Source organism: Rhizobium sp. NFACC06-2, assembly GCF_900101425.1.
Classification (GTDB): Bacteria; Pseudomonadota; Alphaproteobacteria; order Rhizobiales; family Rhizobiaceae; genus Agrobacterium; species Agrobacterium leguminum.
This window is the reverse complement of the sequence record NZ_FMVA01000004.1, coordinates 113,861-344,546: the sequence shown is the minus strand read 5'-3', so window position 1 is coordinate 344,546 and position 230,686 is coordinate 113,861. Positions and strand designations below refer to the sequence as shown.

Below are 230,686 nucleotides of genomic sequence, written 5' to 3'. Positions count from 1 at the left end.
TTGGCCTCTATTTCTGGCTGCGCTACCGGGACTGGTATCCGCGGATAGCCGGACTGTTCATGACGGTGGCCGTGATGCTGCCGCTCCTGGCGCTGCTGGGCTTCAGCGATGCCGGCCGCTGGCTGGCGGAAATCGATGAAAAATACGCGCTTCCGCCCGGACTTGCCGACAATACGATTCAAAAGGACGAGCTGCCACTGCAGCGGGAAATGGAAACACGGATCCGTTTCATCACCGGCACGGCGGAGACGTTGTTCGTCGGCGCGGTAATGCTGGTTTTCGCCATGCGTGGCGTTCGCAGCTTTCGGCAACGATTGACGGCAATCGAAATCCGCTATGAACATGGCGCGCAGGCACATGTACCTGCCGGGCTCAGCATTCTGGAAGCCAGCCGCCTTGCGGGAATTCCGCATTACTCCGTCTGCGGGGGCAAGGGGCGCTGCTCAACCTGTCGCGTCAAGGTTCTGAACAGCAAAGGCCCGCTGCCGCCACCGGGAGACATCGAGCAAACCACATTGCGGCGCATCCATGCCGATTCGGATGTCCGGCTCGGCTGTCAGCTACGCCCCACCAGCGATATTGATATCGCCCTTCTCGTTTCGCCGCCCCAGCAAAGCGACCTGCCGGCCGATGCACAGCCAGCCCGCCCCGGCCGGGAAGAAGAAATCGCCATCCTCTTTTGCGATCTGCGCAACTTCACCACGCTTTCCGAAGCGAAGCTGCCCTATGATGTCGTCTTCCTTCTGAACCGCTATTTCACCATCGTCGGCCAGGCCGTCGAACAGGCGGGAGGCCATCTCGACAAATTCATCGGCGATGGCGCCATGGCGCTTTTCGGACTTGGCGAGGACGCGGAACATGCCTGCCGCAACGCCATGAAGGCGGCCGCGACCATATTGCGGGATATCGCAATCCTGAACGAGGGGCTGGAGAAACAATTCGCCGTCCGTCTGGAAGTCGTCGTCGGCATTCATTCCGGTCCGAGCATCGTCGGCGTCATGGGATATGGCGCGGCCAAAACCCTGACGGCCATCGGCGATACCGTCAACGTGGCAAGCAGGCTCGAATCCAAGGCCAAGGAATTCGGCGCAGCCATCGTTGTTTCCGAACCGGCCATCATTCAGGCGGGACAGGAGATTGCCGATCTCAGAAGCGAAGAAATCGCCATCCGCGGCCGCAACTCACAAATGAAGGTCTTCCTGCTCTCGAAAGAAGAGAGCGAGCGCTATTTATGAGACAGCCCCGACACATCTGTCGGTGCGTCCGATCTCAAATCTTGCGATAGAGAAAATAACGGTCCATCGGCACGCTTGCCGGCACCGGCAGCGGCTTCAACATGGGATGATCCAGAGGCAGACCGCTGACCGCGAGACCGCCTTTCGCCAGCATGCCCGCCGCAAGATCGGGCAACCATGTGAGGGTAACCGCATCCTTTTGCGGATAGCCCGTGCCGATATCGGCATGCACGAACGCCGCTTCCGTGCCGACGAAAGCCGGAGCGGTTTGCGATATTTCACCGATCACCAGATCTTCCTGTGCCGGAACGGAGGAGGCATGCGCACCCATGGCCCTGTCGAAAGCGATGATGCGGCGGTTGGGGAACAGTTCCCGCAGGTGATTGAAGGTGCGCCCATTGCCAAGGCCGATTTCCATAAGCGCGCCTTCATCCGGCAGGTCGAGATCGGCTGCGACATGGTTGAGGATATCGCGCTGCGCGGTCAGCCGGCGAATGAAACTATCGAGTCTGCTCATGTTATCAGGCCTTGATGATGTGTTTTGCGGCTATATTCCGACGCGCGAAAACATTGCGCGTGTCGATGATAAGCGGCGCCCATTCGCTTAGAGCGGCATAATCCACATTGTCATGATCGGTCGCAACGAGAACGGCGTCGAAAGCGCCGATCGCCTGCCTGTCCCACGGCACGGATTTCATGCCCATCAGGTGGATATATTCCCGGGTTTTCGGGATTTCGGCTACGTGAGGATCGAAATAGGCCGCTTCGCCCCCACGCTCCTGAATAAGCTCGATGAGCTTCAGAGAGGGGCTTTCGCGAATATCCGGCACATTCTTTTTATAGGCGAGGCCGACTACCAGCACCTTCGACCGGCTGAGCGCCTTGCCGGAATGAATATCGAGCGCCTCCGCGACCCGCCCGATGACGTGACGCGGCATGCCGGTATTGATCTCGCCGGCCAGTTCGATGAACCGCGTCGGCAATTCATATTCGCGCGACTTCCAGGTGAGGTAAAAAGGATCGATCGGTATGCAATGGCCGCCAAGGCCCGGGCCGGGATAAAACGGCATGAAACCGAATGGCTTGGTCTTCGCCGCGTCGATCACTTCCCAGATGTCGATCCCCATCGCCTCGTAAACGACCTTGAGTTCGTTGACGAGCGCAATATTGACGGCACGGAAGACATTTTCGGTGATCTTGACCGCCTCGGCCGTGGCATTTGTCGAGACGGGGACGATCTTTTTGACCACCGAACCGTAAAATGCCGCCATCAGCTTTCCGGCCGCCTCGCCATCGCCAGCGACAACCTTCGGAATGGTCGAGGTCTCGAAATCGCGATTGCCGGGATCTTCCCGTTCGGGTGAAAAACCGATGAAGAAATCAACGCCGGAGACGAGCCCCGTGCTTTCCAGAATGGTCTTCACCACCCCGTCAGTCGTGCCGGGATAGGTGGTCGATTCCAGAACCACGAGCTGTCCCTTGCGCAGATGGGCGGCAATATCGCGACAGGTCTTTTCGACATAGGAAAGGTCCGGCTCGCGATATTTCGTCAGGGGGGTGGGCACGCAGATGGCAATGACATCGCATTCGGCCAGCCTGGAGAAATCCGAGGTGGCGACAAAGCCGTCATTCTGTCTCACACTCGCCAGCACCTCGTCGGAAACGGCCTCGATGTAGCTGCGCCCGGTCTCGATCGCAGTAATTTTACCGGGATCGATATCGAAACCGATAACCTTGAAACCGCCCTTGGCGATCGTCATGGCAAGCGGCAGACCGACATAGCCGAGGCCTATCACCCCCGCTTTGGCGCTTTTGTTTTCAATGCTGGAAAGCAGGTTCCGGGAAATGTCTGGGGAAGTCAAAGCGTGTCACGCTCCGCGCATGTGCAAAAGATGCCTTTCAGTTGGGCAAGAATGACGGACCTGTCAAGGCTCGGCCCTTTCAAATTCCGGTTGACGCCCTAGCCACCGCCAACGCACAACCATCGCCATGAAGATCGCCTTTTATGCGCCGCTCAAATCTCCCAACCATCCCGTTCCCTCCGGTGACCGGCTGATGTCCCGTTTGCTGATGATGGCGATCACGATGGGCGGTCACGATGTTTCCGTCGCTTCGGAATTGCGCAGCTTCCTGAAACAGCCCGATGACCCGGCAAGGGCCTTGCTCGCCGATGAGGCCGAGCGCGAAATCGAGATCATCACACGGCGCTGGCGACAGGATGGCGTGCCGGATCTCTGGTTTTGTTACCACCCCTATTACAAGGCTCCGGACTTGCTCGGGCCGGAACTGAGCAAACGTTTCGACATCCCCTATGTCAGCGCTGAAGCGTCCTATTCGCCGAAACGGAATGGGATGGGATGGCAGGCGGTTCAGAATGGGTTGCTGGCCGCGTTGAACGCCGCCGCCATCAATATCTGCTTCACCGCGCGAGATCGTGAAGGGCTTGTGCGGGCCTCCCCCACCCTTCGCTGGGCCATGCTGCCGCCTTTCATCGATGCCAGAGCCTTTCTCAAGAACACGCCCCAGCCGTTACCCGCAAGGCTCGTCACCGTCGCCATGATGCGGGCAGGTGACAAGCTCGACAGCTATCGCGCCCTTTCCGAAGCGCTCGCCCTGTTGCCGCAGGATCTCGACTGGACACTGGATATCGTTGGCGACGGACCGGAACGCACGGCCGTAGAAGCCATGTTCAGCACGTTTCCCAACTACCGTCTCGTCTGGCACGGGGAAAAAACCGCAGCCGAGATCGCAATGCTCCTTTCAAAAGCCTCTCTCTATGTCTGGCCGGGCCATGGCGAGGCCTATGGTCTCGCCTATCTCGAAGCGCAGGCTGCCGGCCTGCCCGTTGTGGCCGAGAAAGTGGCTGGCGTCCCCGAGGTGGTAAAATCCGGCGTCACAGGATTACTGACACCAGAAAATGATAGAGCCGCCTATGCCGACGCGATTAAAACCCTGCTCGGCGATAGCAGACAGCGCGAAGAACTGGCACGGGCGGCCCGGCAATTCGTGAGGAATGAACGGTCTCTGGAAAACGCCGCAAAAGAACTGAACCATATCCTGCTGCAAGCAAAGGCGCGAAGATCATGAGTCTGGAAAAATTCGTTGCGGCACTGGACGAATGCGGGCGGCGCGGCATATCCGCCAATCTCTGGCTCCGGGACGACGATGCGGTGGAGCCGACGCCCGCGCTCGACACGTTGCTCGATCTTTGCGGCGGCTTTTCCGCTCCGGTCACGCTCGCGGTCATCCCCGAGATGACAAACGATAGGCTCGCACGCTATCTGGATGAGTGGGACATTGCCCAGGTCGCCGTCCATGGCTGGTCCCATACGAATTATGCCGGCGAGAAGGAAAAGAAACAGGAACTCGGATCGCATCGCGATGCTGCTGTCGTTCTCGATGAATTGCAATCCGGACTAGATAAATTGCACGACCTGCATGGCGGGCGTTTGGTGCCGATGCTCGTGCCGCCATGGAACCGCATAGATGCCGGTATCGTGAAGGCGCTGGCGGGCCTTGGATATCGCGCCCTATCCGTTTTCGGCCCGGAGAAAAGCACCCTGCCGCCCTGCCTGAACACCCATGTCGATGTGATCGACTGGCACGGCAGCCGCGGTGGCCGTAACGACGACGTGCTCTTCGCGGAGACCGCCGCCCGCATCCTGGCAACCGCCGAAAACGGCGGCACCACCGGCATCCTCACCCACCATCTCGTCCATGACGACAATGTCTGGCGCTTTCTGCGGCGGCTTTTCGAGGTAACCACCGATCATCCCGCGGCCCGCTGGCGTTCTTCGAAAGACCTCGTCGACGACATCTCACCATGATTTCCAGGCGATCAGCAACCCGCTCGCCTCGGTGGAAAGTTCCCGCCTGACCGCTTCCACCGTCTCAAAGGGGGCGCGGTCGGGAAGGGACGCGGCAACGAACCCCGCCGGCGCAAGGCTGATACTTCCCGCGCGGGCGACGATGGTGAAGATCAAGGGGCCGGTCGACCACCAGGCAGGCGCGCGCGGCATGTCTTCGATAATCCCGGGAAAGGCTTCCAGCATCCTGCTGAAAACCGGATGTCCGGCAGGCGCAGCGATGAAGGAATTGGCAAGCAGCATGCTGCCCTGCCCCGTGTCCCGTGGCGTTTTTTCGTCAAACACCGTCAGCCCCGCCAGAGGCAGGAATGTATCGAAACTCACATCGTCCCGCGCCGGATACCAGTCGCAATCGAGATAGATACCGCCAAACCGCTCCAGCAGAATATAACGGGCCACATCCACCGCGCCCGGATAATCGCCCTTGTCCAGCATGGTTTTGAAGACGCCGTTCGAAAACACGCCTTCCCGCTCTAGATCGGCCTCCCGCCAGAGCCGATAGTCGTAACCATGGTTCGAAGCGTGGGCGGCCCATGCCTCAACCGAGACCGGCGGAGCTTTTTCCCCGATCCATATCTGGTGGATGAGCCTCGGCACATCTTCACGGCTTTTGACGCTGATCGTGCGACGTTCTTCCGTGGAAAACCGCGCATATTTCTCCAGCACCTGCGGGGGTGGAACAAGCGTATATTGATAACCGATCTTGGCGACCATATCGCCCTCGGCCTTGGCGAGGCGCAGCCTTGCCGCGTGCAGCCGGCGCGGCAGGCCGAGGACCGTTTGCTCACCCATCAGGTGGCCGTCCTTTGCTGCAACCAACGATAAGAGAAGCGCATTGGCTTCCGCATACTGACCGCCATTTTGCAACTGCCGGGCTCTATCCAGCTGGGCATCGTAATATTTCTTGTCGGACATGGATCCTCATCCAGAAACGCTCGTTAACATATCGCCAAACAAAAGGCGTCAGGCAAGCCGTCGTGTTTCGGAAGCCGGCTTTGAATTCGCTAAACAATTCGATGTTTCAGAGGCATAGACAGACAACAAACCCTGCGATAACGTGGATTTAAGCCCTCCTGAGCAAATTGTCACAAGGCAACGATAACGAGACGGCAAGGAACCCTTTGGCATGAGCGCAGGCGCAGATTTGCTCCGTATTGAAAATCTGCGGGTCTCGTTTTCTCTCATGGGCGGCACCATCGATGCCGTCAGAGGCGCGAGCCTTCGCATTCTTCCGGGAAAAGTCACGGCTCTCGTCGGCGAGTCCGGCTCCGGAAAATCCGTCATCGGCCAGACCATCATGGGCATCCATCCCAAGACGGCGCGCGTGAATGGCCGCGTGCTGTTCACCGATCCGGAAAATGCCGCGGCCGGCCCTGTCGATCTGCTGCAATTGCCGAAGGACGGCCGGGAAATCCGTTCGATACGCGGAAATCGCATCGGCCTGATCTTTCAGGAGCCGATGACGTCTTTCTCGCCGCTGCACACCATCGGCAACCAGATCGACGAGGCGCTCAGGATTCACAGCATCCTGTCACCGGCCGAACGCGCGGAAAAAATGCATGAAACGCTCGACCTCGTGGGGTTTTCCAAACCCAAGAAGGTCGTGAACATGTATCCCTTCGAGCTGTCGGGCGGCATGCGCCAGCGCGCCATGATCGCCATGGCGCTGATCTGTCGTCCCGCACTTCTCATCGCCGACGAGCCGACCACGGCGCTGGATGTGACCATACAGGCGCAAATCCTCAAGCTTCTGCGCGACCTCCAGAGCCGCCTGAACATGAGCATGCTGCTCATCACCCACGATCTCGGCGTGGTAGCCAATATCGCCGACGAGGTCGCCGTGATCTATCAGGGCGAGATCATGGAGGCCGGTACGGTCGACGACATTTTCAAGTCGCCGAGCCACCCCTATCTCAAGGGCCTGATGGCCGCCGTGCCGCATTTCGACATGAAGCCCGGCGAAAGACTGAAGGCGCTTCGCGAAATCAACATTGACCACGAAAGCCTCGTCGGCAAAAAAAACGCCGCGGTGAACAAGACCCCCGGCCCGCTTCTGACCGTGGACAATATCAGCAAGACCTTCACGACCCGGAAATCCAGCTGGTTCCGCAAAGGCGACGCCAACGCCACCAAGGCAGTCAACAGCGTCAGTTTTGAAATTCGCCGCGGAGAATGCCTCGGGCTGGTGGGCGAAAGCGGCAGCGGCAAAACCACCGTCAGCAAAATCCTCATGCGCGCCGTTCGCCCGGATGAAGGCTCGGTGACCTTTCACCGGCCTGAGGGCGACATCGATGTCCTCAATGCCAGGGATGGAGACCTGAAAGAGCTGCGGTCGAAGATACAGATGGTCTTCCAGGATCCGATATCGTCGCTGTCTCCACGCATGACCGTGGGCAACATCCTGAGCGAGCCGCTGGAAATCCACGGACGTGGTGACGCCAAATACCGCGCGGAGAAAGTCCGGGGTCTCGTCAGGGCCATCGGCCTGGGCGAAAGCGCGCTGAACCGCTACCCCCATAGTTTCTCCGGCGGCCAGAGGCAACGCATCGGCATTGCCCGCGCCTTGGCACTTGGCCCCGAATTGCTGATCTGCGATGAGCCGGTCTCCGCCCTCGATGTCTCGGTGCAGGCGCAGATCCTCAATCTGCTGAAGGATTTGCAGCAGGATCTCGGGCTTACCTATCTCTTTATCTCCCACAATCTCGCAGTGGTGGACTATATGGCCGACCGCGTGGCCGTGATGTGCGAAGGCCGCATCGTGGAGCTGGCGCCGCGCGAAATCCTGATGCGCTCTCCGGTTCATCCCTATACGAAATCCCTGCTGGCGGCCGTGCCTTTCCCCGATCTCGACCGCCCGCTCGATTTCCGCACCATCGGCAAGATCAGCGCGACGGGCAAATTCGACTGGGGCAAACAGTTCCGCGACGAGGGTGATGGCGACATGATCTCCGCCGATCTCGGCGAAGGCCATTTCGTGCTCGCAAACGGCAATGCCGATATTCAGGAGCTTCGCCCTTGATCACGCGTCGCACCACCCTTGCCCTCTTGGCCTCCGTCTTCCTGCCGGCCCATGCCCGGGCCGCCTATACCGACCCCGCCTATTTCAAGGAAAAACGGGAAAAGGGCGAATTGCCCGACGTGGCCGAACGCCTGCCGAAAAACCCGCGCGTCATCGACATGAAAGCGCTTGGCCGCGAGCCGGGAAAACATGGTGGCTCGGTGCGTATGCTTATTGGCGGCCAGCGCGACATTCGCCTGATGCCGATCAGCAGCTATGCCCGCCTTGTCGGCTATGACGAAAAATTCGAGCTTCATCCGGATATTCTCGAAAGCTACGACGTTCAGGAAGAACGCATCTTCACCTTCAAGCTGCGCGAAGGCCACAAATGGTCCGACGGCAGCGACTTCACCTCCGAGGATTTCCGCTATTTCTGGGAGGACGTCGCCCTCAACAGGGAAATCCACAAGGGCGGCCCGCCGATCGAGCTTCTGGTCAACAGCAAGCCGCCGCTTATCGAAGTCATCGACCGGCTGACGGTGCGCTATACCTGGGATGGCCCCAATCCGGATTTTCTGGCGAAGCTCGCAGCGGCCTCACCGGCGCGGCTGTTCCTGCCCGCCGCCTATATGAAACAGTTCCACATCAAATATCAGACGGCGGAAAAGCTCGCCAAGCTGATCAAGAAAAACAAGACAGATGACTGGAGCGGGCTGCATATCAAGATGTCACGGCAGGTGCGGCCCGAAAATCCCGATCTGCCGACGCTGGATGCCTGGCGCAACACCACCGCGCCGCCGGCCGAACAATTCGTCTTCGAGCGTAACCCCTATTATCACCGGGTCGACGAAAACGGCCTGCAACTGCCATATCTCGATCGTTTCCTGCTTAACGTCACTTCGTCCGACATCATCTCGGCCAAGACGGCCTCGGGCGATAGCGATCTGCAATATTTCGGCCTCGATTTCGCCGATTACACCTTTCTGAAGGATGCCGAAAAGCGCTTTCCCCTGAAGGTGAACCTCTACAAGCGCTCTCAGGGTTCGCGCATCGCGCTGCTGCCCAACCTCAATTGTGCCGACGCGGTCTGGCGCAGCGCTTTTCAGGACGTGCGCGTGCGCCGGGCGCTGTCGCTCGCGATAAACCGGCACGAAATCAACATGGTCTGCTTTTACGGGTTGGCAAAGGAAAGCGCCGATACCGTTCTGCCGGAAAGCCCGCTTTACCGGCAGGAATTCGCGGACGCCTGGAGCGCTTTCGACCGGGCGGCGGCCAACAGGCTGCTCGATGAAGCCGGTCTCGACAAGCGCGACAATGCCGGCCTTCGGCTCCTGCCGGATGGCCGCCCGGCCTATATCATCGTCGAAACGACAGGCGAAAGCACGCTTGAAACCGACGTGATGGAGCTGGTGACGGATCACTGGCGGCATATCGGCATTGCCGTTTCCGTCCGCCCCACCCAGCGCGATGTCTTCCGCAAGCGCGCCATGGGCGGCGAGGTGCTGATGTCGGTATGGATGGGCATGGACAACGGTGTGCCGACGCCGGACATGCTGCCTTCCGGCCTAGCACCCACCGGTGACGACCAGCTGCAATGGCCGGTCTGGGGCGTGCATTATCTTTCGGGCGGCCGCGAAGGCAAGGAGCCCGATCTGCCGGAGGCGGCGCATCTGCTCGATCTCCTGAAAAAATGGCGCAGAAGCGTCACCGAACAGGAGCGCGAAGCCATCTGGCTGGAAATGCTGGGTATTTATACGCAGCAGGTGTTTTCCATCGGCATCGTCAACGGCGCGCTGCAACCCGTCGTTCATGTCAAACGCATGCGAAACGTGCCGGACAAGGCGCTTTTCGGTTACGAGCCCACATCCTATCTCGGCGTCTATATGCCCGATAGCTTCTGGTATGACGGAGACGCCTGATATGCTGCGGTATATTTTAAAGCGCATCCTCGTCATGATCCCGACGCTGATCCTGATTTCGATGCTGGTCTTCACCATCATCGAACTGCCGCCGGGCGATTATTTCGAAAGTTATGTCGCCGAGCTGCGCGCCATGGGCGAGACGGCGAACCTTGCCGAAATCGAGGAACTGCGTGTCCGCTACGGTTTCGACCAGCCGGCCCCGATCCGCTATTTCCGCTGGGCGACCGGCATGCTGGTTGGCGATTTCGGTTATTCTTTCGAATATCAGCTGCCGGTCAGCGATGTGGTGGGAGACCGCCTGTGGCTGACGGTTCTGGTCTCCTTCGTCACAATCATCGTCACCTGGCTTATCGCCTTCCCGATCGGCATCTACTCCGCCACGCATAAATACAGCTGGGGCGATTACGGCCTCACCTTCCTCGGCCTGCTCGGCATCGCCATTCCCAACTTCATGCTGGCGCTTATCCTGATGTATTTCGCCAATATCTGGTTCGGCATTTCCATCGGCCATCTGATGGACCGGGAATATCTGAACCAGGCGATGAGCTGGGCGAAGTTCAAGTCGATCCTCGAACATATCTGGATTCCCGTCCTCATCATCGGAACGGCGGGCACCGCCGGCATGATCCGCCGTCTGCGCGCCAATCTGCTTGATGAATTGCAGAAACAATATGTGGTCACCGCCCGCGCCAAGGGGCTGCATCCCTTCAAGGTGCTCACCAAATATCCGCTGCGCATGGCGCTGAATTTCTTCATCTCGGACATCGGCTCGATCCTGCCGGCGATCATCTCCGGCGCGGAAATCACCGCCGTCGTGCTGTCGCTCGAAACCACCGGTCCCATGCTCATCCGGGCGTTGCAGAGCCAGGACATGTATCTGGCCGGCTCGTTCCTGATGTTCCTCGCATTCCTGACGGTGATCGGCGTTCTGGTGTCGGATATCGCCCTTGCCATACTCGACCCGCGAATCCGCTTCGGAGGTGGTAACGTCAAATGACTTCATCCATTCCGAAACCCGGCGAAGCGCTGCCCCATTATGTCTCGACCGCGCCCTTCGACCCGTCGCTGATCGAACCCAACACGTCAGGAATGGCGGCCTTCAGCAAGGCCTCGCAGCTGCGTCTCATGTGGTGGCAGTTCCGTCAGCACAAGATCGCGGTGTGGTCCGGCGCCTTTCTGGTGGTGCTTTATCTTTCGATCCTGATCTGCGAATTCCTCGCACCCTATAATCTCCACACCCGCAATATCGAGCATATCTACGCCCCGCCGCAGGCCATTCACCTGTTCAATGACGGAAAATTTGTCGGCCCCTTCGTTTATGGCCGGGAAATGACGCTCGACATGGACAATCTGAGACGGGTCTACCGGGATGTGCCGACGGATATCCAGCCGCTGCGTTTCTTCTGCAAGGGCGATACCTATCGCTTCTGGGGCATGTTCGAGGGCAGAACCCATCTCGTCTGCCCGGCGGAGGGCGGTGAATTGTTCCTGCTCGGCACGGATCGTCTCGGGCGTGACGTGCTGTCCCGCATCATCTATGGCGCGCGCATTTCGCTGACCATCGGCCTTCTCGGCGTCGCCATGAGCTTCGTTCTCGGCATTGTGATCGGCGGTCTGGCCGGTTACCGCGGCGGCACCTTCGATCTGATCGTCCAGCGCATCATCGAGGTGCTGCAATCCATCCCGAGCATTCCGCTCTGGCTGGCGCTTGCGGCGATCATGCCGGTGACCTGGAGCCCCATCCTCGTCTATCTCGGCATCACCATCATTCTCGGCATGCTGGACTGGACGGGCCTTGCGCGCGCCGTGCGCTCAAAACTTCTGGCGCTTCGCGAAGAAGACTATGTTTTGTCTGCACAATTAATGGGTGCCGGAACGCCGCGCATCATCGGCAGACACCTTATTCCCGGCTTCATGTCACACTTGATCGCATCCGCCACCCTGACGATACCGGGCATGATTCTCGGCGAAACCGCACTGAGCTTCCTCGGCCTCGGTCTCAGACCACCGATCACAAGTTGGGGAATTCTCCTCACGGAGGCGCGCAGCGTCAGCGTCATTGCGCTATATCCATGGCTTCTCATCCCGACGATCCCTGTCGTTCTCGTCATTCTGGCCTTTAATTTCTTCGGCGACGGACTACGTGATGCTGCGGATCCCTTCAGATAAAATGGAACACCCTTTGATAAACTGCCCTTCCGCCATCGCCTTTTTTGTGAAAGGCAAAAAGAGGTGTGGCCCATGACCTCCCGTTTGAACGACGCGCGTATTCTAATGTACAGCCACGATTCCTTCGGGCTCGGGCATCTGCGGCGGTGTCGCACCATCGCGCACGCTCTGGTGGAGGATTATCGCGGCCTCAACGTCCTCATCATTTCAGGCGCGACGATTGCCGGTGCTTTCGATTATCGCGCTCGCGTCGATTTCGTGAAAATCCCGAGCGTCATCAAGCTGCGCAACGGCGAATATACGTCCATGGACAGGCATATCGATCTTCAGGAAACGTTGAAGATGCGCCGCTCCATCATCTACCACACCGCCGAAAGCTTCCAGCCGGATATCTTCATCGTCGACAAGGAGCCCATGGGCCTGCGCGGCGAGGTGGAGGAAACGCTTGCCTATCTCAAGGGACAGGGCACCAAGCTCGTCATCGGCCTGCGCGACGTCATGGACGCGCCGCAGCTGCTTGAGGCGGAGTGGAAGCGCAACAATGTCATGACAAAGATCGGCCAGTTCTATGACCACGTCTGGATTTATGGCCCACCCGATTTCCACGATCCGCTGACGGGGCTCGACGTTCCGCACACCGTTCGCGACAAGATGGATTTCGTCGGGTTTCTGCAAAGGTCCAAGACCCAGGCCGAAACCGTATCGCATCGGCCGGAAGGCGATTACCTTCTCGTCACCACCGGCGGCGGCGGCGATGGCAGCGAATTGATCGACGACGTCATCAACGCCTATCGCCATGACAGCGAACTGACGCACAAGGCGCTGGTGGTGCTCGGCCCCTATATGCCGGCGGATCAACGCCAGCGCTTCATGAACAGCGTTGCCGATATTCCGCATATCGAAATCATCGAATTCGACAACCGCATGGAAGACCTCGTCGCCGGCGCACAGGCCGTCGTGTCGATGGGCGGTTACAACACCGTCTGCGAGATATTGTCCTTCGACAAGCCCGCCCTCGTCGTGCCGCGTACGGTGCCGCGCGAAGAGCAGCTTATCCGCGCCAGCCGTGCCTCGGAGCTTGGCCTTTTCGACATGCTTCTGCCGGAAGATGCCGAGAACCCGGCAAAAATGGCGGCTGCTCTGAAAGCGCTGCCGAACCGCGCACCGCCCTCCGTCAATGCGCGCGGGCTGAAGCTGGACGGTCTGGAAAACATATCGCGCCGGATAGCCGAATGGCTGCCGTCCGAGGGCGACAAGGCGCCGATCACGCTGACCGCGTGACCGGTTCCCCGACAAACACCGCTTCAAAAGAGACACGCGCAACGTGACCAATACAAAAAAAATCGTGGTGCTCCTCAAGGGCTATCCGCGCCTGTCCGAGACTTTCATCGCCCAGGAACTTCTGGGGCTGGAAAAGGCAGGGCTGAAACTCGAACTCATGTCGATGCGCCGGCCCACGGACAAGAAGCGCCATCCCGTTCACGATGAAATCCGCGCGCCCGTCACATATCTGCCGGAATATCTGCACGAGGAGCCGCTGCGGGTTTTGAAGGCGCTTTGGGCCTGCCGCAGGAAGCCGGGCTTCACCAAGGCGCTTCGCCGGTTTTTCACCGACCTGCCGCATGATATCAGCCGCAACCGGTTCCGCCGTTTCGGGCAGGCTGCCGTGCTCGCGCATGAATGGCCGGCGGATGCCGAATGGCTGCATGTCCATTTCATCCACACGCCCGCCTCGGTCGCCGCCTATACCCACCTCATTACCGGCACGCCGTGGACGATTTCGGCCCACGCCAAGGACATCTGGACCTCCAGCGACCGCGACCTTGCCGCCAAGCTGCAAAGCGCCCGCTGGGCCGTGACCTGCACTGCCGGCGGCTTCCAGCATCTGCAGACCCTTTCCGGGTCAAGGCAGAATGTGCATCTGAGCTATCACGGCCTAGATCTCACCCGTTTCCCGCATTTCGAAACGCCACGACCGGCAAGAGACGGTTCAGATGCCGATGATCCGGTGAGGATTTTGAGCGTCGGCCGGGCGGTCAAGAAAAAGGGCATCGATATTCTCCTGCGTGCGCTCGCCTCGCTGCCGCAGGATATCCACTGGCGCTTCACCCATATCGGCGGCGGCGATGAACTGGCCTCCCTGAAGAAACTTGCAGACGAACTCGGCGTTGCCGACAGGATCGTCTGGACTGGTGCCATGGACCAGAAGCAGGTGCTGGAGAACTACCGGGAAGCGGACCTCTTCGCCCTTGCCTGCCGCATCACCAGCGATGGCGACCGCGACGGCCTGCCAAATGTGCTGGTCGAGGCCGCGAGCCAGGCGCTGACCTGCATCTCCACCAATATTTCCGGCATTCCGGAGTTCTTCGTCAGTGGTGAAAACGGCCTGCTGACGGAACCGGAAAATCCGGCCACCTTCGCAGAGGCCCTGCGCACGGCCATCACCGATCCGCAATTGCGCCAGCGTCTTGGCAGCGCCGCCGAAAACCGTGTGCGCACCGCCTTCGACCATCGCACCAGCATTGTCGAGTTGAAGGCCCTGTTCGAGACCGAGTGGGAAAAAACGTTATGACCGATACGGAAAAACGCCCCTGCGTCTTCTTCTACGTCCAGCACCTTCTTGGCATCGGCCATATCGCCCGCGCCAGCCGCATTGCCAACGCCCTTCAGGCGAACGGTTTCGATGTCGTGCTGGTCACGGGCGGCACGCCGGTTCCGGGCTTTCCGGGCGAGGGCATCCGCCATGTCGAATTGCCGCCCATCGCCGTCAGCGACGGCAGTTTTGCCGGCCTGGTCGACAGTTCCGGCAAACCGGTGGACGACGACTTCAAGAGGCTGAGAACCGACATGCTGATCGGGGCCTATCACGGCGCCAAACCCGATATCGTTATCATCGAGGCCTTCCCCTTCGGTCGCAGGCAGGTGCGTTTCGAATTGTTGCCGCTTCTCGATGAGATAGAAGACAGCGAACCGCGCCCGCTCGTCACGGCGTCACTGCGCGACATCTTGCAGGAAAAGACCAAACCGGGCCGGGACGAAGAGACCGTGTCACTGGTGAAGAAACATTTCGATGCGGTGCTCGTCCATGGCGATCCGGATTTCGCCCGGCTGGAAGACACGTTTCCCCTCGCAGGCGAAATCAGCCAGCGCATCGTCTATACCGGCCTCGTCGCCCCTCTTCCGCCGGCGGAACCAGCGGAAAAATTTGATATCGTGGTTTCCGCAGGCGGTGGTGCCGTTGGGGCCGCACTCATACGGGCTGCTCTCGAGGCTGCCCCCCTACTGGATGGCATCAAGAGCTGGTGCCTCGTGACCGGTCCAAACATGCCGCAGGCGGATTTCGATGCGATCTCGGCGCGGGCGGCGGGCAATGTGTCCGTCTTCCGTTTCCGCAAGGATTTCGCAAGTTTGCTCGCCGGCGCACGGCTTTCGATTTCACAGGCCGGTTACAACACCGTCTGCGATATTCTTCAGGCCAAATGCCGCTCGCTTCTGATCCCCTTCGCAGCCGGGGGCGAAACCGAACAGAGCGCCCGCGCCGAACGGCTGGCGCGGCTGGGGCTGGCGCATGTGCTGGAGGAGAAGGATATTTCGGCGCAAGCGATGGCCGATGCCATCAAGGCGGCATTGTCCCTGCCGGTGCCCGGCACGATCACGCTCGATCTCGATGGCGCGGCCGGAACGGCTAGAGCGCTGCGCCGTCTTTACGATGAGCGGTGAGGATCGTCTTCAACTCGCGAACCGCCGCCTCATCGGTAACCTTGCGCCCTGCGCCGGTGAAACCGAGCTTCGCCACCCTGCTTTCCGGATCATAGGATGGAACGGCGGAACAGGAGGCGTGGATTTCCGTGATCGGAAAGCGATTCAGCAAGGTCTGAACGCTCTGCGGACGCACGCCGGCACCGGGCATGATGACGATCCGGCCTGCCGCCATCTCGGACAGGTGGGCCAAAGCCTCGATCCCTTCAAGCGCCGAACGCGCGCCGCCTGAGGTGAGAATTCTTGGGAATCCCACTGCGATGGCAGCTTCCAAGGCCTCGTCCATATCAGGCACGACATCAAAGGCCCGGTGCAGCGTCACATCCAGCCCCTCCGCGTGACGGCGCAACTCCTCGAGCAGGACAATGTCGAGCGAACCATCGCCACGCGATGCGCCGAGCACCACGCCGGAAAGGCCGGCGGCACGTGCCGCGTCTATATCGCGTTTCATCACATCCGCTTCGTCGCGCGTGAACACGAAATCACCGGCGCGCGGTCTGATCATGACGCTCACCGGCAACCCGCAGAACGCCGCGCGCTGCATGAAACCCGCCGATGGCGTCACACCGCCGCCCGAAAGCGCCGCACAGAGCTCGATCCGATCAGCCCCGCCGCTGACCGCCGCTTCCAGACCGGCGACATCGTCCACGCAAATTTCGAGAATCATCGTAACCTCTTTCATTTGAGTGGCCGTTACCTGCGGCGGCCCTTTCCATCAAGCGCGTAAAGCATATAAACGCCGCCGAGCCCTACGATCGCCCCCAATATGGAGGTTCCCGAATAGCTGGAGACCAGGGTTCCAACGGCAAAAATCAACGCGCCCAGACCAGCGCCGAGGAAGATATTGACGGCGATCAGCGAGCTTCCGAGTCCCGGCCGGTCCGCGATCAGTTCCTGCAGATAGGTAATTGGAATGCTGATGATCGCGGCGGCACCCAGTGCACTGATGACCGTTTGGGCGTAGATATGCCACGGCGCTGAAGCAAGTCCCTGCAGAATGAGATAGATGGCGTAAAGCCCCGCTCCCGCCGCAAGTGTCAGCGTCTGCGGAACCTTCTTCTCGATCCAGCCCCACAGGAGAATGAAGACGATTTCCAGCGCAGCGACGATACCCGCAACAATGCCGATATCCGCCACCGTGCCCTTGGCCTGTCCGGTTATGATGAGCGAGCGCACGGAATCGTTGAGATGCAGCATCGAGCAGATGAGCGCAATCGCGATGATCCGGAGCAGCACCCGCCGCGATCCGATTTCCGCAAGCGAGGCGCGCAGGCCGAACCGCGCTTCGGTATTTGCCGATGCCGGCGTGGCGGCCCGCGGCAGGCAGAAGGCGACAAGCAGAAAGCAGACAAGCGCGCAGATGCCCGAAAACAGGAAAGCCATCAGCATATTGCCGGAATTCACCAGAAAAACACCGACAATGCCCGGCACCAGCACCCAGGAAAGCGAGATGGTTGCCCGCATGATCGAATTCACTGCGATCATCTCACCCGTCGAAAGGTTGCGTGCATCGGCGCGCACATGGGCGAAGATCAACGAATTCATCGCTCCGAAAATCGGCAGAAGCACCAGCTTCGCGGCGACGAAGGCGGTAGCGTTGCCGGCCAGATAGACCAGCAGATAACCGCTGACGCCGAAGAGCGCGATATAGAGCATTGGCTTGCGATATTCACCCAGCCTGTCTGCGACGATGCCCATCAACACGCTGGCGCTGACATTGATGACGGCGGCAAACAGCATCAGCAGCGAATAGACGCTGTTGCTCAGCCCGATTTCGCGAATGCCGATAACCGCCTGATAGGGGGCGGTCGCCGCATTCGAAAACCCGAAGAACAGGATGGCGAGCGCCCCGATGCGGATCGACGGATTGTTGATGACGATGGAAAGAGCCGACGGCATGGATATTCGCCTGAGATGATCCGGCATTGCCGGATCGCTGGGTAAAACCTACCGAACCGCTGTCATCGCCAGCGGGCCGAAAGGATGGGCTGAGGGGTATAGTCGAAATGCGACTTCCATGGGTAAAAATCGCCGTCCCGGCGGCGATTGGGAAGGTTTTCGATATCCTGATTGATGACCCCTTCCGTCAGCGCCATGAGGTTGGGATTGGCGATAGGCGCAAGCTCCGGTGAAAGATAACCGGACTTGACGACCAGCAGCCGCACCTCCTTTGGATTAAAGCCGAGACGGGTGAAATCGGAAATCATGTGATAAGGCCTACGCCGCGCCGCCAGAATGACCGTGATGCCGCCGATGGCGACCACCGCCTGCCGCTGGTCAGCAGCACCGGGATCGTCCAGTTTCACAGCACCGGGATCGTCCAGTTTCACAACACGGGCCTCGACGGTCACGGACGGGCTCTGCGGATCGAGACTGCCGCCGATCTTCAGGGAAAGCGTGGCACCTTCGCCCGCCGCAAAACAGGCTTCGACCGCCGGCCTGTCGGTGATGCCGCCCAGCAACGCGCCCTGCCAGTTGCGCGCAATCAGCGCAGCCAGAACATCGGCGCGATCGCCAACCCCGCCGCCGGTCGGGTTATCGCCGGAGTCGGCCAAGATGATCGGCCGCGTTGCCGTGTTTTCGGCGATATCCAGAATGGCCTCGAGCGGCTCTGTCACGGGGCCGAAACGAAAATCCTGCCGGGCATTCCAGTAGGATTGCGCGATCTCGGTCGCGACCGCCTGTGCGGCTGCTTTGTCCGTTCCCGTCACCACGGCGCAGGCCGTCGCCCGGGGTTCGTCCGCCCAGACGTAGCCGATCATGAAATTCGCATCCCAAATGCCGGGCCGCACATCGTGATCCGGCAGAACGGCATAAAGGCTTTTGGCAGGTTCGTCTTCCGTGGAGGTCTTCTCCCCCGGCAGCAGAACCGGAATTTTCGCCCAGGCGACGCCGGGCTTTTCGCCCGTCTTCAGGGCCTTCAGCAGCATCGTCCACGCCCGCACCATCGTCTCGCACACATCGATATGCGGCGCAGTTCGGTAGCCGGCAAATATGTCGAGCTGATCGATGATCGTCTGGCTGACATTGCCATGCAGATCATAGCTCGCAGAGACCACGACATCCGGCCCGACGACGGCGCGGGCGCTGGAAATCCAGTCACCTTCCGCATCGTCCATGCCTTCGACATTCATCGCGCCGTGCATGGCGAGATAAAGGCCGTCCAGCGGCAGGCAGGCCTTAAGGCGTTCGAGAAACTCCGCCTTGAACGCCTCATAGGTCACGCGCGAAACCGGTCCGCCCGGCACCGCCCGCCCATGCAGAAGCGGCAATACGTCCGCCCCGCCTTCACCGAGGAAATTGAAATACTCGGCCTCCAGCAGTTCCGCGCCGCGAAAGACACGAAAATCCTGCTCGCCCATCAGCACCGGTGAATAGGTGCTGCATTCGGTATGAATTCCACCCACGGCAATACGCATGTCGGTTTCCCCTCAATAAACCGGGCTCAAGGGGACGATGGCCGCAAAACGCAGCCAGTCCTTTTGCGCCTTTGGCGTCCACGCCGCCTCGGCAATCGCCGGCAGACGGGGGAAAACCAGATGGTTGAAATAGGCGCGATTGAGGAAATGTTCGGACCAGATGCAGGCCTGAACGCCCTTCATCCGCTCCTTCAACTCCTCGGGAAATTCGCCGACAGCCTCATAGGCATAAGTATGCGACGGCGGAACCGTGCCGGCCCAACTTGCGCCAGGCTCCTGCCAGGCTTCATCCTGCACCATGTCGAGATAATAGGCCTGACCCGGCGTCATCACCACGTCGTATCCCTGCTTTGCAAGCTCAAGCCCGACTTCCGGCTTCTGCCACGCCATCAGCAACGTTCCGGCGGGATCGACGCCGCCGCCGTGGGAAACCTCGTCCCAGCCGGCAAGCTGGCGACCGCGCTCATGCAGCATCCCCTGAATGCGCTTCATGAAATAGGACTGGATGCCGAAGGTGCCATCGAGCCCCTCCTTTTCCATCAGCGCCTTGGCAAGCGGCGACGCCAGCCACGACCCATCCGCAACCTCATCGCCACCGATATGGATCAGCCGTGACGGGAACAGCTCCACCATCTCATCGAATATCTTGCCGAGGAATTCATAGGTCGGCTCGATGGCCGGGTTGAGCGCGTTATTGGGATATCCCTGCACAGAGCGGTAGTTGTCCGGCGCCTCCTGTCCGTCCGTCAGCTCCGGATAGGCCACGAGAGCCGCCGTGCTGTGGCCGGGAATATCGACTTCCGGCACGATTTCGACGTTCAATGCCGCCGCATGCGCGACGACCATGCGCACCTCATCCTGTGTGTAATAGCCCGACACCGGCTCAGCCCCGTTACCGAGCTGCGGCAGAAGCGGCGCATCCGGGCCGCGCGTGGCGCCAACGGTGGTCAGCAGCGGATAGGCCTTGATTTCGAGCCGCCATGCCTCGTCATCCGTCAGGTGCCAATGGAAGCGGTTCATGCGCAGCCATGCGAGAATATCGATAAGCCTCAGGACATCGCCTGTCGGATAGAATTGCCGGGAGACATCGAGATGGCAGCCGCGCCAGCTATAACGGGGCGCATCGCTGATGATGCCGGAGGCAGGGAAGCGGAATTGGGGATCGATGCGCGCGCCATGCAGCAGTTGCGCCAGAACCGTCAGGCCATATTGCAGACCGGCAGCGGCCGAATATTCCACGACCACCGCTTCTTTTGAAAAAGTGAGGCGATAACCTTCCGCTTCCAGCCCGCTATGCCGCTTGAAACGAAGCGGTTTTCCCTCATGAACCGGCGCAAGGCTGAAGGGCACGTGCCCGACGGCAAAGAGCCGGCGGAACAGCGAAAGCACGGTTTCCACCGCAAGCACTTCTTCTGCACCCGCATCTTCCGCCGGGAAGAGCGCGACGGGAAAACCCTCGCCCGGTTCGGCGTCGATTTCAGCGGGCCAGGGCTGGATGGAAAAGGGCAGATCGAGCTTGCCTTCCGGAAGTAGCACCGGCGCCGGCTCGCTGTGACGCCCATCCAGCATCAGGTCACCGACATCGACGGCGCGATGCGTTCCGTCGGCAAGGCTGACATAGGCGGATTTCGCGCCATCCGTGCGATGCCGGGCCGGTCGTAGCAGGCCATCGACGGTGAAGCGCCAGGATTTCCCCGGCTCGAGCACGAAGCCCGGCGGCGGTGCAAACTCATGGAAATTGGCGTTGCGGCGCAGATAAATAGCATTGTCGCAAGCGGGCTTGTCTACCGTCCGCGTCAAAGACGTGTAGACGATGCGAAAATCCTTCAGCGGCTCGCGGGAAAGATTGACCAGGGTAAAGGTAAAACCGCCCGAGGCGGAATCTTTGAGCGGATGCCAGGAATTTTCGAGACGATAATGTGCGAGCGCCATGATGCTCCCCTTTATTGCGCATTGGGCCCTCAGGAGGGCTTCGGTCAGTAATGTTCGGATTGCGAGAAGGTCCGGGCCAGCGGCGCCTGCCCCGCCGTCAGTCCGCAATCGACCGGCAGGCACACGCCGCTGATCGCCTCCGCCTGTGGGCCGGCCAGAAAGGCGACGGCGTTGGCAACATCTTCGGGCCTCACGATGCGTTGCAGCGGATACCAATGCTTCGCCTCTTCGAAGACCTGAGGATTGGCGACGGCGCGCGCCTCCCATGCCTGGGTGCGCACGGTGCCCGGCGCAACGGCGTTGGAACGGATGCCGAATTTGCCGTATTCCACGGCGATCAGCTTGGTCAGATGGATCAGCCCGGCCTTTGCGGCGCTATAGGCCGGGTGGCCGAAGACCGCCATGCCGTTGACGGACGTGATATTGACCACCGACCCCTGGGTCCGCTTCAACGCCTCTTCGAAAGCCCTGAAGCAGAGAAACGGCGCTTCTAGATTGAGGGCATTGTCCCTGCGCCATATATCGGCGGTCGTGTCGTGCAGGCTGACCGCTCTTGCCGCACCCGCATTGTTGACGAGGGTTACAACATCGCCCAGCTCCGCAACCTCGGCGGCCAGCCTCGCAAGGTCCTGCGGATCGGTGACATCGCAGGTTTTCGCAACGAAGCGGGGACTGGAAAGCAGGGATAGCGCGCTCGAAAGGGCGTCGGGATCGATATCGACCAACACGATCTTTGCATGGCCTTCAGCGAGCGCCGTGGCAATTGCCCGGCCAATATCACCTGCCGCGCCGGTAACGACGGCGAGCTGGTCTTTCCTGTCCTTCATCTCCTACAACTCCCTTGAAGCTTTCCGACCCGCCACAAAGCGGGTCCCAGGCAAAGCAGCCTGTGTTTTTCGTCAGCCCGCCTCAGTCACCGAGCAATTGTTTGTCATCCGGGTCACGATGTTCCACGAGCTGCTGCTTGATATGACGCAACGTCACCATCGATCGTTGCCGTTGATGATAGGCAGCAAGCGTCGCCAGAACATCGACGGCGGCCAGATAGGCGTAGCGCGATGAGGTGGGGCGGAAGATATTGTTTCCCTCGGGCACATTGACCGCCACCACCATGTCGGCGGCCGCGGCAACAGGCGTGTCGCTCTGGGTGAGCGCAATGGTGGTGACCCCCATTTCCCGCGCCAGCCTGAAACATTTCACCAATTCCATGTTGCGGCCGGAAAAGGACGAACCGATGATGACGTCTTCTTTGCGCGCCGCAGCCGTCATCATCAGCTGCATACTGTGATCGGCACTGGTCGAAACGCGCAGGCCCAAGCGGAACAGCCGATTCTGAATTTCCGAAGCGATCATCGAGGAGTTGCCGCCTGCACCGAAGGCATAGATCATGCCGCTATTGGCGATCCTGATCGCCGCTTCATCGGCAAGGGCGGGATCGAGCGTCCTGTGCAACAGGAAAAGCGCTTCCTGCGCCTTGGCGAGCACCTCTTCCGCCACATCCGAGGGACCGGTGCTGGAGGGTTCGGAGGTGAGGTATCGAATACCCACATAGGCCGTCTTGGCGAGGCTGACCTTGAAATCCGAAAAGCTCTGGCACCCCAGCCGACGGCAGAACCGCGTCACGGTCGGCGGCGACACTTCGGCGCGGGCCGCCAGCTCGATGATCGAGGCATTGACGGCGAATTCGAAGTCCGAAACCAGAATATCGGCAATCCGCCGCTCCGACTGCGAGAATTGCCCCCTGTCTTCCTGTATTCTTGCGAAAATATCCATGTTCACCGGTCTCCGTTCCGCCAAAACTTAAGGCTTGGCCCCGTTTCCGATGCACCCTAAGAAAGCGCGCCCGTCAACCGCATAGATCCATGAATCGAGGATGTTTCGTCTTGCTGACGACACCGCGCGCACCTTTGATCTGAAAATTATTTTCTCTGTTGATTGAGAGATGAGCATATGCCAACAATCAACACCAGAGAAATCTCCAAATCTTGAAAATAATTTCAAAAATGGACCGAACCCATGCGTGATCCCTTCAAAAACCCCTTTCCCGAAACAGACATCGCCCGCCATTCCATCTGGGAGATGCTGGTAACGCGGGACATCGACGCTTTTCTTGCCGCCGACTGGTCGAAGGTCGCGGACGATTTCGTCGAAGACGGCTTTCTCGGCATCAACGCCAACCGGGATGCGAACCCGGACAATTGGCGCCTGTCGTTCCCTTCGCTCAGCGCCTATCGCGACGAGTGGCTGCGGCAGGCGCAGGATTTTCAAACCCAGAAATTCGCAGATAACCCGCGCGATGCGATCTTTGCGACCACCACGCTGGAAGAAATCGAAGTGGAAGGTGAGACCGCGCTGGTGCGCAAGAAGTTCGACGGTGGGCTTCGCAAGGCCGATGGCAGCTTCGACGTCATGAAATGGCAGACACTCTATTATTGCCGGCTGCATCAGGGACGCTGGAAAATCAGCGGTTTCACCGGCTACATGCCCAACCCCATGCCGTGATCCGGCGGACATCTGAAAAAACTTCGCACGCCGGGCCGAAAGCCCGGCGTTGTTTTTTCGTCTGGAAGGGGCGGAAAAATGCTGCCGGGGACGGATCGCGTCAAGAACAGCCGGGCATTGGGAAACAGATAACATGGCCCGGCTCCTGCGCCTTATTGGATCAGCTTGAGGACTGAAAGATCGACGCGCCGCTCCAGCGCAATGCCGCTTTCGTCAAACAGATGGCAATCCGACGCCTTGATACCGGTGACGATGGGCTCATCCACAACCACAGGTGCGGAGCCGGAAAGCAGCGCGCAATAATTCTCGCCCGTCGGGGCGACGCCATAGGCGATGGTATTGACCCCGAGCCGCTCGATCACGCTGGGCGCGACCGTGACATTGAGGTCGGCCGTTTCGAGGCCGGTATGTTCCGGGCGGATGCCGAGCGTCAGCTGCGTGCCCTCAAGACCGGCGCGGGGCTCCACCGGCACGGTGATCGTCTGTCCCTCATATTCCACCGTCACACCCTCGGCGCTGACGGATTTGCACGTGACCTTCAGGAAATTCATTTTCGGGTTGCCGATGAAACCTGCCACGAAGAGGTTAGCCGGCTTGTGATAAAGCTCGAGCGGCGCACCGACCTGGGCAATTTCGCCGGCATTCAGCACCACGATACGGTCGGCCATGGTCATGGCTTCCACCTGATCGTGGGTGACATAGATCATCGTCGCCTTCAGCGTCCGGTGAAGATTGGTGAGTTCGATGCGCATATCGGCGCGAAGTGCTGCATCGAGGTTGGAAAGCGGCTCGTCGAACAGGAATATCTTCGGTTCGCGAACGATGGCGCGGCCGATCGCCACGCGCTGGCGCTGACCGCCGGACAACATTCCGGGGCGCTGCTGCAGACGCTGATCGAGCTGGAGAATCTTGGCGACGCCCTCGACCTTCTGCTTGATCTTGTCCTCCTCCATCTTCTCGACGCGCAGCGGAAAAGCGATGTTTTCAAAAACCGTCATGTGCGGATAGAGCGCATAGGACTGGAAAACCATGGCGATGCCGCGTTTGACCGGCGGCAAGTCATTGACCTTCACGCCGTTAATGACGACGTCGCCAGCGGAAATATCCTCAAGGCCGGCGATCATGCGCAGCAATGTGGATTTGCCGCATCCCGAGGGACCGACAAAAACGACGAACTCGCCATCCCTGATGTCGAGCTGAACGCCCTTGATGACTTCGAAATGTCCATAGTTCTTGCGGACGTTGTTGAGATAAAGCTGACCCAAGACTTGCCTCTCCCGTCAGCGGCCGACATCTGGCCACGTTCAGAGATGTTCCGAAACAGGGGCAAAGCCACACCGGATCGGAACCGTTGAAAACAGGGGAAAGAGCATCCCGGAAGACGCAAGGCATTCCCACGGCGAAACTTGCCGGATGCGGACGGCCAGCGCCCGCATCCGTGCTCATGAAAGATTATTTATACTGCTCGAGAGCCGAAGCCGCTTTCTTCGCGGCATCTTCCGGGCTTGCCTTGCCGGTAACGACAGACTGCACCATTTCGATCATCGTGTCCTGGAAGCCCTTGTAGTCCGTGAAGAGCGGCTCGGGACCGCCATAGGCGATACCGTCGATCAGCGGCTTCCAGAAGGGATCCTTGGCGATGAATTCATCGACCTTCGGCGACGGACGCAGCGGGGTGAGGCCCGCGCCGCCCTGCAGTTCGTATTCGCCCTGCGGACCGGGAGAGGTGATGAATTTGGCGAATTCGGTCGCCTTTTCTTCCACGCCGGTTCCCTTGAAGATCGCAAGGCTGTCGGTGATGAGCAGCGTGCCGGGACCCTTTGCTTCCGGGCCGAGCGGCAGCGTGGCGATGCCCCAGTTGATCTTGGTTTCCTGCAGGCGCGTGGCGGCGCCCGAACCGGCCTGGATCATGCCGACCTTGCCATCGAGGAAGATGGCGCGGATTTCGTTCTGCTCATAGGCCGTCGGGCCTTCGACGGAATAGGGCGTGATGTCCTTGTAGGCCTTCAGCGCTGCAACAACCTGCGGGCTGTCGACGGTGATCTTGTCGCCGTCAATTACCTTGCCATTATTGGTGTAAACCCAATGCATGAACTGGTGCATGGTATTGTCGAAGGTCTTGGCGGGCAGGCCGTAACCGGCGATGCCTGTCTTTTCCTTGATCTGCTTGGCAAACGCGATCTCTTCTGCCCAGGTCTTCGGCGGCACTTCCGGATCGAGACCCGCCTGCTTGAACAGGTCCTTGTTCCAGTAAAGCGCCTTGGTGGAGAAAGCGACCGGCACGCCCCACTGCGTGTCCTCGAAGGTGACCGTGTCGACGATGTTGGGGTAATAGCTCTTCTTTTCGTCTTCGGTCATCGGCACCGGAACGATGAGATCGTTCTGCGCGAACTGCTTCAGCGTGCGCGAACCGACATAGGCCATGGCGACCGGCGTGCCGGCAGCGGCGAGCGTCGTGGCCTTGTCCTGGCACTGCTCCCAGCCGACGACCTCAGGCACGACCTTGAAGCCGGCATTCTTGCCTTCCCATTCCTTGATGTATTTTTCATGGATGGGATCCATCTTGTCGCCGCAATAGATCCAGCTGATCTCCTCGTCGGCGGCATGCGCCGCCACCGTGCCAAGGGCGGTGGAACCGGCAAATGCGAAAGCGCAGAGCGCCAATCCGTAATGTTTCAGTGCCATTGTAGTCTCCCGTTTTGGTGGTCGTTCCGGTTATTGCTTATTTCACCGCGCCGGCGGTCAGCCCGCCAACGAGATATCGTTGCATCAGGAAGATCGCGATCATCGCCGGTGCGATGCCCACGAAGCTCGCCGCCATCAGCTCGTTCCAGACGACTTCCTGCCGGCCGAAATAGGCAAACAGCCCGACCGGCAGCGGCATGTATTCTGTCTTCGAGTTGAAGGTCAGCGCGTAGATGAATTGCTGAGCATAGGCTTCGATGAAGGAGGAAATCGCGACAACGGCAATGCCCGGCGTTGCGATCGGCAAGACCACCCTGCGAAGCGTATAGAGCCTGCTCGCCCCATCCACATAGGCCGCTTCCTCCAGCTCCCGCGGGATACGGCGCATATATGTCACGAGAAGCAGGATGCCGGTAGGGATGATGAAAGCGACACCGGGAATGATCATCGCGAAATAGGTGTTCAGCACCCCGATGGACCGCATCAACCGAAACAGCGGGATGAGCAGAACCGCGCCGGAGAACATCTTCACCGCCAGGAATATTCCGAGCAACAGGCCGGCACCCCTGAACTCGAAACGCGCGAAGGCATAGGCGGCGGGGATGACGAGCACAAGCACGATCAGGGTGATCGAACCGGCGATGAAGAACGAATTGAAAATATAAAGCGCAAAACCCGGCACGCTCACCCACATCGTTCGGTAGGCCTCGAAGGAACCGTTCTCCGGCCAGAACTTGTAGGGTGAAGAAAACAGCAGGCTGAGCGGCTTCAGCGATACCAGAAAACCTTCGACGAAGGGTGCAAGCACGAAGGCCAGAAACACGGCGATACCGCAATAGATTCCGACCATTTCATACCAGGTGTAGCGGTTGATCCTCGCATGTCTGTCGGTCATCGCGTGGCCTCCTGCGAGAAACGGCGGGTGATGCGGAAATAGAAGAAGGTGAAGATCGACAGGAAGATACAGATGAGCACCGCGCGCGCTGCACCTTCACCATATTTATAAGCGCCTATCGCCGTCTTGTAGGTGTCGATGATCATCGTTGTGGTTTCGCCGTTCGGACCACCACGCGTGAGGATCCAGATAATATCGAAGGAATTGAACGTCGAAATCAGTGATAGGACCGACATGGTGATCATGGCCGGCAGCATCAGCGGCAGCGTGATACGACGGAAGCGATAGGAGCGGCTGGCACCGTCCGTCCACGCTGCCTCGTAGAGATCCTGCGGAATGGACTGGATTGCGGCCAAAAGATAAAGCGTCACCATCGGCACGCCGATCCACACATCGGTGACGATCGTCGCCCAGAAGGCGGTTCTGCCATAGGCAAGAAAAGCAATCGGGCCGTCCACTAGGCCGAGATTCTGCAGCACCCCGGAAATCATGCCGAACTGGCCGTTATACATCCAGCCCCACATGAAAATGCCGATAGCCATCGGCACGATCCAAGGCGGCATCGTCAGGATGCGAAACAGAGCCCGGCCGGGAACGGCGGAGTTCAACAACACTGCACCGAAGGTGCCGATGATCATCTTTATCGAGACGGAAAAGAACGTCCAGACAAAGGTCCGCGTGATGACATCGGCAAAAGTCGCGTTGAAGATTTTCTCGTAATTGATGAAACCGACCCAATTCGTCACCTTTTTAAGCGACGCATCGGTGAAAGACAGGATGAATGTGTCGACGAGCGGATAGGCGACGATCAGTGTGATGTAGAAAAGCGCCGGCAGAAGAAGAAACCAGGCGAAGATGACTGCGCTGCGTTTAGCATCCATTACGCAGCCCTCCTCAAGCCGATTTCACGGCGGAGGATTTCGGCTGACCATGCAGCGCAAGATCGTACTCCTCCCACACCGGTTTGAGATCGACCACCTTGCGGCCATGGCGCGCTTCATCCATGGCAAGCGCCAGAATACCGGCCTCGATCGCATCGAGCGCGGAAACCGGAAGGGCCGCACCCTTGACGATATGGGCGATCACATCCTCGGCCATCTGCTCGTCGGCACCGTAATGCTGCGAGAGCGCGGTCGCCGCCGAATAGGTCTTGGCCACGGTCTTTTCATTGGTCCGGGCATTGTGCACGTTGAGGAAACCGCGCACGAAATCACCTTCAGCCATGCCCTTGGCGCCGATCACGCAGAAGCGGCGGAAATCGTCGGGAACGTTGAGATTGGTGTGGAATGCCAACGATGCGCCATTTTCATATTCGACGATCGCGGTCTGGTAATCAATGATATCGCCATCGCTGTCGAACACCTTGTCGGCTCCCATCCAGCCGCTCGGCTTGCGATGGTAGACTTCCATGTCGTTGATGCCGTCATTCTGGGGCGCATTGGCCGGCGTGAAGCTCTTGCGGCCACCGAAGCTCGAGACGAAACGCGGCCGCGCGCCGACCACGCCGTTATAGAGATCGAGATCGTGGCAGCATTTTTCCAGCATGAAGGAGCCGGAATAATTCTCGTAACGCCTCCAGTCACGCATGAAGAACGCACCATGATAGGGCGGAATATGTTCGGAAGCTTCGATGGAAACGACATCGCCCAGCTTGCCTTCGGCCTGCGCGGCGCGCAGATCGCGGTAAAGCGGAGAATATCGCAGGACAAGGCCGACCAGCAGCCGCTCATGGCCGTGCTTGTTGAGCAACCGGGCGAGTTCGAGACTTTCCTCGATGCTGACGACGATGGGTTTTTCGGAGAAGATGGTGCAGCCGGCCTCAAGACCGATCCTGATATGGTTCAGATGCATGTGGTTCGGCGAGCCGATCATCAGGAGATCGAATTTCTCGTTTGCGATCAGCGCCTCGGGACTATCGTAAGCCTTGCCGGCCGAAATGCCCTTTTCCTGCAGGCCCGGCAGGCCCGCCGGCGCGGGATCGACATAACCGACGATCTCGAAATCCTTGTCGATCTCATGAAAAACGTAGCCCAGATAACCGAGACGGAATCCGAGTCCGATAATTCCCACCTTCATGAACTTTGTTCCCTGTTCATTCGTAATTCATTTTCGCAGAAGCGACCATTTCTGTGCTGGTCATCCTGTTATCTGCGACAATTTCCTGCCACGATGAAATTAATTTTCACAACGGTCAAGCTAAATTCGATTTCGCAAACGCTGCCGCGAGTCGAAAATCGATTTTTCCGGCGCGACGGATGCGAAACGGATCGCCGCCGACCACCGACGTAAAAAACAATACCAAAAAAATGCCAATCGTCCAGAGCAATTCCGTTATCGAGAAAATTTTTTTGGTTAATGCGAAAATATCAAGCAATCAGCCTTATTATTCGGCAAAATATCGAAAAAACCACCGATTAATCGTACAAATCTAGCAATGGTTCTATTTTGGTATTGCCGATTGCGTGGCATATGATATAGCCAGAGCCGGCCATATAGCCGACCACATGGATCGTGACAGAGGTTATGGATGAACGGGGCAGCGCTTAATCTGAACGACCTGCAATCAGGCGGCGGCCCGCTTTACCTGAAACTGCGCCAGACGATTGAAGACGCCATCAATGGCGGCCGCCTGAAGCACGGCGACGCCTTGCCGCCGGAGCGGGATATCGCCGAAAGCGCCTGCGTCAGCCGCGTCACGGTGCGCAAGGCGGTGGACGATCTCGTCCGCGACGGCCTTCTCGTTCGCCGGCACGGTTCGGGTACTTTCGTCGTCAAGCCCATCACCCGCATGCAGCAGCCCCTGACCAAACTCACCTCGTTTACGGAGGACATGCGCCGACGCGGAATGACGGCAAGCACCCGCTGGCTGGACAGAGGCCTGTTCCACCCGACCGGCGACGAGATGATGGCGCTCGGCCTTTCCCAATCCGCCATGGTGGCGCGGCTCACGCGTCTGCGTCTTGCCAATGACCAGCCAATCGCACTCGAAGTCACCAGCCTGCCGGGCGATATCCTGCCTGACCCGCAACTGGTGGAAAACTCGCTTTATCTGGAGCTTGAGAAAAACGGCATTCGCCCGGTGCGCGCCATTCAGCGCATCTCCGCCCGTAACCTCACCGATGAGGAAACATTGCTACTCGGGGTTCCGCCGGGCTCGGCAGCGCTTTCCGTTCAGCGAATGGCCTATCTGGAAAGCGGGCGCCTCATGGAAATATCCCGCGCGCTGTACCGCAGCGACGCCTATGACCTCGTCGCCGAACTGACGATGGGGCCCGAGTGACAAATCTCTTGATCAAGGACATGAAACGATGACAACCCTGATGCGCCAGGAAATCGATGAGATTCCCGATGCAGTCGCCCGCCTGCTGGACAATGCCAATGCCGACTTCCGCGAAGCTGGCGCTCACCTGAAGGCCCGTGACCCGGCCGTTATCGTCACCATTGCACGCGGCTCCTCCGACCACGCTGCGCATTTTCTGAAATATGCGATCGAATTGCAGACCGGGCTTCCGGTCGCTTCGCTCGGCCCCTCGCTCGCCTCGATCTACCAGACGAAACTGCGGCTGGACCGGGCGGCGGCCTTCGCCGTCTCGCAATCCGGCAAAAGCCCTGACATCGTCGCTCTGGCGGAAAGCGCCCGCAAGGGCGGCGCGCTCACCTTCTCGCTTGTCAATACCCTGCCCTCGCCGCTCGGTGAGGCGGCCAATCACGCCATCAATATCCAGGCGGGCCCTGAAAAGGCGGTGGCCGCAACCAAATCTTTCGTCAACTCCATCGTTGCTGGCCTCGCAATCCTTGCCGAATGGACGGAAGACAGCCTGCTCGCCAAAGCCGTCAGCGCCTTGCCGCAGAATTTCGCCAAGGCCATCGCACTCGACTGGAGCCAGATCGGCGAAGCGGTCAAGGGCGAGGAATCGCTCTATATGCTGGGCCGCGGTCCGGCGCTGGCCATTGCCGCAGAAGCCGCGCTGAAATGCAAGGAAACCTGCGAACTCCACGCGGAGGCCTATTCATCGGCGGAAGTCATGCACGGCCCCGTCTCGCTGGTCGCACCGAAATTTCCCGTCATCGCTTTTGCCGCGCGTGACCGCGCCGAAACCTCCGTGACGGATATCGCAGCCGGTCTCGCCGGCAAGGGCGCAAGTGTTTTCGTCACCGCCGCAAAAGGCAGCCCGGCCAAGCCCTTGCCCTTTGTGGAAACCAATCACCCGCTGACCGATGCCCTGTTGCTGATCGCGCCGTTTTACGGCTTCATCGAGCAATTGTCGCGCGCCCGCGGCTTCAACCCGGATGCGCCCGTGGCATTGAAGAAGGTGACGGAAACCCAATGAGCAGCAGCAAGGCATTTGTCGGCGCCCGCATTTTCGATGGCGCCGCGTGGCACGATGGCAAAGCGCTCGTGACCGGCGATGGCCAAATTGCCGACATCGTCGACCGCATGTCCGTGCCCGCAGACGCCGACATTATCGATGCGGAAGGACTGTTCATTGCGCCGGGCTTCATCGACCTTCAGGTCAATGGCGGCGGCGGCGTGATGTTCAACAACGAGCCGGTTGTGGAAGGCATTGCCCGCATCTGCTCGACCCATGCGCAATTCGGTACCACGGCGCTGATGGTCACACTCATCACCGACCGGCCGGATATCACGGCCAAAGCCGCCGAGGCAGGCATCGCCGCCCACAAGGCAGGGGTGCCGGGCTTTCTCGGCCTGCATTTCGAAGGGCCGCATCTTTCCGTCGCACGCAAGGGCACCCATGATCCGGCGCTGATCCGAAAGATGGAAACGGCCGATCTTGCGGTTCTAACGGGTTGCAAGGAGAAGCTTCCCTTCGTGCTGACAACCATCGCCCCGGAAAACGTAACCGAGGCGCAGGTCACAGCGCTGCACAAAGCCGGCATCGTCGTCAGCCTCGGCCATACCGATGTGGGCCTTAGCGTCGCGACGGCCTATGCCGAGGCCGGCGCATCCATGGTGACACATCTCTTCAACGCCATGAGCCCGCTCGGCCATCGCGAGCCGGGACTGGTGGGGGCGGCACTTTCGAACGGCAAGCTGGATTGCGGGCTGATCGCTGACGGCTTCCATGTCGATCCTGCAGCGATCGGCATTGCGCTTCGCGCCAAGAATAATCCTGGCCGCATTTTCCTCGTCACCGACGCCATGTCCACCATCGGCACGGATGATGACGGTTTCGAGCTGAACGGCAGGCGCGTCTATCGCAACGGCGGCAGGCTGACGCTGGCCGACGGCACGCTGGCGGGAGCGGATATCGATATGCTGTCCTGCATCCGCTTCATGCATGAAAAGCTGGACACACCGCTGGAAGAAGCCTTGAGAATGGCGTCCGCCTATCCCGCCGAGGCAATCGGCGCTTCCGGCAAGGGTAAGCTCCTGCCCGGCTTCGATGCGGATTTCGTCATGCTGACGCCCGACCTTCAGATGCATTCGACATGGATCGGTGCAGAAAAAATCCACGATGCCACCCGTTCCGGAGCCTGAATCATGATCGTTTGTTTCGATATAGGCGGAACGACCATCAAGGGCGCTATTGCCTATGCTCCCGACGATATTCGGCCCGTGCCGCGCATCCCGACGCCCAAGACCAGTTTCGAAGACTTCGCCGCCGGCCTGAAATCCGTCATCGACAATAGCGGCGGCACACCCGCCTGCGTGTCGCTGTCGATTGCCGGCGTCATCGATCCCGACACCGGCAAGGCCACTGTCGCCAATATTCAGAGCATCCATGGCAGGGTCTTGAAGGACGAGCTGGAAAAGGCGCTGAACCTTCCCGTCATCGTATCGAACGATGCGGATTGCTTCGTGATCGCCGAATCGGAAATCGGTTCCGGACGGGGTCACCGCGTGGTCTTCGGCGTCATCCTCGGAACGGGTGTCGGCGGCGGGCTAGTGATCGACGGCAAGCTCATCAACAGCGACGGCGGTTTCGCCGGCGAATGGGGACATGGGCCGGTGGCCGCGACATTGGCCGGAAATCCGCCGGTTTCGCTGCCGCGTTTCGAATGCGGTTGCGGGCTTACCGGCTGCGTCGATGCAATCGGCAGCGCACGTGGCATGGAAAAACTGCATTCGCATCTTCACCAGCAGGCGATGACCAGCGAGGATATTATTGCAGCCTGGCAGGCGGGCGATCCGAAGGCCGCAAGAACCATCGATGTCCTTATCGATATTCTCGCCTCGCCTCTGGCAATGGTGATCAACGTTACCGGCGCAACCATCGTGCCGGTCGGCGGCGGACTTTCGAATTCTAAGGCGCTTCTCGCCGCTTTGGACGAGGTGGTAAGGAGCCGCATTCTGAGGCGCTTCGACCGCCCTCTGGTCGTACCCGCCATCTGCCGCATCGAGCCGGGGCTGATCGGATCCGCCGTTATCGGGCTGAAATATGAGAAAGAAGCCGACGGCACTGCCTGAGCAGCATCACATCGTCTCGATCTTTTCCCGGCGGAAACCCACCCCCACCAGCCGGCCGGTCAAATGGGAAAGAAGCGGAAACCGCATGATGGCCAGCACAAAGGCTGGCGGTCCCTTCGGTTTTTCCGCATCTGCCCGTCCCTTTTTGCCGCCGATACGCATCATCCGCTGCAGAAATTGCGTGGCCTTGGTCGGGAAGGATCGCCGCTTTTCAATCGCGGCGAGATCATCATCGGCAATGGCCCGGCCGGAGACGAGCACCGGCACCAGTATATTGGCCGCCGCAACCGCATCCTGAATGGCCAGATTAATGCCGACACCGCCAACGGGGGACATGGCGTGGGCCGCATCACCGATGCAGATCAGGCCGGGTTTCCACCAGCGCTTCAGCCGGTCGATACGGACGGTGAGGAGATGCACGTCGTCCCAGCTCTTGAGCTCATCGAGCCTTTCGCGTGGGAAAGGGCAGATTTCCGCAACCCTGTCCCTGAAGGCTTCAATTCCCTGCAGCTTTATGTCGGCGAAAAACCCCTTTCGCACCACATAACCGCATTGCCAGTAATCGCCCCGGTTGATCATGACGAAACCCTGCCGCGAGCCGGCATGCCCCATGGTTTCCGTCGGATCGTCGGGCTGTTTCGAAAGACGCATCCACAGCACCTCCGTCGGAATGCCGAAGCGCTGCACTTCCAGCCCCGCCGCCTCGCGGACGGTGGAGTTGCGCCCATCCGCCCCCACCACCAGATCGGCCTCGATCTCGATGATGCCTTCCGGCGTGCTGACCGTGAGACCGCCGATATGGCCACCGCGCTCGATCAGTCCGGTCACCGGCGCATTCATCAGCAATCGGAAATTTTCGTATTGTCCCGCCTTGCCGACGATGAAATTGAGAAAATCCCATTGCGGCATAAAGGCGATGAAGCGGTGGCGGACCGGCAGGCGGGAAAAATCCGCTATCGTGATACGCTCGCCGCCGATAACCGCATTCAGCCTTGGTGCACGTGTGTGCGGCAGGCTCAGGAACTCATCGATGAAACCGAGTTGCTCCATCAATTCAAGCGTTGAAGGGTGGATGGTGTCGCCGCGAAAATCGCGGAGAAAATCCCCGTGTTTCTCGACGACCACAACATCGATACCGCTGCGCGCAAGCAGCAGGCCAAGCATCATGCCCGCCGGCCCACCGCCGGCCACGGCGACGGACGTGCGGATGTGCTGAACGGCCCTGCCGTCATTTTCCGGAGCGATTGTCGCTTCTTCCATCACCTTCCCCCTACATCCCGCTTGAGATCCTTATCGTGTATCCGCCGCCGGGACGTTTACATTCTTCGGCTGCGGCCAGCCCTGCGCATCGAACCGGAACAGCATTTCGGACCGGGCAAAGATAAAGGCGAAGGCCATGGCCGTCCACATGCCGAGCAACAGCCCGGCGGCGACATCGCTTGGATAATGTGCGCCGACGATGACACGCGAAACACCGATGACAAGAGCAAGTAGGAGAAACGCCCAGCGGAAGCGCGGCATCAACATGGCGAAAGCGCCGAAAAACGCCCCGGCGGCGGTCGAATGGCCCGAGGGGAAACTTTCATAGAGATTGTCGCCCGTAAATGGGGTGAGGCTATAGGCGCCCATTTCCAGCAGAAGCTCCGGCCGTGCCCGTCCTATCAGGAATTTCAGCGTATGGACGAGAATGCTCGCCGTTCCGATCGTCAGGAAGAAATAGGTAAGAAGCCGCCATGCCGTCCTCAGCCGTCCATTATAGGTCTGCGCCTTTAAAACCCGTGCGGCGACATAGGCCAATATCGCCAGAAGGCCGGTAGAATAGAGCATCCAGCGGAAGGTTCCGAAATCGGTAATGGCGCGATTGAAGGAGACCACGTCGCCTGGCAGCGCCTGCGCACTTTCGGAAAGACGCGGATCAAAAGGAATGAAGACAAGGACCAGCACAAGGCTTGCCGCAAAAATCCACCCGCTGGAAACCAGAAAACGTCGCATCGATATCCTCTCATTGTTTTTCTTGCATATGGCTTTGCCTTCCGCAAAAACAATAGCCCCGGCTTTGTCCTTGTTATGGCTGGTTTTCGCGGGTAGAGGCTAAGGAATGTTGCTCGAAAGTGCATGACGTTTTCGGGAAAACGACGTGCACCGAGAGGTGCGAACCGGAAACGACCGACGGACTGAAAATGACGAATGCCAGTGAAATGCCACGCAAGCTGACAATATTGGGTTCGACCGGTTCGATCGGCACCAATACGCTGGATGTCGTCCGCCAGCTGGGTGGCCGCGACGCGTTCGAGATCACGGCTTTGACCGGCGCGGGCAATATCGCGCTTCTGGCGGAGCAGGCGCGGGAATTAGGCGCGGGGCTGGCGGTTACCGCCGAGGACGACAAATACGAAGCGCTGAAATCGGCCCTTGCCGGCACCGGCATCGCGGTTGCGGCTGGCAAATCCGGCCTCGAGGAGGCCGCGTCTACGGATGCCGGCTGGGTGATGGCGGCGATTGCCGGAACCCCCGGCCTTGCACCTACTCTTACAGCCGCACGGCGTGGCGCAGACATAGCGCTCGCCAACAAGGAATGCCTGGTTTCGGCTGGCGATGTTTTTCTGCGCACGGTCAAACAGGGCGGCGGCAGGCTGATCCCGGTCGACAGCGAGCACAGCGCAATCTTCCAATGCCTGACGGGCGAACATAAGCAGGCCGTGGAACGCATCGTGCTGACCGCATCCGGCGGCCCATTCCGCACCTGGTCGCGCGAGGAGATGGCCAATGTCACGGCGGATATCGCCCGCGCCCATCCCAACTGGTCGATGGGACTGAAAGTCTCCATCGGCAGCGCCTCCATGTTCAACAAGGGGCTGGAAATGATCGAGGCGAAATATCTATTCGATCTGAGGCCCGATCAGGTGGAGGTGATCGTCCACCCGCAGTCGATCATCCATTCGATGGTGGGTTACACCGACGGCTCCTATATCGCCCAGCTCGGCTCTCCCGACATGCGCACTGCTATTTCTTATGCCCTCACTTATCCGCAACGCGGCAATCTAAGTGTCGAGCGGCTAGATTTCGCAAAACTGGCGCGGCTCGATTTCGAAGCGCCGGATGAGGCCCGTTTCCCGGCGATCCGTCTGGCTCGCACCGCGCTGGAGCGCGGCGGTCTACAGGGCGCCGCCCTGAATGCCGCCGAAGAGACCGCCTTTCACGCTTTCGTTGCGGGCAATATCGGTTTTCTCGATATGGCCGAGATCGTCGAAACGGTCATGGACCGCATGCATGACGGCCGCTCCGCCGCCACGATTGAAGATGTCTTCGCAGCGGATGAGGAGGCCCGTCGTCACGCCCGCGAATTGATCGCCACCAAAGAAAAGGCCGCGTAAACGCGGCCCGGTCTTCTCTTATCTAAACTGCGGCCTCACGCCACCGCCCGCGCCAGCGCACAATGCGACCAGAGCTGGTGCAGCGCGCCGACCAGATGCTCGATATCGGCATCGCTGTGCAGCGGCGTCGGCGTAATGCGCAAGCGCTCGGTCTTGCGCGGCACGGTCGGATAGTTGATCGGCTGCACATAGACGCCGTGATTGTCGAGCAGGATATCCGAAATCCATTTGCACTTGGCGGCATCGCCCACCATGACAGGCACGATGTGGCTTGGGTTGTCCATGTGCGGAATACCGCGCGCATCGAGAAGGCCGCGAAGCTTGCGCACCCGGTCCTGATGGCGGGCGCGCTCGAAGGGGCTTGCCTTCAGATGCTGGATCGATGCAATCGCGCCGGCGGCAAGCGACGGCGGCAGGGCTGTCGTGAAGATGAAGCCGGAAGCGAAGGAGCGGATGAAGTCGCAAACCGCCGTGGAGCCGGTAATATAGCCGCCCATGACGCCGAAGGCCTTGCCGAGCGTTCCCTCGATGATCGTCAGGCGATCCATCAGGCCTTCGCGCTCGGCGATGCCGCCGCCGCGCGGTCCGTACATGCCAACGGCATGAACTTCGTCGAGATAGGTCATGGCGCCATAACGGTCGGCCAGATCGCAGATTTCCTTGATCGGCGCGATATCGCCATCCATCGAATAGACGGATTCGAAGGCGATCAGCTTTGGCGCATTCGGATCCGCCGCCTTGAGCTTGGCTTCGAGGTCTTCGAGATCGTTGTGCTTCCAGATCACCCGCTCGCAGCGGCCATAACGGATGCCTTCGATCATCGATGCATGGTTGAGCGCATCCGAGAAAATGATCAGGCCCGGAATTTTCTGACCGAGCGTGCCGAGGGTGGCCCAGTTGGAGACATAACCCGAGGTGAAAATCAGCGCCGATTCCTTGCCGTGGAGATCGGCAAGTTCGCGCTCGAGCAGGACGTGGTAGTGGTTGGTGCCAGAAATATTCCGGGTGCCTCCCGCACCCGCGCCACAGTGATCGATGGCGGCCTTCATGGCTTCGATGACTTTGGGGTTCTGGCCCATGCCGAGATAGTCGTTGGAGCACCAGACGGTCACATCCTTGCGCTCGCCATTGGCGTTATACCGTGTCGCACGTGGGAAATTACCCTGCTGGCGCTCGATATCCGCAAAAACGCGATAGCGTCCCTCAGAATGCAGGCTTTGCAGTTCCGTCGTGAAAAATGCCTCGAAGTCCATGCCATGCTCCAGAATTGACCAGATCGTTTTGTGCCTCGACACCGGGACCGTCAACCCTTGCGGGCCACATTAACCGCGTCTGCGTCAATTCGCCGTTGTTTTGAACCATTCCAATAAACCGTTTATAGAACCCGATGAAAAGTACAAAATTGATTCACATCAAAAAACCCGGATTTTTGGAACCTTTTTTGCGCCGCGCCGTTGTTTGGGACGCAATCGATTACGCTCGGAGGAATGCCGAAAGAGGAGGCTTCCCTAAACGACATCGAATTGTTAGTTATCTGTGGCGGTCGGAGGTAGCAGTCGCCGCAGATAAATATGGGACGCCTACCGAGCCACAAGAGCTCATTGTAACGTTGGAGAGAGTTTCATGAAAAAGGCAATCATATTTGCGCTGGTCGGCCTGTCGCTCGCAAGCTGCACGCAGACCGAAAAGGGAGCTTCAATCGGCGCCGTTTCCGGTGCTGTCCTTGGCGGCGCTATCACGGGCAACGTTCGTGGCGCGGCAGTGGGTGCGGCAATCGGCGGCGTGGGCGGTGCCCTCATCGGCAATGCTTCCGAACCGGGCTATTGCTATTATCGCGACCAGTACGGTCAGCGTTACACAGCGCGTTGCCGCTAATCGCTTCGCGAAATACCGTTGCACAGAAGCCCCGGTCAACCGGGGCTTTTTGCGTTTTGGGCGGCAAAACACCAGCGCAAGGGTCCTCAAAGCCGTTTATTTATGATTAAATTGCAATGTTAACGGACAGGAAACGGGTTAGGGCAACAATAAAGGCTCAACCATAAAGCAGCTTATGCGAAGAACACGAACTAACCCGAAGACAGGTATTGCGTATCGGAAAGCTGGCACCGCACTTGCGGTTGCCGTGACGTTCGCCCTGTATCCGGCGTTTACCCGTGACGCCTTTGCCTTCAAACTGTTCGGCATGCGCCTCTGGGGTTCGGAAGAACCGGAGGTCGAGGTTATCAACCCCGTCAAATACGCCGTCACGCTCGATGCCACGGACGCCGATAAGTCCCTGAAAGACAGCCTGGAAAACAGTTCGCTTCTTCTTGCCGACAAGGACAAGCCGGCCTCCGGCGATCTTGGCCTTCTGATAAAGGCAAGAGACGACCGGGACAGGCTGATCGCGGCGCTTTATGAAAACGCCCGTTATGGCGGCATCGTCAAGGTCACCGTTGCCGGCAAGGATGTGGATAGCCTCCCGCCCAATCCGGTGTTCGATCATTCCGCTCCGGTGCCCGTGGTCATCACGGTTACGCCCGGCCCGATCTTCAAACTCGGCAATGTCAGGCTTGAAGGCGATGTCACCGGCCGCAACCTTGAGGAATATGGCCTGACGACCGGCGGCGACGCCGGTTCTCTCGCCATCATCCGCGCCGGCAATAAGCTGATCGACGATCTGAAGGCCGAAGGCCGTCCGCTTGCGAAGCTGACGAAACGCGAGGCGGTCGCCAACCACGCGACGAACACGGTCGATATCACCATGGAGGCCGAAGGTGGTCCTGTGGCGCCCCTCGGCACGGTCACCGTCACGGGTGAAAAAACCGTCGATGGCGATTTCATCCGTCGTTATTCGCGCCTTAATGGCGGCGAGCCCTATTCGCCGGAAAAACTGCGCAAGGCCGCCGACCGGCTGCGGCAGCTGGGCGTCTTTTCCAGCCTGACCATCAAGGAAGCGGGAACGCTGGCGCGCGACGGCACCATTCCGCTTACCATCGAGGTTTCGGAAGGCAAGCACCGCTATTTCGGCGTCGGCGCGCAATATTCCACCACCGAAGGTATCGGCCTCCAGGGTTATTGGGGCCACCGGAACCTGTTCGGGCAGGCGGAATCGCTGCGTATCGAAGGTTCGGTTTCGCGCATCGCCGAAGCATCGAGCGTCGAAGGCATGGATTATTCAGCGGGCATCACTTTCACCAAGCCCGGCATGTTCAATCCACGCACCACCTTCAAGACCAGCCTGATTGCCAAGACCGAACACCCCGATACATACGACGCCAAGACCGTGACTGGCACGGCCGGTTTCGCCTACGAGCTGAACGATACCGATACAGCCGCAGCCGGCCTCGAGGTGCAATGGGCCGATACGGAAGACGCATTCGGCAAGAACGAATATCTCACCACCTCCATCCCGCTGGAATTCGTTCGTGATACACGCGACGACAAGCTCAACCCCACCGAAGGCTTTCGCGCCTCGGTGGCCGCCAAGCCGAGCTATGAAGCGCTGAACGGCACCTTCTTTTCCTCTTTCGAAGGTTCCATTTCAGGCTACAAGGGGCTTGGCGCTGAGGACAGGCTGATCATGGCCGGGAAGCTTTCCGGCGGTGTGCTGGTCGGTGGCAGCGATCTGCAGGACATACCCACCACCAGACGCTTTTATGCCGGCGGCGGCGGATCGGTACGCGGTTACAGCTATCAGGAAATATCGCCCTATAATGCCGCCGGCGATGCGACGGGCGGCCGCTCCTATGTGGTCGGTTCCATCGAAGCCCGTATCAAGGTCACCGATACAATCGGCATCGTGCCCTTCATCGATGCGGGTGTGGTTTCGGAAGACGTGACACCCGATTTTTCCGATATCCGGGCTGGCGCCGGTATCGGTCTGCGTTATGCAACGCCCTTCGGGCCTCTGCGTCTTGATGTCGCCATGCCGCTCGACAAATACGATGGTGGCAACAGTTTCGGCATTTATGCTGGCATCGGTCAGTCTTTTTAAACGCCGCAGTCGAACACCCTTGCAACAGAGTGTAGATTACCCTTTATGAAAACGTTGATTCGATTGCTGAAATGGCTGGGCTACGCTGCATTGTGCGGCGTGGCGCTGGTGTTGCTTGCGGTTCTGTTCGTCGGTTTTACCCCGATGGGCGCAAGAATTGCCGCAAAGCAGATTTCATCGCTCGTTTCCACGCCCGATCAGGTAATCGAGATTTCTCCCCCGAGCGGCCTTTTGACCGGCCGCCTGCGGCTCGACAATGTCACCCTTTCAGACCGGCAGGGACCCTATGCCCGCGTGAACCAGATCGCCGTTGACTGGTCGCCGCTCTCGCTGCTTGCCGGCACCTTCCATGCCGACCGGGTCTCGGCCGGATCGATCGATGTCGAGCGCAAACCGCTTGCCCCGGAGCAGACATCGACCAAGAGCTCCGGCAATTCCTCGCTGCCGATCGAAATCGCCGTCGACAAGTTCAGCTTTCCAGATATCAGCCTCGGCCAATCGCTTCTCGGCCGTCCGTTCGACCTCAACGCGGAAGGCAACCTGACGGCTGCCGAGGACGATATGCGGCTATCGCTCACCGCCCATCGGCTCAATGCGCCGGATGCGGAGGTTAATGCCGACATCGCCTTCCTTCCGAATGAGAATGTCCTGAAGCTGAAAGCGGAGATGAAGGAGCCCGAAGGCGGTCTTCTCGCCACGCTGCTTTCGCTTCCGGGAACGCCTGCGGTGGCGATAGACCTCAACGGCGAAGGCCCGCTTTCCAACTGGACGGGTACGCTGCGCGGCAATGTCGCCGGCAACCCTGTCGTCAACGTTACCGGCCGCCACCTTCTTGCAGATGATGGCACCCGCCGTATCGAAATTGCGGGCGGCGGTCAGCCCGATCTGCTTCTGCCCCCGGCCTTCCGTCAGCTTTTTGCTGGCGAGACAAAGCTCGACGCAAATGCAACCCTTTCTCCGCAGGGTCGCATCGAAATCGGCAGCAGCACGCTGGAGACCGACACCCTGCTGTTGACGGCGTCAGGCACGGTCGATCCGAACGGTCAGAACGATCTTGCCGCCAATCTCATCGGCACCGCCGGCCCCGTCGATTTTCGCTGGCCGCTGGAGAATGGCGAGGTACAGGCCCTCATTAATGGCCTTGATCTTTCCCTCAAGGGTGGCGCAGACGCCGCGCATCTCAACACAACGGTATCGTTGCGCAGCCTTTCCCTGCCGCAAGGCAGGCTCGATGACGTCAAGCTGACGGCCGAGAGCGCCGATCTCAACATCGCCAACCGCAGCGGCACGATCGCGACGGTGCTGTCCGTGGCGCAATCCTCCTTCGTCAGCCCCGATATCGACCGGCTGGTGCGGGCGCCCCTCACCATCAAGGCGCCGCTCAGCCTCACTTCGTCAGCCATCGGCTTCGACGGGGCAACGCTGGAAAGCGCCAGTGTCGGTGGGACGTTGAACGGCAGTTTCGATCTCGCCGGCAATCGCCTGACCTCCACCGTGCAGCTCTTCGCGCTGCCCGCCACCCTTCCACCGGCCCTTGCGGAAAAGTTCGACACCACCATTGCCCTCCAGGGCGATATCGACGTGACCATCGGAGGACGCACCAGCCTTGAAAACCTCGTCGTCAAGTCGGGAACCATCGAAGCAACCGGCAATGTCGGCCTCGAAAACGATGCATTGAGCGCCAGCCTGACGGGTAAATTTCCCGCTCTTGAAAAACTGACGCCACAGGCGAAGGGCGTCGCCGATTTTGCAATCGAGGCCAGCGGCGCGCTGGCAGCACCGGATTTCAACGTCACCCTGAGTTCTGAAAGCGCAATCCTTGCCGGGCGAACACTCGAATCGCTGAAGGTCAATGCAACGGGCAAGGCCGATCCCGCCGCGCCTCAGGCAAAGCTCACCGCCAGCGGCAGTCTCGACCGACAGAAGATCGACGCCAATGCCGATGTGGTGCAGACCGAAAACGGCACGGCCATCCCCGAGCTGCATGTGGCCGTAGGCCGGAATATCCTGAACGGGCAGCTGCAATTCTCGCAGCAATTCCTGCCATCGGGCAATCTCTCCTTCAATTTCCCCGACCTTGCCCTGCTCGCCGCCCTCGCCGCGCAGCAGGCGGATGGCGATATTGCCGGCGATATCGCCCTGAGCAACGCCAATGGCCGGATTGCCGCGACGATCAAGGCCAATGGCGGCAGCATCCGCCAGGGCACGACAACGATCTCCAAACTCGCCGCCGATATTTCCATCGATGATCTTCAGGCTCTCGCCATCAATGGCAAGGTCAGCGCCGATAGCGTCAATGCCGGCGCCGCCGCGATATCAGGCCTGAATGCCACCATCGGCCATTCCGGCACGACGACGCAGTTCGACGTCAATGGCCGTTACGACAATGCGCCTCTGGTGGTAAAGGGCAGCGCTGAGACCGGCGGATCGCCGATGACGGTGCGCGTCGACGCCTTTTCCGCCGCCCCCAAGGGCATTGCGGTTCGCCTTGAAAAACCAAGCACCATCGCCATCCAGAACGGCACGGCCCGCATCTCCGATCTGACCATTATCACGGGTGAAGGACGCGTCGAGGTCAACGGCAGCGCCGGGTCGACGCTCGATATCAATGCCGATATCCGTTCGCTGCCCGCCAGTCTCGCAAATGCCTTCGCCACCGGACTGGATGCGGCAGGCAGCATCTCCGGCACGGTGAGCGCCAAGGGTGCGGCATCGAACCCTGCGGTCGATTACAATCTGAACTGGACCAATGCCGAGGTCGCGCAGACACGTGCGGCAGGCCTTGCCGCACTCGGCATCAAGGCGAATGGCCGTTTTGCCGGCGGCACCTTGCAGATCGACACGAATGTATCCGGCCAGGGCGGCATGTCGCTTTCCGGCGGCGGCTCGCTGGGCATCGCCGGCAATCGTCCGCTTTCCATGGCGTTTTCCGGCAGGCTGCCCTTCTCCGCCGTCGCGGCGCAAACCGCAGCGCAGGGCCTCGATGTGGACGGCACCGCCGCCATTGATGTGAAGATTTCCGGCAGCGCTTCCGCACCGGTCGTTACCGGCAGCATCACCACCGATGGTACGCGCCTGACCGATGTGCGCCGGAACCTGACCATCAACGATCTGGGCGCCAGCATCACCTTCGACCGCGACCGCGCCGTCATTTCGCGACTGACGGGCAAGCTGGCGGGCGGCGGAACGATCTCGGGAACCGGCAGCGTCGGCATAGCTGGTGGTTCTGGTTTCCCCGCCGATATATCGATCACGCTCAATCGCGCCGGTTATAATGACGGCACGCTGGTGACGACGGTGGTAAGCGGCACGCTGACGCTGAAAGGCCCGCTGTTGAATTCCCCCGTGCTGGGCGGCAATCTGACGCTGGACAGAAGCGCCATCACCATTCCGGAAAAGCTTCCGGCCTCGCTGACGGAAATCGATGTCAAGCACAAGAACGCGCCACCGAAGGTGCGCGCGCAGGCCAAGGCGCTCGGGGCTGATCAGGGCGGCAGCGGCAGCTCGTCCACCATCAATCTCGATCTGCAGGTGAACGCACCGAGCGGCATCTTCGTGCGCGGACGCGGCATCGATGCGGAACTCACGGGCAATCTGACGATCCGTGGCACGGCAGCCGTTCCCGTCATTTCCGGCGGCTTCGAAATGCGCCGTGGGCGGCTCGAAATCCTCACTCGCCGCCTCGATTTCACCACCGGCAATATCAGTTTCGGTGGCGGCCTCGTTCCGGTCCTCGATATGAAGGCCGACTCGACGGTCGGTTCGACGACCATCACGGTGGCGGTTTCCGGCAATGCCAACGATCCGACCTTTGCTTTCTCCTCGGCGCCCGCCCTGCCGCAGGATGAGGTGATGGCGCAGCTGATCTTTGGCCAGTCCATGTCAAAACTCTCGGCTCTGCAGATCGCAAGGCTGGCCGATGCCGCCGCCCAGCTGGCCGGCGGGCGCTCCACCTCGCTGTTCGACAAGCTCAGAAGCAATCTCGGCGTCGACGATCTCGATATTTCGACCGATTCCGAAGGGCAGGCCCGTGTTTCCGCCGGTAAATATCTGAACGAAAGAACCTATCTGGAGCTGCAGCAAAGCGGAGAATCCGGTGCAAAAGCCATCATCAATCTCGATGTCGGCCGGGGCGTGAAGCTGCGTGGGGAAGCGGGCGGCGATGGTGAAGGCGCGGCCGGCATTTTTTACGAGAAAGAATATTAGCATTTGCAGTAAAAGTGCGTAGCGGTTTTACGTCCGGACAATCCGTAAAATCAAAGAGAGAGTATTTTTGCGATTCGAAGAAAAGCGAAAACGCTCCAGGGCCGCTTCGTATTTAGGTTTGCGAAACCATCTCGTGCTACGACTCTTCCATTGAAGACGGAAATATTGTTTCCGGCTGTTCAGGCACCAGGCAGAACGCCAAATCCGCATATGCAAGTGTCGGTGCACTTGCGCCGGCCTCCACAGCGAGCATTGGGAAGAATTCTGATGGCAATGATTAACTCTACCAATTTTGGCGGTGAGACGCTCGAAATCATCGCGTTCCGCCTGCATGATCAGGAATTCTGCGTGAAGACGACGACCATCCGCGAAATTCGCGGCTGGGCGCCTTCTACGCCCATTCCCCACGCGCCGAAAGACGTCATCGGCGTCATGAACCTGCGTGGCTCTGTTATTCCGATCATCGATCTGGCTCACAAGCTCGGCATGAAGAGCACCGTCGCCAATGAGAGAAGCGCCATCGTGGTGGCGGAAGTGCACAACATGGTCATCGGCATGCTCGTCGACCGGGTTTCCGACATTCTGACGATCCCGGCAAACCAGGTTCAGCCGGTTCCGGAAATCTCGGCTTCCTTCGACAAGTCCTATTCGGAAGGCATCATCGCCAACGAACACGGCATGATCTGCTTCCTGAACCTTGCGAAAATGTTCAAGGGAACCGAAGCGGAAGATCTCGCGGCCTAATCAGGCCGTTTCGGCTGGCCACACCACACGAAGACTATCGATCAATCCAGACCGCCGGCGCTTCCTGTCCGGCGGTTTTGTTTTTACTCTTTACCTCGCCTTACTAAATAAGAACATTTTAATATTATGAATATCTAATATTAAAAGCCGTGGAACAGTATCACGCCGGCAGGAATATCACGCTGGCCCAATACCTGACCGGGGCGGAGAGACGGAAGTGCCTGCATTGCTGCCTTCGGCGGCAAACCTGTTCGTTGTTCAACATGATACGACGTGGACCGCATATCCTGTGCGGCTCACCGCGCCGTGGGCCGTTTTTGGGGGACGTATAATGCTGGGGTTAGGGAAAAGCGCAGATAACAGAAATATACTCGATGCCATATCGAGATCGCAGGCGGTCATAGAATTCGATCTCAAGGGTAATATCCTCACCGCGAATAAAAATTTCTGCACGGCGCTGGGTTATGATCTCACCGAGATCGTCGGCAAGCACCATCGCATCTTCTGCGACAGCGAGCTTGCCGGGTCGCGGGCCTATCAGGAATTCTGGGAGTCTCTTGCCCGTGGCGAGTTCCAGGCCAGGGAATATCGCCGTATCCGCAAGGACGGCTCGGTTATCTGGATCGAGGCCTCTTACAACCCGGTTTTCCGTTCCGGCAAACCCTATAAGGTCGTGAAGATCGCCACCGACATCACCGCCAAGAAAATCAGGGCCGTGGACGATGCGGGCAAGCTGGAGGCGCTCTCCCGTTCGCAGGCCACCATCGAGTTTTTCCCGGATGGCACCATCATCACCGCCAACCCGAATTTTTGCGCCACGGTGAATTACGACCTCAAGGAAATCGAGGGCAGGCATCACCGCATGTTCTGCGATCCGGCCTATGCCGCCTCGCCTGCTTATAGCAATTTCTGGCCGCGACTGGCGGCAGGGGAATTCATCTCGGATGAATTTGTCCGCTATGGAAAGAACGGCAAGGAAATATGGATACAGGCTGCCTATAATCCGGTGCTGGACGAGGCGGGCAAGGTTGTCAAAGTGGTGAAATTCGCCACGGATGTCACGCCCCGCATGAGCGCCATAAGTGTGCTTGCCGATGCCCTGCGGGCGCTTGCCGAAGGTGATCTTGTGCAGCGCCTCGACAACAGCTTCGTGCCCAGCATGGAAAAGCTGCGCGCAGACTTCAACGAAGTCGTCGCCAAGCTGCAGGCCACCATGCAGACTATCGCCCACAATGCCTCGACAATCGCTTCGGGCTCCGGCGAAATCCGCATCGCTGCCGATCAGCTTTCGCAGCGTACCGAACAGCAGGCCGCTTCGCTGGAAGAGACAGCAGCCGCGCTGGAGGAAATCACAACCACCGTTACCGATGCCAGCCGGCGCGCCGGCGAGGCCGGAAAGCTGGTGCTGCGAACGAGAGAACATGCCGAACATTCCGGCGATATCGTCCAGCAGGCAATTTCCGCCATGGATGCGATTTCGCGGTCCTCGGGTGAAATCACCAATATCATCGGCGTCATTGACGACATCGCCTTCCAGACCAATCTTCTGGCCCTCAATGCGGGTGTCGAAGCCGCCCGGGCCGGCGAAGCGGGCAAGGGTTTCGCCGTTGTGGCGCAGGAGGTCCGCGAACTCGCACAGCGGTCCGCCGTTGCGGCCAAGGAAATCAAATCCCTCATCAACACCTCCCGCGAGCAGGTCGCCAACGGTGTGGATCTGGTGGGCAGAACCGGCGGCGCGCTCCGGGATATCCAGTCGCAGATGAGCGAGATCGACACCAATGTCTCGGCGATCGTTGAAGCCTCGCGCGAGCAGGCGAATGGTCTCAGCGAAATCAATCAGGCCGTCAACGTCATGGATCAGGCCACCCAGAAAAACGCCGCCATGGTGGAGGAAACCACCGCCGCCAGCCACGGCCTCGCCACGGAAGCGGAAAATCTGCACGAATTGCTGCGGCAGTTCAGAATATCCCACGAGGCATCGCCCGCTCGCCCGGCCGACAAAAAACCGGCCGTCGTCACCCGGCTCCAGACACCGCAACCGCGATATGCCGCCGCGCCAAGGTCTCACGGAAACGCAGCAGCCGAATGGGCGGAGTTCTAGGCCCGCTCTGAAGCCAAAGGCCGCCAGGAAACGGCGGCCTTAATGTTATAGAAGGATACGATCCGCCCGGGTGAAGATTTCAAAATCCTCACCCCGCACCAGCGCCACAAGTGTGACACCCGAACTCTCGGCCGTTTCGATGGCAAGCGCCGTGGGTGCGGAGATCGCCGCCAGAATGGGGCTGCCAAGAATGGCGGTCTTCTGGACCATTTCCACCGACAGTCGGCTGGTGACCACCACAATGCCCGTATCGGGCGATAGGTCCGCATTGACAACCGCACCTGCGAGCTTGTCGAGCGCATTGTGCCGGCCGACATCTTCGCGGACAGCAAGCAGCCCTTTTTGAGGATTGTAGAAACCCGCGCCGTGAACTGCCCTTGTTTCGCGATTGAGGCTTTGCGCTTCATTCAGCGCTTTCACCGCGGCAACGATGTCATCTCCGTCAACGGAGACTTCCACGCCGCTCAACTCCGGTACCACGCGGACCGCCTGTTCTATGGATTCAATGCCACAAAGACCGCAGCCGACGGGGCCTGCCATATGCCGCCGCCTTGCCCTCAGCGCATCCGCGTTGGCATCCTGCAAATCCACCTGAACATCGAAGCCCTGCCCGGCCTCGATTACCTCGATGGAACGGATTTCCGCCCTTGTGGATATGATGCCTTCCGTAAGACTGAAACCGACCGCGAAATCGACAAGATCAGCGGGGCTGGCCATCATCACGGCATGGGTGCTGCCGCCATAGGAAAAGGCAACCGGCACCTCCTCCGGCACCGCCCTCTCGCCCTTCACTATGGCCCCTTCGCGCAAAGCGGTTCTTGCGACCCTTCGGTAACTTGCCTTTGCCGACACCCGATCATTCCTCCATGACGAAAATCCGCTTCGTCTCGCTCACGATCTCAAAGCAGCATTTCTTCCCGGTTATCACATCTAACCGAAAGCCCTGAAAATCGGAATCGGTTTCCCGGCTGCGCCCGTTGAAGGCGCTCCCTGCCTCACCCATTTCCCGCATGTCCATCACTGATGCAATCCCGCCAAAGCCATTCGGAATCTCAGATCAGGCCGGGTGACGGGTTTTTATGCGAAAGCAGCCATGCTTCGCCTGATATGGTGAGGCAACAGCCCAAAACAAAAAAGCGACCGAAACGGCCGCTTTCTGCTTTAGGTTTTTTGTGGGCAGTCATTCTTTCGAACCCGCCCGGTGCTTTCAAGCAGCGACGAGAACCTCATGCAGGTTCGTCAGTTCATAAAGGTGCTTTTCAAGCTTGGTCAGATGTTCGTGGTGATGATTGCCCTCTTCGATTTCGGCCTTGGCCGCATCGATACGCTTCTGCAGCGTGTCGGGAGACATGTCATCGGCCGAAACGGCGGATTCGGCGAGAAGCGTGCAGCCGGTCGGCAGAATATCGGCAAAACCACCGAAGACGACATATTTATGCGTCTCGCCGGAAGCGAACTTCACCGTTACCAGGCCGGGCTTGATCGTGGTCATCGTCGGCGCATGATTGGCCAGAACGGTCATTTCACCCAGCGTAGCCGGGATGACGACTTCCGTAACCGTTTCGGAAACGAGCAGACGCTCCGGGGAAACGAGATCGAATTTGAAACTGTCAGCCATGGCTATTCACTTCTTTTCAATTACGCGGGCGTCACGGACTTGTCTTTTACAACGCAGGCGAAAGCCGTCCGGTTTCGCCACCATTGTCGGCAGGGCGCGCGGCTAAAGCCACGCGCCCGCCAATTCATGATCAGGCAGCCTCGGCAGCCAGCTTCTTTGCCTTTTCGATGGCTTCTTCCATCGAGCCGACCATGTAGAAAGCAGCTTCCGGCAGGTTGTCATACTCGCCGTTGACCAAGCCCTTGAAGCCCTTGATCGTGTCTTCGAGAGCGACCAGCTTGCCCGGCGAACCGGTGAAGACTTCAGCAACGAAGAACGGCTGCGACAGGAAACGCTCGATCTTGCGGGCGCGGGCAACCGTCAGCTTGTCTTCTTCCGACAGTTCGTCCATGCCGAGGATGGCGATGATGTCCTGCAGAGCCTTGTAGCGCTGCAGGGTCGACTGAACCTTACGAGCCACTTCATAGTGCTCTTCGCCGACGATCATCGGGTCAAGCATACGCGAGGTGGAGTCGAGCGGGTCAACAGCCGGGTAGATACCCTTTTCAGCGATCGAACGCGACAGAACCGTCGTTGCGTCAAGGTGGGCGAACGATGTGGCAGGTGCCGGGTCGGTCAAGTCGTCGGCGGGAACGTAAATGGCCTGAACCGAGGTGATCGAACCCTTGGTCGTGGTGGTGATGCGTTCCTGCATCTGGCCCATGTCGGTTGCGAGCGTCGGCTGGTAGCCCACGGCCGAAGGAATACGGCCGAGCAGAGCCGACACTTCCGAACCAGCCTGCGTGAAGCGGAAGATGTTGTCCACGAAGAACAGAACGTCCTGGCCTTCGTCACGGAAGTTTTCAGCGATCGTCAGACCGGTCAGAGCGACGCGAGCGCGGGCGCCCGGCGGTTCGTTCATCTGGCCGTAAACGAGTGCTGCCTTGGAGCCTTCGCCGCCGCCGAGCTTGTTGACGTTTGACTCGATCATTTCGTGATAGAGGTCGTTACCTTCACGGGTACGCTCACCAACACCGGCGAATACCGAGTAACCGCCGTGCGCCTTGGCGACGTTGTTGATCAGTTCCATGATGAGAACCGTCTTGCCAACGCCGGCGCCGCCGAACAGGCCGATCTTGCCGCCCTTGGCGTAAGGAGCCAGAAGGTCGACGACCTTGATGCCGGTGACGAGGATCTGCGCTTCGGTCGACTGTTCGACGTAAGCAGGAGCGTCCTGGTGGATGGCGCGCTTGGAAGCGGTCACGATCGGACCAGCTTCGTCAACCGGCTCGCCGATGACGTTCATGATACGGCCGAGCGTTTCCGGACCAACCGGAACGGAGATCGGAGCGCCGGTGTTCGAAACGCTCTGACCGCGAACCAGACCTTCGGTCGAGTCCATGGCGATCGTGCGAACGACGTTTTCACCGAGGTGCTGCGCGACTTCCAGAACCAGGCGGTTGCCGTTGTTCTCGGTTTCGAGCGCGTTCAGGATCGGAGGCAGTTCGCCTTCGAACGCCACGTCGACAACAGCGCCGATAACCTGGGTAACCTTGCCCGCGCCGTTCACCGCTGCGGTTTTCTTGGGGGTAGCTGCCTTAGCCATTATCCTTACCCTCTTTCCTTACCTCAGAGCGCTTCCGCGCCCGAAATGATTTCAATGAGTTCCTTGGTGATCTGAGCCTGACGCTGACGGTTGTAGGAAAGCGTCAGCTTGTTGATCATCTCACCGGCATTGCGCGTTGCGTTATCCATCGCGCTCATCTTGGCGCCCATTTCACCGGCGACGTTTTCGAGCAAAGCCCGGAAAACCTGAACCGAAATGTTGCGCGGAATAAGGTCTTCCAGAATAGAAGCCGCATCCGGCTCATATTCGTAGACGGCGCTCTGCGTCGCGGCATCCTCTTCCACAACAGGCGTTGCGGCCGGAATGAGCTGCAGGCCGGTCGGGATCTGGCTGATGACGGACTTGAATTCCGAATAGATCAGTGTGCAGACATCGAACTCGCCGGCGTTGAAGAGCGAGATCACCTTCTTGGCGATCTGGTCGGCATTTTCAAAACCGACCTTCTTCACGTCGCGCAGTTCGATGCGCTCGATGATGTTGGCTGCAAATTCGCGACGCAGCGCGTCGTAACCCTTCTTGCCGACCGTGATGATCTTGACCGTCTTGCCTTCCGAAATCAGCTTGCGGGCGTGATCGCGGGCAAAACGGGCGATTTGCGAGTTGAAACCGCCGCAAAGACCACGCTCAGCCGTACAGACGACGAGCAGATGCACGTCGTCCTTGCCGGTGCCGGTCATCAGCGCCGGAGCAACGTCCGCCTCGACCGCATTCGCGATGTTGGCAAGAACGGCGCTCATGCGCTGAGAATAAGGCCGGGCGGCCTCCGCAGCTTCCTGGGCGCGCCGAAGCTTCGCCGCGGCGACCATTTTCATCGCCTTGGTAATCTTCTGCGTCGCCTTTACCGAGGCAATGCGGTTTTTCAGATCCTTTAGTGAAGGCATCCGTTATCCGTCCGAGTAAAAGAGCCCTGATTTAAGAGAAAGACTTGGCGAAGCTATCAAGAGCGCCCTTGAGCTTGCCCTTGGTATCGTCGCTGATAGCCTTTTCCGTGCGGATGGTGTCGAGGATCGCCTTGCCTTCCGAGCGGAGGTAGGAGAGGAAACCCTGCTCGAACTTGCCGACCTGTGCGACCGGGATCTTGTCGAGGTAGCCGTTGACGCCGGCGAAGATCACCGCAACCTGTTCTTCCGTCTTGAGCGGCGAGAACTGCGGCTGCTTCAGAAGCTCGGTCAGGCGGGCACCGCGGTTAAGCAGGCGCTGCGTGGAAGCATCGAGGTCCGAACCGAACTGGGCGAAGGCGGCCATTTCGCGATACTGGGCGAGTTCACCCTTGATCGAGCCGGCAACCTGCTTCATCGCCTTGATCTGGGCGGCGGAGCCAACGCGCGAAACCGACAGACCGACGTTAACGGCCGGGCGGATACCCTGATAGAACAGGTCGGTTTCAAGGAAGATCTGGCCGTCGGTGATCGAGATCACGTTGGTCGGAATAAAGGCCGAAACGTCGTTACCCTGCGTTTCGATGACCGGCAGAGCCGTCAGCGAACCGGCGCCCATTTCGTCGGAGAGCTTTGCAGCGCGCTCGAGAAGGCGGGAGTGGAGGTAGAAAACGTCACCCGGATAAGCTTCGCGGCCCGGAGGACGGCGCAGCAGAAGCGACATCTGACGGTAAGCAACGGCCTGCTTGGAAAGGTCGTCGTAGCCGATGAGAGCATGCTTGCCGTTGTCACGGAAGTATTCGCCCATAGCGCAACCGGCAAACGGAGCAAGGTACTGCATGGGAGCCGGATCGGAAGCGGTCGCAGCAACGATGATCGAATACTGCAGCGCGCCGCGCTCTTCCAGAACCTTCACAAACTGGGCGACGGTCGAACGCTTCTGACCGATAGCGACGTAGACGCAATAAAGCTTGTCGCCATCCGGGCCATTGTCGTGAATGGCCTTCTGGTTCAGGATCGTATCGAGAATGATGGCTGTCTTGCCGGTCTGGCGGTCGCCGATGACCAGCTCGCGCTGGCCGCGGCCAACCGGGATGAGCGCATCGATGGCCTTGAGGCCGGTCGACATCGGCTCATGAACCGACTTGCGCGGAATGATACCGGGAGCCTTGACGTCAACGCGCGAACGCTTGGCGGCATTGATCGGGCCTTTGCCGTCGATCGGGTTGCCGAGCGCGTCAACGACGCGGCCGAGCAGTTCCGGACCGACCGGAACGTCAACGATAGCGCCAGTCCGCTTTACGGTGTCGCCTTCCTTGATGTCACGGTCCGAACCGAAGATAACCACACCGACGTTGTCGGCTTCGAGGTTGAGCGCCATGCCGCGGATGCCGCCGGGAAACTCGACCATTTCGCCGGCCTGAACATTGTCGAGGCCATAGACGCGGGCGATACCGTCACCGACGGAAAGCACCTGACCGACTTCCGAGACTTCCGCCTCGTTGCCGAAATTTTTGATTTGATCTTTCAGAATTGCGGAAATTTCCGCGGCGCGGATATCCATCAGCCAACCTCTTTCAGTGCAAGCTTAAGGGTGGAAAGTTTGGTGCGAAGAGACGTATCGATCTGGCGAGAGCCGACCTTGACGATCAGGCCGCCGAGGATCGACGGATCGACGGTAACGGAAACCGCCACATCCTTGCCGGTAACGCTCTTCAGCGCCGCCTTCAGTTCAGTTTCCTGCGCCTCGTCGAGCGCATGTGCCGAGGTAACCTCGGCGGTGATTTCGCCGCGGTGGGCAGCGGCAATAGTGCGGTAGGCGCGGATCATGCCGGGAACGGCAAAGAGACGGCGGTTATTCGCAACGACCTTGAGGAAATTGAGCGCGAGACCGGCAATGCCGGCCTTTTCGCAGATCGCGGTGATTGCCTTGAACTGATCCTCGGCGGAAAACACCGGGCTCGCAACCAGACGCTTCAAATCGTCGCTTTCGTCGAGAAGTGCGCCGAACTTATCCAGATCGGCCTGAACCGCTTCGACCGCACCCGCTTCCAAAGCAAGCTCGAAAAGCGACGACGCATACCTTTCCGCTACACCGGATGTTCCATGGGAGGTGTCTGCCACGGGCACTTTTTCCCTGCTAATCGTCCAAGACCATCAGCGATGGGGCTCCACCGCATCAAATTCTTGAAATCGTTTCAATTTCCCCGAAAAAGACCGGAATTCCCCCCTGCCTTTTCCCAATTTCGCGGTCCGTCTAGCATAGGACGCCGGGACTCGCAACACGCGTAATAGCGGAAAGCGCCGTTTGGGCAAGGGGGAATGCGTTTAAATTTTCCGATTTCGCCCAGGATGCGGCATCTGTGCGTCACAAAAGGCAAAAAGCCCGCTTCAGACCAGCCCGAACACGTAGCTCAACGACAGTGCAGCGAGCAGAAAGTGTACAACCAGAAGTAAGAAATTCCGCATGGTTGCGCCACCATCGGAGAGTATGGAGAGAATGCCGCCAAAGACACTGAGGCTGAAGGCCACCCCAAAGGCGAGATAGACCATGGGCTGCGCGAGAAGCAGGGCGGCGGCGCCGAGACCGAGATAGAACCCGGCAAGCGACGAGCGCACGAGTGCATAACCATCCCTGCGCTCACCCGCCGGCTGCAGACCGAAGGCGCGCAGCGTAATACCCGGCGCAAACATGAAAAAAAGGCCCATCACGGCCGAAACCACCGCCGCTCCGAAGGCCAGCTGCTCGCCGAACTCGGCGGGAAAATAAAACTCCATCTCGTTCCCCAAATCATTTTGACTGCCTGCTGCGTTATGACACGGTCATGACAGCGGGAAAACGCCCCGGGGGCAAAGTTCAAAGGAAACTTTGCGGGTCGATATCGAGCTGCACATGCACGCTGCCGCGCTCTTTCGGGCCATTGGCCAGAAGCGTGCGGAGAAAAGACTGCATGTCGGAATTGCGCCGCCCGTGCACCAGCAGGCGGAAACGGTGACGGCCACGGATGAGCGCGAGCGGCGCTTCCGCCGGGCCGAGCAGCATGATGCCGGCAACCTGCGGGGCTGCGGCCCTTAAACCCCGGGCATGGGTTTCCGCTTCCCCGCGCGTATCGGCGGAAACGATGATCGAGGCAAGCCGTCCGAAAGGCGGCAGAACGGCTTTTTCCCGCTCCACGATTTCCCTTTCGTAGAAGGCCGATGCATCGCCCGAAACGATGGCCTGCATGACGGGATGCTGCGGCTGATAGGTCTGCAACAGGCCATGGCTCTTCAACCCCGTTCGCCCGGCGCGCCCCGTCACCTGCGACAGCAGCTGAAACGTTCGCTCCGCAGCGCGCGGATCGCCATTGGCAAGGCCGAGATCGGCATCGACGATGCCCACAAGTGTCATCAGCGGAAAATTATGTCCCTTGGCGACGAGCTGCGTGCCGATAACGATATCCGCCTCACCCTTGACGATCGCCTCCAGCTCCAGCCGCAGCCGCTTGACACCCATGAGATCGGATGAGAGTACGATGGTGCGGGCCTCAGGGAAATGTTTCTCCACCTCCTCGGCAATGCGCTCCACACCCGGCCCGCAGGCCACCAGATGATCGAAGGTGCCGCATTCCGGGCAATGGTCAGGCGTCGGCTCGTTGTGGCCGCACTGGTGGCACTGCAATTGATTGCGGAACCGGTGCTCCACCAGCCAGCTGGAACATTGCGGGCATTGGAAACGGTGACCGCAGACCCGGCAGAGCGTCAACGGCGCATAACCGCGACGATTGAGGAACAGCAGCGCCTGCTCGCCCTTCTCGATGGTCTTGCCGATGCCGCGCAGCAGGACGGGTGACAGAAACCCTCCCCTCTCCGGCGGATGACGCCGCATATCGACAAGATGCAGATCGGGCATAGCCGCATCGCCGAACCGCGTGTGCAGATGAATGGTGTTGTATCGCCCCGAACTGCCATTGACCTGGCTTTCGACCGACGGTGTGGCAGACACCAACACGACAGGAAATTCTGCAATCCGCGCCCTGACGACGGCCATGTCGCGGGCATTATAAAAGACACGGTCTTCCTGCTTGTAGGCCGGGTCGTGCTCCTCATCGACGATAATGAGGCCAAGATTGTCGAAGGGCAGGAAAAGCGCCGAGCGCGCGCCGGCCACCACCTTCACTTCGCCCGTCACCACCTGCCGCCAGACTTTTTCGCGCATCCGCGGTGACAGGTCCGAATGCCATTCCGCCGGTTTCGCACCGAAACGATCCTGAAAACGTTCAAGGAAGGCCGCCGTCAGCGCAATTTCGGGCAAAAGGATGAGAACTTGCTTGCCCTGCCGGAGCGTCTCGGCCACCGCCTCAAAATAGACCTCGGTTTTCCCAGAACCTGTGACGCCGTCGATCAGCGAAACATGAAAGCCGCCCTTGCGCACATCCTCGAGTATCTCCGAAGCGGCCTGTTTCTGCGGGCCTTCCAGACGCGGCTCGACATAGTCAGGATCGGGCTCGGCCACGACAGGCGGCGCCGGCAGAAACACCGTCTCGAACACGCCCTGCTTGATGAGACCATCGATTACGCTGGTCGAAACGCCGGCGGCATGGGCAAGACCGCTCTTCGTCCAGCCATGCCCTTCAGCCGCCAGCTCCATAACCCGCTCGCGGGCGGGGGTAAGGCGCTCGGGCCGGCCTTCGGTCAGCCGCAGCCCCTCGATCATCGGTTCGGGATCGAAGGCCGCGGGCGCTCTGAGCGCCATGCGGGCCACAAGGCCGGGCGGAGAAAGCGTATAGGCGGCGACCCAGTCCACAAAGCGGCGCATTTCCGCCTTCAGCGGCGGGCACTCGAAACTTTTGGTGATGGGCCGCAGCTTCTTCGGATCGACGCCCTTCTCACCCGCATCGTCCCACACCACGCCGAAGACTTGTCGGGGGCCGAGCGGTACCTGCACGACGGAACCGGTCTCGACCACCATATCTTCGGGCACCGAATAGCTGTAGGGCCCGGGCGCGGGCATGGGCACGAGAACGGGCACCGTGCGCGTGGGCGACGGCGGGTCGAACAGAGCCCCAAACAGATCGGACGAATCTTTTGCCATGATGTGGCGACCATGCCCCGGCGACAGGAAAAAGGAAACCGCCCGGATGTAGTGGGCGCGCCTTGCAAAGTCTACCTCTTAACCAAATGCTGACCATAAGCGCATAGTTTCGAAGCATGGAAAGGAGCGCCGCGTGACCGAAATCCTGACATTTGCCCAAGCCGATCTTCTCGACGAGCGCCAGTCCTGGCTCGCCGCCCTCGCAGGCGAACGCCGGCTTTCGGACAATACCGTCGAGGCCTATGAGCGCGACACCCGGCAATTTCTGACATTCCTGACCGGATACATCGGCAAACCGGCCTCCATCACCGATATTGCCGATCTGCGTCCGGTCGATCTTCGCGCCTTTCTGGCCAACCGGCGCAAGGAAGGCGCCGGCGCACGTTCGCTGGGCCGGCATCTGGCGGGCCTGCGCTCCCTGCTTCATCACCTGCAGAAAAAAGGTCTGGTGAATGCCACAGGCGCCACCGCCATGCGCGCCCCAAAACAACCGAAATCGCTACCGAAACCGCTGACCGACCGGCAGGCGCTGAAAATCACCACGACTGAAGCGCAATTGAACGACGAACCATGGATCGCCGCCCGCAATGCCGCAGTCCTTTCACTGCTTTATGGCTGCGGCCTTCGCATTTCCGAGGCGCTCGGTCTTACCCCGGCCGATTTCCCGCCGGGCGCCCGCAGCCTGCGCATTACCGGCAAAGGCAACAAGACGCGGATTGTGCCCCTGCTGGCGGTGGTGACGGAAGCCGTCGATACCTACAGGAAACTTTGCCCCTATGCCCTGTCGGCGGATGAGCCCATGTTCCTCGGCGCACGCGGCGGCAAGCTGCAGCCCGCCATCATCCAGAGGGAAATGCAGAAACTGCGCGGCGCTTTCGGCCTGCCGGAAAACGCCACGCCGCATGCGCTGCGCCACTCCTTCGCCACGCACCTTCTCGCCGGCGGCGGCGACCTGCGCACGATTCAGGAACTGCTCGGCCATGCGAGCCTCTCCACCACACAGGTCTATACCGGCGTCGACACCGCGAGACTGCTGGAAATCTACGACAACGCCCATCCGCGCGCATGAAGCAGGAAATGGTTAACCATAATCATTAACCAGACATCCAAGCCGCCGTTCTATAAGCGAACGACAACCGGATTGGACCGATGCACAGCCTGATAAAACCGCAAAACCTCACCGCCACCCTGATGGGCAAGACCGGCGACGCCCTGCTGTGGCTGCTTGCCGCCCTGCATGTCACCGCCGTCGCAATCCTGCTCATGACCTTGCTTTCGCTGGGGCAAGCGGAAGCCGCGCAGCAGCAGATCACCTGCACCGGCAGCGACATTCTCGTGGAGATGCGCAAGACCGATCCGCAAGCCTTCGCAAAAATCGAGCAGGAAGCGGCCGCGATCCCCAACGGCAAGGGCAATTTCTGGCGCATCGAAAAGGCGGGAACGCCCACGTCCTATCTTCTCGGCACCATGCATGTCACCGATCCGCGTGTTCTGGAAATGCCTGCCGCCGCCAGCCCCGCCTTCGAAAAAGCCGCGACAGTGATCGTGGAATCGGACGAAATCGTCGATGACAAGAAGGTCGCGGCGTCGCTGCTGAGCAAGCCCGAACTCACCATGTTTCTGGATGGCAAATCGATCACCGATATCCTGTCGCCGGAAAATGTCGCGCGTCTGGAAAAGGGTCTCAAGGAACGCGGCATTCCGCTGAACGCCGTTTCGCGCATGAAGCCGTGGATGCTTTCGAGCTTCGTCGCCCTTCCCGCCTGTGAATTCGCCCGCAAGGCCACCGGCCTCTCCTTTCTCGACAAGAAGCTGGCCGAAGATGCCATCGCGGACGGAAAACACCTTGTCGGGCTGGAGACCATGGTGGAGCAGCTGACGGCGATGTCGGAGCTGCCGATGGAATTTCATCTTCAGGCGCTGATCGAAACGCTCGAACTGGGCGACCGCATGGATGACATCATGACAACCATGACCGATCTCTACGTCGCCGGCGATATCGGCATGACCATGCCCATGCTGAAAAGCCTGGACCCCAAGAAGGCCGCAGCGGAAAGCGAACAGGGCTACGCCGCCTTCGAACAGCGCATCATCACCGACCGCAACCATGTCATGGCGGAGCGGGCCGCCCCCGAGCTTGCCAGGGGCAATGTCTTCATGGCCGTCGGCGCACTGCATCTGCCGGGCGAGGAAGGCCTTGTCGAACTGCTGCGCGCGGAAGGCTTTACCCTCACGCGGGTCGATTGACCCGCTCACTCCCGATGCTGACTGGACGGACATTGGCGCAGAACGGCCGCATCGTCGCCGGCACGATGCGGCGGTGAAACGGTCCGACGACAAAAAGATAGAGCCGCCCAAACAGGTTCTTGCGCCTGACAATGGTGGTGACACTCACCAGCTGGCTGTTTTCCTTCTCTTCGAGATCGACAACGATCCGGAAATCGAGATGGCGGTCATCGAAACCCAGCACAGTTCGCTGTGGCGTGGAGGACAGGACTGGAAAACCTCCTGCCGATGTGCCAGCCACCATTTCGACCGTTCTTAAACCGAAAAGCGCCACCACGCGGTTTCGAAGTGCCATAAGGCTGCGGATCCATGCCGGAGGATGAGCGAGAAGGAGCCTGCTCACATCGAGTGAGGACGGCTCCGGCGTCACCATCTCTCCCTGATAGCGATCCCGCCAGTCTGCGCCCGGTAATATGTCTTCGATATCCTGCATTCCTGAACCCCGGCCGCGCCATGCGGCAGGGGTCACCTTCCTCTTTTTCCGAGGGACCGGAAACGCGACAAACCGCCGCTTAGCCGTGCGTCATGCGCTTCAGGACATTGGTGCGCCAGTAGAACTGGTGAACCAGAACGGCGACGACATGACCGGCGATCAACACCCACATCAGCGCCTTGAAGGGTCCGGAATGCAACTGCCCGGCCGGCTGAGCGCCGAAGTAATAAGCGGCAATACCGGACAGGGGCAGGACAAGGAACAGGGCATAAAAGGTAAAATGCGCCACCTTCGCCGCAATCTGAAACGGCCGAGGTTCTTCGGCGGGATGCGGCGGCACGCCCTGGAAGAAGCGCAGACAGAGCCGCAGCACTGCAAGCAACAGAATGGTGAAGCCGACATAGGCGTGAATATTGGCCGAAGATACCTGTTCCGGCGTCAGTGTTTCGCCCCTCCGCATCAGCCGGTAGGCATGTTCCATCCCATCGGGAAACAACAGGTTGAAGAAGATCAGAAGCGCCATCGCCCAATGAATGATGCGCTGCGGAACGGTGAAGGAAACTTGACTTGGAAACGCCATTTTATTGCCTTTTATCAAAAGGTTAGACAGGCTATGGCGCGAGTATGGAAAACCCCGGCCTGCATGGCAAGCCGGGGTTTGGCAGATGACTGAAATTTAATATTGGAGCAGCGGGCTCCAACACCGATCACATGTGGATCGGCTTGAAGAAGGTCGCCAGCGCCGCTTCCTTCACGGCTTCCGACATGGTCGGATGCGCATGGCAGGTGCGGCCCAGATCTTCCGAAGAACCGCCGAATTCCATCAGCACGGTGATTTCGTGGATCATTTCGCCGGCACCGAAGCCAACGATATGACCACCGAGAACCCGGTCGGTTTCCTTGTCGGCAAGGATCTTCACGAAACCATCCGTCACCTGCATGGCGCGGGCGCGGCCATTGGCGGTGAAGGGGAACTTGCCGACCTTGTAGGCGACGCCAGCGGCCTTCAGTTCTTCTTCGGTCTTGCCGACGGACGCGATTTCCGGCTGCGTATAGACCACAGCCGGAATGACGTCGTAGTTCACATGGCCGCGCTGGCCGGCGAGGATTTCCGCGAGAGCAACGCCCTCGTCTTCCGCCTTGTGCGCCAGCATCGGGCCCTTCACCACGTCGCCGATCGCATAGATGCCGTCGACATTGGTCTTGTAGTGACCGTCGATTTCAACGCGGCCGCGGCTGTCCAGCACAACGCCGGCTTCCGCAAGGCCGAGGCCTTCGGTGTAGGGCTTGCGGCCGGTGGAGATCAGCACGACGTTTGCTTCCAGCGTCTCGGCAGCGCCGCCCTTGACCGGCTCGAACACGACCTTTGCACCGGCTCCAGTCTTTTCAACAGCCGTCACCTTGGCGCCGAGCTTGAAATCGAGACCCTGTTTGGCCAGCAGACGCTGGGCCTGCTTGGAAACTTCACCATCCATGCCGCCGAGAATATTGTCGAGATACTCGACGACAGTGACCTTGGCGCCGAGACGCGACCAGACCGAACCGAGCTCGAGGCCGATGACGCCGCCGCCGACAACGATGAGCTTTTCCGGAACCTTGGAAAGAGCAATCGCACCGGTGGAGGACACGATGACGCTTTCATCGATATCGACCTGAACGCCCGGAATGCCGGCAACATCCGAACCGGTGGCGATGACGATGTTCTTCGCTTCGATCTCCTGCGTCTCACCCTTGTCGTTGGTGACGGAAACCTTGCCGGCGGAAACCACCTTGCCGGTGCCCTGGAAGGCATCGATCTTGTTCTTCTTGAACAGGAAGGAAACGCCGTCGACATTGGCCTTCACCACGCCGTCCTTATGGCCCATCATCTTTTCAAGATTAAGCTTCGGCGCGGCGACTTCGATACCGAGCGAATCGACACCATGGGCGACATGGGCGAAGGTTTCGGACGCGTGCAGCAGCGCCTTGGACGGGATGCAGCCGACATTGAGGCAGGTGCCGCCATAGGTCGCGCGCTTTTCGATGACAGCGACCTTCAAGCCGAGCTGTGCCGCCTTGACCGCGCAAACATAACCGCCGGGGCCTGTGCCGATTACAACTACATCATATGCCATGTTCGTTTTCCTGATTGATGTCGGGCAAGATGCCGGATCATTGCCCTGCTTGCGTTTGACCTGAAACTCAGGCCGCTTTTTCCGTTGCGAGTTTTATACCGAGAGCGATGAAGACCACACCGCTGGTGCGGTCGATCCATTGGCTGGCGCGCTGAAATGCGGCGCGCATGCGCGGCGTCGTCATGAACAGGCTGACACCGACGAACCACAGGATAAGGCAGCTCGCCATGACGAGCCCGTATCCGAACTTGATGGCGACCGGCGTGTGAGCGTGAACCACCGTCGAAAAGATCGACAGGAAGAAAAACACCGGTTTTGGATTGAGTGCATTGGCGGCAAAACCGAGCGTAAAGGCCTTAAGCGCGGTCTGGCTGCTTTTCGCCTGAACGCCCTCAGCTTCATCGGCGGGCAATTCGGTCTTGCCGGCGCGCAGCGCCTTGATGCCGACATAAATCAGATAGGCGACGCCCAGCCATTTGACGATGTTGAAGAGATAGATCGACTGAGAAATGATGAGGCCAAGTCCGAGGATCGTATAGGTGACGTGGAACATCAGAGACGTCCCCACCCCGAAGCTGGTGATGATGGCCTGTTTGCGACCATGCACCATGGCCTGGCGCATCACCATAGCGAGATCGGCGCCGGGCGAGACGATCGCAAAGGAGAAGATCGCCATCAGGGATGCAAGTTCGATGAGATATTGATGCATCACGAGCCGCCTTCAAAACATCAGCACGATAAACATGAGTGCCAGACCAAGCATTGAGCCCAGCCAGACGAACGAGCGGATATAAGGAACGCCCGTAAGATAAAGCGGGATATAGACAACACGGCAGATCAGCCAGAGCCACGCACCAATAAGCGCTAGCCCGGATGGGTCACCCGCCATGATAACGCCGAAGGCGAGTGCCACAAAAGCCGGATAGGTCTCCCGGAAATTCGCCGATGCGCGCGAAGCGCGACCGGAGAGCTTGCCCTGTGGCTTCTGCTCACCGTCCCTAGGACCGGCATTCCATTCACGACCCAACTCTCTGGTCGCCATCATCCCCTGTAACAGGACATGCACGACGAGAAGAAGAACGCTTAGACCGATAAGCGGTAAAAAAGGCGAAGCGGCAAGAAATGTCGGCTGCACGTCTGCTCTCCCAGGTGGTCTTTCAGCGGGGCTTCACTTGAAACCCCGCTGAAACGAAAAGCAAGACCGATTAAAGATCGAGAACCAGACGTTCCGGATCTTCGAGGCTCTCCTTGACGCGAACGAGGAAGGTCACGGCTTCCTTGCCGTCAACGATACGGTGATCGTAGGAGAGCGCGAGATACATCATCGGACGGATGACGACCTGACCGCCGATGGCGACCGGACGCTCCTGGATCTTGTGCATGCCGAGGATGCCCGACTGCGGTGCGTTGAGGATCGGCGAGGACATCAGCGAACCATAGACACCACCATTGGTGATGGTGAAGGTGCCGCCCTGCATGTCCGCCATGCCGAGCGAACCGTCGCGCGCTGCCTTGGCGAGGCGACCGAGCTCCTTTTCAACGCCAGCGATGGAAAGCTGGTCGGCATCGCGGATGACGGGAACGACGAGGCCCTTGTCGGTGCCGACAGCCATACCGACGTGACAATAGTTCTTGTAGATGATATCAGTGCCGTCGATTTCGGCGTTGACGGCGGGCAGTTCCTTGAGCGCGTGCGTCACGGCCTTGGTGAAGAAGCCCATGAAGCCGAGCTTGACGCCATGCTTCTTCTCGAAAACGTCCTTGTAACGATTGCGCAGGTCCATGACCGCGCTCATGTCCACCTCATTATAGGTGGTCAGCATGGCGGCAGTGTTCTGCGCGTCCTTCAGGCGACGGGCGATCGTCTGGCGCAGGCGGGTCATCTTCACGCGCTCTTCGCGAACCTGATCCTGCTCGGCGGAAACGGGACGGGGAGCAGCAGCAACCGGAGCCGGAGCGGCGGCGGGTGCCGAAACGCCCTTGGCGACAGCAGCAAGCACATCGCCCTTCAGCACCTGACCACGCTTGCCCGAACCGTCGACCTGATCGGCAGACAGGTTGTTTTCAGCAAGCAGCTTGCCTGCGGCAGGTGCGGGCGGCATGGAGCCGGTTGCCTGCGTGGCAACAGCGGCAGGTGCCGGTGCGGCAGCCGCAGCAGGCTTTGCCGGTTCTGCGGCAGGTGCGGAGGTCGCAGCGCCGGCAGCACCTTCGGCGATCTGGCCGAGAAGCGCGTCGAGACCGACGGTCTCGCCGTTCTGCGCAACGATTTCGGTGAGTACGCCGGACGCAGGTGCCGGGACTTCGACGGTAACCTTGTCGGTTTCCAGTTCAACGAGCGGTTCGTCGGCCTTGACGGTATCGCCGACCTTCTTGAACCAGGTGCCGACGGTCGCTTCGCTGACGGATTCGCCGAGGGTTGGTACGCGGATTTCAGTGGCCATGATCTAGTTCCGTTATTCAGGTGTCTTTTTTGCGGGGCGGTGCGAGAGAGTTTTCACTCTCCCAGCGCGTCTTCCAGGAACGCAGCAAGCTGCGCCAGGTGCTTGGACATCAGGCCGGTCGCCGGAGAGGCGGCAGCCGGACGGCCCGTGTAACGGACCTTCTGGTACTTGGCGTCGATATGCGCCAGAACCCATTCCAGGTAAGGATCGATGAACGACCACGCACCCATGTTCTTCGGCTCTTCCTGGCACCAGACCATTTCCGCATTGCGGAAGCGCGACAGCTCGTTGATGAGCGCCTTGGCCGGGAACGGGTAAAGCTGTTCGATACGCAGCAGGTAGATATCGTCGATACCGCGCTTTTCACGCTCTTCGAGCAGATCGTAATAGACCTTGCCCGTGCACATGACGACGCGGCGGATCTTCGAATCCTTCTGCAGCTTGATCGGGCCGTCCTTGATGACCTCGGCATCGTCCCACAGGAGACGGTGGAAGGAGGACTCGCCTGCAAGCTCGGCCAGCGAAGAGGTGGCGCGCTTGTGACGCAGCAGCGACTTCGGCGTCATCAGGATCAGCGGCTTGCGGAAGTCGCGCTTCACCTGGCGGCGCAGGATGTGGAAGTAGTTGGCCGGCGTCGTGCAGTTGGCAACCTGCATGTTGTCTTCGGCGCACATCTGCAGCCAGCGCTCCAGACGGGCGGACGAGTGTTCCGGGCCCTGACCTTCGTAACCATGCGGCAGAAGGCAGACGAGACCGGACATGCGCAGCCACTTGCGTTCACCCGAAGAGATGAACTGGTCGAACACCACCTGCGCGCCGTTGGCGAAGTCGCCGAACTGGGCTTCCCAGAGCGTCAACGCATTCGGACGGGCCAGCGAGTAACCGTATTCGAAACCGAGGACGGCTTCTTCCGAAAGCATCGAGTTGATGACTTCGTAACGGGCCTGCGTCGGCGCAAGGTTTGCCAGCGGGATGTAGCGTTCTTCGGTTTCCTGATCATAGAGAACCGAGTGACGCTGCGAGAAGGTGCCGCGTTCGCAATCCTGACCGGAAAGGCGGATCTTGTGGCCGTCGACGACGAGCGAACCGAAAGCGAGCGCTTCCGCCATTGCCCAGTCGATGCCTTCGCCCGTCTCGACCATCTGCGAGCGGTTTTCCATGAAGCGCTGGATCGTGCGGTGGGCGCTGAAGCCTTCCGGAATGGTCGACAGCTTCTTGCCGATTTCCTTCAGCTGCTTCATCGGCACGCCGGTCTTGCCGCGACGCTGCTCATCGGCATTGTCGGCAGCGCGCAGACCCGACCACTGGCCGTCCAGCCAGTCGGCCTTGTTCGGCTTGTAGGACTGGCCCGCCTCGAATTCCTGCTCGAGATGCGCACGCCAGTCGGCCTTCATCTTCTCGAATTCGCCTTCGTTGATCAAGCCTTCGGCGATCAGACGGTCGGCATAGATGCGCGCGACGGTCTTGTGGCCGCGGATGACCTTGTACATCTTCGGCTGCGTGAACGCCGGCTCGTCGCCTTCGTTGTGGCCGAAGCGGCGGTAGCAGAACATGTCCACGACCACAGGCTTGTGGAACTTCATACGGTATTCGGTTGCAACCTTGGCCGCATAGGTCACAGCTTCCGGATCGTCACCGTTGACGTGGAAGATCGGCGCTTCGATCATCTTGGCAACGTCGGATGGATAAGGCGACGAACGGGAGAAGGCCGGGTTCGTCGTGAAGCCGATCTGGTTGTTGATGATGAAGTGCATGGTTCCGGCCACGCGGTGACCGCGCAGACCGGAAAGACCGAGAATTTCAGCAACCACGCCCTGACCCGCAAAGGCGGCATCGCCATGCAGAAGCAGCGGCAGGACCTTCGCGCGTTCAGACAGCGGAATGATGTCCCCGTCCCACTGCTTGGCCAGCTGGTCCTGCTTGGCGCGGGCCTTGCCCATGACCACAGGGTTGACGATTTCAAGGTGCGACGGGTTGGCCGTCAGCGACAGGTGAACCTTGTTGCCGTCGAATTCGCGGTCGGAGGAGGCGCCAAGGTGATACTTCACGTCGCCCGAGCCTTCGACGTCGTCAGGCTTGAACGAACCACCCTTGAATTCGTGGAAAACGGCACGGTGCGGCTTGCCCATGACGTTCGTCAGAACGTTCAGACGGCCGCGGTGAGCCATGCCGAGAACGACTTCTTCCAGACCTTCCTGGCCGCCGCGCTTGATAATCTGCTCGAGCGCCGGGATGAGCGATTCACCGCCATCGAGACCGAAACGCTTGGTGCCCTTGAAGCGAACGTCGAGGAACTGTTCGTAACCTTCGGCTTCGACCAGCTTCGACAGGATTGCCTTCTTGCCTTCGGCTGTAAAGGCAACGCCCTTATCCGGACCTTCAATGCGTTCCTGAATCCAGGCCTTTTCTTCCGGGCTGGACATGTGCATGAATTCGACGCCGATGGTGGAGCAGTAGGTGCGCTCCAGAATATCGATCATCTCGCGCACGGTCGCATATTCGAGGCCGAGCACGTTATCGATGAAAATCTTGCGGTCGTAATCGCTTTCCTCGAAGCCGTAGGACTTCGGCGACAGCTCGTTGTAATCCTCAACCGCGACCGCGATGCCGAGCGGATCAAGCTTGGCATGCAGGTGGCCGCGCATGCGGTAGGCGCGGATCATCATGATGGCGCGAACGCTGTCACGGGTCGCCTGCAGAACTTCCGCCTGGCTGACCGGCTTGCCGGTGTCGGCGCTCTTGGCCTCAGCTTTCGCCTGAACCTTCTTCTCGATGGCCTTTTCGACCGTGGCCCAGTTGCCGTCGAGTGCGGATACCAGTTCGCCATTCGCCGGGATCGGCCAGTTGGCGCGCTTCCAGGAGGCGCCCTTGGCCGCCTTCTTCACGTCTTCCGGATTATCGGACAACGCCTTGAAGAAGCTCTGCCACTCCGGCGACACGGAAGAGGGGTCCTCTTCGTACCGGGCATAGAGCTGCTCGATATAGGCTGCATTCGCGCCGTCCAGAAACGACGTGATCTGAAACTGCTCGTTCGCTTCTTGCCTTGCCATTGTGTTCTTGCGGACTTATCCGTCCGCCTCCTCGATGCCGTTAGGGCCGTTCGCCGGCCTGCCGCTTTGATTATTGCTGTCTGCCGCCGGGGCGGTATGCCGTTCTGTCTGTCGTTCCTTGCGGCATCGGGCAGCGTGGCATTGAAGCCGCGCCGCCCGTTACCGATGTCATGTGGTCTCAGCCCTTGAGGACTTCAACCAGCGTCTTGCCGAGGCGCGCCGGGGAAGGCGATACCTTGATGCCCGCTGCTTCCATGGCTGCAATCTTGGATTCCGCATCGCCCTTGCCGCCGGAAACGACAGCGCCGGCGTGGCCCATCGTGCGGCCCTTCGGAGCCGTACGGCCTGCGATGAAGCCGGCCATCGGCTTCTTGCGGCCCTTCTTGGCTTCGTCGATCAGGAACTGTGCCGCATCTTCTTCAGCCGATCCGCCGATTTCGCCGATCATGATGATCGACTGCGTGGCGTCGTCAGCGAGGAACATTTCCAGCACGTCGATGAACTCGGTGCCCTTGACCGGGTCGCCGCCGATACCGACAGCAGTGGTCTGGCCGAGGCCTTCGTTGGAGGTCTGGAACACGGCCTCATAGGTGAGCGTACCCGAACGCGAAACGATACCGACCGAACCCTTGCGGAAGATGGAGCCCGGCATGATGCCGATCTTGCATTCTTCCGGCGTCAGGATACCCGGGCAGTTCGGGCCGAGCAGGCGCGACTTGGAGCGGTCGAGGCGAGCCTTAACGCGAACCATGTCCATGACCGGGATACCTTCGGTGATGCAGGTGATGAACGGAATTTCCGCATCGATGGCTTCGATGATGGCATCTGCTGCACCTGCCGGCGGAACGTAGATCACGGATGCGTCTGCACCGGTCTTTTCCTTGGCTTCGGCAACCGTTGCGAAGATCGGCAGGCTTTCGCCCTTGGAACCGGTCCAGGTTTCGCCACCCTTCTTCGGATGAATACCGCCAACCATCTGCGTGCCGTAATAGGCAAGCGCCTGTTCGGTGTGGAAGGTGCCGGTCTTGCCGGTCAGACCCTGAACGAGGATCTTGGTGTCTTTATTAACGAGAATAGACATTATTTCCGGTCCCTCAATTAGCCGTTGATCGCCGCGACGATCTTCTTGGCTGCGTCGTCCAGATCGTCAGCAGCCGTAATCGCAAGGCCAGATTCGTTCAGGAGCTTCTTGCCAAGTTCGACGTTGGTGCCTTCAAGGCGAACGACGAGCGGAACCTGCAAACCGACTTCCTTCACCGCGGCGATTACGCCCTCGGCGATAACGTCGCACTTCATGATGCCGCCGAAGATGTTGACGAGGATGCCCTCGACCTTCGGATCGGCCGTGATGATCTTGAAGGCTGCCGCAACCTTCTCCTTGCCGGCGCCGCCGCCGACGTCGCAGAAGTTAGCCGGCTCTTTGCCGTAAAGCTTGATGATGTCCATCGTCGCCATGGCGAGACCGGCGCCGTTGACCATGCAGCCGATGTTGCCGTCGAGCGCCACGTAAGCGAGGTCCCACTTGGAGGCTTCGATTTCCTTGGCGTCTTCTTCGGTCTCGTCGCGCAGCGCCTTGACGTCGTCATGGCGGAACATGGCGTTGCCGTCGAAGGAAACCTTGGCGTCGAGAACGCGCAGATGGCCATTTTCCATGACGATCAGCGGGTTGATCTCGAGGAGAGCCATGTCCTTCTCGCTGAAGGCCTTGTAGAGGATCGGGAAGAGCGACTTGGCGTCTTCGGCTGCAACGCCGTCAAGCTCAAGCGCCTTGGAGATCGCGGCAACGTCAGCGTCGCTCACACCCTTTTCCGGGTTGATGGCGATGGTATGGATCTTCTCGGGCGTGTCGTGGGCGACAGCTTCGATATCCATGCCGCCTTCAGTGGAAACCACGAAAGCAACCTGGCCGACCGAACGGTCTACCAGCAGCGAGCAGTAGAGTTCGCGGGCAATATCAGCGCCGTCTTCGATATAGAGACGGTTGACCTGCTTGCCTGCATCGCCCGTCTGCGCCGTTACCAGCGTGTTGCCGAGCATGTCCTTGGCATGGGAAACGACTTCGTCGATGGACTTCGCCAGACGAACGCCGCCCTTGGCGTCCGGGCCGAGTTCCTTGAACTTGCCCTTGCCGCGGCCGCCAGCATGGATCTGGCTCTTGACGACGTAGAGCGGGCCGGGAAGCTGCTTGGCGGCAGCTTCCGCTTCTTCGACCTTGAGAATGGCGACGCCTTCAGCAACCGGCGCGCCGTAGCCCTTCAGAAGAGCCTTGGCCTGATATTCGTGAATATTCATGGAATAATCCCTGTTTGGAGCCGCTAGGCTATTACTTCAGCGACGGAGCGATGTTGACGCAGGCTTCGCAAAGACCAGCGACAGCGCCGACGGATTTCTGGAAGGCGGCTTCTTCTTCCTTGTTGAGTTCGATCTCGATGATGCGCTCGATACCGCCTGCACCGATGATGGTCGGCACGCCGACATACATGTCGTCGACGCCATACTGGCCCGAGAGATGGGCAGCGGCGGGCAGAACGCGCTTCTTGTCCTTGAGGTAGGATTCAGCCATTTCGATTGCCGAAGCGGCCGGCGCGTAATAGGCGGAACCGGTCTTCAAGAGGCCGACGATTTCCGCGCCGCCGTCACGGGTGCGCTGGATGATCTGCTCGAGGCGCTCGGCGGTCAGCCAGCCCATCTTCACGAGATCGGTCAGCGGAACGCCGGCAACGGTGGAGTAGCGTGCGAGCGGCACCATGGTGTCGCCGTGGCCGCCGAGAACGAAGGCGGTGACGTCTTCAACCGAAACGTTGAATTCTTCGGCGAGGAACAGGCGGAAACGGGCGCTGTCGAGAACGCCAGCCATGCCGACGACCTTGTTCTTCGGCAGGCCGGAGAACTTCTGCAGCGCCCAGACCATGGCGTCCAGCGGGTTGGTGATGCAGATGACGAATGCGTTCGGGGCATATTTCTTGATGCCGGCGCCGACCTGCTCCATGACCTTGAGGTTGATGCCGAGAAGATCGTCGCGGCTCATGCCCGGCTTGCGGGCAACGCCGGCGGTGACGATGCAGACGTCAGCACCTTCAATGGCGGCGTAATCGGAAGCGCCGGTGAGCTTTGCATTGAAGCCTTCAACCGGGCCGGACTGGGCAATATCCAGACCCTTGCCCTGCGGAATGCCGTCGGCAATATCGAAGAGGACGATATCGCCCAGTTCCTTCAGGCTGGCGAGATGCGCCAGCGTGCCGCCGATCATGCCAGAACCAATAAGTGCAATTTTTTTGCGAGCCATCGAATGCTTCCTCTTGAGCTTCAATTCAATTTCACCGCGCCAAACCGGCAGCCAAATTGTCGCACTCCGATTAGCCCCATTGGCTAAAATTGGCAACAGATTCTTTTCCGGTGAATATTTTCAATCGTTTAGATCATTATTTTCTTACGTAAACGTAAGAAAATAAGTCACGAAAGTGTCAAACTTTCTGGCGTTTTTCGTGATGCAGCGCCAGATAATCCGCGCTACGCATCTCAAACAGGCGCGAGGCGGTGCGATCGAACTCGAAACCTTCGGTCCCCTTGCGCTTGCCGAGCAGGTCTTCCGGCATCGCGGCAGCGGAGGCAAAAAGCCGGACGCTGTGGTCGTAAAGCGCATCGATGAGGATGATGAAACGCTTGGTCTCGTTGCGCTTGTCCGCGTTCAAGAACGGAATGTGATCGATGAAGACGGTGTCGAAACGATTGGCGATGGCAAGGAAGTCGGAAGCCCCAAGGGGCTTTTCGCAAAGATCGGAAAAGGAAAAGCGAGCGACCCGGCCGCTGGCGCGCGGCACCAGAATGGAACGGCCCTTCATCGGTATCTCGGTCGGTGCAACGAGGTGACCGGCAATCATGTGCCGCCAGGCCATGTCCATCGCCTGATCCGCCGAACCGTCAAGCGGCGTGACGTAGACGGGCAGGCTTTCCAGCTTCTCCATCCGGTAATCGGTGGGGCTATCCAGCGTCACCACCTCAACATGCTTCTTCAAAAGATCGACGAAAGGCAGGAACAGGCCGCGATTGAGACCATCCTTGTAGAGATTGTCGGGCACGACGTTGGAGGTCGTCACCAATGTGCAGCCCTTGGCGAAAAGCTCGGTGAACAGCCGGGCGAGGATCATTGCATCGGCAATGTCCGTGACGGAGAACTCATCGAAGCACAGGAGTTCTGCTTCCGCCAGAAGCTGGGCGGCGACGGGCGGAATGGGATCGGCCTGTTTGGTCTCGCCATTCTTCAGTTTCTGCCGGTGCGCATGCACGCGATTATGCACATCCGCCATGAATTCGTGGAAGTGGCAACGCCGCTTGGACGAGACGGGCGCCATCTCGTAGAACATGTCCATCAGCATCGTCTTGCCGCGGCCGACGCTGCCATAGACATACAATCCCTTGACCGTCTTCGCCGGGCCAGACTTGCGGGCGAACATCCAGCCGAGAGCGCTCGTTTTCTTGGCGGGCTTACGCGCCTTCAGATCGGCAAGGATACGGTCGAGATGGGCCGCAACGCCAAGCTGGGCTGCATCAGCCTGCAAGGTGCCAGCTGCCGTCAATGCGTTGAGCTGTTCAACGACACTATGATTGTAATCAGGCAATGGCTTCATGAAAAAGCGTCCCGGACGCGGGCGCAAATCGGCACCCGCGACGAATGGAATTGCTTAGAGCGAAGAAGGCAATCCGGCTGCACCGGAAATGCTCATCGGCTGAGGCTGAGCGGCTGGCCGCTATTGGTCGTGCCGTCAAAGCGCGCATCGGCGCTTTTGTAGACACGGCCGATCGTATCGCCCGAACGGTTCTTGAAGAGAACCATCTTGCCGGACACTTCCCACGAGCCCATCGCCGTCAACTCACCCGAGCAACCGCGCGTGCCGCCACGCGAACCACTGCCGAGGTTGGTGAGCGTCAGGAACATGTCGCAATTGGCGCCGCCATTGGAAACCCGCCAGTTGCCGACCATGGATTCCTTGGTGACGTCGAGTGCCGTCGTCGGCGGAGCGGCAGAAGCCACATCGGTGCCGCCAGGCGTCGCAGAAGCGGGTGCCGATGGGAACTGGCTGCCCGAAGCGCCACCGGGTGGCGGCAGCGCGCCAGACTGAACGGACGGAACCGGCTGAGCCTGCAGCGGGGGCGTATAACCGGGATTATTGCCGCTATTGTTGTTGTAATCGTAGGAGGTACGTTGGCAACCGGCGAGAGCCATCACAACCGCAAGGCCCGTCACCACATATCTGAATTGCATATCAAGCTCCCGATTCTCTCGCTTCCGGAAAGATCATGATCAAACAAGAAGGCTGAATTATTACCAAAGCCTTATCTTGCGCAAGCGATGGCCGGGATAATTACCATTTCGGTCGATTTTTACCGAATTTTCCCACGCCGGGTTGTAAAAAGGGCCACGGTCGAGACCGCGGCCCGCTAGATTTTCTGTCGTCAGCGAATCGCCTTTAAACGCGGCGCTCGACCATCATCTTCTTGATTTCCGCAATCGCCTTGGCCGGGTTCAAGCCCTTCGGGCAGGCCTGCGCGCAGTTCATGATGGTGTGGCAGCGATAAAGACGGAACGGGTCCTCGAGATTGTCCAGACGCTCGCCGGTCGCCTCATCGCGGCTGTCGATCAGCCAGCGATAGGCCTGCAGCAGAACGGCCGGACCGAGATAACGGTCGCCATTCCACCAGTAGCTGGGACAGGAGGTGGAGCAGCAGGCGCAGAGAATGCATTCGTAAAGACCGTCCAGCTTCAGGCGGTCCTCATGGCTCTGCTTCCACTCCTTGGCGGGCGTCGGCGAAACCGTCTTCAGCCAGGGCTCGATGGAGCGGTGCTGGGCGTAGAAGTTCGACAGATCGGGAACGAGGTCCTTCACAACAGGCATATGCGGCAGCGGATAGACCTTCACCGTGCCATTGATCTCTTCCATGCCCTTGGTGCAGGCGAGCGTATTGGTGCCGTCGATATTCATCGCGCACGAACCGCAAATGCCTTCGCGGCAGGAGCGGCGCAGCGTCAGCGTCGGGTCGATATTGTTCTTGATGTAAAGCAGTGCATCGAGAACCATCGGCCCGCAATCATCGACATCGATGTAATAGGTATCAATCCGCGGGTTCTGGCCGTCATCCGGGTTCCAGCGATAGATGCGGTATTCGCGCACATTCTTGGCACCATCAGGCTTCGGCCAGACCTTGCCTTCGCTGATCTGGGAATTCTTGGGGAGAGCGAGTTCAACCATGTCCAGTTCCTCAAATCAGTAGACGCGCGCCTTCGGCTCGATCTTTTTCGGATCGATGCCGTCGGCGATCAGGTCGGTGTGAACCGGGCGGTAGTCAAGCTTGACGTCACCTTCGGGGCTGACCCAGGCAAGCGTGTGCTTGCGCCAGTTCACGTCATCGCGACCGGCGAACGGACCGTCGACGAAATCCTCGCGGGCATGCGAACCGCGGCTTTCCTTGCGCGCTTCCGCGCCATAGACCGTGGTGATCGCATTGGCCATCAGATTGTGCAGCTCGAGCGTCTCGACCAGATCGGAGTTCCAGACCATCGAACGGTCGGTGACCTTGACGTCGGGCAGTTCCTTCCAGATGGCGGAAAGACGCTTGCAGCCGCTTTCCAGCGATTCCTGGGTGCGGAACACGGCCGCATCGTCCTGCATGGCGCGCTGCATCTTGTCGCGCAGCACCGCCGTCGGCGTCGAGCCATTGGCGTAACGCAGGCCGTTGAAGCGGTCCATGATCCTGTCGCAGGCGGCCGTATCGAGCGCGGGCACCGGCTCGTTGCGGTCGATGATCTGCGCAGCGCGGATCGCAGCGGCGCGGCCAAAGACCACGAGGTCGATCAGCGAGTTGGAACCGAGGCGGTTGGCACCATGAACCGAGGCGCAACCGGCTTCGCCGACAGCCATCAGGCCGGGCGCGATGCGTTCCGGGTTGTTGGCATCGGCATTCAGCACTTCACCCCAATAGTTGGTCGGAATACCGCCCATATTGTAGTGAACCGTCGGTAGAACCGGGATCGGCTCGCGCGTCACGTCGACGCCGGCGAAAATCTTGGCGCTTTCGGAAATACCCGGAAGACGCTCATGCAGGATCGCCGGATCGAGGTGATCGAGATGCAGGAAGATATGATCCTTGTTCTTGCCGACGCCGCGGCCTTCACGGATTTCCATCGTCATGCAACGCGAGACGACGTCACGCGAAGCAAGGTCCTTCGCCGATGGCGCATAACGCTCCATGAAGCGCTCGCCTTCGGAGTTGACGAGATAACCGCCTTCGCCGCGCGCGCCTTCAGTGATGAGGCAGCCTGCGCCATAAATGCCGGTCGGGTGGAACTGCACGAATTCCATGTCCTGGAGCGGCAGGCCGGCGCGGGCAATCATGCCGCCGCCGTCGCCGGTGCAGGTGTGGGCAGAGGTCGCCGAGAAATAGGCGCGGCCGTAACCGCCGGTCGCCAGAACCACCATCTTGGCGGCAAAGCGATGGATCGTGCCGTCATCGAGGTTCCAGGCAACGACGCCCGTGCAGCGGCCGTCTGCCGACATGATGAGGTCGAGCGCGAAATATTCGATGAAGAATTCCGCATTGTTGCGCAGCGACTGGCCATAAAGCGTGTGCAGGATGGCGTGGCCGGTACGGTCGGCGGCAGCACAAGTGCGCTGTACCGGCGGGCCTTCACCGTAATTCTGCATGTGACCGCCAAACGGGCGCTGGTAAATCTTGCCTTCGGCATTGCGCGAGAAGGGCACGCCGTAATGCTCCAGCTCATAGACCGCCTTCGGCGCTTCCATGGCGAGATATTGCATCGCATCGACGTCGCCCAGCCAGTCGGAACCCTTTACAGTGTCGTAAAGGTGCCACTGCCAACAGTCGGGCGTCATGTTGGTAAGCGACGCGGCGATGCCGCCCTGCGCCGCGACCGTATGGGAGCGCGTCGGGAAAACCTTGGTGATGCAGGCCGTGCGGAAACCCTGTTCCGCCATGCCGAGCGTTGCGCGCAGACCTGCGCCACCGGCGCCCACCACGATCACGTCATAGGAGTGATCGACATAGGTGTAGGCCTTGCCATTCTGGGAAGGTGAACTGATCGATGCCATGGCGGACTTATCCTGCGAATGCGATTTTCAGAATGGCGAAGATGGAAAGACCGCCAATCAGGATCGCGAAAAACGTATTGAGCATCAGAAGAACGAGCTTCGAAACCTCGGCGTGAACGTAGTCTTCGATGATGACCTGCATGCCGAGCTTCATATGGATGAGGCCGGAGACCAGCACCAGAGCCATGATGACCGCAACGAGCGGGTTCGACAGCGCGGCGACGACTTCCGGATAGGGCGCACCGGCATATTTGATGAGGAAGATTACGAAGAAGATCAGCAGCGGAACGTTGGCGACCGCTGTGACGCGCTGGCGCAGAAAATGGTCGGTGCCTTCCTTGGCGGAGCCGAGGCCGCGAACCTTTCCGAGGGGTGTACGCATATCCATGAAAAATCTCCTCAGCGCACGATCAGGACGATGACCCAGATCAGCGCGGTCAGACAGATCGACGCGACCCACGAGGCCTTTGCCAGCTTGGTGGTAAAGTGCTTGTCGAAGCCATGACCCAGATCCCACATGAAGTGGCGAAGGCCGCCCAGCATGTGGTGGACCAGAGCCCAGGTATATCCGATCAGGATAAGCCTGCCGATGATCGTGCCCATCGCCCAGTTGACCCAGTCGTAATAGGCAGGGCCCGAAGCGAGCGCGATCAGCCACCAGGCAACCAGAAGCGTTCCGAAATAAAGTGCACCGCCCGTGATGCGGTGCACGATGGATGCAACCATCGTCGGAATCGGCTTGTAAATTTGAAGATGCGGCGACAGAGGCCGGTTATTTGTCACATTCGCCATCAGAACCTCGCGGCGTTTTCCCGTGCGTCCGTAAGATCGGACGCCCCCAAGCAACAGCACATGACGAAAGAATGTGCATTGCACCAACCGCGACGTTTAATCACATGGGGGCGTCACCACAAGCATATTTCATGACCGATTCGAATTTAATCGATTGGTTCACGAATTTTTTTTGGATTTTTTCATGTCAAAATAAAAAATCGAGCGTTTCCAAGATTTACGCCCTCAAAATATTTACCTTTACGTAATTCAGAAAAGGTGTAATTTACGATTGGTTAACCTCGAAAACCGGAGCATGAAGCTCATGTTACAGCGCCGAATCGCCGCCCTGACCATGATGGTCGCAGGCGCTATTTTTACCTTCGTGCCGCCGGTAGCGGCAGAGGGTTTTTATGGCCGCCACCAATATCGCCACCATCAATCCGAGGTAAGCTTCTCCACCGATGGATTGCCATCCGCCCTCCCCGGCGGCACCTATGTCGGCGGCATATCGGCGCTGCGGGTGCGCGGAAACGGCAATTATTTCGCGATCAGCAGCGGATTTTCGCGAAGAAGTGTAACGGATAGAGCGGGCGTGCAACTAGCCCCCAAGGCGAAAATCATCTCTGTCCATGCCGAAAACGCAGACGATGCCTGCTCGTATGAGCATGGCGTCTGCATCATCAGGCCCTGATTAGATAAAACGCCACACCGTGGTCTTCTTCACTTCGCTGTCTTCAAGCGCCCGCGTCACCGGCACCTGATAGGTCGCCTCCGGGTGAAGCCGCTCCTTGGGCAGATAGGCCCGGCCCGGATCGCCGACGAGCACACTCACGCCCTTTTCCGTCAATTCCAGAAACCATGGCACGAGACGGTCGGCAAAGGCACGGTCGTAAAACACGTCGCCCGCCAGCAGAACATCCGCCTCGACCGGCTTTCCGACCAAGTCGAGCCCCGTAAAGCCGATATCCACGCCATTGAGCGCCGCATTCAACCGAATGGCCGTTTCCGTCCACGGATCGATATCGGCGGCCAGAACCTCGCTGGCGCCGGCCTTCGACGCTGCGACGGCGACCAGTCCGGAGCCGCTGGCGAAATCCAGCACGCGCTTGCCGCAAACGCTTTCAGGATGGTCGAGAACATAACGGGCAAGCCCCTGCCCGCCTGCCCAGGCAAAGGCCCAGAAGGGCGGCGGCAGGCCGATCTCCTCCAGCTCCTCCTCCGTCTTCAGCCACAGCTCATGGGCTTCGGTGGCGAGATAAAAACGCAATTCCGGCACATGCGGCGGGCGCATGATGGCAGCATTGTCGAGAATGAAGCGTTCGGGATCGGTCCTCACCGAAGCATCAATCCGGCGATTTCGGCGGATTGGCGAGACCGCCCATGCGGCAGACCTCGAGATATTCCTCTTCCGTCACCGGCTGCACGGAAAGCCGCATGGAAGTGACAAGCGACATCTTCGCCAGCTTCGGATTGGCTTTCACATCCTTCAGCGAAACGGGCTGCGGCATGTCGCAGACGGCGCGGATGTCAACACAATCCCATTTCAGATCGCCTTCGGCGGTCGAGTCCGGATGCGACAATGCGCAGACTTCGACGATGCCGACGACATCCAGCCCCTCATTGGAGTGGTAGAAGAAACCCTTGTCGCCGATCTTCATGGCCCGCATGTTGTTGCGCGCCTGATAATTGCGCACGCCCGTCCATTCTTCGCCCGCCTCGCCTTTGGCCTTCTGCATTTCCCAAGACCATTTGAACGGCTCGGACTTGTAAAGCCAGTAATTCGCCATGTCCGGTCATGCTCCCGGATTGTTGAAGACCCAATTATAGGGCTTCACGTCAACGCTTTCGAACAGGCCGGCCTTGGCGTAAGGATCGGCATCGGCAAGAGCCTTCGCGGCATCGATATCGGCGGCGTCAACGATCACGAGGCTGCCGTTCGGCTTACCTTCGGCATCCAGAAACGGGCCGGCAATCTTCAGCGTGCCCTCGGCATTCAGCTTGTTCAGGTGCTCCAGATGCGCCGGGCGCGTTTCCATGCGCACATTCAGATGGCCGGGCTTGTCCTTGCATATAAAGGCAAACAGCATTTTCGTCTCCTCGTTAAAACATGTCTTCCAAACGCGTCAGCGGTTTGGAACGAAGACCCGCCCTCATTCGGTGGTGATGGGCCGTGTCATCAATTGTTGCATGGCGCTCGCCACATCCAGATTGCCGTCAATGATAGCGGCCACCGCTTCGGTAACCGGCATGTCGACAGCGTGACTTTCCCCGAGCCGGGCGGCGACGGCTGCCGCGAAAGCGCCCTCCACCAGCCCGCCGGACGTATCCTTGCCCTCGCCCCGGCCGAGCGCGATACCGAAACGCAGGTTTCGCGACTGGTGGCTGGTGGCGGTCAGCACCAGATCGCCGAGGCCCGAGAGGCCGCGCACCGTGTCCGCCTTGCCGCCCATAGCAACGATGAGACGCGACATTTCGGCAAGCCCGCGCGAAATCAACGCCGCCCGCGCGGAATCGCCAAGGCCCGCGCCTTCGACGATGCCCGCGGCAATGGCGAGAACATTCTTCAGCGCCCCGCCAAGCTGCACGCCGATGCGGTCGGTCGAGGCATAAAGCCGGAAGGTCCTGCCGGAAATCGTTGTTGCCAGCCGTTCGGCGACCGCCGTGTCTTCCGCCGCAATCGCCATGGCCGTCGGCAAGCCGCGCGCAATATCGGCCGCGAAACCCGGACCGGAGAGAACCGCAATCGGATGATGCGGCAATTCCGCTTCCAGAAGTTCCGTCAGCAGCCGGCCGGAGCTGCGGTCGATACCCTTGGCGCAGGTGACGATGATAGAGTCATTAGCCAGGTAAGGGCCGTAATGGCGAGCCGCGTCGGCGTGAGCCTGCGAAGGCATGGCGAAGAGAACGATACTCGCCCCCGCCAGCACATCGGGCTCTGCGGAAAATTCAAGCGCATCCGGCAGGTCCACACCCGGCAAGGCCGCCTCATGCACGCGGTCGTTTCTAAGGTCGGCCATCAGCGACGGATCGCGGCCGAGCAGGGTCACGTCATGCCGGTTTTCCAGCGCGATGACCACAGCAAGCGCTGTTCCAAAGGCGCCGGCGCCGATGACGACGATTTTCTCCCGCTGCATCAGGCCTTGGCTCCCCTTTTACCGAAACCTATCAATGTCTCCGCACTGCCATCCAGCGGCCAGCGCGAGCGCGGCGGGATTTCGAGCGGATCGGGGTCCCGGCCGTCCGCCATGCGCTCCAGCCCCGCCCAGGCGATCATCGCGGCATTATCGGTGCAGAGCCGGTGCGGCGGCGCGACGAAGCGGAAGCCATGGGTATCGCAAAGCGATTGCAGCGTCTGGCGGATTTCCTGATTGGCGGCAACGCCGCCGGCGACGACCAGAGCAGGCTCTCTTTCTGTATGCGGAAATTCCTGCCTGAAACGGGCAAGGCCGCGGCCGATCCGATCCTTGAGCGTGCGCGACACCGCTTTCTGGAACGAGGCGCAGATATCGGCAATATCCTGCTCGGAAAGCGGCGCGATGGCGGTCGCCGCCTGCCGCACCGCCGTCTTCAGGCCGGAAAAGGAAAAATCGAGCCGTGCTTCGCCGACCATGGGACGCGGAAGCGGAAAGCGGTTCGGATCACCCTTCGCCGCCGCCTTCTCGACCGCAGGCCCACCCGGATAGGGCAGGCCCAGAAGTTTCGCGGTCTTGTCGAAAGCCTCCCCCAGCGCGTCATCGATGGTGGTGCCCCAACGCTCATAATCGCCCACGCCACGCACCAGCACCAGCTGGGTATGGCCGCCGGAGACGAGCAGCATCAGATAGGGAAAAGACAGACCGTCGGTGAGGCGCGCCGTCAGCGCATGGCCTTCCAGATGGTTGATGGCGTAAAGCGGCTTGCCGGCCGCCTTGGCGATGGCCTTGCCCGTCATCAAGCCCACCAGCAGGCCGCCGATGAGGCCGGGGCCGGAGGTGGCAGCGATGGCGTCGACATCGGCAAGGGTCACGCCAGCCTGCTCCAGCGCTTCTTCGACCAGCGTATCCAGCGCCTCGACATGGGCGCGCGCGGCAATTTCCGGCACCACGCCGCCATAGGCGCTGTGTTCCTCAAGCTGCGACAAAACGACATCGGAGACGATCTCGCCATGGCCGTCCGCATGCCGAACCACAATGGATGCGGCGGTTTCGTCACAGCTTGTCTCTATGCCGAGGATACGAAGAAAGGGGGTCATCAAATCTGTTCGTTCATTGCGATCATGCGCCGAGTTGGTCTAAGACAACTCCGGTAACAATGGATAGACGCGGATGCAAACAAAACCTTTCCGAATCGGCACGCGCGGCAGCCCGCTGGCGCTCGCGCAGGCTTACGAGACGCGCAACCGGCTGATGGCGGCGCATGGCCTGCCGGAAGAAATGTTCGAAATCGTCGTGCTGTCCACCAAGGGCGACCGGATAACCGACCGTGCTTTGTCGGAGATCGGCGGCAAGGGCCTGTTTACCGAGGAGCTGGAAAGCCAGCTTCTGTCCGGCGAACTCGATATGGCCGTGCATTCCTCCAAGGACATGCCGACCGTTCTGCCCGAAGGGCTCTATCTGTCCGCTTTCCTGCCGCGCGAAGACATACGCGACGCCTTCATCGGTCGCACCGCACCGAAGCTGCTGGAGCTGCCGCAGGGCGCCGTGGTCGGCTCCGCATCCCTGCGCCGCCAGGCGCTGATCCGCCGCCTGCGGCCGGATCTGAGCGTTATAATCTTCCGCGGTCAGGTCGATACCCGCCTGCGCAAGCTGGAGGAAGGCCAGGCGGATGCGACGCTTCTCGCCGTTGCCGGCCTGAAGAGACTTGGTAAGGAAAATGTGCCGACGGAAATTCTCGACCCGAAGGAATTCCCTCCTGCTCCGGCCCAGGGCGCAATCGGCGTGGAAAGCCGCATCGGCGATACGCGCATGGACGAACTGCTCGCACCCATAAACGACAGGCCCACTTATGATGCCGTCACATGCGAGCGCGCCTTTCTGGCAGCACTCGATGGTTCCTGTCGCACGCCGATTGCCGGCTACGCCACCTGCGATGGCGAGGAATTGCATTTTTCCGGCCTGATCCTCACCCCCGATGGCCAGACGAGCCACGGCATCGAAATCTCCGGCAACCGCCGCGATGCGGCAAAGCTCGGCCGGCAGGCCGGCGAAGACGTGCGCGCCAAGGCGGGCAGCAATTTCTTCGAAGGCTGGAGCTGAGCCGATGCGGATCGTCGTCACCCGGCCGCAGCGTTCGGGCGAAAGGACGGCCGCAAAGCTTGAAGCGCTTGGCCATGCGCCGGTGCTTCTTCCGCTGTTTTATCCCGCCCATAGTGGCGAACGCGCCGTCTCGGCGCTATCCGCCCCGCTGGCGGCCATCGCGGTGACCAGCGCCGAGGCGCTGCGGGCGCTAAAAACATCGCGGAACCGATTAGCTGCCTATCTGTCAAAACCGCTTTTCGCCGTCGGCGGAGCAACGGCGGAAGCGGCGGAAAAAACCGGCTTCGAACGGATTTTCACCGCCTCCGGCGACGCCGTGAGTCTGACCGCGCTGGTGGCTGAGCACCAGACTCTGTTTTCCGAAGAAGAGCCCCTGCTTTATCTCGCCGGCAGGCCCCGTGGCGCGGTCTTCGAGGAAGGCCTTGCCGCCGCCGGCATTCCCTTCAGAACGCTGGACTGTTACGAGATGCTGCCCTCCGACATTTCGGAGACGATGCTAGAGACGGCGCTTGTCGAAAGCGCTGCCGATGCGGTCCTGCTCTATTCATCGGAAGCAGCACGGGCCTTTTTCCATCATGTATCGACGGAAAAATACGTGGCGGCGCTGGCAACGACACAATTCATCTGCATCAGCCGCAACGTGTTTTCTCTCGTTCCGGAAATCTTCCGCGCAAACGCCAAGGCTGCCGAAGAACCGAGCGAGGCCGCGATGTTCGAACTTCTACGCCACAACTCTGGAACCTAATTCGAGCTCGCCTCTTTCCTTTGCCGCCGTCACTGACTAGGTTTAGATTACTGCAGGCAGAAATGAGGTTGTCATGGTATCGGGAAAGCCGCCACGCCACTCCAAGTCCAAAGCCGAACCGGTCACGATCGACCTGGACGCCAAAGACGTGAAAGCAATTTCCGCCGACGTGGACGCTGCCAAGACGGACGAAAAGCCCAGTGACACAACACCTAAGGCCACCGCAGAGCGGGGTGCTTCGGAGACAAAGCCCGAAGCAGCCGCAACGGGTAACCCCGCCCCCATCTGGGACCAGCCCAAGAAAACCCCTATCGAGCCCGAACCCAATGTCGGCAAAGCGGAATCCGTAGCCACGGCACCGAAGGCTGAGAGCGCCGCAGACAAACAGCCCGCAGACAGGCAGAAAGACCCCGTCTCGCCAGCCCCCGTTTCGCCTAAAGCCGATACAAAACCGTCGACGGGCACGACTGACACGAGCACGGCTGCAGCAGCTGCTGCGAAGCCAGCCTTCGGCTCCACAGCGTCCTCCAGCGCATCTAGCAGCGCCACCGCTGCAAAACCAACGACGGCGACCTCCTCCTCAGGACCGGCGAAGCCCTCCACACCGCAGCAGGCGGAGCGCAAACAGGCCGCGACCTCCGGCCTGATCGCAGCAGGTATCGTCGGCGGCCTTGTCGCGCTCGCCGCCGCCGGCAGCATGCAATATGCCGGCATCCTGCCCTCCTTCAATGCAGGCAGGGCGGGAAGCGAGGAAATCGCAGCACTGAAAACCGATCTGGACAGCTTGCGGCAGCAGCTTGCCAATGCGCCGGCCGCCGACACCTCGGCGCTGGAACAGCGTATCGCAACCCTCGAAGGCGCAAAGGGTGAAGCCCCGCAGGTGGATGGGCTGTCGGAAAAAATCGCCGCGCTGGAATCCACCCTCCAGTCGGAGCGATCCGCGCAGGCATCGGCGACGGCGGAACTGACACGCCGCCTTGCGGATGCGGAAGCCAAGATCAACGAGCCGCGCGACGATATCGAAGTCGCCCGCGCCATCGCTTCCGCCGCGCTGAAGGCCGCGATCGATCGCGGTGGGCCGTTCCTGACGGAACTCGACACGCTGTCCAAGGTAACGCCCGACGATCCGGCCATCGCATCGCTGCAATCCTTCGCCGCAACCGGTGTGCCGTCACGTTCGGAACTGATGCAGAAATTTCCTGACGTCGCCAATGCGATGCTTTCCGCGATCAACCAGCCTGACCCCAATCAGGGCATCATGGAACGCCTGACCGAAAGCGCCTTTTCGCTGGTGAAGGTGCGCCCGGTCGGAAATATCGAGGGTGAAACCCCCGAAGCCAAGATCGCGCGCATGGAAAACAAGCTGCGCAACGGCGATCTGCAGGGCGCGGCGCTTGAGTGGAACGGGCTTCCCGATGCCGCCAAGACGGCATCCGCCGACTACAAGAAATCGCTGGATGCGCGCATCGAGGTCGAAAATCTGGTCGGCGGCACATTGAACCGCGCCATCACCAGCACCGGCAGGCAGGGGTAAGGGCATGACCAGAATTCTGACTTTCGCCGTTATCGTTCTGGCTCTCGGTTTCGGCTTCTCCTGGCTGGCCGACAGGCCTGGCGTCCTTTCCATCGTCTGGCAGGGCCAGCTGATCGAAATGAGCCTGATGGTCGCCGCCTCCATCATCGCGGCGCTGGTCGCCGCCGTCATGCTGGTTTGGTGGATCGTCAATGCGATCTGGACCTCGCCCAATGCCGCCCGTCGTTATTTCCGCGCCCGCAAGCGCGACCGGGGTTATCAGGCGCTCTCCACCGGGCTCATCGCCGCCGGGGCCGGCAATGCCATCCTCGCCCGCAAGATGACGGCCCGCACTCAAGGGTTGCTCAGCGCCGATCAGGAGCCGCTGATCCATCTGCTCGATGCGCAGGCTGACCTGATTGAAGGCAAATATGACGAGGCGCGGCGCAAATTCGAAGCCATGGCCCGCGATCCCGAGACACGCGAACTTGGCCTTCGCGGCCTTTATATCGAGGCCCGCCGTCAGGGCGCCTATGAAGCCGCCCAGCAATATGCCGAGGATGCAGCGGAAAAGGCCCCCTATCTGCCCTGGGCCGCGCAGGCGACGCTGGAAAACCGTTGCCGCAACGGACAGTGGGACGATGCCATCCGCCTGCTTGACCAGCAGAAGGCGGCCGGCGTCATCGAACGCGGTGAGGCGGAACGTCTGAAAGCCGTGCTTCTCACTGCCAAGGCCGGCGAAAAGCTGGAAAGCGATCCGATTGGCGCGCGCGAGGATGCCAAGCACGCTCTGAAGCTTGCCAGGAGCCTGGTTCCGGCAGCGCTGATTGCGGCGAAATCCTATCTCCGGGAAGACAATCTGCGCAAGGCAGCCGCGGTTCTGGAACCCGTCTGGAAGAACGATTCGCACCCGCAGATCGCCGAACTTTATATCCGGGCACGCAGCGGCGATACCGCCATCGACCGGCTGAAACGGGCCGAGCGGCTGGAAAGCCTGAAGCCCAACAACATCGAATCCCTGTTCGCGGTGGCGCAGGCGGCGCTCGACGCCAAGGAATTCGCCAAGGCGCGGGCCAAGGCCGAGGCCGCCGCCAGGATCGAGCCGCGCGAGAGCATCTTCTTGCTGATGGCCGATATCGAGGAGGCCGAAAGCGGCGATCAGGGCCGTGTGCGCTACTGGATGGCGCAGGCGCTGCGCGCGCCGCGCGACCCCGCCTGGGTGGCCGACGGCATCGTTTCGGAAAAATGGCTGCCGGTCTCTCCGGTCACCGGCCGTCTCGATGCTTTCGAATGGAAAGCGCCTTTCGGCCAGCTCGAAGCGCCCGTTGAAGACCTGACAATCGAAAACGCGATTGCCGCAGCGCCCGCACGGGCCGAACCGGCCGCGAAGACGATCATTGTCGAAGCCGCGCCGGAGACGGCCGCCGAACCGAAACCGGCCCCGGCCGCACCGATCGAGGTCAAGCCGGCCGTATCGGTCCCGCAGGAGAAAAAGCCGGTCACAATCGAAGCGCCAGTGGAAACCGGTGTCACGGATGAAAAGGCGGAAGCCGTGCCGTTTTTCGGCGGCGCGCCAGATGATCCGGGCGTCAAGAAACCCGGTGCGGAAGCCGAACCCAAGACCCGGCTCAAACTCTTCTGACGAACAGGATATCGATGTTCCAGCAAATACAGTCGTTTATTCAGAACCTCGTCGGCCCTCATGGGGATGATTTCAGCCCGGACGATCTGAGGGTGGCGGTGGCCGCCCTCTGTTTCCAGGTCATGGAAGCGGATGGCACCGTCTCGAAAAGCGAGCGCGACCGCCTGCGCGAAATCCTGCAGGATTATTACCATCTCGATGCCGGAAAGCTGGATGCGCTTCTCGCCGCCGGCCAAGAGGCCGGCAAGGAAGCCGTCGATTATTACCGCTTCACCACCGATATACGCCGCCATCTCGATGAAGAGCAGCGCGTGGAGCTTATTGGCATATTATGGGATATTGTTTACGCTGACGGCGAACGAAGCGAAATGGAAGACCATGTGATCTGGCGAGTCGCCGACCTGCTTGGTGTATCCGTGCGCGACAGGGTTCTGCAACGTCAGCAGGCCGCCACGAGGTCCGGGCCAGCTGAAGAAAGCGAAAACGAAGACGATGCTGTTTGACCCTTCCAGGCAACAGAGAAAACAACCATCGCTGCTCATCATCCTGCATCAGGAACGTTCCACGCCCGGCCGCGTCGGCCAGATGCTGGTGGAAAAAGGCTATCGTCTGGATATAAGACGCCCTGCACTCGGCGATGACCTGCCGCAAACACTGGAGAAACACGCTGGCGCCATCATCTTCGGTGGCCCGATGAGCGCCAACGATTCTCATGACTACGTCAAAGCCGAAATCGACTGGCTGAAGGTGCCGCTGAAGGAAAACAAACCCTTTCTCGGCATCTGTCTCGGTGCGCAGATGCTGTCCAAACATCTCGGCGGCAAGGTGGAGGCAGACAGGGAGGGCAAGGTGGAGATTGGCTGGTATCCGCTTCATGCCACCGAACATGGGCGGCTTCTGATGCCGCATTGGCCGAAGATGGTCTATCATTTCCACAAGGAAGGGTTCGAGCTGCCGCGCGGAGCCGAACTTCTGGCCTCCGGCGAAACCTATCCCAATCAGGCCTACCGCTATGGAAAAAACGCCTGGGGCCTGCAGTTTCACGCCGAGCTGACCCGCGCCATGATGCATAGCTGGGTGGTGCGCGGCGCACAGCGCTTCGGCATGCCCAATGCGCAGGTGGGCAGCCAGCATCTGGAAGGCCGCATGCTGTTCGACACGCCGCTCAGGGCATGGCTGGGCAATTTCCTCGATCTGGTTTTTGAGGGGAAGGCGCAGCGCTGAGGCCCGTGTCCGTCAGTGCGGCGCGTCCAGATTGTCGATCTTGCGCAGCCTGGAGAAACCGAGCGCCCAGATAATTGCCACAGCAAGCGTGCCCGCCCCGCCAATGACAACGGCCGGCACGGCCCCGACGACATGCGCCATGGTGCCGGCGCGGAACTCACCCAGCTCGTTCGATGCGCCGACGAACACCATGTTCACGGCATTCACACGCCCGCGCACCTCATCCGGCGTCCACAGCGCAATCAAGGTCTCGCGAACATAAACCGACACCATGTCGGATGCGCCCATGATCACCAGCGCGGCGATGGACAGCCACGGGGTTTGCGAAAGCCCGAAGACCACAGTTGAGATGCCGAAGAGGCCGACGCCGGTAAACATCAGCAGACCGGCGTGGTGACGAATGGGCTTGAAGGCCAGAATGACCGCAACGGTGATGGCCCCAATGCCGGGTGCTGCGCGCAAAAGCCCGAGGCCCCATGGCCCGAGCGTCAGCACTTCCTTGGCAAAAATTGGCATCAGCGCAACGGCGCCGCCCAGCAGCACCGCGAAAAGATCGAGCGATATCGCACCGAGAACGATTTTTTCCTGCGCGATGAATTTGAACCCGGCGAGCATGGTTTCGAGACTAATGGCTTTCGCCGGGCCGCGTTGTTCCGGCTTGCGGATCGTCACCGCAAGCGTCGCCGATACGATGAAGAGCACGAATGCCACACTATAGGCGACGGAAGCACCGAGGCCATAAAGCAGGCCGCCAGCGACGGGACCGAGAATGGACGCCATCTGCCACGAAGAGGAATTCCAGGCGATGGCGTTGGGCAAATCCTCTACCGGCACGAGATTGGGCGCCAGTGACTGGACCGCCGGCCCCATAAAGGCGCGCTCTATGCCGAAGACCACAAGAATGGCGAAGACCGGCCAGGGGGAAAAGCTGTGCGTCAGCGTAAGCCCCAGAAGAGCGGCAGCGCACAGCGCCGCAATCAGCAGGCATATGGCCATGATGCGCCGACGATTGTGCCGGTCGGCGACCGTTCCGGTGACGAGGATCAGAAGCAGCGACGGCAGAAACTGGAAAAGACCGATCAGGCCGAGATAAAAGGCGTTGCCGGTCACCTCATACATCTGCCAGCCGACCGAGACGCTGACGATCTGGATGGCGAAGGCCGAAAAAAACCGGGCGCTGAAAAAGCGGCGATAGGAACTATGCCGGAATGCACCGAAACGGTTTTCGGCGGAAGGGAGGGACATTGGCTGGGTGCTCGCGAGACAATATGAGAGCTTTGCAATAGAGCGATATCACAGGAATCGCCAGCCCTCACCAACGGCATGACGAAAAGTGTGAGCGGTTTTCGTCTGAAATCCCGCTGCAAAGCCATGAACCAGATTGTGATGATCGCCGGTCGATCAGACCAAAGATCATTACGATCCGGCGCAACACTTGCCGGTTCACGGTTCAATGTCTAAATGTCTTGCAACCAAGATACGGAGATATTGATGCTTGCCCTGTTTCAGACCATCGATCTGGCCTTGAACCTCTATACGTGGGTGCTGATCGCCAGCGCTATTTTTTCCTGGCTTTACGCCTTCAACGTCATCAACTCCCGCAACCAGTTCGTGAACGCCATCGGCAGCTTTCTGTTCAATGTCACGGAACCGGTTCTGCGCCCCATCCGCCGCATTCTGCCCAATCTCGGCGGCATCGACATTTCGCCGATCATCGTGCTCCTGATCATCTTCTTCATCCGCTCCTTCATGTGGAACACGCTTTACCCGATGGTCGCTTGAGCGGCTGCTGGCAGAAGCATGGCGACCATGTCCGACTGACCGTCCGCCTCACACCGAATGGCGGGCGGGACGCCGTCGACGGCGTGGAAAAGGATGCGGAGGCAAACGCGCATCTCAAAGCCCGCGTCAGCGCCGTGCCGGAAGGCGGCAAGGCCAACAAGGCCCTGATTATTTTGCTGGCGAAAAAACTCGGCCTGCCGAAATCCTCCATCAGCTTCGTTTCAGGCGAAACAGCGCGTAAAAAAATCCTCCGGATCGACACCGACCCGGAGGATTTCGAAGAGCTATTCAAAAAGCTCGAAAACTAAAGCGCATCGCGTTTAATCTGATTCATGCGACGCGCTTTCGATCTTAGTTTTTAAGCATGTCTTGGTCCTAAAACCGCTGCACACTTTTGGGAGACATGCTTTAGATCAGCCCTGCGCCTTGTAGCGCTCGATGGCTTCGACGATCAGCTTCTTGGCGATGTCGACATCCTGCCAGCCGCCCATCTTCACCCACTTGCCGGGCTCCAGATCCTTGTAGTGCTCGAAGAAGTGCTCGATCTGCTTCAGCGTGATTTCCGGCAGGTCGGTGTAGTTGTGGACCTTGTCGTAACGGCGCGTCAGCTTCGGAACCGGCACGGCGAGGATCTTCTCGTCCTTGCCGCCATCATCTTCCATGATCATCACGCCGATGGGGCGGACATTGATGACGCAGCCCGGAACCAGCGGACGGGTGTTGCAGATGAGAACGTCGATCGGGTCGCCATCGTCGGACAGGGTGTGCGGCACGAAACCATAGTTACCCGGATAGGTCATCGGCGTGTAGAGGAAGCGATCGACGATCAGCGCACCGGCATCCTTGTCCATCTCGTACTTGATCGGGTGTCCACCGACCGGCACTTCAACGATGACATTCACGTCATCCGGCGGATTCTTGCCTACGGAAATTGCATCGATACGCATTCGCTTCCCTCATTCGACGGGTTGGATTTGGTTTTCGATACTGGGAAAGTCGCCGCATTGCAACATGGCTTTGGGCGGATAAGGCAGAATGCGAGATTTGAGGCTATCGCAATCGCGCATGGCCGGCCGCGAGAATGAACCCAAGGCCAAATCACCCGGCATTGTTTGTCAGTTCCAGACGAAACCGACCTTGCGAAGCGACTTGCCGTCGAAATCTTCCATGCCTTCGGCGATATCGCGGCCACCGTGAGAGCGGAAAAAGCGGTTGGCCACATCGCTGTCTTCAAGGCACCAGACAACGATTCCGTTGCAGCCAAGCGAGGTCAGCAGTCTGCGCGCTTCCGTAAAAAGCAGCGAGCCAAGCCCGATGCCCTGATATTCCGGCCGGAGATAAAGTTCGTATATCTCGCCGTCCTGCGGCAGCCCGCGTGCCCGGCTGAGGCCCAGCGTCGCATATCCGGCGACCACACCGGCCACTTCCACCACCAGCATGGTTGCGGAGCCTTTGGTTGCCTTTTTCCACCAGACTTCTCCACGACGCTCAAGCATCTGCGTCAACGGCCGATGCGGGATAAGCCCGGCATAGGCCTGTTGCCACGACAGACGGTGCGCCTCGGAGATGGCGCGCGCATCATGCGGTTCAGCACGGCGAACATCGATGGATAACGTTTTCATAACGCGATTCTGGCCCCGGCCACGGAAACTTACCAGTCATAAAGGTTAACGCCGGCGAGCTTACCCACAGCCTATTCATGTGGACGACCGATAAAAATTAACGCATCCTTAACCTTTGACACAAGCGCCTTTCGACTCATGCACACATAAAAACGAACGCATAAAAAAACCCGGCTCGAGGCCGGGTTCTTTCAAATTCGCAACGACAAGCCGCAATCAGACAGCGAGCTTGGCCTTTTCAAAACGCTTGCGATCGTTGGCGTCCAGGAACATCTTGCGCAGACGGATGGACTTCGGCGTCACTTCCATCAGCTCATCGTCCTGAATCCAGGAAAGCGCGCGATCGAGCGTCATGCGGATCGGCGGCGTCAGCTTCACGGCTTCATCCTTGCCGGCAGCGCGGATGTTGGTCAGCTGCTTGCCCTTCAGCACGTTCACTTCGAGATCGTTATCGCGAGAGTGAATACCGATGATCATACCGGCATAGACCTTCTCACCCGGCTCGATGATCATCGGGCCGCGATCTTCCAGGTTGAACATGGCATAAGCAACAGCTTCACCCGAACCGTTCGACAAGAGAACGCCGTTCACGCGACCGGCAATCTGGCCCTTGAAGGGCTGATAGTCGTGGAACAGACGGTTCATGATCGCCGTACCGCGCGTGTCGGTCAAAAGCTCCGACTGGTAGCCGATCAGGCCACGGGTCGGCGCATAGAACTTCAGACGAACGCGATTGCCGCCGGAAGGACGAAGCTCGGCCATTTCAGCCTTGCGCTCGGACATCTTCTGGACGACGACGCCGGAATGTTCTTCATCAACGTCGATCACGACTTCTTCGATCGGCTCCAGCAGGGTGCCGTTCTCATCCTTGTGCATCACGACGCGCGGACGCGAAACGGCAAGCTCGAAGCCTTCGCGACGCATGGTTTCGATCAGAACCGCCAGCTGCAATTCGCCACGGCCGGAAACGAAGAACGAATCCTTGCCTTCGGCTTCTTCGATCTTCAGCGCAACGTTGCCTTCGGCTTCCTTGAACAGGCGGTCACGGATAACGCGGCTCGTGACCTTGTCGCCTTCGGTGCCAGCCAGCGGGCTGTCGTTGACGATGAACGACATGGTGACGGTCGGCGGGTCAATCGGCTGTGCCTGCATCGCCTCGGTAACCGACGGATCACAGAAGGTGTCGGCGACGGTGCCTTTGGAAAGACCGGCGATGGCGACGATGTCACCCGCATGGGCCTCCTCAATTGCCGTGCGCTCGATACCGCGGAAGGCGAGGATCTTGGAAATGCGGCCTGTTTCAATTGTCTTGCCGTCCTGGTCAAGCACCTTCACAGCCTGGTTCGGCTTGATCGAACCAGACGCGATGCGGCCGGTGATGATGCGGCCGAGGAAGTTGTTGGCTTCGAGGATCGTGCCGATCATGCGGAACGGGCCCTCTTCAACCTTGGGCTCCGGAACGTGCTCAAGAACCAGATCGAGCAGCGGTGCAAGACCCTGATCCTTCGGACCTTCCGGGTTGACATTCATCCAGCCGTCACGGCCGGAACCGTAGAGGATCGGGAAGTCGAGCTGCTCGTCGGTGGCGTCGAGGTTTGCGAAGAGGTCGAAGACTTCGTTGATAACTTCTTCATGGCGGCCATCCGGACGGTCGATCTTGTTGATCGCGACGATCGGGCGAAGACCAACCTTCAGCGCCTTGCTGACCACGAACTTGGTCTGCGGCATCGGGCCTTCCGAGCTATCGACCAGAACGATAGCACCGTCCACCATCGACAGGATACGCTCGACTTCACCGCCGAAGTCGGCGTGGCCAGGGGTGTCGACGATGTTGATGCGGACACCCTTCCACTCCACCGAGGTCGCCTTGGCGAGAATGGTGATGCCACGTTCCTTTTCAAGATCGTTGCTATCCATCACGCGCTCGGCGACACGCTGGTTGTCGCGGAACGAGCCGGACTGCTTCAGGAGCTCGTCCACGAGCGTCGTTTTTCCATGGTCAACGTGCGCGATGATCGCGATGTTGCGAAGTGCCATTGTTCAAAATCTCTGAGGTTGGGCGCTATACTGATGAGAAACGCCAATTTAGTTTGGCGCGCTCATAACCTTTTTTTTGCAAATGCGAAAGGGGGGGCCTTGTCATAAGCCCCCTGCACTCAGGTTCTAGCTCAGAAATATGACAGTCTTTTATACCGGACCCTTATGCCAGACCACGCTTCAAAAGCATGGCGTCCGGGCTTGGCATCTTGCCGCGAAAAGCAAGATAGGCCTCTTCCGGATCGATGGAACCGCCGACGGAATAGATATTGTCTTTCAACTTGCGCGCCATCTCGCCATCGAAGGGGTTGCCCGTTTCCTCGAAGGCCGAAAAGGCATCGGCGTCCAGCACTTCCGACCACATGTAGGAATAATAGCCGGCCGAATATCCGTCGCCGGAGAAAACGTGCTGGAAATGCGGGGTCGCATGCCGCATGACGATAGACTTCGGCATGTTCAGGGTGGAGAGCACCTCACCCTGCACAACCATCGGATCGCTCACGTTTTCCCGCGTGTGGAACGCCATGTCGACAATCGCCGACGAGGTGAATTCCACCGTGCTGAAACCGGCATTGAAGGTCTGCGCGGCCAGAACCTTGTCCAGCAGCGCCTTCGGCATCGGCGCGCCTGTGTCATAATGCAGGGCGTATTTTTCCAGAATTTCCGGCACCGTCAGCCAATGTTCGTAAAGCTGCGACGGCAATTCGACGAAATCGCGCGAGACGCCCGTTCCGGAAACGGAGGGGTAAGTGACATTTGACAACATGCCATGCAGCGCGTGGCCGAATTCGTGAAAAAGCGTGCGGGCATCGTCGAGCGAAAGCAGCGCCGGTTTGCCTTCAGCCGGTTTGGCGAAATTGCAGACATTGTAGATGATCGGAATTTCTCCGACCGTGCCGTTCTTCAAGGGCAGCTTGTGCTGCGACTGGAAAGAGCTCATCCACGCGCCGGAGCGCTTGGAGGGGCGGGCGAAATAATCGCCGAGGAACATGGCTTTCAGATCGCCCTTTTCATCGCGGATTTCGAAAACCCGCACATCCGGGTGATAGGCGGCGACGCCTTTGACTTCGACCGCTCGAATCCCGAACAGCCGCCCGGCCACATCGAAGCAGGCCTCGATGATCTTTTCGAGCTGGAGATAAGGCTTCAACTCCGCCTCGGAGAAGCTGAATTTCCGTGCCCGCAGCTTTTCGGCATAATGCCGCCAGTCCCAGGGCAGCACTTCGTGATTCCTGCCCTCCTCAGCGATGATGGCGGCCAGTTCGGCCTCTTCCTCGCCCGCACGGCGCACGGCCTTTTCCCAGACCTGGCCTAAAAGGCCGTTCACGGCATCCGGCGTCTTCGCCATCGTGTCATCAAGCTTGTAGGCGGCGAAATTCGCGTAACCGAGAAGCTTTGACTTTTCCTCGCGCAGTTCGAGCGTGCGGTGGACGATATCGCGATTGTCGGTCTCGCCGCCATTCTCGCCGCGCGCCACCCAGGCCCTGAAGGCCTGCTCGCGCAGATCGCGGCGTTCGGAAAAGGTCAGGAAAGGCTCGATGATGGAACGGGAAAGGGTGACGGCAAATTTGCCGTCCTCGCCATGCTCACGGGCCGCACCCGCCATCGCGTCGCGCAGGAAACCGGGAATACCGGCAAGTTCCTCTTCCGTGGAAAGCAGAAGCTTCCAGTTCTTTTCATCAGCCAGCACATTCTGCCCGAATTTCGCACCGAGACCCGCAAGCTCCTCATTGATCGCCGCCAAGCGTTCCTGCCGGTCCTTCGGCAGCTTGGCGCCGGAGCGCACGAAACCCTTCCAGTGCCGCTCAAGAACGCGGCTTTCCTCACCCGTCAGCCCAAGCGTTCCGCGCTTTTCCCACAATGTATCGATGCGCTTGAACAACGCTTCGTTCATGCCGATCTTCGAATAGTGCCGCGACAGTTTCGGCGCGATCTCCCGCTCCAGCGCCTGGATCACACCATTGGTATTGGCGCCTGCCCTGTTCCAGAACAGCGCCGAAATGCGCGAAAGATCGTCTCCGGCGATTTCGAGCGCGGTCACGGTGTTTTCGAAGCTCGGGGCCTCAGCATTACCGGCAATCGCATCGATTTCCTGTTCGTGGGACAGAAGGGCGGCATCGAAGGCCGGAGCGAAATCCTCATCCCTGACCGCATCGAATTTCGGCAGACCATTGTGGCCGTTCCAGTCAACGAGTGCGGGATAAAGCGCGGTCTTGGATGGCATTTCATCTTCCTTGAACGATTCCGGTTTAAGCCCATATGGGCACGCCTCCACCGGCAATTCAATGCCGGACTTTGGTGCAAGGAAGATTGGCTGCGACCTGATTTTTGCTTTTGCCCCAACTGCCGGCACAGACGCCGGATACCGATGGCAGGTGACCTATGTAAGGGACTTGACCGACGATATGGACCGGCATGGCAGATGAAATAAAACGCGGGGTGTCCGATCTTCTTTGCTTTGGCGTAACAATCATCGATTATGTTGCCGACCGTAACGCAATCGAACTGACACATACTTTACTCGATTTTCAACAATATGATTTATGCGCCATTGATTATCGCCCGGATTTTAGTAAGGCTGACTTACGAAAAGGCGAAGCATGGGCACTAAACGCGAAAAAGACTCGTTGGCATTTTTACTGAACAGCGGCGCACGCCTGCTGAACAGTGCGTTTGAGCGCCGAATTTCTGAAGCCGGACTGGGCCTGACGCCCGGCGAAGCGCGCGCGTTGCTGACGGTTGCCGTCGTTGATGGCAGCAAGCAGTCGGATATCGCCGCCCGGCTCGGCATCGAGCCGATGACGATCTGCGCCTATCTCGACAAGCTGCAATCTCTCGATCTCATCGAACGCCAGCAGGACCCGCAGGACAGGCGCTCCAAGCGCATCGTGCTGACAAAAAACTCCACCGACATGCTGGAAGCCGTGCGCCAGGAAATCGATGAACTCGTCCGTCACGCCACGCAGGGCCTGAACGAAGAAGAAGTCGCGCTTTTCCGCAGCTTCCTGCAGACCCTTCGCAACAATCTCCAGCCGGAACAGCCGGGCCAGAGCTGCTGATCGCAATGTCGCCAAAAACGATCATGTCCAGAAAGCGCACGGCCATACTCGGTGCGTTGCTGACGGCGCTGGCGCCGATTTCCATGGCGATCTACACACCGGCCATGCCGGAACTGACGCGGGTTTTCTCCACCACGGAATCCGCCGTCAAACTCAGCCTCTCGCTTTATTTCGCCGGTTTCGCCATCGCCCAGCTGCTCGCCGGCCCGGCATCCGATGCCTTCGGTCGGCGAAAGGCGAGCCTCGTCTTCCTCTCCATCTTTCTGGGCGGTGGACTGCTGGCGATCTTCGCCCCAACAATTGAAGTGCTGCTCTTCGCCCGGCTTGTTCAGGGCATTGGCGCCTCCGTCGGCATGACGGTGGCGCGCGCCATCGTGCGCGATCAATTCACAGGCGCCGAAGCCTCCAGCATCATGAACCTCATTGGCATCATGCTGGCCGTTGGCCCCGCCATGGGCCCGACCATCGGCGGGCTTTCGCTTGCGGCTTTCGGGTGGCAATCGGTATTTTTCCTGATGGCCGGCCTCGGGGCCATCGCCATCTTCTCCGTCGTGGTCTTCCTGCGCGAGACGACGAGCCCGGACAAGAACCTGATCCGCCCGCGTCGCCTCCTGTCGGCCTACGGGACATTGCTCACCGAGCCGCGTTTTCTTCTGGCCGCACTGGTGCTCGGCGGTTCCATCGGCGCGCTTTATGCGCAGGCGACCATGCTGACCTTCATCCTCATCAACAAGGTCGGCATGACGCCCACCGCCTTCGGCATTGGCATGCTGATGCAGACCGGCGCTTATTTCTTCGGCTCCATCGCCCTGCGTTATATCGCACCGCGGCTGGGTGACCGCCGTTCGGTCGTCCTCGGCCTCTGTTTTTCGGGAACAGGCGGTCTCCTTATCCTGCTGTCGGTGTTACTGATACCGCCATCCTTTCTTTCGATCATGGGACCCGTGGCGGTCGCAACGGTCGGCATCGCCTTATTGACGCCATCCATGGTGACGGCGGCCCTCGCACCATTCCCACATATTGCCGGCTCGGCATCGGCGATGATGGGCTTCATTCAGATGGGGTCGGGTTTTGCAGGCGGCGCCGCAGCCTCGCTTATCGGTTCGCCGTTGACCGGCTTCGGCATCATCATCCCCGTGATGGAATTCACCGCAATCGCCAGCTATATCGGCTTCCGCATCGTCTCCAGACGAGAGACATGAAAAAACCCGCCGGCGTCGCCGCCAGCGGGTTTCATTATTTCCATTCCAGCAGAATTACTTGCTGATATTGCGCTTTGCGAGCGTGCGAAGACGCAGCGCGTTGAGCTTGATGAAGCCTGCCGCATCCTTCTGGTCATAAGCGCCGTGGTCGTCCTCGAAGGTCACCAGCGCGTCGGAATAGAGCGACTTGGCGCTCTCGCGGCCGGTTACCATGACGTTGCCCTTGTAGAGCTTCAGCGTCACTTCGCCTTCTACATGTTCCTGGCTCTTGTCGATCAGCGCCTGCAGCATTTCGCGCTCCGGCGAGAACCAGAAGCCGTAATAGATAAGCTCGGCGTAACGCGGCATCAGCTCGTCCTTGAGATGCGCTGCACCCCGGTCGAGCGTGATGGATTCGATGGCACGGTGTGCGGCAAGCAGAATGGTGCCGCCGGGCGTTTCATATACGCCGCGCGACTTCATGCCGACGAAACGGTTCTCAACCAGATCGAGACGGCCGATGCCGTTTTCGCGGCCGTAATTGTTAAGCGTGGCAAGAAGCGTCGCGGGCGACATTTCGACGCCGTTGATGGAGCAGGCATCGCCCTTGCGGAAACCGACCTTGATGACGGTTGCCTTGTCGGGCGCGGCTTCCGGGGAAATGGTGCGCATATGCACATATTCCGGTGCTTCCTGCGCCGGGTCTTCGAGAACCTTGCCCTCGGAAGAGGAGTGCAGCAGGTTGGCGTCGACCGAGAAAGGCGCCTCGCCCTTCTTGTCCTTGGCAACCGGAATCTGGTGCTGTTCGGCGAAGTTCAAGAGGTCAGTACGGCTTTTGAACGTCCAGTCGCGCCAGGGAGCGATGATCTTGATATCCGGGTTCAGCGCATAGGCCGAAAGCTCGAAACGGACCTGGTCGTTGCCCTTGCCGGTGGCGCCATGGGCAATGGCGTCGGCGCCGGTCTTCTTGGCGATTTCGATCAGGTGCTTGGAAATAAGCGGACGGGCAATGGAGGTGCCGAGCAGATAGACGCCTTCATAAACGGCGTTGGCGCGGAACATCGGGAACACGAAATCACGCACGAACTCTTCGCGGACGTCCTCGATGAAGATTTCCTTGATGCCCAGCATCTCGGCCTTCTTGCGCGCCGGCTCAAGTTCTTCGCCCTGGCCGAGATCGGCGGTGAAGGTCACGACCTCCGCGCCGAGTTCCGTCTGAAGCCATTTCAGGATGATCGAGGTGTCGAGACCGCCGGAATAGGCGAGAACGACTTTCTTAACGTCTTTCGGAAGTGCCATAGTGATGTCCATCTGCATGATGACGGCATTGGGACACCGCCATTTCCTTGGGATTTCGGCACTTTTACAGTGCAACCCGAAATGTGTGAAGCGCTTTTCCGTGAGATAAGCGACAAAACAATTGATGGGCGGGTACGACAGCAGGAGATGACCGGGCGCATCGATGGGAACGAAGCAATTGTCACATGCATTATGAAAATTCGCGCTTTATCATAAGCGGCGCGATCGACTTGAAGACCGTGAATGAAGCCTCTCAGGTTCAGGCAACGTTGCAAATCGCTGGAAACAGCCGAAACGACGCGAAGGAGAAACCTATGACGACCATCCACCCCGCATTCAAGGAAGATAATGTCGCTGTCATCACCGGTGCGGCATCCGGCATCGGACTTGCCGCCGCCCGCAAATTCGCCGGTTTCGGCATGAGTGTCGTTCTCGTCGATCTCGACGGCGACAGGCTTGCCGCAGCCCATGCGGATATTCTGGCCGTCGCAAAGGACGGCGAAGCGCAGATCGTCGCCATCCCCACCGACATATCCAAACTCGATGAACTGGAGGCGCTGGAGCGCGCCGTTATCCAGCGTTTCGGACGCGTCCACGTTCTGATGAACAATGCCGGCATTCAGCCCGGCAGCGCCATTTTCGGCCCACAGGCCAATTGGGAAAAAATCATCAACGTCAATCTGATGGGCGTCGTGAACGGCAGCCGCGTTTTCGGCCAGGGCATGATCGCCCATGGCGAGCCGGCACTCATCATCAATACCGGCTCGAAACAGGGCATCACCACACCTCCCGGCGATCCCGCCTATAACGTCTCGAAGTCCGGCGTCAAAACCTTCACGGAAGCGCTTCAGCACGAATTGCGCAATATTCCGAACGGCTCGGTTTCCGCCCATCTGCTGATCCCCGGTTACGTTTTCACCGGTCTCACCGCCCATGGCAGAACGGAAAAGCCGGAAGGCGCTTGGACCGGCGAACAGACCGTCGACTTCATGGTCGAAAGTATCGGCCGGGGCGATTTCTACATTCTCTGCCCGGATGGCGAGGTGGACCGCCCGACGGATGAAAAACGCATTCTCTGGGCGGCCTATGACATCGTCCAGAACCGCCCGCCGCTGTCGCGCTGGCACACGGAATATTCCGCCGCCTTCACCAGCTTCCTGAAAAACTGAATGTTCCAGGCCGCCGCGATGCAACCGTTGCGGCGGCTTTTCGCGCCGATGCATTGGCGGTCAAAAACATTGGCAGAAGCGCGAAATCGCGTTAAGCACGGCAACCTCCAGATTTTACGGGTGCCACGATGGATTTCGTTCCAGGCCTGCCAACATTGATCGCCTTCACCATCGCCATTCTGCTTCTGGCGGTGACGCCGGGGCCTGACATGACGCTTTGGATCAGCCGCTCGCTGCGCGAGGGCCGAACGGCGGGTTTCATGACGCTTCTGGGAACCAATATCGGCATTACCGTGCACACGATGCTCGTCGCCTTCGGCGTCGCCGCCCTCATCGTCGCTTCGCCGACGGCTTTCATGATCCTGAAGACCGGCGGGGCCGCGTATCTCGTCTGGCTCGCCATTCAGGCGATCCGCAAGGGCTCGGATTTCGTGATGGTGAAAAGCACCGGCGAAAAAGCGCAGTCCTCGCTGAAATCAGCGCTGTTGAACGGCATCTGGGTGAACCTGCTGAACCCGAAGATCATCATCTTTTTCATGACCTTCCTGCCGCAATTCGTCAGTGCATCCGACCCGCATGTAACCGGCAAGCTGATCTTCCTCGGCATCTGGTCGATCATCGTCGCGCTGCCGATCGGCATCGGCATCGTGATCGCCGCAGATGTTCTTTCAGCCTGGCTGCAACGCAACCGGAAAATTCTGCGCGGACTGGATTATACGATCGCCGGCGTCTTTTCGCTTTTCGCCGTCAAGATTTTCTTCACGCAGGCGCGCTGACGGCAAACAAAAAAGGCGCCTTGCGGCGCCTTTTTTACAATCAACCGATCAGCAACTCATCGTCATCGAGCTTCTGGCCGCGTATCTTGCGGAACATGTCAATCAGGTCCTCGACCTCGAGATCCTTGCGGCTGTCACCGGAGACGTCGAGCACGATCTCACCGGCATGCAGCATGATCGTGCGAGTGCCATAATCCAGCGCCTGACGCATGGAATGGGTAACCATCAGCGTCGTCAGCTTGCGCTCCGACACGACCTTACGGGTCAGCTCCATCACGAATTCGGCCATGCCGGGATCGAGAGCAGCCGTATGTTCATCGAGCAGCAGCACGTCCGAGCCGGACAGCGTCGCCATAACAAGCGAGACCGCCTGCCTCTGACCGCCGGACAGAAGGTCCATGCGGTCCTTCAGACGATTTTCCAGCCCGAGATTGAGCGAGGCAATGCGCTCCTTGAAAAAATCCCGACGGCCGCGCCCAAGCGCCGGCAGAAGGCCGCGACGCTCGCCGCGCGACGCTGCCAGCGCCAGATTTTCCTCAATGGTGAGCGCGCCGCAGCTGCCCGCCAGCGGGTCCTGAAACACGCGCGCCACTCGCCCAGCCCGGCTGGCGGTCGGTTTGCGGGTAACATCGGCGCCGCCGATCATCACCTTGCCCGCCGTCGGCAGGACATCGCCCGCCAGAACGCCGAGCAGCGTCGATTTGCCGGCGCCATTGGAGCCGATGACGGTGACGAAGGAGCCATCCTCGATGGTGAGGTCGATCTTGGAGAGCGCCTGCTTCTGCAGCGGCGTGCCGCGCCCGAAGACAACCTGGATATCGGAAAGGGAAATCACGATGTTGCTCCCCCGCGGCGCAGTCGGGGCAGGATCAATGCGATTGCCACCAATACCGCCGTTACGAAATTGAGATCGGACGCCTTGAGGCCCAGCACATCGCTCGACAGGGCAAGCTGGATGGCGAGACGATAGGCGATGGAGCCGAAAACGCAGCCGATCAGCGCGATCAGAATGCCGCGCGCGCCGAACAGCGTTTCGCCGATGATGACGGCGGCAAGGCCGACGACAATGGTGCCGACACCGGAGGTCACATCCGCAAAGCCGTTGGTCTGCGCAAACAGCGCGCCACCGAGAGCGACCAGCGCATTCGAAAGCGCCATACCTAGATAGATCTGGTTGCCGGTCTTCACGCCCTGCGCCCGCGCCATCCGCGCATTGGCACCCGTCGCCCGCATGGCAAGGCCCGCATCGCTTTCAAGGAAACGCCAGACGAGGATGACCGCGATCAGCACCAGCGCGCCGACGAACAGCGGCCGCACCAGATATTCCGACAGGCCGAGGCCGTAAAACGGCGAGATCATCGTATCCTGATTGAGCAGCGCGACATTCGGCTTTCCCATTACGCGCAGATTGACGGAAAACAGCGCGATCATCGTCAGGATCGAGGCAAGCAGGTTGAGGATCTTGAAACGAACGTTGAGCGTCGCGGTCACGATGCCGGCGGCGGCACCGGCCACCATCGCAATCGCCGTCGCAACCCAGGCATTTAGACCGGCGATGATCAGCACGGCAGCCACGGCGGCGCCGAGCGGAAACGAACCGTCCACGGTCAGGTCAGGAAAATCAAGCACCCGGAAAGCGAGATAAACGCCGATCGCCACGAAAGCGAAGACCAGTCCCAGCTCCACGGCACCCCAGAAGGCGATTTGGCTCACGGTAATGTCCTTGTTATTGCCGCCATCAGGCGGAGACGGGCACCGTCTCGTGCCACGTAAAACGGGCGGCGAATTTGCCGCCGCCCGTTATTCAGTCTGGTTTCGGTTCAGTCGATGACCTTGGTGGCGCGCTTGGTGATGCTTTCCGGGAAGGTAACGCCAGCTTTTTCGGCGGCCTTCTTGTTGATCACCAGATCAGTGCCGACAGCAACGGTTGCCGGAATATCGCCCGGCTTTTCACCCTTGAGGATACGGACGACGACGGCGCCGGTCTGCTTGCCAACGTCGAAATAGTTGAAACCGAGGGCGGCAACCGCACCGCGGGCGACGGAATCCGTATCGGCGGCGTAAAGCGGAATCTTGGCTTCGGATGCAACGCCGGCAGCCGCTTCGAAAGCGGAAACGATGGTGTTGTCGGTCGGAACGTAGATCACATCGGCCTTGCCGACCAGCGCGCGGGTTGCGCCCTGCACTTCTGCGGACTTGGTGGCGACGGATTCAACAACCTTGAGACCCGCCTTCCCGGCTTCGGCCTTCAAGAGGGCCAGCGTCGAAACGGAGTTGGCCTCGGCCGAGTTGTAGATGAAACCGATCGACTTGGCGTTCGGGGAGATTTCCTTGATGAGCGCCAGATGTTCGCCAACCGGCAGCATGTCGGAAAGGCCGGTCACGTTGCGGCCGGGCTTTTGCATGTCCTTGACGAGCTGTGCGCCGACCGGATCGGAAACCGCCGTGAAGACGACCGGAATGTCGCGCGTGGCGGCAACGACGGCCTGCGCAGACGGCGTCGAGATCGGCACGATGACGTTGGGCGCATCGCCCACGAACTGGCGCGCGATCTGCGCGGCGGTGCCGGGATTGCCCTGCGCGGACTCATAAAGGAACTTGAGGTTCTCGCCTTCCTTGTAACCGGCCTCGGCAAGAGCCGCCTTGACGCCATCACGGGCGGCATCAAGCGCCGGATGTTCGACGATGGCGGTGACGGCGACGGTGACGTTTTCAGCCTTGGCCGGCAGAACGAAGGCGCTCGCGGCAGCGAGAGCCAGAATGAATGCGCGCATGGATATCCTCCTGTTGGTTCCCTGTTTTCGTCTTCTTAGGAACAAGACAGCCCGAAATCAATCGGAGACCGCTGCAAAACAAGCTTTCAGGCGGCAATTGCGGCTTATTCAGTCATCCGCGCCGTGGTTGGCGATCATCATCGCCTCGAAAGCCAGCCTTTCGGTCTTGCGCATGCGCTCCGATTCCGACTTCAGCTGGCCGCAGGCGGCGAGAATATCGCGGCCGCGCGGCGTGCGGATCGGCGAAGCATAACCCGCCTGATTGATGAAATCGGCGAACTTCTCGATCTGCGCCCAGTCCGAGCACTGATAGTTCGTGCCCGGCCATGGGTTGAACGGAATGAGGTTGATCTTGGCCGGAACGCCCTTCAGAAGCTGCACCAGCATCTTGGCGTCTTCCAGACTGTCATTCACATCCTTCAGCATCACATATTCGAAGGTGATGCGGCGGGCATTGGAAAGGCCCGGATATTTGCGGCAGGCCTCGATCAGCTCCTTCAGCGGATATTTCTTGTTGATCGGCACGAGCATGTCGCGCAGCTCGTCGCGCACCGCATGCAGCGAAATCGCCAGCATGACGCCGATCTCATCGCCGGTGCGGAAGATTTCCGGCACAACGCCCGAGGTGGAGAGCGTGACGCGGCGCTTGGAGAGCGACAGGCCGTCGCCATCGGTGGCAATCAGAAGCGCGGTCTTCACATGCTCGAAATTATAGAGCGGCTCGCCCATGCCCATCATCACGATGTTGGAGACCTTGCGGCCTTCACTCGGCACATAAGCGCCCACCGGTGTCGAACCATCGGGAAAATCGCCGAGCCGATCACGGGCCAGCAGAAGCTGGGAGAGAATTTCCTCAGCCGTCAGGTTGCGCACGAGGCGCTGGGTGCCGGTGTGACAGAAGGAACAGGTCAGCGAACAGCCCACCTGGCTCGAAATGCACAGCGTGCCGCGACCCTCTTCGGGAATATAGACCGTCTCGATTTCGACCGGACGTCCCGCACCGCGCGGCGGGAACCGCATCAGCCATTTGCGGGTGCCGTCATTGGAAATCTGCTCCTCGACGATTTCCGGGCGGGCGATGGTGAAGGCCGCCTTCAGCTTCTCGCGAAGCTCCTTGGCGACATTAGTCATATTGTCGAAATCGGAGACGCCGCGCACATAAAGCCAGTTCCACAACTGGCTGACGCGCATCTTCACCTGCTTCTGCGGCACGCCGATCTCGGCCAGTGCCTCGCCCATGTCCTCACGCGTCAGGCCGATCAGCGACGGCTTGCCGGACATCAGATCGCTATTGGCGATCAGCGGGGTTTTGACTGCCAGGCCGGCAGGGGCTTGCATTACGGACATTACGCTATCCCACCATTCCATGCATCGCACGACCAGCCTTTTGGATAGGCGGAAAATCGTCTGCATGTCGAGAAAATCAAAGGCGGAGCACTTTTCGCGCATCCGCCTGTCAATGTTGCCGCGCCTTTAGCATCAAACAAGCAAAAACGCAAATGGCCGGTCAATGACCGGCCATTGTCGAATGCGATAAAGCGTCAGGGTTACTTGCAGCTTTCGATCTGCTTGAGAGCCGCCGAAATACCCGACAGCGAATAGGAATAGGAGGTCGCGGTGCCGCGGCCGGAAACTGCCTTGACGGTCATCGACTTGCCGCCCTTCATGGCGGCGACGAGTGCCGGTTCTTCAGCGGCGTTTTCAACCCAGGCGGCCTTGTCCTTGGTGAACATGACGAAGTTCTTGTTGTCGATCGTCACATTGACCTTGGAACCCTGCTTCAGCGGATAACCCACCATGGCCTGCGGCTCATAGGAAATGTTCTGGCCCGGACGCTGCGAGACGATGAAGAAGATATCGCCGTGATCGACGCTTGCCGGTTCCTTGGCGGTCGGAATGGAAAGAACGTAGCAGACGGTGCTGTTGCCCGATTTGTACGAATAGGCACCCCATGCATTGAACTGCTGGATGCGCGTGGGCGACTGTGCAGATGCTACGCCGACGCTGGTCAGCAAAATGGCCGCTGCGGTTGCTACACTTCTTACAAACATAGAATTTCCTGCCGGGTTATTGTCTTCCATTGGCCCGAAGCATCGGCGAGCCCAGTTTCTGGATCGGCCACGTTCAGGTGCGGATCGTCTTTTCTCATTGTGGTCGGGAAGCGGTTACCAAACCGTCAACAACACGCATAAAATGCCGGAAACGTCTTGCGGTGTTACAGATTGGCGACTCCCGACGCCCTGAGGAGAAGGGCGCGAAACACCCTTCCTCCGTGTGTATGACACATAAATTCAGGCAAGAATTTGTCGCCCGTCGGGCTCACCCGAACAGGCAGATCACAGAGGCGTTACCCGGCTTCCTGCTGCCGTTTCAGCATAGCGTCAGCCGCCTCGTAATGCTCCATCTTGATATGGGCGCGGATCATGGCGAGCGCTGCCGTGATGACGGCAATATCGTCGGTGAATCCGATAACGGCCAGCACATCCGGCACGGCATCCATCGGCATGATGAAATAGGCGAGCGCCGCCAGAATGATACCCTTGGCGCGCAGCGGCGTATCGCGATCGATCGCGCAATAATAGGCAGCCGCGGCATCGCGTGCGAAAGGCACCTTCGACATCACACGCTTCAGCTTGGGCCAGAATTTTGCCCGCACCACAGTCTCACGCTCCTGCTGCCTGTCGGTTTCACCCGGCAGAAGAATTTCACCGATTTTCACATCATCCATGATCGACGGTCCTCCGGTCACGGCTATTATATGGGATTTAAGGTCCGCCGTTCAATTGCTTCGGCCCGCAGCCGCCTTCTGCATGGCCTCGGCTAGAAGAAAATCCCGCTCCGTCACACCCTGAGAATCATGGGTGGTAAGGCAGACCTTGACCCGCGAATAGACATTGGACCATTCGGGATGGTGATTGAGCCTTTCCGCGACAAGTGCAGATTCGGCCATGAAACCGAAGGCTTCCGCAAAGCTGGAGAACTTGAAAGAACGGACGATCGCCGCCCCGTCCTCGCGCAGGGACCAGCCCTCTAGTTTCAACAGGGCCTGCCGGATGGCGTCCGGCTCGAGTCTGGGATATTTCATGAACTTGCCTCCGCTTGAGACCCATTAACGTTTCAACGACCGGATCGACGCATATTCCATGAAACATACAGCTATTCTTTTTGTCTGCATGGGCAATATCTGCCGTTCACCGCTGGCCGAAGGGGTTTTGAGACACCTTGCCGACGGCGCGGCTATATCTGATCGGCTTACCGTCGATTCCGCCGGCACCGGCAGCTGGCACGCGGGTGACGCACCCGATCCGCGATCCATCGCCATGGCGCGACGGCATGGCGTCGATATTTCCAGGCAGCGGGCGAGACAGGTCACCCCTGCGGATTTCGAGACCTTCGACCTGATACTCGCCATGGACGAAAACAATCTGGCGAACCTGCTGCAATCGAGCCCGGAAAGACAGCGGCACAAGATCCATCTCTTCATGGACTATGCCACTGGCCGCCGCGAGAACGTCCCCGATCCCTATTACGGGGCCGAGGACGGGTTCCTCAAGGTCTACAACATGCTCTTGGCAGGATGCAGATCGTTGCTCGAAAAAATGGAGCTGGACCGCGCCTCATGAAGCGGAAACGCCTCTTCAACGATATAGGGTCCGCCGCCCACCGATTCCTTCGACGACATCAGCACGAAACGGCCAACCGTGAAGGGCGAGGTGCGGAAGTTGCCGCGTCCGGAAAGATACTGCACCACATCGTCCACGCGGGAGGAGCGCAACCGCGCCAGCGTGACATGCGGCATGAACTTGCGCGGATCGGGCGGGAGACCGATCCTCTGGCAGATCCGCTCGATTTCCGCCTGAAGCGCATGCATTTCCGGCGAGGGAGAAACCCCGGCCCAGATGGAATGCGGTTTCTTGGAACCGAAGGACCCCATACCGGTGAGGCTGAGCTGGAATTCCGGCCTTTCGATCCGGTCCAGCCTGTCCACGACCTCATCGGCGGTCCGCCCGTCGATGTCACCGATAAAACGCAGGGTTATGTGATAATTCTCCACATCGATCCACCGGGCTCCCGGCAGACCACCGCGCAACAATGAGAGGCTCATAGCCGCATTGCGCGGAATTTCGAGGGCGGTAAACAGTCTCGGCATGGCGAGCTCCCCGAATCTCTTGGCAGAACAAGCATAGCGAATCACGCAATGCAGGCGGGCGCAAGTGCTTATTTTTTTTGCGCACCGATTGTCGTGATGAAGCTTTCAACAGCCGGCAAAGATTTTTCGACCATCATCGCCACACCCTTCGTATTGGGGTGCATCTTGTCGTCCAGCTTCAGCGCATCATCCGTCACCACGCCATCCAGAAAGAAGGGATAAAGCGGCAGGTTGTATTTTTCGGCGAGCTTCGGAAAGATCGGATTGAAGCGGCTGGCATAATCATCGCCCATGTTCGGCGGCGCCATAATGCCGACCAGCAACACGGCTATGTTGCGCTTCTGAAAACCGGAAATGATGGTGTCGAGGTTCTTTTCGGTCTGTTCGGGGGGGATTCCGCGCAGCGCATCATTGGCGCCGAGTTCCAGGATGACCCCGTCCGTACCGTCGGGAACCGACCAGTCCGCCCGCGCCAGACCGCCGGAAGAGGTATCGCCGGACACACCGGCATTGGCGATGGCGACATTGACGCCCTTGCCCTTTAATGCAGCCTCAAGCTGTGCGGTGTAGCTGTCGGTGGGGGGAAGCTGATAGCCGGCCATCAGGCTGTCGCCGAGTCCGACCAGCTGCAATGTCCGCTCCTGAGCCATGACAACAGTTGCGGAAAAGGCGGCGGCAAAAATGACGATGAAGTGAAACAGGGCAGCTTTAAATCTCATCACGGCTTTCCTAACTTGGTTCCCATTGTCTGAAATACCGACCGCATCGACCGCCAGACCGTTTTCATCACCCTATATAGGAACGAGAATTGTGACGAAAAGCATCATAGAGCTGAAGAAAGCCGACCTCACGCTCGGCAATGCCGCCGCCTCCGTTCACGTTCTCAAGAACATCGATCTTTCAATCGGAGAGAGCGAGGCGGTTGGTATCGTCGGCCCCTCCGGATCGGGAAAATCGACGCTTCTGATGGTGCTTGCCGGTCTCGAGAGGCTCGATAGCGGTGAAATCGTCATCGCGGATACGGAACTGCACAAGCTCGGCGAGGACGCGCTGGCGGATTTTCGTGGCCGCAACATCGGCATTGTTTTCCAGTCCTTCCATCTTATCGCCAATATGACGGCGCTGGAAAACGTTGCGGTCCCACTCGAACTGGCAAACACACCCAACCCCTTCGAGATCGCCAGACGCGAGCTCGTCGCCGTCGGTCTCGGCGAACGTCTCAATCATTATCCCGGCCAGCTCTCCGGCGGCGAACAGCAGCGTGTCGCCATCGCCCGCGCGCTTGCCCCCTCACCGGCCGTGCTGATTGCTGACGAACCGACCGGCAATCTCGATACCGATACCGGCAGGCAGATCGCCGATCTTCTCTTTGCCAAACAGGCCGAACGCGGCATGACGATGATCCTCGTCACCCACGATCCGTCGCTTGCCGCCCGGTGCTCACGCCAGATCAAGGTGCGCTCCGGCGAGATAGAGGGCGACAGCGCCACCTCCCATATGGCGCGGGCGGTGTCGGCATGACCGGATCCATTATCCCGTCTCTTGCCAATATCAGAAACGCCGCAAGGCTCGCCCGGCGCGAAATTCGCGGCGGGTTACGCGGCTTTTACATTTTCCTCGCCTGCATCGCGCTTGGAACCGGCGCCATCGCCGCCGTCAATTCCGTCTCGCGCGCGGTGACCAGCGCCATCGCCACGGAAGGTCAGTCCATATTGGCGGGCGATGTGCGTTTCGAACTGCGCAACAGGGAAGCGACACAGGAAGAGCGGGCCTATCTCGACAGCCTCGGCACCGTCGCGGTTTCCACCGGGCTGCGCTCCATGGCGCGCCTCGCCGACGGGTCCGAACAGACCCTGACGGAAGTGAAGGCTATCGATGGCGCTTACCCGCTCTATGACACCTTCGTTGCCGAGCCGAACCGACCGCTGAATGAGCTTCTGGCCGGGAACGGCGACACCTACGGCGCCATTGCCGCGCCGCTTCTGCTGGAACGGCTCGGGATCAAGGTCGGCGATGAAATCCTGCTCGGCAATGTGAAGCTGAAACTGACCGGCACCGTGGTCGACGAGCCGGATGCTCTCTCCGACGGTTTCGGTTTTGCTCCACGACTGATGGTCAGCCGCGACGCCCTTTTCGCCTCGGGTCTCGTTCAGAACGGCAGTCTGGTCGAGCATGCCTACAAGATCAGGCTGAACGATCCTTCGGCACGGTCAACGATGACCGATGCGGCCAACAAGGCCTTTCCCGATGCCGGCTGGTCCATCCGCACCAGTGACCGGGCGGCCCCATCGCTCACCGAAAACGTCAATCGCTTCTCGCAATTCCTGACACTGGTAGGCCTCACCGCTCTCATCGTCGGCGGTGTCGGCGTTGCCAATGCCGTTCGCGCGTTTCTGGATTCCAAGCGCACCACCATCGCCTCGTTGAAATGCTTAGGGGCGCCGGCCTCGGTGGTCACCATGACCTATCTTTTCCAGATTGCCTTCATTGCCGCCGTCGGCATTGTCATCGGCCTTGTCGTCGGCGCCGTCGCGCCGCTTATCGCCATGCGGTTTCTGGAAGGCTTATTGCCCGTGCCGGAAGAGCTTGCCTTTTATCCCGGCGCGCTCGGCCTCGCCGCCCTGTTCGGCCTCCTGACGACGCTCGCTTTCGCCATCGTGCCGCTTGGCCAAGCGCGCGAAGTGCCGGCAACCGCACTTTTCCGCGAACAGGGTTTCGAGGAGGGCACCTGGCCATCCTGGCCCTATCTGGCCGCAACCGGCCTGCTGCTGGCAGCGCTCGCCGCGCTGGCCATCCTTTCGGCGGAAGACCGCTTCATCGCCTCGGTCTTCCTGGCGGCCATCGCTTTTGCCTTCGTGGTGCTAAGGCTCGTTGCCTCCGGCGTGAAAGCCATCGCCAAGCGTAGTCCGCGCGTTCATTCGGCTGCGCTCAGGCTGGCGATCGGCAATATTCACCGGCCGGGTGCGCTCACCCCGTCTGTCGTCCTTTCGCTCGGCCTCGGCCTGACCCTGCTCGTGACGCTCACGCTGATAGACGGCAATCTGCGCCGCGAACTGACGGACAGCCTGCCGGACCGCGCACCGAATTTCTTCTTCGTGGATATTCAGGGCAGCGAACTTCAGGGCTTCCGCGATCTTCTGAAGCGGGAAGCGCCGGAAGGCGCGCTGACCGAAGTGCCGATGCTGCGCGGCCGCATCCTGGCGCTCAACGGCGAGGACGTCACGAAAATGGAGGTGCCTCCGGCCGGACGCTGGGTGCTGCGCGGCGACCGGGGTATCACCTATTCGCAGGATATTCCCGAAAACGCGACTCTCACAGAAGGAAGCTGGTGGGGACCGGACTATAGCGGCGAGCCGCTGGTCTCCTTCGCGGCCGAGGAAGCCGGGGAACTGGGTCTCAAGATTGGCGACACGGTGACCGTCAACGTGCTCGGCCGCAGCATAACGGCAAGGATCGCCAATCTGCGCAATGTCGAATGGGAATCCCTCTCAATCAATTTCGTCATGGTGTTTTCGCCAAACACCTTCCGCGGCGCACCGCATGCGTGGCTGGCGACACTCGCCGACCCCTCCGCAACCGCCGCCGACGAAGGCCGCATATTGCGCGCTGTCACCAACGCCTTTCCGACGATCACCAGCGTGCGCGTAAAGGATGCGCTCGACGTCGTCAACCGGCTTGTCGGCCAGCTTGCCACCGCGATTCGCGCCGCCGCAGCCGTCGCCCTCATCGCCTCCGTCCTGGTTCTCGCCGGCGCTCTTGCCGCCGGAAACCGCGCCCGCACCCATGACGCGGTCATCCTGAAAACGCTGGGCGGCACACGAAACCTGCTCATCCGCGCCTTCTCCTACGAATATATGATGCTCGGCCTCGCCACCGCCGTCTTCGCACTTTTCGCCGGCGGCGTCTCCGCATGGTTCGTGATCGCCCGCATCATGAAGCTGCCCTCCAGCTTCCTGCCGGATGTGGCGATCGGAACGCTCGCCGTCGCCCTCGTCATGACGGTGGGCATCGGCCTCGTCGGCACATGGCGGATTCTCGGGCAGAAGGCAGCCCCGGTTCTCCGGCAGGCGGGTGAATGATCGTCGGTTGTGCACCGCTTAACTTTAACGATTAATTCTTTGTAATGATCGCCAAAACGTGAGCGCTTTTCGCGCATATGGTGTCTTTTCGACGGGAAAAGGCCTTGTATAGAACACGTTCTGCCATCATATTCTTGATCAGGCTTGCTGAAGCTCCGCAGCGGCGCCCGGGAGGTATCCCGACACCGTAGCAATCACGGAGCTCAAAAGAGGAAACAATGGCTGACTTCAATAACTACCAGAATCGCATGGCGCAGACGCGTGCACAGTCTGGTGCGATGATCGATGAAGGTCTTCGCGCCTATATGCTGAAGGTTTATAACCTGATGGCGCTGGCTCTGGTCATCACCGGCGTCGCGGCATTTGGCACCTATACGCTTGCTGCTTCGAACCCGGCTTTTGCCCAGCTGCTTTTCGCGTCGCCGCTGCGCTGGGTCGTGATGCTCGCTCCGCTGGCACTGGTCTTCTTCCTTAGCTTCCGCATCCAGAACATGAGCGTTTCCGCTGCGCAGACGACGTTCTGGGTTTACGCCGCGCTGATGGGTGTTTCGCTCTCCTCGATCTTCCTGGTCTACACCGGCCAGAGCATCGTGCAGACCTTCTTCGTGACCGCGGCCTCGTTCGGTGCGCTCTCGCTTTACGGTTACACGACCAAGAAAGACCTGTCTGGCATGGGTTCGTTCTTGATCATGGGCCTGTTCGGTCTGATCATCGCTTCGATCGTCAACATCTTCCTTGCATCCTCCGCGCTGCAGTTCGCGATTTCCGCGATTGGCGTGCTGATCTTCGCAGGCCTGACCGCCTACGACACCCAGAAGATCAAGGAAATGTATTTCGATGCTGACGATGTTGCCGTCGCTGGCCGTAAGGCCATCATGGGCGCACTGACGCTCTACCTCGACTTCATCAACCTGTTCACCTTCCTCCTGCAGTTCCTCGGAAACCGCGACGACTAAGGTTAAGTGTTCGATTGCGAGACTTATGAAAGGCGGCCCTTCGGCCGCCTTTTTATTTGGGAAGATTCTTCACACTTATTCGCCAGAGGCGGGCAGTCCGCTTTTGCGAAACCTCACTCGATGAGCTTCAAAACCTTGTCGAAGACCTTCAGAACCTGCGGCAACTCCTGCCCTCGCTTGAGAATGCGGCCATCCGTATTCACCACACAGTAGGCGCCCTGTTTCGCAGCCAGCTTGGGGTTTTTCTCGATCCTGAAAAGCGGCATTTCGCCTGAACGCTTGAAGACGGAAAATACCGCCTTTTCCTTGAGGTGATCGATGGCGTAGTCACGCCATTCACCCTCTCCCACCATGCGGCCATAGATGCGCAGGATCGCATCCAGCTCGCGGCGGTGAAAGGTGACCGGCAAAGGGTCCTTGTTCTTTTTATATTCGCGGAGATCGATAACGGTGGAATTGTCACGTGAAGCGGTCTGCACCTGCTGCACATCCGGTTGATCGGTCATCCAATACCTCCGATTCCACCCAAATCATCCATGCAGTGTGAGCCTGAGAGAGCGAAATTGCAAGTCTTTGCACCGGCATAGCGCACAGGACAGGGAATTCCGGGAAAGGGTTCGACAAGCCTTCGATGCGCAGAGTAACCGGAAGACGGCAGCGCAGAATTGCGCCCGCCGATTCTCCGACGAGCGCTGCCAACGGCAAAGGCAGGGGTTAAAAATGGTAACCATTTAGGCAGCCATTTTCACATGGGCTGCCGTATTTCGGTCAAACCATGGCCCGAATTGGGTGGAATAGTCCTATTGTCAATTGATGCCTAGGCACCAAGATGACCCGGTCCGGTGCATTGACCCTTTACCCCCAGCCCCCAATGCCCGGACCGGATCTTCCATCGCCCGACAGGCGATCAGGGGTTTTCATTTCCAAGCAGGATACTTGCGCCGACGATTGCCGCAGGATCGCCGCCGGCATTGGCCGTCTGCAACAGCACGGCGCAGCCGCCCTTTTTCACCTTGGCCACCACGCTCGCCGGAAGCTTCACCGTCATCGGCGAACCATCCCACATGCCGACCGTCTGCACATCATAGACGCTGTGCCAGTAGGACATTTTTTTCCCCTGGTTTTCGCCCTTTTGCACATCCACGGTCTGCTCTCGCGTGAAATAGGCGACGACGACATCGGCCTTGCCGCTGCCCGCGCCGATATCGATCTCCACCTCATCACCGGCAAATTTCGACGAGACCGGCACGTTCAGTCCCTTGCCTTCGCGCTTGAACGCATCCAGCCTGTCATAGATGCCACGGACATCGGCACCCTTGACGTGGTCGCGGCCGTTCAGAATGGCCTGCGGCGTATAGACCCCGTTACGGCCGAGCGCGCGCATGTAACCATATTGCCGGTCGGTATTTTCCTTAGACGCCAGCGAGTCCGTCCAGCCGAGATAGTTCCAGTAATCGACATGGTAGGAAAGACCGACGACGTCGCCCTTCTGGATCATCTTGCGCAGGGCTTCATCGGCCGGCGGGCAGGATGAGCATCCCTGCGACGTGAACAATTCGACGACGCCCTTCACGGCCTCCTGCGCCTGCGCGGAGGTGACGAGGAACGTGCCGAGAAGACATATCGACAGGGGGAATTTCAGCGGCATTACAAAAACCTTTGTCCGGAAGAGATCCAGACGAATTGATGCGATCAATCCTGCCGGGATGCAAACCGGAAAATAACGTCTATTGCCCTTCAATAGAAAGTCACGAAGGGGTGAGCGACAATCACAAAAAAAGAGACCATGAAATGCAAAGACGCCGGGATTTCTCCCGGCGTCTTCGATTGTTGAAGCTTTATGCGGCCAGATCGCGAAGAACGGTCTGCAAAATGCCGCCGTTGTTCATGTAGATCACTTCGTCCAGCGTATCGATGCGGCAAAGAAGCGGAACTTCCTTCACCGAACCGTCGCTATAGGTGATCTTGGCGATCTTCTTTTCACGCGGCCTGATTTCACCTTCGAGACCGTCGATCTCGACGATTTCATCACCCTTAAGATCGAGGCTCGCCCAGGTCGTGCCTTCTTCGAAGACAAAGGGAACGACGCCCATGCCGACGAGGTTCGAACGGTGGATACGTTCGAAAGACTGCGCAATGACAGCCTTGACGCCGAGCAGGTTGGTGCCCTTCGCCGCCCAGTCGCGGGACGAGCCGTTACCATATTCGACACCGGCGAAGATGACGAGCGGGACGCCTTCCGCCTTGTATTTCATGGCAGCGTCATAGATCGACATCTCTTCCTTGGACGGATAATGGATGGTGTAGCCACCTTCCTTGCCGTTCGGGCCGAGCATGTGGTTGCGGATGCGGATATTGGCGAAGGTGCCGCGCATCATCACTTCATGGTTGCCGCGACGCGTGCCGTACTGGTTGAAGTCAGCTACGGCGACGCCATGCTCCGTCAGATAGGCACCGGCAGGCGAAGCGGCCTTGATCGAACCGGCCGGAGAAATATGGTCGGTGGTGATCTTGTCGCCGAAGAGACCGAGGACGCGCGCGCCCCTGATGTTCTTGAGGCCCGAGCCCTTTTTGCCCATGCCGACGAAATAGGGCGGGTTCTGAACATAGGTCGACTGGTCGTCCCAGGCATACGTCTGGCCCGGAGGAACCTGAACCGCCTGCCAGTTCGCATCGCCCTTGAACACGTCGGCATACTTCGTTTCGTAAAGCTCGCGGGTGACGTATTTCAGGATGAATTCCTGGATTTCCTTGGAGGTCGGCCAGATATCCTTGAGGTAGACCGGATTGCCGTTCTGGTCGTCGCCGATCGGCTCCTTCGTCAGATCCTTCTGGACCGTGCCGGCAAGGGCATAGGCCACGACGAGCGGCGGCGAGGCCAGATAGTTCGCCTGAACATCCGGCGAAATACGACCCTCGAAGTTGCGGTTGCCCGAGAGAACACCGGCGGTGATCAGGCCCTTGTCGTTGATCGTCTTGGAGATCGCCGGCGGCAGCGGGCCGGAGTTACCGATGCAGGTCGTGCAGCCGAAGCCGACGAGGTTGAAGCCGATCGCGTCGAGATCCTTCTGCAGACCGGACTTGTCGAGATATTCGGCAACGACCTGCGATCCGGGCGCGAGCGACGTCTTCACCCACGGCTTGGACTTCAGACCCTTGGCGACGGCGTTGCGGGCGAGAAGGCCGGCAGCGATGAGAACCGAGGGGTTGGAAGTGTTTGTGCAGGAGGTGATGGCGGCAATCGCCACATCGCCATGACCGAGATCGAAAGCCTCACCTTCGACCGCATAACGGCTCGAAAGCTGGCCGGGCTTCTTATAGTCGTTTTCAAGAGCCGTCGCGAAATTCGGCGCGATGGTTTCGAGCGGCAGGCGGCCTTCCGGACGCTTGGGGCCCGCCATCGACGGCACGACGTCGCCAAGGTCGAGTTCCAGCGTGTCGGTGAAGACGAGGTCGGAACCGTCGCCGGTGCGCCACATGTCCTGCGCCTTCGAATAGGCTTCGACGAGCGCGATGCGATCCTTGGCACGGCCGGACATGGTCAGGTAATTGATGGTCTCGCTATCCACCGGGAAGAAGCCGCAGGTCGCGCCATATTCCGGGCCCATATTGCCGATGGTGGCGCGGTCGGCCAGAGACATCGAATCGAGGCCGGGGCCGAAGAATTCGACGAATTTGGAGACAACGCCCTTTTTGCGCAGCATCTGAACCACGGTCAGCACGAGGTCGGTCGCGGTCACACCTTCCTTCACCTTGCCGGTCAGCTTGAAGCCGATAACCTCGGGCAGAAGCATGGAGACCGGCTGGCCAAGCATGGCCGCCTCAGCCTCGATACCGCCAACGCCCCAGCCGAGAACGCCGAGACCATTGATCATGGTCGTGTGCGAATCGGTGCCGACGCAGGTATCCGGATAAGCAATCGTCTCGCCATCCTCTTCCTTCGTCCAGACGGTCTGGCCGAGATATTCGAGGTTGACCTGGTGACAGATGCCGGTGCCGGGCGGAACCACACGGAAATTCTTGAACGCCTGCTGGCCCCACTTCAGGAAGCGGTAACGCTCGCCGTTGCGCTCATACTCCAGCTCGACGTTGCGGGCAAAGGCGCTCGGCGTGCCGAATTCGTCGACGATGACCGAGTGGTCGATGACGAGATCGACGGGAACCAGCGGGTTGATCTTTTCCGGATCGCCGCCAAGGGCCTTGATGCCGTCACGCATGGCGGCAAGGTCGACAACGGCGGGAACGCCGGTAAAGTCCTGCATCAGAACGCGGGCGGGGCGATAGGCGATTTCGGTTTCGGTTAGGCCCTTGTTGTTCAGCCATTCGGAAACCGCCAGAATGTGTTCCTTGGTGACGGACTGGCCGTCCTCGAAACGCAGCAGGTTTTCCAAGAGAACCTTCATGGAATAGGGCAGCTTGGAAACGCCCTTCAGGCCATTGGCTTCAGCCTTGGGAAGGCTGAAATAGACATAGTCCTTACCATCAACGGTAAGAACGGAACGACATTGGAAACTGTCGAGTGATTTGGGCATGGATAAAAACCCCGCTTACTCTGATAGCCAACACGTGCGTGCGGACACCTATGCACTCATGCACATCAGGATGCGGGTACGACCATTTCCGCTGTCCGCACGTGAAAATTGCTCCTCGCAATCGTCAAGTCCGGCGCAAGATGATGTTCACGCCGGCCGCTGGCGTGTTGACACCCATATAGATAATTTCTCTAAAACGTGCCAGACCATTCAACGAACCTAATCGATTTTTTTATGATCGAGACGACGAAATCGTAATCGGAACCGCAGCATGGATTTGACGGCGGAAAATCTTGGCGTGCGACGCGGCGAAGATTTCATATTCATGAATATTTCCTTCAAGTTAAGCGACGGTGAGGCTCTTGTGCTGACCGGTCGCAACGGTTCAGGAAAATCCACCCTGCTACGCACGGTGGCCGGCCTGCTGCGGCCCGAACAGGGACGAATAAAGATAGCCGGCAAAGAAATCGAAGCTGACATGCGCCCGTCCGAGGCCTGCCATTATCTTGGCCATCGCAATGCGATGAAAACGGAACTGACCGTTTCGGAGAATCTTCGGTTCTGGAAAGACTTCCTCGGCGATTTTTCCGGCGGTGCGGGCATGGCAATCGACGAGGCGGCGGAGATCGTCGGCCTCGCCGGCATTACCCACCTGCCCTTCGGTTATCTCTCCGCCGGCCAGCAGCGGCGTTTTGCCATGGCGAAACTTTTGATTGCATGGCGACCGGTGTGGATTCTCGATGAGCCGACGGCGGCGCTCGACAAGGCTGCGGACGGGATGTTTACCGATCTCGTGAAAAACCACCTCGGGAAAGGTGGCATCGTTCTGGCCGCTACCCATCAGCCCCTGGGGTTGGAGAAGGCGCAGGAATTGCAGATGACGGGTTTTGCGGGTGTGGAGGCTTGGGCATGAACGGCGGAGCTTGTGGTTTTACCCCCCTCTGCCCTGCCGGGCATCTCCCCCTCAAGGGGGGAGATCGACCTGCGGCTAAGTCTCGCCCATCTCTACGCCTGAGAATAAAGCTGCGGAAGAGCCTCTTGCCGATCTCCCCCCTTGAGGGGGAGATGCCCGGCAGGGCAGAGGGGGGTAAACCACACCCGCAGAGGCCTACCCAATGACCCCCCTCCTCCTCCGCGACATCAAACTCTCCATACGCGCCGGCGGCGGCGCGCTGATCGGCGTGCTGTTTTTCATGACAGTGGTTGCCGTCATTCCCTTCGGCGTCGGCCCCGATCTCAACCTGCTCGCCCGCATCGGCCCGGCCATCGTCTGGATCGGCGCGCTTCTGTCCGCCCTTCTCGGCCTGGACCGGCTGTTCCAGGCGGAGCGGGATGACGGGTCACTGGACCTCATTCTCATGCAGGAAAACCCGCTGGTGCTGACGGTCCTGATCAAATGCCTGGCGCATTGGGTCGGAACCGGCCTGCCGCTGGTATTGGCCTCGCCGCTGCTTGGCCTCTTCATGAACATGGACGAAGTGGCGATCGGCGCCGTGATGCTGACCCTTCTCGTCGGCTCGCCCGCCATCACCTTCATCGGCGCGGTAGGGGCGGCGGTTGCCGTGGCTTTGCCACGCGGAGGGCTTCTGGTGTCCATCCTCGTGCTGCCGCTCGCCATTCCCGTGCTGATCTTCGGCGTCAGCGCGTCGTATGTGGCGGTGCAGGACCCGGCGCCCTTCATGCCGCCATTTCTCATTCTGTGTGCGATCACGTTATTTTCAGCCGTGACCGGACCTTTCTTTGCCGCTTTGGCGCTGCGCAATGTTATGGATTGATGAAACCACGCCAGACGATCCCCGATTGACAGGGATCAATTGCGGGGCGGCCATTCTCGGGTTACACAAACGGCATGAACGAGCAGACCTTCACCATCACCAAATTCAGTGATCTCGCCAATCCCACCCGGTTTCTGGCGCTGGCGGCGCGCATTCTGCCATGGCTCGCTGCGCTCACGGTGCTGGTGCTGGCCGCCGGTCTTTATCTGTCCTTCACCACCGAAGGCGATTATCAGCAGGGTTACACGGTGCGCATCATGTATGTGCATGTGCCGTCCGCGTGGCTCGCCATGATGTGTTATTCGGTCATGGCGGTCTCCGCCATAGGCACCCTCGTCTGGCGTCACCCGCTGGCGGACGTCAGCCACAAGGCCGCCGCCCCCATCGGCGCGGCCTTCACGCTGATTGCACTCGTCACCGGCTCGCTCTGGGGCAAGCCCATGTGGGGAACCTGGTGGGTGTGGGATGCGCGGCTGACCTCCGTCTTCGTGCTTTTCCTGATGTATCTGGGCCTGATCGCGCTCAACCGCGCCATGGACGATCCTTCCAGAGCCGCCCGCGTCAGCGCCGTGCTGATCCTCGTCGGTTTCGTGAATATTCCCATCATCAAATTTTCGGTCGAGTGGTGGAACACGCTGCACCAGCCTGCAAGCGTCATCCGCATGGGCGGCTCCGCCATCGATGCGGAATTCCTCTGGCCGCTGCTGACCATGGCCGTCGGGTTCACGCTGCTGTTCTTCACCCTGCACATCGCCGCGATGCGCAACGAAATCTGGCGTCGGCGCGTGGCCGCGCAACGGCGTCTCGCGGCGCGTATGGCGAACCGGGAGGGCTGAGGTGATGACGCACGCCTTTTATATCGGCATGTCCTATGCGGCGACCGGCCTTGTCGTTCTCTGTCTCATCGCCTGGGTCGTCGTGGACGGTCAGGCACGCAAACGGGAGTTGAAAGAACTCGAGGCATCCGGCGTGCGCCGCAGGGCGAGAGCCGGTTCCGCAGGTGACGCGCAATGACGCAGGCTGACCGGGACACCAAGGCCAAAACGACAGGCCGTGCACGCTATGCGCTTGCACTGCTGCCGTTGCTGCTGTTCGGCGGTTTCGCCCTCGTCGCCGGCAAGATGCTTTACGATCAGGACGTGAACGGGCTGGATATCAGCGCCATTCCCTCGGCGCTGATCGGCACCAGGGCGCCCACCCTGTCTCTACCGCCGCTGGAAGGCTCCAACCTGCCAGCTCTGACCGATGCCGCCATCAAGGGCAAGCTGACTCTGGTGAACGTCTTCGCCTCCTGGTGCATTCCCTGCCGGCAGGAGCATCCGCTGCTTCAGGAATTGGCGAAAGACAGCCGCATCACCGTCGTCGGCATCAATTACAAGGACAAGCAGGATAATGCGCTGCGCTTCCTCGGCGAACTCGGCAATCCCTTTGCTGCGATAGGCGTCGATCCGAACGGCAAGGCCGCGATAGATTGGGGCGTCTACGGCATTCCGGAGAGTTATCTGGTCGGCGCGGATGGCACGATCCTTTATAAAAAGGTCGGCCCCTTCGATGCCCGCAGCGTCGAGCGCGATCTGCTGCCAGCCATTGCGGCCGCAGCCGGGAAATAACGCGCTCGGTAAGCCATCACCCCTTGGTAACGACCCTCAGCGAAGGGCCTTCAGCCGGCAGACGTATGCCTTCCAGCACCACCTGATCGCGACCGCCGCGTTTTGCGGCATAGAGACCGTCATCGGCCCGCTTGATGGCGTCATGAATGGAGTGATCTCCCCTCGCGACGGCCGAGACACCGAAGCTCGCGGTGATCTGGCTGGTTACACCCCGGTTGCGCCAATCGAGCGACGAAAGACCTGTCCGCATGCCATTGGCTAGCTGACCGGCTGCGGCAGCTGTCTGGCCAGGCAGGAAGACCACAAACTCCTCACCGCCAAAGCGCGCCACCAGCGCATCCTCTGGCGCATTGCGCCTGAGCAGATCGGAAAGACCGATAAGAACGATATCTCCAGCCGCATGACCGTAAACATCGTTGATACGCTTGAAGTGGTCTATGTCGCAGGCGATGACCGCACCCTGAGGGATATCGTTGCGAAAATCGGGAACTCGGCGGTCGAAGCCGCGCCGGTTCAGCACGTCCGTTAGCGGATCATGCTCTGCCGCATGCAGATGCCGGTCGACGGTGACGGAAATCTGGCTCGCGAGCACGGAGAGCGCCAGCAGGAAGCCGAAGATGCTGGCGGCAAGCTGCATGTAGAAAGCATAGTCGGATTCGAAGAATTCGCTGAGCTCGATCATCGAGCCGCTCGGCGTCATCACCAGCAGCATGCCGATGCGCACCAGCGTCTCCAGTACCACAAGACAGGCGATTACCACCATCAGCCTGTCGGCAAGCGCGACGGGGCGCTTTCGCACGAGCCAGACCGGAATCGCGAGCAAAAGGGCGCAGACGAGATCGCCGATGACGAGCTCGCGTTTCAGATCCGGCGTGGCGAAGACATGGAAAGAGACCAGCAAAACCGCGGCAACCACGATCGACAGCCTGGCCGTGATATAAAGCGGCCGCCCGAAATGGACGAGCAGAGCGTGGCCATAGAGGAAGAAGGCGGAGAAGAACAACAGGTTCGAAACAATCGCCTGTATTTCGAAGGGCAGGCCGCCAAGCACCAGAGGTGTCGCAAAACCGAAGGCCGCCGAAAGATATCCTATACCCCAATAGCGGGCGGAAGCGTGGCCGATCCTTTGCAGGAACAGGAACACCACGCCGAATGTCAGCATGATGAAGGGGAGAAGATAGGCGAAGTTGTCTTGCAATGGGTTCTGCCGGAGGGAGATACGAGCCTTTGCCTGACACTACCGCAATGCCATTAAGAAAACCTGCATATATTGCGCGGCTTCCGTGCCTTTCGGCCCGCCGGCCAGGAAAACCCGTTCACATTTGCGGGAGCGCGTTCTGCCATTCCTTGATCGCGTCCACGGGCCAGAGCAGCATGACCACGTTGAGCGTCAGGTTGTCACGGATCAGCCAGCCGGTGAAGATTTCGAAGAAGATGGCGATCACCACCGTCAACCACACCGGCACACGGGCGGCGAACAGGAAACCCAGCACCATGAAAACGGTATCCATCGCCGAGTTCAGGATGCTGTCGCCGGTATAACCCAGCGCCATCGTCGCAGTCCGATAACGATCGATGATGAGAGGCGAGTTTTCAAGAATTTCCCATGCCGCTTCCACCAGAACCGCAAGCGAAAGCCGCATGGAAAGCGACCTGTTGCGGAACAGCAGCCAGGCGAACCAGTAGAACAGGAAGCCGTGAATGATATGCGAGGGCGTATACCAGTCGGCCAGATGCTGGGAATTGCCCGGCGTGTTCACGCCCGGCTCGAACAGCTTCACATAACCGCATTCGCAGATCGGAATGCGGCCCATGGCGTAAAGGATGACAATCTGCAGGAGAAGCAGCCCGGCGGCCACGCCGAACCATTTGAGCGAGCGCGAACGGGAAGCCGACATCTCTGCAACTGTCATTTTTCGTCCTTGTTGAGCGGTTCCAGTGAATGGCGCATGACGAGCGGCATCTGCGCCATGGTGAAGATGATGGTGATCGGCATCGTGCCCCACACCTTGAAGGCAACCCAGGTGTCGGTGGTGAACATGCGCCACACCACCTCATTCAGCACCGCAAGAAAGAGGAAGAATATGCCCCAGCGCAGCGTCAGCTTGCGCCAGCCCTCATCCGTCAGCCGGAAGGCCGAGTTGAAGACATAACCGAGCAGCGATTGCCCGAAGAACAGGCCGCCGAGCAGAATGACACCGAACAGCGTGTTGACGATGGTCGGCTTCATCTTGATGAAGGTGTCGTTCTGCAGCCAAAGCGTCAGCGCGCCGAACACGAAGACCACGATGCCTGATATCAGCGGCATGATCGGCAGCTTGCGCGTCAGCACCCATGAGACGGAAAGCGCCAGAGCCGTTGCGATCATGAACAGGCCGGTGGCGATGAAGATCGGTCCGCCGAATTCCGTCAGCACGGGGAAAGTGGAGGCCAGCCATTCGCCGCGGGAATTGGCGAAGAAGAACACCATGAGCGGGCCAAGCTCGAGCACGAATTTCAGGAGCGGGCTGATTTCCGCCACCATCTTTTCGCTTTCCTTGGAATTGCTTTCAATATCCATACTCAAACTCCCGCAATGGCCTTGGCGAAATCTTCCGCCTCGAAGGGCTCCAGATCATCAACACCTTCACCCACACCGATGAAATAAACCGGCAGCTTGTGTTTGGCAGCGATGGCAACGAGGATACCGCCCCGCGCCGTGCCATCCAATTTTGTCATAATCAGGCCCGAAACACCCGCGACATTGCGGAATATTTCCACCTGGTTCATGGCGTTCTGGCCGGTCGTCGCATCCAGCGTCTGCAGCACGGTGTGCGGCGCATCCGGATCGAGCTTGCCAAGCACGCGCACGATCTTTTCCAGCTCGGCCATCAGCTCCGTCTTGTTCTGCAGGCGGCCGGCCGTATCGATGATGAGCACATCGCTTTTCTGCGCCCGCGCCTGCTCATAGGCATCATAGGCAAGCCCGGCCGCATCTGCGCCAAGCTTGGTGCCGATGAATTGCGAGCCGGTGCGGTCCGCCCAGATCTTGAGCTGCTCGATGGCCGCCGCGCGGAACGTATCGCCGGCCGCCAGCATGACCTTGAGGCCCGAACCGGAAAGCTTGGCGGCAAGCTTGCCGATGGTCGTCGTCTTGCCCGTACCGTTCACGCCGACAACGAGAATGACATGCGGCTTGTGTGAAAGATCGAGTTCCAGCGGTTTGGCGACAGGCTTGAGGACCTTGGTGATCTCGCCCGCCATGATGCGCGCCACATCCTCGCCGCTCACATCCTTGCCGTAACGCTCGGAAGACAGGGCGCCGGTGATGCGCATGGCAGTCTCGACGCCGAGATCGGACTGGATGAGAAGATCCTCCAGCTCATCGAGCGTATCCTCATCCAGCTTGCGCTTGGTGAAAAGCGCAGAAATCTGCGTGGTCAGCTGCGACGATGTGCGGGCAAGCCCGGCCCGCAGGCGCTGAAACCATGTCAGTTTTGCCTGTGGTGCGGCAGGGGCAGGCTCCTGCCGCTCACTGGCGGACGAAAAACCCTTTGGTAGAGCTGGCGGTATAACGGAGGGCTCGGCGGCAGTCGCGGCTTCGGCCTCGTCAAGCAGTGCATCCATCGCATCCGCATCCAGCACGACATCCGCTGCTTCGGCGGCAGATTCGGCCTGCTCTTCGGCGGCGGCTTCCGCCTGTAGCAACGACAGCGGCACCACGCCCATATCGCCGGAAAGCTCGGCACCGGGCAGAAGCGGTGCGTCCTCTTCCTCGTCATCTTCGGGAAGGACCACGTCCGTCGCCTCGTCCGGGGCTGGTCCGCCGGCCGTCTCCATCTCCAGTTCGGAAACCGGGTCCTTATCGACAGGGCCATGCGCTTCGGCGTCGCTTAGCGCCGCTTCGAAGGAAGCGTTTTCATTGCCGCGCTCAGGCGCGGCGTCCTCTTGCGGCCGCTCATTCGTTTCGGCCTTGTCCTTGCCGAACGAAAAGACTTTTTTGATGAAGCCGAGGGCCATGGTCGTTCCCGTGTGTTTTCTCTTGTGCCGCCTCAGGCCGCATCCGCCGCCAGAAGCTTCATGTTCAGATGTTTGCCGTTGTGGCCGGTAATCGCAACCTGCGCAAGAGTGCGCGGAGCAAGATGCGGCGCCTCCACCAGCGTGAAATTGTCGGTATGCGCAAAACCGTTGTTTTCAACGAGGATCGTCTGCACCGAACCGACCATATTTTGCAGATGCGCCAGCTTCAGCGCCTCGCCGCGCTCCCGAAGCCTCGCCGCCCGCTCCTTCACCAAAGCCCGGTCAAGCTGCGGCATGCGCGCCGCCGGCGTGCCGGCACGTGGGCTGTAGGGAAAGACATGCAGGCTGGAAATGCCGCATTCTTCCGCAAGCGTCGCGGCGTTTTCGAACATCTCTTCCGTCTCGGTCGGGAAACCGGCAATCATATCCGCACCGAAGGCGATATCGGGCCTGAGTGATCGCACCTCGTTGCAGAAGCGAATGGCATCAGCCCGCAAATGGCGGCGTTTCATGCGTTTCAGGATCATGTCGTCGCCATGCTGGAGGGACAGGTGCAGATGCGGCATGAAACGCGGCTCATCGGCAATCAGATCCATCAGATGGCGGTCGGCCTCAATACTGTCGATGGAGGAAAGGCGCAGACGCAGAATATCTGGCACCTGCTTCAGCAATGTCTTGGCAAGATAACCGAGGGAAGGTTCTCCCGGCAGGTCCGCGCCATAGCTCGTTGCATCCACCCCCGTCAGAACGATCTCGCAATAACCGCTTTCCGTCAGCCTGCGCGCCTGATCCACCACGGCTCCCATCGGCACGGAGCGAGAATTGCCGCGCCCATAGGGAATGATGCAGAAGGTGCAGCGATGATCGCAGCCGTTCTGCACCTGAATAAAGGCGCGCACATGCCCGTCTATGTGCTTGACCATCTGCGGCGCGGTCGCCTTGATGCTCATGATATCGTTGACGCGCAGCTTTTCTTCCGCCGAAACGCCGAAATCCGGCAGCGCACGATAGGAGGCGCTTTTCAGCTTCTCTTCATTGCCCAGCACCGCATCCACCTCGGGCATCTCGGCAAAGGTCTGTTTCTCGGTCTGGGCGGCGCAGCCGGTAACGATGATACGGGCATGCGGATTGTCCCGCCTTGCCCGGCGGATGGCCTGGCGTGCCTGACGCACCGCCTCACCCGTCACGGCGCAGGTATTGACCAGCACGGCATTGTTAAGCCCGGCCTTTTCGGCCTCCGCCCGCATCACTTCCGATTCATAGGTGTTGAGACGACAGCCGAAGGTTATGACCTCGACGCCGCTCATACAGCCCCCCGCTCGACCGCATCGCGCGCCCAGGCGCCAGTGACGGGATCGACGGAACCCGACCATTCCCATTCGGCCGGGCCGGTCATGATGACATGATTATCCTCGCGCCAGTCGATGGTCAGCGGCACATGGATAGGGCTGGAGGCGACATCGATAGTGACCTTCCGGCCGGTGCGACCCGTGCGGGCAGCGGAAACGGCTGAGGCGCAGGCGGCCGAACCGCAGGCGAGTGTCAATCCAGCGCCGCGCTCCCAGGTGCGGGTGCGTAGCGCGCTGTCGGAAATCACCTGCGCCAGCGTGATATTGGCCTTTTCCGGGAACATCGGGTGATTTTCGAGCAGTGGCCCGAAACGCTCGAGATCGAACTCCATCGGATCGCGATCCACCCAGAAAACCGCATGCGGATTGCCCATGGACATCACGGCCGGCGAATGCAGGATCGGCGCATCGATCGGCCCGATCTGCAATTCGATACGGCTGGTATCGTGGAACTCTTCCGAAAGCGGAATATCGCTCCAGCGGAAACGCGGCAGGCCCATATCGACGGAAATCATGCCGTCTTCATGTTCGACGGCGTTGAGGATGCCAGCCACCGTCTGGAAAGTGAAACTGGTCTTGCCCGTTTCGGACGACAGCGCCTGCACCACGCAGCGCGTGCCATTGCCACAAGCCTGCGCCTTCGTGCCATCGCAATTGAGGATGTCGATAAATGCATCCGTGCCACTGACACGCGGATCGTGGATGGCCATGATCTGGTCGAACTGTGTGGCAGCATCGGCGTTCAGCGCAATCGCCGCCTCCGGCGTGACCATATCCTTGCGGCCGCGCATGTCGACAACGAGGATCTTGTTGCCAAGCCCGTTCATCTTCGCAAATTCGACCGTATCCACCATTGCCCTAAACCTGAAAACCGCCTGAAAATCGGATTGCATAGGGGATTTCCCCGCGCTTTCGCCCTATATGGCGGAAAGGGCAGCAAATTACCAGACTGTTACGGCGCAAACGCGGCAGCGATCAGGCGGAAGGCACGTCGAAGACCTCACCGGGGCGCATCGGCCGAAAACGGCTCTCCTCCACCCCCTGCTCTGTCAATGCGACCTTCAGGGCCGCAAGCGGCGCATCCACGGCCTCATCCGTCAACTGTACCGTACCCCAATGGTGCCCGCAGACATGCGCCGCACCGCAAAGCTTCATGCCTTCCACGGCTTCCGCCGGGTTCTGGTGCTGGCCCTTCATGAACCAGCGCGGCTCGTAAGCGCCGAAGGGCAGGTTGGCGAGGCGGAACTCGCCATGCTTCTTGCGCGCGGCGTGATAGTTGAGTCCCTCATGGAAGCCGGTATCGCCGATATGGTAAATCTTGCCGCCAGGCGTTTCGATGACGAAAGCCGCCCAGAGCGCCATCCGCCGGTCATTCAGGCCGCGCGCCGACCAGTGGTGGCAAGGCTCAAAGTGAATTTTCACCGCACTGGCATCGATCACATCGCCCCAGTCCCCCACCTCTATACGGGCCGCCTCGACACCGGTGCGGATGATGGCGTCATTGCCAAGCGGCGTGATGAAAAGCGGCTTGTGCGCCACATGCAGGCGCTTCAGCGTTTCCATATCCAGATGGTCGTAGTGATTATGCGTCACCAGTACCAGGTCGATGGGCGGCAGGTCCTCGAAACGGATGCCGGGGGCATTGACCCGTTTGGGACCGGCGAAGCTGAACGGGCTGGTGCGCTGCGACCACACCGGATCGATGAGAATATTCAGCCCCGCCGTCTGGATGAGAAACGAGGCATGGCCGACGAAAGTGACGCGCATATCCCTACCTTCGATCCGGGCTTCCGGTTTTGCGAAGGGAAAAGGGCTCGGATAGCTTTCCGGCCATGTGGCGCGCTCGCCATTGAAGCGCCATTTCATAAGGCCCATGAAATTGCCGGGCGGCGAACCGCCGGGATTGAAGAAGCGTACCCCGTCGAAATGATCGGAGATCGGGCCGCTATAATAGGCGCTCGCGTTCGAACGGCGGGCATAGAGGCCCCCACCCGCCAGAGCAAGCAGACCAAGAGCGGAAAAACGAAAGAAGTTTCGACGTTTCATGACAAAGGTATAAGGAGCGAAAGGGCCCTGTTCAAGCGCCGCCAATGGCCGCCTGCGGTCAATCACGCAAAGATGAAATGCGGGCCTTTTCGGCCGCAAACCCGTGCCGCCTTGACTTTTCCCGCACTTTCCTGTTTATCCCGCCCATCAGCTGGCAGTTTCATGACTCCAAGCCGCCGACCAGGACCCGCAAAGGTATAAAGAGATCCCGGAGGTCAACACCCGACAGCGCGATGCGCCCTCGGGTGCTTTTTGGCTTTGCGTCTTGTTTTTGGCAGCGAAAGCACCGACGTTTCGGAAACCCCGGAACGAAGAAGGAAGAAACGATGTTTGAAAACCTCCAGGACCGCCTTGGTTCCATTCTGAATGGACTGACCGGCCGTGGCGCGCTGACGGAAGCTGATGTTGCCGCCGCCCTGCGCGAGGTTCGCCGTGCGCTTTTGGAAGCGGACGTTGCACTGGAAGTCGTGCGTTCCTTCACCGACAGGGTGCGTGAAAAGGCTGTTGGTGCCGCCGTCCTGAAGTCGATCAAACCCGGCCAGATGGTCGTCAAGATCGTGCATGACGAGCTTGTCGAGATGCTCGGCACCGAAGGCGTCTCCATCGATCTCAACGCCCCCGCCCCCGTCGTCATCATGATGGTGGGTCTGCAGGGCTCGGGCAAAACCACGACCACCGGCAAGATCGCCAAGCGCCTGACCGACCGCGATAAGAAGAAGGTGCTGATGGCATCTCTCGACACGCGTCGTCCGGCCGCCCAGGAACAGCTTCGCCAGCTCGGTGTCCAGACGAGCATCGATACGCTGCCGATCATCGCCGGCCAGTCGCCGACCGATATTGCCGCCCGCGCCGTACAGGCCGCCAAACTCGGCGGCCATGACGTCGTCATTCTCGACACCGCCGGCCGTACCCATATCGACGAACCCTTGATGCTGGAAATGGCCGACATCAAGAAGAAGTCCAACCCGCATGAAATCCTGCTGGTCGCGGATTCGCTGACCGGTCAGGACGCCGTCAATCTGGCGCGCAACTTCGATGAGCGCGTCGGCATCACCGGCCTCGTGCTGACCCGTATGGATGGCGACGGACGCGGCGGTGCGGCTCTCTCCATGCGTGCCGTCACCGGCAAGCCGATCAAGCTGATCGGTATTGGCGAGCGGATGAACGAACTCGACGAGTTCCATCCGCGCCGTATTGCCGACCGTATTCTCGGCATGGGCGACATCGTCTCGCTGGTCGAAAAGGCCGCCGAAAACATCGATGCGGAAAAAGCCCGCGCCATGGCCGAGAAAATGGCCAAGGGCAAGTTCGACCTCAACGATCTCTCCGACCAGCTTGCCCAGATGAAGAAGATGGGCGGCATGGGCGGCATCATGGGGCTGATGCCCGGCATGGCGGGCATGAAGGACAAGATGGCTTCGGCTGGCATGAACGACAAGATGTTCGACCGCCAGATTGCCATCATCTCCTCCATGACCAAGGCCGAGCGCGCCAATCCGGACATTCTTAAACACAGCCGCAAGAAGCGCATCGCCGCCGGTTCCGGCACGGATGCCGCTGAAATCAACAAGCTCTTGAAGATGCATCGCGGCATGGCTGACATGATGAAGGCCATGGGCGGCAAGGGCAAAGGCGGCATCATGAAGCAGATGATGGGCGGCCTTGCCGGCAAGATGGGCCTCGGTGGCCTTGGCGGCGGCATGCCTGACCTGTCGAACATCGATCCGAAGCAGCTCGAGGCGCTCCAGAAGCAGGCTGAAGCCGCCGGTCTCGGCAAGCCGGGCGCAATGCCCGGTCTTGGCGGTCTGCCGGGCGGATTGCCGGGTCTGGGTGGCGCCAAGCTGCCGGGTCTTGGCGGCATGCCGGGCCTGCCCGGCTTTCCGAAAAAGAAGTGAGGGGGACACCAATGAACAATGCAGAGGTGAAAGCCCAGCTTTCCGAATACCGCCAGTCGATCGACAATATCGATGCCGCACTGGTTCACATTCTTGCCGAACGTTTCCGCTGTACCAAGGCGGTGGGCGTGCTGAAGGCAAAGTACAATTTGCCGCCGGCTGATCCGGCGCGCGAGGAATACCAGATCGAACGCCTTCGCCGCCTGGCGAAGGATGCCAATCTGGACCCGGATTTCGCCGAGAAGTTCCTGAACTTCATCATCAAGGAAGTCATCCGGCATCATGAAGCAATCGCCGCCGAACATGGCGGCACCGAAAAGACCGCCTGAACGGCGGACAAGCCATCCTAAGGAGTAAATAACATGGCACTGAAAATTCGTCTCGCACGCGGTGGTTCCAAGAAGCGCCCGTATTACCAGATCGTCGTTGCTGACGCCCGTTCGCCCCGCGACGGCCGTTTCCTCGAGAAGGTCGGTTCCTGGAACCCGATGCTCGGCAAGGACAACCCGCAGCGCGTTGAGCTGAAGGCTGACCTCATCAAGGAATGGATCGCCAAGGGCGCACAGCCGACCGACCGCGTTCTGCGCTTCCTCGCAGAAGCCGGCCTTGCCGAGCGCGCCGCTCGCAGCAACCCGGAAAAGGCAAAGCCGGGCAAGCGCGCTCTCGAGCGTATCGCTGAAAAGAAGCAGAAGGCTGAAGATGCAGCCGCTGCTGCTGCGGAAGCCTCTGCTGCAGAATAATCTGCACGGAAACTTTTGAAGAACGGGTGGCGTGGTTTTCCATGCCGCCCGTTTTTTGTTTATTTTGGCGTCAACAAACCGTAAAGCTGACGCAACCAACACCAGAAGACGGACGGCCCGATGGCAAAGCTGGAAAACCCGGTACTCATGGCAAAGATCGGCGGCGCACAGGGCCTGCGCGGCGAAGTCCGTGTCAGCACCTATACGGCCGATCCGATGGCGCTTGGCGATTATGGCAACCTTTTTACCGCCGATGGCCGCGTTTTCGAAATTCTGGAAGTGCGCGAGGGCAAGAACGTCGTCGTCGTTCGTTTCAGGGGCATCAACGACCGCAATGCGGCGGAAAGCCTGAATGGGCTGGAACTGTTCATCGAGCGTGACAATCTGCCCGACGACGAGCTTGACGATGACGAGTTTTATTATGCCGACCTCGAAGGGCTGGAAGCCGTCGATGCCGATGGCAAAAGTTACGGCGCCGTCAGCGCCGTCTATGATTTCGGCGCAGGTGATCTGCTGGAGCTGAAAGGTGCAGGCCGCCGCCCCGCCCTCATTCCCTTTTCGGAAGCAGCGGTGCTGGAAATCGACCTCGAAGCCGGTCGCATTCTCATCGATCCGATGGCCGCCGGCCTGATCGACAATCCTGACGACAAGGACGAAACCGGCGCATCGCCGTTCGGCAAGAAATAAAGTCATGACCTTCAAGGCTACCGTTCTGACGCTCTACCCGGAAATGTTTCCGGGGCATCTCGGATATTCTCTGGCAGGCAAGGCGCTCGAGCGGGGGCAATGGTCGCTGGACGCCGTACAGATTCGCGAATTCGCCACCGACAAACATAGAAGCGTCGATGACACGCCGGCAGGCGGCGGCGCCGGCATGGTGCTAAAGCCCGACGTTCTGGCGGCGGCCATCGACCATGTTTCGGATGGCGACACACGGCCGCGGCTGCTGATGAGCCCGCGCGGCAAGCCGCTGTCGCAAAACCGTGTGCGTGAACTGGCGGCCGGAGAAGGCGCGATCATCGTCTGCGGCCGTTTCGAAGGCGTCGACCAGCGGGTGATCGAGGCGCGCGGGCTGGAGGAAGTGTCGATCGGCGATTACATCCTCTCCGGCGGTGAGCCGGCGGCGCTGACGCTTCTTGATGCCATCGTCCGCATCCTGCCGGGCGTCATGGGCAACGATCTTTCCGGCGTGCATGAAAGCTTCGAGGGCGGACTGCTGGAACATCCGCACTATACCCGCCCGCAGGTCTGGGAAGGCCGCGATATTCCGGCCGTTCTCACCTCTGGCAACCACGCCGTCATCGACAAATGGCGGCACGAGCGGGCGCTGGCGTTGACGAAGGAGAGACGCCCGGACCTTCTGGTAAAGGCTCAGGCTGAAACGAAATAATAGGCGGTCAGCACCAGCCCGACGGCGATCACCAGCCAGCGGATAATCCACTGCGGCACCCGTCGTGCCGTATGCACGCCCACATAGCCGCCAAGTGCGGCCGCGGGGAACATGATGAGCGCCGCCCACCAGGAAACGACGCCACCGCTGACGAAGATCGTGATTGCGATGACGGCGATCACGACTGACAAGAGGTTTTTCAGCGCGTTCAGATGATGATAGCTGCCGCCCGAGGTTATTCCGAGGATGGCCAGCATCATGATGCCCATGCCGGCGCCGAAAAACCCGCCATAGACGGAAGCGAGACCCTGAAAGACGAGGCTCGGCAGATTTCCGGGCGAACGTTCGGCGCTCGCCTTCGGCCGCAGCCATGGGCCGGCAGCGAAAACGGCGGTGGCCACAAGAAGCAGCCATGGCACGAGCTGACGGAAGGAAGGATTGTCGAGCGACAAAAGCAGCAGCGATCCGGCCAGCCCGCCGACGACTGAAATGCCCGACAAAAGGATCGCCTCCCGCCAGTGGGCGCGGATTTCCGGCCCATAGGCGATCACGGAGGTGATGTAGCCCGGAAACTGCACGATGGCTGACGTGGCGTTGGCGACGATGGGTGGCAGACCGGCCAGCGTCATCGCCCCGAAGGTCAGGAAGGTGCCGCCGCCGGCAATTGCATTGACGACACCCGACAGAAAGCCGGTGGCGAACAGCATGAGAATAACGAATACGGACATGGCCCCTCCCAAGGTTCTCATGCCATATCCGCCAGCGCGCCGCTTCGCAACTGCCGGAACGCGGCGCGTAATTGATAAAATATTGTCATGAAAGGGATGACAAACGGCGCATCCTCGTGTATGTGCCCGCGTGGAAATGGGAAATATCCCAACCGAAAGCAAAGAATGGCGAACCCGCTCCTGCCGAAAGGCATGGTCTGGAGGCATTGACCGACAGACGAACCGTTGAGCGCTCTGGCTGTTTCAGAAGAAATCAGAGGTTAACATGACCAACATCATTCAGCAGCTGGAAGCCGAACAGGCCGCCAAGATCGAAGCAAAGCGCACCCTGCCCGAGTTTTCTCCGGGCGACACCCTGCGCGTCAACGTGCGCGTTACCGAAGGTAACCGTACCCGCGTTCAGGCTTACGAAGGCGTTTGCATCGCCCGTTCCGGCGGCGGTCTTTCCGAAAGCTTCACCGTTCGCAAGATTTCCTACGGCGAAGGCGTCGAGCGCGTATTCCCGATCTACTCCCCGCTGGTCGAAGGCGTTGAAGTCGTTCGCCGCGGTAAGGTTCGCCGCGCGAAACTCTACTACCTGCGCGACCGTCGCGGCAAGGCTGCCCGTATCGTTGAGAACACCGGTACGCGCGCCCGCAAGCTGAACGAGTCCGAGCGTCAGGCACTTGCCGACGAGAAGGCACGTCTGGAAGCCGAAAAGGTAGCAGCAGCACAGGCTCTCGCCGCCGAGAAGGCAGCAGCAGAAGCCGCAGAAGCCAAGGCAGCGGAAGAAGCAGCAAAGGCTGCGGAAGCCACAGCAGAATAAGATTTCCATTTCGATGGATTGATCAAAAGGCGGTCTTCGGGCCGCCTTTTTTGTTGCGTGGATATAACGAAACAAAGCACGCATGCGGCTTGAAAGCCGCGTTTGGCGAGCATTGGCTGGCCGCAGAATACCGAAGCTCTTTCAATCATTTCCTTTGCGGAAAGATGTGGCAAATTTCGACCGGCGACAAATGCCTGCCTGATTTCTTGCTCGAGTGTTTTAGCCCATCCTCGAACAGCATTGCCTAATTGCATTTATTGTGCGATTTTCTTGCTGTTTCAGGTGTTATTATGTTTTTATTTAATTCTTTTTTAACAAAAAATAAGTCCGCTTTTTTCGCCGTTGGTCTCGCCAGCGCGTTGATGAACATTCTTAATCTTTCCGGCTCGCTTTTCATGCTGGAAGTTTACGACCGCATTTTGCCAAGCAAGAGCATTCCATCCCTTGTGGCACTGGTCGTTCTCCTGATCGTTCTCTACGCGTTTCTGATGGGGTTCGACGCGCTGCGAGGCCGCATACTGGCGCGCATTTCGGACAATATGGACGACGCGCTCAATCAGAAGCTTTTCAGGGCGTCGATCAGTGCGCCGCTCCTCGCCTCGGGAAAGATCGATGGGCTGCAGATCGTCGGCGATCTCGATCAGATCCGCCAGTTCCTCTCGGGACCGGGCCCGGCGGCCTTTTTCGACATTCCCTGGCTGCCCATCTATCTGCTGATCTGTTTTGCCCTGCATCCGTGGATCGGGTTCGCTGTGCTCGGCGGAGCCATAGTTCTCATCGTGCTGACGCTTCTTACGAACTGGCTGACCGAACGGGCGACAAAGCAGGCTTATACCGCACGAGGGCAAAGAAACGTCCTTGTCGGCAGCAGCCAGCGCAACATCGAATCCATCAAGACCATGGGCATGATGGGGGCGGTGACATCCATGTGGGACGAGCTACACTCCAGATACCGCGCCATCACCCTGTCGACATCCGATACCGCCGGCATGCTCGGCGCCATGTCGCGAACCTTCCGCCTGTTGCTGCAATCCGGCGTCATGGCCATCGGCGCAGTTCTCGTCATCGACGGCAATGCATCGGCGGGCAGCATCATCGCAGGCTCGATCCTCTCCGCAAAGGCGCTCGGCCCTGTCGAACATGCGATTGCAAACTGGCGCAGCTTCATGACCGCAAGACAGGGCTGGAAACGCGTCAACGAGTTCCTGGAACTGGTGCCCGAACCCTCGCCGCCGCTCTCCTTGCCCCGCCCGAAATATACCGTTGCCGTTGATCGGGTAACGGGTGGGCCACCCAATGGCGCGCGCGATACAGTCGCCGATATTTCCTTCACGCTGAACGCCGGCGATGGCCTCGGCATCATCGGCCCAAGCGCCTCGGGCAAATCCACGCTGGCACGCTTGATGACCGGCATCTGGCCCTATGAACGCGGTTCCGTCCGCTTCGATGGGGCCGCGCTCAACCAGTGGGATTTCGAGTTTCTCGGCAAATCCATCGGCTACATGCCCCAGCAGGTGGAGCTGATGCCCGGAACCGTGGCGCAGAATATCGCGCGCTTCGACCGCGATGCGACAGCGGAAGCGGTTGTCGCCGCAGCCAAGGCCGCGCAGGTGCATGAGCTGATCCTCAACCTGCCCAACGGTTACGATACCTATATTGGCGACCGTGGCGAGGCCTTGTCGGGCGGTCAGAAACAGCGCATCGGCCTTGCCCGCGCGCTGTTTGGCGAACCCTTCTTCGTCCTTCTCGATGAGCCGAACTCCAATCTTGACAGGGAAGGCGAAGCGGCCTTGCGCAATGCCATTGGCGACATCAGGGCGCGTGGCGGCATTGTCGTCGTCATTGCCCATCGCCCCAGCGCCATCGAAAGCGTCAATCTGGTGATGGTGATGAGCAACGGCAGAATGCTGCGCTTTGGCACCAAGGAGGAGGTGCTCGCGCAAATCCTGCGGCAGAACATCCGCCAGGTGCCCGAGGAGGAAGAAACGCGCAAGATTGAAAACCGGGTGAGCGAAAATGGTTGAGGCGGAAAAACCCGGTATGACGAATGCGTCCATTCTCAGGCACTCGACCGCAGTGGTCGTTCTCGCCCTTGGCCTGCTGGTCGGATTGGGCGGCTGGGCGGCTTTTGCAAAGCTTGCCGGCGCAGTGGTGGCGACCGGGCGGGTTGTCGTTGAAGGCAACTCCAAGAAAATCCAGCATCTTTCCGGCGGCATCGTCAGCGAGATCAATGTCGCCGAAGGCGACAGGGTCGAGGCCGGTCAGGTCCTGTTGCGGCTAAGCGCCACTGTCGTGCAGGCGAACCTCTCAATCGTCGAAAATACGCTTGCGCAGCTTTATTCTCGTCGGGCTCGTCTGCGTGCGGAAATTGCCGAGGCGCCGTCTTTCACTGTGCAGGAAGATCTGGCGGCACTGACGAGTTCGAAGGCGGCCAAGACCTTTATCGATAGCGAACAGAACCTTTTCAACAGCCGTCGCAACGCCTTGATCGGCATGAAAAAGCAGCTGGGAACACGCAAGGACCAACTCGCCGACGAGGCACGCGGCCTCGAGGTGCAGGTGGAGGCGACGGACAATGAGCTCGCCATTGTAAAGGAAGATGTTTCCAAGACGGACGAGCTTTTCAAAAAAGGGCTTGTCACACTTCAGCGCCTCAATCTCCTCAAGCGCCAGCTTTCCAATCTCGAAGGTCAGCAGGGCCAATATATCGCCGCCCGGGCACAGACGGTGGGCAAGCTGAGCGAACTGGACCTGCAATTGCTTCAGCTCGATGAAGACCGCAAATCGGAAGTCACGAAAGATCTGACATCGATCGAAGCGACCGTCGCGGAATATGAAGAGCGGCTGGCGGCAACGCGCGACCAGCTGGATCGCCTCGACATCCGCTCACCAATTGCCGGTCGCATCTACCAGCTCTCGGTGCACAATATAAATGGCGTCATTCAACCGGGTGAAGTGCTGATGCTGGTGGTGCCGGAGCAGGATGAGCTTGCCATCGAGGCCAATATAACCCCACGAGACATCGATCAGATTTACGTCGGGCAGCCGGTCACCATTCGTTTCACGGCGTTCAATCAAAGCACGACGCCGGATTTGAGCGCGCAAGTCGCTGTCGTCGCCCCCGATCTGCAGACGGATTCCAGAACTGGCACATCCTATTACGTGCTGCACATCAAACCCGACAAAGCCGGCACCGCGCACCTGCCTGGCGGGAGGTTGTATCCCGGCATGCCGGCTGAAGTGTTTATCCAGACCAGCGAGAGGAGCGTTCTCTCCTATTTTGTTAAACCATTCCAGGACAGGCTCAGAAAGACGTTTGTTCAGGAATAGTATAGTACGATAGGCAATAGTATGGGTATAATTTTCCAATACACCAAATACGTGATTTTTTAAACAAATGATTTTTCTTATATTGTATTATGGTTTTTTATGTATTAAATATCACCCGCAATAATTAGCAGAAACTTAATTTTAATTCATCGATTTCTCAAAGATTTTTAGGAGTTTAAAATGGCGTTAAAAGTAACTTTTGGTAATGGCGGCGCCGCTTCGGTTTCCTCGCTTACCTCCCTCATCGACCAGGAAGCTTATAAGCTCCTCACGGAATCGACCGCCCAGGTGAAGAACGGGTCCTCGATGGAATCCGGCAGCGTCAACGTCGGCGCTGTAGCGGTCCCCGGCACCGGTGCAGGCGGTACGGTTGACGTTGGCTACGACGCTTCCTCGAATGGCTTCAAATTTGACGTATCGTCAGCATGGAACTCGGTAAAGAACGCTCTCGCCCAGTCCGACACTTCTGAGAACCTTACCTTCAAGGATTTCGTTCAGGTCGACGTTCATCTCGGCGGCACCGGCTCGTCCACCCTGGAAGTTATCAATGCCAAGCGTGGCAACATCTCGACTGGCGCAGGCAATGACACGGTCAACGTCTCCGTCGTTTCGAACGACAAGGCTTGGGTCAACGCCTTCAACATCGACACGGGTGCCGGTAACGATTCGATCACCGTGAAGGCTGGGACTGCACTCAATAGTGCAGGTGCTGGCGGTGTGGCCGGAGGCACCAACGTTGTGAACGGCGGCGCTGGCGTAACGGATGGCAGCTTCACCTCCGTCAAGATCGATGCGGGCGCCGGAAACGATACGATCGACCTGAGCGGCGTGAACCTCGCTTCATCGCTGGTGACGGGCGGCAAGGGCATCGACAACATCAAGGCAAGCGGTGGCGCCGATACCTTTGTCTTCAATCTCGGCGACATGGCCAAGAGCATCGCCACCGACAGCATTGAAGGCTTCAACGCCGCCGTGGACAAGCTCAAGCTGGTCGGCACGGTAATCGACAACTGGGCGGTGTCGACGATCGATAGCGACACTGTCCTCACCTACAACGTCACTGGCGAGCACAAGGGCGAAAAGATCGTTGTCGCCGGTGTTCACCTGACCGGTAGCGACTGGTTCACCGCGTAATTCTCTGAAAGAGAATTCATTATTTGCCGCTTAAAATGATCGTGGCCCGGAAACATCCGGGCCACGATTTTTTATGTATGCGACCGCCGACACTCGTGGCAGCCGTCGCAATCTTCCAAAGTCAGGCAGCCTTGGCCTGAGTGCCCATTCTACGCGTTGCGATGATGACCAGCACCCCGGCAAGCGCCAAGCAGAAGGCAAGGAAGAACATCGGCGCAATGGTGCTGCCGGTCTGATCCTTGATCCAGGGCACCACGTTCTGCGCCACGAAGCCACCCAGATTGCCGACGGAATTGATCGCGGCGATGCCGGCGGCCGCACCTGCTCCCTTGAGGAAACGGCCCGGCAGGCTCCAGAACACCGGCTGGCCGGCAAAGATGCCTGCGGCGGCGATGCAGAGGAAGGCGAACTGCAAGACTGGATCGCTCAGCAATGCCGACATCAACAGACAAAAGGCGCCGATGAAGGCAGGACCGACGATATAGGGCGTCTTGTTCTTTGCCTTGTCGGCGGCCAGGGGCACAACGAACAGGGCGACGGCCACGATCACCCAGGGGATGATGTTGATGAAGCCATTGGCGGTATTGGAAACGCCGAAGCTCTTCACGATGGTCGGAAGCCAGTAGCTGAGACCATAGGCCGCCAGCGGAAAGCCGACATAGCAGAGCGACATGAACAGAACGCGCGGATTGACCAGCGCCTTGAAGCCGTCCTCTGCATGCTCTTCCATGCCCTTGTTTTCTTCAGCCAGCCGGTTCTTCAACCAGGTTTTCTCATCCTGCGTCAGAAACTTCGCCTTTTCCGGCGTATCATCGAGATAGAAGAAGGTGACGATACCGGCGATAACGGCCGGGATACCCGTGGCGAGGAATACCCATTCCCATCCGGCATAACCGAGGAAACCATCCAGATCGAGCAGCATGCCACCGAGCGGTGCGCCGATGGCATTGGCAAGCGCGCTGAAAATCATGAACAGGCCGATCATGCGGCCGCGATAATCGCGCGGGAACCAGAGCGTCATGAGGAACAATACGCCGGGGAAGAAACCCGCTTCGCAAAGCCCGAGCAGGAAGCGCAAGATGTAAAACATCGTGGCGTTCTGCGTATAGGCAAGCGCGATGGTGACGGCACCCCAGGAAACCAGAATGCGGGCAAACCATTTGCTGGCGCCGAAACGGTTGAGGAACAGGTTGCTCGGCACTTCGAAGATGAAGTAACCGATGAAGAACAGCGAAGCGCCAAGACCATAGGCATATTCGCTGAGGCTCAGCGCATCCACCATCTGCAGCTTGGCATAGCTGACATTCTGGCGGTCGATATAGGCGATGAGATAGAGAAGGCCAAGAAACGGCATCAGCCGCCAGGTGATCTTCGAGATAAGGGCTTTTTCGGATACCATATGCTTTTCCCTCCCTTCGATTTCTCGCCGAAACGCAAATGATAAGGGAACCCATCTATATGTGCGTCGCAAAATACGCAAGTTGCATTGCATCATGACCATTGGAGAACCCCACCAGGGCAGGCCTGTTGCGGGCCTTCAGCCGTGATGCAGTGCACATAGAAAAATGCCGGACCGTCGCGTTCCGTGCTATGCGCATTGATATTGCCGTAAAACCGGCGATCTGGTATGAAGGCTGCCATGGGATCTAAATTCGGATGTCTCGCGCAGAATGTTTATGTGCTGCAGGACCACAAGCGTCTGCCGGCACGGTTCTTTGCGCGCGTTTCCGGGGCGCTCACCAGCCGACTTAGGCTCGCCTGACAGCACCGCTGTCCACGCCTTTCTGAACCCTGATTACCCTTTTCCATGACAAGGCATAGAGCCATGAGCGCACCCCGCACCTTATATGACAAGATCTGGGACGACCACGTCGTCAATCGTGACCCGGACGGAACCTGTCTTCTCTACATCGACCGTCACCTCGTCCATGAGGTGACGAGCCCGCAGGCCTTCGAAGGCCTGCGCATGGCCGGCCGGCCTGTGCACTCGCCTGCCCGCACGCTTGCCGTGGTCGACCATAACGTTCCGACCACGGCCGACCGGCTGGAAGGCATCAAGAACGAGGAGAGCCGCATTCAGGTGGAAGCGCTTGCGCAGAACGCCAAGGATTTCGGCGTCGAATATTATTCCGAGCGCGACAAACGCCAGGGCATCGTTCACATCGTCGGCCCCGAACAGGGCTTCACCCTGCCGGGCATGACGATCGTCTGCGGTGACAGCCACACCTCGACCCACGGCGCCTTTGGCGCACTGGCGCACGGCATCGGCACCTCGGAAGTGGAGCACGTTCTGGCGACACAGACGCTGATCCAGAAGAAAGCCAAGAACATGCTGGTGCGTGTCGATGGCAAAATCCCTGATGGCGTTACCGCCAAGGATATCATCCTCGCCATTATCGGCGAGATCGGCACGGCCGGTGGCACCGGCCACGTCATCGAATTTGCCGGCGAGGCGATCCGCTCGCTCTCCATGGAAGGCCGCATGACGGTCTGCAACATGACCATTGAGGGCGGCGCCCGTGCAGGTCTTATCGCACCTGACGAAACCACCTTCGATTACATCAAGGACAAGCCGCGCTCGCCAAAGGGCGAAACGCTGGAACAGGCCATCGCCTATTGGAAAACGCTGAAATCCGACGAAGGCGCCCATTACGACAAGGTCGTGGTGCTGGATGCAGCCAACCTGCCGCCCATCGTCTCCTGGGGCTCGTCTCCCGAAGACGTGACCTCCGTTGAAGGCATTGTTCCCAATCCCGATGATATCGAGGAAGAAAACAAGCGCGCTTCCAAGTGGCGTGCGCTTGACTACATGGGCCTGAAGCCCGGCACGCGCATCACCGATATCGCCATCGACCGTGTCTTCATCGGCTCGTGCACCAATGGCCGCATCGAGGATTTACGCGCGGCGGCGAAAATTGTTGACGGCCGCAAGGTGGCTCCCACCGTTTCGGCCATGATCGTGCCCGGCTCCGGTCTCGTGAAGGAACAGGCGGAAAAGGAAGGTCTGGACAAGATTTTCCTCGAAGCCGGTTTCGAATGGCGCGAGCCAGGCTGCTCCATGTGCCTTGCCATGAATGACGACCGCCTGAAACCCGGCGAACGCTGCGCCTCCACCTCGAACCGCAATTTCGAGGGCCGTCAGGGCTATAAGAGCCGCACCCACCTCGTCTCCCCCGCCATGGCGGCGGCGGCGGCAATCGCTGGTCATTTCGTCGACGTGCGTGAGTGGCAATGATTGCCGGATGATGGCTTGAACACAGAACCTCGGAGCGATCCGAGGTTTTTGTTTATTCCGAAATGATCTTCACCCGCTGCCCCGGCTGAATGGTGGCCGTGGCGCTCATGGCATTGATCATGCGGAACATGTCGAGCTTCCGGTCGGTTCCCATCATCCGCGCCGCCATCGTCGCCACGGTTTCACCGGGCTTCACCGTCACCACCCGCACCCTCAGCGGCTTCAGCGAGGCGATTTCCTGCGGCGTCATCTTGCGGAAGCTGGTGCGCAATGTATTGGCGATGGAATCGAGCTGCGTATTGCCCTTCGGCACGGCGGTCAGGAAACGGAATATCTGCTGGCCGACACGAATGACGGTCACGTCGAAATCCCATTTATCCGCACTTGCCCGGGCTGTCGCGGCCTCCAGACCATTGATCTGGGTTTCCTTGACTGTTTCCGGCAACAGGCCGGCAACCCAGCCGCTGGTCAGGTAATTGGCAAGGCTCGTCTGTTTCGGATCGGCGACACCATCGAAACGGATGGCCATATCGCCCGGTCCCGTCGCCAGAACGGCCTCGACCTTGTTGTCGATAAGGAAACCTTCCGGCACATCGAAACGAATGCCGAGCGTTCCGTGCAGGAATGTCTGGCCGCGGACATAACCTTCCTGCGGGCTATCGCCATAAAGTAGACCGTCTATGCCATCCAGAAACCAGTCGCGACCACGATCGCCGACCTGGCCGTCCTGGCCGAAGGCGCGGGCATGACGGCGCGCAAGCTCGATGCGTTGCGGCGTGTTGGGGTGGCTGGAAAGGAAGTCGAGGCTCTGGTCGTTTTCGGGATCAGCCGAAGAAAACCGCGCATAGGCCGCCATGGAATCCAGGAAACGCGGCGAGGCAAAGGGGTCGTAACCGGCCTCGCCCAGCATCCGCACGCCGATCACATCCGCCTGCAATTCCTGCTGGCGCGAAAAGGCCGCAAGCCGCAGCTTGCCGCGCGCAAGCGCCTGCTTGCCGGCGAGATCGCTCGACAGCACTTCGGCAACCACGCGGCTGGCAATCACCTCCGCCTCTTCGCGGCGCTGGCGTTCGATGCCATGATTGGCGGTGACATGGCCCATCTCATGCGAAAGCACGGCGGCCACTTCCGAAGCATCGTTGGCAAGCGCCAGAAGCCCGCGCGTCACGTAAAGATATCCGCCCGGCAGCGCAAAGGCGTTGATGGCCGGCGAGTTGAGAATAGTGATGCGGTAAGACTGTTGCGGATTTTCCGAAACGGCGGTCAGAGCACCGGCGATACGGGCGACAAGCCGTTCCGTCTTGGCGTCGCGATATTCACCGCCATAACTCGCCACGATGCGCGGATGCTCGCGAGCGCCCATCTGGGCGCGGGGATCATTTTTCTGCACCTCTTCCACGGTCTGCGGATTATCCGACGGGCGCAGGGTGGATTGGTAGGCCGGGCTGAAGAGAGACTGGCACGACGACAGGAACACCGCAGACGCGGTCAGCAGGGAACAGGCTGCAGCCATCCTGCCCGAACGGCGAAGGCCTGAACGGGAGAAGAGCCTCCACTGTGCAGTCATGCTATTTCTCATTCTCTATGCCTGCCCCTAACGTTCCTGATCATCCGTTAATTGCAGACCAGAATAACAGATTCGCCCCAACGGGCGATGAATGCCGAAACGGTAAAAACGATCCATCAAGTCCGGAATATTCCTGAAAAACGCAATAATTCCCATCTTTTCTCGGGCAACAACTTGAAACTGGCAAGTGCAAATTAGCGCCATTGAAGTCATCTAAAGCGATTGCCAGCGGCACACGTCGAAAATAAGGCGATCACCCGTTCAGAAAACTGTCCACCGCCTTCACATTTTGTGTGGCGAAGAAATCTGCGGTCGAGCCGACATAGACAACCCGGCCGCGATCAAGAAAAACCACCTGCTGCGCCAGCTTCTTTATGTCTTCGGGATGGTGGGTGACAATAATCACCGTGTTTTTTGTTTCTCCATGCAAGTCGAGAAGCAGCGACGTCATACCCGCCCGCAGCCCCGGATCGAGTGCCGCAAAGGGCTCGTCGAGCAGCATGACCGGTTTTTTTCTGACCAGCGCACGCGCCAGCGCCGCCCTCTGCCTTTCTCCGCCGGAAAGCGTGCCCGGCAAACGTTTGTCGAAACCCGTCAGACCGACACGTGCAAGCGCCATCTCAATCCCTTCCCGGTCTTCCACCCGCAACTTCAGCGCGGGGCTGACACCGAGAGCGACATTGGTGAAGATATCGAGATGCGCAAACAGATTATTATCCTGGAAGATCGATGAGACCGGTCTTTCCGAAGGATCGAGCGCCGTCATGTCCTGCCCGCCGATCATCACGCGGCCGGAATCCGGCGCCTCGAAACCGGCGACGAGGTTGAGAAGCGTCGACTTGCCCGAACCGGACGCGCCGACGACGGCAATTATCCGGCCCTGCGGTAATGTGCAATCGAGGTCGAAATCCTGTGTTCCAAGCCGCAGCCTGACCTTGTCCAGTTCAACGGCAAAATCATCGCCTGTCATATGCTCGCCCTTGCTGATTGGGATTGCCGTGCAACGCCGCCTGCGGCAAGCAGCAGGCAGACGATACCGAGAAGGAAGGCATAACCGGCGGCATCATTGGTACGATAGCTGCCCATATTGCTGTAAACCAGCCATGGCAGGGTGACGAAACTTTCCGATCCGAACAGGGCAACCGCACCTAAATCGCCGAGAGACAGGGCCATGGCGAAGGAAAACGCCATGGCCAGCGGTCGCCACAGAACCGGAAGATCGGCGAACCGCAGCCGCGCCAGACCCTGAAGCCCGAGACTGGCGGAAAGTCGGCCGGTGCGCAAGAAATGACTGGTGCAGGCCGGCTCCAGCACCCGCATGGCAAGCGGCAAAGCCATCAGCATATTGATCAGCGCCACGAGGACCGGCGCATAGAAGCTGGCATCGCCGAAAACCCGCAATAACAGGAACCATCCGCTTCCCAATACGACTGGGGGCACCAAAAGCACCAGCGAAGACCCTGCCCCCAGCATGGCGGAGAGGAAGCGCAGGGGTTGCCCCGCCTGCCGTCTGGAGCCTATCGCCTGGCGTGCGCCGATGATAGCCATGCAGCAAAGCACGACAAGGGCTGCGGATAGTGCGGCGATTGCAAGACTGGTCGCCGCCGCGCGCAGGAAAATCGGCGCGGACAGAAGGCGTAGCAGATCGGCCCTCAAACCTGAGACTGCTATGGCGACAAGCGGCAGGCCGATCAGCAGAACAGCGAACACGATTGCCGCGCCATCCCAGAGGCGGGCACCGATTCCCTTTCCGTCGAAACGGCGAAGGGAACGGCCAAGCGAGGGAATTTCCGCTTCGGGCGACGGCAAAAAGGCAAGAAGGCCGAGCAGAATTGCGGTGAGGGCAATCTGCAAAACCGAAAGCGCAATCGCCCGCTGCGGATCGAAATCGAACCGCAGCGCCTGATAGATCGCCACCTCCAGCGTCGTTGCTGCCGGCCCGCCGCCCAACAGAAGAACGAGCGTGAAGCTGGTGGCGCACAGCATGAAGACAAGCCCGGCAATGCCGGGAACGAGACGCGCGACCGCCGGCCATTCGATAAAACGGAAAATCGAAATCGGCCCCATGCCGAGGCTCGCCGCCATGCGCCAATATTCGCCCGGAATGCGCTCCAGCCCGGCCAGCATCAGCCGCACCGAAAGCGGCAGATTGAAAAACACATGGGCAATAAGAATGCCAGACAGGCCGTAAATGCTGAGAGGTTCATCCGCCCCGGCAAAAACGAGTGCCGAATTCAAAACGCCCTGCCTGCCCCAGATGGTTATGATACCGAAGGCGCCAACGATGACAGGCAGACCCATCGGTACCGCCATCAGCCTGATGATCCAGATCCTTCCCGGAAACTCGCGCCGACGACAAAGCGCCAGCGCCACCGGCAGGCCGAGAACAATGGAAAGAAGGGTGGAAAGCGTTGCCTGATAAAGCGTGAAACGCAGAATGCGCAGCGTATAGGCATCCATGATGCCGGCAGCGGACGCGCCGGCATCAAAGGACAGGAGAGCCGCAGCCGCGAGCGCCATGAACAGGAAAACGGCGGCAAAAGCCGCCGTTCCGAAAATGATCGACCGCCGGTAATCGCGACGCAGCATCATGCGCGGGTGTGCCTCTTCCTCAATTCATGCTCATGGCGGCAAGCCATTCATCGATCCATGCCTTGCGGTTCTTCGCCACCTCTTCCGGATCCATCAGAAAAGTCTTCTGCGGCACCACGAGTTTCGAAAACGCCTCCGGCAAGGGCTTCGAGGTTGCCGCAACCGGCATCATCCAGTTATTTTCCGGAATGGCATCCTGAAAACCGGATGTCAGCGTGAAAGCCAGGAACTGCTTTGCCAGTTCCTTGTGCGGCGCGTTTTTGAGGAGACCGGAAACCTCGATCTGGATGTAATGTCCTTCGGAAAAGGCGGCGGCCTGATAACGATCCGTTTTTTCAGCGACCATGTGATAGGCGGGCGAGGTGGTGTAGGAGAGCACCATCGGCACCTCACCCTTGGTGAAGAGGCCATAGGATTCCGACCAGCCCGGCGTAACGGTGAGAATGCGCTTCCTGAGCTTTTCCCAGGCCTCCGGGGCCTTATCGCCGTAAACCGATTTCACCCATAGCAGAAGGCCAAGCCCCGGCGTGGAGGTGCGCGGATCCTGAATGACGACTTTCTGCGAGGGGTCGCCTTCCACGAGGTCTTTCAGGCTCGTCGGCGGGCTTTTCACCGTCTGCGTATCATAGATGACAGCGAAATGGCCGTAATCATAGGGAATGAAAACATCGTCCGTGTAGCCGCCCGGCACTTTGGCCGCCGATGCATCGATGCCGCTGACATCGAATAGACCGGTCTGTTTTGCTTCCGCGACAAGATTGGTGTCGAGGCCAAGCACGACATCCGCCTTGGACCCCGCCCCTTCAAGCTTCAGACGATTGAGCAGCGCCACGCCATCGGCCACGCCGACGAAATTGACCGTGCAGTTGCAAACCTTCTCGAAGGCCTCCTTCACCTTGGGACCGGGACCCCATTCGGAAACGAAGCTTTCATAGGTGTAGACGGTCAGTTCCTGTCTATCCTGTGCGACGGCAAGACCGGGCAGAAACAGCGAGGCGGCAAAGAGAGAATTCAGGAAAAGACGACGGCGCACGGGTATCTCCTCAAAAAAACGATCGGGAAATAGCCGCCTGCGTTAAAGCCGTCTAATCCCTCCGCCGGTATGAACCGGATCAGGTTCTTCGGGTTGGCAAGCCTCTCAGCCTTTTGCACCCAAGCGCAAAAGACACCCCGTTAGATCAAGATGATGGTGTAGTCCCGCCGTCCCTTATTGGCAAGATGGCCGAGGTCAGCCCTGTTCCGTCATATGCACCAGTTCCCAGACGTGCCCGTCGGGATCCTGAAAGCTGCCGGCATACATGAAGCCATGGTCCTGAACAGGCTTCCAGCCGCTGCCGCCGGAAGCAAGCGCCGTGGCGATCATCCGGTCGATTTCCTCCCTGCTTCCGGCGGAAAGACAGGTCAGAACCTCGGTGGTTCGGGTCGCGTCGGCAATGTCGCCGTTGATGAAATCGCGGAAACGTCCCTCCTGGAGAAGCATCACGAAGATATTCTCTTCCACGATCATGCAGAGCGTGCGGTCATCCGAATATTCCGGGTTGAAGCTGAAACCGAGAGCAGTGAAGAAGTTCCTTGATGTCTCGATATTCTTGACCGGCAGATTGACGAAAATCATGCGCATTTTCACAACTCCTCCAAACGAACGCCGGCATAGAACGGCAATTCTGCCTTTCTGTCAAAGGCCGAAGGAGGACCGGTCAAACGGGGAACTGATTGCCTTCAGCCCTCCAGTTCCTCGCGCAGCATTTCCAGTTCCAGCCATTCTTCTTCCATGGCCTCCAGCTTGTCGCGCAGCTTCGACATTTCCTGCGCGAGTGTGTTGAAGGCCGCCGGGTCCTTTGTGAAAAGCTCCGGATCGGCCATGCGCTGCTCGCGTTTTGCGATTTCGCTTTGCGCCTTTTCCATCTCCTTCGGAAGATTTTCGAGCGCGAATTTCTGCTTGAAGGAAAGCTTGCCCTTGGCCTTTGAAGGATCCTGCGATGCAGAGGCCGAAGGTGCGGCCTTCGCCTTTTCCTGTTTCTCAGCCTTGCGTTTTTCTTCGGCCGCACCCTTGCGCTGCGCCATCATGTCCGAATAGCCACCGGCATATTCGATCCATCGTCCGTCCGGCTGATCCGGATTGACGGGCGCGATGGTGGAGGTGACGGTGCGGTCGAGGAAATCGCGGTCGTGGCTGACGAGGATAACAGTGCCGGAAAAGCCCGCAACGATTTCCTGCAGCAGATCGAGCGTTTCGATATCCAGATCGTTGGTCGGCTCGTCGAGGATCAGAAGATTGGTCGGCCGCGCCAGAATGCGTGCCAGAATAAGGCGCGCGCGCTCGCCGCCGGAAAGGTTACGGATCGGCGTGCGAGCCTGTTCCGGCTGGAACAGAAAGTCTTTCATGTAGCCCGTCACATGCTTCAATTCGCCGTTGACCAGCAGATTTTCGCCGCGGCCATCGGTCAGATAATGCGCGAGCGTATCGTTGGGATTGAGATCCTCGCGTTTCTGGTCGAGCGTCGCGATTTCCAGATTGGTGCCGAGCTTCACCGTGCCGCTATCGGGCTCCAGCTGGCCGGTGAGCATCTTCAGAAGCGTGGTTTTACCGGCTCCATTCGGGCCGACGAAGCCGATGCAATCGCCGCGATGGACGCGCAGCGAAAACGGCGCGACGATCACGCGCTCGCCGTAAGCCTTGGTGATGGCCTCGGCCTCGATGACCAGCTTGCCGGATTCACGTCCTTCGGTAACGGTCGCCTGCACCGTGCCCTGAGGTCCCTTGTGGCCGCGATATTCCGCACGCATGGCCTGAAGCTCGCCGACGCGGCGCATGTTGCGCTTGCGCCTTGCGGTCACGCCATAACGCATCCAGTGCTCTTCGCGCTCGATGGCCTTACCGAGCTTGTGCTGCTCCAACTCTTCTTCTTCCAGCACCTTGTCGCGCCATTCCTCGAAATGGGCAAAACCGCGATTGAGACGGCGCGACTGGCCACGATCCAGCCAGACGGTCGAGGTTGAGACCTTTTCGAGAAAACGCCGGTCATGGGAAATCAGCACCAGCGCGCTGCGCGTCTGCTGCAGCTCGCTTTCAAGCCATTCGATGGTGGGCAAATCGAGATGGTTGGTCGGTTCGTCCAGCATCAGAATATCGGGTTCCGGCGCCATGACGCGGGCAAGGGCGGCACGTCGCGCTTCACCGCCGGAAAGGCTCGCCGGATGTTCCTGCCCGGTGAGACCGAGATGCTCCAGAAGATAGGTGACGCGATAGGGATCGTCACCGGGTCCGAGCCCCGCTTCGGCATAGGCCTGAACCGTGTCGTAACCGGCAAAATCCGGGGCCTGCTCCAGATAACGGATGGTGGCGGCCGGATGCCGGAAAACCTCGCCCGACTGTGCCTCGACCAGACCCGCGGCGATCTTCATCAGGGTGGACTTGCCGGACCCGTTGCGCCCGACAAGGCAGATGCGGTCGCCCGGTTCCACCTGGAGATTGGCGCCATCGAGCAGCGGGGTCACGCCGAAGGTCAGCTTGATGTCATCGAGTTTCAAAATTGGGGGTGCCAAGGCGTCAGGCTCCGGTCAGATCATAAGGGCGGGCGAGCACGATGGCTTTTCCGCTTTTCAGCGAGAAATGCACGGGGCCGCCATTCGCGACATTGGAAATAGTGCGGGACGAACCGAAAGCAAGCGCAAAATCCGTGAGCGGATAACGCACATTGGCGATATCGAGCCCCTCAAGGGCGGTAAATCCGGCAACCGAAAACAGCGAGGCGGGCGGCAGATCGATATCGAGCGAACCGGCAAGCAGCGGCCGCGCCTCTTCTTCACCGGAGGTCAGCGTAACGTCGATACCACGTTCTGCAAGCGCCACCGCGTAAAGGAGGTGCTGAAGTGCATGGTCGCTTCTCGCGCCTCCAAGCGCACCGACAAGCACCAGCGAATGCGCTCCACGGGAGAGAGCTTCCGATACCGCGATCTCGCCATCCGTCACTGCCTTTGCGGCCGGGTATGGCTGCCGCGCTACATCGGGCCAGGCCTCCAGCAACTCTTTGCTGGCGGAATCGAAATCCCCGACCCACAACTCCGGCGCAAGGCCAAGCGGCCCGGCATGGCGCATGCCGCCATCGGCCGCAATCACACGGCTATCCGCGACCGCCTTTTGCAGACGATCGGTCACCGTGACATCGCCGCCAAGCAGAATGGTGAAGCGCTCTTTATCCATGACCTGCCTTATCGCACCTCGGCCAAAAATGGAAAGCGGAAACCCGATGAAGTCGGCCTATATTGATTTTCGCCGGCTTCGGGATTAAGAAACGCCTCAGTGGTGATTTGCCGACCGGCTTGCAGCCACTTTAAAGAAGTCGCTAAAGGGTCGAGGAAAAAGGCAATTTCCTGGGACCGGTCGCGATTTCGCTGCCGGTTTTTTGTTTTCGCAACGTTCTTTACGTGATCCGGAAAAGAGAGTTCGACATGCCGATCAAGATTCCCGATACGCTTCCCGCTTTTGAGACCCTCGTTCATGAGGGCGTGCGGGTCATGACCGAAACGGCGGCCATCCGGCAGGATATTCGCCCGCTCCAGATCGGGCTTCTCAACCTCATGCCGAACAAGATCAAGACGGAAATCCAGATGGCGCGCCTCGTCGGCGCCTCGCCGCTGCAGGTGGAGCTGTCGCTGGTGCGGATCGGCGGCCATCGCGCCAAGAATACGCCGGAAGAGCATCTTCTGTCCTTCTACGAGACGTGGGAAGAAGTGCGCCACCGCAAGTTTGACGGTTTCATCATCACCGGCGCCCCCGTGGAGACGCTGGCCTATGAAGACGTGACCTACTGGAACGAAATGCAGAAGATTTTCGAATGGACGCGGACCAACGTCCATTCGACGCTCAATGTCTGCTGGGGCGCGATGGCCGCCATCTATCATTTCCACGGCGTTCCGAAGCACGAGCTGAAGGAAAAGGCTTTCGGGGTCTATCGTCACCGCAATCTCTGCCCCTCATCGATCTATCTGAACGGCTTTTCGGATGATTTCCAGGTTCCGGTCTCGCGCTGGACGGAAGTACGCCGCGCCGATATCGAAAAACATCCGAAACTCGAAATCCTGATGGAATCCGAGGAAATGGGCGTTTGTCTGGTGCATGAGAAAGAGGGCAACCGGCTCTATATGTTCAACCATGTCGAATATGATTCGACATCGCTTTCCGACGAATATTTCCGTGACGCGAATGCCGGCGTGCCCATCAAGCTTCCGCATGATTATTTTCCACACAACGACCCGGCGCTCGCCCCGCTCAACCGCTGGCGCAGCCATGCCCATCTGTTTTTCGGCAACTGGATCAACGAGATATACCAGACGACACCCTATGATCTCGAAGCCATCGGGCAACTGGCCGCGTAAAGCGCGTCGCGTTTTATCGAACGCATGCGACGCGCTTTCGTTTTTGTTTTAAGCATGTCTTTGTCCCAAAACCGCGGCGCACTTTTGGGAGACATGCTTTGAATTGCGGGATTGCGAATTGCCGGAAAATGACGCAACGTCCGCCCGGCAATGCGCAACATCAGGGAGAATGACGAGATGAGCGACGCGGCGGCGCGGGAGAATTTCGGTTTCACGGCGACCGGCGAAAAAGTCGAACGCGTCACCATCTCGAAAGGCGGGCTGACGGCCAAGGTCATCACCTGGGGCGCTGTCATTCAGGATCTGCGCCTTGAAGGCCACCAGCCGCCGCTCGTCCTCGGCTTCGACAAGTTCGAGGACTACAAATATTCCTCCTATTTCGGCGCCACGCCCGGCCGCAACGCCAACCGCATCGGCGACGGGCGGTTCTCCATCGACGGGCACGACTACCAGCTGGAGCTCAATGAAAAGGGCGTAACCCACCTGCATGGCGGCAGCGACGGCATGGGCAAGCGCAACTGGATGCTGATGGAACATGGCGAAAGCCACGCGGTTCTGCAGATCATCGATCCCGATGGCCGCGCCGGTTATCCCGGCAATTGCACGGTCACGGCCACCTATACGATCCTCGACGGCGGCGTACTTTCGGTGGTCTATGAAACGGTGACCGACAAGCCGACCATCGCCAATGTCTGCCAGCATTCCTATTTCAATCTCGATGGCGCAGACACCGCGCTTGGGCATGAGATCAGCATCGCGGCTGATTTTTACCTGCCCACCAATGACAAGCAGATACCGACGGGCGAAATCCGCTCCGTCGAAGGCACCGTCTTCGACCTGCGCCACCCGACACCAATGCGGCGCAAGGAGAATGGCGAGCAGGTTCTCTACGACCACAATTTCTGCCTGTCGCCAGAGCGCCGCGCAAAACGCAAGGTCGCCCGCGCCTATTCGCCGGCCTCCGATATCGCCCTTGAGGTTCACACCACCGAACCCGGTGTGCAGTTTTATTCGGCCTTCAAACTGGACGTTCCGGTTCCCGGCCTCGATGGCCGTCATTACGGCCCCTTTGCCGGTTTCTGCCTGGAAACGCAGATTTGGCCGGACGCCGTCAACCACCCGGATTTTCCGCACGCCATCCTGCGGCCGGGTGAAACCCTGCGTCAGGAAACCGACTATATTTTCAAGAAAGGCTGACGCGACGCGCCGGGGTCAATCCAGCACGCAGCCGACATAGCCGCCGGAGGCACGCGCGCGCCGTTCGATAAGGCCGGCAAGCCGTTGCAGCCCGCGTCCCGGCTTGCTGGCGACGCGGTCTATGGGATTGGGCAATGAAACAGCCAGCAGCGCCGCCTGACGGGAACTGAGCTTTGCGGCCGGCACCTTGAAATGGTGCTGGGCGGCAGCCTCGATGCCGTAAATGCCCGGTCCCCATTCGGCAACGTTGAGATAAATCTCCATCATCCGTTTTTTCGACCAGACGAAATCGGCCGCAACCGCCAGCGGCAATTCCAGCCCCTTGCGCAGGAAAGAGCGCCCATTCCATAAAAACAGGTTTTTGGCCGTCTGCATCGGAATGGTGCTGGCGCCGCGGGTGGAAGCCCCCTCAAGCGCATCGCTGACCACGGATTGCATCTGGTTCCAGTCCACGCCGCCATGGAAACAGAATTGCCCGTCCTCGGACATCATCACGGATTGCACGAGGCGCGGCGAAATATCCTCAAGCGGCACCCAGCGCCGGTCATATCCCTGCAGGGTCACCAGATCGGCGAGCATCAGAGTCGAGACCGGCCGGATGAACGGCAGCGCATAAACCGGAATCAGCAGATAGGGCAGGATCAGCAAAGCCAGCAAGGTCATGACGATACGCTTTGCCAACGTGCGAAAATCCACCTTCGGACTGCTCCGGTCTTCCGCCAGCACGGCGTAATCTGCGTCGCTTTCAGGCGTACTGCTCAATATTCGTCAAAGCCCCGCACCAATTGAAGCCTTTCATAGTCCATTGCCGCCTTCAAGGCGAGTCCGCTCAAATAGTTGCACCTCTGGAATCACGAAAAGGTTTGCCTGCATTCGCGCGGCATGCCAAAGAGCGCGGCATGGACGCTGCGATGACAAATTTCGAAACGAAGCTGCGCGAAAACGCGGCAAAAACCGAAGCCCTGCTTGGTCGCCTGCTTTCCGGCGAAGCCCGCGCGGATGAGATCACGCGCCCGCAAAACCTGCTCGACGCCATGCGCCATGGCGTGTTGAACGGCGGCAAACGCCTGCGACCCTTTCTCGTCATCGAAAGTGCCGCCCTTGCGGGCGGTAATGCCGAAGCCGCCCTTTATGTCGGCGCGGCACTGGAATGCCTCCATTGTTATTCGCTTGTTCATGACGATCTGCCGGCCATGGACGACGACGACCTGCGCCGCGGCCAGCCGACCGTGCATCGCAAATTCGATGAGGCGACCGCAATTCTCGCCGGCGACAGCCTGCTGACGCTTGCCTTCGATATCATCGCATCGGACGAAAATCCGCTTGCGGCCGAGCGCAAAGCCGCGCTCGTACTTTCGCTTGCCCGCGCGGCGGGCATCGGCGGTATGGCCGGCGGCCAGGCGCTCGATCTCGCTGCTGAGAAAAAAGCACCTGATGAAGCCGGCGTCATTACATTGCAGGCTATGAAAACCGGTGCACTGCTGCGTTTTGCCTGCGAGGCGGGCGCAATCGTCGCCGGCAGCGATGTTTCCGAAAGGCAAAGGCTGCGTCTCTTCGGCGAAAAGATCGGCCTCGCCTTCCAGCTTGCCGACGACCTTCTGGATTTGACGGCCGATGCCGCCACCATGGGCAAGGCAACCGGCAAGGACGCCGCGCGCGGCAAGGGAACGCTTGTAGCGCTGCGCGGCGAGGACTGGGCGCGCAACCAGCTGCGGGAGCAAGTGGCGGAAGCCAGCGAACTGCTGGCCCCTTATGGCGAAAAGGCCGCGATTCTCATCGCGGCCGCCAGATTCATCGCTGAACGAAAAAGCTGAGCGGCTACCACTCAGCTTTTCATCATCCAATCAGCCCTTAAGCGGCGAGATCAGCACTTCGACGCGACGGTTCTGGGCGCGGCCATCCGGCGTTGCATTCGAAGCGATCGGCTGCGACGGGCCGAAGCCGAGCGTCGAAATACGGCGCTGATCGACGCCCCGCGCGCCGAGATAATTGGCGACCGATGCGGCACGACGCTCCGAAAGGCCCTGATTGTAACCGGCGCTGCCGGTCGAATCGGTATGGCCGTTGATGTCGATCAGCGTGCGGTTGAACTTGTTCAGCACGATGGCGACGGAATCGAGCGTCTGATAGAATGGCGGGATGACCTGATCCTGGTCCGTCGCGAAGGTGATGTTCGACGGCATGTTGAGAACGATGCTGTCGCCACGGCGGGTAACCGAAACGCCGGTTCCCTGAAGCTGGGCGCGAAGCTCGGCTTCCTGGCCATCCATGTAATTGCCGATGGCGCCGCCGGCGAGCGCGCCGATGCCCGCACCAATAAGCGCGGCATTACGGCGACCGGTCGGCGAACCGCCGACAGCCAAACCGCCCAGAGCACCGACCACGGCGCCGATGCCGGCGCCGCCGGCCGTGTTCGACATCTTCTGCTCACCCGTATAGGGATCGGTGGTGGTGCAGGCGGAAAGATAGGTCCCGCAAAGGGCGACGATCGCGATTTTTTTGATCATGTGTTTTGATGCTCCGAGAGGTTCAGGAGGTATGACGGTGGAATTCCGGCCTTTTCACGGTACTCTTTACTCCGCCGCATCTTTCCGGCCAAAACGCTTTTCGATGTAATCGATCACAAGCGCTTCAAAATCGGCGGCGATATTGGGACCACGCAGGGTCAACGCCTTTTCACCGTCGATGAAAACGGGCGCTGCGGGGCTTTCGCCGGTTCCGGGCAGGGAAATGCCGATATCGGCATGTTTGCTTTCACCGGGGCCGTTGACGATACAGCCCATGACGGCAACGTTGAGCGCCTCGACACCCGGATATTTCTCACGCCAGATCGGCATGTTCTTGCGAATGTCGTTCTGGATGTTCTGGGCAAGTTCCTGAAAGACGGTGGAAGTGGTGCGCCCGCAGCCGGGACATGCCGCAACGACCGGAATGAACTGACGGAAACCCATAACCTGCAGCAATTCCTGCGCCACCTGCACTTCGCGGGTGCGGTCACCATTCGGCTCAGGCGTCAGCGAGACGCGGATCGTATCGCCGATGCCGTGCTGCAGCACATAACCCATGGCGGCGGATGAGGCGACGATGCCCTTGGAGCCCATGCCCGCTTCAGTGAGGCCGAGATGCAGGGCGTGGTCGGAGCGTTCCGACAGCATAGAATAAACGGCGATCAGGTCCTGCACCTGGCTGACCTTGGCCGACAGGATGATGCGGTTGCGCGGCAGGCCGATCTCTTCGGCAAGCTCGGCGGAAATCAGCGCCGACTGAACAATGGCCTCACGCGTGACCTGACGGGCGGAGAGAGGGAAACCCTGCTCCTTGTTCTTGTCCATCAGCGTCGTCAGAAGTTCCTGATCGAGCGACCCCCAGTTGACGCCGATTCGCACCGGCTTGTCGTAGCGGATCGCCATTTCGACGATCTCGCCGAACTGCTTGTCCTTCTTGTCCTTGAAGCCAACATTGCCCGGATTGATGCGGTATTTCGCCAGCGCTTCGGCGCAGGCAGGATGATCAGCCAGAAGCTTGTGGCCGATATAATGGAAATCGCCGACAAGCGGCACATCAAGCCCAAGACGCAGCAGCCGCTCGCGGATCTTCGGCACGGCGGCCGCGCTCTCGTCGCGGTCGACGGTGATGCGCACGATTTCCGAACCGGCCCGGAAGAGCGCCGCCACCTGTTGCACGGTGGCGTCGATATCCGCCGTATCGGTGTTGGTCATCGACTGCACGACGACGGGCGCGCCGCCACCGACGATGACACCGCCCACGTCTACGGCGACGGATGCGCGGCGGGGCTTGGGATCGTAATCGGCATGTGACGTCATGGCGGTCTCTGGAGCTTGCGGCAAGGTCTGGCAATTGAGGTGAAACAGGCAAGCCTGCTTGTCAACACCCAACGCATGAGAGCTTCTACTTTACCGCAATCATGGCAAAATTCGAGACGCCTATTCCTTGCCCGCGCCATCCGCATGGCGGGCGAGCCGCGAAAGCAACAGAACCACCACATGCAAGAGCGGCAGGGCGATGAAGACGCTGGCAAGGCCGGTATGCTCGGCAATAAAGCCGATGGCGGACGGCGCCACCAGAATACCGGAATAGCCCATGGTGGTGACCACCGAGAGACCAATGCCGGGCGCCAGTCCCGGCATGTTGCCGGCGGCGGAAAAGGCAATCGGCACCATGTTGGAAATGCCGATGCCGGCAATCGCGAAGCCGATGATCGCAATAGTGGAATTTCCCGCAAGACCGGCAATCATGAGACCGATAATCGACATGGCCGAACAGAAGCGCAGGGTCGTCACGGCGCCGAAGCGGTCACGCACCAGATCGCCGGCAAACCGCATGGCCGCCATGGTCATGGAAAAAGCCGCGAAAGCGAAACCGGACTGCGATACCGAAGCACCGAGTTCATTGCGCAGATAAAGAGCGCCCCAGTCGAGGATAGCGCCTTCAGGAATCATCGAGAACAGTGCCATCAGGCCGATGATCCACGGCAGCGGCGTCAGCGGCAGGCCGCCTTTCGGGCGCTCTTCCTCCGGATGCGGACGATCCGCAAGGACGCGCGGCCACGCGATGACCAGCAGCACGAGCGCGATGACGGTTAGCGCAATGGCATGTCCCTGCACACCGATGGCCGTGATGAGATAACCGCCAAGACCGGCGCCGATCAGGCCGCCAAGGCTCCAGAAGGCGTGGCACGACGACATGATGGCGCGGCGCATATCCCGTTCCACCGCTACCGCATTGGCGTTCATGGCGACATCCATCGCCCCCGTCAGCCCGCCGAACAGAAACACCGCAATCACCCCGGCCCACACCGTGCCCGCCCAGGAAATGAAAAGCAGGGTCGGCAAAAAGATCGCCGCGGTGACGAGGCTCACCGTACGTGAGCCGAAACGGGCGATCTGCGAACCGGCAATCGGCATGAAAACCAGCGAACCGATGCCGAAGACCAGAATGATCAGGCCGAGCGCGCTCTCACTGAGGGACAGGCGCGCCGCAAATTCCGGAATCTTGGGCGCCCATGACCCCATCATGAAACCGTTCATCAAGAACAGCAGGGAAACGCCCAGCCTGTGCCGCGTCAGATAGGACGAGCGTATGCCTGTCGGCGAAAATGTCGTGGGGCCATTCATCGGCAATATCCTTCAGACTTGACCATGAGAAAACTGAACGGCGTCATCTTCGCCGCAATAAACCTGTACGCCCTTTGCCGACAGCGCCTCGACGAATGCACGGTCGGCATCCAGTTCCAGCACGAGGGAAAGAGGTGGAGAAAAATCATGCACATGGAAAGCTGCCCTGTGGCCGAGCTTTTCCGTGGTAATGGCGGCGACAATCCGCTGGCTGGCGCTGCAGGCAAGCCGCTTGAACACCGCATCCTCGAAAACATCGGCCGACAGACCCGTCTCGGCCGCAACGCCGCAGACACCGAGAATGCAGAGATCGGGCCGCATCAGTTCGAGCTGCCGAAGCGCCATGGCGTCGATCGCCGCACCTACGGCCGGATCGACCTTGCCGCCGATCAGCACCAGATCGATATCGGCCCGCCCCGTCAGTTCAGCGGCAATGGCGGGCGTATTCGTCACCACCGTCAGGTTGAGCCCGGCGGGAAGCGCCCTTGCAATGGCGAGATTGGTGGAACCGGCATCGATGAAGACGACCATGCCCGGTTCGAGAAGCGGGACAACCACCCGCGCCAGCAGGGCCTTGCGGTCCGCATCCTCGGCAATGCGCGTCTTCAGGGGCACCGTTTTGCTGTCGGAAAGCAACGCCCCGCCATAAACCCGCAGGCATTCGCCCCGGGCTGCCATCTCACGCAGGTCGCGGCGCACGGTGTCTTCGGAAACGCCGAAATTCTGCGCGAGATCCTGCGCCAGCACCCGGCCGCTTTGCCGTAACTGCGCAAGGATGAGCGCCTGCCGCTCGCTGACAAAATGATCGCTCATCGAAACCCATGCATAAACCGGAATAAACGTGCACGAACATGCATATTCGAGTTTTTACGGCCGCGCAACAAAAAACGCCCGCCGAGAGGCGGGCGTCTGACACTGCATCAATGATCGGATACGGCTTTATTCCCCGTAAGCGATCAACAGATCCTTCGCATCGATCTGGTCGCCGGGGCGCACCAGAACTTCGGCGATCTTGCCGTCGCGTTCGGCGTGAAGCGCGGTTTCCATCTTCATGGCCTCGATGGAAAGCAGCACGTCGCCGGCCTTGACCTCCTGGCCCTGGTTGACGAAGACGCGGCTGATCACGCCCGGCATCGGCGCGCCGATATGGACGGCATTGCCGGGTTCGGCCTTGCGGCGCACGGCAGAGCCGGAAGCGCCATGGGCACGATCCGGCACCTTGATGCGGCGTGGCTGACCGTTGATCTCGAAGAACACCGTCACCATGCCCTTGTCATCCGTGCCGGACGAGGCCTGATTGACGATGACCAGCGTCTTGCCGCGTTCGATATCGGCAAACAGTTCCTCGCCATCCTCCATGCCGTAGAAATAGGCATGGGTGGGCAGCACCGAAACCGGCCCATAGGTCTCGGCTGTCAGCGCGAAATCCGTGAAGACCTTCGGATACATCAGATAGGACGCGAACTCGAAATCGTCGACCTTACGCTCCAGCTTGGTCTCGATCACCTTCCGTTCGGCATCGAGATCAGCATCTTCCAGCAACGAACCCGGACGAACCGTATAGGGCGCTTCGCCCTTCAGCGCCTTTTTCTGCAGGGCTGCCGGCCAGCCGCCGGGCGACTGTCCAAGATCGCCCTTCAGCATAGACACCACCGATTCCGGGAAAGACACTTCACGATCAGGGTTTTCAACGTCGGCCACCGTCAAATCCTGGCTGACCATCATCAGCGCCATATCACCGACGACCTTGGAGGACGGCGTCACCTTGACGATATCGCCGAACATGCGGTTGGCGTCGGCATAGGCCTGAGCCACCTCGTGCCAGCGGCTTTCGAGACCCAGCGAACGCGCCTGTTCCTTGAGGTTGGTGAACTGGCCGCCAGGCATTTCATGCAGATAGACTTCCGAGGCCGGTCCCTTGAGATCGCTCTCGAAGGCGGCATACTGGTTGCGCACGGCCTCCCAGTAGAAGGAAATGCGGCGGATCCATTCGGTATCGAGACCCGTATCGCGTTCCGACCCCGCCAGCGCCTCCACGATCGAGCCAAGGCATGGCTGCGACGTATTGCCGGAGAAGGCATCCATTGCAGCATCGACGGCATCGACACCGGCATCCACGGCCGCAAGAACGGTCGCGGCGGAAATGCCCGAGGTATCGTGGGTGTGGAAATGGATCGGCAGACCGGTCGCCTCACGCAGCGCCTTGAACAGAACCCTGGCGGCGGCCGGTTTCAACAGGCCCGCCATGTCCTTCACGGCGATGATATGAGCCCCGGCCTTTTCAAGCTCGGCGGCAAGGTTGGTATAATATTTGAGATCGTATTTTGGACGAGCCGAATTCAACAGATCGCCGGTATAGCAGATGGTCGCCTCGCAGAGCTTGTTCTCCTCGGCAATCGCATCCATCGAGACGCGCATATTCTCCACCCAGTTCAGGCAGTCGAAGACGCGGAAAAGATCGACGCCGCCCTTTGCAGCCTGACGGACGAAATATTTGACGACATTGTCCGGATAATTCTTGTATCCGACGCCGTTCGCGCCGCGCAGAAGCATCTGCAGCAGCAGGTTCGGCGCGCCTTCGCGGATCAGCGCAAGACGCTCCCATGGGTCTTCCGTCAGGAAGCGCATGGAAACGTCGAACGTCGCCCCGCCCCAGCATTCCAGCGAGAGAAGCTGCGGCAGCGCCTTGGCGTAAACGCTGGCGACGCGGGCAATATCATGGGTGCGAACGCGGGTGGCCAGAAGCGACTGGTGCCCGTCGCGCATGGTCGTATCGGTGACCAGAACGCGTTTTTCATTGCGCATCCAGTCCGCAAAGCCCTTCGGACCAAGCCTGTCCAGCAACTGCTTGGTGCCATCGGGCGTCGGCGCATCGATATAAGGAACGACGGGCTTTGCCGCCTTTTCGGACGGCCTGGCGCGACCCTTGGTTTCCGGGTGGCCGTTGACGGTCACGTCGGCAAGATAGGTCAGGAGCTTGGTGGCGCGGTCCTGACGCTTGACCTGCGCAAACAGTTCCGGCGTCGAATCGATGAAGCGGGTCGTATAGGTATTGTTGCGGAAACTGTCGTGACCGATGATGGCTTCGAGGAAGGTGAGGTTCGTTGCCACGCCGCGAATACGGAATTCGCGCAGCGCGCGGTCCATGCGGTTGATCGCTTCATCCGGTTGCGGCGCCCAGGCCGTTACCTTGACGAGCAGCGGATCGTAATAGCGGGTGATGACAGCGCCGGTATAGGAAGTGCCGCCATCCAGACGGATGCCAAAGCCAGAGGCGGAACGGTAGGCGGTGATACGGCCGTAATCCGGAATGAAGTTATGTTCCGGGTCTTCAGTGGTGATACGGCACTGCAGCGCATGGCCGTTGAGACGGATATCCTCCTGGCGCGGCACGCCGGATTCCGCGGTGCCGATGGCAGCGCCTTCAAGAATATGGATCTGCGCCTTGACGATATCGATACCGGTCACGACTTCGGTGACGGTATGCTCCACCTGGATGCGCGGATTGACCTCGATGAAGTAGAATTTGCCGGTATCGGCATCCATCAGATATTCGACCGTGCCGGCGCCGATATAGCTGGTCGCGGCAGCGATCTTCAGGGAGTAGGCAGCAAGTTCCTGACGCTGCGCTTCGGTGAGATAAGGCGCGGGCGCACGCTCGACCACCTTTTGATTGCGGCGCTGGATCGAACAATCACGCTCGAACAGATGCACGACATTGCCATGCGTATCGCCGAGAATCTGGCTTTCGACGTGGCGAGCACGCTCGACCAGCTTTTCCAGATAGACCTCGTCCTTGCCGAAGGCGGCCTTCGCCTCGCGCTTGGCTTCCGTCACCTCTCGGGCCAGATCTTCTCGTCTGCGGATGGCGCGCATGCCGCGTCCGCCGCCGCCCCAGGAGGCTTTCAGCATGACCGGATAGCCAATTTCTTCGGCCATGCGCTCCACTTCCGCCATATCGTCGGGCAGCGGATCGGTAGCGGGAACAACGGGAACGTTAACCGAGATCGCCAGATTGCGCGCAGCCACCTTGTTGCCGAGCTGGCGCATGGTATCCGCCGTCGGTCCGATGAAGGTGATACCGGCCTTGTTGCAGGCCTCCACGAATTCGGGGCTTTCAGACAGAAGACCGTAACCGGGATGGATCGCGTCCGCTCCGGAGAGCTTGGCTACGCGAATAACCTCCTCGATCGAAAGATAGCTCTCGATCGGCCCCATATCCTTGGCGAGATGCGGCCCCCTGCCGACCTGATAGGATTCGTCCGCCTTGAAGCGGTGCAAAGACAGCTTGTCCTCTTCCGCCCAAATCGCAACGGTTTTAATCCCAAGCTCGTTCGCTGCCCGGAAAACGCGGATCGCAATTTCGGATCGGTTGGCAACAAGTATTTTCGATATTTTCAAGACGGTCTCCCCACACGCCAAAACAAAATTTCTGCTGCACTGCGGAATTAAGCAGCAAAACCCGGTCTTGGAAAGGGCAATTCCGGCGAGAACTGTCCTGTTTGCGCTAGCTCAGCAAACCATGACGAAAAGCAAGCGCTACTGTATGCTGCCGGTTCTTTGCGCTGAAACGGCGCTGAATTCCGTTGATATACCAATCGACCGTGTGGTTGGAGATCGATAGTTGGCGTCCAATTTCGGTGGAGGTCATGCCGTCCGCCATCAGCGTCAGCACCTCCATTTCGCGCCTCGTAAGCTCGAGAGCGGAAACGTCAGGAGCATTGCTGAAGCCGTGGGACTGACCGGAAAGATCGAGCAGGCGCCAGAACACGGCACGCGTGGCCGCATCCAGAAGTTCCACCTGCAAAGAGGGCAATTGCCGATCCTGACCGCCAATGAAGACCGCACCGATGAAGCCCGCACGGCCATGCACGGGAAAGGCGTAACCACCCTGCAGACCGTACCGGCCGGCATCGTGGAAAAAGACGCTCGCCCTTTTGCGATGCATCGCACGTGGCAGGCCCTCCAGCGCTTCCTTCCACTGAAACGGCTTGTGCACCATGCCGATCACCTTGCGGACGGGATCGACGAGATTGTATTTCTTGGCCCTGTAGACCTCCAGCCAGCCTTCGGGCAGATGTTGCGCAAGAATGTGTCCGGGGGAGGCGAGCTCCCCGGTCATCCGCCTGCTGACAAGAAAATATTCGAAACCGTATTCGCGAATGAGCGTCGCAAATTCGGAACGAACGCGGTCGGCGCTTCCCGTCTGGTAACACGCAGAGATGAAGTGAAGAATATCATGCATAAAGACACGTGGTCCGGAGCTTGGCTTGAAGGGAATGACACGAAGGACGTGGTCCCGCGATGACGTCATGTTACTCGGGCGCCGGTCGGTTGAGATTGAACATATCGTCGTTAGCAATCCCTGAAACGAAGATGCGAAATCTTGTGACGGCAGGCCCCGGGAAACATCGGGTTCGGTTTTTTTTCGGTTCGCACGCGCGGTCAATCTGTTAAGCCGCCATTCAGACAGAAAGAGCGATAATTACACAAATTTCGCCGTCTCATGCAACCTTGCTAAAATAACTTGCCTTGAGACCGAACAAACAACCGCTCGAAAAAGACGCTCGGACTGGATTGAAAATTTGACCTTGTTTCAGGTTTACACACGCGCTCTGCGCTATCTGACCGTACATAAATGGCGGGTGACGGTGGTCGTCATCGCCAACGTCATTCTTGCAGCGATCACCATCGCCGAACCGGTGCTGTTCGGCCGGATCATCGACGCCATCTCTTCCGGCACCAACGTCACGCCCATTCTCATTCTTTGGGCGGGTTTCGGTGTCTTCAACACTGTCGCTTATGTGGCTGTCGCCCGCGAGGCGGACCGGCTGGCCCATGGCCGGCGCGCTTCGCTGCTGACAGAAGCCTTCGGGCGCATCATCTCGATGCCTCTTTCCTGGCACCATCAGCGCGGCACATCCAATGCCCTCCACACGCTGCTGCGCGCCAGCGAAACGCTGTTCGGCCTGTGGCTCGAATTCATGCGCACGCATCTGGCCACCTTCGTCGCACTGGTGCTGCTCGTCCCGACCGCCATGTCCATGGACCTGCGCCTCAGCTTCGTGCTGATCGGCCTCGGTATCGTCTACTGGTTCATCGGCAAGTGGGTGATGGGCCGCACCAAGGACGGCCAGGCTTCGGTCGAAGAACACTATCACAGCGTTTTTGCCCATGTCAGCGATTCCATCAGCAACGTCTCGGTGCTGCACAGCTACAACCGCATCGAGGCCGAAACGAAGGCGCTGAAATCTTTCACCGAAAAGCTGCTGAGCGCGCAATATCCGGTGCTCGACTGGTGGGCCTTCGCCAGTGCCCTGAACCGCACGGCCTCCACCGTTTCGATGATGATCATCCTCGTCATCGGCACCGTGCTGGTGAAGAATGGCGAGTTGCGCGTCGGCGATGTCATCGCCTTCATCGGTTTCGCTAATCTCCTGATCGGCCGTCTGGACCAGATGCGCCAATTCGTGACGCAGATTTTCGAAGCCCGCGCCAAGCTTGAGGATTTCTTCGTACTGGAAGATTCTGTCAAGGAACGGGAAGAGCCGGGCGATGCGCGCGAATTGTCGAATGTCTCCGGCACCGTGGAGTTCCGCAACATCAATTTCGGTTTCGCCAACACCAAGCAGGGCGTTCACGACGTTTCGTTCACGGCCAAGGCCGGCGAGACAGTCGCGATCGTCGGACCGACGGGCGCCGGCAAGACCACGCTCATCAATCTCCTGCAGCGGGTCTACGATCCCGATTCCGGCCAGATCCTGATCGATGGGACCGATATTTCGACGGTGACGAAAAATTCGCTCCGCAACTCCATCGCCACCGTGTTTCAGGATGCCGGCCTGCTGAACCGCTCCATTCGCGAAAACATCCGCCTCGGCCGTGAATCGGCCACCGATGCGGAAGTGGTGGAAGCAGCGGCAGCCGCAGCGGCGACGGATTTCATCGACAGCCGCATCAACGGCTATCTGACCCAGGTGGGTGAACGCGGCAACCGCCTGTCCGGCGGCGAGCGCCAGCGCATCGCCATTGCCCGCGCCATACTGAAGAACGCTCCCATTCTGGTTCTGGATGAAGCGACCAGTGCGCTGGATGTGGAAACGGAAGCTCGGGTGAAGGCCGCTGTCGACGCGCTGAGAAAGAACCGTACAACCTTCATCATCGCCCACCGCCTTTCCACGGTCCGCGATGCCGATCTCGTGCTCTTCCTCGATCAGGGCCGGATCATCGAAAAGGGTACTTTCGATGAGCTGAGCCAGCGTGGCGGACGCTTTACCTCGCTGCTGCGCACCAGCGGCCTGCTGACGGAAGACGAAAACCAGCAGCCCCGGCCAAAGGCCATTGCCTCCTGAGGGTCTGGCTGACGGAATGAAGACAGGGCGGACAGCATGTTGTCCGCCCTTTTTCTTTGTGCGCTTCCGGACAGCCCCGCCAGATCACAGGTCGCCTATCGAAGAATTCCGGTCAGGGAACTTGCCAGCCAGAAATCGATCTGCCCGAAGGGAAGGAGATTTCCCAGAAAGGCGACAATACCTGCTGCGAGATTGGTCAGGAAAACTCCGAGCACCACGCCAAGCATTATTCCGACGCTCGTTTTCCGTGGGTAACGCGCCAGCCAACACGACAACGCCAGGGAAAGAATGGCGAGCAACGCCAGCAGTGCAAGTTCTGTGAAAGATGCGCTGAATTGCAAGATAACTCCCTTCCAATCGACCGACTATTCGCGACTGCTGCTTTTCTAGGAAAGACTGACGACAGTCCGCACCGGACGATCCGGCACCGCGCCATCAAAACCTTCGCCAATATGACCCTATCTCGGTGCTGCGGGAGCTTCCAGCCGACGCTGCGAAGGAAGCCCCAGTCCGTTCCATGATCCGCCCATAGACAGAGTCGGAGGGGAGGGTAGCCCCATAAAGATTCAGGCCCCCGCGTTATCACGGGAGCCTGAGTTTAAAGGCGAACGAAGACCTGATCGGCTCAGTCGAAGGGGATCACCCGATCACCTGCCGACAGGGCCTTGCCATCGACGGAAACGGAGACTTCCGCCGTATCGGCCTTGCGGCTTACGACGATATCCCTGGCCTTACCGTCGAGCGTGATCTTTACCGAGAAACCGCTCCAGTCCTCCGGCAGCGACGGCGAAATATGCAGCTTGCCGTCGGTGCGGGTGATGCCGAGAATACCCTCGACAGCGGCGCGGTAGAGCCAGCCGGCGGAACCCGTGTACCAGCTCCAGCCACCACGGCCCGCATAAGCACCTTCACCGTAGACATCCGCAGTCACCACATAGGGTTCGACCCGATAGGTTTCCGATGCTGCCGCATCGAGCGCATGATTGACGGGGTTGAGCAGCTTGAAGCAGTTCCATGCCTCCTGCGCCCTACCCTGCTTCGCAAGGGCAAGAACCACCCAGGTCGCCGCATGGGTATATTGTCCGCCGTTTTCGCGCACACCCGGCGGATATCCCTTGATGTAGCCCGGATCATGCGGCGCACGCGAGAAGGGCGGCGTGAACAGCCGGATAATGCCAGTCTGCTCATCGACCAGATGCTCCATGACGGCATCCATTGCCTGCCGCGACCGAGCCTCTTCGCCTTCGCCGGAGAGAACGCTCCAGCTCTGGCCGAGCGAATCGATCCGGCATTCCTCGCTTTCGGCGGAACCGAGCGGCGTGCCGTCGTCGAAATAACCGCGCCGGTAGTAGCTGCCATCCCAACCCGCTGTTTCCAGCGCATTGCGCAGCTTTTCCCGGTGCGCCGCCCATTTGCCGACGCGGTCGGTATCGCCACGCTTTTCTGCAATCTCGATGAAATCGCGCAACGCTCCGGACAGGAACCAGCCAAGCCAGACACTCGTGCCCTTACCGCCCACACCGACACGGTTCATGCCGTCGTTCCAGTCGCCGCCCAGGATCAGCGGCAGGCCATTTTCGCCAGTGCGATGAATGGCAAGATCGAGCGCCAGCGCCGCATGCTCGTAAAGCGTGGCGGATCTGTCACTGGTTTCCGGCTGGAAGAAAGCGTCATGCTGGCCGGGCATCAACGCCGCACCCTTCAGGAAGGGGATGCTTTCATCGAGGATGGCAGCATCGCCCGTGGCCGAGACATATTGGTTGATTGCATAAGCGAGCCAGACCACATCGTCCGAAATGGTGGTACGAACACCGGCGCCCGTCAGCGGCAGCCACCAGTGCTGCACATCGCCTTCCGGGAACTGGCGGCCTGCCGCACGCAGGATCTGCTTGCGGGCGAGATCCGGCTGGTAGAGCAGGAAGGCCAGCGTATCCTGCAACTGGTCGCGGAAGCCGAAAGCACCGCTCGACTGGTAGAAGGCAGTACGCGCCAGAATGCGGCATGCCAGCGCCTGATAGGGCAGCCAGTTGTTGACCATGTGGTTGAAGCCGGAATCGGGCGTGGAAACCTGCAACTGGCCGGTAAAGCCCGTCCAGAACGCCTTGCTCTCATCCAGCACCGTCTGGAAGTCCGCCTTACGAACATCCTTCACCAGCGCCTCGGCCTCTTCCGCATTGTCGGCATCGCCGAGAATGAAGGTCATGTGCCGTTCTTCGCCAGGCTTCAGGTGGATTTCCTGCATCAGCGCGGCACAGGGATCGCCATCGACCTCCGTGCTGCCGCTGAGTGCGGCACCTGACACGATGCCCTGCGGCGCCTGCGCCGACCCGAAGCGGCCGATGAATTCCCGACGGCTGGTGGTAAACCCGCTCGCCTCGCTGTCGAGTGTCAGGAACGCCGTGCGGGCGCTGTAGTCGATGCTGTAGGGGTTCGACGCGAAGATCGCGTTGTTGCCGGCATCGTGCCTGCTCAGGATGAACGGCGCAGATTTCTGGCCGTTATTGCCGAGCACCCATTCCACATAGGCATAGACCTTCAGACGGCGGCTTTTCGAACCCTTGTTGCGAACGATGACCTGCGAGAGTTTGACCGGCTTTTCACGGTCCACGGTCTGCGTCAGCTCCACCTCCAGCGTATCGGCCACGCCCGTCAACACGGAGTAACCGAGACCGTGGCGGGTTTCGAACATGGCTTCGGGATCGCGCGAAAGCGCGGCACAGGGCGTATAGAGCTTTCCTGTCTCCACATCGGCGACATAGAAGGCCTCACCCGGCCGGTTGATGACCGGATCGTTGCTCCAGGGCGTCAGCTGATAGTCGCGCGAATTGCGGCTCCAGCTGAAACCGGCGCCTTCGGCCGAAATGTGGAAGCCGAAATTCTCGTTCGAGATGACGTTGATCCATGGATGCGGCGTGGACTGCCCGCCATTGAGGCGCACGACATATTCCTGACCGCTTCTGGCAAAACCGCCGAAACCGTTCCAGAAATCGAGATCGCCCGCATCCTCCACCGGCTCCGCCACAGGGAAGACCGGAACAGGCAGGCGGGCCTGTGCTGCATCGCTCGTGCCGTCGGGGCCGCGATGGGCCGCAAACAGCGATACCGCACGGTTGATCTGGTCGACGATCTTGCCGTTGCGCACATGGAGAACGACGCGGGAAGCGGCGAGAAGCGCGCTCCACGTCTCTTCATCCATCAGGTCGCGGCGCACCGAGAAGACGTGCGGACGTCCGCCATCGGCGGGATTGATGCGGCGCTGCGCCTCGGAAATATGATCGAGTGCATGCTGCATGTCCTGCGCATAGGACGCAGCCCGTTCGTTGACGATGACGAGATCGAAGATCACGCCGCGTGAACGCAGATATTCATGGGCGCTCAGCGCTTCACGGGCGATATCCATGTCCATATCGTCGTTGATGCGCAGGCTGAAGATCGGGAAATCGCCCGAAATCGCAAGCGGCCACAAAGCGCGTTGCGAAGCGAGACCCGTTTTCAGCGTTTCCGAATCCGCCCGCAGATGCATGTCGGGATAGGTCAGATAACGGCCGAGATGCTGAAAAGCGGCCGCCTGCTGCGAGGTAACGCCCACATGGCGCATCTGTACCTGCGTGCGCGTCCAGGCGTGCACGAGTTCATGCGCGAAGGCGTCCGGATGACGATAACGGTCGATTGCCTTGTCGACTTCCTCGCGGCTCGGCGCGGCGATCGTCCAGAAGATCACGCTCACCTTCTTGCCCGCCGGCACGCGCACGGTGCGGCGCAGCGACAGGATCGGATCAAGCGTGAAACCATCGGTGCTGGAGAGAGTCGCACCGGCATCGAATGCCGCCGCTTCACGCAGCGACCGTCCGCGACCGATGAACTTGGCGCGGTCGGTCTCGAACTCCGTCGGGCGCGACGGGCCGGCATTGTCGGCGGCCAGATGCGCAATGACGGTGCCCGGCTCATTCGGGCTACGACGGTTGCGCCAGGCGCGGATAACGTCACCACGGCGGCCGATCTCCGTCTGCACGAACATGCGCGAGAACAGCGGATGGGCATTGTCGTCATCCTCCGACGCAATGACCGGCTCCAAATAGGAGGTCACTTCGATATAGCGATCCTCGGAACCGACATTGAGCAGGGTGACGCGGCGGCCTTCGGCATCGTGCTCGGTGGCGACGATGCATTCGACAACGCTTTGCAGATCGCCTGTGGTCTTGTGGAACTCGGCCTTGTCATCGGTGAAGATAGTCTTGGTCTTTTCACCTTCGATAACGCGCGGCTCGGCCGTCGCACTCCACCATTGTCCATTGGTGGTGTCGCGCAGGAAGATGAAGGTGCCCCAGCGGTCGTCGGTCGGATCGGCCTTCCAGCGGGAAATGGCCTGCCCGTTCCACTTCGAATAACCGGCACCCGTCGAGGTCAGCATCGTCGAATAATGGCCGTTCGAAAGGAACACCACTTCGCGGTCGCGCGCGGCCGGGTCGGTGATGGAACGAACTTCCGCACGCAACAGGTCCGCCTGTTCCTTGCCGGGGGTTTCCGGCTCGTATTTGGCGCTCATGACCGGCACTTCGCGCGGCGCCTTTTCCTGCAGCAGCAGTTCGGCCGCCTCGATCACCGGATCGGAGTGGAAGAGTTCGCGCAACACGCCGTCAAAGGCGACGTTGGCGACGGCCGCAATCGACATGCCGTGATGGTGGGCATAATAGTTGTAGACCACCGCGCAGACCTTGCCATCCGGCACACGTGTCGGCGTGAAATCCACCGCATCGTGGAAGCCGTATTGTCCAAGCGCGCCAAGCTTGCGCAGCTTGTCGAGGTTCTCTAGCGCACCATCCGGATCATACTGGCTGGCGAGGATCGATGCATAAGGCGCGATCACCGCATTCTGGCCAAGGCCACGCTTGAGGCCAAGGGTCGGCACGCCGAAGTTGGTGTACTGATAGTTCATGTTGTGATCGCGGGCGTTGAACGCCGCTTCGGAAATGCCCCAGGGCGTGCCGAGACGACGACCGTGGTTCATCTGTTCCTTGACGATCAGATTATTGGTCTGGTTGAGGATGCCACCCTGACGCTCCTGCATGACAAGCGGCGGCATCAGATATTCGAACATCGAGCCAGACCAGGAGACCAGCGCGCCCTGCGCACCGATCGGCACAACCTGGCGGCCGAGACGGTACCAGTGCTCGGTCGGCAGATCGCCCTTGGCGATGGCGAAGAGGCTGGTCAAGCGGCATTCGGAAGCCAGAAGGTCGTAGCAGGCCTCGTCCAACTCCTTGCTTTCGACGCGGTAACCGATCGACAGAAGACGGCGATCCTTGCGGTAAAGGAACGTGAAGTCCATCGAGAAAGCAAGGTTGCGGCTACGGTCGCGCAGCGATGCGAGACGTTGGCGCAGCGGCTCCATATTGGTAAGGTCGATGGCGCTGTCGGAAATATGCGCCTCGCAGCAATCGACGAGCAATTGCGCCCAGCGCGTCACTTCCGCGCTCTGCGCGGATTTCACCTCGTGATCGACGTTGGTTGCGAGTTTCTGGATATCGCGCGCAAGAACCGCGAGATTGATGACACGGATCGAGGCGAATTCATGCTCGCGCTTGACGGAGGCGAGAGCGTTCGAGAAGCCGATGATGCGCTCCTCGAGGCGGCGATGCAGCGGGCGCAGGTTCTTGCGGTCGTCGGGCAGCGCCTTCAGCGTTTCGCGCAGAATGCCGGCAAGATCGCCGATACCGTCCAGATTACCCTGAAGATGCGCGGACGGCGCTTCTGCCCAATCACGGCAGGCAGACGAAACCGCAATAAGGTGACCGGCGAGGTTGCCGCTGTCCACCGCCGAAACATAGCGCGGTCCAAGCGTCTGCAAGGTGTCGGTGTGATACCAGTTGTAGAGATGGCCACGATATTTTTCCATCTTCTCGACAGTCTGGATCGTGTTCTCGATCCGCTCCAGCGTATCGGCAAAGCTGATCCAGCCGAACTGACGTGCCGAGATGACGGAGAGCAGATAGACGCCGATATTGGTCGGCGATGTACGCGAAGCAACGATCGGTTCCGGCGTTTCCTGGAAGTTGTCCGGCGGCAGGTGGTTTTCCTGCGGCGTCACGAAAGCCTCGTAATAACGCCAGGTGCGGCGCGCTATCTTGCGAAGCTCGAAGGAGACGTGTTCCGAAACGAACAGCCGGTCTTCGGTTTCAGCCGACTGGCTGACATACCAGGCAACGGCGGGGGACAGAACCCAGAGCAGCGTGAATGGAATGCCGATCAGGAAAGCGTTATCGCCCGGCAGCGCCGCAAACAGCAGGCCAAGCATCGCCACCACGGGCGCATGCCACATCTGGCGATAATAGTCGACGATGCTGCCCTGCGCGCTCGACTGCATGCTGGCGGCGGTACGCCATTCCAGCATCAGCTTGTGGCTGACGAGCAGGCGGTAAAGCGAACGGGCAATCGCATCCGTCATCATGCAGGCGGCATCGGCGATGAAGACGATGCGCAACGCAACCTGTGCGTTGGTGGCGCGGATTTCCGACCAGATGGTATGGAAATGCGCCTGCGGTACGATATCGGTGGAGCGCGGCACGAGGCCGGACAGCAGGGAAAGCGTGGGCGCGACGAACAGCGAGAAGATCAGCAGGATCTGCCAGATCAGCGCACCGAGCGGATCCATGAAATACCAGCCGAGGATAGAGGCGAAGAACCAGGCGATCGGCGTCAGCGAGCGACGCAGATTGTCGACCATCTTCCAGCGGCCGATGGCGGTAACGCCGCGGGCACGATCGAGGATAAAGGGCAGAAGCTGCCAGTCGCCACGCGCCCAGCGATGCTGGCGCGACACTTCCACCTCGTAACGGGTCGGGAAGTCCTCCACCAGTTCCACATCGGTCACCAGCGCACAGCGCGCAAAGGAGCCTTCGAGCAGATCGTGACTGAGGATGGAGTTTTCCTCGATACGGCCCTTCAGCGCCGCCTCGAAGGCATCCACATCGTAAAGGCCCTTGCCGGTAAAGGTACCTTCGGAGGTCAGGTCCTGATAGACGTCGGAAACGGTAAAGACGTAAGGATCGATACCGCGGTTGATCGAGAAGACGCGCTGGAAGACGGAGGCGTCCTTGCCGGTCGTCAGCGAAGGCGTTACGCGCGGCTGCAGCAGGCCGTAGCCTTCGACAACCCGTCCGGATACCGGATCGATTACCGGGCGATTGATCGGGTGGTGCATCTTGCCGACGAGCTTGGTCACCGCATCGCGCATCAGGCGCGTATCGGCATCCAGCGTCATGACGTATTTCACGCCCTCCGGCACGACGTTCGCGCCGCCGAGGAACGTCGTATCCTTATCGCCGCGCAGCAGCATGTTCAACTCATGCAGCTTGCCGCGCTTGCGTTCCCAGCCCATCCAGCAGCCTTCGGCCGGATTGTAGAGGCGGCGGCGATGCAGCAGGTAAAAGCGCGTCTTGCCATCAAAGGCATAACGGCTGTTCAGCGCCGCAAGCTCGCGCTTGGCATAATCGAGAATCTCGAGGTCATCGTCGGACTGCTCGTATTGCGCATCGCGCCAGTCGCTCACCAGCGAGAAGTAAATCTCGCCATGCGGATTGGCGAGATAATGCACTTCGATATTGCGCATCATCTCGTCGACACTGTCGCGGCTGGTCAGCATGCAGGGCACGGCGACCAATGTACGCGCATCCTGCGGGATGCCGTTCTTGAACTCGTATCCGACCAGCCGGAACGGTTTCACGAAGAAGGTGACGAGCGTGTTGAAGAGGCCGGTCGCGCCTTCGGAGGCCGGCAATGCGAACATCAGCAGGAAGGCGGTCACAACATACCAGGGCATGCCGGCCTGCGCCAGGAACCAGCCGACAGCGAGCATGGCGAGCGCAGTGATCAGCAGCACCGGCGCGGCGATTGCCAACCAGTTGAACTTGCGCATCGAGCGCACGATGCGCTGCGACACCAGCGGCCGGTAACCCAAAGCCTTTTCAAGCTCGAAGCGGCGCTGGCCGACAAGCACGGAGCCGACATTGACGCGATGGGTTTCATCCGCCCCGGCCGGCGTCTCCGAACGCGCCATTTCGACAGCGGCGCGCGCAACCTCGACTTCGGTCTTGGGAGAACGGCGCGCCAGAAGCTCGATCGTGTTGCGATAGGTGTTGCGCGAACCGAAATCGAGAACCTCGTAGTCGGTCTCTTCGCGCAGAACCTTGTCGATATGGCTGACTTCCTCGAACCACACCGACCATTCGGTATCGTCGATTTCACGCAGGCTCTTGACGATGTTGCCCATCGTCACATTGCCGGATGCCAGGCGATTATGTTCCGACATCATGACGTTTTCGGCATCGGTGCCGGCAGCGTGAAGACGCTCTTCGAGCCAGGCAACGGCAAAACCGGAGGTCTGCGAACCGTTCCTCAGACGATAAAGGAACTGCGTCGCGAAAGTCGGGTCATCGACCAGCGAATCGACCTGCTTGAGAAGCGCTGCCGAGGCTTCCGCATCGTTCAGACGGATGATTTCATCGACGACCTCATTCGCCTTCTGGCGCATGCGGCGCGAACGCTCCACACGAATGGAGATGCGGCGGAGATTTTCGATGAGGACGAAACGGATGATCGACGGCAAAGCCCACAATTCGCCGATCTGCAGCGTCTTCGAAGTCTGGTAGCCATCCACCAGCGCCGTCATGTTCTCGCGCAAAACCGTGCTGTGGGTATGGGCGACATAAAGCCAGCCGAGCGCCATGACCCGCGGGATCGTCACGCCGCCCACCGTCATCGTCGGTAGCTGGCGATAGAACTTGCGCGGAAAATCGCGTCGGACTTCCTGGATCGCCTCTTCGATGACGTAGTGATTGTCGAGCAGCCATTCCGCCGCCGGCGTTATCGTCGCGCCATTTTCCGCATCGACGGCTGTGGTACGATAGACCCTGAGGATTTCCTTCTCGTTCTCGCGATGACGCTCGAAGAAATCGAACTCCATGAAGCCGGGAAGACTGTCGGCGCCATCGCGCGAAAGCGCGGCGCCCGCATCATGCAGTTCCTCCACCGTCATATAGGACGCGCGGATCGAATCATTGTGATCGATCTGCTTCGTCTCGGAATCACGGGCGGCGGCGGTCGGGGTAATATGAAATGACATCGGGCTCGTATTCTGAACTTTATGGAAACTTGTTCGACTTGACCGGCATTTCGTCCGTGGTGGAAACACACACGAAAATCGGGCCACGCTATATTTATGACTTATCCTGAACCTTCGGTGAACCGGACCGGACGCTGTGCGGAACGGATGGTCAAGTGCGGAACATCCGCAGGCGTGTCATGCTGCAGCGTCTTTATTCCGGAATATCTGCGAAGCTGGAGAGCGGCCCGGACAGGGCTTTTTTTAGGAGGGAAAGAAAATCGCGTCGTTCGGCCCGGCAATGCCGTTCCGACCGGATTTCGCACCCTCCCCGATGGCGAAAACTGTTCGCGCAACGTCCGATAATCCCCCGTTGACAACCTGAAGGGCAACACGAACCGAAAGACCCGCGCTACATCCGAAAGAAGCTAATGCCCCAGGACGTCAATAGTTCCATGCCACCTGTCGAGGCACGATGCAAGCGCTGAATTTCGGGGCATTTGCGGGCAGGCTACGCCCCTTACGCATGGCTGCATATGCTGCTATGTCATTTGCAAAAGGCGCCGGAAAAAACGGCCGAACCCGGGACTTTAAAAATGACCAGACAGACCGCAAATCTCGCATCCTTTGCCAACCATATGCCGGATGTGGTGGCCATTCGCCGCCACCTGCACCGAAACCCTGAAATCGGCCTTTCGGAGTTCAAAACGTCGGATTTTATCGCCGAACAGTTGGCGGCAATGGGTTATGAGGTCAACCGGGGACTGGCCGGAACCGGTGTCGTCGCCACACTCCGCAATGGCGACAGCACCCGCACGCTCGGCATCCGCGCCGATATCGACGCCCTGCCGATCCATGAAGAGACCGGTGCGGATTATGCGAGCGCCAATCACGGCGTGATGCATGCCTGCGGCCATGACGGCCACACCGCCATGCTGCTCGGAGCGGCGAAGATCATTGCCGAGCGCAAAAATTTCGACGGAACCCTGCATCTGATCTTCCAGCCGGCGGAAGAGAATTTCGGCGGCGCCCGGATCATGATCGAAGACGGGCTGTTCGAACGCTTTCCCTGCGATGCGGTTTTTGCCCTTCACAACGACCCCGGCGTGCCCTTCGGGCAATTCGTGCTGCGCGACGGGCCGATCCTTGCCGCCGTCGACGAGTGCAAGATTACCGTCAACGGTTACGGCGGCCACGGCGCCGAACCGCAGGATGCGGCCGATCCCATCGTTGCCGGCGCAAGCATCATAATGGCGCTGCAGACGGTGGTGTCACGCAACATCCATCCGCAATTATCGGCGGTCGTCACCGTTGGCGCGTTCCATGCGGGTGCTGCCAGCAATGTCATTCCCGAAACGGCGGAAATGCTGCTGACCATCCGCTCCTTCGATCCGGGCGTGCGCGACGAGCTGGAAAAGCGCATCCGGGCGATAGCCGAAGGCCAGGCAGCCAGCTACGGCATGAGCGTCACCATCGATTACGAGCGCGGTTATAATGCAACCGTCAACCACAAGGCGGAAACGGATTATGTCGCCGATCTCGCGCGGCGTTTTGCCGGGCCTGAAAAGGTAGCCGAGATGCAGCGCCCATCGATGGGTGCGGAAGACTTCGCCTATATGCTGGAGAAACGGCCCGGCTGTTATTTCTTTCTCGGCACCGCGCGCACGGATAACGATCCGCCGCTGCACCATCCGAAATTCGATTTCAACGACGATATCCTGCCGATCGGAACCGCTTTCTGGGTCGATCTCGCGGAAGATTACCTGAAGGCGTGAATGGGCATGAAAAAGGCCGGTCGGAGGAGCGACCGGCCTTTTATTCTCAAATTACCTGATGAGAAAATCGGGAGGATCAGGGAACGAGACCGAAGATGACGGCAGCGACAAAAGCCACGCAGACGCCGACAAGAGCCGCATGAACCGAATCTTTCCAGTTGCGCGGCGATTGGGGCTGCGAGACAAAGTCTTTTACTTTTCCTGCCTTGGAATAAGACATTGTACACTCCCTTCCTGCTCGGCCCTTCAAAGCGGGCATTGCTTATTTCACTCATAGAATAGCTTTATTCCCCACTGTTTCAGTAGAGATAAAATTCCATAAGATTGGCGCATCGGGAAAAATACCGATTGCGACTTGCCCACCGGCAAGCATCAATCTACCCATTGCGCAGGATCAACGCGGTGGAGGGCATTTCCGTTCAAAACCGGTGGCGGGCACGGAAAAGACCATGACGGATATCGACGCCATCATCATCGGAGCCGGGGTGATAGGGCTCGCGACAGCGCGTGAACTGGCGATGCGTGGCCTCTCCGTCATCATCCTCGAAAGCGGGAAGGAATTCGGCTCTGCCACCTCCTCCCGCAACAGCGAAGTCATCCACGCCGGTCTCTATTATCCGGCCGGAAGCCTCAAGGCGCGACTTTGCGTGGAGGGCAAGGAGCGGCTCTATGCCTTCTGTCAAAGCCACGGCGTTTCGCATCGTCGTTGCGGCAAGCTCATCGTCGCCACGAGCGATGAAGAGACGGCCATGCTCGCCACCCTGCGCGAAAAAGGCAAAGCTAACGGCTGCAACGACCTTGAGCTAATCGATGCGCAACAGGCGCTATTGCTCGAACCCGCGCTTGCCTGCGTCGCAGCCCTGATATCGCCCTCGACCGGTATCATCGATAGCCACGGCTATATGCTGGCGCTGCTTGGAGACGCGCAGGATCATGGCGCTGCTCTTGCCCTGAACGCACCCTTCGAAAAGGCAGAGGCGATGGGCAATGGTTTCCGAGTTCATGTCGGCGGAACGGAACCCACCAGCCTGACATGCCGGCTGCTCGTCAATTCCGCCGGGCTTGTTGCACCCATGGTGGCAAGAAAGATCGAAGGATTGCCGGAGGATGTTATTCCGCAGGCGCGTTTCGCCAAGGGCAGCTATTTTTCGCTGGCCGGCAAGTCCCCGTTTTCACGGCTGATCTACCCAGCACCGCACACCCATGGCCTCGGCGTGCATCTCACGCTCGATCTCGCCGGCCAGGCCCGTTTCGGGCCGGATGTGGAGTGGGTGGACACCATCGACTATGCGGTCGATCCCCGCCGCATGGAGGGTTTTGGAGACGCTATAAGGCGCTATTGGCCGGGCCTTCCTCATGACGCGCTGATCCCGGCCTATTCCGGTATCCGGCCGAAGATTTCCGGCCCGGACGAACCGGCCATGGACTTCCGCATTGATGGACCGGAAACCCACGGCCTTGCCGGCCTTGTCAATCTTTTCGGCATAGAAAGCCCCGGCCTAACCGCCTCGCTGGCGATTGCCGATAAGGTCGCGGCACGGCTCGAGACCTGACCTCAACCGAAACGAGAGAGCGCGCCGGCCATGATCTCCGGATCGACATTGCCGCCGGAAGCAACAGCAATCACCGTTTCGTGTTCCAGTTCATCGCCATGAAACAGCGCCGCCGCCAGCGCCACCGCGCCACCGGGTTCGACAACGATCTTCAGCCGGTTGAAGGCGAGAACCATAGCCCGCAGCGCTTCCTCCTCGGTCACGGCAATGCCTTTTCCGCAGAGCGCTGCCATGATGGGGAAAGTGATGTTACCGGGCTGCGGCGTGACGATCGCGTCGCAAATCGAGCCCGAGGTCGTGGCGTTACGCTCGATCTTACCCGCAGCGAGGGAGCGCGCCACATCGTCGAACCGCTCCGGTTCCGACGTCCTGACCTTGTAGTTCGGCGCTTTTGCGGCGAGTGCCAGGGAGATGCCGGAGGTGAGGCCGCCGCCACCGCAGGGCACCAGAACCTCGGCCGCACCGATGCCCAACTCCGCGCCCTGTTCGGCAATCTCCAGCCCCACTGTCCCCTGCCCGGCAATGACCAGCGGTTCGTCATAGGGCCTGATCAGCGTCAGCCCACGCTCGCGAGAAATGCGATCTCCGATGGCGTCGCGATCTTCGTTCGCCCGGTCATAGAGCACCACCTCCGCGCCAAAGGCCCGAGTATTGTCGATTTTGATCTTCGGCGCATCCGACGGCATGATGATGACGGCAGGCACATTGTGCAGCCGGGCGGCAAGCGCCACGCCCTGCGCATGGTTGCCGGAGGAAAAGGCGATCACGCCCTTGGCGCGCACCTCCGCCGGAAGGCCGGAGACGGCCGACCAGCCGCCGCGAAACTTGAAGGAACCCGTTCTCTGCAGGCATTCGGCCTTTACGAAGAGCTTCCGCCCGGCCATTTCGTCCAGAAAAGGCGATGAGAGAAGCGGTGTGCGAACCGCTTGGTTGCCGATGCGCCCACGCGCGGCTTCTATCATCGAAATATCTGTCATGTCGTGCCCCTGTGATGCGGATTTGCGGGTACATTAGGAGGTTGCAATCAATTGCGAAACCGCCCGGAAAAGAAAAATCCCCGGACGTGGCCGGGGATTTGTGTCCTATGTGCTCAATGATTATGCCGGGGCATCTTTTCGGCGATCCGGCGGAAATCCGTAGCCCCTTCCAGAACCGCGCCATCCGAAAGCTGCGTTACCGACTGGCGGTAAATGCGCTGCCATGGCGTCGCATCGGCGGGAACGGCGGGAATGCCATCAGCCTTGCGGGCGGCAAGCTGCTCATCCGGCACCAGCGCATTGCATTCACCCCTATTGAAATCGATGCGGATCACATCACCCGTGCGAAGCCATGCCAGTCCGCCGCCTGCGGCACTTTCCGGCGAGGCGTTGAGGATAGACGGGCTGTCCGCCGTTCCCGATTGCCGGCCGTCGCCGATCGTCGGCAGGCTGGTGATGCCTTTTTTCAACAGCGCATCCGGCGGCTGCATGTTGACGACCTCAGCCGATCCCGGCCAGCCGAGCGGCCCCGCACCGCGAATGACGAGAATGGTGCGCTCATCGATATCGAGGGACGGATCGTTGATGCGGGCGTGATAGTCTTCCGAACCATCGAAGACGACGCATTTGCCCTCGAAAATGCCCTCGCGGCCCGGCTCGCTCAGATAACGCTGGCGGAATTCCGCCGAGATCACACTCGTCTTCATGATGGCGAAATCGAACAGATTGCCCTTGAGAACGAGGAAACCGGCGCGTTCCTTGAGCGGCTTGTCATAGGGCAGGATCACGTCGCGGTCGGTCGATTCCCGACCTTCCAGATTTTCCGCCATGGTCTTGCCGGTTACGGTCGGACAGTTTCCATCGAGCTTGCCGGCCTGCAGAAGCTCCCACATGATGGCGGGCGTGCCGCCAGCGCGGTGATATTTCTCCCCCAGCCATTTGCCGGCCGGCTGAACGTTGGCCAGCAGCGGAATGTCGTAACCGTGGACCTGCCAGTCCTCCTCGCGAAGTTCAACGCCCGCATGTTTGGCCATCGCGGCCAGATGCGGTTGGGCGTTGGTCGAACCGCCGATTGCAGAATTGACGCGGATAGCGTTCAGGAACGCCGCGCGCGTCATGATGTCGGAAGGCTTGATGTTCTCGACAACCAGTTCGACGGCGCGGCGACCGGTACGATAGGCCATCTGGCCACGTTCACGGTAAGCGGCCGGTATCGCACCACAACCTGTCAGCGACATGCCGAGCGCCTCCGCCATGGCGTTCATGGTCGAAGCCGTACCCATGGTGTTGCAATGCCCGACGGAAGGAGCGGATTCGAGCGCCGCCTGCAAAAACTCCTCGCGGGTGATTTCGCCAGCGCCGTATTTGCGGCGCATCCGCCAGATGACCGTGCCGGAGCCGACCAGATCGCCGTCATGATAGCCGTCGAGCATCGGTCCGCCGGAAAGGACAATGGCCGGAATATCGACCGTGCTTGCCGCCATCAGCGCTGAAGGCGTGGTCTTGTCGCAGCCCGTGGTCAGAACGACGCCATCGAGCGGATAACCGTAAAGCACTTCCACGAGGCTGAGATAGGCAAGATTGCGGTCAAGCGCCGCCGTCGGGCGCTTGCAGTTTTCGAACATCGGATGGGTCGGAAACTCGATGGGAATGCCACCCGCATCACGGATGCCGTCGCGCACCCGCTTGACCAATTCCACATGGACGCGGTTGCAGGGCGTCAGGTCGCTGCCGCTCTGGGCGATGCCGATGACCGGCTTGCCGGAGCGCAGTTCTTCCGGCGTCACGCCGTAATTCATGAAACGCTCCAGATAGAGCGCCGTCATGTCGAGATGGTCGGGATTATCGAACCAGTCCTGCGACCGCAAACGGCGCATCGGTGTCTTGTCGTCGCTCATGAGATCGCTTCAGCCCTGTTCCCGGTTGTTCAGTTTTTCGAGGTAAAGCAGGATACCGCTATGATCGATATCGGCCCCGCCGTCACCGACGAAATCATCGAATTCCCGCGTGACTTGCTGGGTGAGCGGCAGGGTGAGAGCGAGATCCTTGGCCGTCGCCAGCACGCCGTTCAGATCCTTGAGCTGGAACTTGGACGGACCGCCCGGCACGAAATTGCGCTTCACCATCCGTTCGCCATGCAGTTCCAGGATCCGGCTTTCGGCAAAACCGCCACGTATGGCGTTGCGGAAACCTTCACGGGACGCACCGCCCGCTTCCACCAGCATCATCGCCTCGGCAACCGCGCCGATCGTAATGGCGACGATCTGCTGGTTGGCGAGCTTGCAGAGCTGACCCGCACCCGATGGGCCGACATAGGTGAGGCGGCCCATCGGCACAAAGACATCCGCAAGACCCGAGATCAGCGCCTCGTCACCACCGGCCATGATGGCGAGCGTACCGGCCGTCGCGCCCGGTACACCGCCGGAAACCGGCGCGTCGACATGATGAATGCCGAGCGCTTGAAGTCGGGAGGAATGTTCCCGCGCAATCGGCGGCGCAATTGAGCTGCTATCGATGACGACCGCACCCTTTTTCAGCGCCTCGGCCACTCCGGCCGCAAACAGCACCTCGCCCACAGCCTTGCCGTCGCTCAGCATGGTGATGACGATATCGGCGCCTTTGGCGGCCTCCGCCGGCGATGCCGCGACGACCGCGCCATCGGCCACAAGAGCCCCGGCCTTATCGACGCTGCGGTTCCAGACGGTCACCGAAAAGCCAGCGCCCAGCAGACGCCGGGCCATCGGCCCGCCCATCAGGCCTGTGCCGATAAAGGCAACCGACCGCTTCTTCTCCTCCCCGCCAACACTCATTTCAGTGAACCTCCCAGTTCGTCCTCGATATGAACCTGAATGATCTCTTCGAAGGAGCTTTCAGCCGTAAAGCCCAGTTCGCGGGCGCGCCTGGCTTCGAAACCGGGGGCCCAGCCTTCGCACATGCGCATGATCATCTCGTTCGGCTCGCGGCGAATGAGGGCGACGGCCTTTTCGCCCGCGACCTTGCGCAGCGCGTCGATCTGCTCGCCGACGGTGGCGCTGAGACCGGGCATCGACAGATTGCGGCGCGGTCCGACCTTTTCAACATCGATCGTTGCGCCATGGATCAGGAAACCGACGGCGGAACGCGGCGAAGCGTGCCAGTGGCGAATGCTTTCCGGCACCGGCAGAACCGCTTCCTGGCCGACCAGCGGCTCGCGCAGGATATTGGAGAAGAAGCCGGAAGCAGCCGCATTCGGCTTGCCGGGACGAATGCAGATGGTCGGCAGGCGAATGCCGATGCCGTCGAAGAAACCGCGACGGCTGTAATCGGATAGCAGCAATTCGCAGATCGCCTTTTGCGTACCGTAGCTGGTCAGCGGCGTGGTATGGAACTCGTCCGGGATCGGATAGGGGAGCGGCGCACCGAAGACGGCGATCGACGAGGTGAAGACCACGCGCGGCTTGTAGCCGTCCTTGCCGTTGGCAATGCGGATGGCGTCGAAGAGATAACGCGTACCGTCGAGATTGATGCGGTAGCCCTTGTCAAAATCGAGCTCGGCTTCACCGGAGACGATGGCGGCGAGGTGAAAAATGGCATCGGGGCGGGCTTCAACCAGCTTTTCGGCCTCACCCGGCGCGGAGAGATCGGCGGCACGCGCATCGACCTCACCGGAAAACCCGGCGGGCGCTTCGGGCTGGAACACGTCGATAAGCGTGAACTTGTCGATTGGCTTGCCGCCCAGCGATCCGTCCTTGACGAGACGCTGAGTCAGCTTGCGGCCAACCATGCCTGCGGCGCCGATGATTGCGATATGCATGTCTTCCTCCTCTTTGTCCCGGCCATTCTCCCGGGACCGAAAAAACATCATCGGCCAGTCGACCGATAAATTAGCTTGTAAGGTTGTCTGATAACCTTATATGATCGGATTGAAAATAGTATTTTTTCACAAACCGGCAAAAGCAAGGGCGAGAAAGCCCTGTCTGGAAGTTTAGGGCGGATTGGACGGAGAGGGTGGAATGACGATCGTGAGCGAAACCGATATCGAGGAATTGCGGTTCTCGTTGAAGAACAGGCTCGGCGAGGCTTTGCTGCTGACATCGCAGGAAGACATGCTGCGCTATTGCCGTGACTGGCACGGCGATGTCACCAGCTCTGCCGTGGCCGTCATCCGTCCCCGGTCGACCAAGGAAGTCTCCGACACGGTTCGCGCCTGCGCGGAACTCGGCCTCGCCATCATCCCCCAAGGCGGCAACACCGGACTGGTGCTCGGCGGCATTCCCGATGCCCCCAAGCATCAGGTCGTATTGAGCCTCGAGCGCATGAATGCTATCCGCACCATAGATAGCGACGATTTTTCCGCCGTCGTGGAAGCCGGTTGCATTCTCTCGGAATTCAAGGATGCGGTTGAGGACAAGGGCATGTTCTTCCCGCTGTCGCTCGGCGCGCAGGGCAGCTGCCGCATCGGCGGCAACGTCTCCACCAATGCCGGTGGCATCAACGTCCTGCGCTACGGCATGACCCGCGAACTGGTGCTGGGTCTCGAAGTGGTGCTGCCGGATGGTACCATCTGGAACGGGCTGTCGACCCTGCGCAAGGACAATCGTGGCATCGATCTGAAGCAGCTTTTCATCGGCGCGGAAGGAACGCTCGGCATCATCACCGCCGTTGCCGTCAAGCTTTACCCTAACCCCGAACATGTCGAGACGGCCCTGCTTGGCCTCAATTCGCTTGATGATGCCATCAAGCTTTACCGCCGCGCCCGCCGCGAATGCTGCGATCTCATGTCCGCCTTCGAATTCATGCCGCCGGTCGCCTTCACTCTGGCGATCGAGGCTATTCCCGATCTGAAGATGCCGATTGCCGGCGATTATCCGGCCTATGTGCTGATGGAAATCTCAGGCTCCGGCCTGGTGGATACCGCCGACCTGATGGGACGCTTCCTTGAGGGCGTGATGGAAGACGGGCTGGTGCTGGACGGCGTGATCGCCTCTTCACGGGCACAGGCCCAATCGCTCTGGCTGTTCCGCGAAGGCATGAACGAGGGACAGGCGCTGCGCGGCGCGCATATGCGTACCGATATTTCCGTACCTTTGTCGAAACTCGCAGCCTTCGTGGCTGAAGCCGAGGCGGAACTTGCGGAAAAACTGCCGGAATGCCTGGCGGTTTCTTATGGCCATGTCGGAGACGGCAACGTCCACCTCAACGTGCTGCCGCCGAACGGTTCGACGCCACAAGAGCGCGAAGCGTTCATCTACAAGTCCAAGACACTCGTTAACGAGGTCCTCGACCGTTACGTCGGCAGCATCAGCGCCGAGCACGGCATCGGCCGCCTGAAACGCTCCGATTTCGAAAGCCGGCTATCCGATGTGCAGCGCCGGATGATCACCGGCCTGAAAAATACCTTCGACCCTGATTTGCGGATGAATCCCGGTTGCCAGATAAGCCTGCAACCGGATAGCTAATCGAGGAACGGCAAAGGCGGCTGAAAACGCCGCCTTTGAAAACCCCGCTGACGGCGAAGGAGGAAGTCGCCTGTCGCGGGAAAACGAACCAAACGTTTCTGTGGAACGGGAGCAACCATGACGCTGGAGTTCAATCAGATACATCGCAACGACCATCTGCCCGGCCGGATCGCCGCGGAGATTGCGCGCGAAATCAATGATTCGAAGCTCGGACCGGGTGACAGGCTGCCGACCGAACATGTTCTGGCAAAAACCTTCGGGGTCAGCCGTTCGGTCATCCGCGAAGCGATTGCACAACTGCGCAACGAAGGCTTTGTCGAAACCCGGCAGGGCGTGGGCGCATTCGTCACCGATCCCCGGCAAAGACTGTCCATCCGCATCGAGCGGTCGCGGTTGAACGACCCGGAAAATTTCCGCGATCTTTTCCAGCTTCGCATGCCGCTGGAAATAGAGGCGGCGGGGCTGGCCGCACTGCACCGCAGCCCGCAGCAGCTGACGCGGCTGGCGGCAGCTTTGGAAAAGATGAAAACCGCCGATGACTGGTCGACGGAAGGCGTTGCCGCCGATCTCGACTTCCACCGCATTCTGGCGGAAGCGACTGAGAACGAATATTTCCTGATGTTCCTCGGCTTCATCGCAGAACGCATCAGCTCCGCCATCAATATTGCTTTTTCGCGTGCGGTTTTTGGTGAAATTCTTGAGGTGACGATTGCCGAACATGTGGCAATCTACGAAGCCGTCGAGAAGGCCGATGCCACTGCCGCCAAGAACGCCATGCGCAAGCATCTGATCGGCGCAGCCAGCCGGGTCAATCTCGAACTGGATATCTTCTGAGCAGCAATGTGCATGCCGGTAAAGCTATAGGACAGGTTTACGGCTTTACGGGAATTGAGGCGCGAAACACGATAATTTTGTCGGCAAGGCCGCTAGACTCATAGCAAAAGTCATACTAAGAAGAATGGGATTAAGTTGTCAGACATCCAGACAATAAGACCGCAGGAGGCGGCCTGTCGGGTGCTGAAGGGGAGGACTACATGACCGGTACAAGGTCCATCGACGCTACCGCAATTTTGCCTGAAGATTTCGAAAACGCGCTGCTCGTCGGCCGCGTCTGGTCGAAAAGCGAAGGCGGCCCCTGCCCCGTCCTGCTGAAGGGCGGCGTGCTTTATGACCTCACTTCGATTTCCCCCACCATGTCCGAACTTCTGGAGAAGACCGATCTGGTGGAGCGGCTGGCCGACACCGGCACTTTCGTCGCACTCGGCGCACTGGAATCTTTTCTGGATGGTTCCGCCGGCGAACTCCTTGCCCCCAACGACATTCAGGCAGTCAAGGCCGCCGGCGTCACCTTCGCCGACAGCATGCTGGAACGCGTGATCGAAGAGCAGGCCAAGGGCGATCCGCTTCGCGCGCAGGAAATTCGCGGAAGGCTGGCTCCGGTTCTCGGTGACAACCTCAAGGGACTTGAGGCCGGCTCCGAAAAAGCCGCCGAAGTGAAGAAACTGCTTCAGGAAATGGGTCTCTGGTCGCAATATCTGGAAGTGGGCATCGGCCCGGATGCGGAGATATTCTCCAAGGCGCAGGCCATGGCTTCCGTCGGTTGCGGCGCGCTGATCGGCGTTCACCCGAAATCGCAATGGAACAACCCGGAACCGGAAGTGGTGCTTGCCATCACCTCCGACGGCCGAATCGTTGGCGCAACGCTCGGCAACGACGTCAACCTGCGCGACTTTGAAGGCCGCTCTGCACTCCTGCTCAGCAAGGCGAAGGACAACAACGCTTCCTGCGCCATCGGTCCTTTCATCCGCCTGTTTGACGGCAACTTTACCATTGAAGATGTGAAGAAGTCGCAGATATCGCTTCTGGTCGAGGGCGAAGACGGTTTCACCATGACGGGCGTCAGCCCCATGGAGGCGATCAGCCGCACGCCGGAAAACCTCGCTTCGCAGCTCTTGAACCGTAACCATCAATATCCTGACGGCGCCGTCTTTTTCCTTGGCACGATGTTCGCGCCGGTGAAGGATCGCCATGGCCCAGGCCTCGGTTTCACCCATTCAAAGGGTGACCGGGTCGAAATCTCCACGCCCAAGCTCGGTAAGCTGATCAACTGGGTCACCACGACCGACGAATGCCCGGAATGGACATTCGGCACCGCGGCCCTGATGCGCAACCTGGCGAAACGAGGGCTGCTCTAGATATTTCTTCGGGAGGGGAAAATGCAAAAGACCATCAATCTCTTTTACCGGATTCTCGAAATCATTCTCGTCCTGCTGCTCGCCGGCATGTCGATCATGGTCTTCGTCAACGTCGTCATGCGTTATACGATGAACTCCGGCATCAACGTCTCGGAAGAACTGTCGCGTTATTTCTTCGTGTGGCTGACCTTCATCGGCGCCGTACTGACCTTCCGTGAGAACAGCCACATGGGCATCGAAACGCTCGTGATGTTCCTGTCCCGTCGCGCCCGCATCGTCTGCATGATCGTGTCGAACATCATCATCCTGGCCTGTTCCGCCATCTTCTTCTGGGGAACCTGGAAGCAGTCCGGCATCAATGCCAGCATGCATGCGCCCGTCACCAAGCTTTCGATGATCTGGGTCTATGGCGTCGGCATGTTCACCGGCGGCCTGATGTTCATCATCGCACTGGAGCGCCTGTACCGCTACTTGACAGGCCGCGTGACAGAAGACGAAATCGCCCAGTTCGCGGGCGAAAACCTGACGATCGAACAGCTTTCGGAGCGCTGAGACCATGACACTTCTCGTTTTTGTCGGCTCTCTCCTGGGAGCCATGGCGATTGGCGTCCCCGTCGCGTTCTCGCTGATGTTCTGCGGCGTCGTGCTCATGTGGTACATGGGCATGTTCAACACCGCGATCATCGCCCAGAACATGATTTCGGGTGCGGACACCTTCACGCTGCTTGCCATCCCCTTCTTCATTCTGGCCGGCGAACTGATGAATTCCGGCGGTCTGTCCCGCCGCATCATCGACTTTGCAATCGCACTCGTCGGTCATATCCGTGGCGGCCTCGGCGTTGTGGCGATTGTCGCGGCCATCATCATGGCCAGCATTTCCGGTTCCGCCGCTGCCGATACCGCAGCTCTTGCCGCAATTCTCATCCCGATGATGGCCAAGGCCGGTTACAACATTCCGCGCTCCGGTGGCCTCATCGCCGCAGGCGGCATCATCGCCCCGGTCATCCCGCCATCCATGGCCTTCATCGTTTTCGGTGTCGCCGCCAACGTCTCTATCACCCAGCTCTTCCTCGCTGGTATCGTTCCCGGCATACTGATGGGCGCATCGCTTATCATCGCTTGGCTGATTGTGGTTCGTAAGGACAACGTACAGCCTTTGCCCAAAACCTCTGGCAAGGAACGTCTGCTCGTTACAGCGCGTGCCGGCTGGGCGCTCGGCATGCCGGTCATCATTCTGGGCGGTATCAAGGCCGGCATCATGACGCCGACGGAAGCCGCCGTCGTCGCTGCCGCTTATGCCCTCTTCGTCGGCATGGTCATCTATCGCGAGCTGAAACCTGCGGACCTGTTCCACGTTCTGCTGCGCGCCGCCAAAAGCACCTCGATCATCATGTTCCTGGTGTGCGCAGCGCTCGTCTCGGCATGGCTCATCACAGCAGCAAACATTCCAAACGAAGTGGCTGGCTACATCGAGCCGCTCATCGATCGCCCGATGCTGCTGATGGCCGCCATGATGGTTCTGGTTTTCATCGTCGGCACCGCGCTCGACCTGACGCCGACCATCCTGATCCTGACGCCTGTCCTGATGCCTATCGTCAAACAGGCGGGCATTGATCCGGTCTACTTCGGCGTTCTCTTCATCATCAACAACGCCATCGGCCTGATCACCCCGCCGGTCGGCGTGGTTCTCAACGTCGTCAGCGGCGTCGGCCGCATCCCGCTCGGCAAGGTCACGATCGGTGTCTGGCCGTTCCTCGTTGCCGAAACCATCGTTCTGGCACTGCTGGTGATTTTCCCGGACATCGTTCTGGTTCCGCTGCAGTACCTTCGTTAATCCGCAACCGCTTCTCGAACACAATCCAAGGGAGGATATTATGAGAAAGCTTCTTCTGACCACCACGGCCATCGCTTTCGCCGTTGGCGCCGCTGCACCCGCAATGGCCGAATTCAACAGCCGCAATATCCGCGTTTCGAACGGCATCAACCAGGATCACCCGGTCGGCAACGGCATCAAGGCCATGCAAGCCTGCCTCGACGACAAGTCGGGCGGCAAGCTGAAGCTAACGGCATTCTGGGGCGGCGCTCTCGGCGGTGACCTTCAGGCAACGCAGGCCCTGCGCTCCGGCGTTCAGGAAGCTGTCGTCACGTCCTCGTCGCCGCTCGTCGGCCTCATCCCGTCGCTTGGCGTCTTCGACCTGCCGTTCCTGTTCTCCAACGCCAAGGAGGCGGATGCCGTCATGGACGGCGCCTTCGGCGACATGATGAACAAGAAGCTGGAAGAGCAGGGCCTCGTAAACCTTGCTTACTGGGAAAACGGCTTCCGCAACCTGTCGAACTCCAAGCATGCCGTGAACAAGTGGGAAGATTTCTCGGGCCTCAAGGTCCGCGTGATGCAGAACAACATCTTCCTCGACACCTTCCAGAACCTCGGCGCCAATGCGACGCCGATGGCTTTCGGCGAAGTGTTCTCGGCGCTGGAAACTAACGCGATCGACGCACAGGAAAATCCCTATGTGACGATCGACACCTCCAAATTCTACGAGGTGCAGAAGTACATCACCGAGACGAACCACGCTTACACGCCATTCCTCTTCCTCTTCTCCAAGCCGATCTTCGACAGCTACACGCCCGAAGAGCAGGCGGCCCTGCGTGAATGCGCAGTCGTCGGCCGCGACGAAGAGCGCAAGGTCATCCGCGAACTGAACCAGAAGTCGCTGGAAAAGATCAAGGCTGCCGGCCTCGAGGTCAACACGCTGTCTCCGGAAGAGCAGACCCGTATCCGCGAAAAGTCGATGGTCGTTTACGAAAAGCACAAGGCTGAAATCGGCGCTGATGTCGTCGACGCCGTTCTGGCCGACCTGAAGAAGATCCGCGGCCAGTAAGCCCATCTGGTTGAAATGAAAAACACCCGGAGGTTTCCGCCTCCGGGTGTTTTTGTTTGCAGAAAACTCAAGATCGAAAAAAAGGCTGCCAAAGCAGCCTTTTCCGGAAATCAGGATGCCGTGCGATTCTGCCGGTTGGCAATGAGGTCTTCGACGACGGCCGGATCGGCGAGCGTCGATGTATCGCCAAGCGCACCAAAATCGTCCTCGGCGATCTTGCGCAGGATACGTCGCATGATCTTGCCGGAACGGGTCTTTGGCAGGCCCGGCGCGAACTGGATCTTGTCCGGCGTCGCAACCGGCCCGATCTCGTTACGCACGTGCTTTACCAGCTCCTCACGCAGCGCATAATCGCCGTTCTGGCCCGCCATCAGCGTGACATAACAATAGATGCCCTGCCCCTTGATGGCATGCGGATAACCGACCACGGCCGCTTCCGAAACGAGATGATGCGATACCAGCGCCGATTCCACTTCAGCCGTGCCGAGGCGATGACCGGAAACGTTCAGCACGTCATCGACGCGGCCGGTGATCCAGTAATAACCGTCCTCATCACGCCGGCAACCGTCGCCGGTGAAGTACTTGCCCTTATAGGTGGAGAAGTATGTATCGACGAAGCGCTGGTGATCGCCATAGACGGAGCGCGACTGGCCCGGCCAGCTATCGATGATGCAGAGATTGCCGTCAGCGGGGCCTTCCAAAACATTGCCCTCCGCATCGACAAGCTGCGGCTGCACGCCGAAGAACGGCCTCGTTGCCGAACCCGGTTTCAGATCGGTCGCGCCCGGCAGCGGCGAAATGAGAATGCCACCGGTTTCCGTCTGCCACCAGGTGTCGACGATCGGGCTCTTGTCCTCACCAACCACATGGTAATACCATTCCCAGGCTTCCGGATTGATTGGTTCGCCGACCGTGCCGAGAAGCCGCAGGCTCTCGCGCGACGAGCGCTGGACGAACTGGTCGCCCGCCCCCATCAGCGATCTGAGCGCCGTCGGCGCTGTGTAGAAGATATTGACCTTGTGCTTGTCGATGACTTCCCAGAATCGGCCCTGATCCGGGAAATTGGGAACACCTTCGAACATCAGCGTCGTCGCGCAGTTCGCAAGCGGCCCGTAAACGATATAGGAATGGCCGGTGACCCAGCCGACATCGGCGGTACACCAATACACCTCACCGTCCTTGTAGTCGAAGACATATTCGTGGGTCATCGACGTATAGACGAGATAGCCGCCCGTGGTGTGCAGCACGCCCTTTGGCTTGCCGGTGGAACCCGACGTGTAGAGGATGAACAGCGGGTCTTCCGCGCGCATCTTCACAGGCGGGCAATCCGGCTTCACGGTCGCGATTTCCTGATGGTACCAGATGTCGCGGCCAGGCGCCCAGCCGGTCTTGCCGCCGGTACGCCGCACAACGAGAACCTTGTTGACGATGACATATTGCTTGGCGGCGATATCGATCGCCTTGTCGGTGTTTTCCTTGAGCGGGATCGGCTTACCGCCGCGCACGCCCTCATCGCAGGTGATGACGAAGGTGGACTGGCAATCGACGATGCGGCCCGCCAGAGCTTCCGGCGAGAACCCGCCGAACACGACGGAATGAATGGCGCCGATGCGGGCGCAGGCAAGCATCGCGTAGGCCGCCTCGGGTATCATCGGCATATAGATGGTGACGCGGTCGCCCTTCTTGACACCGTGCTTCTTCAGTACATTCGCCAGACGGCAGACATAGTCATAGAGCTGGTTATAGGTGATCTTCTTGTCGATATAGGGGTTGTCGCCTTCCCAGATGATCGCCGTGCGCTCGCCATGCGTCTTCAGGTGCCGGTCGATACAGTTATAGGAAACGTTCGTCAGGCCGTCCTCGAACCACTTGATCGGCACCCTGCCCTTGAAAGACGTGTTCTTGACCTTGGTATAGGGCTTGAACCAGTCGATCCGCCGGCCGTGCTTGTCCCAGAACTTTTCCGGATCCTCGACGCTCTCCTGATACCATTTCTGGTAACGCTCATTGTCGATGAGCGTGCGGGCCTTCGCCGATTTGAGCACCGGGTAGATTTTGGCAGACATAAACTCCTCCTGGAACCGATATGGCTTTTGACGTGGCCCGAGACTCCCACCTCAGGCATGTGGTGAATTCATAGCAGTTCAAATCCGCACGGCAATTAGACAAAGGTCATTTGTTTCGCAAAGAATTGCAATTATGATGCAATGCGGCTATAGAGCCCCCATATCCCGGAAATTAGTGGTTGATACCCACGGCCCGCGACACCGGCGCGGACGGACAGAAGGACTGTATCTATGGCTCAACAATTGCTCATGCCAAAGGCTACGGCTGTATGGCTGGTTGACAACACCGCGCTGTCGTTCGATCAGATCGCCACGTTCTGCAAACTGCATCCGCTCGAAGTCAAGGCGATTGCCGACGGTGAAGCCGCACAGGGCATCAAAGGTCTCGATCCGATTGCAACCGGACAGCTCTCCCGCGACGAGATCGCCCGCGCTGAAAGCAATCCCAACCACAAGCTCAAGCTTTCCGAGCCGAAGGTCCGCGTGCCGGAATCCAAGCGCCGCGGTCCGCGCTACACCCCGGTTTCCAAGCGTCAGGACCGTCCGAACGCCATTCTCTGGCTCGTTCGCAACCACCCGGAACTGAAGGATGCGCAGATTTCGCGTCTCGTCGGCACCACGAAGTCGACCATTGAGCAGATTCGTGACCGCACCCACTGGAACTCGGCAAACCTGACGCCGATGGACCCGGTCACACTCGGCCTCTGCAGCCAGATCGATCTCGACCTCGAAGTTGAACGCGCCTCGCGTGGCCGTCCGCTGCCGACCGCCGAAGAGCTGGACAACACACTGCAGCCGGCGACGGCAACGGAAGGTCTGGATTACAACTTCCAGCGCGAAGAAGACGAACAGATCGACGCCGATGCGGTCTTCAAGAAGCTCTCCTCGCTGAAATCCACGCAGAAGGATGAAGACGAGGACGATCAGTACTGATCGACGTTTTCGAATGCTTGAAACCCGGCCTCAGCGCCGGGTTTTTTGTTTATGGCCTTACCGCGTGCCGAAGATCGCCGAACCCACACGAACACTGGTCGCGCCGAATTCGACGGCCGTTTCGAAATCACCGGACATGCCCATGGAGAGTTTTTCCAGGCCACATTGCTTGGCAAGCTTCGCCAGCAGCGCAAAATGCGGACCGGGATTTTCATCTGCCGGCGGAATGCACATCAGCCCCTCGACCGGCAATTTCAACTCATCCCGGCAAAGGGCCACGAAAGCGATGGTCTCACGCGGATCGATGCCCGCCTTTTGCGGCTCGAGCCCGGTATTGACCTGCACATAAAAACGAAGGCTGCGGCCCTGTTTGCCGCATTCCTCGGCAAGCGCGCGGGCGATCTTTTCGCGGTCGACGCTTTCGACGACATCAAACAATGCCACGGCGTCCGCAGCCTTGTTGGACTGCAATGGGCCGATCAGATGCAGTTCTATGCCATCACTCTTCTCTTTCAGTGCCGGCCACTTGCCCTGCGCTTCCTGCACGCGGTTCTCCCCGAACACGCGCTGGCCGGCATCGATGACCGGCTGGATCGCCTCCGCCTCGAAGGTCTTCGATACCGCGACGAGGGCAACATCTGCTGCCTTGCGGCCGGATTTTTCCGCCACATCCGCAATGCGCTGCCTGACATCCTGAAGTCGTGCTTCGATTTCCATCACAAGACCTTTTTTAACCGTTCGAACCGCTAACTAGACGCCGAATCCCTTGATGCCAAGCGCCTTTAGCACCATTTGAGGCACGCTGGCCAAGATTGCACTACCGAACGCCCCGCCAAACTTGACGCCCCGGTCGTTTCATGGTGAAGGTCAGCGCACATTTTTCCCCTCGATACCCGGAATTTTAGACAATGGCCATCGAACGTTACAATCCTCGCGACGCCGAGCCGCGCTGGCAGCAGAAATGGAACGAAGACAAGGTCTTCGTGACAGACAACAGCGATCCGCGTGAGAAATATTACGTTCTAGAGATGTTTCCCTATCCGTCGGGTCGCATCCACATGGGCCATGTCCGCAACTATGCCATGGGTGACGTGGTTGCCCGCTACAAGCGCGCCCGCGGTTTCAACGTCTTGCACCCGATGGGTTGGGACGCCTTCGGCATGCCGGCCGAAAACGCCGCCATGCAGAACAAGGTCCACCCGAAGGATTGGACCTACCAGAACATCGCCATCATGCGTGGTCAGCTGAAATCCATGGGCCTGTCCTTGGACTGGACCCGCGAATTCGCGACCTGCGATGTGGAATATTATCATCGCCAGCAGGCGCTGTTCGTCGACTTCATGGAAAAGGGTCTGGTCTACCGCAAGCAGTCCAAGGTCAACTGGGACCCGGTCGACCATACGGTTCTCGCCAACGAGCAGGTGATCGACGGCCGTGGCTGGCGCTCCGGCGCGCTGGTCGAACAGCGCGAGTTGACGCAATGGTTCTTCCGCATCACCGATTTCAGCCAGGACCTGCTGGACGAGCTGGATACGCTTGACCAATGGCCGGAAAAAGTGCGCCTGATGCAGAAGAACTGGATCGGCCGCTCCGAAGGCCTGTCGCTGCGCTGGCAAACGGTCGCCGACACCGCGCCGGAAGGTTTCTCCGACATCACCGTCTATACGACACGCCCGGACACCCTGTTCGGCGCCTCCTTCCTGGCAATCGCCGCCGACCACCCGCTGGCGAAAGAACTGTCGGAAAAAAATCCTGCCATCGCCGAATTCTGCGATGAATGCCGCCGCCATGGCACGTCTCTCGCCGCGCTGGAAACAGCTGAAAAGAAAGGCATCGATACCGGCGTCAAGGTCGTCCATCCGCTGGATCCGACCTGGGAACTGCCGGTCTACGTCGCCAATTTCGTGCTGATGGACTATGGCACCGGCGCGATCTTCGGCTGCCCGTCGGGTGACCAGCGCGATCTGGATTTCGCCCGCAAATACGGCCTGCCGGTTGTGGCCGTCGTCGCCCCTGAAGGCCCTGATGCTGCAAACTTCACCGTCGATGATACCGCCTTCACCGATGACGGCGTGATGATCAATTCCGGCTTCCTGAACGGCATGAATACGACGGACGCTTTTGAGGCGGTCGTGCAGAAACTCTCCACTGAGATGCTGGGCAACACGCCGCAGGCCGAGCGCAAGGTCAATTTCCGCCTGCGCGACTGGGGCATTTCCCGCCAGCGTTATTGGGGTTGCCCAATCCCGGTCATCCATTGCGAAGTCTGCGGCGTCGTACCGGTCCCGAAAAAGGACCTGCCGGTCAAGCTGCCCGACGACGTGACGTTCGACGTGCCCGGCAACCCGCTGGACCGGCACCCTACCTGGCGCCATGTCTCCTGCCCGCAATGCGGCCATGACGCACGCCGCGAAACCGACACGATGGATACTTTCGTCGATTCCAGCTGGTATTACACGCGCTTCACCGCGCCGTGGGAAGACGCACCGACCGATCCGAAGGTCGCCAACCACTGGCTGCCGGTCGATCAGTATATCGGGGGCATCGAACACGCTATCCTGCATCTGCTCTATTCGCGCTTCTTCACCCGCGCCATGCGCGAAACCGGCCATGTCGGCGTCAAGGAACCCTTCAAGGGCCTGTTCACGCAGGGTATGGTGGTGCACGAGACCTATAGCCGCGGCGAAGGCACCGCACGCGAATGGGTGCCGCCGGCCGACCTCAGGATCGAGGAAAGCGACGGCACTCGCCGCGCATTCCTGCTCTCTTCCGGCGAAGAGGTGAAAATCGGCTCCATCGAGAAGATGTCGAAGTCGAAGAAGAACGTGGTTGACCCTGACGATATCATCGCGTCCTACGGCGCCGATACCGCACGCTTCTTCGTGCTGTCGGACTCTCCGCCCGATCGCGACGTCATCTGGTCCGAAGCCGGGGTGGAAGGTGCAAACCGATTCGTCCAGCGCGTCTGGCGCATCATCGGCGAAGCGGCGGAAGAACTGAGAACCGTTCAGCCGAAGCCTGCGACCGAAGGCGAAGGCTTGGCGGCCTCCAAGGCTGCCCACAAGACGCTGAAGGCTGTTCAGGAAGACTTGGACAAGCTCGCCTTCAACAAGGCCATCGCCCGCATCTACGAACTGGTCAATGCGCTGGCCGGCCCGCTCGCCGATGTTGCTTCTGGCGGCAAGTCTGAGGACGTCAAGGCGGCCGCGCGCGACGCCGTGGAAATCCTCATCCGCATCATTGCCCCCATGACGCCGCATCTGGCGGAAGAATGCTGGTCCGCACTGGGCAATACTGGCCTCGTGGCCCAGACGCCGTGGCCGGCCTTCGTCGCTTCGCTGGTCGAGGAAAACGATGTGGTCATGCCCGTGCAGGTCAACGGCAAGAAGCGTGGCGAATTGACAATCGCGCGCGATGCGGATCAAGATGCGGTCCGAACGGCCGCCCTTGCGCTGGATGCCGTCAAATCCATTCTTGCCGGTGGCGAGCCCAAGAAAGTCATCGTGGTTCCGCAGAGGATTGTGAACATTGTTGTCTGACGTTTTTTCAAGATGGGGCCGCGTCGCGGCAGCGATTTCCGTCGTGACGATGGCTGGTCTTCTGGCAGGCTGCCAGGTGCGCCCGCTTTATGGGGAAGCTTCGGGGACCAAGGAGAGACTGGCGGCCGTCAGCGTCTCCGAGACCGGCGGCAGAGTGGGGCAGGAAGTCCGCAACCAGCTGATCTTTCTGATGTCCGGCGGCGCTGGCGAACCCGCCACCGCGCAATATAACGTCAAGGTTTCCGTAAGCTCGAGCGCGACGTCAACGGAAGTGCAGAATTACGACCTGACGACCCGCGCGAACAACAATTACGATGGCCCTTACCCCGGTCGTGTCGTGATGAGTGGTCAATATGTGCTGACACGCGTTTCCGATGGTCAAATCCTGCGCTCCGCACGCCGCAGCGTGACGGCGCAGGTGGACCTGCCGCAGCAGGAATTCGCCAAGATCAGGGCAACCCGCGACGCCGAGAACCGGGCGGCCCGGGAACTGGCTGAAATCATCCGCACCGATATCGCCGCCACCCTCGGCCGCTGAGAGCGGCGGCCGTGACGGAGATAAAGTCCCATGAATTTGAGCGCTTCGCCGAAAATCCGGCGGAGCGCTTTCGCGTTTTCGTGCTTTACGGCCCTGATCGCGGTCTCGTATCGGAACGCGCAGGCCTCATCGCCAAAAAGACCGGTATCGATCCCGATGACGCTTTCGCATCGCTGAAACTGACCGCATCCGATCTGCAGGGCGACCCGGGCCGTCTGCTCGACGAGGTGAATGCCATCGGCCTTTTCGGCGGCGAAAAACTCGTCTGGGTCAAAGGTGCTGCGGCCGAAAAGGCGCTGGTGGATGCGCTGCAGATTCTTGCCGAGACCCCGCCGGAAGCAAGCTTCCTCATCATCGAAGCAGGCGATATCAAGAAGGGTACGGGACTGCGCAAGATCGCAGAACCGGCGCGCTCCATCGCTGCGATTCCCTGTTACGCCGACGATGCGCGCTCATTGAACGCATTGATCGATCAGGAACTCTCCGCCGATAATCTGCGCATTGCGCCAGCCGCAAGACAGAGGCTCATCGAATCCCTGGGTGGTGACCGTATCGCCTCGCGCAATGAAATCCGCAAGCTGGCGCTCTATTGCCGTGGGGCAGACGTGGTCGAGGAAGACGATGTGCTGGCGATCATCGGAGACGCCAGCACGGTTTCCGCAGACGATGCCGTCGACGCCATTCTGAAAGGCGACAGAAACGCCTTTTTCCAGGCGACGCAGAAGATCGTGGCTTCGAAAACCCCGATCTTTCTTGTGCTCCAAGGGTGCCTCAAGCAATTCCAGTTACTCGACCAGATGCGGGCCGAAATGGATGAGAAAAAACTGCAGGCCGGTCAGGTCATGCAGACGCTTGGACGCCACATCCATTTCCGCAGAAAACCCATCATCGAACGAGCCCTGCGAACCTGGCAGCCAGCGGCAATCGCACGCGAGATGAACCGCCTGCAGGCCGCTGTCCTGCAAAGCCGTCAGCGGCAAAGCCTGGAGGAAAGCGTGGCCCTTCTGACATTGCTGTCGACGACGCTGCAATCCGGCCGCGGCGGATGAGGCCCAGCAAAAAGCCCTCGCGCTGCTGCTGCGAGGGCTTTTTAAATCATGGTTTCACGGTCGGGCCGTAAAAACTCAGTCGCCCTGTCCGGGCTCTGCGGAGAAATAGAGCTCGAGCTTGCCTTCGACACCGTCCATTTCCTTGGCTTCCGGCATCGGGTCGCGCTTGATCGTGATATTAGGCCAGATTGCCGCATATTCGGCATTGAGCTTCAGCCATTTGTCGAGACCCGGCTCCGTATCGGGCTTGATGGCTTCGGCGGGACATTCCGGTTCGCACACACCGCAATCGATGCATTCATCGGGATTGATCGCGAGGAAATTTTCACCCTCGTAAAAGCAGTCGACGGGGCAGACCTCAACGCAATCGGTATATTTGCAGCGGATGCAATTGTCGGTCACGACATATGTCATGATGAACTCCAGAATATGCAGGCCGGGTCTGTGGGCTTCGGAACACAAGCCGTCGCCCGGAATTCAGACAGGGCAATTTCGCAAGTGACGTAATGCCTTTGCTTGCAGATAGCAAGGATAAACAATTCTGAAAAACGGGTGCGACCCGGAGGTTTATTCTAATCTTTGCTGCCGTCGCTGTCAGACAGAAACCTGTCGAGCGCCCTGCGCTCTTTTTTGGTGGGACGCCCGCTGCCCGGCTGGCGCAACGCCTGCTCAAGGGGCGTCAGCCTGTCGGAAGGTTCCCGTGGCGGCGTCTCGTCGTCATAGAGAAGTCTGGCTTCCTCATAGGGTCCACGCCGTGTTCCGCCGGACTTGACGACAAGCACCTTGTCCATCCGCTCGAAGCCGATCTCCAGCCTGTCGCCCGCCTTCACCACATGGCTGGACTGGCGAATGGCAATGCCGTTGACCTTGACGTGGCCCGACTGAATGTAGCTCTGGGCAAGCGAACGGGATTTTGCCATGCGGGCAAAGAACAGCCACTTGTCCAGACGCTGACGCGTGCTTTCCAGTGGCTGTTCGCTGCTTCCCATGGGCTTACTTCTTCAGCTGCTCCTTGAGAGCAGCGAGCTTTGCGAAAGGCGAATCCGGATCGAGCGGCTTTTCCTTGCGCGGCGGCTTGGCTTCGAAGCGCTGCTGACCCTGCGGCTTTCCGCCACGGTCATTGCGTTCCGGCCGGTCCTTGCGCTCCCCGCGATCGTGACGATCATTGTTGCGGTTGTTGCCACGGTCCGGACGGCCGCCATCGCGCTTGCGCTCGCCGTCGCCACTGCGATTAGCAGCTTCACGGTTTGCACCGTCACGATTGTCGCGACGGCCTTCGCCACGACGCTCGCCCTGTTCGCGTGCTCCTTCACCACGGCCCTGACCGCGATTGCCGGGACGACGGTTTTCGCCACGCTGATTTTCGTTGCGACCACCCGGACGCCACAGAAGAACGGGCTTGGGCTCGGCGGCCTCCGCGCCTTCCGGCACGGCCTCGGCTGCGACAGCCTCTTCGCTGGCAGCTTCCGCAACCGGCGCCTCGACAGCTTCGCCTTCGACAGCAGCCGCCGTCTCGGACACCTGTTCATCGGAAGCCGGCTCGTGTTCCTCGGTCTCGACGCTTTCCTCTTCAGCCGTCGCCGCTTCCGCGGCAGCCGGAGCAGAGGCACCAGCGTGGCTGGCGAGGAAGGCCTGCGCCTCTTCCGCCGTCACCTGATCGGCGCGGTAACCGAGGCCCTTCAGAATTTCTTCCATGTCATCAAGCGTCGCGCCGAGAATGGAAAGCATGGCGGTCGTTGTCGTGAAACGGCGACCGTCATAAGCGCCTTCCGGCCGCGGCTGCTGACCTGGCTTCCATTGCAGCAGCGGGCGGATGAGATCGGCCAGACGCTCGAGAATGTCGATACGCACGGCGCGCTTTCCGAGGAAGCGGAAACCGGCGAGCTTGTAGAACATGCGCTCGAAGCTGGCATCGGTGACGACCGAGGTACGGCCTGCGGCCAGCACCGGAATGAGGTCGCCGTAACCCGGCTTGCCGAGACCGTCATTCTTCAAAGCCCAGAGCAGCGTCACAAGCTCCGCCGGGGCGGGCTTCAGAAGCGCTGGCAGGAAAACGTGATAGGCGCCGAAACGCACGCCGTAACGGCGCATGGAGGCGCGCGCATCCTGATCGAGAGACTTCACGTCTTCGGCAACGTCGCGGCGGAACAGCACGCCAAGATTTTCCACGAGCTGGAACGCCAGACCCTTCGCCAGACCCTGAAGGTCTTCGGCGCGGGAAATATCGTCCAGCGGCTTCAGCACGGTCGCAATCTGATGATTGACGAAACGTTCTACGCGCGCCAGAGCGTGATCACGGGCATTGCCGTTCAGCTGCTCGTCGGCAAGCAGGATCACCCGCGGCTTCATGATGTTGTCGCCGGCCGAAAGGCGGGCAACCGGTTCGCCCAACCAGCGAACCAGACCATCGGAGCTCAAAGCGAGATCGCCATTTCCACTGGCATGCAGACGCGCGGCACGCGCCTCGAATTCGAGCGCAAGCGCCTTTTGCGCCGCAGCCTGCACGGCCTTCTGATCCGGCCCTTCCATTCCCGGCACCGGCGTGAACCGGAACCCGGCCAACTGGCCGACGTGATGACCTTCTACGAAGACATCACCATTTACACTGATTTCAGCTTCAAGCATCGCATTCTCTCTCAGGCGCCTCATGAGCACAGATGTCCTGCGATCAACAAAGCGTTTCGTCAACCTTTCATGTAGCGCATCGGACAATCGATCCTCGATTTCCCGAGTCTTTTCTTGCCAGTGTGTCGGATCGGCAAGCCATCCTGGGCGGTTCGATACATAAGTCCATGTTCTGATCTGCGCAATCCTCGCAGACAAGGTATCGATCTCTCCATCCGTCCGGTCGGCGCGACGCACCTGCTCGGCCATGAAATCCTCGTTCACCGCTCCGCGTTTGACGAGGTCGAAATAGAGCGTGGAGATCAGGTCCGCATGCTGGGCAGGAGCAATACGGCGATAGTCTGGAAGAGCGCACGCCTCCCAGAGTTTTTCCACCCGCGCATCGCTCGTCGTCACATCGATGATCTCTGGATAACGCGACAGATATTCCAGCGCCTGCTGGTCGATTGCCGGCAGGGCGCGCGAAAGTCCCTGGATCGCCGGCGCGGCATCGAGGCTCAGGCGCAGATTGGCGATGGAGGAAAAATCGAAATTTTTCGTCCGCCATTGCAGAACCTTCACCGCATCGAACTGATGGGTTTCGATCCGCTCCACCAGCTCGTCATCGAACGGATCGACACGCCCCGTGACGCCGAATGTGCCATCGCGAAGATGGCGGCCGGCGCGGCCGGCGATCTGGCCGATCTCGCCGGGATTGAGATTGCGGAACTGATAGCCGTCGAATTTGCGATCCTGCGCGAAGGCGACATGGTCCACATCGAGGTTGAGACCCATGCCGATGGCGTCCGTCGCCACCAGATATTCGACGTCGCCGGACTGGTAGAGCCCCACCTGCGCATTGCGCGTGCGCGGCGAAAGCGCGCCCAGCACCACGGCAGCACCACCGCGCTGGCGGCGCACCAGCTCGGCGATGGCGTAGACCTCATCGGCGGAAAAGGCGACGATCGCCGTGCGCTGCGGCAGGCGGGTAATCTTCTTCTGACCCGCATAAAAGAGCTGCGACAGGCGCGGGCGTTCCACAACGGTAATTCCCGGCAGCAGTTTTTCGAGGATAGGGCGCATAGTGCCGGCGCCAAGCAGCAGCGTTTCCTCCCGCCCGCGCAGATGCAGCACCCGGTCGGTGAAGATATGCCCGCGTTCGAGATCGCCCGCCAGCTGCACCTCGTCGATCGCAACGAAGGCGGCCGTCGTCTCGCGCGGCATGGCTTCCACCGTACAGACGGAATATTTGGCTTTAGGCGGTGCGATTTTTTCTTCGCCGGTAATCAGCGCCACATTCGGCGCACCCACCTTCTCAACGAGACGGGTATAGACCTCCCGCGCCAGAAGACGCAGCGGCAGGCCAATGACACCGCTGCCATGCGCGACCATCCGCTCGATCGCGTAATGGGTCTTGCCGGTATTGGTGGGGCCGAGAACGGCCGTGACACCGCGGCCGCTCAGGATCATGGGGCGAAAATTCAACGTACTATCCGCGAATCGACTTCATCTGCTTGCCGTGCGCCCGGCATTGCTGATGCGGGCCGCACGCACCACACATGGCAACGCCCGCAGACAAAGGCAATAGGCCTCACTCGCAAAGTGGCGCAGGGCGACCAGTCGACGGAATTTTCCGTTCAGATTCAGCTATTTGAACAAACAAAAAGAATCCGGCGAAAATGAAATCGATTCGGCTGCGGAACAGTCTGCGAACGAATCGAATACGAATCGCTGACTCGATGGAATTCAGCTTTTGTTCTCCGCAATATCTGGTTGGCGAAGGCGGAGATCGTACCAGATTATGAATCCGGATAAGTCCTTGGCCGGATTCGGCTTTACGGTAAAGCCGACGGGCAGAAAATCCCGGAATCGGCTGTCAAGCGGCAATCCCGGAAAAGCCCATCAAAAACATACAGAGGGGTCGGATCAAAGCGCCTCGCCGGCAAGCAGACGCGGCGCATTCGCATCCGTCGTGCCGGCTGCCTGACCGATGAAATAGGATTTGAGACCCGGCAAACGATCCACCACGCCGAGACCGAAATCACGCATGATACGGATGGGGCCAATATCGTTGGAGAAAAGCCGGTTCAGCACATCCGTCGTCACGCCCATCCGCAACGTGTCGAAACGCCGCCAGGACTGGTAACGCTCCAGAACGTTGAGTGAGCCGATATCGAGGCCGAGCCGGTCGGCCTCGACCACGGTTTCGGCGAGAGCCGCCACGTCCTTGAAGCCAAGATTAAGGCCCTGCCCGGAAATCGGGTGAATGCCGTGGGCCGCATCGCCCGCAAGCGCGAAACGCGGTGCAACGAAAGAGCGCGCCAGCATCAGACCCAATGGGAAGGCGCGGCGGGGACCAACCGGACGAAGAGGACCCAGCTTGTGACCGAACCGGCGCTCCAGTTCCTCCTCGAACACCAGATCGTCGGAGGCTACCAGCCTGTCGGCATCGGCCGTGCGTTCGGTCCAGACGAGCGAAGAGCGGTTTCCCTTCAGCGGCAGGATGGCGAAGGGGCCGGATGGCAGGAAATGCTCTTCGGCGCAGCCCTCATGCGGCCGCTCATGCTCAACGGTCGTCACGATACCGGACTGATCGTAAGCCCAGTGCACGGTCTTGATACCGGCCATGTCCCTGAGCGCGGAGCGAACGCCGTCACAGGCAATCAGCAATCGCGCTTCGAGCGTCGACCCGTCGGAAAGGCGAATGGCCGTCGACTGGGGACCCGCGGTAAAATCGGAAACACTGAGACCGTGACGGATTTTTATGCCAAGGCGCTCGCACAGGCCTCGCAATGCGCCCACCAGGGCGACGTTCGGAACCATATGGGCAAACGGCCTGCCTTCTTCCACGGCGCCGTCGAAAGTCAGGAACACAGGACGCACCGGATCGGCGGTCTTCGAATCGGTGACGATCATCTTGTGTATCGGCTGCGCTTCCGGCTCGATTTCATTCCATATGCCGAAAACATCGAGCATTCGGGTGGCTGCGGCAATAATGGCGGAAGCGCGAACGTCCTTCGACCAGACATCCTCGGGAGAGGCCTCAACCACCTGCACATCAAGATGCCGGGCAGCCTGCTTGATTGCGACAGCAACGGAAAGACCGACATATCCGCCGCCTGCCACCACTACGTCCAGCATCGCGCTTCTCCTCGAATCTTGTGCACGCATCATCGGCGCACTATAGACCATGTGACGTCTTCCTACAGCCGGAGCAGGCCGAAAAAATGTCGCATCCCTCGCAAACGTCAGACCCGATGGTCAATCTCATCGCCACACTCGATCTTGAGAAGCTGGAAGAGAACCTGTTCCGGGGCGAAAGCCCGCAGATCGGCTGGCAGCGGGTTTTCGGCGGCCAGGTCATCGCGCAGGCCCTGATCGCCGCGCAAAGGACGGTGGATAACGACCGTTTCGTGCATTCGCTACACGCCTATTTCATGCGCCCCGGCGATCCGCTGGTGCCTATCGTCTACCAGGTGGAACGCATACGCGATGGCGCGAGCTTCTGCACACGCCGGGTGGTCGCCATCCAGCATGGCAAGGCCATTTTTTCCATGTCGGCCTCGTTTCAGATTTTCGAGGATGGTTTCGACCATCAGATCAAAATACCTGACGTGACGCCGCCTGAAAAACTGATGAGCGAGGAGCAGATGCAGGCAGCCTTTCTTGCCAAGGCGCCCGCCTCTATCCGCAAATACTGGAGCAACAAGCGGCCGATAGAGATAAGGCCGGTATCGCTGACCCACTATATCTCCAGGGAAAAACTTGAACCCCAGCAGGATATCTGGGTTCGCGCCGTCGGCGATGTGCCTGATGATCCGCGTCTGCAATCGGCGATTCTCGCTTATCTGTCGGATATGACGCTGCTCGACACCTCCCTCTACGCCCATGGCACGACGATCTTCGATCCGTCCATTCAGGTGGCGAGCCTCGATCACGCCATGTGGTTCCACCGCCCCTGCCGGCTGGACGACTGGCTGCTCTACACACAGGACAGCCCCAGTGCTTCCGGCGCACGCGGTTTGACCCGTGGCAATATTTTCACCAGACAGGGTGAACTGGTCGCCTCCGTGGCGCAGGAGGGTTTGATCCGCAAAAGGGCAAATGATTAAATAATGTGCTTTTTCTGAAAATCGCACATTTAATAGACGCAAATTTTGGCGACAAATGCCCCTTTTTCAGACGCCCTTCATATAAGTTTTATATTTCAATACGTTAGATACACACTCAAAACTGGCACGCCCTTTGAATGTATGTCCGCAGTCGCTGTTACTGATCTGCCAGCGGCAGGAGAGTCGGCTCCGTGCCGAGGACAAAACAAAGGATGGGAAACCAGATGAAAATTGTGATGGCCATTATCAAGCCGTTCAAGCTGGATGAAGTGCGCGAAGCGCTCACCGGCGTCGGCATCCAGGGCCTGACCGTGACCGAGGTAAAGGGTTACGGACGCCAGAAGGGGCATACCGAGATTTATCGCGGCACGGAATATGCGGTGAGCTTCCTTCCCAAGCTGAAGATCGAGATCGCAGTTCCATCCGACGTCGTCGACAAGGCCGTCGAAGCGATCGCGTCTGCGGCAAAGACCGGGCAGATCGGTGACGGCAAGATCTTCGTCTACTCTATCGAACAGGCCGTGCGCATCCGTACCGGCGAAACCAACACAGAAGCGCTTTGAAGCACGGCTGACAGGGGAGTTTTCTAACTATGCAACTCAACAAGTTTTCAACGCTCGGCAAGCTGGGCGCCGCAGCGGCGGCCCTGATGGCTCCGGCTATCGCCTTTGCCCAGGATGCAGCGCCGGCAGTGGCCGCGGCCGCTCCCGTTCCGGAAAAAGCCGACACCGCATTCATGTATGTCGCGACGATCCTCGTGCTTTTCATGATCATCCCGGGCCTCGCCCTGTTTTACGGCGGTCTTGTCCGCACCAAGAACATGCTCTCCGTTCTCATGCAGTGCACGGTCGTCGGCGCAGTCATGATGCTCGTCTGGGTCATCTACGGTTACTCCTTCGCCTTTGGCGGCGGCACCGGCCCTTATTTCGGCGGTTTCGGCAAGCTGTTCCTGTCGGGCGTTTCGCTTGACAGCACCTCGGCAACCTTCTCTGAGGGCGTCGTGATCTACGAATACACCTTCATCGCCTTCCAGATGACCTTCGCGGCCATCACGCCGGCGCTGATCATCGGCGCCTTCGCAGAACGCGTCAAATTCTCCGCCGTCATCCTCTTCACCATCCTGTGGGCCACCTTCGTCTATTTCCCGATCGCTCACATGGTCTGGGATGCAAACGGCCTGATCTTCGGCATGGGCGCTCTCGACTTCGCCGGCGGCACTGTCGTTCACATCAATGCCGGTATCGCAGGCCTGATCGGCGCGATCATGGTCGGCAAGCGTACCGGCTTCGGCAAGGACATGATGGCCCCCCACTCGATGACGCTGACGCTGGTCGGTGCAGCCATGCTGTGGTTCGGCTGGTTCGGCTTCAACGCCGGTTCCAACCTCGAAGCATCGGGCGGTGCGGTTCTCGCAACCATGAACACCTTCCTCGCAACCGCAGCCGCCATCGTTTCCTGGTCGCTGGTTGAAAGCTTCACCCGCGGCAAGGCCTCCATGCTGGGCGCCGCTTCGGGCATGATCGCCGGCCTCGTCGCCGTCACGCCCGCCGCTGGCTCCGTCGGCCCGATGGGTGCCATCGTTCTCGGCCTCATCGTCTCGCCGATCTGCTACTTCTTCGTCTCCGTGGTGAAGAACAAGTTCGGTTACGACGACACGGCTGACGTCTTCGGCGTACACGGCATTGGCGGCATCATCGGCGCTCTCGGCACCGGCATCTTCACCTCGCCGCTGCTTGGCGGCACAGGCAAGGAAGACTTCTCCATCGCCTCGCAGGTCTGGACGCAGTTCGTCGCCGTCGCCATCACTATCGTCTGGTGCGCCATCGTCTCCGCGATCCTCTACAAGATCGTCGACGTGATCGTCGGTCTGCGGGTTCCGGTCGAAGCCGAACGCGAAGGTCTCGACCTCGCAACCCACGGCGAAGCCGCCTACCACTCCTGATATCCGGGAAAAGGGGTTCTCCATCCCCTCTCCCAAAAGAAGGCCCGCTCCGGCGGGCCTTTTTCTTTGCCGTAAATCCGAAGCGCTTCAAAAAACCGCATGGTTAACACGACATTAACCAGCAAGCGGTTAGTTTTCCCTGTCAATCCGGGATCAGGTCTCCTGCCGGATCTTGCCGAAACCATAAAACGACGGGTTCAGGGACATGGGCAGAATGCATTCTCCGACATTCGATGGTCGTCACACGCGCTTCGTGTTGACGGCGTTTTTCGTGCGTCAGATCATGGCTCTCGCCGGTTTCGCTCTGCTGGCCACGATTGCACTGGGCATCGCCGCGCTCGCGACATGGAATGTCGCGGATCCGAGCCTCTCCTACGCGACAGGAAACCAGCCCACCAATCTTCTGGGCTACGGCGGTGCGATTTTCGCCGATATCGTGATGCAGTTCCTCGGGCTTTCCGCAATCATCTCGCTCCTGCCTGTCATCGCTTGGGCGATCGCGCTGATCGCCGGCCGCAAGTTCCACCGCATACCCGTTCGCCTTGTGGCCTGGGTCGCAGGCGCCATCGTCTGCGCCGCCTCGCTCGGCTGTTTTCCGGCCCCCGTGACATGGCCGCTGCCGAACGGTATCGGCGGCGTCATCGGTGACATGATCCTGCGTTTTCCCGCCCTTTTTATCGGCGCTTACCCTACCGGCACGATTGCCACGGTACTGGGTGTCATATTTGCGGCGCCTGCCGCATGGCTGATGCTGTTTGCCGCCGGTGTCGTTGGCGGTCTGGATGACGAGTTGGAACGCGAAGAAGCCGCTCCCGTCGCCACCAACAAGGCCCGCGCCGCCCGTGAGGCCGAAGAAGATGATGAAGACGACGGCGAGGGTTTCTTCGCCAATATGCTCGCCTTCGGCGCGCTGGCGCATTACTGGTACATCACCCAGGCGCGCCTGCGCCGCCTGTTCGGCCTGAAGTCTAAATCCCTGCACGATGAATTCGAACATCCTTACGACTTCAACGAATATGAATTCGGCACGCTGAACGAACCGTCGCGCCTCAAGACCGCGATCAACCGTCTCGACCAGCGCGCAGAGCCGTCTTTCGAAGAACGCGCCGCATCGCGTCGTCAGATGTCACCTCCCTCCATCGCGCTCGATCATGACGAGGACATGGATGACGAACAAACCTTCGACGCGGATGGACGCCGGCTGCCGAACGGCATTCTCTCCGACGACGAGTCCGACCAGAAATTCACGGCCCGACAGGCGCCGGGACGCGGGCAGCCCAGAATAACCGCACCTTCCGCACGCCCGAAGCCCAGCGAGCGCGTGGCAAGGGAAGCGCAGGCCTCTTTCATCGCCGCCGACGGTTTCCAGCTGCCCACAGTCCATCTTCTGGCGGAGCCGAAGAATGTCGTTCGCGACAATATGCTGAGCGAGGAAGTGCTAGAACAGAACGCCCGCCTTCTGGAAGGCGTTCTCGAGGATTTCGGCGTCAAGGGCGAAATCATTCATGTCCGCCCCGGCCCGGTCGTCACGCTCTACGAACTGGAACCGGCACCCGGCATCAAATCCTCGCGCGTCATCGGCCTTGCCGATGACATCGCCCGCTCCATGAGTGCGATCGCCGCCCGCGTCGCCGTCGTTCCCGGTCGCAATGCCATCGGCATCGAACTGCCGAACCAGACGCGCGAAACCGTGTTCCTGCGGGAACTGATCGGCAGCCGCGATTTCGAAAACAGCAAGGCCAAACTCGCCATGGCCCTCGGCAAGACCATCGGCGGCGAACCCGTCATCGCCGATCTCGCCAAGATGCCGCATCTTCTCGTTGCCGGCACCACGGGTTCGGGTAAGTCGGTCGCCATCAACACCATGATCCTCTCGCTGCTTTACCGCATGTCGCCGGAACAGTGCCGCCTGATCATGATAGACCCGAAAATGCTGGAACTGTCGATCTATGACGGCATTCCGCATCTGCTCTCTCCCGTCGTTACCGATCCGAAAAAGGCCGTCGTGGCGCTGAAGTGGACGGTGCGCGAGATGGAAGAGCGCTACAAGAAGATGTCGAAGATCGGCGTGCGCAATATCGACGGCTTCAACAGCCGCGTGCAGCAGGCGCTGGACAAGGGCGAGATACTCACCCGCACGGTGCAGACCGGCTTCGACCGCCAGACGGGCGAGGCGATCTACGAGACGGAAGAATTCGATCTGAAGCCCCTGCCCTATATCGTCGTCATCATCGACGAGATGGCCGACCTGATGATGGTGGCCGGCAAGGACATCGAAGGCGCGGTGCAGCGCCTGGCGCAGATGGCGCGCGCCGCGGGCATCCATGTCATCATGGCGACCCAGCGCCCCTCCGTCGACGTCATCACCGGCACGATCAAGGCAAACTTCCCGACCCGCATTTCCTTCCAGGTGACGTCGAAGATCGACAGCCGCACCATCCTTGGAGAACAGGGCGCCGAGCAGCTGCTCGGCATGGGCGACATGCTCTATATGGCAGGCGGCGGACGCATCCAGCGCGTGCACGGTCCTTTCGTTTCCGACAACGAGGTGGAAGAAATCGTCGCCTATCTGAAAACACAGGGCGCACCGGAATATCTGGAAGCGATTACCGAGGAAGACGACGAGGAAGGCAATGGCGGCGGCCCGGCCAGCGCCGGCAGTTTCTCCGATTCCGAGGACCCTTACGATCAGGCCGTGGCCGTCGTGCTTCGCGATGGCAAAGCCTCCACCTCCTATGTGCAGAGGCGTCTCGGCATCGGCTATAACCGCGCCGCCTCGCTGATCGAGCGCATGGAGCAGGAGGGCATTATCGGCCCCGCCAACCACGCCGGAAAACGTGAAATACTCGTACCGACGGAAGCAGACATCATCGAGCGGTAACGTCCGCAACCAAGCGGGGCGAAGAAGCGTTATTACACGCTTTCAACGTCATGAAGCCGCCGCCTTTTATGCGGACAATCGCTGCGATGAAGGAGAATAGAATGAACGACCTCACCACCGGCGAAACGGCCAACGCAAACACACCGCAAAACGGCGTGACGCGTCGTGGCGTGCTGACGGCATTTTCCATGGCCGCAATCATGGCCGGCCTGTCACCGCTTGACGCCTTTGCCCAGGCGGCCGGCAACACGGCGACAGCGCAGAAAATCGCCAATCACTTCTCGTCGGTCAAAACCATGATGGGGGAATTCGTCCAGTTCGGCCCGCGCGGTGAACAGACCGGCGGCAAGTTCTATATCGAACGCCCCGGCAAACTCCGCTTCAACTACGAAGACCCCTCGCCCATGCGGGTCATCGCCGACGGCAAGAACGTCGTTATCGGCAATATGAAGCTCAAGACGTGGGATCTTTATCCGCTCTCCAAGACGCCGCTCAGCCTGCTTCTGTCCGACAAGATCGATCTCGGCAATCAGAAGGTTCGCAACGTCAAGGAAGAATCGGACCTGACCACCATCGTGCTGGGCGACAAGAGCGTCTTCGGCGATTCCACCATTACCCTGATGTTCGATCCGAAGACCTTCGATCTGAGGCAATGGACCACGACCGATGCCCAGAACAAGGACACGACCGTCATGATCTTCAACGTCCAGACCGGCGTGAACCTCGATGAACGCGTCTTCAACATCAATTACGAGGAAGTTCGCAAAGGCGGCTGAGGCTTTAAGCCCCAAGGAAATTCTTCGAAAGGCGACCCCACGGTCGCCTTTTTCATTTTCCCGCTAAAATACATTCCCGTTTTCGTCACGATGTTATAAGCCTGCGCCCCGGAAACTTGTCACGGCCCATGCGGTTCGCGGCAATAAAAGCGGAGCACATGCATGTCGTTTTCGATAACCACCTGGAACATTAACTCGGTCAGGCTCAGAATGCCGATCGTTGAGCAGTTTCTGGTGCGTTACAAGCCCGACATTCTCTGCCTGCAGGAAACGAAATGCCCAAATGGCGAGTTTCCGATGAAGCCGCTGAAGGCGCTCGGTTATGAGCACGTCATTATCCATGGCCAGAAGGGCTATCACGGCGTCGCCATCGCCTCGAAGATTCCGCTGACCGAAGATCATCGACAGGACTATTGCGGTATCGGCGATGCCCGGCATATTTCCGCGATTTTTCAGGTCGGATCGCGCCGCGTGCGACTGCATAATTTTTATGTGCCGGCAGGCGGTGACGAGCCGGATCGCTCGATCAATCCGAAATTCGGCCACAAGCTGGATTTTATCGAGGAAATGAAGGCGCTGCGCGCCGACGGTGTACCTGGCACATCCTCCATTCTCGTCGGCGATCTCAACATCGCACCGCTCGAAAATGACGTCTGGTCGCACAAGCAGCTTCTGAAGATCGTCAGCCATACGCCTGTCGAAACCGAAGGCATGCTTGACATCATGAAGAAGGGCAACTGGCTCGATCTGATGCGCCTGAACGTGCCGGAGACGGAAAAGATCTATACCTGGTGGAGCTACCGCGCCAAGGACTGGGAAGCGGCTGATCGCGGCCGCCGCCTCGACCACATCTGGTCTTCGCAGGATCTCGGTTCCTCGCTCGAAAAAATCGACATATTGCGCGAGGCCCGCGGCTGGAACCGGCCATCCGACCATGTTCCCGTCACCGCCCATTTCCGGTTCTGAACAGGCTGAATTTTCTGGCGTCAGACGAAGCGGTTCTGCAAACGGGCCGCACCCGCCGCCAGCGACGCGATATTGTCGCGAATACGCGCCGACACGATATCGGCAACCTCCGGAAACTCCTCTACCAGCCGGTGGAAGAGGATGCGCGTTATGCGGATGACTTCGGAATCCTCCACTGCCACGGCAGTAAACTTCCGTTCACAGAGCGTGAAAAGCGCGAGCTCCGAAAGTAGCGCCCCCTTGCCCGGCGTCGCCTGCAGCACGGGCTTGCCATCCCGCCCTGCCGTGAAAAGCTCGAAATGGCCAGCCGTCACCGCAAAAGCGCATTCGGCCGGCGAGTGTTCCCGAAACAATGTCTGTCCGGCCGATACACGGCGGCGCTCCGCACCGAAGGCGATAAGCCGCAACTGGTCATCGCTGAACCCCGCAAATAACGGCACTTGCCCCAGCAGCATGATATCGTCCGTCAAGGCCATGTCGATCGTTACTCCGGAAAAACGCCTGCACTACTATAGCGGTTTTCCAATATCGGCCCTCAAAATACAAGCTGTTAGAACGCCGCGCACCTTTTCGGACGCGCAGCGTGAGCTTTGGACACAATACAGGTGCAAAGAGGCCCCTGCTCAGGGAACGATCTTGTATCCGCCGTTCTCGGTCACCAGAATTTCAGCGTTGGACGGGTCGCGTTCGATCTTCTGGCGCAGACGATAGACATGCGTTTCCAGCGTATGCGTTGTCACGCCGGAATTGTAACCCCAGACCTCTTCCAGCAGGACGTCGCGGGTAACGACGGTGCTGCCGGCGCGGTAGAGATAACGGATGATCGCCGCTTCCTTTTCCGTCAGGCGGATTTTCTTGCCGTCCTCCGTCGTCAACAGCTTCTGGCTGGGCTTGAACTGATAAGGACCGACGGTGAAAACCGCATCCTCACTCTGCTCGTATTGACGCAGCTGCGCCCGGATACGCGCCAGAAGCACGGCGAAACGAAAGGGTTTCGTCACATAGTCATTCGCCCCGGCTTCCAACCCAAGAATAGTATCGGAATCTGTATCGTGCCCGGTCAGCATGATGATCGGCGCCTTGAAGCCGCCCTTGCGCAACAGCTTTACTGCCTCACGGCCGTCCATGTCCGGAAGGCCGACATCCATGATCAGAAGATCGACCTGGGCGGTCTTGGCGGTCTGCATCGCCTGCGCGGCATTGGCGCCGCTGAGCAGCGAGAATTCCTCATAGGGAGACAATTGCTCGGTCAGCGTCTCCCGAAGATCGTCGTCATCGTCCACCAGAAGGATAGTGCGAGCCGTCATTCGGATTCTCAGCCTTTCTTACTTTAGCGCATCGGCCCAAAAATCAGGCTCGATTTTCGAGAGACACGACGCGTAGTTTAAAAGAGTTAGAACGTCCCTTATGCATCCCAAAAGACGCCTGGCGCTCTAATTACCAGCCAATTCAGCGGTTTGCCGATAAAAGGTCAACCCATTGCCATGATATAACGAAGTGCTATGACTTCACGTTGAATAACCTGCAAAGCAAAATCTCGTGAAAAACATGAGCACCCAGCCCGTAAGACAACGTAAACGCGCATCGACGCTCATGGTTCGGCCGGCCCCGTCGAAAATCAGCCGCGCCATCGTCCAGCTCGGGCATCTCACCTTTCCAGCCGCGATCGGACGCAATGGCCGCACTGCGCTGAAACGCGAGGGAGACGGAAAATCTCCCATCTCCACCATCGGCCTGCTGCACGGGTTTTATCGCGGCGACCGCCTTGCCGGCATCGCCACGGCATTGCCGATGCAGCGAACACGCAAGTCCATGCTGTGGTGCGACGAGCCCCGTAGTCCCAGTTACAACAGACTGGTCAAGGCGCCCTTCGCCCCGAGCCATGAAGAGATGATGCGCAAGGACAGCCTCTACGACGTCTGCCTGGTGCTGGACTGGAATATCACCTCGAGAAGCCGCAACCGCGGCTCGGCAATCTTCATGCATCTGATCAGACCGGGATATGAGCCGACGGCGGGCTGCGTCGCCCTCCATCCCCGTGACATGCGGCGCATCCTGCCGCATCTGCGCAAAGGCACGAAAATCCGCATTCTGTAAATTTCAGCCTGCACTCGGGCAACAAAAAACCCGCCATCAAGGCGGGTTTTTTTAGAGGGAAAAAGCCGGTTATTAAGCGGCTTCGTCCTGAGAATCGTCCTCTTCGACGGTCTTGCCGCGCTTGGGGCCCTTGGCAAGGTTCACTTCCACCAGGCGAACAGCCTCGGTTTCAGACATCTTGTTGACGGCGGCGATTTCGCGCGCCATGCGGTCGAGAGCAGCTTCATAAAGCTGACGCTCGGAATAGGACTGCTCCGGCTGATTTTCCGCACGGTAGAGATCGCGCACGACTTCCGCAATCGCGATGAGATCGCCGGAATTGATCTTCGCATCATATTCCTGCGCGCGGCGCGACCACATGGTACGCTTCACACGCGCCTTGCCCTGCACCACTTTCAGCGCCCGCTCGACAAAATCGCCTTCGGAAAGCTTGCGCATGCCGATGCTGACGGCTTTGGCGACGGGAACTTTAAGACGCATCTTGTCTTTTTCGAAATCAATGACAAAAAGCTCAAGCTTCATGCCGGCGACTTCTTGTTCCTCGATGGCAGAAATGGTACCGACACCATGAGCGGGATACACAATCGCTTCACCGGTCTTGAAACCGTGATGTGCTGGAGATTTCTTCTGCTGGGTCGTCATTCGTTCTAAAAACTCCCTGTTACATACCCGGGGATGCCGGGGTTGGGTCGGTCAGGCCCTGATGAGACGGGGGAACCGTCAGGTGACTCCGCACTGGTCCAGCCGTGCACGCAAAAACACACCTTCCCGTCTTGCGGGGTTCGATAACGTAAACGCTCGATATGTCACGGAAACCGCGTGCAAAAGAGGTGTTGCTTTCGTGGTGTTTTTGGGCACACAAATGCCACGCTGTGGATCAGTGTCGTTGGTGTACCACAAAAATAGGCGCAAATCAATAATTTGCTTCGACCGTGGCCGCAACATCACATGGCAGCCAAAGAACCGCCTAAAAATTAGCCGCAGAAATACTGTCAAAATGCTTCGTGACAGGCCTCACGGCAAAAGGAGCAAAAAAATTTCGTTTCCAAACTGAAGAAACACGAAAGCCTCTTAAACTCTTCGTAATTCCACGCCAATATCCGATTCGACTGAAAAGGCAAAATCCGCAAATTGGCGATGCTTTTTTATATTAAAGTGTGATTTTTGGAGGAATCCACGTCAAATGGGCTACAGAAACAATCCAAAACGCGAAAAACAGATCGAAAAAGCGCGCCAGCAGGCAATTGCCGAAAATGTCCAATTTCTTGATCCGGGTATTCTTTATGGAAGGGCGAGCGCCGACGATATAGAATATTATTCCGCTGAGATGCTGGCTGCGAGCGCCGCTCACAGTTTCGAGGCGCTTTCGCACTGGACCGGAGACGCTCCGTACATCGACATCTCCCAGGTGGAGGGCGTTTCGCCGCGGGATATTCCGGTAACGGTCCTGACCATTATCGGCCGCAATATGCCCTTCCTTTACGATTCCGTCATGGGCGAGGTCACCAGCAGCTATCGCGGTCTTTACCTCGCTGTGCACCCGATCCTGGTGCGCGACGAAAGCGCGCAGGCGGGCTACCGTCTTGCGGAACCCGAGGATGATCCCGCTGAAAATATCAGCCTCATCCAGCTGCATATCGCGCCGCTCACGCCGCAAGCCGCGGCAGCGCTGGAAGAAAGACTGCGCTTCGTGCTGACGCAGGTCCAGTTCGCCTATCGCGACTGGCGGCCCATGCTGGCGAAACTCGACGAGGCGCTGGATGAATTGTCCAGGCGCGGCTCGTCACGGCGCAAGACCGAGCGTGCAGAAGCCGTCGAATTCCTCAACTGGCTTCGCAACGACAATTTCACCTTCCTCGGCATGCGTGACTACACCTATTCCGGCAAGGGGAAGAACGCGAAGATCGAGCGCGGTGACGGCGTGGGTCTCGGCAGCCTCAGCGATCCGGATGTCCGCGTGCTGCGCCTTGGCAAGAATGCCGTGACGACGACGCCCGAAATTCTCGCCTTCCTCGACGGCCCGGATTTCCTCATCGTCACCAAGGCGAATGTGAAATCCATCGTGCACCGCCGCGCCTATATGGATTATATCGGCATCAAGCGCTTCGACGAGGACGGCAATGTCATCGGCGAATTGCGCATCGTTGGCCTGTTCACGGCGACGGCCTATACACGTTCGGTCAAGCAGATCCCGCTGCTGCGCGCCAAGGTGGCGGAAGTCGAGCGGCATTTCGGCTTCGATCCGAACAGCCACTCGGGCCGCATCCTGCAGAACACGCTGGAAGCCTATCCGCGCGACGATCTTTTCCAGATCGAAACCGATCTTCTGATCCGCTTCGTCGAGCAGATCATGGAACTGAGCGACCGGCCGCGCGTGCGCGTGCTTGCACGTATCGACCGTTTCGACCGTTTCGTTTCGGCCATCATCTTCGTTCCGCGCGAGGAGTATAATTCCTATGTGCGCGAGAAGATCGGCGATTATCTGAGCAGGGTCTATGACGGGCATATTTCCGCCTATTACCCCGCCTTCCCCGAAGGCGCCGTCGCCCGCGTCCACTTCATTGTCGGCCGAACGGAAGGCAAGACGCCGCGCATCGCCCAGGACAAGCTCGAAGACGCCGTCAGCGACATTGCGGCGCGCTGGATAGACCATTTCGTCGCCCTCTCCGAGCCGGGTGCACCGGTGCTGGAGGTCGATCAGGCCTATCAGGAAGCCTTCACACCGGAAGAAGCGATCGGCGACATGCCGGATATTCTGGGCGCCGCGAAGGGCGAGCCGGTCCGCATCGAATTTTACCAGCAGGAAGGTCAGTCGGCGGAGACGCTATCGCTGAAGATTTTCCACCGCGATGGCCATCTGCCGCTTTCGCGCCGCGTGCCGCTGCTCGAAAATCTCGGTTTCAATGTCATCAGCGAGCGCACCTTCGATATCGGCGTCGTTTCGGACGGCGAAAAGCGCGACATCGTGCTGCACGACATGGAACTGTCCGTCGCCAAGGGAACGACGCTCGATCTGCCGCACTATGGACAGAAACTCGAAGAAGCTTTCCTCGCCGCCTTCTCCGGCAAGGTCGACAATGACAATTTCAACCGCCTGATCCTCGCCTGCGGCCTCACCGTGCGCGAAGTCTCCGTGCTGCGCGCCTATGCCCGTTATCTCCGCCAGACCGGCATCGTCTATTCGCAGGAGCATATTTCCGAAACGCTCTATAAATATCCGGCGATTTCCCGCAATATTTTCGCGCTGTTCAAGGCCGGCTTCGATCCGTCTGTCGACGAAAAGAAGCGGCTGAAGAAACTCGCCGAAATACACAAGGCAATCGAAGCGGCATTGAGCGGCGTTCCCAATCTCGATGAGGACCGCACGCTCAGGCGTTACGTCAACGCCATCGACGCGACGTTGCGCACCAACTACTTCCAGAAAAATGCCGACGGCACGCCGCGTGACCTGCTGGCCTTCAAGTTCGATCCCAAACATCTGGACGGCCTGCCCGACCCACGTCCCTTCCGCGAAATCTTCGTCTACGGAACAGAGGTCGAAGGCGTGCATCTGCGCTTCGGCAAGGTCGCGCGCGGCGGTCTGCGCTGGTCGGATCGCGGCCAGGATTACCGCACGGAAGTGCTCGGCCTCGTCAAGGCGCAACAGGTCAAGAATGCGGTGATCGTTCCGGTCGGCGCCAAGGGCGGCTTCTTCCCGAAGAGTCTGCCGGCCGGCGGCTCCCGCGACGAGGTCTTCAATGCCGGCCGCGAGGCCTACAAGACCTATATCCGCACCCTGCTGTCCATCACCGACAATATCGTCGACGATGCCATCGTGCCGCCAGCCGACACGCTGCGGCTCGACGGTGACGACCCCTATTTCGTCGTCGCCGCCGACAAGGGAACGGCAACCTTCTCCGATACGGCGAACGGTCTTGCCCATGAAGCCGGTTTCTGGCTGGACGACGCCTTCGCATCGGGCGGTTCGGCCGGTTACGACCACAAGAAGATGGGTATTACCGCCCGTGGCGCCTGGGAAACGGTGAAACGCCATTTCCGTGAAATGGACACCGACATCCAGACCACCCCCTTCACGGTGGCGGGCGTAGGCGATATGTCCGGCGACGTTTTCGGCAACGGCATGTTGCTGTCGGAAAAGATCAGGCTTATCGCCGCCTTCGATCACCGCGACATCTTTATCGATCCGGATCCCGACACCGACAGGTCCTTTGCCGAACGCAAGCGGCTTTTCGAACTGCCGCGTTCCAGCTGGCAGGATTACGATCGCTCGGCCCTCTCCGCCGGCGCGATGATCATCTCGCGCTCCGAAAAATCGGTGACGCTGACACCGGAAGCCGTGGCCGCCATCGGCATCGACAAATCGGTCGCCACGCCCTTCGAGATCATGACGGCCATCCTGAAGGCGCCAACCGATCTTCTGTGGTTCGGCGGCATCGGCACTTACATCAAGGCGGCGGTGGAAACCAATGCCGAGGTCGGTGACAGGGCGAACGACCCGATCCGCGTCAACGCAACCGAGCTGCGCGCCAAGGTCATCGGCGAAGGCGCCAATCTGGGCATCACCCAGAAGGGGCGCATCGCCTATGCGCTTTCGGGCGGGCGATGCAATTCCGACGCCATCGATAACTCGGCCGGCGTGAACTCCTCGGACGTCGAGGTCAACATCAAGATCGCGCTTGCCTCCGCCGTTAACAGCGGTCGCCTGACGATGCCGAAACGCAACCAGCTTCTTGCCTCCATGACGCCGGAAGTGGCGCAGCTGGTATTGCGCAACAACTACCTGCAATCGCTGGCGATCTCGCTGACGGAGCGGCTGGGCCTTTCGAACCGCGAAGAACTCGGCCGCCTGATGAGCGCGCTGGAGGCGACCGGACAACTGAACCGCAAGGTCGAGACCTTGCCTAACAATGCCGAATTCAGCGAAAGATACGCCACCGGCAAACCGCTGACCCGGCCGGAAATCGGCGTGCTCCTTTCCTATGCCAAGCTCACCTTGTTCGATGCATTGGTGGCAAGCACGCTTCCCGACGAACCCTATCTCCAACATCTTCTGGTCGATTATTTCCCGGCCAAGATGCAGAAAAACTATGCGGACGACATCAAGTCGCATCGTCTGCATCGCGAAATCGTCGCCACCGCGCTCGCCAATGCCGTCGTCAATCGCGGCGGCCCGGGCTTTGTGCAGAAACTTGCCGATGCGAGCGGCCTTCTGGCGGCCGACGTCGTTAAGGCTGCGGTGATCGTCGAGGATGGTTTCGGCCTCAAACGTCTGTGGAGCGAAGTCGACGCGCTTGACGGCAAGGTCGGCGGTGAAGACCAGAACGGGCTTTATGCCACGATCACGCGTATCTTCTCGGATGCGAGCAGGCTTTACCTGCAAACCGGGAGCGCGGGTGCGACCGCAGGCGACATGGCAACCGAAATCGAGCGCCTGAGAACCGCGATCAAGACCCTGTCCCCGGCAGCGGCGAAGTATCGCCGCGAACTCGGCGTCACGGAAATCGACGGCGTTCCCTCCGGTCTTCTGGAGGAACTCGATACGCTTTCCCTGCTCGTCTATGTGCCGGAGATCATGCGCATCGCCGAAAGCGCCGGCACCACGCTTGCCCGCGCCGCCGAAAGCTATGCTACCGTCTCGTCGACCTTCCGCGTCGCGCGCCTGCTGGATGCAAGCCAGCGCATCACACCGGCGGATCATTACGAGAGCCTGGCTCTCCTGCGCAGCCAGGACCAGATCTCCTCGTCGAGACGCCGGATCGTCATCTCCGCGCTGACCGAATATGCCAAGGAAAAGGATCCGGTTCAGGCCTGGTATGCGGCGGACCGCGTGCGGGTCAACCGCATCGTCTCCGAACTCGGCGCGCTCAGCGATAGCGGCGATACCAACCTTGCCCGTCTGACGGTCGCGGCCGGGCTGCTTGGCGATATCGTTCAGGCACGCTGATCGGCAGCCTCAAAAACGCCATCCGGGTCCTCCCGGATGGCGCCAGACAAGACGGATGCACCGGCATCGCGCATTTTATTTCCCGATTTTCCGATAGGACGATGAATGACTGTCCCTTCCCCAAATGCGGAAACAGTGGTTGCCAAACGCGGCATCTGGGGCTGGGTGATGTTCGACTGGGCGGCGCAGCCGTTTTTCACGGTCGTCACAACCTTCGTTTTCGGACCCTATTTCGTCGCACGGCTTACCGATGATCCGATTTCGGCGCAGGCGACATGGAGCAACATGGCGACGGTGTCCTCGATCATCATCGCCCTCTTCTCCCCCATTCTCGGCTCCATCGCCGACCAGTCAGGCGCACGCAAGCCGTGGATCGCCTTCTTTGCCGTCATCAAGATCGTCAGTCTTTTCTTCTTGTGGTTCGCAACACCGGGATCGCCGCTCATCCTGCCGATTATCTGTATTATCCTCGCTTCCATCGCGGCCGAATTCTCGATTGTCTTCAACGATTCCATGATGCCGCGACTGACCAATCCGCAAAATGTCGGGCGCATTTCCAATATCGCCTGGGGGCTTGGTTATCTCGGCGGCATGGTGGTGCTGATTGCCGTGGTGACGCTTCTGGCCGCCAATCCACAGACCGGGGTGACCATCGCCGGTATCAAGCCTCTTTTCGGCCTCGATCCTGCAACCGGCGAGGATGCCAGAATAACCGGACCGCTCGCCGCGCTTTGGTATCTCATCTTCATTCTGCCGATGTTTCTTCTCACTCCCGATGCTGAAAAGGGCTTGCCCTTCGCAGCCGCGATCCGCTCGGGATTGGGGGAACTGAAGATCACGCTGCGCGAGCTGCGCTACCGCCCCGTGCTGTTGCGGTTTCTGATTGCGCGCATGCTTTATCAGGATGGCGTCAATGGCGTTCTCATTCTCGGCGGGGCCTTCGCCGCCGGCATGTTCGGCTGGGCAACGATGGAAATCGGCCTCTTCGGCATCCTGCTCAATATCGTTGCCATCGCTGGCTGCTTTGCCGCCGGGCGCGTCGACCACAAGCTCGGGTCGCGCATCACCATCCTCATCAGTCTCGTGCTTCTGTTGCTGGCCACGCTCGGAATCGTCTCGACGGAAAAGGGCTCCACCCTTTTCGGGTGGATACAATTGTCGACCGCAGATAATGGCGGCATCTTCGCCACCGGCTCGGAAAAGGCCTATCTGCTTTACGGTGTGTTGATTGGCCTTGCCTTCGGCCCCGTTCAGGCCTCGTCACGATCTTATCTCGCCCGCAACATCACCGTGGCGGAGGCGGGCCGTTATTTCGGCATTTATGCGCTCTCCGGACGCGCCACCAGCTTCATGGCGACGCTGTCGTTTTCCATAGCAACCACAATAAGCGGCTCAGCCCATATCGGCATGGCGACGCTCATCGTGTTTCTGGGATCAGGGTTCCTGCTGTTGCTGCGCGTGCCGGAAAGAACGGCAGGCTGAAAATCTGAAGCAAAAGCCGATGCGGTTTGCTGAAACCGGGCATCGGCCCGACAGGATCAGAGCTGATCGAGCTTTTGCTGCAATGCGCGCAACTGCGCCTTCAGCTCATCGATTTCGGATGCATTCGGCTTGCGGGTTTCCTTGGGCGCCTGCGGCATTGCGAAAGGTGTGAAACCCTGCATCGCCTGCCGGAACAGTTCCGTATTGCGGCGGATCTGCTCTTCCATCATTTGCAGCGGCGCCTGAAAATTGCGGGCAAGCGAGCCATCACCGAAAGCCTTGGCCATATGTTCCTGCATCTGGCTCTGCTGGTCGGAGAAGGTCTTCATCGAATGTTCGAGAAATGTCGGCACAACCATCTGCATCTGGTCGCCGTAATAGGAGATCAATTGCCGCAGAAACGCCGTCGGCAGCAACGTATTGCCGGTTTTGGCCTCCTGTTCGACGATGATCTGCGTCAGCACCGCATGCGTGATGTCTTCGGAAGACTTGGCATCCTGAACCTTGAAGTCCTCGCCGCGCTTGACCATCTGCGCCAGATCATCGAGCGTCACATAGGTGCTGGTGCCGGTATTGTAGAGCCGCCGGTTGGCGTATTTTTTAATGATTGTTTCGCCGTCGTGTTTCGCCATGCCCGCCTCCTCGCGATGATGGTATTTTCTTGTTTTTTGGTGTTATTGCTCTTCCCGGCGCAAAGTGTATGCGCAAAACGAGCCCTCTGACAAATGTTTTGTGCATCGCAACAGTTTGTTTTTTGCGCAGCAATTTTCCGCAAGATTTCAGTGTGATTTAGCAACATCTTTTAAAGCAACTTTCGCCATTTGACTTGTATTGAAAGCTTTGCCAGTCTCCGCCCGCAAGTGAGGAGAAAAGTGATGACCCTGCCTTCAATCGTGATTGCCAGCGCCGCGCGCACAGCCGTCGGCTCTTTCAATGGCCACTTCGCCAATACGCCGGCCCATGAGCTCGGGGCGACCGTCATCAGCGCTGTGCTGGAGCGTGCCGGTGTCGCGGCGAACGAAATTGATGAAGTCATTCTCGGTCAGGTCCTGACGGCGGGCGAGGGGCAGAACCCGGCGCGACAGGCTGCCATGAAGGCCGGCATTCCACAGGAAGCGACCGCCTTCGGCCTCAATCAACTTTGCGGCTCCGGACTGCGCGCCGTGGCCCTCGGCATGCAGCAGATCGCGACCGGCGACGCAAATATCGTCATTGCCGGCGGGCAGGAATCCATGTCCATGGCTCCCCACTGCGCCCATTTGCGCGGCGGCGTGAAGATGGGCGATTTCAAGATGATCGACACCATGCTAAAAGATGGCCTCACCGACGCCTTTTATGGCTACCACATGGGCATCACCGCTGAAAACATCGCCCGCCAATGGCAGCTTTCCCGCGACGAGCAGGACCAATTCGCCGTCGCATCGCAAAACAAGGCCGAAGCCGCGCAAAGCGCCGGCCGTTTTGCAGATGAGATCGTGGCTTTCACAGTGAAGGGCCGTAAAGCCGATATCGTCATCGATACAGATGAGCATATCCGCGCCGGGGCTTCGCTGGAAACCATGGCCAAGCTGCGACCCGCCTTCGACAAGGAAGGGACGGTCACGGCCGGCAATGCCTCCGGTCTGAACGATGGCGCCGCCGCCACGCTTTTGATGTCGGAACAGGAGGCAGGAAAGCGCGGAATGAGACCGCTCGCCCGTATCGCCTCCTGGGCGACGGCAGGCGTTGATCCGCAAATCATGGGCACCGGTCCCATCCCTGCCTCCCGCAAGGCGTTGGCCAAGGCCGGCTGGTCGATTAGCGATATTGGACTTGTGGAAGCCAACGAAGCCTTTGCAGCCCAGTCCTGCGCCGTGGTGCGCGAACTTGGCCTTGATCCTGCTATCGTCAACGTCAATGGCGGGGCGATTGCCATCGGTCATCCGATCGGCGCCTCCGGCGCGCGCGTCCTCAACACCCTGATTTTCGAAATGCGCCGCCGTAACGTGTCGAAGGGTCTCGCAACGCTCTGCATCGGCGGCGGCATGGGTGTCGCCATGTGCATCGAAGCACTCTGAAACTGCCGCACGACTTGGCAAAAAGCAATTCCGGTTCAGCGCGCAATAGGGTAGAAGCGGCCTCCCATTGGCCGCATTTCTGTGGCCGGTGAGCACGACGAACAAGTTCTGCAAGATATGGAAGCATCCTTGCATATGCAGGCGCTTCAATGACAGGTCATGGAGGCCGATATGAGCCGGGTTGCTTTGATTTCCGGCGGGACGAGCGGCATAGGCGCCGCAATCGCCCGCGCCCTGCAGGCGGCCGGCTACCGGGTGGCGGTCAATTACGCCTTCACGACGGACAGGGCGGAAGCATTCCAGAAAGAAACCGGCATCCCCGCTTTTCAGTGGGACGTGCGCGACTATGACGCCTGCGTCAATGGCATAGCCAGGGTGGAAGAGACCTTCGGTCCCGTCGAGGTGCTAGTCAACAATGCCGGCATCACCCGCGATGCGATGTTCCATAAAATGTCACCGCAGCAATGGCGCGAGGTTATCGATACCAACCTTACCGGCGTGTTCAACATGACCCACCCCGTATGGCCGGGCATGCGCGACCGCGGCTTTGGTCGCATCGTCAACATCTCCTCCATCAATGGCCAGAAAGGTCAGGCGGGACAGGCCAATTATTCCGCCTCCAAAGCGGGCGATATCGGCTTCACCAAGGCGCTCGCCCAGGAAGGCGCCAGCCGGAATATCACCGTCAACGCCATCTGCCCCGGCTATATCGGCACGGAGATGGTGAGAGCTATACCGGAGAAGGTTCTGGCGGAAAGGATCGTGCCGCAAATTCCCGTTGGACGGCTGGGGGAGCCGGAAGAAATCGCGCGCTGCGTTCTGTTTCTGGTTTCCGACGAGGCGGGTTTCATCACCGGTTCGACCATGACGGCCAATGGCGGACAATATTTCGCCTGAGGGCCGTCGATCCTGACTTCCCGGCAGCCTGAACCCAGTAAACTTTCCGTGATCGCGGTTTCAATAATCTTGCCGCGCACAAAAACTTGAAGATGCAACACTGGAATGACACGCAGCCTAAACTAATGAAAATACGATAGTTTTTGTATAGTTTAGAATGAGTCTAGAAAATCCTCAGCGACTCATTAAGAGGTTTTTCTTGACATTTGCTGTCCTGTTTTGGTTTAAGAACGAAAACAACGTGTTGCGTCATACAGGCAGTCAATCATGCTGGTTTGCAGCTGCAATTACATCACCGATCACGATATCCGGGACGTCATCAACGAGCTCCTCGACGAGGACTGTTGGCAGCTCATTGTTCCTGCAAAAGTGTATCACGCCATGGAGAAACGTGGCCGCTGCTGCGGCTGTTTTCCCACCGTTGTCGACCTGATCATCAAAACCACCGAAGAATATCATGCCCGTCGCCACTCGACTGAGGCCGATGTTTTTGATTTTATGTCCCGCCTGAAGCAATTCCATGAAGAGAACAGGAGAGCGGACATTGAAAGGCGACAAAAAAGTCATCGAGCGGCTTAACGAGGCCCTTTTTCTCGAACTCGGTGCGGTAAACCAGTACTGGCTTCACTATCGTTTGCTGGAAGACTGGGGCTACACGAAGCTCGCCAAAAAGGAACGTGCTGAATCCATCGAGGAAATGCAGCACGCCGACAAGCTGGTCGCACGCATCATCTTCCTTGAAGGCCATCCCAACCTTCAGACCGTCGCGCCCCTGCGCATCGGCCAGAACGTCAAGGAAGTTCTGGAATCCGACCTTGCCGGCGAATATGACGCCCGCACCTCCTACAAGAAATCGCGTGATATCTGTTATGAGGCCGGAGACTACGTCTCCATGAAGCTTTTCGAAGAACTGCTGATCGACGAGGAAGGCCATATCGACTTTCTCGAAACCCAGCTCGAACTGCTCGGCAAGATCGGCGAGGAAAAATACGGCCAGCTCAACGCCGATTCCGCCAACGAAGCGGAATAAGCACTGGCGACAAAACAGAAAAGGCGGCCTTGGCCGCCTTTTTTATTTGCCGGAAAGGTGCTGGAACTCCGCCACGACCTGCTCGTATACCGCGCGCTTGAACGGCACGATGAGCTCCGGCAGGCTTTCCATCGGCTTCCAGTCCCACGCGTCGAATTCGGCCGTGTGCCCGGTCGGCGGCGGATCGATCTGGATCTCGCTTTCGTCGCCTTCGAAACGGAACGCAAACCAGCGCTGCGCCTGCCCGCGATATTTGCCCTTGAGGCCGATACCGATCAGTTCGGGTGGCAGGTCATAGTGAATCCAGTCGCTCGCCTCCGCAAGCAGGCTCACCGTTTTCATGCCTGTTTCTTCGTAGAGTTCGCGAATGGCGGCCGTCAGAGGCCGTTCACCGTCATCGATGCCGCCCTGCGGCATCTGCCACAGATGCGGTGAACCATCATATTCGGAATTGCCTTCCTTGATGCGCCTGCCGGCCCAGACAAGGCCCTCGGCATTCAGCACCATAATTCCCGCACAGGGACGATAAGGCAAATCTTCTGCTTTGATTGTCATGGGAAACTCGCACTGTCTGAGCGCCAGAAATGGCCGCACGCAAGGTTTACTGCCCTGCCTGCCCGGAAACAAGCGCAGAAACACCGACAATCTCGATGCCGCGCCCGCCAGCCTCGCGCGACCACTTGGAGATCGCGGCAACGCTTTCATCGAAAGCCGAAGCAACGCCGATCGCCTGGCCGTTCCGCCGTGCAATTCGCTCCAGTTCGTCCAGCTTGCGCAGAATGGCAGCTTCGGTGACTTCGCCGTCGAGCAGAATATCGGCAAAACCCTGTGGGGCGGAAATCGCCTTGGCAATACCGCCGCTCAGCGACTGCGCCGAAGAACCATCATCCAGAAACAGCAGGCCACGCTTGCCGATGTCGCGCATTACCGGCTCCAGCGCCGCCTGCTCGGCAAGGAAACGCCCGCCGAGATAATTCATGATGCCGGTGTAATTGGTGATCTTCGCCATGGAGCGATGCAGCCGGTCGATGTTGACCTTGGCGGGATCACCCGCCAGCAGGGTGTCCGGGCCGGGATTGGTGCCGGGGTAACCGAAAGGCTCAAGCGGTATCTGCAGAAGGATTTCATGTCCCTGTCGGCGCGCTTCCTGCATCCAGCGCTGCAGGCTGTTGCCGCTGGCTGCAAAACCGAGCGTCACCTCCGGCGGCAGCTCCCGGATCGCTTTTTGCGACCCCGTCTGGCTGAGACCCAGCCCGCCGACCACGATCGCCACCCGGGTGCCGCGTGCGCCAGACCAGGGCCGCGCATATTGCTCCATCGGCCGCAAACCATCCGCACCGACAACCGGCAATTTGCCAAACGCGGTTTCTTCCAGCAGTTCCTCATTGGGTCGCGTCGCCATGCGCGGATTCTGACCATAGGTTTGGCCGCTCATCAGCACCGGTCCGTCACCGTCGCGCGGGCGGGGAGAATAAACCGAAACGACATTGCCATCCGGCATCGTCTCGCGATTGATATTGGCGCCAGAGCGCCCGCTTTGCGGCTGCAGAGCGGCAGCGTCAGCGGGTGCCGTTGCCTCGGCCGGTGCGATTTCAGGTGTCTTTTCGGCAAGCTGAGGCTGTGCATCCGGCCCAGTCGCCGTCTTCTGCAAATTGCCAGGCGAAAGTGCCGTATAGACGGACAGGCCACCGATTGAGAAAACCGCAAGCACCGACAGGGCCATAATGACGGAAAAGCGCCGGTTGATACCGGCGCTTTTTTTCTGACGACCCAGAAGCGGTTTTCGCAGGTCCGAAGGCAATGAACGATCCGTCCAAATGGTTGGGCAATAGATGGAATGCGCCGGCTGACCGGCGCACTATCTTACTGCTTGTTGACCACAGCCTTTTCCGGGTTCGGCGGGAAAGACGGATCCGTCTTTGCGCCGCGCAACAGGTCCAGAGCATAGTTGAGCTGGATGTCGTCCTTGGCTTCCGGCGGAACATAAGCGGAGGAACCCGAACCTTCGTCGGTTTCGCTCTGACCCTTGATGTGGCCGGAAAGACCGGATTCACCTTCGGTGGTCACCTTGCCCTGCAACTCGGGCGGCAATGGCTGCTCCACCTTGATGTCAGGCTCAATGCCCGTCCCCTGGATCGATTTACCCGACGGCGTGTAGTAGAGCGCCGTGGTCAGGCGCAGCGCGCCCGCCTCGCCGAGCGGAATGATCGTCTGGACCGAACCCTTGCCGAAGGAACGCGTGCCGACCACGGTCGCACGGCGCAGATCCTGCAGGGCGCCGGCAACGATTTCCGAAGCCGAAGCCGAACCGCCGTTGACGAGCACGATGACCGGCTTGCCATCGGTCAGATCGCCAGCCGTCGCGTTGAAGCGGCGGGTCTCATCGGGATTACGGCCACGGGTCGAAACGACTTCGCCGCGCTCGAGGAACGCATCGGAAACATTGATCGCCTGATCGAGCAGACCACCCGGGTTGAGGCGCAGGTCGAGAACATAGCCCTTCAGCTTGTCGGCCGGCACTTCAGCCTTGATCTTCTTGATCGCCTTTTCGAGGTCGTCATAGGTCTTCTCGGTAAAGGAGATGACGCGCAGATAACCGACATTGTCGCCCTCTACACGGGACTTGACGGCCCGAACGGCAATGACATCGCGCATGACGGTGAATTCGAGCGGCTTGTCGGCGCCTTGACGGATGATCGTCAGCTTGATTGGCGTCTTGACCGCGCCGCGCATCTTTTCGACCGCCTGTTCCAGCTTCAGGCCACGAACCGGCGTACCGTCGATTTCCGAAATGAAGTCGCCGGCCAAGATACCTGCGCGGGAAGCCGGCGTATCGTCGATTGGCGTGATGACCTTGACGAGCTCGTTCTCCATGGTCACTTCGATGCCGAGGCCGCCGAATTCACCCTTGGTCTGGGTGCGCATGTCGTTGGCATCCTTGGCATTCATGAAGCTAGAATGCGGATCGAGCGAGCTCAACATGCCGTTGATTGCGTTTTCAACCAGCTTCTCGTCATCCGGCGGCGTCACATATTGTGCGCGGACGCGCTCGAACACGTCGCCAAAAATCGACAGTTCCTTATAGGTCGAAGGCCCGGCCGCCTGTGCCGGCATGCTCGCCGAATAAATCACGCTCATCGCCGTGGCGCCCATAAGCCCACCGATAAGGAGAAGCGAAACCCTACGAATCATTGTGCGCCCTTCCGGTCTTTTTTGCGGTCCACCACGGCTGAGAATCAACCGGCACACCATCTTTCCTGAACTCAATGTAGAGCGTTGGCCTGTCGGTTTCCAGCGCCAATGCTGCTGCACTCGCTACTCTTTTTGCACCCATGGAGGCGATGGGCTCTCCGGAGAACACGAACATTCCCTGCCGCGTCCTCACATTGTCCATGCCCGTCATCACCACATGATATCCATCGCCCGTATTGAGGATGATCATCCGGCCATAACTGCGAAAATCTCCGGCAAACACCACGAAGCCGTCTGCAGGCGCCGTCACGATGGCTTCCGGTCCGCTCGCGACGACAATTCCCTTGGAAAAGTGGCCCGTTCCGTCCGCATCGCCGAAGTGCCGCAGCACCTCGCCGGTAACCGGCAACTCCAGCTTTCCCTTCAAACTCGCGAAGGGATATGCGGGCGCAATACGGTTTTTATCGGGCATTCCAGCCTCGGCCGCGGCCCGCTCCTTTTCGCGTTCCGCCTCCGAAAGACGGGCCAGGCGCTGCTCTTCCGCCCGCGCCTTTTCCATAGCCTCCCGCACCGAGGTAATCTCGCCTTCGAGCGAACTGACCAGCCCCTCGAGGCTCGTCGCCTTGCTCGCAAGCTCTTCAGATCGCTTGCGTTCCGCCTCCAGCTCCGCCGCCGTCTGGGTATTCTTGCGATCGTTTTCAGCAATCAGCAGGTCAAGGCGTTTTTCCTCTTCCAGACTTGCCGTCATCATACCCGTAAGATCGTCCTTTTCGCGAGCGATTGCCTGTCTCAGATCGGTCAATTCTTTGAGAGCGGCGACCAGCTTGTCGGTTTCACCGCGAATGCCGGGCACGACGGCGCCGAGAAGAATGGCGCTTCGCACGGACGCCAGCGCATCTTCCGGCGAGACGAGAAGGGCGGGGGGCGGGTTTCGGCCCATGCGCTGCAACGCCGCCAGAACCTCCGCCAGCACGCCGCGTCTTTCCCGCAGCGACGCCTTGACGCCATCCTCGCGCACCGAAAGCTTGGCCAGGCGATCCTCACCGTCACTGATCTTGGTTTCCAGCGCCTTGCGCCGGGCAGCCGATGCGATCAGCTCTTCCCGGATGCGGGCGCTATCCTGATTGAGGGAGGCGATACTTTCCTCAAGCTTCCTTGTCTTGTCTTCCGAAAGACCGATGCTGTCGACCAGCTCCTCCAGATCCTGCCGGTTCTGGTCGCGGCGCTTCTCCAACGTCTGTAGCGCATCCGGCGACGTATCGTCGCCTGCGGCCGGAACCGCGCCCGCATCGTCCCGCGAATAGGTCGGACCGATCCCCATCACGAAAGCAGCAATAACCGCGCCCGCAAGGGCAGCGTGCCGTTTTCGTTGAGGCCTGTTGTCCATGTGAACTTTCTTTGATGCCGAAGCAGAAGCGCCGATATTAGGGATTTTGCCGCGATCTTCCAAGAGGCCCTGGAAAGGCCGCCGGCAAAGCCGTGCGCTATCAGCGGTGTCGGGGAGCTTCATGTTGAAATTGAGACATTTATCCGAATCGAAATCCGATCAAACGCGATGATAAGGATGACCGGAGAGGATCGTGACAGCGCGGTAAAGCTGTTCGGCAATCAGGATACGAACGATCTGATGCGGCCATGTCAGCTTGCCGAGATTGAGAACGGCCGTCGCCTTGTCGTAGAGCGCAGGATCGAGCCCATCGGCTCCGCCTATGGCGATCACGAGGTCTCGCTTGCCGCCATCGCGCAAATCGCCAAAGAATGAAGCGAAGGCAGGACTGTCCAGCGCCTTTCCGCGCTCGTCCAGCAGGACGAGGGCTGCTCCGTCAACCAGATGTTTTTCCAGCATCGCGGCTTCTTCGCGCTTGCGGGTCTCCGCATTGGAAGCGCGGCTTTCGGCAACCTCGATCACCCGCGAAAACTCCAGCCCGATCGCCGGGCCGGTCTTTGCCAGGCGCTCGATATAACGGGCCGCAAGATCCTTTTCGGGGCCGGATTTCAGCCGTCCCACCGCAAAAATTGAAATCCGCATCGCAAACCTGCATTCGTCGTGACCCAACAGGGTCACGCTCTTAACAGCATAGCCTGCGGATTCCTATGCGGCCGGTCTGATTTCCGGCCAGAGGCACCGTTTCCGAAGTCAGATATGATCTTCGGCAAAAGCGATGCACTCGCTCAAAGGCTCACCGCATCAATGCAGTGTCTCTTCCGGCATGTCCGGCGTCGCCCACATTTTTTCAATGTTGTAGAAGGCGCGGATTTCCGGTCGGAACACGTGAACGATGATGTCGCCGGTATCGATCAGCACCCAGTCTCCGGTCTCGAGACCTTCGACGCGGGCGTTTCCGAACCCTTCATCCTTCATGTCCTTGAGAAGATGCTCGCAAATCGCCGAAACATGCCTGTTCGACCGCCCGGAGACCACGACCATGTAGTCCGCAAGCGCCGATTTTCCGGCAATGTTGAGAGAGACGATATCTTCAGCCTTGGAGTCCTCGAGGCTCGCGAGGACGGTTTCGAGGGCATGGCCGGCGGCATCGGCGCCACTATCCTGGCCCTTCGGGATAGCAACAAATGCTCTTCCCTTGGCGTGTACTGTTGTCAGAGGTTTTCCTTTCCAAGAATGACAAAACAGGTACTGGCGACGCGATTCTCTGCGTCACACAATGAAGGTGGCATCAAAGCATTAACTTTTCAAGATATGGACCCTTCGACACCCGGCACATACATCATTTGTGATCGAAGGCGTCATTTACGACCGTTGCGCAGCGCCGTGGAGCTGAGCGTCGAGCGCGGACCGTGAATGAAGACCCAGGCAGGGGCCGCTTTTTTCCACAAAACGCCGGCATCATCCTCATCCACCCGTGCATGGCTGAAGGCCTGCGCCATGGTGGAGGAGAGATAAGAGAGCGTGGAACCCGGCCGATCGATCACGGCAATCGGAAATGTCTCGGCGATCCGCCGCCATTTCTGCCAGCGATGGAAGCTTTTCAGATTGTCCGCTCCCATGATCCAGATGAAACGGACATGCGGATTTTTCGCCTTCACCTTGGCGAGCGTATTGGCCGTATAGCTCATCCCCAGTGATTTTTCGAAGGCCGTCACCTTGATACGCGGGTCGTGAACCAGCTTTTCGCAGGCGGCGATGCGATCTTCCAGAGACGCCAGTTCTGAGCGGCTTTTCAGCGGGTTGCCCGGTGTGACGATCCACCAGAGCTGGTCGAGACCGAGCCGGCGCAGCGCAATCTCGGCCACAAGCGCGTGACCCGCATGTGGCGGATTGAAAGAACCACCGAACAGGCCAACAACCATGCCGCGCTCCACATGCGGCATGGTGAGATAACGTCTGTCGAGGCGCTTGTCAGCCGGCAAATATCAGGTCCGTGTCTGGCCGGTGCCATGCACACGGTATTTAAACGAGGTGAGCTGCTCGACGCCAACCGGGCCGCGCGCATGCATCTTACCCGTGGCAATGCCGATTTCAGCACCCATGCCAAACTCGCCGCCATCCGCAAACTGTGTCGAGGCATTGTGCAGCAGAATGGCCGAATCGAGTTCGTTGAAGAAACGCGCAACCACATCGGGATCCTCGGCAATCACCGCCTCGGTGTGGTTGGACGAATAGGTGCTGATATGCTCGATCGCGCCCGAAATTCCCTCCACCACGGCGACCGAAATGATCGCATCGAGATATTCGGTGCGCCAGTCCTCTTCCGTTGCCGGCGTGAGACCCGCCGCCACATCGCGAACGGCCTGCGAACCGCGCACTTCGCAGCCGGCTTCGATCAAGGCCTTGACGAGCGGCGCAAGATGGGTGGAAACGGCAGCGGCGTCCACCAGCAGCGTTTCAGCCGCCCCGCAAATACCGGTGCGACGCATCTTGGCGTTGACGACGATACGTTTCGCCATGTCGAGATCGGCCGATTTGTCGATGTAGACATGACAAATGCCTTCCAGATGCGCGAAGACCGGCACACGGGCTTCCGACTGAACCCGCGCCACGAGGCTTTTACCGCCACGCGGCACGATAACGTCAACCGTACCGTTCAGGCCGCTGAGAAGCGCGCCGACAGCGGCGCGGTCGGTCACCGGCACCAGCTGAATGGCATGCTCGGGAAGACCGGCGATCTTCAGGCCTTCCACGAGGCAGGCATGAATAGCACGCGATGAATGTTGCGAATCCGAGCCGCCGCGCAGGATAACGGCATTGCCCGCCTTCAGGCACAAAGCGCCGGCATCCGCCGTCACGTTTGGGCGGCTTTCGTAGATCACGCCGATGACGCCGAGCGGCGTGCGCACGCGCTCGATCTTCAGCCCATTCGGACGATCCCAGGCGGCGATGACTTCACCGACCGGATCGGGCAGCGCCGCAACCGAACGGATGCCTTCGGCAATACCGGCGATCCTTGCATCGTTGAGGGTCAACCTGTCCACGAAGGAAGCGGCAAGGCCTGCGCTTTCCGCCGCGGCCAGATCTTTGCTGTTGGCGGCAAGAATCGCATCCCTGGATGCCTCAATGGCGGAGGCCATGGCAAGCAGCGCGCGGTTCTTCTGGTCTGTGCCGGCGATGGATAACGGTCGCGAAGCAGCTTTCGCCTGAGCGCCGATGGTCATCATCAACGCGTCAATATCATGGCTCTGCTTCACGGCCTGTTCAGGCATGGACCTCATCCTTTTTTGCATTTTTAACTTTGACGGCAGCGCCCGTCATCACCAGATCGTCACGATGAATCATGGCCGCCCGCCCGACATAACCGAGGATCGCCTCGATCTCGTTGGACTTGTGACCGATGATAAGACGCGCCTCTTCAGCATCGTAACCCGCAAGACCACGAGCGACTTCACGGCCTTCTGCACCGATAATGGCGATTGCATCACCACGGCCGAAATTGCCCTTAACCAGTCGCACTCCCGCCGGAAGCAGACTTTTTCCGGCATAGAGAGCTTTTTCCGCACCGGCATCCACATGGATTTCGCCGGCCGGCTGCAATTGCCCGGCAATCCAGGTCTTGCGCGCCGTCACCGGTGTTCCCGAAGGCG

Annotated in this window: 200 protein-coding genes and 2 riboswitches (2 of these 202 cut by a window edge); of the genes, 85 read left to right on the top strand and 115 right to left on the bottom strand. The window is 59.6% G+C overall.

Features of this window, described 5'->3' with window-relative positions; all coding sequences use genetic code 11:
- Positions 1 to 1,235, top strand: the 3' portion of a protein-coding gene (locus tag F3H58_RS10430; protein WP_149742129.1) for an adenylate/guanylate cyclase domain-containing protein. It extends 460 nt beyond the left edge of the window; 1,235 of the gene's 1,695 nt are visible here — the last part of the coding sequence; its start codon lies beyond the left edge, outside the window; its stop codon occupies positions 1,233 to 1,235.
- Positions 1,236 to 1,269: 34 nt separating this feature from the next.
- Here F3H58_RS10430 and F3H58_RS10425 read toward each other — a convergent pair whose 3' ends face one another.
- A complete protein-coding gene (locus F3H58_RS10425) occupies positions 1,270 to 1,752 on the bottom strand; it encodes a class I SAM-dependent methyltransferase (RefSeq protein WP_149742128.1) in 483 nt (160 codons plus the stop codon).
- Positions 1,753 to 1,756: 4 nt separating this feature from the next.
- Positions 1,757 to 3,097 carry a nucleotide sugar dehydrogenase gene (locus tag F3H58_RS10420; protein WP_188128860.1) on the bottom strand — a complete coding sequence of 447 codons (1,341 nt, stop codon included), beginning with the start codon at positions 3,095 to 3,097 and terminating at the stop codon, positions 1,757 to 1,759.
- A 127-nt stretch (positions 3,098 to 3,224) separates the two neighbouring features.
- On the opposite strand from F3H58_RS10420, the gene F3H58_RS10415 reads away from it, so the two are divergent.
- Positions 3,225 to 4,322 carry a glycosyltransferase family 4 protein gene (locus F3H58_RS10415; protein WP_149742127.1) on the top strand — a complete coding sequence of 366 codons (1,098 nt, stop codon included), beginning with the start codon at positions 3,225 to 3,227 and terminating at the stop codon, positions 4,320 to 4,322.
- Complete coding sequence (locus tag F3H58_RS10410) at positions 4,319 to 5,062, top strand: polysaccharide deacetylase family protein (RefSeq protein WP_149742126.1); 744 nt, start codon at positions 4,319 to 4,321, stop codon at positions 5,060 to 5,062. Before F3H58_RS10415 ends, F3H58_RS10410 begins: the two co-directional genes overlap by 4 nt.
- Here the strand turns inward: F3H58_RS10410 and F3H58_RS10405 are convergent.
- Positions 5,054 to 6,016, bottom strand: coding sequence for a glycosyltransferase family 32 protein (locus F3H58_RS10405; RefSeq protein WP_188128859.1), 963 nt, complete (start codon positions 6,014 to 6,016; stop codon positions 5,054 to 5,056). The genes F3H58_RS10410 and F3H58_RS10405 overlap by 9 nt on opposite strands.
- A 211-nt stretch (positions 6,017 to 6,227) precedes the next feature.
- Between F3H58_RS10405 and F3H58_RS10400 the strand changes: the two genes are divergently transcribed.
- The 7 genes from F3H58_RS10400 to F3H58_RS10370 all read left to right on the top strand — a co-directional run bounded on the left by F3H58_RS10400 (position 6,228) and on the right by F3H58_RS10370 (position 15,910).
- Entirely contained in the window at positions 6,228 to 8,120 is a 1,893-nt protein-coding gene (locus F3H58_RS10400; protein ID WP_149742125.1) for an ABC transporter ATP-binding protein, read from the top strand.
- Complete coding sequence (locus tag F3H58_RS10395; protein WP_149742124.1) at positions 8,117 to 10,018, top strand: ABC transporter substrate-binding protein; 1,902 nt, start codon at positions 8,117 to 8,119, stop codon at positions 10,016 to 10,018. Before F3H58_RS10400 ends, F3H58_RS10395 begins: the two co-directional genes overlap by 4 nt.
- Before the next feature lies 1 nt (position 10,019).
- Entirely contained in the window at positions 10,020 to 11,018 is a 999-nt protein-coding gene (locus F3H58_RS10390) for an ABC transporter permease (protein WP_003521288.1), read from the top strand.
- Positions 11,015 to 12,190, top strand: coding sequence for an ABC transporter permease (locus tag F3H58_RS10385; RefSeq protein WP_080815729.1), 1,176 nt, complete (start codon positions 11,015 to 11,017; stop codon positions 12,188 to 12,190). Before F3H58_RS10390 ends, F3H58_RS10385 begins: the two co-directional genes overlap by 4 nt.
- 72 nt (positions 12,191 to 12,262) lie before the next feature.
- The gene (locus F3H58_RS10380) at positions 12,263 to 13,471 is read left to right on the top strand and encodes a glycosyltransferase family protein (protein ID WP_149742123.1); all 1,209 of its coding nucleotides are present in this window, start codon (positions 12,263 to 12,265) and stop codon (positions 13,469 to 13,471) included.
- A 43-nt stretch (positions 13,472 to 13,514) separates the two neighbouring features.
- Positions 13,515 to 14,762 (top strand): glycosyltransferase family 4 protein, encoded by a 1,248-nt coding sequence (locus F3H58_RS10375; protein WP_188128858.1) that lies wholly within the window; start codon positions 13,515 to 13,517, stop codon positions 14,760 to 14,762.
- On the top strand, positions 14,759 to 15,910 hold the full coding sequence (locus tag F3H58_RS10370) for a glycosyltransferase family protein (protein WP_149742122.1): 1,152 nt from the start codon (positions 14,759 to 14,761) through the stop codon (positions 15,908 to 15,910). Before F3H58_RS10375 ends, F3H58_RS10370 begins: the two co-directional genes overlap by 4 nt.
- Here the strand turns inward: F3H58_RS10370 and F3H58_RS10365 are convergent.
- The 6 genes from F3H58_RS10365 to F3H58_RS10340 form a co-directional block, all read right to left on the bottom strand.
- Positions 15,876 to 16,616 (bottom strand): copper homeostasis protein CutC, encoded by a 741-nt coding sequence (locus F3H58_RS10365; protein WP_149742121.1) that lies wholly within the window; start codon positions 16,614 to 16,616, stop codon positions 15,876 to 15,878. The two genes, F3H58_RS10370 and F3H58_RS10365, sit on opposite strands and share 35 nt — an antisense overlap.
- A gap of 26 nt (positions 16,617 to 16,642) precedes the next feature.
- Complete coding sequence (locus F3H58_RS10360) at positions 16,643 to 17,848, bottom strand: MFS transporter (RefSeq protein WP_020808536.1); 1,206 nt, start codon at positions 17,846 to 17,848, stop codon at positions 16,643 to 16,645.
- Positions 17,849 to 17,910: 62 nt separating this feature from the next.
- Positions 17,911 to 19,368, bottom strand: a complete 1,458-nt coding sequence (locus tag F3H58_RS10355) for a M81 family metallopeptidase (protein WP_149742120.1) — start codon at positions 19,366 to 19,368, stop codon at positions 17,911 to 17,913.
- Positions 19,369 to 19,380: 12 nt separating this feature from the next.
- Positions 19,381 to 21,300, bottom strand: coding sequence for a beta-N-acetylhexosaminidase (locus F3H58_RS10350; protein WP_149742119.1), 1,920 nt, complete (start codon positions 21,298 to 21,300; stop codon positions 19,381 to 19,383).
- 44 nt (positions 21,301 to 21,344) lie between these two features.
- A complete protein-coding gene (locus tag F3H58_RS10345) occupies positions 21,345 to 22,127 on the bottom strand; it encodes an SDR family oxidoreductase (RefSeq protein ID WP_149742118.1) in 783 nt (260 codons plus the stop codon).
- Between the two features lie 82 nt (positions 22,128 to 22,209).
- Positions 22,210 to 23,073: a MurR/RpiR family transcriptional regulator gene (locus tag F3H58_RS10340; protein ID WP_003504906.1), complete on the bottom strand. Its 864-nt coding sequence runs from the start codon at positions 23,071 to 23,073 to the stop codon at positions 22,210 to 22,212.
- A 243-nt stretch (positions 23,074 to 23,316) separates the two neighbouring features.
- On the opposite strand from F3H58_RS10340, the gene F3H58_RS10335 reads away from it, so the two are divergent.
- Complete coding sequence (locus F3H58_RS10335) at positions 23,317 to 23,802, top strand: hypothetical protein (RefSeq protein ID WP_149742117.1); 486 nt, start codon at positions 23,317 to 23,319, stop codon at positions 23,800 to 23,802.
- A gap of 152 nt (positions 23,803 to 23,954) precedes the next feature.
- Here F3H58_RS10335 and F3H58_RS10330 read toward each other — a convergent pair whose 3' ends face one another.
- The 6 genes from F3H58_RS10330 to F3H58_RS10305 all read right to left on the bottom strand — a co-directional run bounded on the left by F3H58_RS10330 (position 23,955) and on the right by F3H58_RS10305 (position 29,756).
- Entirely contained in the window at positions 23,955 to 25,067 is a 1,113-nt protein-coding gene (locus F3H58_RS10330; RefSeq protein WP_003521276.1) for an ABC transporter ATP-binding protein, read from the bottom strand.
- Between the two features lie 187 nt (positions 25,068 to 25,254).
- Positions 25,255 to 26,487 carry an ABC transporter substrate-binding protein gene (locus F3H58_RS10325; RefSeq protein WP_149742116.1) on the bottom strand — a complete coding sequence of 411 codons (1,233 nt, stop codon included), beginning with the start codon at positions 26,485 to 26,487 and terminating at the stop codon, positions 25,255 to 25,257.
- A 37-nt stretch (positions 26,488 to 26,524) separates the two neighbouring features.
- Positions 26,525 to 27,382, bottom strand: a complete 858-nt coding sequence (locus tag F3H58_RS10320) for a carbohydrate ABC transporter permease (RefSeq protein ID WP_149742115.1) — start codon at positions 27,380 to 27,382, stop codon at positions 26,525 to 26,527.
- Entirely contained in the window at positions 27,379 to 28,263 is an 885-nt protein-coding gene (locus F3H58_RS10315) for a carbohydrate ABC transporter permease (RefSeq protein WP_092771802.1), read from the bottom strand. The genes F3H58_RS10320 and F3H58_RS10315 overlap by 4 nt, the downstream gene beginning before the upstream one ends.
- 13 nt (positions 28,264 to 28,276) lie before the next feature.
- Positions 28,277 to 29,458, bottom strand: coding sequence for a Gfo/Idh/MocA family protein (locus F3H58_RS10310; RefSeq protein ID WP_149742114.1), 1,182 nt, complete (start codon positions 29,456 to 29,458; stop codon positions 28,277 to 28,279).
- Positions 29,459 to 29,573: 115 nt separating this feature from the next.
- Positions 29,574 to 29,756, bottom strand: a complete 183-nt coding sequence (locus F3H58_RS10305; protein ID WP_149742113.1) for a hypothetical protein — start codon at positions 29,754 to 29,756, stop codon at positions 29,574 to 29,576.
- 153 nt (positions 29,757 to 29,909) lie between these two features.
- Between F3H58_RS10305 and F3H58_RS10300 the strand changes: the two genes are divergently transcribed.
- From F3H58_RS10300 to F3H58_RS10285, 4 genes are read left to right on the top strand one after another with little or no spacing between them, the layout of a single operon-like run.
- A complete protein-coding gene (locus F3H58_RS10300; protein WP_149742112.1) occupies positions 29,910 to 30,662 on the top strand; it encodes a GntR family transcriptional regulator in 753 nt (250 codons plus the stop codon).
- Positions 30,663 to 30,690: 28 nt separating this feature from the next.
- Positions 30,691 to 31,713, top strand: a complete 1,023-nt coding sequence (locus F3H58_RS10295; protein WP_149742111.1) for an SIS domain-containing protein — start codon at positions 30,691 to 30,693, stop codon at positions 31,711 to 31,713.
- Positions 31,710 to 32,882, top strand: coding sequence for an N-acetylglucosamine-6-phosphate deacetylase (nagA, locus tag F3H58_RS10290; RefSeq protein WP_149742110.1), 1,173 nt, complete (start codon positions 31,710 to 31,712; stop codon positions 32,880 to 32,882). The genes F3H58_RS10295 and nagA overlap by 4 nt, the downstream gene beginning before the upstream one ends.
- A gap of 3 nt (positions 32,883 to 32,885) precedes the next feature.
- Entirely contained in the window at positions 32,886 to 33,812 is a 927-nt protein-coding gene (locus F3H58_RS10285; protein WP_149742109.1) for an ROK family protein, read from the top strand.
- 6 nt (positions 33,813 to 33,818) lie between these two features.
- Here F3H58_RS10285 and F3H58_RS10280 read toward each other — a convergent pair whose 3' ends face one another.
- Positions 33,819 to 35,072: an FAD-dependent oxidoreductase gene (locus F3H58_RS10280; protein ID WP_149742108.1), complete on the bottom strand. Its 1,254-nt coding sequence runs from the start codon at positions 35,070 to 35,072 to the stop codon at positions 33,819 to 33,821.
- Between the two features lie 30 nt (positions 35,073 to 35,102).
- A complete protein-coding gene (locus F3H58_RS10275) occupies positions 35,103 to 35,804 on the bottom strand; it encodes a phosphatase PAP2 family protein (protein WP_149742107.1) in 702 nt (233 codons plus the stop codon).
- A 188-nt stretch (positions 35,805 to 35,992) separates the two neighbouring features.
- On the opposite strand from F3H58_RS10275, the gene dxr reads away from it, so the two are divergent.
- On the top strand, positions 35,993 to 37,186 hold the full coding sequence (gene dxr, locus F3H58_RS10270; protein WP_149742106.1) for a 1-deoxy-D-xylulose-5-phosphate reductoisomerase: 1,194 nt from the start codon (positions 35,993 to 35,995) through the stop codon (positions 37,184 to 37,186).
- Between the two features lie 35 nt (positions 37,187 to 37,221).
- Here the strand turns inward: dxr and hemA are convergent, their stop codons facing one another.
- Positions 37,222 to 38,439, bottom strand: coding sequence for a 5-aminolevulinate synthase (hemA, locus tag F3H58_RS10265; protein WP_003521261.1), 1,218 nt, complete (start codon positions 38,437 to 38,439; stop codon positions 37,222 to 37,224).
- Between the two features lie 370 nt (positions 38,440 to 38,809).
- On the opposite strand from hemA, the gene F3H58_RS10260 reads away from it, so the two are divergent.
- From F3H58_RS10260 to F3H58_RS10240, 5 genes are all read left to right on the top strand, one after another.
- Positions 38,810 to 39,061 carry a YMGG-like glycine zipper-containing protein gene (locus F3H58_RS10260; protein ID WP_003492347.1) on the top strand — a complete coding sequence of 84 codons (252 nt, stop codon included), beginning with the start codon at positions 38,810 to 38,812 and terminating at the stop codon, positions 39,059 to 39,061.
- A gap of 175 nt (positions 39,062 to 39,236) precedes the next feature.
- Positions 39,237 to 41,162: an autotransporter assembly complex protein TamA gene (locus F3H58_RS10255; RefSeq protein WP_149742105.1), complete on the top strand. Its 1,926-nt coding sequence runs from the start codon at positions 39,237 to 39,239 to the stop codon at positions 41,160 to 41,162.
- Between the two features lie 45 nt (positions 41,163 to 41,207).
- Positions 41,208 to 45,368: a translocation/assembly module TamB domain-containing protein gene (locus F3H58_RS10250; protein WP_149742104.1), complete on the top strand. Its 4,161-nt coding sequence runs from the start codon at positions 41,208 to 41,210 to the stop codon at positions 45,366 to 45,368.
- 267 nt (positions 45,369 to 45,635) lie between these two features.
- A complete protein-coding gene (locus tag F3H58_RS10245) occupies positions 45,636 to 46,112 on the top strand; it encodes a chemotaxis protein CheW (protein WP_003504949.1) in 477 nt (158 codons plus the stop codon).
- A gap of 331 nt (positions 46,113 to 46,443) precedes the next feature.
- The gene (locus F3H58_RS10240) at positions 46,444 to 48,213 is read left to right on the top strand and encodes a methyl-accepting chemotaxis protein (protein ID WP_149742103.1); all 1,770 of its coding nucleotides are present in this window, start codon (positions 46,444 to 46,446) and stop codon (positions 48,211 to 48,213) included.
- Between the two features lie 45 nt (positions 48,214 to 48,258).
- On the opposite strand, the gene fdhD is transcribed toward F3H58_RS10240, so the two are convergent.
- The 9 genes from fdhD to F3H58_RS10200 all read right to left on the bottom strand — a co-directional run bounded on the left by fdhD (position 48,259) and on the right by F3H58_RS10200 (position 57,389).
- On the bottom strand, positions 48,259 to 49,065 hold the full coding sequence (gene fdhD / locus F3H58_RS10235) for a formate dehydrogenase accessory sulfurtransferase FdhD (protein ID WP_149742102.1): 807 nt from the start codon (positions 49,063 to 49,065) through the stop codon (positions 48,259 to 48,261).
- A 4-nt stretch (positions 49,066 to 49,069) separates the two neighbouring features.
- The gene (locus tag F3H58_RS27200) at positions 49,070 to 49,231 is read right to left on the bottom strand and encodes a hypothetical protein (protein ID WP_188128857.1); all 162 of its coding nucleotides are present in this window, start codon (positions 49,229 to 49,231) and stop codon (positions 49,070 to 49,072) included.
- Between the two features lie 189 nt (positions 49,232 to 49,420).
- Positions 49,421 to 49,831 (bottom strand): F0F1 ATP synthase subunit epsilon, encoded by a 411-nt coding sequence (locus F3H58_RS10230; RefSeq protein ID WP_003492358.1) that lies wholly within the window; start codon positions 49,829 to 49,831, stop codon positions 49,421 to 49,423.
- Between the two features lie 130 nt (positions 49,832 to 49,961).
- On the bottom strand, positions 49,962 to 51,416 hold the full coding sequence (gene atpD / locus F3H58_RS10225) for a F0F1 ATP synthase subunit beta (RefSeq protein WP_149742101.1): 1,455 nt from the start codon (positions 51,414 to 51,416) through the stop codon (positions 49,962 to 49,964).
- Between the two features lie 23 nt (positions 51,417 to 51,439).
- Positions 51,440 to 52,318 carry a F0F1 ATP synthase subunit gamma gene (locus F3H58_RS10220; protein ID WP_137412259.1) on the bottom strand — a complete coding sequence of 293 codons (879 nt, stop codon included), beginning with the start codon at positions 52,316 to 52,318 and terminating at the stop codon, positions 51,440 to 51,442.
- Between the two features lie 31 nt (positions 52,319 to 52,349).
- Complete coding sequence (gene atpA, locus F3H58_RS10215; protein WP_149742100.1) at positions 52,350 to 53,879, bottom strand: F0F1 ATP synthase subunit alpha; 1,530 nt, start codon at positions 53,877 to 53,879, stop codon at positions 52,350 to 52,352.
- Positions 53,879 to 54,445 carry a F0F1 ATP synthase subunit delta gene (locus tag F3H58_RS10210; protein WP_170988551.1) on the bottom strand — a complete coding sequence of 189 codons (567 nt, stop codon included), beginning with the start codon at positions 54,443 to 54,445 and terminating at the stop codon, positions 53,879 to 53,881. Before F3H58_RS10210 ends, atpA begins: the two co-directional genes overlap by 1 nt.
- 261 nt (positions 54,446 to 54,706) lie before the next feature.
- A complete protein-coding gene (locus F3H58_RS10205) occupies positions 54,707 to 55,093 on the bottom strand; it encodes an AGROH133_08824 family phage infection protein (protein WP_149742099.1) in 387 nt (128 codons plus the stop codon).
- A gap of 79 nt (positions 55,094 to 55,172) precedes the next feature.
- Complete coding sequence (locus F3H58_RS10200) at positions 55,173 to 57,389, bottom strand: primosomal protein N' (RefSeq protein ID WP_149742098.1); 2,217 nt, start codon at positions 57,387 to 57,389, stop codon at positions 55,173 to 55,175.
- A gap of 133 nt (positions 57,390 to 57,522) precedes the next feature.
- Here F3H58_RS10200 and F3H58_RS10195 point away from each other — a divergent pair, with 133 nt between their 5' ends.
- Together F3H58_RS10195 and F3H58_RS10190 are read left to right on the top strand one after the other, a co-directional pair.
- Complete coding sequence (locus F3H58_RS10195) at positions 57,523 to 58,458, top strand: tyrosine recombinase XerC (RefSeq protein ID WP_149742097.1); 936 nt, start codon at positions 57,523 to 57,525, stop codon at positions 58,456 to 58,458.
- A gap of 80 nt (positions 58,459 to 58,538) precedes the next feature.
- A complete protein-coding gene (locus tag F3H58_RS10190; protein WP_078052381.1) occupies positions 58,539 to 59,636 on the top strand; it encodes a TraB/GumN family protein in 1,098 nt (365 codons plus the stop codon).
- On the opposite strand, the gene F3H58_RS10185 is transcribed toward F3H58_RS10190, so the two are convergent.
- The 16 genes from F3H58_RS10185 to sdhC form a co-directional block, all read right to left on the bottom strand.
- Positions 59,620 to 60,108: a DUF2867 domain-containing protein gene (locus F3H58_RS10185; protein ID WP_149742096.1), complete on the bottom strand. Its 489-nt coding sequence runs from the start codon at positions 60,106 to 60,108 to the stop codon at positions 59,620 to 59,622. The genes F3H58_RS10190 and F3H58_RS10185 overlap by 17 nt on opposite strands.
- Positions 60,109 to 60,187: 79 nt before the next feature.
- On the bottom strand, positions 60,188 to 60,688 hold the full coding sequence (locus tag F3H58_RS10180; protein ID WP_078052379.1) for a cytochrome b: 501 nt from the start codon (positions 60,686 to 60,688) through the stop codon (positions 60,188 to 60,190).
- Between the two features lie 127 nt (positions 60,689 to 60,815).
- Positions 60,816 to 62,222, bottom strand: coding sequence for a dihydrolipoyl dehydrogenase (gene lpdA, locus F3H58_RS10175; RefSeq protein ID WP_149742095.1), 1,407 nt, complete (start codon positions 62,220 to 62,222; stop codon positions 60,816 to 60,818).
- A gap of 67 nt (positions 62,223 to 62,289) precedes the next feature.
- Positions 62,290 to 62,931, bottom strand: a complete 642-nt coding sequence (locus F3H58_RS10170; protein ID WP_149742094.1) for a LysE family translocator — start codon at positions 62,929 to 62,931, stop codon at positions 62,290 to 62,292.
- A 12-nt stretch (positions 62,932 to 62,943) separates the two neighbouring features.
- Entirely contained in the window at positions 62,944 to 63,357 is a 414-nt protein-coding gene (locus F3H58_RS10165) for an MAPEG family protein (RefSeq protein WP_065656958.1), read from the bottom strand.
- A gap of 70 nt (positions 63,358 to 63,427) precedes the next feature.
- The gene (gene odhB / locus F3H58_RS10160; RefSeq protein WP_149742093.1) at positions 63,428 to 64,663 is read right to left on the bottom strand and encodes a 2-oxoglutarate dehydrogenase complex dihydrolipoyllysine-residue succinyltransferase; all 1,236 of its coding nucleotides are present in this window, start codon (positions 64,661 to 64,663) and stop codon (positions 63,428 to 63,430) included.
- A gap of 53 nt (positions 64,664 to 64,716) precedes the next feature.
- Positions 64,717 to 67,713 (bottom strand): 2-oxoglutarate dehydrogenase E1 component, encoded by a 2,997-nt coding sequence (locus F3H58_RS10155; protein WP_149742092.1) that lies wholly within the window; start codon positions 67,711 to 67,713, stop codon positions 64,717 to 64,719.
- 178 nt (positions 67,714 to 67,891) lie between these two features.
- On the bottom strand, positions 67,892 to 68,794 hold the full coding sequence (gene sucD / locus F3H58_RS10150; RefSeq protein ID WP_003492390.1) for a succinate--CoA ligase subunit alpha: 903 nt from the start codon (positions 68,792 to 68,794) through the stop codon (positions 67,892 to 67,894).
- A 17-nt stretch (positions 68,795 to 68,811) separates the two neighbouring features.
- The gene (gene sucC / locus F3H58_RS10145) at positions 68,812 to 70,005 is read right to left on the bottom strand and encodes an ADP-forming succinate--CoA ligase subunit beta (RefSeq protein ID WP_125145313.1); all 1,194 of its coding nucleotides are present in this window, start codon (positions 70,003 to 70,005) and stop codon (positions 68,812 to 68,814) included.
- A 31-nt stretch (positions 70,006 to 70,036) separates the two neighbouring features.
- Entirely contained in the window at positions 70,037 to 70,999 is a 963-nt protein-coding gene (gene mdh / locus F3H58_RS10140) for a malate dehydrogenase (RefSeq protein WP_003523512.1), read from the bottom strand.
- A 178-nt stretch (positions 71,000 to 71,177) separates the two neighbouring features.
- Complete coding sequence (zapE, locus tag F3H58_RS10135; RefSeq protein ID WP_149742091.1) at positions 71,178 to 72,341, bottom strand: cell division protein ZapE; 1,164 nt, start codon at positions 72,339 to 72,341, stop codon at positions 71,178 to 71,180.
- Positions 72,342 to 72,433: 92 nt separating this feature from the next.
- A complete protein-coding gene (locus F3H58_RS10130) occupies positions 72,434 to 72,976 on the bottom strand; it encodes a protease inhibitor Inh/omp19 family protein (protein ID WP_149742090.1) in 543 nt (180 codons plus the stop codon).
- A 205-nt stretch (positions 72,977 to 73,181) separates the two neighbouring features.
- On the bottom strand, positions 73,182 to 73,961 hold the full coding sequence (locus F3H58_RS10125) for a succinate dehydrogenase iron-sulfur subunit (RefSeq protein WP_003523509.1): 780 nt from the start codon (positions 73,959 to 73,961) through the stop codon (positions 73,182 to 73,184).
- Positions 73,962 to 73,976: 15 nt separating this feature from the next.
- Positions 73,977 to 75,818 (bottom strand): succinate dehydrogenase flavoprotein subunit, encoded by a 1,842-nt coding sequence (gene sdhA / locus F3H58_RS10120; RefSeq protein WP_149742089.1) that lies wholly within the window; start codon positions 75,816 to 75,818, stop codon positions 73,977 to 73,979.
- Between the two features lie 7 nt (positions 75,819 to 75,825).
- Positions 75,826 to 76,206, bottom strand: coding sequence for a succinate dehydrogenase, hydrophobic membrane anchor protein (sdhD, locus tag F3H58_RS10115; RefSeq protein ID WP_003504989.1), 381 nt, complete (start codon positions 76,204 to 76,206; stop codon positions 75,826 to 75,828).
- Between the two features lie 11 nt (positions 76,207 to 76,217).
- Positions 76,218 to 76,610 carry a succinate dehydrogenase, cytochrome b556 subunit gene (sdhC, locus tag F3H58_RS10110; RefSeq protein WP_006310797.1) on the bottom strand — a complete coding sequence of 131 codons (393 nt, stop codon included), beginning with the start codon at positions 76,608 to 76,610 and terminating at the stop codon, positions 76,218 to 76,220.
- Between the two features lie 304 nt (positions 76,611 to 76,914).
- On the opposite strand from sdhC, the gene F3H58_RS10105 reads away from it, so the two are divergent.
- A complete protein-coding gene (locus F3H58_RS10105) occupies positions 76,915 to 77,283 on the top strand; it encodes a hypothetical protein (protein ID WP_188128856.1) in 369 nt (122 codons plus the stop codon).
- On the opposite strand, the gene F3H58_RS10100 is transcribed toward F3H58_RS10105, so the two are convergent.
- The 5 genes from F3H58_RS10100 to tsaD form a co-directional block, all read right to left on the bottom strand.
- The gene (locus F3H58_RS10100; RefSeq protein ID WP_149742087.1) at positions 77,284 to 77,928 is read right to left on the bottom strand and encodes a class I SAM-dependent methyltransferase; all 645 of its coding nucleotides are present in this window, start codon (positions 77,926 to 77,928) and stop codon (positions 77,284 to 77,286) included.
- Between the two features lie 7 nt (positions 77,929 to 77,935).
- Positions 77,936 to 78,379, bottom strand: coding sequence for an EVE domain-containing protein (locus F3H58_RS10095; RefSeq protein ID WP_003523502.1), 444 nt, complete (start codon positions 78,377 to 78,379; stop codon positions 77,936 to 77,938).
- Between the two features lie 6 nt (positions 78,380 to 78,385).
- Positions 78,386 to 78,679, bottom strand: a complete 294-nt coding sequence (locus tag F3H58_RS10090) for a YciI-like protein (protein WP_003523501.1) — start codon at positions 78,677 to 78,679, stop codon at positions 78,386 to 78,388.
- Between the two features lie 63 nt (positions 78,680 to 78,742).
- Complete coding sequence (locus tag F3H58_RS10085; protein ID WP_149742086.1) at positions 78,743 to 79,726, bottom strand: NAD(P)H-dependent glycerol-3-phosphate dehydrogenase; 984 nt, start codon at positions 79,724 to 79,726, stop codon at positions 78,743 to 78,745.
- Entirely contained in the window at positions 79,726 to 80,823 is a 1,098-nt protein-coding gene (gene tsaD, locus F3H58_RS10080; protein ID WP_149742085.1) for a tRNA (adenosine(37)-N6)-threonylcarbamoyltransferase complex transferase subunit TsaD, read from the bottom strand. The genes F3H58_RS10085 and tsaD overlap by 1 nt, the downstream gene beginning before the upstream one ends.
- Positions 80,824 to 80,896: 73 nt before the next feature.
- On the opposite strand from tsaD, the gene hemC reads away from it, so the two are divergent.
- The 6 genes from hemC (at position 80,897) to F3H58_RS10050 (ending at position 86,950) form a co-directional block, all read left to right on the top strand.
- Positions 80,897 to 81,826 carry a hydroxymethylbilane synthase gene (hemC, locus tag F3H58_RS10075; RefSeq protein WP_149742084.1) on the top strand — a complete coding sequence of 310 codons (930 nt, stop codon included), beginning with the start codon at positions 80,897 to 80,899 and terminating at the stop codon, positions 81,824 to 81,826.
- A 4-nt stretch (positions 81,827 to 81,830) separates the two neighbouring features.
- Positions 81,831 to 82,571 carry a uroporphyrinogen-III synthase gene (locus tag F3H58_RS10070; RefSeq protein ID WP_149742083.1) on the top strand — a complete coding sequence of 247 codons (741 nt, stop codon included), beginning with the start codon at positions 81,831 to 81,833 and terminating at the stop codon, positions 82,569 to 82,571.
- Between the two features lie 73 nt (positions 82,572 to 82,644).
- Positions 82,645 to 84,105 (top strand): COG4223 family protein, encoded by a 1,461-nt coding sequence (locus F3H58_RS10065; protein ID WP_149742082.1) that lies wholly within the window; start codon positions 82,645 to 82,647, stop codon positions 84,103 to 84,105.
- A 4-nt stretch (positions 84,106 to 84,109) separates the two neighbouring features.
- Positions 84,110 to 85,726: a heme biosynthesis protein HemY gene (locus F3H58_RS10060; RefSeq protein ID WP_149742081.1), complete on the top strand. Its 1,617-nt coding sequence runs from the start codon at positions 84,110 to 84,112 to the stop codon at positions 85,724 to 85,726.
- Between the two features lie 14 nt (positions 85,727 to 85,740).
- On the top strand, positions 85,741 to 86,229 hold the full coding sequence (locus tag F3H58_RS10055; protein WP_078052365.1) for a tellurite resistance TerB family protein: 489 nt from the start codon (positions 85,741 to 85,743) through the stop codon (positions 86,227 to 86,229).
- A complete protein-coding gene (locus F3H58_RS10050; RefSeq protein ID WP_149742080.1) occupies positions 86,219 to 86,950 on the top strand; it encodes a glutamine amidotransferase in 732 nt (243 codons plus the stop codon). The genes F3H58_RS10055 and F3H58_RS10050 overlap by 11 nt, the downstream gene beginning before the upstream one ends.
- A gap of 12 nt (positions 86,951 to 86,962) precedes the next feature.
- Here F3H58_RS10050 and F3H58_RS10045 read toward each other — a convergent pair whose 3' ends face one another.
- Entirely contained in the window at positions 86,963 to 88,195 is a 1,233-nt protein-coding gene (locus tag F3H58_RS10045) for an MFS transporter (protein WP_149742079.1), read from the bottom strand.
- Positions 88,196 to 88,441: 246 nt separating this feature from the next.
- On the opposite strand from F3H58_RS10045, the gene F3H58_RS27195 reads away from it, so the two are divergent.
- Positions 88,442 to 88,732 (top strand): YggT family protein, encoded by a 291-nt coding sequence (locus F3H58_RS27195; RefSeq protein ID WP_003523487.1) that lies wholly within the window; start codon positions 88,442 to 88,444, stop codon positions 88,730 to 88,732.
- Positions 88,729 to 89,040, top strand: coding sequence for a DUF167 domain-containing protein (locus tag F3H58_RS27190; protein ID WP_188128855.1), 312 nt, complete (start codon positions 88,729 to 88,731; stop codon positions 89,038 to 89,040). The genes F3H58_RS27195 and F3H58_RS27190 overlap by 4 nt, the downstream gene beginning before the upstream one ends.
- A gap of 105 nt (positions 89,041 to 89,145) precedes the next feature.
- Here the strand turns inward: F3H58_RS27190 and ppa are convergent, their stop codons facing one another.
- The 4 genes from ppa to F3H58_RS10020 all read right to left on the bottom strand — a co-directional run bounded on the left by ppa (position 89,146) and on the right by F3H58_RS10020 (position 94,615).
- The gene (gene ppa, locus F3H58_RS10035) at positions 89,146 to 89,679 is read right to left on the bottom strand and encodes an inorganic diphosphatase (RefSeq protein WP_149742077.1); all 534 of its coding nucleotides are present in this window, start codon (positions 89,677 to 89,679) and stop codon (positions 89,146 to 89,148) included.
- A 168-nt stretch (positions 89,680 to 89,847) separates the two neighbouring features.
- Entirely contained in the window at positions 89,848 to 90,354 is a 507-nt protein-coding gene (locus F3H58_RS10030) for a GNAT family N-acetyltransferase (protein ID WP_003523484.1), read from the bottom strand.
- Positions 90,355 to 90,570: 216 nt separating this feature from the next.
- A complete protein-coding gene (gene typA, locus F3H58_RS10025) occupies positions 90,571 to 92,391 on the bottom strand; it encodes a translational GTPase TypA (protein ID WP_149742076.1) in 1,821 nt (606 codons plus the stop codon).
- A 163-nt stretch (positions 92,392 to 92,554) separates the two neighbouring features.
- Complete coding sequence (locus tag F3H58_RS10020) at positions 92,555 to 94,615, bottom strand: M3 family metallopeptidase (RefSeq protein WP_149742075.1); 2,061 nt, start codon at positions 94,613 to 94,615, stop codon at positions 92,555 to 92,557.
- Between the two features lie 191 nt (positions 94,616 to 94,806).
- Here F3H58_RS10020 and F3H58_RS10015 point away from each other — a divergent pair, with 191 nt between their 5' ends.
- From F3H58_RS10015 to F3H58_RS10005, 3 genes are read left to right on the top strand one after another with little or no spacing between them, the layout of a single operon-like run.
- The gene (locus F3H58_RS10015; protein WP_149742074.1) at positions 94,807 to 95,034 is read left to right on the top strand and encodes a hypothetical protein; all 228 of its coding nucleotides are present in this window, start codon (positions 94,807 to 94,809) and stop codon (positions 95,032 to 95,034) included.
- Positions 94,992 to 95,450, top strand: coding sequence for a MarR family winged helix-turn-helix transcriptional regulator (locus F3H58_RS10010; RefSeq protein ID WP_020813564.1), 459 nt, complete (start codon positions 94,992 to 94,994; stop codon positions 95,448 to 95,450). The genes F3H58_RS10015 and F3H58_RS10010 overlap by 43 nt, the downstream gene beginning before the upstream one ends.
- Before the next feature lie 5 nt (positions 95,451 to 95,455).
- Positions 95,456 to 96,652: a multidrug effflux MFS transporter gene (locus tag F3H58_RS10005; protein WP_188128854.1), complete on the top strand. Its 1,197-nt coding sequence runs from the start codon at positions 95,456 to 95,458 to the stop codon at positions 96,650 to 96,652.
- Positions 96,653 to 96,706: 54 nt separating this feature from the next.
- On the opposite strand, the gene F3H58_RS10000 is transcribed toward F3H58_RS10005, so the two are convergent.
- Entirely contained in the window at positions 96,707 to 97,930 is a 1,224-nt protein-coding gene (locus F3H58_RS10000) for an argininosuccinate synthase (RefSeq protein ID WP_003523477.1), read from the bottom strand.
- Positions 97,931 to 98,244: 314 nt separating this feature from the next.
- Between F3H58_RS10000 and F3H58_RS09995 the strand changes: the two genes are divergently transcribed.
- Both F3H58_RS09995 and F3H58_RS09990 read left to right on the top strand, forming a co-directional pair.
- Entirely contained in the window at positions 98,245 to 99,099 is an 855-nt protein-coding gene (locus F3H58_RS09995; protein WP_031234585.1) for an SDR family NAD(P)-dependent oxidoreductase, read from the top strand.
- A gap of 128 nt (positions 99,100 to 99,227) precedes the next feature.
- On the top strand, positions 99,228 to 99,875 hold the full coding sequence (locus F3H58_RS09990) for a LysE family translocator (protein WP_003523192.1): 648 nt from the start codon (positions 99,228 to 99,230) through the stop codon (positions 99,873 to 99,875).
- A 40-nt stretch (positions 99,876 to 99,915) separates the two neighbouring features.
- Here the strand turns inward: F3H58_RS09990 and F3H58_RS09985 are convergent, their stop codons facing one another.
- The 7 genes from F3H58_RS09985 to F3H58_RS09955 form a co-directional block, all read right to left on the bottom strand.
- Positions 99,916 to 100,710, bottom strand: coding sequence for an ABC transporter ATP-binding protein (locus F3H58_RS09985; RefSeq protein WP_003523190.1), 795 nt, complete (start codon positions 100,708 to 100,710; stop codon positions 99,916 to 99,918).
- Positions 100,707 to 101,588 (bottom strand): ABC transporter permease, encoded by an 882-nt coding sequence (locus F3H58_RS09980; protein ID WP_003505036.1) that lies wholly within the window; start codon positions 101,586 to 101,588, stop codon positions 100,707 to 100,709. The genes F3H58_RS09985 and F3H58_RS09980 overlap by 4 nt, the downstream gene beginning before the upstream one ends.
- 107 nt (positions 101,589 to 101,695) lie before the next feature.
- On the bottom strand, positions 101,696 to 102,649 hold the full coding sequence (locus F3H58_RS09975; RefSeq protein ID WP_149742072.1) for an ABC transporter substrate-binding protein: 954 nt from the start codon (positions 102,647 to 102,649) through the stop codon (positions 101,696 to 101,698).
- A 108-nt stretch (positions 102,650 to 102,757) separates the two neighbouring features.
- Positions 102,758 to 103,930 carry a dual-specificity RNA methyltransferase RlmN gene (rlmN, locus tag F3H58_RS09970; RefSeq protein ID WP_078052458.1) on the bottom strand — a complete coding sequence of 391 codons (1,173 nt, stop codon included), beginning with the start codon at positions 103,928 to 103,930 and terminating at the stop codon, positions 102,758 to 102,760.
- 266 nt (positions 103,931 to 104,196) lie between these two features.
- Complete coding sequence (locus tag F3H58_RS09965; protein WP_003523183.1) at positions 104,197 to 104,700, bottom strand: invasion associated locus B family protein; 504 nt, start codon at positions 104,698 to 104,700, stop codon at positions 104,197 to 104,199.
- Positions 104,701 to 104,996: 296 nt separating this feature from the next.
- Positions 104,997 to 105,377: a YkvA family protein gene (locus F3H58_RS09960; protein WP_003523181.1), complete on the bottom strand. Its 381-nt coding sequence runs from the start codon at positions 105,375 to 105,377 to the stop codon at positions 104,997 to 104,999.
- A 51-nt stretch (positions 105,378 to 105,428) separates the two neighbouring features.
- Entirely contained in the window at positions 105,429 to 105,734 is a 306-nt protein-coding gene (locus F3H58_RS09955; protein ID WP_149742071.1) for a 4a-hydroxytetrahydrobiopterin dehydratase, read from the bottom strand.
- A 58-nt stretch (positions 105,735 to 105,792) separates the two neighbouring features.
- On the opposite strand from F3H58_RS09955, the gene F3H58_RS09950 reads away from it, so the two are divergent.
- Positions 105,793 to 106,272: a low molecular weight protein-tyrosine-phosphatase gene (locus F3H58_RS09950; protein WP_149742070.1), complete on the top strand. Its 480-nt coding sequence runs from the start codon at positions 105,793 to 105,795 to the stop codon at positions 106,270 to 106,272.
- Here the strand turns inward: F3H58_RS09950 and thpR are convergent.
- A complete protein-coding gene (gene thpR, locus F3H58_RS09945) occupies positions 106,206 to 106,799 on the bottom strand; it encodes an RNA 2',3'-cyclic phosphodiesterase (RefSeq protein WP_003523177.1) in 594 nt (197 codons plus the stop codon). The two genes, F3H58_RS09950 and thpR, sit on opposite strands and share 67 nt — an antisense overlap.
- 68 nt (positions 106,800 to 106,867) lie before the next feature.
- Complete coding sequence (locus tag F3H58_RS09940; RefSeq protein ID WP_149742069.1) at positions 106,868 to 107,518, bottom strand: arylesterase; 651 nt, start codon at positions 107,516 to 107,518, stop codon at positions 106,868 to 106,870.
- Between the two features lie 91 nt (positions 107,519 to 107,609).
- On the opposite strand from F3H58_RS09940, the gene F3H58_RS09935 reads away from it, so the two are divergent.
- The 3 genes from F3H58_RS09935 (at position 107,610) to F3H58_RS09925 (ending at position 111,834) form a co-directional block, all read left to right on the top strand.
- Positions 107,610 to 108,320 carry an ABC transporter ATP-binding protein gene (locus F3H58_RS09935; protein ID WP_149742068.1) on the top strand — a complete coding sequence of 237 codons (711 nt, stop codon included), beginning with the start codon at positions 107,610 to 107,612 and terminating at the stop codon, positions 108,318 to 108,320.
- Positions 108,317 to 110,878 carry an ABC transporter permease gene (locus tag F3H58_RS09930; protein WP_149742067.1) on the top strand — a complete coding sequence of 854 codons (2,562 nt, stop codon included), beginning with the start codon at positions 108,317 to 108,319 and terminating at the stop codon, positions 110,876 to 110,878. The genes F3H58_RS09935 and F3H58_RS09930 overlap by 4 nt, the downstream gene beginning before the upstream one ends.
- Before the next feature lie 218 nt (positions 110,879 to 111,096).
- The gene (locus tag F3H58_RS09925) at positions 111,097 to 111,834 is read left to right on the top strand and encodes a Bax inhibitor-1/YccA family protein (protein ID WP_065656928.1); all 738 of its coding nucleotides are present in this window, start codon (positions 111,097 to 111,099) and stop codon (positions 111,832 to 111,834) included.
- A gap of 113 nt (positions 111,835 to 111,947) precedes the next feature.
- On the opposite strand, the gene F3H58_RS09920 is transcribed toward F3H58_RS09925, so the two are convergent.
- The 3 genes from F3H58_RS09920 to acnA all read right to left on the bottom strand — a co-directional run bounded on the left by F3H58_RS09920 (position 111,948) and on the right by acnA (position 116,366).
- Positions 111,948 to 112,340 (bottom strand): DUF2794 domain-containing protein, encoded by a 393-nt coding sequence (locus F3H58_RS09920; protein ID WP_149742066.1) that lies wholly within the window; start codon positions 112,338 to 112,340, stop codon positions 111,948 to 111,950.
- 401 nt (positions 112,341 to 112,741) lie between these two features.
- Positions 112,742 to 113,482, bottom strand: a complete 741-nt coding sequence (locus tag F3H58_RS09915; RefSeq protein WP_003523168.1) for a DUF1223 domain-containing protein — start codon at positions 113,480 to 113,482, stop codon at positions 112,742 to 112,744.
- 190 nt (positions 113,483 to 113,672) lie between these two features.
- The gene (acnA, locus tag F3H58_RS09910; protein WP_149742065.1) at positions 113,673 to 116,366 is read right to left on the bottom strand and encodes an aconitate hydratase AcnA; all 2,694 of its coding nucleotides are present in this window, start codon (positions 116,364 to 116,366) and stop codon (positions 113,673 to 113,675) included.
- 271 nt (positions 116,367 to 116,637) lie between these two features.
- Here acnA and ccmA point away from each other — a divergent pair, with 271 nt between their 5' ends.
- From ccmA to F3H58_RS09880, 5 genes are all read left to right on the top strand, one after another.
- Complete coding sequence (gene ccmA / locus F3H58_RS09905) at positions 116,638 to 117,279, top strand: heme ABC exporter ATP-binding protein CcmA (protein WP_149742064.1); 642 nt, start codon at positions 116,638 to 116,640, stop codon at positions 117,277 to 117,279.
- A 202-nt stretch (positions 117,280 to 117,481) separates the two neighbouring features.
- On the top strand, positions 117,482 to 118,141 hold the full coding sequence (gene ccmB / locus F3H58_RS09895) for a heme exporter protein CcmB (protein ID WP_149742062.1): 660 nt from the start codon (positions 117,482 to 117,484) through the stop codon (positions 118,139 to 118,141).
- Between the two features lie 74 nt (positions 118,142 to 118,215).
- The gene (locus F3H58_RS09890; protein ID WP_149742061.1) at positions 118,216 to 118,977 is read left to right on the top strand and encodes a heme ABC transporter permease; all 762 of its coding nucleotides are present in this window, start codon (positions 118,216 to 118,218) and stop codon (positions 118,975 to 118,977) included.
- A 4-nt stretch (positions 118,978 to 118,981) separates the two neighbouring features.
- A complete protein-coding gene (ccmD, locus tag F3H58_RS09885) occupies positions 118,982 to 119,155 on the top strand; it encodes a heme exporter protein CcmD (protein ID WP_060725377.1) in 174 nt (57 codons plus the stop codon).
- Positions 119,152 to 119,751, top strand: a complete 600-nt coding sequence (locus F3H58_RS09880; RefSeq protein ID WP_121490288.1) for a DsbE family thiol:disulfide interchange protein — start codon at positions 119,152 to 119,154, stop codon at positions 119,749 to 119,751. Before ccmD ends, F3H58_RS09880 begins: the two co-directional genes overlap by 4 nt.
- Positions 119,752 to 119,767: 16 nt before the next feature.
- On the opposite strand, the gene F3H58_RS09875 is transcribed toward F3H58_RS09880, so the two are convergent.
- The 7 genes from F3H58_RS09875 to F3H58_RS09845 form a co-directional block, all read right to left on the bottom strand.
- On the bottom strand, positions 119,768 to 120,949 hold the full coding sequence (locus F3H58_RS09875; RefSeq protein ID WP_188128853.1) for a GGDEF domain-containing protein: 1,182 nt from the start codon (positions 120,947 to 120,949) through the stop codon (positions 119,768 to 119,770).
- A 118-nt stretch (positions 120,950 to 121,067) separates the two neighbouring features.
- Entirely contained in the window at positions 121,068 to 121,664 is a 597-nt protein-coding gene (locus F3H58_RS09870) for a DUF2585 domain-containing protein (RefSeq protein ID WP_149742060.1), read from the bottom strand.
- Complete coding sequence (locus F3H58_RS09865) at positions 121,661 to 122,311, bottom strand: septation protein A (protein WP_065656922.1); 651 nt, start codon at positions 122,309 to 122,311, stop codon at positions 121,661 to 121,663. Before F3H58_RS09865 ends, F3H58_RS09870 begins: the two co-directional genes overlap by 4 nt.
- A gap of 2 nt (positions 122,312 to 122,313) precedes the next feature.
- A complete protein-coding gene (ftsY, locus tag F3H58_RS09860) occupies positions 122,314 to 123,750 on the bottom strand; it encodes a signal recognition particle-docking protein FtsY (protein WP_149742059.1) in 1,437 nt (478 codons plus the stop codon).
- Positions 123,751 to 123,782: 32 nt separating this feature from the next.
- Positions 123,783 to 125,057 carry a tRNA (N(6)-L-threonylcarbamoyladenosine(37)-C(2))-methylthiotransferase MtaB gene (gene mtaB / locus F3H58_RS09855; protein ID WP_149742058.1) on the bottom strand — a complete coding sequence of 425 codons (1,275 nt, stop codon included), beginning with the start codon at positions 125,055 to 125,057 and terminating at the stop codon, positions 123,783 to 123,785.
- Complete coding sequence (gene dapF / locus F3H58_RS09850) at positions 125,054 to 125,953, bottom strand: diaminopimelate epimerase (RefSeq protein WP_149742153.1); 900 nt, start codon at positions 125,951 to 125,953, stop codon at positions 125,054 to 125,056. Before dapF ends, mtaB begins: the two co-directional genes overlap by 4 nt.
- 121 nt (positions 125,954 to 126,074) lie before the next feature.
- Positions 126,075 to 127,145, bottom strand: a complete 1,071-nt coding sequence (locus F3H58_RS09845) for an MBL fold metallo-hydrolase (protein WP_149742057.1) — start codon at positions 127,143 to 127,145, stop codon at positions 126,075 to 126,077.
- A 326-nt stretch (positions 127,146 to 127,471) separates the two neighbouring features.
- Between F3H58_RS09845 and ffh the strand changes: the two genes are divergently transcribed.
- The 5 genes from ffh (at position 127,472) to trmD (ending at position 131,170) form a co-directional block, all read left to right on the top strand.
- Positions 127,472 to 129,040: a signal recognition particle protein gene (ffh, locus tag F3H58_RS09835; RefSeq protein ID WP_065656919.1), complete on the top strand. Its 1,569-nt coding sequence runs from the start codon at positions 127,472 to 127,474 to the stop codon at positions 129,038 to 129,040.
- Between the two features lie 11 nt (positions 129,041 to 129,051).
- Positions 129,052 to 129,369: a chorismate mutase gene (locus F3H58_RS09830; RefSeq protein WP_003492497.1), complete on the top strand. Its 318-nt coding sequence runs from the start codon at positions 129,052 to 129,054 to the stop codon at positions 129,367 to 129,369.
- Between the two features lie 33 nt (positions 129,370 to 129,402).
- A complete protein-coding gene (rpsP, locus tag F3H58_RS09825; protein ID WP_003520510.1) occupies positions 129,403 to 129,780 on the top strand; it encodes a 30S ribosomal protein S16 in 378 nt (125 codons plus the stop codon).
- Between the two features lie 120 nt (positions 129,781 to 129,900).
- A complete protein-coding gene (gene rimM, locus F3H58_RS09820) occupies positions 129,901 to 130,467 on the top strand; it encodes a ribosome maturation factor RimM (RefSeq protein ID WP_149742056.1) in 567 nt (188 codons plus the stop codon).
- 4 nt (positions 130,468 to 130,471) lie between these two features.
- A complete protein-coding gene (trmD, locus tag F3H58_RS09815) occupies positions 130,472 to 131,170 on the top strand; it encodes a tRNA (guanosine(37)-N1)-methyltransferase TrmD (RefSeq protein WP_149742055.1) in 699 nt (232 codons plus the stop codon).
- Here the strand turns inward: trmD and F3H58_RS09810 are convergent.
- Positions 131,152 to 131,898, bottom strand: coding sequence for a sulfite exporter TauE/SafE family protein (locus tag F3H58_RS09810; protein WP_149742054.1), 747 nt, complete (start codon positions 131,896 to 131,898; stop codon positions 131,152 to 131,154). The genes trmD and F3H58_RS09810 overlap by 19 nt on opposite strands.
- Positions 131,899 to 132,163: 265 nt before the next feature.
- Here F3H58_RS09810 and rplS point away from each other — a divergent pair, with 265 nt between their 5' ends.
- The 4 genes from rplS to F3H58_RS09790 all read left to right on the top strand — a co-directional run bounded on the left by rplS (position 132,164) and on the right by F3H58_RS09790 (position 137,167).
- Positions 132,164 to 132,703, top strand: a complete 540-nt coding sequence (gene rplS, locus F3H58_RS09805; RefSeq protein ID WP_059759847.1) for a 50S ribosomal protein L19 — start codon at positions 132,164 to 132,166, stop codon at positions 132,701 to 132,703.
- A 290-nt stretch (positions 132,704 to 132,993) separates the two neighbouring features.
- Positions 132,994 to 134,727 (top strand): type I secretion system permease/ATPase, encoded by a 1,734-nt coding sequence (locus F3H58_RS09800; protein WP_149742053.1) that lies wholly within the window; start codon positions 132,994 to 132,996, stop codon positions 134,725 to 134,727.
- Positions 134,720 to 136,033 (top strand): HlyD family type I secretion periplasmic adaptor subunit, encoded by a 1,314-nt coding sequence (locus F3H58_RS09795; RefSeq protein ID WP_149742052.1) that lies wholly within the window; start codon positions 134,720 to 134,722, stop codon positions 136,031 to 136,033. The genes F3H58_RS09800 and F3H58_RS09795 overlap by 8 nt, the downstream gene beginning before the upstream one ends.
- Before the next feature lie 180 nt (positions 136,034 to 136,213).
- Positions 136,214 to 137,167: a rhizobiocin gene (locus F3H58_RS09790; RefSeq protein WP_149742051.1), complete on the top strand. Its 954-nt coding sequence runs from the start codon at positions 136,214 to 136,216 to the stop codon at positions 137,165 to 137,167.
- Positions 137,168 to 137,288: 121 nt separating this feature from the next.
- Here the strand turns inward: F3H58_RS09790 and F3H58_RS09785 are convergent, their stop codons facing one another.
- Complete coding sequence (locus F3H58_RS09785; RefSeq protein ID WP_149742050.1) at positions 137,289 to 138,566, bottom strand: MFS transporter; 1,278 nt, start codon at positions 138,564 to 138,566, stop codon at positions 137,289 to 137,291.
- Between the two features lie 426 nt (positions 138,567 to 138,992).
- Between F3H58_RS09785 and leuC the strand changes: the two genes are divergently transcribed.
- Entirely contained in the window at positions 138,993 to 140,402 is a 1,410-nt protein-coding gene (leuC, locus tag F3H58_RS09775) for a 3-isopropylmalate dehydratase large subunit (protein WP_003520336.1), read from the top strand.
- 52 nt (positions 140,403 to 140,454) lie between these two features.
- On the opposite strand, the gene F3H58_RS09770 is transcribed toward leuC, so the two are convergent.
- The 7 genes from F3H58_RS09770 to F3H58_RS09735 form a co-directional block, all read right to left on the bottom strand.
- Positions 140,455 to 141,915 carry a M48 family metalloprotease gene (locus F3H58_RS09770; RefSeq protein WP_286169379.1) on the bottom strand — a complete coding sequence of 487 codons (1,461 nt, stop codon included), beginning with the start codon at positions 141,913 to 141,915 and terminating at the stop codon, positions 140,455 to 140,457.
- Positions 141,916 to 142,222: 307 nt separating this feature from the next.
- Complete coding sequence (locus F3H58_RS09760) at positions 142,223 to 142,939, bottom strand: thiamine ABC transporter ATP-binding protein (RefSeq protein ID WP_149742048.1); 717 nt, start codon at positions 142,937 to 142,939, stop codon at positions 142,223 to 142,225.
- Positions 142,936 to 144,561, bottom strand: coding sequence for a thiamine/thiamine pyrophosphate ABC transporter permease ThiP (gene thiP, locus F3H58_RS09755; RefSeq protein ID WP_149742047.1), 1,626 nt, complete (start codon positions 144,559 to 144,561; stop codon positions 142,936 to 142,938). Before thiP ends, F3H58_RS09760 begins: the two co-directional genes overlap by 4 nt.
- A 19-nt stretch (positions 144,562 to 144,580) precedes the next feature.
- Positions 144,581 to 145,594, bottom strand: coding sequence for a thiamine ABC transporter substrate binding subunit (gene thiB, locus F3H58_RS09750; protein ID WP_149742046.1), 1,014 nt, complete (start codon positions 145,592 to 145,594; stop codon positions 144,581 to 144,583).
- A 39-nt stretch (positions 145,595 to 145,633) separates the two neighbouring features.
- Positions 145,634 to 145,744: riboswitch (TPP riboswitch) on the bottom strand.
- A gap of 45 nt (positions 145,745 to 145,789) precedes the next feature.
- On the bottom strand, positions 145,790 to 146,182 hold the full coding sequence (locus F3H58_RS09745; RefSeq protein WP_003520331.1) for a VOC family protein: 393 nt from the start codon (positions 146,180 to 146,182) through the stop codon (positions 145,790 to 145,792).
- Between the two features lie 98 nt (positions 146,183 to 146,280).
- Positions 146,281 to 148,107 carry an ABC-F family ATP-binding cassette domain-containing protein gene (locus tag F3H58_RS09740; protein ID WP_149742045.1) on the bottom strand — a complete coding sequence of 609 codons (1,827 nt, stop codon included), beginning with the start codon at positions 148,105 to 148,107 and terminating at the stop codon, positions 146,281 to 146,283.
- A 4-nt stretch (positions 148,108 to 148,111) separates the two neighbouring features.
- Positions 148,112 to 148,765 carry a thiamine diphosphokinase gene (locus F3H58_RS09735; RefSeq protein WP_149742044.1) on the bottom strand — a complete coding sequence of 218 codons (654 nt, stop codon included), beginning with the start codon at positions 148,763 to 148,765 and terminating at the stop codon, positions 148,112 to 148,114.
- Between the two features lie 89 nt (positions 148,766 to 148,854).
- A riboswitch (SAM riboswitch) is annotated at positions 148,855 to 148,931 on the top strand.
- 82 nt (positions 148,932 to 149,013) lie between these two features.
- Between F3H58_RS09735 and metA the strand changes: the two genes are divergently transcribed.
- Both metA and F3H58_RS09725 read left to right on the top strand, forming a co-directional pair.
- Entirely contained in the window at positions 149,014 to 149,940 is a 927-nt protein-coding gene (metA, locus tag F3H58_RS09730) for a homoserine O-acetyltransferase MetA (protein ID WP_149742043.1), read from the top strand.
- 177 nt (positions 149,941 to 150,117) lie between these two features.
- Positions 150,118 to 151,137 carry an aldose epimerase family protein gene (locus F3H58_RS09725; protein WP_149742042.1) on the top strand — a complete coding sequence of 340 codons (1,020 nt, stop codon included), beginning with the start codon at positions 150,118 to 150,120 and terminating at the stop codon, positions 151,135 to 151,137.
- 15 nt (positions 151,138 to 151,152) lie between these two features.
- Here F3H58_RS09725 and mtgA read toward each other — a convergent pair whose 3' ends face one another.
- A complete protein-coding gene (gene mtgA, locus F3H58_RS09720; protein WP_286169378.1) occupies positions 151,153 to 151,800 on the bottom strand; it encodes a monofunctional biosynthetic peptidoglycan transglycosylase in 648 nt (215 codons plus the stop codon).
- A 236-nt stretch (positions 151,801 to 152,036) separates the two neighbouring features.
- On the opposite strand from mtgA, the gene F3H58_RS09715 reads away from it, so the two are divergent.
- A complete protein-coding gene (locus F3H58_RS09715; RefSeq protein WP_149742040.1) occupies positions 152,037 to 152,951 on the top strand; it encodes a polyprenyl synthetase family protein in 915 nt (304 codons plus the stop codon).
- A gap of 30 nt (positions 152,952 to 152,981) precedes the next feature.
- Here F3H58_RS09715 and F3H58_RS09710 read toward each other — a convergent pair whose 3' ends face one another.
- The 6 genes from F3H58_RS09710 to F3H58_RS09685 all read right to left on the bottom strand — a co-directional run bounded on the left by F3H58_RS09710 (position 152,982) and on the right by F3H58_RS09685 (position 161,517).
- Entirely contained in the window at positions 152,982 to 153,644 is a 663-nt protein-coding gene (locus F3H58_RS09710) for a YiaD family glycine zipper/OmpA-like lipoprotein (protein WP_003520323.1), read from the bottom strand.
- A 66-nt stretch (positions 153,645 to 153,710) separates the two neighbouring features.
- Positions 153,711 to 154,961 carry a flavodoxin-dependent (E)-4-hydroxy-3-methylbut-2-enyl-diphosphate synthase gene (gene ispG, locus F3H58_RS09705; RefSeq protein ID WP_020010805.1) on the bottom strand — a complete coding sequence of 417 codons (1,251 nt, stop codon included), beginning with the start codon at positions 154,959 to 154,961 and terminating at the stop codon, positions 153,711 to 153,713.
- Between the two features lie 120 nt (positions 154,962 to 155,081).
- Positions 155,082 to 156,272: an MFS transporter gene (locus tag F3H58_RS09700; RefSeq protein ID WP_020810992.1), complete on the bottom strand. Its 1,191-nt coding sequence runs from the start codon at positions 156,270 to 156,272 to the stop codon at positions 155,082 to 155,084.
- A 12-nt stretch (positions 156,273 to 156,284) separates the two neighbouring features.
- Entirely contained in the window at positions 156,285 to 157,085 is an 801-nt protein-coding gene (locus tag F3H58_RS09695; RefSeq protein WP_149742039.1) for a DeoR/GlpR family DNA-binding transcription regulator, read from the bottom strand.
- A gap of 126 nt (positions 157,086 to 157,211) precedes the next feature.
- Positions 157,212 to 160,673: a pyruvate carboxylase gene (gene pyc / locus F3H58_RS09690; protein WP_149742038.1), complete on the bottom strand. Its 3,462-nt coding sequence runs from the start codon at positions 160,671 to 160,673 to the stop codon at positions 157,212 to 157,214.
- Between the two features lie 106 nt (positions 160,674 to 160,779).
- Complete coding sequence (locus F3H58_RS09685; protein ID WP_149742037.1) at positions 160,780 to 161,517, bottom strand: helix-turn-helix transcriptional regulator; 738 nt, start codon at positions 161,515 to 161,517, stop codon at positions 160,780 to 160,782.
- Positions 161,518 to 161,857: 340 nt separating this feature from the next.
- Between F3H58_RS09685 and F3H58_RS09680 the strand changes: the two genes are divergently transcribed.
- On the top strand, positions 161,858 to 163,624 hold the full coding sequence (locus F3H58_RS09680) for a glucan ABC transporter ATP-binding protein/ permease (protein WP_003520317.1): 1,767 nt from the start codon (positions 161,858 to 161,860) through the stop codon (positions 163,622 to 163,624).
- 95 nt (positions 163,625 to 163,719) lie between these two features.
- Here the strand turns inward: F3H58_RS09680 and F3H58_RS09675 are convergent, their stop codons facing one another.
- Positions 163,720 to 163,965, bottom strand: coding sequence for a hypothetical protein (locus F3H58_RS09675; RefSeq protein WP_149742036.1), 246 nt, complete (start codon positions 163,963 to 163,965; stop codon positions 163,720 to 163,722).
- A 284-nt stretch (positions 163,966 to 164,249) separates the two neighbouring features.
- Positions 164,250 to 172,745, bottom strand: a complete 8,496-nt coding sequence (locus F3H58_RS09670) for a glycoside hydrolase family 94 protein (protein WP_149742035.1) — start codon at positions 172,743 to 172,745, stop codon at positions 164,250 to 164,252.
- A 575-nt stretch (positions 172,746 to 173,320) separates the two neighbouring features.
- On the opposite strand from F3H58_RS09670, the gene F3H58_RS09665 reads away from it, so the two are divergent.
- Positions 173,321 to 174,499 (top strand): M20 aminoacylase family protein, encoded by a 1,179-nt coding sequence (locus F3H58_RS09665; protein ID WP_188128851.1) that lies wholly within the window; start codon positions 173,321 to 173,323, stop codon positions 174,497 to 174,499.
- Positions 174,500 to 174,575: 76 nt separating this feature from the next.
- Here F3H58_RS09665 and F3H58_RS09660 read toward each other — a convergent pair whose 3' ends face one another.
- A complete protein-coding gene (locus F3H58_RS09660) occupies positions 174,576 to 174,719 on the bottom strand; it encodes a hypothetical protein (protein ID WP_003505150.1) in 144 nt (47 codons plus the stop codon).
- Between the two features lie 229 nt (positions 174,720 to 174,948).
- Between F3H58_RS09660 and F3H58_RS09655 the strand changes: the two genes are divergently transcribed.
- Entirely contained in the window at positions 174,949 to 176,052 is a 1,104-nt protein-coding gene (locus F3H58_RS09655) for an NAD(P)/FAD-dependent oxidoreductase (RefSeq protein ID WP_149742034.1), read from the top strand.
- Positions 176,053 to 176,054: 2 nt separating this feature from the next.
- Here the strand turns inward: F3H58_RS09655 and F3H58_RS09650 are convergent, their stop codons facing one another.
- The 4 genes from F3H58_RS09650 to denD form a co-directional block, all read right to left on the bottom strand.
- Positions 176,055 to 177,029 (bottom strand): threonine ammonia-lyase, encoded by a 975-nt coding sequence (locus F3H58_RS09650; RefSeq protein WP_149742033.1) that lies wholly within the window; start codon positions 177,027 to 177,029, stop codon positions 176,055 to 176,057.
- Between the two features lie 113 nt (positions 177,030 to 177,142).
- A complete protein-coding gene (locus F3H58_RS09645) occupies positions 177,143 to 178,927 on the bottom strand; it encodes an IlvD/Edd family dehydratase (protein WP_149742032.1) in 1,785 nt (594 codons plus the stop codon).
- Positions 178,928 to 178,936: 9 nt separating this feature from the next.
- Positions 178,937 to 179,839: an NAD(P)-dependent oxidoreductase gene (locus F3H58_RS09640; RefSeq protein WP_149742031.1), complete on the bottom strand. Its 903-nt coding sequence runs from the start codon at positions 179,837 to 179,839 to the stop codon at positions 178,937 to 178,939.
- Positions 179,836 to 180,822 carry a D-erythronate dehydrogenase gene (gene denD, locus F3H58_RS09635; protein WP_149742030.1) on the bottom strand — a complete coding sequence of 329 codons (987 nt, stop codon included), beginning with the start codon at positions 180,820 to 180,822 and terminating at the stop codon, positions 179,836 to 179,838. The genes F3H58_RS09640 and denD overlap by 4 nt, the downstream gene beginning before the upstream one ends.
- 199 nt (positions 180,823 to 181,021) lie before the next feature.
- On the opposite strand from denD, the gene F3H58_RS09630 reads away from it, so the two are divergent.
- The 6 genes from F3H58_RS09630 to F3H58_RS09605 all read left to right on the top strand — a co-directional run bounded on the left by F3H58_RS09630 (position 181,022) and on the right by F3H58_RS09605 (position 187,544).
- Positions 181,022 to 182,467: an FAD-binding oxidoreductase gene (locus F3H58_RS09630; protein WP_149742029.1), complete on the top strand. Its 1,446-nt coding sequence runs from the start codon at positions 181,022 to 181,024 to the stop codon at positions 182,465 to 182,467.
- Positions 182,468 to 182,584: 117 nt separating this feature from the next.
- Complete coding sequence (locus tag F3H58_RS09625; RefSeq protein ID WP_003520305.1) at positions 182,585 to 183,301, top strand: FadR/GntR family transcriptional regulator; 717 nt, start codon at positions 182,585 to 182,587, stop codon at positions 183,299 to 183,301.
- A gap of 200 nt (positions 183,302 to 183,501) precedes the next feature.
- Entirely contained in the window at positions 183,502 to 184,662 is a 1,161-nt protein-coding gene (locus tag F3H58_RS09620) for a fumarylacetoacetate hydrolase family protein (RefSeq protein ID WP_149742028.1), read from the top strand.
- 21 nt (positions 184,663 to 184,683) lie between these two features.
- Positions 184,684 to 185,214, top strand: coding sequence for a TRAP transporter small permease (locus F3H58_RS09615; protein ID WP_149742027.1), 531 nt, complete (start codon positions 184,684 to 184,686; stop codon positions 185,212 to 185,214).
- 4 nt (positions 185,215 to 185,218) lie between these two features.
- Positions 185,219 to 186,496, top strand: a complete 1,278-nt coding sequence (locus F3H58_RS09610; RefSeq protein ID WP_149742026.1) for a TRAP transporter large permease — start codon at positions 185,219 to 185,221, stop codon at positions 186,494 to 186,496.
- A gap of 40 nt (positions 186,497 to 186,536) precedes the next feature.
- Complete coding sequence (locus F3H58_RS09605; RefSeq protein ID WP_149742025.1) at positions 186,537 to 187,544, top strand: TRAP transporter substrate-binding protein; 1,008 nt, start codon at positions 186,537 to 186,539, stop codon at positions 187,542 to 187,544.
- A 110-nt stretch (positions 187,545 to 187,654) separates the two neighbouring features.
- On the opposite strand, the gene acs is transcribed toward F3H58_RS09605, so the two are convergent.
- The gene (gene acs, locus F3H58_RS09600; RefSeq protein WP_065656888.1) at positions 187,655 to 189,610 is read right to left on the bottom strand and encodes an acetate--CoA ligase; all 1,956 of its coding nucleotides are present in this window, start codon (positions 189,608 to 189,610) and stop codon (positions 187,655 to 187,657) included.
- A gap of 231 nt (positions 189,611 to 189,841) precedes the next feature.
- Between acs and F3H58_RS09595 the strand changes: the two genes are divergently transcribed.
- Positions 189,842 to 190,543 carry a DUF1013 domain-containing protein gene (locus F3H58_RS09595; RefSeq protein WP_188128850.1) on the top strand — a complete coding sequence of 234 codons (702 nt, stop codon included), beginning with the start codon at positions 189,842 to 189,844 and terminating at the stop codon, positions 190,541 to 190,543.
- A 57-nt stretch (positions 190,544 to 190,600) separates the two neighbouring features.
- Here the strand turns inward: F3H58_RS09595 and F3H58_RS09590 are convergent, their stop codons facing one another.
- Positions 190,601 to 191,260 (bottom strand): YggS family pyridoxal phosphate-dependent enzyme, encoded by a 660-nt coding sequence (locus F3H58_RS09590; RefSeq protein WP_188128849.1) that lies wholly within the window; start codon positions 191,258 to 191,260, stop codon positions 190,601 to 190,603.
- Positions 191,261 to 191,451: 191 nt separating this feature from the next.
- Between F3H58_RS09590 and leuS the strand changes: the two genes are divergently transcribed.
- From leuS to holA, 3 genes are read left to right on the top strand one after another with little or no spacing between them, the layout of a single operon-like run.
- Positions 191,452 to 194,082 carry a leucine--tRNA ligase gene (gene leuS / locus F3H58_RS09585; RefSeq protein ID WP_149742023.1) on the top strand — a complete coding sequence of 877 codons (2,631 nt, stop codon included), beginning with the start codon at positions 191,452 to 191,454 and terminating at the stop codon, positions 194,080 to 194,082.
- The gene (lptE, locus tag F3H58_RS09580) at positions 194,075 to 194,620 is read left to right on the top strand and encodes an LPS assembly lipoprotein LptE (RefSeq protein ID WP_161987770.1); all 546 of its coding nucleotides are present in this window, start codon (positions 194,075 to 194,077) and stop codon (positions 194,618 to 194,620) included. The genes leuS and lptE overlap by 8 nt, the downstream gene beginning before the upstream one ends.
- A gap of 11 nt (positions 194,621 to 194,631) precedes the next feature.
- Positions 194,632 to 195,669: a DNA polymerase III subunit delta gene (holA, locus tag F3H58_RS09575; protein WP_149742022.1), complete on the top strand. Its 1,038-nt coding sequence runs from the start codon at positions 194,632 to 194,634 to the stop codon at positions 195,667 to 195,669.
- A 75-nt stretch (positions 195,670 to 195,744) separates the two neighbouring features.
- Here holA and fdxA read toward each other — a convergent pair whose 3' ends face one another.
- From fdxA to F3H58_RS09550, 4 genes are all read right to left on the bottom strand, one after another.
- Positions 195,745 to 196,083 (bottom strand): ferredoxin FdxA, encoded by a 339-nt coding sequence (gene fdxA, locus F3H58_RS09570; RefSeq protein WP_003520294.1) that lies wholly within the window; start codon positions 196,081 to 196,083, stop codon positions 195,745 to 195,747.
- 158 nt (positions 196,084 to 196,241) lie between these two features.
- Complete coding sequence (locus F3H58_RS09565; RefSeq protein WP_020810999.1) at positions 196,242 to 196,658, bottom strand: RNA-binding S4 domain-containing protein; 417 nt, start codon at positions 196,656 to 196,658, stop codon at positions 196,242 to 196,244.
- 4 nt (positions 196,659 to 196,662) lie between these two features.
- Complete coding sequence (locus F3H58_RS09560; protein ID WP_149742021.1) at positions 196,663 to 199,743, bottom strand: helicase-related protein; 3,081 nt, start codon at positions 199,741 to 199,743, stop codon at positions 196,663 to 196,665.
- 456 nt (positions 199,744 to 200,199) lie between these two features.
- Positions 200,200 to 201,525 (bottom strand): ubiquinone biosynthesis hydroxylase, encoded by a 1,326-nt coding sequence (locus F3H58_RS09550; protein ID WP_502706416.1) that lies wholly within the window; start codon positions 201,523 to 201,525, stop codon positions 200,200 to 200,202.
- Between F3H58_RS09550 and tesB the strand changes: the two genes are divergently transcribed.
- The 6 genes from tesB to F3H58_RS09520 all read left to right on the top strand — a co-directional run bounded on the left by tesB (position 201,501) and on the right by F3H58_RS09520 (position 208,950).
- Positions 201,501 to 202,385 (top strand): acyl-CoA thioesterase II, encoded by an 885-nt coding sequence (tesB, locus tag F3H58_RS09545; RefSeq protein WP_149742020.1) that lies wholly within the window; start codon positions 201,501 to 201,503, stop codon positions 202,383 to 202,385. The genes F3H58_RS09550 and tesB overlap by 25 nt on opposite strands.
- Positions 202,386 to 202,597: 212 nt before the next feature.
- On the top strand, positions 202,598 to 202,948 hold the full coding sequence (locus F3H58_RS09540) for a P-II family nitrogen regulator (protein ID WP_004444057.1): 351 nt from the start codon (positions 202,598 to 202,600) through the stop codon (positions 202,946 to 202,948).
- A 29-nt stretch (positions 202,949 to 202,977) separates the two neighbouring features.
- Positions 202,978 to 204,327 carry an ammonium transporter gene (locus F3H58_RS09535; RefSeq protein WP_121490421.1) on the top strand — a complete coding sequence of 450 codons (1,350 nt, stop codon included), beginning with the start codon at positions 202,978 to 202,980 and terminating at the stop codon, positions 204,325 to 204,327.
- A gap of 214 nt (positions 204,328 to 204,541) precedes the next feature.
- On the top strand, positions 204,542 to 207,208 hold the full coding sequence (locus F3H58_RS09530; RefSeq protein ID WP_188128848.1) for a DNA translocase FtsK: 2,667 nt from the start codon (positions 204,542 to 204,544) through the stop codon (positions 207,206 to 207,208).
- A 50-nt stretch (positions 207,209 to 207,258) separates the two neighbouring features.
- Positions 207,259 to 207,984: an outer membrane lipoprotein carrier protein LolA gene (locus F3H58_RS09525; RefSeq protein ID WP_052025744.1), complete on the top strand. Its 726-nt coding sequence runs from the start codon at positions 207,259 to 207,261 to the stop codon at positions 207,982 to 207,984.
- Positions 207,985 to 208,146: 162 nt separating this feature from the next.
- The gene (locus tag F3H58_RS09520; protein WP_137452606.1) at positions 208,147 to 208,950 is read left to right on the top strand and encodes an exodeoxyribonuclease III; all 804 of its coding nucleotides are present in this window, start codon (positions 208,147 to 208,149) and stop codon (positions 208,948 to 208,950) included.
- 20 nt (positions 208,951 to 208,970) lie between these two features.
- Here the strand turns inward: F3H58_RS09520 and F3H58_RS09515 are convergent, their stop codons facing one another.
- Positions 208,971 to 209,426 carry a cyclic nucleotide-binding domain-containing protein gene (locus F3H58_RS09515; protein ID WP_003520283.1) on the bottom strand — a complete coding sequence of 152 codons (456 nt, stop codon included), beginning with the start codon at positions 209,424 to 209,426 and terminating at the stop codon, positions 208,971 to 208,973.
- Between the two features lie 147 nt (positions 209,427 to 209,573).
- Positions 209,574 to 210,257, bottom strand: a complete 684-nt coding sequence (locus tag F3H58_RS09510) for a response regulator transcription factor (RefSeq protein ID WP_003505216.1) — start codon at positions 210,255 to 210,257, stop codon at positions 209,574 to 209,576.
- Positions 210,258 to 210,543: 286 nt separating this feature from the next.
- Between F3H58_RS09510 and F3H58_RS09505 the strand changes: the two genes are divergently transcribed.
- The gene (locus F3H58_RS09505) at positions 210,544 to 211,047 is read left to right on the top strand and encodes a L,D-transpeptidase family protein (protein ID WP_125145361.1); all 504 of its coding nucleotides are present in this window, start codon (positions 210,544 to 210,546) and stop codon (positions 211,045 to 211,047) included.
- A 72-nt stretch (positions 211,048 to 211,119) separates the two neighbouring features.
- Here F3H58_RS09505 and F3H58_RS09500 read toward each other — a convergent pair whose 3' ends face one another.
- Positions 211,120 to 211,689 carry a CarD family transcriptional regulator gene (locus F3H58_RS09500; protein ID WP_003505223.1) on the bottom strand — a complete coding sequence of 190 codons (570 nt, stop codon included), beginning with the start codon at positions 211,687 to 211,689 and terminating at the stop codon, positions 211,120 to 211,122.
- Between the two features lie 541 nt (positions 211,690 to 212,230).
- On the opposite strand from F3H58_RS09500, the gene F3H58_RS09495 reads away from it, so the two are divergent.
- Both F3H58_RS09495 and F3H58_RS09490 read left to right on the top strand, forming a co-directional pair.
- Positions 212,231 to 216,991: an NAD-glutamate dehydrogenase gene (locus tag F3H58_RS09495; RefSeq protein ID WP_149742018.1), complete on the top strand. Its 4,761-nt coding sequence runs from the start codon at positions 212,231 to 212,233 to the stop codon at positions 216,989 to 216,991.
- 105 nt (positions 216,992 to 217,096) lie between these two features.
- Complete coding sequence (locus F3H58_RS09490) at positions 217,097 to 218,473, top strand: MFS transporter (RefSeq protein WP_149742017.1); 1,377 nt, start codon at positions 217,097 to 217,099, stop codon at positions 218,471 to 218,473.
- A 56-nt stretch (positions 218,474 to 218,529) separates the two neighbouring features.
- Here F3H58_RS09490 and phaR read toward each other — a convergent pair whose 3' ends face one another.
- A complete protein-coding gene (phaR, locus tag F3H58_RS09485) occupies positions 218,530 to 219,105 on the bottom strand; it encodes a polyhydroxyalkanoate synthesis repressor PhaR (RefSeq protein ID WP_003520279.1) in 576 nt (191 codons plus the stop codon).
- A gap of 243 nt (positions 219,106 to 219,348) precedes the next feature.
- Between phaR and F3H58_RS09480 the strand changes: the two genes are divergently transcribed.
- From F3H58_RS09480 to bfr, 4 genes are all read left to right on the top strand, one after another.
- Entirely contained in the window at positions 219,349 to 220,530 is a 1,182-nt protein-coding gene (locus F3H58_RS09480; protein ID WP_149742016.1) for an acetyl-CoA C-acetyltransferase, read from the top strand.
- Between the two features lie 171 nt (positions 220,531 to 220,701).
- Entirely contained in the window at positions 220,702 to 221,427 is a 726-nt protein-coding gene (gene phbB, locus F3H58_RS09475) for an acetoacetyl-CoA reductase (protein ID WP_003520276.1), read from the top strand.
- A 267-nt stretch (positions 221,428 to 221,694) separates the two neighbouring features.
- A complete protein-coding gene (locus tag F3H58_RS09470; protein ID WP_003505234.1) occupies positions 221,695 to 222,006 on the top strand; it encodes a (2Fe-2S)-binding protein in 312 nt (103 codons plus the stop codon).
- The gene (bfr, locus tag F3H58_RS09465) at positions 221,972 to 222,457 is read left to right on the top strand and encodes a bacterioferritin (protein ID WP_003520274.1); all 486 of its coding nucleotides are present in this window, start codon (positions 221,972 to 221,974) and stop codon (positions 222,455 to 222,457) included. Before F3H58_RS09470 ends, bfr begins: the two co-directional genes overlap by 35 nt.
- Positions 222,458 to 222,499: 42 nt before the next feature.
- Here the strand turns inward: bfr and F3H58_RS09460 are convergent, their stop codons facing one another.
- From F3H58_RS09460 to proB, 9 genes are all read right to left on the bottom strand, one after another.
- Positions 222,500 to 223,012 carry an RNA pyrophosphohydrolase gene (locus F3H58_RS09460; RefSeq protein WP_149742015.1) on the bottom strand — a complete coding sequence of 171 codons (513 nt, stop codon included), beginning with the start codon at positions 223,010 to 223,012 and terminating at the stop codon, positions 222,500 to 222,502.
- A gap of 46 nt (positions 223,013 to 223,058) precedes the next feature.
- Positions 223,059 to 224,258, bottom strand: coding sequence for a divergent polysaccharide deacetylase family protein (locus F3H58_RS09455; protein WP_149742014.1), 1,200 nt, complete (start codon positions 224,256 to 224,258; stop codon positions 223,059 to 223,061).
- A gap of 62 nt (positions 224,259 to 224,320) precedes the next feature.
- Positions 224,321 to 225,649, bottom strand: a complete 1,329-nt coding sequence (locus F3H58_RS09450) for a S41 family peptidase (RefSeq protein ID WP_149742013.1) — start codon at positions 225,647 to 225,649, stop codon at positions 224,321 to 224,323.
- A complete protein-coding gene (locus tag F3H58_RS09445; RefSeq protein WP_149742012.1) occupies positions 225,639 to 227,036 on the bottom strand; it encodes a murein hydrolase activator EnvC family protein in 1,398 nt (465 codons plus the stop codon). The genes F3H58_RS09450 and F3H58_RS09445 overlap by 11 nt, the downstream gene beginning before the upstream one ends.
- A 159-nt stretch (positions 227,037 to 227,195) precedes the next feature.
- A complete protein-coding gene (gene rlmH, locus F3H58_RS09440) occupies positions 227,196 to 227,678 on the bottom strand; it encodes a 23S rRNA (pseudouridine(1915)-N(3))-methyltransferase RlmH (protein ID WP_149742011.1) in 483 nt (160 codons plus the stop codon).
- A gap of 159 nt (positions 227,679 to 227,837) precedes the next feature.
- On the bottom strand, positions 227,838 to 228,281 hold the full coding sequence (gene rsfS / locus F3H58_RS09435; RefSeq protein WP_035236703.1) for a ribosome silencing factor: 444 nt from the start codon (positions 228,279 to 228,281) through the stop codon (positions 227,838 to 227,840).
- 113 nt (positions 228,282 to 228,394) lie between these two features.
- Positions 228,395 to 228,979, bottom strand: a complete 585-nt coding sequence (locus tag F3H58_RS09430) for a nicotinate-nucleotide adenylyltransferase (protein WP_052025747.1) — start codon at positions 228,977 to 228,979, stop codon at positions 228,395 to 228,397.
- A gap of 42 nt (positions 228,980 to 229,021) precedes the next feature.
- Positions 229,022 to 230,308, bottom strand: a complete 1,287-nt coding sequence (locus F3H58_RS09425) for a glutamate-5-semialdehyde dehydrogenase (RefSeq protein WP_188128847.1) — start codon at positions 230,306 to 230,308, stop codon at positions 229,022 to 229,024.
- Positions 230,301 to 230,686 carry the final stretch of a glutamate 5-kinase gene (gene proB, locus F3H58_RS09420; RefSeq protein ID WP_149742010.1) on the bottom strand. Its footprint extends 784 nt past the window's final position, so only the last 386 of its 1,170 coding nucleotides appear in the window; its start codon lies beyond the right edge, outside the window — the gene reads right to left on this strand; its stop codon occupies positions 230,301 to 230,303. Before proB ends, F3H58_RS09425 begins: the two co-directional genes overlap by 8 nt.

Coding starts and splice junctions, on each gene's coding strand:
- F3H58_RS10425 (WP_149742128.1), bottom strand. CDS start 1,752: ATGAGCAGACTCGATAGTTTCATTCGCCGGCTGACCGCGCAGCGCGAT.
- F3H58_RS10415 (WP_149742127.1), top strand. CDS start 3,225: ATGAAGATCGCCTTTTATGCGCCGCTCAAATCTCCCAACCATCCCGTT.
- F3H58_RS10410 (WP_149742126.1), top strand. CDS start 4,319: ATGAGTCTGGAAAAATTCGTTGCGGCACTGGACGAATGCGGGCGGCGC.
- F3H58_RS10405 (WP_188128859.1), bottom strand. CDS start 6,016: ATGTCCGACAAGAAATATTACGATGCCCAGCTGGATAGAGCCCGGCAG.
- F3H58_RS10400 (WP_149742125.1), top strand. CDS start 6,228: ATGAGCGCAGGCGCAGATTTGCTCCGTATTGAAAATCTGCGGGTCTCG.
- F3H58_RS10390 (WP_003521288.1), top strand. CDS start 10,020: ATGCTGCGGTATATTTTAAAGCGCATCCTCGTCATGATCCCGACGCTG.
- F3H58_RS10385 (WP_080815729.1), top strand. CDS start 11,015: ATGACTTCATCCATTCCGAAACCCGGCGAAGCGCTGCCCCATTATGTC.
- F3H58_RS10380 (WP_149742123.1), top strand. CDS start 12,263: ATGACCTCCCGTTTGAACGACGCGCGTATTCTAATGTACAGCCACGAT.
- F3H58_RS10370 (WP_149742122.1), top strand. CDS start 14,759: ATGACCGATACGGAAAAACGCCCCTGCGTCTTCTTCTACGTCCAGCAC.
- F3H58_RS10365 (WP_149742121.1), bottom strand. CDS start 16,616: ATGATTCTCGAAATTTGCGTGGACGATGTCGCCGGTCTGGAAGCGGCG.
- F3H58_RS10360 (WP_020808536.1), bottom strand. CDS start 17,848: ATGCCGTCGGCTCTTTCCATCGTCATCAACAATCCGTCGATCCGCATC.
- F3H58_RS10355 (WP_149742120.1), bottom strand. CDS start 19,368: ATGCGTATTGCCGTGGGTGGAATTCATACCGAATGCAGCACCTATTCA.
- F3H58_RS10350 (WP_149742119.1), bottom strand. CDS start 21,300: ATGGCGCTCGCACATTATCGTCTCGAAAATTCCTGGCATCCGCTCAAA.
- F3H58_RS10345 (WP_149742118.1), bottom strand. CDS start 22,127: ATGAAGGACAGGAAAGACCAGCTCGCCGTCGTTACCGGCGCGGCAGGT.
- F3H58_RS10340 (WP_003504906.1), bottom strand. CDS start 23,073: ATGGATATTTTCGCAAGAATACAGGAAGACAGGGGGCAATTCTCGCAG.
- F3H58_RS10335 (WP_149742117.1), top strand. CDS start 23,317: ATGCGTGATCCCTTCAAAAACCCCTTTCCCGAAACAGACATCGCCCGC.
- F3H58_RS10325 (WP_149742116.1), bottom strand. CDS start 26,487: ATGGCACTGAAACATTACGGATTGGCGCTCTGCGCTTTCGCATTTGCC.
- F3H58_RS10320 (WP_149742115.1), bottom strand. CDS start 27,382: ATGACCGACAGACATGCGAGGATCAACCGCTACACCTGGTATGAAATG.
- F3H58_RS10315 (WP_092771802.1), bottom strand. CDS start 28,263: ATGGATGCTAAACGCAGCGCAGTCATCTTCGCCTGGTTTCTTCTTCTG.
- F3H58_RS10310 (WP_149742114.1), bottom strand. CDS start 29,458: ATGAAGGTGGGAATTATCGGACTCGGATTCCGTCTCGGTTATCTGGGC.
- F3H58_RS10300 (WP_149742112.1), top strand. CDS start 29,910: ATGAACGGGGCAGCGCTTAATCTGAACGACCTGCAATCAGGCGGCGGC.
- F3H58_RS10295 (WP_149742111.1), top strand. CDS start 30,691: ATGACAACCCTGATGCGCCAGGAAATCGATGAGATTCCCGATGCAGTC.
- nagA (WP_149742110.1), top strand. CDS start 31,710: ATGAGCAGCAGCAAGGCATTTGTCGGCGCCCGCATTTTCGATGGCGCC.
- F3H58_RS10285 (WP_149742109.1), top strand. CDS start 32,886: ATGATCGTTTGTTTCGATATAGGCGGAACGACCATCAAGGGCGCTATT.
- F3H58_RS10280 (WP_149742108.1), bottom strand. CDS start 35,072: ATGGAAGAAGCGACAATCGCTCCGGAAAATGACGGCAGGGCCGTTCAG.
- F3H58_RS10275 (WP_149742107.1), bottom strand. CDS start 35,804: ATGCGACGTTTTCTGGTTTCCAGCGGGTGGATTTTTGCGGCAAGCCTT.
- dxr (WP_149742106.1), top strand. CDS start 35,993: ATGACGAATGCCAGTGAAATGCCACGCAAGCTGACAATATTGGGTTCG.
- hemA (WP_003521261.1), bottom strand. CDS start 38,439: ATGGACTTCGAGGCATTTTTCACGACGGAACTGCAAAGCCTGCATTCT.
- F3H58_RS10260 (WP_003492347.1), top strand. CDS start 38,810: ATGAAAAAGGCAATCATATTTGCGCTGGTCGGCCTGTCGCTCGCAAGC.
- F3H58_RS10255 (WP_149742105.1), top strand. CDS start 39,237: ATGCGAAGAACACGAACTAACCCGAAGACAGGTATTGCGTATCGGAAA.
- F3H58_RS10250 (WP_149742104.1), top strand. CDS start 41,208: ATGAAAACGTTGATTCGATTGCTGAAATGGCTGGGCTACGCTGCATTG.
- F3H58_RS10245 (WP_003504949.1), top strand. CDS start 45,636: ATGGCAATGATTAACTCTACCAATTTTGGCGGTGAGACGCTCGAAATC.
- F3H58_RS10240 (WP_149742103.1), top strand. CDS start 46,444: ATGCTGGGGTTAGGGAAAAGCGCAGATAACAGAAATATACTCGATGCC.
- F3H58_RS27200 (WP_188128857.1), bottom strand. CDS start 49,231: ATGGACATGCGGGAAATGGGTGAGGCAGGGAGCGCCTTCAACGGGCGC.
- F3H58_RS10230 (WP_003492358.1), bottom strand. CDS start 49,831: ATGGCTGACAGTTTCAAATTCGATCTCGTTTCCCCGGAGCGTCTGCTC.
- atpD (WP_149742101.1), bottom strand. CDS start 51,416: ATGGCTAAGGCAGCTACCCCCAAGAAAACCGCAGCGGTGAACGGCGCG.
- F3H58_RS10220 (WP_137412259.1), bottom strand. CDS start 52,318: ATGCCTTCACTAAAGGATCTGAAAAACCGCATTGCCTCGGTAAAGGCG.
- atpA (WP_149742100.1), bottom strand. CDS start 53,879: ATGGATATCCGCGCCGCGGAAATTTCCGCAATTCTGAAAGATCAAATC.
- F3H58_RS10205 (WP_149742099.1), bottom strand. CDS start 55,093: ATGGAGTTTTATTTTCCCGCCGAGTTCGGCGAGCAGCTGGCCTTCGGA.
- F3H58_RS10200 (WP_149742098.1), bottom strand. CDS start 57,389: ATGGCAAAAGATTCGTCCGATCTGTTTGGGGCTCTGTTCGACCCGCCG.
- F3H58_RS10190 (WP_078052381.1), top strand. CDS start 58,539: ATGCACAGCCTGATAAAACCGCAAAACCTCACCGCCACCCTGATGGGC.
- F3H58_RS10185 (WP_149742096.1), bottom strand. CDS start 60,108: ATGCAGGATATCGAAGACATATTACCGGGCGCAGACTGGCGGGATCGC.
- F3H58_RS10180 (WP_078052379.1), bottom strand. CDS start 60,688: ATGGCGTTTCCAAGTCAAGTTTCCTTCACCGTTCCGCAGCGCATCATT.
- lpdA (WP_149742095.1), bottom strand. CDS start 62,222: ATGGCATATGATGTAGTTGTAATCGGCACAGGCCCCGGCGGTTATGTT.
- F3H58_RS10170 (WP_149742094.1), bottom strand. CDS start 62,931: ATGCATCAATATCTCATCGAACTTGCATCCCTGATGGCGATCTTCTCC.
- odhB (WP_149742093.1), bottom strand. CDS start 64,663: ATGGCCACTGAAATCCGCGTACCAACCCTCGGCGAATCCGTCAGCGAA.
- F3H58_RS10155 (WP_149742092.1), bottom strand. CDS start 67,713: ATGGCAAGGCAAGAAGCGAACGAGCAGTTTCAGATCACGTCGTTTCTG.
- sucD (WP_003492390.1), bottom strand. CDS start 68,794: ATGTCTATTCTCGTTAATAAAGACACCAAGATCCTCGTTCAGGGTCTG.
- sucC (WP_125145313.1), bottom strand. CDS start 70,005: ATGAATATTCACGAATATCAGGCCAAGGCTCTTCTGAAGGGCTACGGC.
- mdh (WP_003523512.1), bottom strand. CDS start 70,999: ATGGCTCGCAAAAAAATTGCACTTATTGGTTCTGGCATGATCGGCGGC.
- zapE (WP_149742091.1), bottom strand. CDS start 72,341: ATGAAGCCATTGCCTGATTACAATCATAGTGTCGTTGAACAGCTCAAC.
- F3H58_RS10130 (WP_149742090.1), bottom strand. CDS start 72,976: ATGCAATTCAGATATGTGGTGACGGGCCTTGCGGTTGTGATGGCTCTC.
- F3H58_RS10125 (WP_003523509.1), bottom strand. CDS start 73,961: ATGGTTGAACTCGCTCTCCCCAAGAATTCCCAGATCAGCGAAGGCAAG.
- sdhA (WP_149742089.1), bottom strand. CDS start 75,818: ATGGCATCGATCAGTTCACCTTCCCAGAATGGCAAGGCCTACACCTAT.
- sdhD (WP_003504989.1), bottom strand. CDS start 76,206: ATGGATATGCGTACACCCCTCGGAAAGGTTCGCGGCCTCGGCTCCGCC.
- sdhC (WP_006310797.1), bottom strand. CDS start 76,610: ATGGCGAATGTGACAAATAACCGGCCTCTGTCGCCGCATCTTCAAATT.
- F3H58_RS10105 (WP_188128856.1), top strand. CDS start 76,915: ATGTTACAGCGCCGAATCGCCGCCCTGACCATGATGGTCGCAGGCGCT.
- F3H58_RS10095 (WP_003523502.1), bottom strand. CDS start 78,379: ATGGCGAATTACTGGCTTTACAAGTCCGAGCCGTTCAAATGGTCTTGG.
- F3H58_RS10090 (WP_003523501.1), bottom strand. CDS start 78,679: ATGCTGTTTGCCTTTATATGCAAGGACAAGCCCGGCCATCTGAATGTG.
- F3H58_RS10085 (WP_149742086.1), bottom strand. CDS start 79,726: ATGCAGCGGGAGAAAATCGTCGTCATCGGCGCCGGCGCCTTTGGAACA.
- tsaD (WP_149742085.1), bottom strand. CDS start 80,823: ATGACCCCCTTTCTTCGTATCCTCGGCATAGAGACAAGCTGTGACGAA.
- hemC (WP_149742084.1), top strand. CDS start 80,897: ATGCAAACAAAACCTTTCCGAATCGGCACGCGCGGCAGCCCGCTGGCG.
- F3H58_RS10070 (WP_149742083.1), top strand. CDS start 81,831: ATGCGGATCGTCGTCACCCGGCCGCAGCGTTCGGGCGAAAGGACGGCC.
- F3H58_RS10065 (WP_149742082.1), top strand. CDS start 82,645: ATGGTATCGGGAAAGCCGCCACGCCACTCCAAGTCCAAAGCCGAACCG.
- F3H58_RS10060 (WP_149742081.1), top strand. CDS start 84,110: ATGACCAGAATTCTGACTTTCGCCGTTATCGTTCTGGCTCTCGGTTTC.
- F3H58_RS10055 (WP_078052365.1), top strand. CDS start 85,741: ATGTTCCAGCAAATACAGTCGTTTATTCAGAACCTCGTCGGCCCTCAT.
- F3H58_RS10050 (WP_149742080.1), top strand. CDS start 86,219: ATGCTGTTTGACCCTTCCAGGCAACAGAGAAAACAACCATCGCTGCTC.
- F3H58_RS10045 (WP_149742079.1), bottom strand. CDS start 88,195: ATGTCCCTCCCTTCCGCCGAAAACCGTTTCGGTGCATTCCGGCATAGT.
- F3H58_RS27195 (WP_003523487.1), top strand. CDS start 88,442: ATGCTTGCCCTGTTTCAGACCATCGATCTGGCCTTGAACCTCTATACG.
- ppa (WP_149742077.1), bottom strand. CDS start 89,679: ATGCGTATCGATGCAATTTCCGTAGGCAAGAATCCGCCGGATGACGTG.
- F3H58_RS10030 (WP_003523484.1), bottom strand. CDS start 90,354: ATGAAAACGTTATCCATCGATGTTCGCCGTGCTGAACCGCATGATGCG.
- typA (WP_149742076.1), bottom strand. CDS start 92,391: ATGGCACTTCGCAACATCGCGATCATCGCGCACGTTGACCATGGAAAA.
- F3H58_RS10020 (WP_149742075.1), bottom strand. CDS start 94,615: ATGCCATCCAAGACCGCGCTTTATCCCGCACTCGTTGACTGGAACGGC.
- F3H58_RS10015 (WP_149742074.1), top strand. CDS start 94,807: ATGGCAGATGAAATAAAACGCGGGGTGTCCGATCTTCTTTGCTTTGGC.
- F3H58_RS10010 (WP_020813564.1), top strand. CDS start 94,992: ATGGGCACTAAACGCGAAAAAGACTCGTTGGCATTTTTACTGAACAGC.
- F3H58_RS10005 (WP_188128854.1), top strand. CDS start 95,456: ATGTCGCCAAAAACGATCATGTCCAGAAAGCGCACGGCCATACTCGGT.
- F3H58_RS10000 (WP_003523477.1), bottom strand. CDS start 97,930: ATGGCACTTCCGAAAGACGTTAAGAAAGTCGTTCTCGCCTATTCCGGC.
- F3H58_RS09995 (WP_031234585.1), top strand. CDS start 98,245: ATGACGACCATCCACCCCGCATTCAAGGAAGATAATGTCGCTGTCATC.
- F3H58_RS09990 (WP_003523192.1), top strand. CDS start 99,228: ATGGATTTCGTTCCAGGCCTGCCAACATTGATCGCCTTCACCATCGCC.
- F3H58_RS09975 (WP_149742072.1), bottom strand. CDS start 102,649: ATGCGCGCATTCATTCTGGCTCTCGCTGCCGCGAGCGCCTTCGTTCTG.
- rlmN (WP_078052458.1), bottom strand. CDS start 103,930: ATGTCCGGCAAGCCGTCGCTGATCGGCCTGACGCGTGAGGACATGGGC.
- F3H58_RS09965 (WP_003523183.1), bottom strand. CDS start 104,700: ATGTTTGTAAGAAGTGTAGCAACCGCAGCGGCCATTTTGCTGACCAGC.
- F3H58_RS09960 (WP_003523181.1), bottom strand. CDS start 105,377: ATGGATGATGTGAAAATCGGTGAAATTCTTCTGCCGGGTGAAACCGAC.
- F3H58_RS09955 (WP_149742071.1), bottom strand. CDS start 105,734: ATGAAATATCCCAGACTCGAGCCGGACGCCATCCGGCAGGCCCTGTTG.
- F3H58_RS09950 (WP_149742070.1), top strand. CDS start 105,793: ATGAAACATACAGCTATTCTTTTTGTCTGCATGGGCAATATCTGCCGT.
- thpR (WP_003523177.1), bottom strand. CDS start 106,799: ATGCCGAGACTGTTTACCGCCCTCGAAATTCCGCGCAATGCGGCTATG.
- F3H58_RS09940 (WP_149742069.1), bottom strand. CDS start 107,518: ATGAGATTTAAAGCTGCCCTGTTTCACTTCATCGTCATTTTTGCCGCC.
- F3H58_RS09930 (WP_149742067.1), top strand. CDS start 108,317: ATGACCGGATCCATTATCCCGTCTCTTGCCAATATCAGAAACGCCGCA.
- F3H58_RS09925 (WP_065656928.1), top strand. CDS start 111,097: ATGGCTGACTTCAATAACTACCAGAATCGCATGGCGCAGACGCGTGCA.
- F3H58_RS09920 (WP_149742066.1), bottom strand. CDS start 112,340: ATGACCGATCAACCGGATGTGCAGCAGGTGCAGACCGCTTCACGTGAC.
- F3H58_RS09915 (WP_003523168.1), bottom strand. CDS start 113,482: ATGCCGCTGAAATTCCCCCTGTCGATATGTCTTCTCGGCACGTTCCTC.
- acnA (WP_149742065.1), bottom strand. CDS start 116,366: ATGCCCAAATCACTCGACAGTTTCCAATGTCGTTCCGTTCTTACCGTT.
- ccmA (WP_149742064.1), top strand. CDS start 116,638: ATGGATTTGACGGCGGAAAATCTTGGCGTGCGACGCGGCGAAGATTTC.
- ccmB (WP_149742062.1), top strand. CDS start 117,482: ATGACCCCCCTCCTCCTCCGCGACATCAAACTCTCCATACGCGCCGGC.
- F3H58_RS09890 (WP_149742061.1), top strand. CDS start 118,216: ATGAACGAGCAGACCTTCACCATCACCAAATTCAGTGATCTCGCCAAT.
- ccmD (WP_060725377.1), top strand. CDS start 118,982: ATGACGCACGCCTTTTATATCGGCATGTCCTATGCGGCGACCGGCCTT.
- F3H58_RS09880 (WP_121490288.1), top strand. CDS start 119,152: ATGACGCAGGCTGACCGGGACACCAAGGCCAAAACGACAGGCCGTGCA.
- F3H58_RS09870 (WP_149742060.1), bottom strand. CDS start 121,664: ATGACAGTTGCAGAGATGTCGGCTTCCCGTTCGCGCTCGCTCAAATGG.
- F3H58_RS09865 (WP_065656922.1), bottom strand. CDS start 122,311: ATGGATATTGAAAGCAATTCCAAGGAAAGCGAAAAGATGGTGGCGGAA.
- ftsY (WP_149742059.1), bottom strand. CDS start 123,750: ATGGCCCTCGGCTTCATCAAAAAAGTCTTTTCGTTCGGCAAGGACAAG.
- mtaB (WP_149742058.1), bottom strand. CDS start 125,057: ATGAGCGGCGTCGAGGTCATAACCTTCGGCTGTCGTCTCAACACCTAT.
- dapF (WP_149742153.1), bottom strand. CDS start 125,953: ATGGTGGATACGGTCGAATTTGCGAAGATGAACGGGCTTGGCAACAAG.
- F3H58_RS09845 (WP_149742057.1), bottom strand. CDS start 127,145: ATGAAACGTCGAAACTTCTTTCGTTTTTCCGCTCTTGGTCTGCTTGCT.
- ffh (WP_065656919.1), top strand. CDS start 127,472: ATGTTTGAAAACCTCCAGGACCGCCTTGGTTCCATTCTGAATGGACTG.
- F3H58_RS09830 (WP_003492497.1), top strand. CDS start 129,052: ATGAACAATGCAGAGGTGAAAGCCCAGCTTTCCGAATACCGCCAGTCG.
- rpsP (WP_003520510.1), top strand. CDS start 129,403: ATGGCACTGAAAATTCGTCTCGCACGCGGTGGTTCCAAGAAGCGCCCG.
- rimM (WP_149742056.1), top strand. CDS start 129,901: ATGGCAAAGCTGGAAAACCCGGTACTCATGGCAAAGATCGGCGGCGCA.
- trmD (WP_149742055.1), top strand. CDS start 130,472: ATGACCTTCAAGGCTACCGTTCTGACGCTCTACCCGGAAATGTTTCCG.
- F3H58_RS09810 (WP_149742054.1), bottom strand. CDS start 131,898: ATGTCCGTATTCGTTATTCTCATGCTGTTCGCCACCGGCTTTCTGTCG.
- rplS (WP_059759847.1), top strand. CDS start 132,164: ATGACCAACATCATTCAGCAGCTGGAAGCCGAACAGGCCGCCAAGATC.
- F3H58_RS09800 (WP_149742053.1), top strand. CDS start 132,994: ATGTTTTTATTTAATTCTTTTTTAACAAAAAATAAGTCCGCTTTTTTC.
- F3H58_RS09795 (WP_149742052.1), top strand. CDS start 134,720: ATGGTTGAGGCGGAAAAACCCGGTATGACGAATGCGTCCATTCTCAGG.
- F3H58_RS09790 (WP_149742051.1), top strand. CDS start 136,214: ATGGCGTTAAAAGTAACTTTTGGTAATGGCGGCGCCGCTTCGGTTTCC.
- F3H58_RS09785 (WP_149742050.1), bottom strand. CDS start 138,566: ATGGTATCCGAAAAAGCCCTTATCTCGAAGATCACCTGGCGGCTGATG.
- leuC (WP_003520336.1), top strand. CDS start 138,993: ATGAGCGCACCCCGCACCTTATATGACAAGATCTGGGACGACCACGTC.
- F3H58_RS09770 (WP_286169379.1), bottom strand. CDS start 141,915: ATGGCTGCAGCCTGTTCCCTGCTGACCGCGTCTGCGGTGTTCCTGTCG.
- F3H58_RS09760 (WP_149742048.1), bottom strand. CDS start 142,939: ATGACAGGCGATGATTTTGCCGTTGAACTGGACAAGGTCAGGCTGCGG.
- thiP (WP_149742047.1), bottom strand. CDS start 144,561: ATGATGCTGCGTCGCGATTACCGGCGGTCGATCATTTTCGGAACGGCG.
- F3H58_RS09745 (WP_003520331.1), bottom strand. CDS start 146,182: ATGCGCATGATTTTCGTCAATCTGCCGGTCAAGAATATCGAGACATCA.
- F3H58_RS09735 (WP_149742044.1), bottom strand. CDS start 148,765: ATGGATAAAGAGCGCTTCACCATTCTGCTTGGCGGCGATGTCACGGTG.
- metA (WP_149742043.1), top strand. CDS start 149,014: ATGCCGATCAAGATTCCCGATACGCTTCCCGCTTTTGAGACCCTCGTT.
- F3H58_RS09725 (WP_149742042.1), top strand. CDS start 150,118: ATGAGCGACGCGGCGGCGCGGGAGAATTTCGGTTTCACGGCGACCGGC.
- mtgA (WP_286169378.1), bottom strand. CDS start 151,800: ATGACCTTGCTGGCTTTGCTGATCCTGCCCTATCTGCTGATTCCGGTT.
- F3H58_RS09715 (WP_149742040.1), top strand. CDS start 152,037: ATGGACGCTGCGATGACAAATTTCGAAACGAAGCTGCGCGAAAACGCG.
- F3H58_RS09710 (WP_003520323.1), bottom strand. CDS start 153,644: ATGATCAAAAAAATCGCGATCGTCGCCCTTTGCGGGACCTATCTTTCC.
- ispG (WP_020010805.1), bottom strand. CDS start 154,961: ATGACGTCACATGCCGATTACGATCCCAAGCCCCGCCGCGCATCCGTC.
- F3H58_RS09700 (WP_020810992.1), bottom strand. CDS start 156,272: ATGAATGGCCCCACGACATTTTCGCCGACAGGCATACGCTCGTCCTAT.
- F3H58_RS09695 (WP_149742039.1), bottom strand. CDS start 157,085: ATGAGCGATCATTTTGTCAGCGAGCGGCAGGCGCTCATCCTTGCGCAG.
- F3H58_RS09685 (WP_149742037.1), bottom strand. CDS start 161,517: ATGCATGATATTCTTCACTTCATCTCTGCGTGTTACCAGACGGGAAGC.
- F3H58_RS09670 (WP_149742035.1), bottom strand. CDS start 172,745: ATGTCATTTCATATTACCCCGACCGCCGCCGCCCGTGATTCCGAGACG.
- F3H58_RS09665 (WP_188128851.1), top strand. CDS start 173,321: ATGACCAGACAGACCGCAAATCTCGCATCCTTTGCCAACCATATGCCG.
- F3H58_RS09660 (WP_003505150.1), bottom strand. CDS start 174,719: ATGTCTTATTCCAAGGCAGGAAAAGTAAAAGACTTTGTCTCGCAGCCC.
- F3H58_RS09655 (WP_149742034.1), top strand. CDS start 174,949: ATGACGGATATCGACGCCATCATCATCGGAGCCGGGGTGATAGGGCTC.
- F3H58_RS09650 (WP_149742033.1), bottom strand. CDS start 177,029: ATGACAGATATTTCGATGATAGAAGCCGCGCGTGGGCGCATCGGCAAC.
- F3H58_RS09645 (WP_149742032.1), bottom strand. CDS start 178,927: ATGAGCGACGACAAGACACCGATGCGCCGTTTGCGGTCGCAGGACTGG.
- F3H58_RS09640 (WP_149742031.1), bottom strand. CDS start 179,839: ATGAGTGTTGGCGGGGAGGAGAAGAAGCGGTCGGTTGCCTTTATCGGC.
- denD (WP_149742030.1), bottom strand. CDS start 180,822: ATGCATATCGCAATCATCGGCGCCGCAGGCATGGTTGGCCGCAAGCTG.
- F3H58_RS09630 (WP_149742029.1), top strand. CDS start 181,022: ATGACGATCGTGAGCGAAACCGATATCGAGGAATTGCGGTTCTCGTTG.
- F3H58_RS09625 (WP_003520305.1), top strand. CDS start 182,585: ATGACGCTGGAGTTCAATCAGATACATCGCAACGACCATCTGCCCGGC.
- F3H58_RS09620 (WP_149742028.1), top strand. CDS start 183,502: ATGACCGGTACAAGGTCCATCGACGCTACCGCAATTTTGCCTGAAGAT.
- F3H58_RS09615 (WP_149742027.1), top strand. CDS start 184,684: ATGCAAAAGACCATCAATCTCTTTTACCGGATTCTCGAAATCATTCTC.
- F3H58_RS09610 (WP_149742026.1), top strand. CDS start 185,219: ATGACACTTCTCGTTTTTGTCGGCTCTCTCCTGGGAGCCATGGCGATT.
- F3H58_RS09605 (WP_149742025.1), top strand. CDS start 186,537: ATGAGAAAGCTTCTTCTGACCACCACGGCCATCGCTTTCGCCGTTGGC.
- acs (WP_065656888.1), bottom strand. CDS start 189,610: ATGTCTGCCAAAATCTACCCGGTGCTCAAATCGGCGAAGGCCCGCACG.
- F3H58_RS09595 (WP_188128850.1), top strand. CDS start 189,842: ATGGCTCAACAATTGCTCATGCCAAAGGCTACGGCTGTATGGCTGGTT.
- F3H58_RS09590 (WP_188128849.1), bottom strand. CDS start 191,260: ATGGAAATCGAAGCACGACTTCAGGATGTCAGGCAGCGCATTGCGGAT.
- leuS (WP_149742023.1), top strand. CDS start 191,452: ATGGCCATCGAACGTTACAATCCTCGCGACGCCGAGCCGCGCTGGCAG.
- fdxA (WP_003520294.1), bottom strand. CDS start 196,083: ATGACATATGTCGTGACCGACAATTGCATCCGCTGCAAATATACCGAT.
- F3H58_RS09565 (WP_020810999.1), bottom strand. CDS start 196,658: ATGGGAAGCAGCGAACAGCCACTGGAAAGCACGCGTCAGCGTCTGGAC.
- F3H58_RS09560 (WP_149742021.1), bottom strand. CDS start 199,743: ATGATCCTGAGCGGCCGCGGTGTCACGGCCGTTCTCGGCCCCACCAAT.
- tesB (WP_149742020.1), top strand. CDS start 201,501: ATGTCGCATCCCTCGCAAACGTCAGACCCGATGGTCAATCTCATCGCC.
- F3H58_RS09540 (WP_004444057.1), top strand. CDS start 202,598: ATGGGAAACCAGATGAAAATTGTGATGGCCATTATCAAGCCGTTCAAG.
- F3H58_RS09535 (WP_121490421.1), top strand. CDS start 202,978: ATGCAACTCAACAAGTTTTCAACGCTCGGCAAGCTGGGCGCCGCAGCG.
- F3H58_RS09530 (WP_188128848.1), top strand. CDS start 204,542: ATGCATTCTCCGACATTCGATGGTCGTCACACGCGCTTCGTGTTGACG.
- F3H58_RS09525 (WP_052025744.1), top strand. CDS start 207,259: ATGAAGCCGCCGCCTTTTATGCGGACAATCGCTGCGATGAAGGAGAAT.
- F3H58_RS09520 (WP_137452606.1), top strand. CDS start 208,147: ATGTCGTTTTCGATAACCACCTGGAACATTAACTCGGTCAGGCTCAGA.
- F3H58_RS09515 (WP_003520283.1), bottom strand. CDS start 209,426: ATGGCCTTGACGGACGATATCATGCTGCTGGGGCAAGTGCCGTTATTT.
- F3H58_RS09510 (WP_003505216.1), bottom strand. CDS start 210,257: ATGACGGCTCGCACTATCCTTCTGGTGGACGATGACGACGATCTTCGG.
- F3H58_RS09505 (WP_125145361.1), top strand. CDS start 210,544: ATGGTTCGGCCGGCCCCGTCGAAAATCAGCCGCGCCATCGTCCAGCTC.
- F3H58_RS09500 (WP_003505223.1), bottom strand. CDS start 211,689: ATGACGACCCAGCAGAAGAAATCTCCAGCACATCACGGTTTCAAGACC.
- F3H58_RS09495 (WP_149742018.1), top strand. CDS start 212,231: ATGGGCTACAGAAACAATCCAAAACGCGAAAAACAGATCGAAAAAGCG.
- F3H58_RS09490 (WP_149742017.1), top strand. CDS start 217,097: ATGACTGTCCCTTCCCCAAATGCGGAAACAGTGGTTGCCAAACGCGGC.
- phaR (WP_003520279.1), bottom strand. CDS start 219,105: ATGGCGAAACACGACGGCGAAACAATCATTAAAAAATACGCCAACCGG.
- F3H58_RS09480 (WP_149742016.1), top strand. CDS start 219,349: ATGACCCTGCCTTCAATCGTGATTGCCAGCGCCGCGCGCACAGCCGTC.
- phbB (WP_003520276.1), top strand. CDS start 220,702: ATGAGCCGGGTTGCTTTGATTTCCGGCGGGACGAGCGGCATAGGCGCC.
- F3H58_RS09470 (WP_003505234.1), top strand. CDS start 221,695: ATGCTGGTTTGCAGCTGCAATTACATCACCGATCACGATATCCGGGAC.
- F3H58_RS09460 (WP_149742015.1), bottom strand. CDS start 223,012: ATGACAATCAAAGCAGAAGATTTGCCTTATCGTCCCTGTGCGGGAATT.
- F3H58_RS09450 (WP_149742013.1), bottom strand. CDS start 225,649: ATGATTCGTAGGGTTTCGCTTCTCCTTATCGGTGGGCTTATGGGCGCC.
- F3H58_RS09445 (WP_149742012.1), bottom strand. CDS start 227,036: ATGGACAACAGGCCTCAACGAAAACGGCACGCTGCCCTTGCGGGCGCG.
- rlmH (WP_149742011.1), bottom strand. CDS start 227,678: ATGCGGATTTCAATTTTTGCGGTGGGACGGCTGAAATCCGGCCCCGAA.
- F3H58_RS09430 (WP_052025747.1), bottom strand. CDS start 228,979: ATGCCGCATGTGGAGCGCGGCATGGTTGTTGGCCTGTTCGGTGGTTCT.
- F3H58_RS09425 (WP_188128847.1), bottom strand. CDS start 230,308: ATGCCTGAACAGGCCGTGAAGCAGAGCCATGATATTGACGCGTTGATG.